Source organism: Neisseria subflava (assembly GCF_024205745.1).
Taxonomy (GTDB): Bacteria; Pseudomonadota; Gammaproteobacteria; order Burkholderiales; family Neisseriaceae; genus Neisseria; species Neisseria flavescens_B.
The window spans coordinates 745,321-976,006 of sequence record NZ_CP073117.1 but is presented as its reverse complement, the minus strand read 5'-3'; the positions used below and the strand labels follow the sequence as shown (position 1 = coordinate 976,006).

Below are 230,686 nucleotides of genomic sequence, written 5' to 3'. Positions count from 1 at the left end.
GGATGGACTTTGCCGGACGGCGCACGGTTTTACGCCTGCTGATGCTGCCTTTTGTGATGCCGACTTTGGTGGCGGGCATGGGCGTGCTGGCTTTGTTTGGCGCACACGGTATGCTGGCTGCAGGTTGGCAGGACACACCGTGGCTGCTGATTTACGGTAATGTGTTTTTCAACCTGCCGGTTTTAGTGCGCTCGGCGTATCAGGGATTTGTGCGTGTGCCGCAGGCGCGGTTGCTGTCGGCGCAATCTTTGGGCGCGGACGCGTGGCGGCGGTTTGTCTGGGTCGAATGGCCGGTGGTGCGTGCGTGGGTTGCCGGCGGCGCGTGTCTGGTGTTTTTATATTGTTTTTCAGGCTTCGGGCTGGCCTTGCTGCTCGGCGGCGAACGTTTTGCAACGGTGGAAGTGGAAATCTACCGGCTGGTGGCGTATGAGTTGGACATGGCGCGTGCGTCGGTGCTGGTGTGGCTGGTGCTGGCGGTTACGGCGGCGGCAGGCGGTTTGTATGCGTATTGGAGCAGGCGCGTCGCTGTGGATAAGTCGGTCTCGCCTTTGCCTCCGCGTGCACCGATATGGGCTTGGGAAAAATGGCTGACGGCAACGGTATTGGTCATGTTGGCACTGTGCTGCCTGCTGCCTTTGGCGGCGGTATGGCTCAAGGCGGTATCGGCAGGCTCTTCATGGGCAGTCTTGCTAGAGGCGCAAACGTGGGCGGCTGTGTGGAACACCGTCCGTTTCTCTGCGGCAGCCGTGGCGGCGGCAACGGTTTTGGGCGTGCTGTATGCGGCGGCGGCACGGCAAATGGCGTGGTTGCGCGCGCTGATGTTTTTGCCGTTTATGGTGTCGCCCGTGTGCATCGCGTTTGGCGTTTTGTTGCTCTATCCGCAGTGGACGGCTTCGCTGTGGCTGCTGACCGCGACTTACGCGCTGTTGGCGTATCCGTTTGTGGCCAAAGATGTATTAGCCGCGTGGGATGGTTTGCCCAAAGATTACGCAGCGGCGGCGCGTACCATGGGCGCAAACGCTTTTCAGACGGCCTGTTATGTAACCGCGCCTTTATTGAAACCGGCTTTACGGCGTGGTCTGACTTTGGCTTCGGCAACGTGTATCGGCGAATTTGCGGCCACATTGTTCCTGTCGCGCCCCGAATGGCAGACGCTGACCACTTTGATTTACGATTATCTCGGACGCGCCGGTGCGGACAATTACGGACGGGCGATGGTGTTGACGGCGGTATTGACCGCTTTGGCTCTGTCGGCATTTTTGCTGGTGGACGAAGCGGAAGGGCAAAAGGCCGTCTGAACGTGGTCGGCTCAATTTCCCTTCACTTTCACTACACTATTGCCGCGCCTTGTATCGAAAATTGATTGAATCCGCTATATAATTTGTTTTTAACCGCACTCAACACGATCTATCATGACCGACTTAGAAACCAAACGCCTTGAAACCCAAGCCATGCTGGACAATGCCGACTTGCTGTTTGACCAAGAACAATGCCGCGCGGCCTTGCAAAAAGTTGCCGACGACATTACCCGCGACTTGGGCGGCAAATACCCCCTGCTCCTGCCGGTAATGGGTGGCGCGGTGGTGTTTACAGGACAGTTGCTGCCGCTGTTGCGTTTCCCTTTGGACTTTGACTACGTCCACGTTTCCCGCTATGGCGACAAACTCGCAGGCGGCGCGTTCAACTGGAAACGCATGCCCGACCCCGAGCAAATCAAAGGCCGTCATGTAGTCGTTTTGGACGACATCTTGGACGAAGGCCACACCATGGCCGCCATTCAGGAAAAACTGTTGGAAATGGGCGCGGCAAGCTGCCGTGCGGCCGTATTTGCCAACAAGCTGATTGATAAAGAAAAACCGACCAAAGCCGATTATGTCGGTTTGGACGTGCCCAACCGCTACGTCTTCGGCTACGGCATGGATGCCGCCGGCTGTTGGCGCAACCTCGGCGAAATCTACGCCTTAAACAATAAATAAAACAAAGGCCGTCTGAAAAATCTTCAGACGGCCTCAACCCCCATACTAGGAACACATCATGATAGGTTTGTTAATCATTACACATGAAACCATAGGTGAAGCCTATCGCGGTTTGGCCGACCATTTCTTCCCCAACGGCTTTCCCGGAAATCTCCACATCCTCGGCGTACAGCCCGACGAAGATCAAAACGATATCATCAACAACGCCATCGCCGCGTTGCAGAAATTTCCCGACAACCGCGGCGTGCTGATCATGACCGACATCTTCGGCGCAACCCCGTGCAACGCCGCACGCCGACTGGTGCGCGAAAACAAATCCGCCATCCTGACCGGCCTCAACGCCCCGATGATGATTAAAGCCATCCAATACTCATCACAAGCCGAAAACCTCTCCGACTTCACCGAAACCGTTAAAGAAGCCGCCATCCGTGGCATTTTCGCCATTACATCCGCACCTGAAGACCTGGTGTGCAAAGAAAACGGCTAAGGCCGTCTGAAAACATTCACTTTACGAACATTTAGGGGACATCCATGCTCAAACAAGAAATCGAAATCATCAACAAACTCGGCCTGCACGCACGCGCCTCCAGCAAATTCACCCAAACCGCCTCCCAATTCCAAAGCGAAGTCTGGGTTACCAAAAACGGCAACCGCGTCAACGGCAAAAGCATCATGGGCCTGATGATGCTGGCCGCTGCCAAAGGTACCGTGATTGAGCTGGAAACAGAAGGCGCAGACGAAGCCGCCGCCATGCAGGCGTTGACCGACCTCATCAACGACTACTTCGGCGAGGGCGAATAATGAGCATCGTCCTACACGGTGTAGCCGCGGGCAAAGGCATTGCCATCGGCCACGCCCACCTCATCACGCGCGGCACAACGGAAGTCCTCCAATACGACATTGATCCCGACAAACTCGATGCCGAAGTTGCCCGTTTCGACAACGCCATCAAAGCCACGCGCAAAGAATTGGAACAGCTGCGCGGCGCGATTCCCGAAAACGCCCCGACCGAATTGGGCGCGTTCATCTCCCTGCACCTGATGCTGCTGACCGACGTTACCCTCTCGCGCGAACCCATCGACATTTTGCGCGAGCAGAAAATCAACGCCGAATGGGCATTGAAACAACAAAGCGACAAGCTTGCCGCCCAGTTCGACAGCATCGACGACGACTACCTGCGCGAACGCAAACAGGACATGCTTCAAGTCGTCCGCCGCATCCACAACAACCTTGTCGGCCAAAGCAACGAAATCAACCTCGCCGGCAACCTGTTTGACGACACCGTCCTCATCGCGCACGACCTCTCGCCTGCCGATACCGTATTGTTCAAAGAGCAGCACATTACCGCCTTCGTAACCGATGCCGGCGGCCCGACCAGCCATACCGCCATCTTGGGCCGCAGCCTCGACATTCCGTCCGTCATCGGCCTGCACAACGCCCGCAAACTCATCACCGAAAACGAAATCGTCATCGTCGACGGCATCAACGGCACCCTCATCATCGATCCCGACGAAGTCGTCCTCAACGAATACCGCCGCCTCGCCCGCGAATACCGCAGCCACAAGCGCGAACTCAACAAAATCAAAAAAACCGCCGCCACCACGGCCGACGGCATCAACATCGAACTTTTGGCCAACATCGAATCCGCCGAAGACATCAAAACCCTGCACAACTTCGGCGCAGACGGCGTCGGCCTGTTCCGCAGCGAATTTCTTTATCTCAACCGCGACACCATGCCGTCTGAAGACGAGCAATACGAAGTGTACAGCGCGATTGTGAAAAAGATGAAAGGCAAAAGCATCACCGTCCGCACCGTCGATTTGGGTGTCGATAAAAATCCGCGCTGGTTCGGCCAAAACAGCTCGCCCAACGGCAGCCTCAACCCCGCACTCGGCCTGACCGGCATCCGCCTGTGCCTCGCCGAGCCGGTCATGTTCCGCACCCAAATGCGCGCCATCCTCCGTGCCGCCGTCCACGGCCCCGTGCGCATGATGTGGCCGATGATTACGTCTATTTCCGAAGTGCGCCAATGCCTTATCCATCTGGACACGGCCCAACGCCAACTGACCGAACGCGACGAAGCCTTCGGACCGGTCAGCATCGGCTGCATGATTGAAATCCCGTCCGCCGCCATGACCGTCGGCAGCATCCTCAAGCTCGTCGATTTCATCTCCATCGGCACCAACGACCTGATTCAATACCTCCTGTCGGTCGACCGCGGCGACGACAGCGTCGGCCACCTCTACCAACCCGGCCACCCTGCCGTCCTCAAAACGCTGCAACACATCATCCGCACGGCAAACCGCATGGAAAAAGGCGTGTCCATCTGCGGCGAAATGGCCGGCGATACCGTCTTCACCCGACTGTTGCTCGGCATGGGCCTGCGCCGCTTCTCCATGAATCCCAACAACCTGCTTTCGGTTAAAAACATCATCCTGCACAGCCACACCGGTCATCTCGAAAACGATGCCGCCAAAATCCTGCGCTGCGAAGATCCGGAAAAAACCGAGAAGCTGATTAAAATCCTCAACCAAAGCGAACAGACGGAATCACAGGCCGTCTGAACCTCCGGCAAGGGCGTGTTTCGATACACGCCCTTTTTATTCGCCCCCATTTTGGGTTTACACCCGATTCTCCCTCAAGCCCCCTTCTCCCCTATTTCGCCATTTCAAAAACCAACCTTTTTCACTTTTCCCAAATACTGCTTACAGGCCGTCTGAAAAATATATGGCGCAAGTGAAATAAACGCTTTTATACCCACCCCAAAGGCCGTCTGAACCCCGATTACAAGGTTTCAGACGGCCTGCTGTACTCAACCGGATACCTTTTATTTTTTGCAATAAATGACCCTTTGCCTATTTCTTCCAGCTACTGCCCACTATGGCTTTAGGCACCCATATCATTCCTTTTCACTAATTCTTCAGTACAACCAAACACTATCCCTTTGTTTTAATAATGCAACTTTTTACTCTAAAATATGTCTATTTCTACGTTTACTTGAAAAAAGATTCAATACCTTGTAAATTTATAAAAAGATAATAGTTATCATCATATTCTAAAGGAATAATTTATGAGATTTACGCAACTTTCTGCTTTGATTGCCGCTGCAGCGTTATCAGTCGGCTCCGTATCCGCTTTTGCCAAACCCGTTCAGCTGACCGATACCGTCGGCCGTAAGGTAACCGTCGACCTGCCTGCCAAACGCGTGGTTTTGGGCTTCTATTACCAAGACTACATGGCCATCGGCGGTAAAACCGCGCTGGACAACGTCGTCGGTTTTTCCAAAGCAGTTTGGGCCGACTGGGCGCCGCCAAGCTGGGCGGCATTCAGCAAAGCCGTACCTAAACTGAATCAGCTGACCGACGTGGGCGAAGTGGAAGTCGGCACTTTCTCGATTGAGAAAGTATTGGCGCTGAAACCCGATTTGCTGGTTTTGGCCGAATGGCAATACAAGGCGTTGGGTTCCGATCTCGACCGCATCAACAAAGCCGGCATCCCCATCGTCGTGTTGGACTACAACGCGCAAACGGTCGCCAAACACGTTCAATCAACCAAGCTCATCGGCACGCTGACCGGCCAGCAGCAAAAAGCCGACAAACTGGCGGCAGACTACAAACGCGTCGCCGACACCATCCAAGCGCGCGTGCAAAAAGCCAACCTGCCCAAGCCTAAAGTCTATGTCGAGTTCGGTAACAAAGGCCCTTCAGAACACAGCGTTACCTTCGGCAAGAGCATGTGGGGTTCGATGGCGACGCTGGTCGGCGGCAACAATATCGCCGCTTCTTCGGTCGAATTCTACGGCCCGATCAACCCTGAAAAAGTCCTCGCCGCCAAACCCGACGTCATCGTGATTACCGGCCGCGAAACCGAATTGAAGAAAAGCCCGACCGCCATGGTGATGGGCTGGGGCATTCCGAAAGCCGAAGCGGAAAAACGCTTGGCAGGCTTTGCCAAACGCGCCGGCTGGGCCAACCTGCCTGCGATTAAAAACAACCGCCTCTACGCCGCCTACCACGCCAACTCGCGCACGCTGTCCGACAGCGCATCGATTCAGTTTATGGCCAAAGCGATTTATCCGCAGTTGTTTAAAGATTTCAACCCTGAGAAGACCTATCTGGACTTCTACCGCCAAAACCTGCCCGTCGTGCCGAACGGCACGTTCTACCTCTATCCGAAAGGACAATAAGGTAGTTTAGATTTTCAGACGGCCTTTTAAATCGTAAGGCCGTCTGAAATTTTTGCGGAAGAAAAAGGCAAACCTGTTCTCCCCTTTCACAACACTCTTTTTTAAAGGTTTGAAACATGAATGATTCGGTTGTCGCCGAGATTGTGAAAAACCAGCGCAAGTTGGAAGGCAAGCGTTGGTTGATTGTGTTGATGTTTTTAGTCATCGCCGCGGTCAGTTTCCTATTCGATATTGCCACCGGCCCTGCGATGACGGACACGCTGCCGGTCGGCGAAGTGGTCAATGTTTTGCTGGGCAAACCCGGAGTCGATGAAATGAACCGCCTGATTGTGATGGATCTGCGCCTGCCGATTGCGGTAATGGCCTTGGTAGTCGGCGCGGCTTTGGGTGTCGGCGGTGCGGAAATTCAAACGCTGTTGAACAACCCGATGGCCAGCCCTTATACGCTGGGCTTGGCGGCGGCGGCAGGTTTGGGCGCGTCGATGGTGATTGCGTTCGGCGGTTTCGGGCTGCCTGAAACGGTCGCCGTTCCTATCGGTGCGTTTGTGATGACCATGCTGGCTTCGGGCATCTTGTTTTTGTTTGCCTCGGCGCGCCGCTTCAATTCGGCGATGCTGGTGCTGGTGGGGATTGCGCTGTTGTTTCTGTTTCAGTCGATTTTGTCGCTGATTCAATTTATCGCCGCGCCTGAGATTTCGCAGCAGATTCTGTTTTGGCTGTTTGGCAGTTTAAACAAAGCAACTTGGGAGACGGTCATCGTTACGGCGGCGGTTACGGCGGTGTGCGTGTTTCTGCTTTCGCGCGATGTGTGGAAGCTGACTGCGCTGCGCTTGGGCGAAGAACGCGCCGTCGGGCTGGGCATCAATCTGCAATTTTTGCGCCTGAAAACGCTGGTATTGGTGGCGGTAATGACGGCGACGGCCATCAGTTTTGTCGGCGTGATCGGCTTTATCGGCTTGGTCGCGCCGCATGTGGCGCGGATTCTTTTGGGCGAAGACCAACGTTTCTTCCTGCCCGGCGCGATGCTGGCAGGGGCGGCGTTTTTATCGGTGGCGAGCGTGTTGTCCAAGGTGATTATCCCGGGCGCGCTGTTTCCGGTGGGCATCGTTACGTCGTTTGTCGGCGTGCCGTTCTTCTTCTGGATTGTATTAACGAAACGATAGGCCATCTGAAATGTTGAAACTTGAAAATGTCCATATCCGGCGTGGCGATTATGTGGTCGCCGACAGTATCGATTTGACGCTGGAACAAGGCAAAGTCTATTCCGTGCTCGGCCCGAACGGCACGGGCAAATCCTCGCTGATGAAAACGATTTTTGGCGAAGTAGCGCACAAAGGCACCATCCGCTACGGCGACGAAGTGTTGAGCAAAATCCACCTGCAAAGCTGGCGCAAACGCATAGGCTATATGCCGCAGGACACCGCCGCCGAAGCCTCGCTGACCGCGCTGGAAGTCGTGTTGCTCGGCCGCATGGACGCGCTGCACATGCACGTCGGCGACGAACTACTGCACGAAGCCGCAAGTATCATGGCGGAGCTGGGCATCGGCCATCTGGCGCACCGCGACGTCATGCGGCTTTCCGGCGGACAGCGGCAGCTCGTCATGTTCGCCCAAGTCATGCTGCGCCGCCCCGAAATCCTAATGCTGGACGAACCAGTCAGCGCGCTGGATATGCACCACCAGTTGAACCTCTTGGAGCGCGTGGTGCAATACACGCACGAACACAATCTGGTTACGTTGATGGTGTTACATGATTTGAGCCTCGCCGCACAGTTTTCAGACGGCGTGATTCTGCTCGGCGAAGGCAAAGTACAGGCGCAGGGCGCGCCGCAGGACGTATTGCAGGCAGACATGATAGGCAGGCTGTATAAAGTGGACATCGAGCTCTTATACGACAGCAAAGGCCTGCCCGTTATCCGCCCGATGCGGCAATCCTAGCTGGTAAATCTGCCACCAAGAAACCAGCCACGCAATCATTTTATACTCTTCACAAAAAGGACTTTCCCATGAAAAAATCACTCTTCCTCCTGATGCTGACCGCTTCCCTGAGCGCATACGCCGCCAACCACGAAATCAAAATGCTCGACAACGGCAAAGACGGCAGCATGGTGTTCGAGCCAGGCTACGTCAATGCCAAAGTCGGCGATACTGTTACCTTCAAAGCTACTAACAGCGGACACTGGGTACAAAGCAAAGCCCTGCCTGACGGCGTTGCCGACTTCCTTTCCGAAGACGGCAAAGACTTCACGCTCAAGCTCGACAAAGAAGGCGTGTACGTCTATACCTGCCCGCCGCACCGCATGATGAACATGAGCGGCGTAATTCAGGTCGGCAAACCGGTGAACAAAGCCAAAGCACAAGCCGTTGTCGATGAAATGGAAAACCGCGCCATGCAAAGCAAAGGCCGTCTGAAAAAATATATGGCGCAAGTGAAGTAAACGCGTTTATACCTGCATTAAAGGCCGTCTGAAACCTTTCAGACGGCCTATTTCCTTTGCGTAAAACACGCATCAAAGCTATATCTTCCGTTTCAGTTTCCGATAAAATAGGCCTATTCCGACACAAGACCCGTAAGCATGATACGCCGCCTTTACGCCACGCTGTGGCACCTCGCCCCCTTCCTGATCCGCCGCCACCTGCGTCGCCGCGCCCTCAAATCCCCAGCCTATCTCGAGCATTGGGACGAGCGTTTCGGGCAGGCGTATCCCAATCCCGTGCAACGCCCGATTTGGATACACGCCGTATCCGTCGGCGAAACGCGTGCGGCCGAGCCTTTGGTGCAGGCATTGCGCCGCCATTTTCCCGACTCGCCGTTTCTGATTACCCAAATGACGCCGACCGGCCGCGCCACCGCGCAATCCCTGTTCCCCGATGCGCAATGCCGTTACCTGCCCTACGACAAATCCGAATGGGTCGCCCGATTTTTAGCCGAACACCGCCCCATCTGCGGCATTTTGATGGAAACCGAAATCTGGCCCAACCTGATGCACGGCTGCCAAAAAGCAGGTATTCCCCTCTTTTTGGCCAACGCGCGCCTCTCCGAAAAATCCCAACGCGGCTACCTCAAAATCCGCAAGCTGGTCGAGCCTGCCATGCAGACCCTCTCCGGCTGCTTTGCCCAAACCGCCGCCGATGCCGAACGCCTGCACCTCATCGGCGCATCCAACGTCCACGTCTGCGGCAACACCAAATACGACATCGCGCCCCCCGACGACTCGCGCCCGCTTGCCGCCGCCTTTAAAGAACGCATCGGCGCACGAGCCGTCGTCGTCTGCGCCAGCACGCGCGTGTACAAAGGCACAGACGAAGCCGAGCTGCTCCTCAAAGCATGGCAGGGCTACCGCGGCAATGCCTTGCTGGTCATCGTCCCGCGCCACCCTGAAAACTTTCAGACGGCCTACGATACCGCCAAATCGCTTGGTTATACCGTCCAAAAACGCAGCGACGGACAACCCGTTTCCCCCGATACACAAGTTTGGATAGGCGACAGCATGGGCGAACTTGCCGCCTACTACCTCAGCGCGGACATTGCCTTCGTTGGCGGCAGCCTCGTTGATGCCGGCTGCCAAAACATTATCGAACCCATCTCCTGCCGCGTCCCCACCCTCTTCGGCTACTCCAACTACAACTTCGCCCAAGCCTGCAAAGGCGCAGTCGAAGCCAAAGCCGCCGTCCGCGTCGAAACCGCCGAAGCCTGGTACAGAACCACGCGCCAATACCTCGACGATGAAACGCTGCGACAACAGCTGATCAGCCACACCGAGCAATTCATTTCGCAACACCAAGGCGCCAGTGCCAAAATTGCCAAAGCAATTGCAGATTGTTTGAATCAGCGTTAGCCCAATCCCTCCAAACAACTCTACACTAAAAAGGCCGTCTGAAACCCCAATTTTTTGGGTTTCAGACGGCCTTTTCTCAACCTACAAACTTAGCGTCCTGCTTTCAACACGCGGCGTGCAAACACGAACATACCGAAAACAAAAAACGCCAAGCCCAGCCATTTGGCGGCCGTATCCCAGTTTTCCAGGTTCAGGGCCAAAGGTGCATCCGAACCGCCGTTGGTTACGGAGAAGGCGATGATAAACGCCATAATCACACCGATCAGACTCTCGCCGACAATCAAACCGGCGGAGAACAGCGTACCGATACGTTCCGCATTTTTCAGACGGCCTTCACGGTTTTCTTGACGGCGGGCGATGACGGATTTCAACACAGCCGCCAATACCGCGCCGATCACAATCGGCATATTTATAGACGGCGGCAGGTAAATGCCCATGCCCACGGCCAATACCGGCAAAGCGCGCTTGCCGCCGGAAGATTTGCGCAATGTGAAATCGACCGCAATCAACGCCACGCCGATGCCCACGCCGGTGAAAATATAATCCCATTGCAGATTGTGCGAGAAAATACCTTGGGCGATGGTGGTCATCAAAGTTGCCTGAGGCGCGGCAAGGGCTTGAGCCGCATCCATGCCTTCACGCGGCATCGCGCCGGTAAAGCCGTAGGCTTCATACAAAAGCTCCAACACAGGCGAAATCACCACGGCACCGACAACGCAGCCGACAATCAGCGCAACCTGCTGTTTCCAAGGTGTTGCTTTTACCAGATAACCCGTTTTCAAATCCTGCAGGTTGTCATTGGAAATCGAAGCCACACAAATCACGGACGCGCCGCAAAACAGCGTCAACGCCAGCAGGAATTTGCGGTTTGCCTCGTCCGCCATCAAGCCGCCGGATTCGCCGACCAACAGCAACACCAGCGAAATGATAACGATAGAGACGATACCCACACCCGAAATCGGGCTGGAAGACGAACCGACCAAACCGGCCATATAACCACAAGCCGCAGCCACCAAAAAGCCGATAATCGAAGCCAGCAGCGTACATACGACCACCAACAGCCAAGCCAAACCGCCGGAAATATGCGAGTCGCCGATAAAGTGGAAGAAAGACACGCCCAACACCAGCATCATCGCCAACACCCAGGCAATCATCGCCTTAGGCGACAAATCCTGTTCCGTCCGTTCGGTCATCTGCGCACCGCCGAAATTGCGGAAAGACAGGCGCATACCCTCGACCATCGGTTTCATCAAAGTCAACAGCGTCCAAATAGCCGCGATACCGATCGTACCCGCGCCGATAAAACGGACTTTTTCCTTCCACAAAGACATCGCAAAAGGAATCATCTCCATATCGGCAGGTTGCGGAATATGCGCCGACAAATAAGGCACGGCCACGCCCCAGGCAATCGAAATACCCAGCAAAATCGCGATACCGCCGGTCAGGCCGACCAAATAGCCCGCGCCCAGCAAGGCCAAAGAAAAGCCCATCGGCACTTGGAACACCGACGCGCCGCCTTTAAACCAAAAGCTCGCGCTGTCGGCCACCACGCGCAAACCGCTTGCGCAGAAGCTCATCAAACCGGCCAGTGCGCCGCCCGACACCAATTCCTTGATACCGCTGCCGCCTTCCTGTTGGTCCGCATCATGGTCGCCGACCTTCAAAATCTCAGCCGCCGCCACACCTTCCGGATAAGGCAAATCGCTCTTCACCACCATCGCATAACGCAAAGGCACAGTGAAAATCACGCCCAAAATACCACCGGACATACACAGCAGCGTTGTCTGCCAAAACGGAAAGCCCGCCCAATAACCGGCCATCAGCAAACCCGGCAAGATAAAAATAATACTGGAGAGCGTACCCGCGGCCGAAGCCTGAGTCTGCACCATATTATTTTCCAGAATATTGCTGCCTTTAAAAAACTTCAAAACCGCCATCGAAATTACCGCAGCCGGAATCGAAGACGCAAAAGTCAGGCCCACCTTCAAGCCCAAATACACATTGGATGCCGTAAAAATCACCGTAATCAACGCGCCGAGTATCATCCCCCGCAACGTCAGTTCACGGAAACTCGCATAAGGATCAACCGCCTGTTTCATAAAAATCTTCCTGTATCAGGTAAACAATCAAATCAAAACTTTTCAGACGGCCTTTTGATACATCCATCAGGCCGTCTGAAAAGCCTCTCTCTTACCATTGTAATGAACTATCCGACTACACGCAAAAGCCCTATTTATTTTCATTTGACACCAAACAATAAAATCATATCAATACAGACGTTTGGGGCAGTTTATCGGTTTCAGGTAAAATAACGCCAAATTCATCAACCGTTCAGAAAGCCGCTGCCATGTATTCACTCGTCCGCCCCATCCTGTTCCGTTTCGATGCAGAAAAGGCCCATCATTTCACGCTCAACAGTTTGCGTACCGCCGAAAAATTCGGCCTGCTGCCCAAGGTGGACGGCCACACCCGGCCAACCGAGCTGATGGGTTTGCAGCTGCCCAATCCGGTCGGCTTGGCGGCGGGTTTGGACAAAAACGGCGAGTGTATCGATGCGTTTGCCGCTTTGGGTTTCGGCTTTGTCGAAATCGGCACGGTAACGCCCAAGCCGCAGCCGGGTAATCCGCAGCCGCGCCTTTTCCGCGTTCCCGAACACCAAGGTATCATCAACCGCATGGGTTTCAACAACCATGGCATCGACGCGATGATCCGTAACATTGAAAACAGCCGCTTTAAAGGCATTTTAGGCATCAACATCGGTAAAAATGCCGTTACGCCGATTGAAAACGCGGCCGATGATTATCTGATTTGCTTGGAAAAAGCCTACGCCCACGCGAGCTACATCACGGTCAATATTTCCTCACCCAATACGAAAAACCTGCGCGCCTTGCAAGGCGGCGACGAGTTGAGCGCATTGTTGGAAGCCTTGAAAAACAAACAGGCGCAACTGGCGGCCGCACATGGCAAATATGTGCCGCTGGCGGTTAAAATCGCGCCGGATTTGGACGAGGCGCAAATCGACGACATCGCCCATGTGGTCAAATCCGTAGAAATGGACGGCATCATCGCCACCAACACGACCATCGACAAATCAAGCTTGGGCAGCCATCCGCTCGCTGGCGAACAAGGCGGCTTGAGCGGCTTGCCCGTACGCGAGAAAAGCAATCAGGTGTTGAAACTTTTGGCAGAACGCATTGACGGCAAGCTGCCGATTATCGGCGTCGGCGGCATCATGAACGGCGCGGACGCGGCAGAAAAAATCCGTTTGGGCGCTAGTGCGGTGCAGGTGTACAGCGGTTTGATTTATCGCGGCCCTGAGTTGATTAAAGAGTGTTTGGCTGCGTTGAAATAATACTTTTCCAAAAATAAGGCCGTCTGAAATCTTTCAGACGGCCTTTTGCTATGCTTTCATTCTTCAAACAGATTGCCTTGTGCCAATAAGGTTTTGACCGGTGCGAAATTGCGGCGGTGTTCCGGCAAGACGCCGTATTGTTTCAAAGCGGCCAAATGTTGCGCCGTGCCGTAGCCTTTGTGGCGGTCAAACCCGTATTGCGGATAGCGTTTCGCCAATTCATACATTTCCGCATCGCGCGCGGTTTTGGCCAAAACCGAAGCGGCGGAAATTTCGATGATTTTGCTGTCTCCTTTGACCACGGCTTCGGCAGGGACATTCAAATCTTTCGGCACACGGTTGCCGTCTATCCACACTTTGTCGGGCACGACCGACAGCCCCTCGACTGCGCGCTTCATAGCAGCCATGGTTGCGTGCAGGATGTTCAGTTGCAGGATTTCGTCGGGGTCGGCAAAGGCAATGCTCCACGCAACCGCCTGTTCCTTAATCATCTGCGCCAACATATCGCGCTTTTTTTCGCTCAGCTTTTTTGAGTCGGTCAAACCCGGCAGGTCAAAATGTTCCGGCAAAATCACTGCCGCCGCAAATACGCTGCCAACCAAAGGGCCGCGTCCCGCTTCGTCCACGCCTGCGCTTAAAACCGTCGCCATTTCTTCACCGCCTGTCTGATTCAAAGCCACCATTATATCCGCTTGCGGCAGAGAAATTCTGCAATAGTTCAAACCGTTTGGGAGTGGTTCAAATTTCATCTGCTTTACCAATCAGTTATAATTTACATCCCCACATACCTAATACGTCTTACAACATGCCTGCCCAATCCGAACGCCTCCATTTTTCCGAACGCTGGCTCAACGCCTACGAACGCTACCGCTATCGCCGCCATATCCACGCCTTCCGCCTCGGCTTGGCGATCGTGTTCTCTACCCTGTTGGCCAAAGTCTTCCACCTGCAACACGGCGAATGGATCGGCATGACCGTCTTTGTCGTCCTCGGCATGCTGCAATTCCAAGGCGCGATTTACTCCAAAGCAGTCGAACGCATGCTCGGCACGGCCATCGGTTTGGGCGTCGGTTTGGCCGTTTTATGGTTGAACCAACATTATTTGCAAAACGGCGTTTTCTTCTATCTGATTATCGGTGCCGCCAGCGCAGTGGCCGGTTGGTCTGCGGTCGGCAAAAACGGTTATGTCGCCATGCTTGCCGGTTTGACCATGTGCATGCTCATCGGCGACAGCAGCCACCACTGGCTCGACAGCGGCCTGATGCGTGCCATGAACGTTTTGATTGGTGCCGCCATCGCCATTGCCGCCGCCAAACTCCTGCCCCTGCGCTCCACCCTGATGTGGCGCTTCATGCTTGCCGACAACCTCACCGACTGCGCCAAAATGATTGCCGAAATCAGCAACGGCAAGCGCATGACGCGCGAACGTTTGGAACAAAACATGATTAAAATGCGCAAAATCAACGCCCGCATGGTCAAAAGCCGCAGCCATCTGGCCGCCACATCCGGCGAAAGCCACATCAGCAGCAATATGATGGAAGCCATGCAGCATGCCCACCGCAAAATCGTCACCACCACCGAGCTGCTCCTGACCACCGCCGCCAAACTGCGCGCGCCCACGCTCAACGAAAGCGAAATCCGCCTGCTCGACCGCCATTTCAACCAACTCCAACGCGAGCTGCGCCTGACCGTCCGCCTCATCAAAGGCCACTACGCCCGCCGTATCCGCATCGATACTTCGCTCAATACCGAACTAAGCAAACCGGCCGCCCGCCTGCATTACGACTGGCAGGGCTTCCTCTGGCTCAGTACCAATATGCGTAACGAAATCGCCGCATTGGTGATCCTGTTGCAACGTTCGCGCAATAAATGGTTGGACAAAAAAGAGTTGCAACGCCTGAAAGAACACCTGCGCAACGATACCGATCCGAAGCAACAATAGGCCGTCTGAAAAACACAAACTCAAAATAAAAGGGAATTAACTGCCGATGACATCGGCCAATAAAAAAGGCCGTCTGAAACCCAATGGTTCAGACGGCCTTTCAATCAATCCAATTAACAATAAATGCCGCATAAAGCAAAATCCCCTGCGATTGCAGGGGATTTTTATATTTGGTTGCGGGAGCAGGATTCGAACCTACGACCTTCGGGTTATGAGCCCGACGAGCTACCATGCTGCTCCATCCCGCGTCTGGAGTTGTAACTATACGGAAAGACGGAATCGCTGTCAAGTGTTTTTGACAGAAAATGCGAAAAACGCCGCTTTACAAAAAACCGTCAGCATGGTTTAATTTTCGTTAATAAAGAAACAGGGGTGCTGCTTTCAAACCGAGCGGCTGAGAAATACCCTTTACACCCGAACAGGATAATACCTGCGTGGGGAGTTTCGGCAAATGTGATTTTAAACGGTTGATTGAAGCTATCCACAAGGCCGTCTGAAAAAAAAAGCAATGCTCCTGTTTCTATTTTATAACCGAGAAACAGGAGCAATTTTTTATGACTACCGCTAAAAAAACCGGCGATGAGGCGCGCCGTCTTTCCGACTTGAGCGAAGACATCGGCATCCGCTTCCAATATCCCAATTCCGACCGCGTCTATATCCCGGGCAGCCGCGCCGACATCCGCGTGCCTTTGCGCGAAATCCGTCAGGACGACACCTACACGGCGCAAGGTACGGAAGCCAATCCGCCAATTCCGGTGTACGACACCAGCGGCGCATACGGCGATCCGGCGGCACACATCGATCTGAAACAAGGTTTGCCGCACGTCCGCACCGCATGGCTGGAGGAACGAGACGACACCGAAATCCTGCCCAAGCTTTCCAGCGAATACGGCACCGAACGCGCACACGATCCGAAAACCGCCCATCTGCGCTTCAACCAAATCACCCGCCCGCGCCGTGCCAAAGCAGGCCGCAATGTAACCCAGCTCCACTACGCCCGCCAAGGCATCATCACGCCGGAAATGGAGTTTGTCGCCATACGCGAACGCATGAAGCTGGACGAACTTTTCAGACGGCCTGAATACGCCAAGCTCTTGAAACAACACGCAGGACAAAGTTTCGGTGCGAATATCCCGACCCATCCCGACCAAATCACACCCGAATTTGTGCGCCAAGAAATCGCCGCCGGACGCGCGATTATCCCTGCCAACATCAACCATCCCGAACTCGAACCGATGATTATCGGCCGCAACTTCCGTGTCAAAATCAACGGCAACTTGGGCAACTCCGCCGTCACTTCCAGCCTGACCGAAGAAGTCGAAAAAATGGTGTGGTCGCTGCGTTGGGGCGCAGACACGATTATGGACTTATCCACAGGCGCACACATCCACGAAACGCGCGAATGGATTATCCGTAATGCGCCCGTCCCCATCGGTACCGTGCCTATTTACCAAGCGTTGGAAAAAACCGGCGGCATCGCCGAAGACCTGACTTGGGATTTGGTGCGCGATACCTTAATCGAGCAGGTGGAACAAGGCGTGGATTATTTCACCCTGCACGCAGGCGTATTGCTGCGTTATGTACCGATGACCGCCAACCGCCTCACCGGCATCGTATCGCGCGGCGGCTCCATCATGGCGAAATGGTGCCTTGCCCATCATCAGGAAAACTTCCTCTACACACATTTCGATGAAATTTGCGAAATCATGAAAGCCTACGACGTGTCGTTCAGCCTCGGCGACGGACTGCGCCCCGGCTGCATTGCCGATGCCAACGACGAATCCCAATTTGCCGAATTGCACACCTTGGGCGAATTGACCGCCAAAGCGTGGGAACACGACGTCCAAGTCATGATCGAAGGCCCAGGCCATGTACCGTTGCAACGCGTGAAAGAAAACATGACCGAAGAGCTGCAACACTGCTTTGAAGCGCCTTTCTACACACTCGGCCCGCTCGTTACCGACATCGCCCCCGGCTACGATCACATCACCTCGGGTATAGGCGCGACCAATATCGGCTGGTACGGCACAGCCATGCTCTGCTACGTGACCCCGAAAGAGCATCTCGGCCTGCCCGACAAAGAAGACGTGCGTACCGGCATCATCACCTACAAACTCGCCGCCCACGCCGCCGACCTCGCCAAAGGCTGGCCGGGCGCACAGTTGCGCGACAACGCCCTGAGCAAGGCGCGTTTCGAGTTCCGCTGGCGCGACCAATTCCGCTTAAGCCTCGACCCCGAACGCGCCGAGAGCTTCCACGACGAAACCCTGCCCGCCGAAGGCGCAAAAATCGCCCACTTCTGCTCGATGTGCGGCCCCAAATTCTGCTCGATGAAAATCACGCAGGAAGTGCGCGACTACGCCGACAAGCAAAAAGCCCAACGGCAAGGCATGGAAGAAAAAGCGATTGAGTTCGTCAAAAAAGGAGCGAAGCTTTACAGTTAAAACGTAACGCAAGAAAAGGCCGTCTGAAAATGTTTCAGACGGCCTTTTTAGCGAATAGTCTTTAAACGCCCTCCGGCTGTTTATTTTTCCACCCTGCGGAAATGGTGCGGACGGAAGCCGAGCGCGGCGAGGGAAACAAAGTAAAGACCGCCGCCCAAGGCAATCAGGACGCAGAGTTGGCCTGCTTTTTTAAAGCCACCGACGTGCACCCATTCAAACGGCAGATAATATTGCGCCAGCCACAAACCGCCACCCATGACGACCAAAGAGATGACCATTTTGACCAAAAACGCCGCCCATCCTTTACCGGGGCGGTAGATGCCGTGTTTGCGTAAAAGGAAAAACAGCAAGCCTGCATTCAGACACGCGCCCAAACCGATAGCGAGGGACAGGCCGACGTGTTTGAGCGGTGAAATGAAGGCAAGGTTCATCAACTGCGTGCAAATCAGCGTGAAAATAGCGACCTTAACGGGGGTTTTGATGTTTTGGCGCGCGTAGAATCCGGGTGCCAACACTTTAATCATAATCAGACCGATCAAGCCGAAGGAGTAGGCAATCAGCGCGTGTTCGGTCATTTGCGCGTCGTGCAGCGTAAACTCACGGTACATGAACAAGGTCGTAACCAGAGGGAAAGACAACACGGCAAGGCCGACGGCGGCAGGCAGGGTCAGCAGCATACACAAGCGCAAACCCCAGTCGAGCAGGCCGGAAAACTGCTCGGTATCCTGACTGGCGGCGTGTTTAGACAAGGTAGGCAATAAGATTGTACCGAGTGCCACGCCCAAAACGCCGGTAGGCAATTCCATCAGTCGATCGGCGTAATACATCCATGACACGCTGCCGGACTGCAAAAACGAGGCAAAAATGGTGTTGATAACCAAGGAAATCTGCGCCACGCTCACGCCCAAAATAGCCGGCCCCATCTGTTTCATCACGCGGTTGACCGCTGCGTCTTTAAAGCTGAGTTTGGGCATTTTCAAGAAGCCCAGTTTCGCCAACCAAGGCAGTTGGAACACCAGCTGCAACACGCCGCCGACAAATACCGCCCACGCCAAAGCCATAACAGGCGGATCGAAATACGGTATGAAAAACAGGGAAAAGACGATAAAGGAGATGTTCAAAAATGTCGGTGTGAAGGCGGGAATGCCGAATTTATGATAGGAATTGAGTATCGAACCGACAAAAGAGGATAGTGAAATCAATAAAATATAAGGAAACGTTACCCGCAGCAGGTCGATGGAAAGCTGAAACTTATCGGCATCTTTGGCAAAACCGGGCGCGGAAACATAAATCACCCACGGCGCAGCAAGTATGCCCAGCGCAGTCACAATGACCAACACAAACGACAACATACCGGCCACATGACGCACAAATGCCTGCGTGGCTTCGGGTGAGCGGGTTTCTTTGTATTCCGCCAAAATCGGCACGAAGGCTTGGGCAAACGCGCCCTCTGCGAACACGCGCCGCAATAGGTTGGGCAGTTTGAACGCGACAAAAAACGCATCCGTCGCCATGCCTGCACCAAACGCACGGGCAATAATCGTATCGCGCACAAAGCCCAAAATGCGCGATACCATTGTCAGGCTGCCAACCTTGGCCAAGGCTCCCAATAAATTCATGTATTTTCCTTACTTGTCTTTCAGGCCGTCTGAAAATCCGGCTTCTTCCAATACTGCCGCCGCCGCCAATGCCGCCGTATCTTTTTTCAACAGCAGATGCAAGGCGTGGAAATCCTGTTCCAACGCAGCCACGGCTTCAGGGTGGTCATACCAGTCTGCCACGGCCTGCGCCAGTTTTTCAGGGACAGCATCATGTTGCAGCAACTCGGGAACGGCGGCTTTATCCAACAGAATATTGGGCAAACCGACATGCGGCACTTTGATTTTGTTTTTCACATACGCATAAGTCAGCGGCGAAATTTTGTAGCTGATGACCATAGGCCGCTTGCACAAGGCCACTTCCAAAGTCGCCGTACCGCTGGTAACCAATACCACGTCGGCAGCGGTGCAAACCGTATCCGACTGCTTGTCGGTCAACGTAATGGGAAGGGCTGAGAACTCAGGTTGCGCCAAAATTTCGCTAATGCGTTTGCGCGTTGCAGCCGTTGCCACCGGCAGCAAAAACTGTGCCTGCGGATAACGTTTCAGCAGCAATAAGGCCGTCTGAAAAAACACCGCCGCCATGTAATCGATTTCGCTCACGCGGCTGCCGGGCAATATGGCAAACACAGGCACGTCCGCAGGCACACCCAGCTTCTGCCGCGCCGCCGCCCTATCCGCTTCCACCGGCATGGTTTGCGCCATCGGATGGCCGACAAATTCGGCCTTACCACCGGCATCGATATATAGCTGTGGCTCCATCGGAAACAGGCACAACACGCGGTTGACCTGATGCACGATTTTATTGACCCGTTCGCGCCGCCACGCCCAAACCGACGGGCTGACGTAATGAATGGTATGAATGCCTGCCTGCTTGAGTTTTTCCGCCACGCCGAGATTGAAGTCCGGCGCATCGATGCCGATAAACACATCCGGCTTGAGGCGGATTAAATCGCTCACTAGCCCTTTGCGAATTTTCAAAATCTGCGGCAGGCGTTTGATGACCTCAACAAAACCGCGCACCGCCAACTTTTCCTGATCGTACAAACTCTCGAAACCCTCCGCCTTCATGCGCTCGCCGCCGATGCCGGTAAACCGCGCGTTCGGGCAACGCGCCTTAATGGCACGGATTAAATGTGCGCCGAGCAAGTCGCCGGAAGCTTCGCCGACGCTGATGGCGATAAGGGGGGAAGAATTGGGGTTCATGTTGTTGAGGTTCGGAAGCTAAAAGATTTTGTGGCGGACATTTGCCCGCCCGTTTTCAAACGGCATCGGCAGTAAACGGACAGGAAACCTGCCCCACTACGCGGATTTTTGCAATCCAAAGGCCGTCTGAAAAAGTTTCAGACGGCCTTCAATCCATCAATCAACGGATAATGCCGCGTGTGGATTGTGCAAAAAAGTCTTTAAATACCGCCAATTCGCTTTGGGTTTCGGCGCGTTTCAGAATATCTGCCTTGGCCTCTTCAAACGGAATGCCGCGATGGTAAATGGTTTTATACACATCTTTGACGGAGGCAATCTGTTCGGCCGTGAAACCGTTGCGGCGCATACCTTCGCTGTTGAGGCCGGCCGGTTCGGCGCGGTAGCCAGCAGCCATAAAGTATGGCGGTACGTCTTTGTGTACGCCGGCGGCAAACGCAGTCATGGCGTAGTCGCCGATTTGGCAAAATTGGAACACCAGCGTGTAGCCGCCCAAGACGACGTAGTCGCCGATGGTAACGTGGCCTGCAAGTGAGGCGTTGTTGGCGAAGATGGTATGGTTGCCGACCACGCAGTCATGGGCAAGGTGGCAGTAGGCCATAATCCAGTTGTCATCGCCGATACGGGTTTCGCCGATGCCGGTGACCGTACCGAGGTTGAACGTCGTAAATTCGCGGATGGTGTTGCCGTTGCCGATAATCAGCTTAGTAGGTTCGTCGCGGTATTTTTTGTCCTGCGGAATTTCGCCGAGGCTGGCAAATTGGAAAATGCGGTTGTTTTCACCGATGGTCGTATGGCCGTTGATGACGACGTGCGGGCCGATTTCGGTATTCGCACCGATTTGCACATTGGGGCCGATGATGCTGTATGGGCCGACTTTGACGCTGGAGTCGAGTTCGGCTTTAGGGTCGATGACGGCGGTCGGATGGATAAGGGTCATGCTGTCTCCTTGCTGTCTGATACAGGTATTGCCTGCAAGATGCCGTCTGAACTTTCAGACGGCCTGTCCCATTCTTACACCACGCGTTTGGCGCACATAATCACGGCTTCAACGGCAACTTGGCCGTCGACTTTGGCAACGGCGTTGAATTTGCCGATACCGCGTTTGTTGGTCAGCAGCTCGACTTCAAAAACCAGTTGGTCGCCGGGGATGACTTGGCGTTTGAAACGGGCGTCGTCGATACCGGCGAAGAAGAAGAATTCGTTTTCTTTGCGGCCGCCTTCGCTGAGGATGGCGAGTGTGCCGCACGCTTGCGCCATGGCTTCGATAATCAGCACGCCGGGCATCACGGGCAGGCCGGGAAAATGGCCTTGGAACTGCGGCTCGTTCATGGTGACGTTTTTAATCGCAGTCAGGGTTTTCATCGGTTCGAACGCAATAATGCGGTCGAGTTGCAAAAACGGATAACGATGTGGAATAAGTTTTTGAATGTCTTTGGCTTCGATCGGGAGTTGTACGTCCATGATGTTCGTCTTTCCTTGTTTGTATTGGGTTTAAACGTATTCGGATGCGGGGCGCGGACTGTTTGCACCGACTTTAGGCTTCGTCGCTGTCGGCAAGCTGTTTTTCCAGCGTTTTGAGGCGTTTGTTCATTTCGCTCAAACGGTGGATATAAACGGCATTGCGCGCCCAGTCTTTGTAGCCCGACATCGGGAAAATACCGGCCAGATGCTGGCCGCTTTCGGTAATGCTGTGAGTGACGGATGTACCGCCGCCGATGGTGGTTTTATCGGCGATTTCGATGTGTCCGACCGTGCCGACGCCGCCGCCGATAATACAATAATTGCCGATGGTGACGCTGCCGGAAATGCCGGTCTTGGCGGCGATAACGGTGTGCGAACCGATTTTGCAGTTGTGGCCGATTTGGACTTGGTTGTCGATTTTGGTGCCGTTGCCGACAGTCGTGTCGCTCATTGCGCCGCGGTCGATATTGGTGTTTGAACCGATTTCCACATCATCGCCCAGCGTGACGGCGCCGGTTTGCGGAATTTTAAACCATGAATCACCGGCAAAGGCCAAGCCGAAACCGTCCGCACCGATGACGGCGCCGCTGTGGATTTCGACACGGTTGCCCAAAGTACAGCCGTAATAGATGACAGCGTTGGGATGCAGCACGACTTCATCGCCCAACGTGCAATCGTGTTGAACAACGGCATTAGACAAAATACGGCAGCCTTCGCCCAATACGGCATTCGCGCCGATATAGGCATTCGCGCCGATTTCGCAGCTTGCCGGTACTTTGGCGCTGGCCTCGACAACGGCGGTCGGATGTACGCCGCCCTGTGCTTTGACAATCGGCGAGAACAATCGTGCCACTTTGGCAAAATAAAGATAAGGGTCGGCAGCCACAATCAGGTTGCGGCCCGCAAATTCGTCTGCGGCTTTCGGTGACACAATCACTGCGCCTGCCTGGCTGTCGTGTACTTCGGCTTTGTATTTCGGGTTGGCCAAAAAACTGATGTGCTCCGCCTGCGCCTGATCCAACGGACGGACGGCGGTAATGGCGATGTCTTCGCCTTTCCATTCGCCGCCAAGCTGGGAAACGATTTGGGACAGGGTGTACGCTTGTGAAGTCATGATAATCTGCCGTCAAGATGTCAGGCCGTCTGAAAGATGCCGATTTGGGTTTCAGACGGCCTTAGGTTTGTCTGTGTGGTTATATTCGCTGCCGAGCAGGGTCAGTGAGCGTTTAGGGCTTTGATAACGCTGTCGGTAATATCATAGCGGCCGTTGACGTAAATCACGTCCTGCAAGATGAAGTCGTAACCTTCGCGCTTGGCCAAATCGACGATGACGCGGTTGGCATTTTGCTGGAGCGCGGCGAATTCTTCATTGCGGCGCAGGTTGTAGTCTTCTGCCAACTCGGTCTGCTGCTTGCGGAATTTCTGTACCAGATTGCGCCATTTTTGGGTTTCCGCTTCCCTTTGGCTGTCGCTGAGCTTGTCGCTACTCAGTTTTCGCTCCAAAGCCTCGCCTTCCTGCTGCAGCTTTTGCAAGGCGGTTTGACGGCTTTTGAACTCTTTTTCCAAAGTCATCTGAATGTTTTGCGCCTGCTTGGATTCCTGATAAACGCGCTCGGTATTGATAAAACCGATTTTCTGCACGCCATCCGCCGCCGCTTGCGGCAACAGCACGAAACCCGGCAGGGCTACGGCGAGGACTCGGAGGGTGTCAGCTATTTTACTCATGATAAAAATCCTTGCTTGAAAACAAACGGGCGGTTTGCAATAAGCTTGCCGCCAATCTGCCATGAGGCCGTCTGAAACGGACAAACCCGGTTTCAGACGGCCTAAACATCATCAGAATGTCGTACCGAGTTGGAATTGGAAGCGTTGGATTTCGTCGCCTTCTTTTTTCTTAATCGGATAAGCATAACTGAACTTCATCGGACCCAGCGGAGAGAGCCAGGTCACGGCAGCACCGGCAGAGTAACGCAATTCGTTTTTGAATGTCGATTTGTGCGTTGTGCCTACGCCATACACGTTTTGAAGCGCGCCATTGGTGTAATAAGAATTGCTGCTGCCGTCGTTGTAGGTTTTGTCGTCCCACACACTGCCCGCATCGGCAAACAGGCTCAGACGGACGGTACGCGAGTCTTTAATGCCCGGCATCGGGAAGAGCAACTCTGCGGAAACGTTGGCTTTTTTGTTACCGCCGTAGCTGATTTTCTCGCCGTATTCGTCATAAACTTTCGGGCCCAGCGTACCGCTTTCAAAGCCGCGGACAGAGCCTAAGCCGCCGCCGTAGAAGTTTTCAAAGAACGGCATGGTTTTGGTTTTGCCGTAGCCGTTGCCATAACCGACTTCGCCACCCAGCATCAATGTGAAATCTTTGCTCAACGGGAAGAACCAAGTTTGGTTGTGGGTCAGGGTGTAGTATTGCAGGTCGCTGCCCGGCAAGGCGATTTCGCCGTTTACGCCAGTCAGGTAACCGCGGGTCGGCCACAAGGCATTGTCGGTTTTGTTGCGGCCCCAGCCGATGGTACCTTTGTACAACCAGCCTTTGAAGTTACCTACGCCGCTGCCGTCGCCTTTACCATATTGGTTGATAAAGTCGGCATAGCGTTTAGGCGCGCCTTTGTAGGTGTTCACGGTCAAGCGTTCTGCGGCCAAACCGAAGTTCACACGGTCATATTCGGTAACCGGAATACCGATACGCAAACCGCCGCCGAAAGTCGTGGTTTTATACTGTTTCGCGCTGGAAGAAGCTTTACGCGGGTCGTAAGTCTTGCCGTAAAGGTCGTAGCCCAAGCTTACGCCATCAGGTGTGAAGTATGGGTCGGTAAACGACAACGAGCCGTTTACTGTGGTTTTACTGCGGGAAGCACGCAGGGCAACGGATTTACCCGTACCGAACAGGTTGTCTTGAGCCACGCCGGCAGACATCACCAAACCGGTATCCTGAACCCAACCTGCGCTCAAGTCGAGCGAGCCGGTAGAACGTTCGGTCAGGCTCATGTTCAGGTCAACTTGGTCAGGGGTATTGGCCACAGGAACCGCATCAAATTGAACGTTGTCGAAGTAGCCCAACAACTCAACGCGCTCTTTAGAACGTTGCAGTTTGGCAGAGTCGTAAGGCGCCGATTCCATTTGGCGCAACTCGCGGCGGATGACTTCGTCACGGGTTTTGTTGTTGCCGGTAATGTTGATTTCGTTCACATAGATTTTGCGGCCCGGTTGAACGGTCAACACAAAATCAACGGTATGCGTTTCGGCATTTGGAATCGGTTGGACATTGATTTCGCTGAATGCGTAACCTGCCTGACCCATGCGGTTTTGGATGGCTTCGAGCGAATTGGACATTTGCGCGCGCTCATACCATTTGCCCGGCTTCATGGTCAGCAGTTTTTCCAAATCTTCTTTAGGCACTTCCAGCGTATCGCCTTCGATGCGTACATTGCCCCAGCGGAAGCGGTCGCCTTCGCTGACGGTTACTTTAATGGTCTGCTTGGTTTTGTCTTCGTTGGTTTGGATGTCGGTATCCAAAATACGGAAGTTGAAGTAGCCGTTGTTTTGGTAGTAATTGGTGATTTTTTCCATGTCCTGAGCAAATTTTTGCTCATTGAACTGGTTGCTCTTGGTGATCCAAGTCCACATGCCGCCTTCGCTCAGGGACATTTGTTTCATCAGACGGCGGTCGGAATAAACTTCGTTGCCCTCAAATGAAATATCGGTAATCTTGGTAGATTTGCCCTCTTCGATGGCAATATCGATAGACACGCGGTTGCGGGCGAGTTTGGTTACGGTCGGAGTGATTTGGACAGACTGTTTGCCACGGCTCAAATACTCTTCTTTCAAACCGGCAACGGCTTGGTTCAGCGTTGCTTGATTGAAGTATTGGGATTGCGCTAAACCAAATGCTTCAAGGTTTTTCTTGATGGCATCGTTTTGCAGCATTTTCGCGCCGGTAATATTGAGTGAGCTGATGGTCGGACGCTCAATCACGGTCAACAGTACTTGATTGTCCATGGTCTCGACGCGTACGTCGTCAAAGAAACCGGTTGCGTAGAGTTTTTTGATGATTTCTTCACTGCGCGCATCATTGAAATTATCACCGACTTTAACGGGCAGGTAGTTGAAGACGGTACTCGGCTCGGTGCGTTGCAGGCCTTCGACGCGGATGTCCTGAATGGTAAAGTCAGCCAATGCCATTGGCGACAGGCTCAATACCATTAAAGCGGAAGCAATCTGGTTCAGTTTCATAAATTATCCAAACAAACGGTTGATGTCATTAAAGAAAGCCACAGCCATCATCAAAAGCATGGCTGCCAGTCCGAAGCGCAGGCCGACTGCCTGTATGCGCTCGCTCAAAGGCTTTCCGCGTATCCATTCGGCGGTATAGAAAACCAGATGTCCGCCGTCTAAAACGGGTATGGGCAAAAGGTTCAACACGCCTAAGCTGATGCTGACCAAGGCCAGAAATTCGAGGTAGCTCTGCAATCCGAGTTTGGCGGATTGTCCGGCGACATCGGCAATGGTCAGGGGGCCGGAAATATGGTTTAAAGAGGCATTGCCTGTAACCAGTTTTCCGAAAAATTTGAGGGTCGTCCACGAATAGTTGACGGTTTTGTTCCAACCCAATTCAAAGGCTTGGGCAACGGAAGGCGTATAACGGTAGCGGATGGTTTTATCCCACTCTTTATCCGCCTGGGCGGCAAGCCCTGCTCTACCCACCAGTACGCCTGCCGACTGCTCGACGCTGTCCGGCCGGATAGCGGTCGCCAGTATTTTACCGTCGCGCTCGTAAGTCAGCTCGATTCGTTTGCCGGGGCTGGCGCGGAAGAGTTCCGTCCATGCCTGCCAGCTTTCGATGGGTTTCCCATCGGCGGTCAGCAGTTTGTCGTTTTCCTTCAAACCTGCTTTTTCGGCCGGACTATTGGCCAAGACTTTGCCGATGCGGTTAGTAATTCTAAAAGGCAAAAGGCCGATGTTGCCTTGGTTTTTCGCAACTTTACCTGCTTCAGGCGTGCCGGCAGCATCAATTATGCGGATAGCTTGGGTATTTGAGGCCGTCTGAACGGCGACTTTTACAGGGCCGGCTTCAAGGTTTAACACCATCTCGGTTTGCGCATCGCTCCAGTCTTTAACGGTAATTCCGTTGACCGATACAATTTTATCGCCTGCCTGAAAACCTGCTTTGGCGGCAATACTGGCAGGCTCGACCATGCCGACATAGGGGCGCAACTCGGTTACGCCGAAGGAAAAGCTCAAACCGTAAAGCAAAACGGCCAAAATCAAATTGGTCAAAGGGCCGGCAGCAACAATGGCGATACGCTTGGCCGGATGCTGCTTGTCAAAGGCGTACGGCAAATCTGCTTCCGCCACCTCGCCTTCGCGCGTATCGACCATTTTAACGTAACCGCCCAGCGGAATCGGGGCAAGACACCACTCGGTATCGCCGCGTTTTCGGGTGAAAAAGGGCTTACCGAAGCCGACGGAAAAGCGCACGACTTTAATGCCACACCAGCGGGCAACAATATAGTGTCCGAACTCATGCAGGCTGACCAAAATCAGAATGGCGACGATAAAGGCTAAAAAGGTTTGCAAAAAAATCCCCTGAATGGAATGTGATAATCAACAGATAAGGCCGTCTGAAAACCGATTATAAAGGCAGTTGTTCCATTTTGTCTGCCTAAATGCCAAGCGGTTGGCGTTTCAGACGGCCTGTCATTTAAACGGACACATCAGACAGACACAATCCGATTTTTTCAGCCGGCAGAGGAAACACGCAAAATCCGCGTCTGTGTCTCCGACCGTTGTACCAAGCGTCAAGGCGGCCGTTTGAGATTCTGTTCCGTTACGGCATTGCAGGAAATAAAGTCGCAGTCCGTCCGATGGTTTGTTGCTCTTTCCAACCTGTCTTACAGGTCTACCGTTATTTAAACAGCCAATACCCAGCATACGATAACACGCCGCCGCCTATCATCAGCCATACGGCCAATATGCCCGCTAACAGCAGCGGTTTGACACCCGCCGCCCGCACTGCCTGCCAGCGCGTCGTCAATCCCAGTGAGAACATTGCCGTGGTAAGCAGCAGCGTATCCAGCGTCAGTACTGCCCGGTAAATGTGCGGCGGAGGGGGAAACCAACTGTTGACAACCACCATCACCAGAAATGCCGGCACAAACCACGGCACGGCAAAACGTCTGCCGTTTGCCCGTCCGTCCCTGCCGCCTGTACAGGCGGGAAGTGCCAGCAGCAACGGAGCCAGCAACATCACCCTGATCATTTTGGTGATGACCGCCACATCGGCTACGACAGGGTTAACCGCCGCTCCTGCCGCCGCCACTTGCGCCACTTCATGCACGGTGGAACCGGTATAAATACCCCAGGCAAACCATGCTGCGGCAGAAGCATCGTCAGGCAGCAGCGATGCGGCCAACAGCGGATACACAAACATGGCCAGCGTACCGAACACCACCACGGTCGCCACCGCCACGCCTACATCGCGTTCCTCCGCCTTCAGCACCGGCTGCGCCGCTAATACCGCCGCCGCCCCGCATACCGCACTGCCCGCACCGACCAATGCGGCGGTTTTGGCATCGAGCCGAAACCGTCTGCCCAGCTTCACGGCCAGCAGCATGGTTCCCGCCACCACTGCCGCATCCGCCAGCAAAGCAGGCCAGCCCACATAAGCCACTTGGCTTAAAGTAAGCCTGAAACCGTAAAGCATGATGCCCACCTGCAACAACCATGTTTTGCCGAACGCAATTCCCCGCGCCCATAAGTCAGGCATACGCAGCAACAATGTATTGCCCAGCAGCATTCCGGCAACAATCGCCAAGGTGAGCGGGCTGATGCCCCAGCCGCTTAAAACGGGGGAGTGCGCCCCTGCCATACACAATACCGATGCTGCCAACAGCGGCACCAACTGCCCTATTACGAACAAACGTTTCTTCATATTACGCCTCCCGCAAAATCTGCCGCACCGTTGGTGATACCTGTTTTGCCTATTGTATTTATCTTAATGCAGCCATAAATTCCCGAGCCTGCCTTCGGGTCTCCGCATCTTGCGCCAGCAGGCCTTCGATATCGTGACGGCCGTCTGAAAAATTTTGAGCAAGGCAGTGAGCAACGACTTTGGCAATATCGGTAAACTTGATTCGTTTATCTAAAAAAGCGGCCACGGCAACTTCGTTTGCAGCGTTCAACACGCAAGGCGCGGCGCCGCCTGCATTCATGGCCTGATAGGCAAGTTTCAGACATGGAAAACGGTCAAAGTCAGGCTTTTGGAAAGTCAATGCGGACAATGCGCCGAAATCCAGCTCGCCCACGCCGGAATCGATACGTTCCGGCAGGCCCAAGCAATAAGCAATCGGCGTACGCATATCGGGATTACCCAACTGCGCCAATACCGAACCATCGCGATAACGCACCATACTGTGTATCACAGATTGCGGATGAATGACGACTTCCAGTTTTTCCGGCGGACAGTTAAACAGCCAATGCGCCTCAATCAATTCCAAGCCCTTATTCATCATTGACGCGGAATCGACGGAAATTTTGCGACCCATGCTCCAATTCGGATGCTTGACCGCCTGCTCGGGCGTAATGCTGTCAAATGTACTTAAATCGGTGTTAAGGAAGGGGCCGCCCGATGCGGTCAGGATAATCGAATTGATACCGTGCTCATTCAGACGGCCTGTGTAATCCCTTGGCAATACTTGGAAAATGGCGTTGTGTTCGCTGTCAATCGGCAAGACAGTGGCGCTGTTTTGACGGGCAGTTTCCATAAACAATGCGCCGGAAACCACCAGCGTTTCTTTGTTTGCCAGATAAATGGTTTTGCCTTTTTGAGCAGCGGCCAAAGCCGACGGCAAACCAGCCGCGCCGACAATGGCACACATCACGCCGCTGACTTCATCGGCTGAAGCCACATCAATCAGGGCTTGAGAACCATATAAAACCTGCGTACTGATGCCTTCTTGTTTGAGTTTCTTGTCCAGTTTGGCGGCATGGCCGGCATCGCCGACAACGGCATATTCCGGGCGGAACTGTTTGCATTGCGCCGCCAGCTTGTCCACCTGCCTATGCCCTGCCAGCGCGAACACGCGGAATTTCTCAGGATGACGGGAGACAACGTCTAAAGTGCTTTCGCCTATGCTGCCGGTACTGCCTAATATGGTCAGAACTTGTTGTATCATGGTGTGTTCTTTATGTGCTGTGCAAACGGTATTCATTGTGTTTGAAATAAATTTCTTTGCCGTTTTCAATTTTCAGACGGCCTTTTGCCTCCCAGCTGAAAAGGCTGTCTGAAAGAATTACTCAATGCCGTATTCGATGGTAACAACCAGTCGGACTTGCTTGCCGACGGTGCTTTTATCGTAAGAACCGCCGTACTCGTCGTCCTCGCTGCTGCCGGTGTCGGCATAGATGTTGAACGAGCCTTGCGAAGCAGAACGCATGGCGCCCACTTTGCCGCCGCCGGTTTTGGCAAACTCAGCCGCGCGTTTCTGCGCATCCTCAGTCGCCTGCGTAATCAAATCGCGTTTGATGGTTTCCAAATTGCCTAGCAAATATTGCGGATTGTCGAAGCGGATAAATTCGTTTTGCGCACGGAAATTCAAAATGGCGCGCTGGGCGGCTTGAATTTTGTCCAGTTTTTTGGTGTTGACCACAATATTGAGGTCGCCATCGTAGCCGTTGGGCGTGCGGGTTACGTTGCCCAGTTCGTCGCGGGTTTCATTGAAAACGCGCGACACTTCGGGCAGGCCCACTTTCATTTCAGCCGCCGCAAAGCCTTGCTCGCCCAAAAATTTAGACAGCTTCTTGCGTCTTGCCGTCAGCAAATCCAAAACTTCCTGGTAGCTCTCGCCGTGTGCGTTCACGCCCGTATTCCACGTCGCGCTGTCGGATTGGAAGTTTTTCTCTGCCAAACCTTTTACGGTAATTGTCCCCGGCTGGCGCAGATTCTTAAACTGCACGCCCAAAATAAACGCCGCAGCCATCAATCCCAGTGCCAACAATACGCCCAAGATCGATAAAGATGAAATCTGTTTTTGTTCGGACATAATCAGCTCCCCCAACCATGTAAGACAGGCGGTTTAAAACAAATACACAAAGGCGGCATAAATGCTGATAACGGCAATCAGACTGTCCACACGGTCGAACACGCCGCCGTGTCCCGGCAGCAGATTGCTGCTGTCTTTGATACCTGCCGCACGTTTGAGCCAGCTTTCCAGCAAATCGCCGCACACGCTGACAACGGTCAAAATCAAGCCGATAAAAATAGTTTTTAACCAGCCGGCTTCAAAAGCCAGCCAACCGGCTTTCCATACGATGGTCATGTACACGGCAACGCATAATGCGCCGCCAATCGCACCTTCCCAGCTTTTACCCGGGCTGATGGTCGGCGCAATTTTGCGCTTACCAAACGATTTGCCGCAGAAATACGCGCCAATATCGGCCACCCACACCAAACCCATAATCGCCAATAAAGACAGCGCGTCTTCAGGCTGAGGGCGCAGGTAAACCAGTGCGAACCAAAACGGCATCACCAACAACCAACCGACCGTGTAAGCCTGCCAGCCGCCGTTTAACTTCCATTTCGCTTTCAGCCACCAAGGCATGACAATCAGCCAAAACGCCAATACGACATACCAAACCAAATCAGGCAACTGCCAACCGCCGGCATAGGCAATCACGCCGAACACCAGCGTTGAAGCCAAATAATGATTGATTTTCAGCTTATCCAAGCCGCTCATGCGGGCATATTCCCACAAAGTCAGCATGGCAATCAGGCCACAAAACGCTGCCCACAGCCACATAGGTGCATAAAACAGCATACCCAGCATCAGTGGCAAAAGCCACAGCGCCGTCAAAATCCGTTGTTTCAACATAGTTCTCAACCCCGTTGCTGCTCAACCGGCAGCTGTTCGGAAGTCCGCCCGAAGCGGCGTTCCCGTTTTTGGAACGAAGCAATCGCCTCGTTTAGCGATTTCTCATTAAAATCAGGCCACAGCGTATCCGTAAAATACAATTCCGCGTACGCCATCTGCCACAGCAGGAAATTACTGATGCGCGTCTCCCCGCCGGTTCGGATAAACAAATCCGGCTCAGGTGCATCGCCCAACATCAAATAGCGCGACAACGCCTCTTCCGTAATCTCAGTGACACCTTCGGCAATCAACTGATTTGCCGCCTGCAAAATATCCCAGCGGCCGCCATAATCGGCGGCAATGCTCAAAGTCAAACCGGTATTGTTTGCCGTCAACGCCTCTGCCGCCTCAATCCCCTTCAGGATTTCAGCATTAAACCGCTCACGGCTGCCGATGACTTTCAAGCACATATTGTTATCGTGCAAACGGCGCACCTGCTTTTGCAAAGCCTGCAAAAACAGCCCCATCAGAAAAGAAACCTCTTCCTCGGGGCGTCGCCAGTTTTCAGTCGAAAAAGCAAACACGGTCAAATACCGCACACCCAGCTCAGCACAATGCTTCACCATGTTCTCCAGCGCATCCAAGCCGCGCTTATGCCCCATCACGCGGGGAAGAAAACGCTTCTTTGCCCAACGTCCGTTGCCGTCCATAATCACGGCAATATGTCGGGGGATGGCAGAGTGTTCCAAAATCGTCTGCGTACTGCTTTTCATGTCTGCCTTTCAGGGAGCAAACCGTCCAAAGGCCGTCTGAACGGTTTGCACACAGGATTAAATCGCCATCAAATCTTCTTCTTTGGCCGCCAAGAGCTTGTCTGCCTCAGCAATGTATTTGTCGGTCAATTTCTGAACCGCTTCCTCACCACGGCGGGCTTCATCTTCAGAAATCTCTTTGTCTTTCAACAATTTTTTGATGTGGTCGTTTGCATCACGGCGCACATTGCGGATAGACACACGGCCCTCTTCCGCCTCGCCGCGTACCACTTTAATCAAATCTTTACGGCGTTCCTCAGTCAACATAGGCATAGGGACACGGATCAAATCGCCGACAGAAGCAGGGTTCAGGCCCAAGTTGGAATCACGGATCGCTTTCTCAACTTTTGAAGCCATATTGCTCTCGAAAGGTTTCACACCAATCGTACGCGCATCCAAAAGCGTCACATTCGCTACTTGGCTCACAGGCACCATGCTGCCCCAATATTCCACTTCCACTTGATCAAGCAGGCCGGTATGCGCGCGACCGGTACGCACTTTCGCCAAATTGTCTTTCAATACTTCCAGAGAACGCTGCATTTTGCCTTCAGCTGTCTTTTGAATATCATTAATCATCTTATACTTTCAATTTCATAGGAATAAAACAGGATTAACCGAGAATAGTACCGTTAAACCGCCCCCACGACAAGGCTTTACGCCCCAACAGCCTTGTTTTCTAACCGATATTTAACATCAAACAAAATAAAGGCCGTCTGAAAATCTTTCAGACGGCCTTTATTGTTTCAAGCAACTACATCAACAGGGCCTTTTGGCTTGATTTATTTGCCGGCTGACCCCAAGCTGAAATCTCCCTATCATTTTCAATCGGCATCTAATTTTCATAACTCAAAAGCTAACAGTTGTACTCTTGGTAATTAAAGTTAACTCGCCCTCAATATCTACAATCACTATCTGAAATCTTCTCTCTGAAGTAATGAAGTTCGCAAGATAAATCCAAATATAGCAACCTACCTTCCTATGCAAATTTTCACATTAGTTTGCAAAATTTGTATAAAAATTGTATTACGTTATAATTGGTTTTATTCGAATACGTTATTTAATTCACCTGAAAACGAACAGATAAATGCAAATTAACTGGAGAATATCTATGAACAAATTACTCATTCTATGCTCAGCATTAGCACTTTCTGCCTGTGTTGTACCACATCCTTATACTTCAACCGAATATCAAAAATATAAACAAAGTGATTTGAAAGTACCAAATCAACCTTATCCTATACGTTTAGAAGGAGAGTTCGAGCGTAATGGTAAGTCTTTCCCCAAAGCAAATCCGGCTCTAACAAAAGCTGCCAAAATTGCACTAAACGGAACAAAGATTGTAACAGTAGATCCGCAAGCCCAAAACAGCCTAAAAATCCATGCCAACAATATCGCCAATATTGGTGGTGCAGTAGGTAACGGTATAAAAACAGGTCTGACTTTTGGATTAGCAGGCAGTACAGTTCAGGATTACTATCAATTCTACTGTAGCTACTCAGATGGCAAAAAAGAATTAAACCGTTCCGAATTTAATCACGCTATTGTGACTACTTTTGGTTTAACCTCCACACCAAAAGAGCTGACTCCCCATAGCAATCTGGATCAGGCATTTATCTCTGTAACCAAAGATATTGTCGTTAATTGCTTAGGCGACCTGCAAAACAAAGGTTTCTTGTTACCAGAAGCAGTCAATACCAATGCGAGCAGCAACTGAAATTTCTGAAGATGTTGCCAAAGCTGCCATGATGAAGCTGAATATGGCAACTCCAGGTCAATGTTCCAAAGCTCATCCCTAAAGCGATCCGTACTTGACATAAAAAGGCCGTCTGAAAATCTTTCAGACGGCCTTTTCCTTATTCACATCCTACTCTCTATTCCGCTCATTCCAAAAGTAACGCCATACGAAGCATGGGAAAGCAAAAATCAGGTAGAGGCAGACAACGGTCGCGTAAAACTCCCAGTCTTGGGCATGCACGGCTCCTGCGCGCGATTCGAGGATATAGGCGAGGATCGCGGTAAGAAGGAAACCTGCCAGCAATTCGATTAAGTGATGGCCGATGTGTTTGCGTTTCAGGGTGATGATGCCGAAGAATTTGGTGGTAATAAATGGCGCGTTGGCAAAGATAAGTGCCAACAGCAAAAGAATGTACATGGATGCGGTCATGATAGTCTTTCTGTTTTCAGACGGCCTGTGTGTGATTTTAACATGTTAAATGGGCATTCTTGCCCATCATTATCCGTGGAATATTCAATATCTTGATGATACCCGCTTGATGATTGTTCAAAGGCTTGAGGCCGTCTGAACTTTGGGTATATTTCATCCGAATGCGAATCCTAACAAAAACGGCGACTTTGGAATAGCCGCCGTTGTTTTTGTTTGAAGCTTACAGGGTATTTTCCAATGCTTTGGCACACCAGTCGATAACGGTTTGCGGCATGATACCCCAGAGGAGCAGCAGGAAGGCATTGACCGTCAGGACAAATTTGGCGGCATAGTTGCTGCCGACCGGCTGGTCATGATCAGGCGCATCGAAGTAGATGACTTTGACCACGCGAAGGTAGTAGAACGCGCCAATCAGGGACATGATGACGGCAAATACAGACAACCAAACATAGCCTTGTTTCAAGAGCGCCATAATCACGCCGAACTTGGCGTAGAAGCCCATCAGCGGCGGGATGCCTGCCATGGAGAACATAGACAGCAACATCAGGAAGGCAAACCATGCATGGCGGTGGTTGAGGCCTGCGAGGTCTTTGATTTCTTCACACTCAATGTCTTTGGTAGACAATACCATCAAAACACCGAAGCTGACTGCCGCCATCACAGCATAAGTAATGGCGTAATACAAACCTGCGGTAAAGCCAACTGCGCCCGCCATAAACGCCAACAGAATAAAGCCCATGTGCGATACGGTGGAGTAGGCAAGCATACGTTTGATATTGGTTTGCATGATGGCGGCAAGGTTACCGACCACCAAAGAAGCAACGGCAAGAATGGCCAGCATCGGCGCCCAGTCTGAATGTATTGTTTCCATACCTGTAATCAGGATACGGAATGCGAAGACAACGGCGGCAATTTTCGGAGCCGTACCCACAAAGGCGGTAACAGAGGTTGGCGCGCCATCGTACACATCGGGTACCCACATATGGAATGGAACCGCACCCAATTTAAATGCAATGGCAACCACAATAAATACCACGCCTAATTTCAGTAGCCATTCATTGGCCTGCTTATTAGCCGCAGAGGCCAAGACTGAAGCAAAATCAAGGGAACCGGTGGCGCCGTAAACCATGGAAATACCATAAAGCAACAAGCCGGAGGCCAACGCGCCCAATACAAAGTATTTCAGCGCAGCCTCAGCAGAGCGGCCGGAATCGCGGCGCAGGGCAATCATGGCGTACAACGATAAAGACAACAGCTCCAAACCGATATACGCAGTCAAGAAATGTGCCGAGCTGACCATGACGCTCATACCCAACAGGGCAAACAGCGACAAGGTATAAAACTCGCCTTTAAAAATTTGGCGGTCTTGGTTGTACGGTTTACTGTAAATAAACAGACTGAATGTTAGCGCATACAACACTAGCTTCGCCAAACGGGACATGCCGTCTGCAATATACATTCCATTAAACGTAAGCAGACTGCCCTGCTCCCATACTGCCAATTGGGTGACGGCCACGACAATGACCGTTCCCAAGCTCATCAGATGGGTCAAATAGCGGTTTTTATCGCAAATCCACAAGTCTGCCAGCAATACGACACCCAATAGCGCAAGCAGCACGATTTCGGGCATGGCGGGCATTAAATTCAAATCAGACCAGTTCATTTACACACCTCAAATCTTGCTTTGTGCCACATGGGCAATCAAATCGTTTGCCGCTTGATGCACCACTTCGATAAACGCTTGCGGATACAGACCCATGCCCAAAACAGCAACCGCCAAAATCGCCAAAATCGCAAATTCGCGGCAATTGATGTCTTTCATTTCGGCAACGTGCGGATTGTGGATCGCACCAAAAATAACGCGTTTGTACATCCACAGGGTATAAGACGCACCGTAAATCAGGGTCATAGCAGCCAACGCGCCTACCCAGAAATTCACTTTAACCGCGCCCATAATCACCATAAACTCGCCCACGAAGCCGGAAGTCGCAGGCAAACCGGCATTGGCCATACCGAACAACATCATAAACGCCGCAAACTTGGGCATTACATTTACCACGCCGCCATAATCGGCAATATTGCGGGTATGCAGGCGGTCGTACATCACGCCGATACACATAAACATCGCGGCAGACACGAAACCGTGGGAAATCATTTGAATGATTGCGCCTTTCAATGCCCAGTCATTCAATTGGCCGTTCACAAACAGGAACATACCCAAAGTGACAAAACCCATATGGCTGATGGAAGAGTACGCCACCAGTTTTTTCATATCGGTTTGCACCAAAGCCACCATACCGATGTAAATCACGGCAATCAGGCTCAATACGATGATCACGGGGGCAAAATAGCGTGCCGCATCCGGCATAATCGGCAGGATAAAGCGCAAGAAACCATACGCACCCAGTTTCAGCGTAATTGCCGCCAACACCATCGAACCGCCGGTCGGCGCTTCAACGTGTGCATCCGGCAACCAAGTGTGCACGGGGAACATTGGCACTTTTACAGCGAATGACAGGAAGAACGCCACAAACAAAAGCTGTTGTACGCCCAACGGAATCTGTTTGATGTTTTGGAAATCAACAATAGAGAAGCTGCCTGTTTGATAGTACAGGTAAACCATGGCAACCAACATCAAGAGCGAACCCATCAGCGTATAGAGGAACAGCTTGACCGACGCATAGACGCGGCGCGGGCCGCCCCATACACCGATAATCAGGTACAGCGGAATCAGCATACCCTCAAAGAACACATAAAACAGAATCGCATCCTGCGCGGCAAACGCACCGTTAATCAAACCCGACATCATCAGGAATGCCGCCATATACTGCGCCGGACGTTTCTGAATGACTTCCCAACCGGCCAATACCACCAACAGCGTAATAAACGCATTCAAGATGATAAAGAGCACTGAAATACCGTCCACACCCAATGCGTAGTTGATTTTCAGAAGCGGAATCCACTCGTGGAACTCGGTAAATTGATAGCCGCCGCTCAAACGGTCGAAACCAGTAAACAGGGGCAGCGTTACCAAGAAACCGGCAAGCGCACCCATGAAGGCAAGCACACGCGCCAGCGGCGCACGGCTGTCTTTACCGGTCGCCAAAACCAGCACACCTGCGGCGATGGGTATCCATATTGCCAAGCTGAGTAGGTAGTTGGAAAACATAGTGGTTAACCTGTGGTTAAAATAAAAATGTGTTTATGTGGATATTTCTTCGTTTCAGACGGCCTTGAGGTTTAAGGCCGTCTGAAACCTTATTCTTATCGGAACAATCCCCAGAAAGTCATGCCGAGCAGTACCAATACGCCGAATACCATAGCAGCGGCGTAGGTGTAGATAAATCCGGTTTGGGCTTTACGCACTTGCGCGGCAATCGCGCCGACCAGTTTGGCGGAGCCGTTGACAATACCGTTGTCAATAATGGCGGTATCGCCGACTTTCCAGAAGAAAGTACCCAATGCGCGCGTGCCTTTGGCAAAAACGTTGAAATACAGGGCGTCAAGGTAGTATTTGTTTTCAAACAAAACGTAAATCGGACGGAACGCCTGTGCAATTTTCGCAGGCAGGTGCGGCAGTTTGACGTACAGGAGCCATGCGCTCAATACACCTGCGATAGCAAGGTAAAGTACAGGCGAATACAGGCTATGCGACACCATTGCCAATGCGCCGTGGAACTCTTCCTTCATGATGTGCATGGTCGGATGCACGTCGGCATTAACAAAAATCACGTCTTTGAAGAAATCGCCGTAAAGCATAGGCTCGATGGCAACGTAGCCGATGATGACGGACGGAATCGCAAGCAAAATCAAAGGCAGGGTAACAACCAGCGGGCTTTCGTGCGGATTGTCGTTTTTGCCCAAGCCGTGATGCTCTTCACCATGATGATCGTCATGATGTTCAGGCAGGCTGCGCCATTTCTCTTCGCCGTGGAACACCATAAAGTATTGGCGGAACGCGTAGAACGCGGTAACGAACACACTGGCAAGGACGGCAAAATAAGCAAAGCCGCTGCCCGGTAAGGTGCTATATTTCGCTGCTTCGATAATCGAATCTTTGGAATAGAAGCCGGAGAAGAACGGCGTACCAATCAGCGACAAGTTACCGATCAGCATGGTCAGCCAAGTAATCGGCATGTATTTTTTCAGGTTGCCCATGTGGCGCATGTCTTGGTCGTGGTGCATACCGATAATCGCGCTACCTGCGGCCAAGAATAACAAGGCTTTAAAGAAGGCGTGGGTCATGACGTGGAACATCGCCACGGAATAGGCAGACGCGCCCAGAGCCACGGTCATGTAGCCCAGTTGCGACAGTGTGGAATACGCAACCACGCGTTTGATGTCGTTTTGAATCACACCCAAGAAGCCCATAAACAGGGCGGTAATCGCACCGATCACCATAATGACTGACAGCGCAGTGCTGCTCATCTCATAAATCGGCGACATACGCGATACCATGAACAGACCGGCGGTAACCATGGTTGCAGCGTGAATCAATGCAGAAATCGGGGTCGGGCCTTCCATCGAATCAGGCAGCCAGACGTGCAGCGGGAATTGTGCCGATTTACCCATCGCACCGACAAACAGAAGCAAACAGGTTACGGTAATCAAAGACCATTCCACACCGGGGAACAATTGGATAGTGGCCGTCTGAACATTAGGCAGATAAGCGAATACATCTTGATAACGCAAGCTGCCGCCGAAATAGGCAAGCACCAAACCGATACCGAGCAAAAAGCCGAAGTCGCCGACACGGTTGATCAAAAAGGCTTTCAGGTTGGCAAAAGTCGCGCTCGGACGTTTGAAATAGAAACCGATCAAGAGATACGACACCAAGCCCACAGCTTCCCAGCCGAAGAAGAGCTGGATGAAGTTGTTGCTCATAATCAGCATTAACATGCTGAAAGTAAACAAAGAAATGTAGCTGAAGAAGCGTTGGTAGCCGACTTTTTCATCGTGCATATAGCCGATGGTATAAATATGTACCATCAGCGATACGCCGGTAACCACGACCATCATCATCGCCGTCATCGTATCGACCAAGAAGCCGACGGAAAAATCCAAGCCGCCCATTGTCAGCCAGGTATAGACGTTTTCGTCAAACTTGGCGCGGCTGCCGTCAATAAAGCCCCACAGCACATAAGCCGACAGCACGGCAGATACAGCGACACCGAGTATCGTCACGGTATGCGCGCCGGCACGACCGATTTTGTTGCCGAACAAACCCGCAATCAGCGAGCCTGCCAACGGAACAAGGGCAATTATCAAATATAAAGTCATATCGTTCATGATTACCCTTTCAACTCATCCAAATCGGCAACGTTGATTGTTTGTCGGTTGCGGTACACCAGCACCATAATCGCCAAACCGATGGCAGATTCGGCGGCGGCAACGGTCAGTACGAAGAATACGAAAATTTGTCCGGCAGTATCGCCCAAATATTGCGAGAAGGCGATAAAGTTGAAGTTCACCGCCAAAAGCATCAGCTCGATAGACATCAGCAATACCAGCACGTTTTTGCGGTTCATAAAGATGCCCATCGCGCTGATACCGAACAGGAGCGCGCCCAATACCAGATAATGCGTCAAGGTAATCATGCTTTGCCCTCCTCTTTCGGTTTGAGGTCGTCTGAAACTTCGTTTTCTTCGAGAGATTCGACTTGCGGTTTGACCGCTTCCATTTTCACCAGACGCATACGGCCTTGGTCGGCGCGTACTTTAACTTGGTCGGCTGGATCCATACGTTTCGGATTGGTGGTTTTACGGTGAACCAGCGCAATCGCGGCCACCATGCCCAACAGCAGCAATACCGCCGCCAATTCAAACGGCAACAGGTAGTCGGTATAAATACGGCTGCCCAAATCGCGGATATTGTTGTAATCGGCGGGAATGTCTTTCATCAAACCAAATGCGGCCAGGTCGGTTTTCGGGTTGACCAGAATCAGGATCAGGGCAACCGCCAACAATGTGCCGACCACTCCGGCAACAGGCGCATGACGCCAGAAACCGGCGCGCATTTCTTCAATGTCGATGTTCAACATCATCACGACGAACAGGAACAACACCATCACGGCGCCGACGTAAACCACCACCAGCGTCACGCCCAAGAATTCGGCCTGCATCAGCATCCAAATCATCGCGCTCACGCAGAAGGTCAGCACCAGATGCAAAGCGGCATGTACAGGGTTTTTAGCGGTAACGGTACGAACCGCACCGTACAAAACGATGGCGGCAAGAATATAGAACAGAATCGCGGAAAAAGTCATTCGTCTGCTCCTTAACGATACGGCGCGTCAGCGGCTTTGCGTTTGGCGATTTCAGCTTCGTATTTGTCGCCAATGGCCAAAAGAATCGGCTTGGTCATGTGCAAGTCGCCTTTTTTCTCGCCGTGGTATTCAAAAATATGGGTTTCCACAATCGCATCGGTTGGGCAGGCTTCTTCGCAGAAACCGCAGAAGATGCACTTGGTCAGGTCGATGTCGTAACGCTTGGTGCGGCGGGTGCCGTCTTCGCGTTCTTCCGATTCGATGTTAATCGCCATTGCCGGACAAACTGCCTCGCACAATTTACACGCAATACAGCGCTCTTCGCCGTTCGGATAACGGCGTTGCGCGTGCAAACCGCGGAAACGCACGGATTGCGGCGTTTTCTCTTCGGGGAAATAAATTGTGTCTTTGCGGGCAAAAAAGTTTTTGAGCGTTACGCCCAAGCCTTTTACCAATTCGCCAAGCAGAAAGGTTTTTACTAAGTTAGCCATATTATGTTCCCTCAAAACAGGGATTTCGTTAGGTATTCAAAATCGCTTTGTTCAGACGGCCTCAAGATGCCGTCTGAAACTTATTTCCACAAATTCAGCGGTGAAATCATCCACACGCCCAAAATCACGATGTAGGCGAAGCCGATCGGAATCAGCACTTTCCAGCCCAAACGCATGATTTGGTCGTAGCGGTAGCGTGGGAAAGTTGCACGGATCCACAGGTACCAGTACAGAACCGCCGCCATTTTCACGAACATCCAGAAGGCGGAAGGCGTACCAATAAAGCCCCAGCTTTGCGGGAACGGAGACAACCAGCCACCGAGGAACATTAGCGAGGTCAGCGCGGCAATCAGAATCATGAAAATGTATTCGGCAAGGAAGAACAGCGCGAATGCGAAGCCGGAGTATTCAACGTGGTGACCGGCAACGATTTCAGATTCACCCTCTGCTACGTCAAACGGCGCGCGGTTGGTTTCGGCAACGGCGGAAATCAGATAGACGATAAAGATAGGGAAGAGCGGCAGCCAGTTCCAAGAGAATACCGAACCGCCGGCAATACCTTTGGCTTGTGCGGCAACGATGTCGGAGAAGTTCATGCTGCCCGATACCATCACGACGCACACCAGCGCGGCACTCATGGCAATCTCGTAGGAAATGCTTTGTGCGGAAGCACGCATTGCACCCAAGAACGAATATTTGGAGTTGGAAGCCCAGCCCGCGATGATCACGCCGTAAACCGACAGCGAGGTAATCATCAGGATGTACAAAAGGCCGATATTGATGTTGGTCAGCACCCATTCTTCGTTGAACGGAATCACTGCCCACGCCGCGAAAGACGGAGCAAGCGACATAATCGGGCCGATGTAGAACAGGGCTTTGTTTGACAGCTTCGGACGGGTTACCTCTTTAAACAAGAGTTTGAACACGTCGGCAAACGGCTGAATCAGACCCCACGGGCCGGTCACGTTCGGGCCGACACGAAGCTGCATAAAGCCGATGACTTTACGTTCGAAATACGTCAGGTAGGCAACGGTCAGAATCAGCGGAATCAGGATAATCACGATTTTGACGATGACGGATACCACCAAGCCTACGGTGATACCCAAATCGCCCAGACCGAGCGTTGCGGCAAAGAGGTTTTGGAACCATTCTTGCATGATCAAGCTCCCGCCAGTTCAATAGTGTCCATCAACGCACCCAGCGCGGCATTTTCGGTATGCAGCGGCAGATGCACCACGTTTTCAGGCAAACCGGCATCGGCTTTGACGGCAACCGATACGCTTGCACCGTTTTGTTTGGCGACAGCGGTTTGTCCGTCTTGCAGGCCCAAGCGTGCCAAAGTATTTGGATTTACACGCGCGGCAGGCACGGCGGCATGGCTGGTCGCTTGCAGCGGCGCGGAACGGCGTACGATAGAATCAGTGTGATAAATACCGACGCCGCCGACACGGACGAGGCGGTCTGAGGCCGTCTGAACGCCCTCCCCTGTCCATGTGCTGCGGTTGTCGAGTTTGGACGGCAGGCTTTCCGCGTCCAACGCGTCTTTCAGAATCGCGGCGGTATCGTGGTATTCAAAGCCTTTCAGGTCAAACAGGTTACCCAATACGCGCAACACTTTCCATAGCGGACGCGAATCGCCGAAGCCTTGTACCACGCCATGGAAAGATTGCAGACGGCCTTCCATATTGATGAAGCTGCCTGATGTTTCGGTAAACGGCGCAATCGGCAACAATACGTCGCACACGTCCAGCAGCGTTTCGCTGACAAACGGCGTAAACGCCATCACGCTTTTCGCCTGTTTCAACGCGGCTACGGCTTTTGCACCGTCAACCGTATCGATTTCAGGCTCGACGTTGAGCAGCAAGACTGCCTGTTTCGGCGCGTTTGCCATTTCGGCAACGCTCTCGCCGGAGTTTACATTCAAGACATCCGCACCAACGCTGTTCGCAGCCTGCGGCAAAATACCCAGCACTGCGCCGGTCGCGTCTGCCAGCTCTTGCGCGGCGGCATAAATGGCGGCGTAATCAGGATGGTTTTGCACTTCCGCGCCCAAAATCACCGCTGCTTTTTCAGCGTTTTTCAGGCTGGCGGTAACTGCGTGTTCCGCATTGGCAGACAGGTTTTTCAGACGGCCTGCCCATTCGTCGGGATGTGCGGCTTCCTGAGAGAGAAGCGGCATAAACAATTCTTCTTTACTGCTGGCCAATACACTCAAGGCCATGCGGTCTTTGGCGGCGCGGCGCAGGCGGGCGGTCAGGAGCGGCTGTTCTTTACGCAAGTTCGCGCCGACTACCAATACGGCATCGTTGTCAGCCAAAGATTCAATGCTTTGTCCCAACCATTGCGCACCTTTAAGGCCGTCTGAAAGACGTTTGTCTTGTTGGCGCAAACGGGTGGCAAAGTTTTTAACACCCAAACCGTCGGCGAGTTTTTTGGCTAGATACAGCTCTTCAACCGTATTCATCGGATTGGCCCAAACGCCGACTTGGTTTTGGTTGCCGTCTTTGGCGATGCATTCAATTGCGCTGCGGACATATTCCAACGCGGTTTTCCAATCCACGTCCATCCACTCGCCGCCCTGTTTGATTTTCGGGTTTTTCAGACGGCTTTCGTGATACAGGCCTTCGTAGGCGAAACGGTCGCGGTCGGACAGCCAGCATTCGTTAATCGCTTCATTTTCCAACGGCAACACGCGGCGGACGGTATGGTCTTTGGTTTGTACAATCAGGTTGCTGCCCAAAGCGTCATGGGCGGAAACGGATTTGCGGCGGTTCAATTCCCAAGTACGCGCGTTGAAGCGGAACGGTTTGCTGGTCAATGCGCCGACAGGACACAAATCGATGACGTTGCCCGACAATTCGGTTTCCACTGCTTTACCGATAAAAGGCATGATCTCGGAATGTTCGCCGCGGTTGGCCATGGCGATTTCTTGCACGCCGGCGATTTCTTCAGTGAAACGAACGCAACGGGTACAGTGGATACAACGGCTCATTTCCTCGGCGGAAACCAAAGGGCCCATGTCTTTGCCGACGACGGAACGTTTTTCTTCGGTATAACGACTGGTGGTTTTGCCGTAGCCCATCGCCAAATCCTGCAACTGGCATTCGCCGCCTTGGTCGCAGGTCGGACAATCAAGCGGATGGTTGATGAGCAAGAACTCCATCACGCCTTCTTGCGCCTCTCGGGCTTTTGCCGAATGCGTACGCACAATCATGCCGTCTGTAACCGGCGTGGCACAGGCGGGCAGAGGTTTGGGGGCTTTTTCCACGTCCACCAAACACATACGGCAGTTGGCGGCGATGGAAAGTTTTTTGTGGTAACAGAAATGCGGGATATAAGTACCGAGCTTGTGCGCGGCTTCAATCACCGTCGCGCCCTGCTCCACAGATACCTGTTTGCCGTCGATTTCGATTTGTAACATGGTTCGTTCCTAGTTACGGGTATTTAATAAATAATTCTTTTAGAGGCCGTTTGAAAACTTAGCACCACTTATTCGGTTTCATCGGTCCGCCGTGTTCGATGTAATGTACAAACTCATCACGGAAATGCTTGGTAAAGCTGCGGACAGGGAAGACGGCGGCATCGGCAAGGGCGCAGATGGTGCGGCCTGCCATTTGGTTACCGATAGAATCCAGCAAATCCAAGTCTTCCATGCGGCCTTTGCCTTCTACGATGCGGTGGACGATGCGGTAGAGCCAGCCCGTACCTTCTCGGCAAGGCGTACATTGGCCGCAAGACTCGTCGTAGTAGAAGTAGCTCAGGCGCTCAAGAGCTTTCACCATGCACACGTCTTCGTCCATGACGATAATCGCGCCGGAACCCAGCATCGAGCCCGCTTTGGAAATCGAGTCATAGTCCATATTGGTCTGCATCATAATATCGGCAGGCAAAACTGGCGCGGACGAACCGCCGGGAATGACGGCTTTAAGTTTTTTACCGCCGCGCATACCGCCCGCCATTTTCAAGACTTCGGCAAACGGCGTACCCAATGGCACTTCATAGTTGCCCGGACGCTCAATGTGGCCTGAAATACAGAACAATTTGGTACCGCCTGCATTCGGAATACCTTTATCGGCAAATGCCTGTCCGCCGTCACGGATAATGAAGGGGACGGAGGAGAACGTTTCGGTATTGTTGATGGTGGTCGGTTTGCCGTACAGGCCGAACGAAGCAGGGAATGGTGGCTTAAAGCGCGGCTGGCCTTTTTTGCCTTCCAGCGATTCGAGCAATGCGGTTTCTTCGCCGCAAATATATGCGCCGTAACCGTGGTGGGCGAAGAGTTCAAATTCAAAATCCGAACCCAAAATATTTTTACCCAAAAAGCCTGCGGCACGCGCCTGCTCCAAAGCGGCTTCAAAACGTTGGTAGCCTTCGAAAATTTCGCCGTGGATGTAGTTGTAGCCGGCTTTCGCACCCATCGCGTAACCGGCAATAATCATGCCTTCAATCAGGGCATGAGGATTGAACATGATGATGTCGCGGTCTTTAAATGTACCGGGCTCGCCTTCGTCGGTGTTGCAAACTACATATTTTTCGCCCGGGAAAGAACGGGGCATAAAGCTCCATTTCAAACCGGTCGGAAAGCCCGCACCGCCACGACCGCGCAAGCCGGAGGTTTTGACTTCGTCAATCACATCGGTTTGCGAGATGTTTTCGGACAGGATTTTACGCAGGGCGGTATAACCGCCACGTTTGACGTATTCGTCCAATGTCCAGCAATCGGGATTGGCGGTATCCACTTGGTCAAAAATCACGCCTGATTGGTAAATAGCCATTTTTGGTGTGCCTGTTCGTTTTCGTATCGGTTGCAGCCGTTGTTTTCAGACGGCATTTTATTTCAGTTCGGCAAGTTTCTTGTCAATCGCTTCTTCGGTCATAAAGCTGCACATGCTGTGGTTGTTGACCAGCATAACCGGGGCGTCGCCGCATGCACCCATGCATTCGCCTTCGACAAGGGTAAATTTGCCGTCGGGCGTGGTTTCGCCGTAGCCGATACCGAGTTTTTGCTTGAGGTATTCGCCGGTAGCCATACCGCCGCGCAGGGCGCAGGGTAGGTTGGTACAAACGGTCAGTTTGTATTTGCCGACAGGCTCAAGGTCGTACATATTGTAGAAGGTAGCGACTTCGTAGGCTTGTGCAGGCGAGATGCCGATATAGTCTGCGACAAAGGCGATGGTCTCAGGAGCAAGCCAGCCTTTTTCGGTCTGGGCAATACGCAATGCGCCCATAATGGCGGAGCGGCGTTGGTCGGTAGGATATTTTGCCAACTCGATGTCGATTTGTTTTAAAGATTCTGCGGATAACATTATCGGTCAACCTCCCCGAATACGATGTCCTGCGTACCGATGATGGCAACGACGTCGGCCAGCATGTGGCCTTTTGCCATTTCGTCCATGCCTTGCAAGTGGGCGAAGCCGGGTGCGCGGATTTTCAGGCGGTAGGGTTTGTTTGCGCCGTCTGAAATGATGTAAACGCCGAACTCGCCTTTCGGATGTTCGACAGCGGTGTAGGTCTCGCCCTCGGGAACGTGCATACCCTCGGTAAAGAGTTTGAAATGGTGAATCAGGTCTTCCATACCTGTTTTCATTTCGGTACGTTTGGGCGGAGCGAATTTGTGGTTGGTGGTAATGACCGGACCCGGATTGACACGCAACCACTCGGAGCATTGTTTGATAATGCGTACGGATTGACGCATTTCTTCCATACGGCAGAGGTAACGGTCGTAGCAGTCGCCGTTGACGCCGACGGGGATGTCAAAATCCACTTTGTCGTACACTTCGTAAGGCTGTGTCTTACGCACGTCCCATTCCACGCCGGAACCGCGCAACATTACGCCGGTAAAGCCTTTTTGCATGGCGCGCTCAGGAGTGACAACGCCGATACCGACGGTACGCTGTTTCCAAATACGATTGTCGGTCAGGAGGGTTTCGAGTGTATCGATGTTTTTCGGGAAACGTTCGCAGAAGGCGTCGATAAAGTCGAGCATGGTGCCTTCGCGGGATTCGTTGAGCTGCTTCAATACTTTGGCGTTGCGGAATTTGCTGCTCTCGTATTTAGGCATGAAGTCGGGCAGGTCGCGGTAAACGCCGCCGGGACGGAAATAGGCTGCGTGCATACGCGCGCCGGATACGGCTTCGTACAAGTCCATCAGCTCTTCGCGGTCGCGGAAGGCGTAAAGGATGGCGGTCATCGCACCGATGTCGAAGGCGTGCGAACCGATGCCCATCAAGTGGTTGAGGATGCGCGTTACTTCGGCGAACATCACGCGGATGTATTGGGCGCGGATAGGTACATCAATACCGGCAAGTTTTTCTACTGCCAAACAATACGCCTGCTCGTTGACCATCATGGAAACGTAGTCCAAGCGGTCCATATAAGGCAGGGCTTGCAGATAGGTTTTGGTTTCCGCCAGTTTTTCGGTGCCTCGGTGCAGGAGGCCGATATGCGGGTCGGCACGGACGATGGTTTCGCCCTCCAACTCCAAAATCATACGCAATACGCCGTGCGCCGCAGGGTGTTGCGGGCCGAAGTTGATGGTGTAGTTTCTTAATTTATTGGCCACCGTAGTTCTCCTCACGGACGATACGCGGCGTGATCTCGCGCGGCTCAATGGTAACAGGTTGGTAAATCACGCGTTTTTGCTCTTCGTCGTAACGCATTTCCACATAGCCGGAAATCGGGAAGTCTTTGCGGAACGGATGTCCGACAAAGCCGTAATCGGTCAGGATGCGGCGCAAGTCCGGGTGGTTGTTGAACATGATGCCGTACAAATCGAAGGCTTCGCGTTCGTACCAATCCGCGCTGTTGTAAATATCGACTACGGATTCGACTACGGGGAAGTCGTCGTCTGAAACCCAGACGCGTACGCGGATGCGTTGATTGTTTTTAACGGAAAGCAACTGACTGACGACGGCAAAGCGCTTGCCCTGCCACACTTCGTTTTTGTAAGTGCTGTAATCGACACCGCACAAGTCAACCAGAAGCTCGAAATGCAACTCTTCATGGTCGCGCAATGCGGTCATGACTGAAATATAGTGTTCGGGCAGACACTCGACGGTAATCTCGCCCAAAGCTGAAATGACTTTGCTTACCTGATCGCCAAGCACGCCGACGACGGTCTCGTATAAGTTTTGAATGCTTGCCATATCGTCCTCTCCTTACTCGTCACGCGCGATGGTGGAAGTGCGCTTGATTTTTTGTTGGAGCTGAATCAGGCCGTAAATCAGAGCTTCCGCAGTCGGCGGACAACCCGGCACATAAACGTCTACCGGCACGACGCGGTCGGCACCGCGCACAACGGAATAAGAATAGTGATAATAGCCGCCGCCGTTGGCACACGAGCCCATAGACAATACCCAGCGCGGCTCGGCGAGCTGGTCGTATACGCGGCGCAGGGCGGGCGCCATTTTGTTGGTCAACGTACCTGCCACAATCATCAGGTCGGCCTGACGGGGGACGGACGGAAAATGATGCCGAAACGGTCAAGGTCATAACGCGCCATACCCGCATGCATCATTTCCACGGCGCAGCAGGCCAAGCCGAAAGTAACCGGCCACAATGAACCGGTACGCATATAGTTCAACACCGTATCCGCGCTGGTGGTGATGAAACCTTTTTTCAAAACGCCTTCTATTCCCATTCCAGCGCACCTTTTTTCCATTCGTAAATAAAGCCTACCGTCAGAACGACGATAAACACCAGCATAGACCAGAAGCCGTATGCGCCCAAATCTTTGAACACGACAGCCCACGGCAACATGAACGCGACCTCCAAATCAAACAGGATGAAGAGGATGGCGACGAGGTAATAGCGCACGTCGAACTTCATCCTTGCGTTTTCAAAGGCTTCAAAACCGCATTCGTAAGCCGCGTCTTTTTCGGCATAGTGGCGTTTCGGGCCTAAAATTGTGCCGAGCAGGATAAACAGCACACCGGCCGCAAGGCCGACGAGGATGAATACGAGGACGGGAAAGTAACTGGCCAACATGGTCGTACCTAACTGGTTGACAGACAAATCTTAAAAATAGATTACCATTTTATCGAATTTCAAAAGCCATTTAAAGGTAAATATCAGCAAATCAGTAAAAAAACACTAATAAATTCAATAAAGTTATGAGAACAATTCTTATTCTTATTTAATATTTCACAATTTTAATTTCAATTTAATCATGTATCATTTAATTCGGGTTTTCCACCTGTCCGATTTAATTCAAAAATCTGGAAAACCACCCTTTTCCAAACCTCAATAAAAACATCAGGCCGTCTGAAAACTGATTCTTTTCAGACGGCCTGTGTACATCACATTATTTAAATAGAAAAATCAATCGATACCTTTGAGCATGCGGTTCAATGCCGGGGCAAGTACCAACAGGATACCGCAGGTTACTGCGCCGATGGTGGCCAGCATCCAGTAGAAATCCAATGGCGACTGAGCATTGTAGTAGTCTTTAAACAACACTCCGCCCAAGGTAAAGCCGATGGACAATGCCAAGAAATTCAAAGCAACCATTTGTGTTTTAAACATGCTCGGTGCGATTTTGGTAGAAAATGACAGCGAAATCGGCGACAGCATCAACTCGCCTATCGTAATCGCCAGCAACACCAACATAAACACGATAATCGGCATCGGGGTTCCGGATGAAATATACGGAATGAAACACAAATAAGAGACGCCGGTTACCAACATGGCCAGCGCAAACTTCAACGGCGTTTTAGGTTGGCGTTTGCCCATTTTCGTCCACACCGCCGCCATCACGCCGGAGAAGAGAACCACCCACATGGCCTGTATCGAGTCTTTCCATGAAACAGGCACGGTAAAACCGAAGAAAGTACGGTCGACCGTTTCGTCAAAATAAACCGTTGCAACGGTGTACACCTGAAACCAAACTGCCCAGAACATACAAATGGTCAAGAACAGCGGAATATAGGCCATGATGTAACGTTTATTGGCTGCCTCAACCTGGCTGCTGCCCAGCAGGCGTGCAAAATAAGCGATAACGGTGATAATGACCACACCCAAAAGCCAGCGTGAAAAGTTCTCAAGATTGAGCGCACCGGAAGCAATCACGCTGCCCAACACCAAAACCAGCAACACGCCGACAGCTATTGCAGTCTGTACCTTTTCAGGGCGCAACGGATTGGGAGCCGGCGTATGCGGCAGGTCTTTACGGCCGCGTGAATACCACAGCAGGCCAAATGCCATACCGACGGCCGCCGCGCCAAAGCCATAATGAAAACCCATGAGGTCTTGCAAAATACCGGTCAACAAAGGGCCTAAGAAACCACCGATATTGATGGAAATATAGAAAATGGAGAAACCGGCATCGCGCAATTCGCGCAGATCGTCCCGTTCATACAAAGAACCGACCATCGAACTGGCAGACGATTTCACGCCGCCGCTGCCCAGCGCGATAAACACCAAGCCCAACAGCAATCCCATCAAGCCCGGCACAATCGCCAATAAAATATGACCGGTCATCACGACGATACCGGCGATAAACAGGGTACGTTCCGAGCCCCAAATGCGGTCGGCCAACCATGCGCCGAGAATAGTGGACAGGTAAACGCTGCCGCCATATGCGCCAACGATACCGCCGGCCAAAGCCTTATCCATACCCAAACCGCCTTGATTCGCGGCGTAATACAGATAAATCAGCAGGATGCCCTGCATACCGTAGAAGGAAAAACGTTCCCACAGCTCAATATGGAATAGGGTGGATAATTGCAAAGGATGGCCGAAGAAGGTTTTCTCGGCAGAAGACGGCTTTTGACCGGACATTATGAGTTCTCCTATATATTAGACAGGCTCAGGCTTCAGACGACCTGTTATACCTACCAATCATTTTTATGGAAACCATATATTACCGTCAATCTTTGCATTTGCAAAACATTAAAAAGTATATTTTTACAAAAAGATTAATATTCGCATTTAAAAAGAAATCAATAGCTACATAACAAGCAAATCGCGGCCATCTCCGTCATGCCATACATATTCAAAAACCCGTTTATTTTTAGATTTTCTATATTGTATTTTTCATGTGGCCGAAAACGGATATATTTACTACGTTCAGTATTCCATTTAGGCTGACAGGACTTTAGCTTATTCAAATAGATAGAACCTTTTACCTGCTGGAAATATAAATCATCGCAGTGGATATAGTTACTGCCATATTCAACAACAAACAGGCCGTCTGAAATCTTTCAGACGGCCTGTTTGCCTCTTACGGTTTACACACCTTGTTTCAGGCTGGCTTCGATGAAGCCATCCAAGTCGCCGTCCAATACGGCTTTGGTGTTGCCGACTTCGTAGCCTGTACGCAAGTCTTTGATGCGTGAGGAGTCCAAAACGTATGAGCGGATTTGGCTGCCCCAACCCACATCGGACTTGCCTTCTTCCAACGCCTGTTTCTCTTCGTTGCGTTTGCGCATTTCCAATTCGTACAGTTTGGATTTCAACATTTCCATCGCGGCGGCTTTGTTGGCGTGTTGCGAACGGTCGTTTTGACATTGAACCACGATACCGGTCGGCTCGTGGGTAATACGCACGGCGGAGTCGGTTTTGTTAATGTGCTGACCGCCTGCACCGGATGCGCGGTAAGTGTCGATACGCAAATCGGCCGGGTTGATTTCGATTTCGATGGAGTCGTCGATTTCGGGGTAAACAAACACGGATGAAAAAGACGTGTGGCGTTTGTTGTTGGAGTCAAACGGCGAGTAGCGCACCAAGCGGTGGACACCGGTTTCCGTGCGCAGCAGGCCGTAGGCGTATTCGCCTTCCACGCGGATGGTGGCGCGGTTAATGCCTGCGATTTCGCCGTCGTCTTCTTCGAGGATTTCGATTTTGAAGCCTTTGCGCTCGGCGTAACGACTGTACATGCGGAACAACATGCCCGCCCAGTCTTCGGCTTCCGTACCGCCCGCGCCTGCGGTGATGTCGATAAAGCAGTTGTTCGGGTCGGCAGGCTGGTTGAACATTCGTTTGAATTCGAGGTCGGCCATTTGTTTTTCCAAACCGGCCACATCTTCCTGTACGGCGGCGAAACCTTCTTCGTCGTTTTCTTCGACGGCCATTTCAATCAGCATGCGGTTGTCTTCGATACCTGTGGCGATGTTGTCGAGGGTCACCACGATGCCTTCGAGGATTTTGCGCTCTTTGCCGATTTCTTGGGCGCGTTTGGGGTCGTTCCAGAGTTCCGGGTCTTCGGAGAGACCGACGACTTCTTCAAGGCGGTCTTTTTTGCCTTGATAGTCCATATAGACGCGGATGTCTTCGCTGCGCTTCTCCAAGTCGTTTAGGGTGTTGTTAAGCTGGTTGATTACTTCGGCTTCCATGATTCTTGTGTTCTTTCAAAATTTTAGGGGCGTATTGTAAGGGATTTGCCTATTTTTTTCCATGACCGGGCCGTCTGAAAATGTGCGATTTGGGTTTTCAGACAGCCTCGGTTTTGAATTTTTCCAACCAAAGCCGCCAGTCATTGTCTATCGGCGCTTGTACGGTCATCCGGCTGCCGTCTTCTATGCTTTGAAAACTGAGGCTCCGCGCGTGCAACATCAGGCGTTGCGTGCCGATATGTTCGGCAACGGCATGGTTTTGGCGCAAATCGCCGTAGTTGGTGTCGCCGACGATGGGGTGGAAAATGTGTTTCATATGGCGGCGGAGTTGATGTTTGCGTCCGGTGTGCGGCGTGAGTTCGGCCCACGAATAACGCGAGGTCGGATAACGCAGGGCGGACTGGAACGGCAGCTCGGTTTGTGCCAGACAGCGGTAGGCAGTTTGCGCTTCCTGCAATGTGGCTTCGGTCTGCGCTTCGGCGATTTTGTCGGGCATATATTTGAGGGCGTAATCAATCAGGCCGTCTGAAGGCAGATGACCGCGAACAATCGCCCAATAAGTTTTTTCGATGGTTTTGTTTTCAAACTGCTGCGTCAATAACCGTGCGGCTTCCGTATCGAGGGCAAACAGCAAGACACCGGAAGTCGGGCGGTCGAGGCGGTGGACGGGATAAACGTGCTGCCCGATTTGATCGCGCAGGGTCTGCACGGCAAAACGGGTTTCGTATTTGTCTAACCAGTTTCGGTGTACCAGCATTCCGGCAGGTTTGTTGACGGCAATGGTGCGGCTGTCGCGGTGGATAATATCGAGCATGACGGAGCAGTTGAATAAAAGCAGATATTGTAACGGGCTTTTGAAAATGTGGCAGGTACACTCGCCGCCGAAACCCAACTTTCAGACGGCCCGCCCCTTTCGGGTTACAATACTGCACATAAAAACACGAAGGAAAAGCCGTGAGCCTGCTCAAAAAACTGCCCAAACCCATGCTGCCCGACGAAACCCGCCGCGATATTCAGGCGCGTGAGTCGTATCATGTATTGAAGATTATTTCCGAATTTGTCGAAGCCGGCGAAGAATTGCGCGCCATTCAGCCAGCCGTCAGCATTTACGGCAGCGCGCGTACGCCTGAAGATCATCCCGACTACGAGTTCACATTACGCTTGGCACGCAAACTGTCGGATGCCGGATTTTCCGTCATCTCCGGCGGCGGGCCGGGCATTATGGAAGCGGCCAACAAAGGCGCGTTTGCAGGCGCAAGTCCGGCGGTGGGGCTGAATATCGTGTTGCCGCACGAACAAAAAGCCAATCCGTATCAGGATTTGTCGATTAAATTCCAACACTTCTTCCCGCGTAAAGTCATGTTCGTCAAACATGCCGTGGCGTATGTCGTCATGCCCGGCGGTTTCGGCACGTTGGACGAATTGTTTGAAAGCCTGACCTTGGTGCAAACCGGCAAAACGCCCGACCGCCCGATTATTTTAGTGGGCAAAGCATTTTGGGCAGGACTGTTGGACTGGATACGCGAGCAGTTGCTGGGCAGAAACCTGATTTTGGAAGAGGATTTAAATTTGATCCGAGTCATCGACGACGAAGACGAAATCATCGAAGAAATCTTCGCCCATTACGAAAACCGCTTGGAAGACTTGTCCGAACACCAAAATGCTTGGTCGCTGGGGCTGTAAAAAACTAAGGTTTCAACTAAAAAAGGGCGGTTATCCACCTGCCCTTTGCTTCATTAACAAAGGCCGTCTGAAAATGTTTTCAGACGGCCCTTTATCTTCTTTCAAAGCGTTTAATTATTTTCCCACTCGACATGCTCACTCAAGAAGCCGCCGCTTTGGTGTGCCCAAAGTTTGGCGTACAGGCCTTGTTTCTCGAGCAACTCGGTGTGGCTGCCTTCTTCGATGATGCGGCCTTTGTCCAAGACGATGAGGCGGTCCATCGCGGCGATGGTGGAGAGGCGGTGGGCGATGGCAATCACGGTTTTGCCTTCCATCATTTTATCGAGGCTTTCTTGGATGGCGGCTTCGACTTCGGAGTCAAGCGCGCTGGTGGCTTCGTCAAGTAACAGAATCGGCGCGTCTTTGAGCATAACGCGGGCGATGGCGATACGTTGGCGTTGGCCGCCGGAAAGTTTCACGCCGCGTTCGCCAACGTGTGCGTCATAGCCGCGTCGGCCTTTGGCATCGCTTAAGTTTGGAATAAAACCGGCTGCCTCGGCTCGTTCGGCGGCGGAAATCATCTCGGCTTCGGTTGCATCGGGACGGCCGTAGATAATGTTGTCGCGGACGGAGCGGTGCAGCAGAGAGGTATCTTGCGTCACCAAACCGATTTGGGCGCGCAGGCTTTCTTGGGTAACGCTGTCCACGGTTTGGCCGTCGATCGAAATCGTGCCGCTTTGCGGTTCGTAAAAGCGCAAGAGCAGGTTGACGATGGTGGATTTGCCTGCGCCGCTGCGGCCGATCAAGCCGACTTTTTCGCCGGGTTTGATGTTCAGATTAAAGCCGTTGAGGAGCGGTTTGCCTGCTTCGTAGGAGAAATCGACGTGATCAAACTTGATTTCGCCTCGGGTGACTTTCAGCGGCAGGGCGTGCGGTTTGTCGAGGATGGTGTGGGGTTTGGACAGGGTCGCCATGCCGTCGTTGACAGTACCGATGTTTTCAAACAATCGGGCAGACTCCCACATGATGTATTGCGACAAACCGTTCACACGCAATGCCATGGCCGTGGCGGTGGCTACCGCGCCTACGCCGACTTGACCGTGATACCAAAGCCAAATGCCCAAGGCGGTCGTACCGACGGTCAGCGAGCTGTTGACGATAAAGCTGCAAGTGTGCAGCAGCGTAGCCAAACGCATTTGGGCATGGACGGTCACCATAAACTCTTCCATCGACTGCTTGGCATAGGCGGCTTCGCGTGCGCCGTGGGAGAAAAGTTTGACGGTGGCGATATTGGAGTAGGCGTCGGTAATGCGGCCGGTCATCAACGAGCGCGCATCGGCCTGACGCGCGGCGGTTTTGCCGAGTTTGGGAATCAGGAAGCGCATAATCATGGCGAATCCAATCATCCAGCAGATAAACGGCAAAATAAGCCAAACATCAAATGAGGACAGAATCACGCCGGAAGTGATGAAGTACACCAGCACATACACAACCATATCGGCGACGGTCATCACGACATCGCGCAGCGCCAGCGCGGTCTGCATCACTTTGGCGGACACGCGTCCTGCAAATTCGTCCTGATAAAAGCCCAGGCTTTGACCCAGCATCAGGCGGTGGAAATTCCAGCGCAGGCGCATGGGGAACACGCCTTGCAGGGTTTGCAGGCGTACATTGGAAGCAAAAAAGGTCCAAACGGCAAAAAATGCCACCATGGCCATCATGCCGATTAATGCATGGCCTTTTTCAACAAAAAGCGTTTGTGGCGTATAAGTGCCGAGCCAGTCGACCACCTTGCCCATAAATTGGAACATCAAGGCTTCCATGATGCCGACGCCGACCGTAAACACGGCCAACACGGCAATCCATTTGCGCACGCCTTCAATGTTGCTCCAAATAAACCGCCACAACCCTTTTTCTGGCGTTTTCGGAGCAGCTTCTGGATAAGGGTCGATGCGGGACTCGAACCATGAGAATATTTTTTTAATCATTGTTTTTGCAAATGTGATAAGACGGTCAGGCCGTCTGAAAAGAGGTGTTCAAATACATTCAAGACTGTATTTTACGGGAAAAATCCAACTGATGACAGCGGATACCGTCAGTCCGACCAAACCAATCTATCGGCTTGACCATCTAAAAATTCCTTTTCTTTACATAAAACAAAGGCCGTCTGAAACTCTTCAGACGGCCTTTGCTGGATTTAGGTTAACCCTAAAAATTACTCTTTACGTTGGCGGCCCAAATCGGCAGCGGCAGTAAACAAAACGTCGGTGGAAGAGTTCAACGCAGTTTCTGCAGAGTCTTGAATCACGCCGATGATGAAGCCGACGGCAACCACCTGCATGGCCACATCGTTATCGATACCGAACAGGCTGCACGCCAAAGGAATCAGCAGCAACGAGCCGCCGGCCACACCGGATGCACCGCACGCGCTGACAGTTGCCACCAGGCTCAGCAGCAGGGCAGTGGCGAAGTCAACTGTAATGCCTTGCGTGTGCGCCGCAGCCATCGCCAAAACGGTAATGGTGATTGCCGCACCGGCCATATTGATGGTTGCACCCAATGGAATGGAGATAGAGTAAGTGTCTTCGTGCAGACCCAGTTTTTTCGCCAATGCCATGTTCACAGGGATGTTGGCGGCGGAAGAACGGGTAAAGAAGGCATACACGCCGCTTTCGCGCAGGCAGGTAAACACCAGCGGGAAAGGGTTGCGGCGGATTTGCGTCCACACAATAATCGGATTGACCACCAAAGCGATAAACAGCATACAGCCGAGCAATACGCCCAACAGCTGCATATAACCGGCAAGCGCTTCAAAACCGGTTTCCGCAATGGTAGAAGACACCAAGCCGAAAATACCCAGCGGCGCAAAACGGATAATCCATTTCACAACCGTCGAAACGGTATCTGCCAAGTCGGCCGCCACTTGGCGGGTCGTATCCGAACCGTGATGGCGCAAAGCCGCGCCCAATACCAAGGCCCAAGCCAAAATGCCGATATAGTTGGCATTGGCCAGCGCGTTAATCGGGTTGGCCACCAAATTCATCAGCAGCGTTTTCAGCACTTCGACAATGCCGGAAGGCGGCGCAACAGATACATCGCCGGCCGCACGCAAAATCAGCGTGGTCGGGAATGCCATACTGGCAATAACTGCCACCACAGCAGCGGCAAACGTACCGAAAATATACAAAATCAAAATCGGTTTGATGTGGGCCTGATTGCCTTTTTGGTGTTGCGCAATAGCGGCAGTCACCAAAACAAATACCAAAATCGGCGCGATAGCCTTAAGCGCACCGACAAACAGGCTGCCCAGCAGTCCTGCGCTGATACCGACTTGCGGCGAAACTGCACCCACAAGAATACCTAAAACCAAGCCGATGGCGATTTGCACCACCAGGCTGACGCGATTGAGCGCGTTCAAAATCGGATTGCCACTTGCCATATCCGTTCCTTCACAATTTAAAGATATGTTAAAAAATTCTTACATTCTAAAATAAAAAATCATTTGTCGGCGAGATTTTCATGCACACCTCACAAAAACAGCATTAAAGTTTAGCATTTATGACACAGTTGACACTTTATGCCAAAAATACGGTCAAACCTGCTCGAACCCTACTTTAAAGTATGCCCATACCGTTGCCTTATCCCTCTGTATCTTGATTTCAGACGGCCTGAAATCTGCGTTATAAGGCCGAATACAAAGGTAGCTTCATCAGTCAAAAACACAAAACATAACTATTACAATCAGATAGAAAAAACCAAAATCCTCCCTTATGTCGCATTTTGCAACGTTATCGCGCTAAATTTCCGTTTATAACCATAGCCTGAAACCTTGCAGAAATAATGTTAAAATCCCCAAACTGAAGAATTGTCGCTGTCGAACACACATCATGACCAAACTGACCTACCCTGTTTTATTTGCATCATTGGCGCTCGCCTACGGACACGCGTTGGCAGTAGATACTTCCGTTCCCAAAGCGGAAGACTACGAAGCTGTTCCCGAATCCGAAATGCCCAAGCAGCCCAAAGACGACCAAACAGGCAAACTCAAGCCCAAATTCCCCGTCAAAATCGACACCCAAGACAGCGAAGTCAAAGAAATGCTTGAAGAATACCTGCCGCTGATTACCCAGCAGCAGGAAGAAGAGCTGGACAAAGAACAGGTCGGCTTCCTCGCCGAAGAGGCACCCGACAACGTCAAAACCATGCTCCGGACCAAAGGCTACTTCAACAGCAACGTCAATATTCAAGACCACGGCGAGAGCTATACCGTCAACGTCACCCCTGGCCCGCGCACCAAAGTCGACAACGTCAGCGTGGCCATCCTCGGCGACGTATTGAATGACGACAACTTGGCCGAGTACTACCAAAATGCGATGGAAAACTGGCAGCAGCCCGTTGGCGAAAACTTCGACCAAGACGGCTGGAGTGCGAGTAAAACCTCCGTCCTCAGCGCGGTCACACGCAAAAAATATCCGTTGGCGAAACTCACCACCACCCAAGCCACCATCAATCCCAATACCCAAAAAGCCGACTTGAACGTCATCGTGGAGAGCAACCGCCCCATTTACTTTGGCGATTTCCAAATCACCGGCACACGCCGCTACCCTGAGAGCGTGGTTTCCGGCATGGCGCGTTTCCAACCCGGTTCGCCTTACGACTTAGACAAAATCCTCGACCTGCAACAGGCGCTCGAGCAAAACGGCCACTACTCCGGCGCGTCCGTACAGGCCGACTTCGACCAACTGCAAGGCAACCGCGTTCCCGTCAAAATCAACGTGACCGAAGTCAAACGCCACAAACTGGAAACCGGTATCCGCTACGACTCCGAATACGGAATCGGCGGCCGCATCGCCTACGACTATTACAACCTCTTTAACAAAGGTTACATCGGTTCCATCGTTTGGGACATGGACAAATACGAAACCACGCTGGCCGCCGGTATCAGCCAACCGCGCAACAACCGCGGCAACTACTGGACAAGCAACGTTTCCTACAACCGCTCGACCACGCAAAACCTTGAAAAACGCGCCCTGACCAGCGGTATTTGGTATGTTCGCGACCGCAACAATATTGATGCCCGCTTCGGCCTCGAATTTATTACTGAAGACCGCAAAGTCCCCGACACCAGCTACGATTTGGGCCGAAGCCATGCCACCATGCTGACCGCCTCATGGAAACGGCAAAGCATCGAAACCGAGCTGCACCCACAAAACGGCTACTACCTCGACGGCAAAATCGGCACGACCTTGGGCAAATTCCTTTCCTCCACCCAAATGGCACGCGCTACGGCACGGGCAGGCTATTTCTTCACGCCTGAAAATAAAAAACTCGGTACGTTCATCGTACGCGGACAAGCAGGCTACGTTTATGCCCGCGAAGGCGAAGAAGTGCCGTCCAGCCTGATGTTCCGTACCGGCGGCGCAACTTCCGTACGCGGTTACGAACTCGACAGTATCGGCTTGGCAGGCCCCAACGGCTCCGTCCTGCCGCAACGCGCCTTGGTGGTCGGCAGCCTCGAATATCAATTCCCGGTTACCAAAAGCTTCTCCGGCGCCATCTTCCACGATGTCGGCGATGCGGCAAGCAACTTCAAACACATGACTTTAAAACACGGTACCGGCTTGGGCGTGCGCTGGTTCAGCCCGGTTGCGCCGTTCTCCTTCGATATTGCCTACGGCCATCACGACAAGAAAATCCGCTGGCACATCAGCTTGGGCACAAGGTTTTAACAAACATACTCACCATCCATTCTTTCAGACGGCCTCAGCCATTTCAGGCCGTCTGAACAACAGACAAACAGAAAAATATCATGACCGATACTGCAAACACTTCCACGCCGTCTGAACAACAGCCCGCCCCGCCAAAGCGCAAAAAACGCCTGTTGCGCGGCTTTGTCCTGTCCGCCTTGGGCGTATTGACCGTTTCCACCGGCGCAATCGGCTGGCTGGTCGGTACGGAATCGGGTTTGCGTTTCGGTTTGTACAAAATCCCGTCATGGTTCGGCGTCAAAATCTCGTCGGATACGCTGAAAGGCACGCTGATTGAAGGTTTTGAAGGCGACAAATGGTTGATTGAAACAGAAGGTGCGGATGTCAAAATCAGCAGCTTCCACTTTGATTGGAAACCGTCCGAGCTGACCCGTCCGTCCTTGCACATCACCGAAATCGTGGCCGGCGACATCGCCATCGTGACCAAACGTACGCCGCCTAAAGAAGAAGAGCCATCAAAAGGCCTGCCCGACAGCATAGACCTGCCCGTTACCGCCTATCTCGACCGTTTGGAAACCGGCAAAATCAGCGTGGGCAAGCGTTTTGACAAGCAGACCGTCTATCTCGACCATCTGCACGCGGCCTATCATTACGACAAAAAAGAACACCGCCTCCACATCAAAACCGCCGATACGCCATGGAGCAGCTCGACAGGCGCGGTAGTGCTTGGTTTGAACAAACCCTTCGTCCTCAATACCGCTATTTACACAAAAGGCCAGCTTGAGGGCGAAACCCTACATGGTACGGTGCGCCTGTGGGGCAGCCTACAAGACGTATCCACCGACTTGCTGCTCGATAGCGACAACGTTCATTTATCGGCAAAATCCACCATTCACCCATTCGCCGACAGCCTCAATGAAACCGTCGGCGAAATCCTGATTAAAGGTTCCAACATCAATCCGCAGGCCTTCCTGCCCAGCCTGCCCAAAGCGCGCCTGAATTTCGATGCCACCACCATTCCGTCGTTTACCAACGGCGTTGCGTTGGAAGGCTCGATTGACTTGGAAAACGACCAAGCCGGTTTTGCCGATGAAAATCATATCCCCGTCAAACGCATCCTCGGCGAATTCATCGTCGACGATAAAGGCACGGTCATGATTGAAGACATCGGCGTCGACCTGCTCAAAGACGGCAGCATCGACGTATCCGGCTCTATCGACACCGCCCAAGACCAGCTCAAACTCGCACTGGGCATCAACAATACCGGCGCAGACGACTTTGTCCGTCAAAACATCGCAGGCCGTCTGAACGGCAGTATCAACGTCAAAGGCGAAACCTCCTCCCCTGTCGTTAACTGGAATCTCGACAGCGGATTTGCGCGTACAGACGGCATGCTGTTTTTCCAAACCGACAAACAGCTCGGCCAGCGCACGCTCAAGCTCGACAAAGTCCGCCTGGTTCCGCAAAACGGCGGCGAACTCAACGCCAAAGGCTCGCTCGAACTCTTCAAAGACCGTAAACTGCAACTGGACATCGTCAGCAAAGCCTTCAACCCTGCGCGCATCGATCCGCAGCTCCCGCAAGGCAGCGTCAACGGCAACATCAACTTGACCGGCATACTGGCACAAGAAAAATTTGCCGGCAAAATGCAGTTCGCACCGAGTACGCTCAACGGCGTTCCGCTCAGCGGCAAAGCCGACGTCGCCTATGAAAACAAACACCTCTCGCGCGCCCTGACCGATCTGACCCTCGGCAGCAACATCGTCAAAACCAACGGCAGCTTCGGTAAAAAAGGTGACCGCCTCAACCTCAACATTACCGCCCCCGATTTGTCGCGTTTCGGCTTCGGCTTGGGCGGCCTGCTCAACGCGCGCGGCTACATCTCCGGCAGTTTTTCAGACGGCCTCAAAACCCTTGAAGCCGATTTGAACGGCGAAGCACGCAACTTCAAAGTCGCCGATGCCGTCAACATCCGCACCCTTGACTTCAAGCTTAAAGGTTCACCAGATACCAACCGTCCGTTGAGTGCCGATATTAAAGGTGAACACATCGCCGTCTCCAGCGGCGCGGCCCTGATCGACAACGTCAACCTGCTCATCAGCGGCACAGGCTCGCGCCACCACATCCGCGGCAACAGCAGCATGGCGGTGGACAACAAACGCTACAAGCTCGACCTCGATGCCACCGGCGGTCTCAACAAAGACCAAACCCAATGGAAAGGCACGGTTGACACGCTCGACATCAACGGTGCGTTCAACCTCAAACTGCAAAACCGCCTCAACCTCGAAGCCGGCAGCGAACGCGTTTCCCTCAGCAGCGCGCGCTGGGCGGCTATGGGCGGCAGCCTCAACCTGCAAAATTTCGTTTGGGACAAGAAAGCCGGCATTACCAGTAAAGGCAGCGCACAAAATCTGCACATTACCGAATTGCACAACTTCTACACTCCTCCTATCGAACACAACCTCGTCTTGGGCGGCGACTGGGATTTGGCGTACAGTCAAAACGCGCGCGGCTTCCTCAACATCAACCGTCAAAGCGGCGACATCATTCTGCCGAGCAAAGACCCGAAAAACAAACAGCCTTTGGGACTTTCTGCGCTCGCCCTGCGCACCCGTTTCCAAAACGGCCGAATCGACAGCACGCTGGAAGGCAACACCCGCTTCGGCAAAGTTAACGGCACGCTCGGCATCGCCCAGCAGTTCGGCAACAACATCAACAACGCCCCTGTCAGCGGCAAAGTCAATATCAGCGTTCCCGATTTGGGCTTGCTCAAATCCTTTATGCCGGCGACAGCCCAAGGCATTGCAGGCCGTCTGAACGCGACCGCCACCATCGGCGGCCGACTCGGTTCGCCTACTATCAACAGCAACCTCGACCTCCAAACCAATTACGGCCGTGCCGACGGTACCGTCAACATCGGTCAAGGCACCAGCTTCGATACCGCCCCTCTGAGCGGCAAACTCAATCTGAACGTTGCCAACCTCGAAGTCTTCCGCAACTTCCTGCCCGTCGGCCAAACCCTCAAAGGCCGTCTGAACGCCGCCGTCAACTTGGCAGGCCGTCTGAACGATCCGCAACTGAGTGGCCTGATTAACGGCGACAACCTCTATTACCGCCATCAAACCCAAGGCCTGATTCTCGACAACGGCGTATTGCGTTCACGCCTGCAGGGTCAAAAATGGGTGATAGACAGCCTCAAATTCCACCGCGGCGGCACGATTGAGCTCAAAGGCGCGGTTAACCTTGCCAACGCCAACCCCGATGTCGACGTGGACATCGTCTTCGACAAATACCGCACCCTCTCGCGTCCAAACCGCCAACTGCAGCTCTCCGGCGCGGCCAAAGTCCTCTACAATCCGGAAAAAGGCGTATCGCTCAACGGCACGCTCAACACCGACTACGGCAGGTTTGGTTCGCAAAAATCCTCCATGCCGACCCTCGATGACGACGTGGTCGTACTGGGCGAAACCCCAAAAGAAGCAACGGCCACCACGCCCATCAACATGAACCTTACCCTGAACATCAACGACAATGTCCGTTTTGTCGGCTACGGCGCAGACGTTACCATCGGCGGCAAACTGGCCATCACGTCCCGTCCGGGCGAAGCCGTACAAGGCGTCGGTACCGTTCGCGTTGTCAAAGGCCGCTACAAAGCCTACGGCCAAGACCTCGACATCACCAAAGGATCGGTTTCCTTCGTCGGCCCGCTGACCAATCCAAACCTCAACATCCGTGCCGAACGCCGTCTCTCCCCGGTCGGTGCAGGTGTCGAAGTCCTCGGCAGCCTCAGCAATCCACGCGTGACCTTGGTTGCCAAGGAAGCCATGAGTGAAAAAGACAAACTCTCCTGGCTCATCCTCAACCGTGCCAGCAGCGGTAGCGACGGCGACAACGCCACGCTCTCTGCGGCCGCCAGCGCACTGCTTGCCGGCCAAGTCAACGACCGCATCGGCCTTGTCGATGATTTGGGCTTTACCAGCAAACGCAGCCGCAACGCCCAAACTGGCGAGCTCAACCCTGCCGAACAAGTCCTGACCGTCGGCAAACAGCTCACCAACAACCTCTACGCAGGTTACGAATACGGCATCTCCAGCGCCGAACAATCCGTCAAACTCGTGTACCAACTGACCCGCGCCATCCAAGCCGTTGCCCGCATTGGCACACGCTCCTCAGGCGGCGAGTTGAAATACACCATCCGCTTTGACAACTGGTTCGGCAAAGACGAACCCGAGCCGGAAGAACAACACTAAAAGCCGTGAAAAAGGCCGTCTGAAATTCATCTTTCAGACGGTCTTTATCTTGTTCTACCGTATCAAAATCCGCAGCCATGCCTCAAAAAACAAAGGCCAACGGCGCAAGTTTAAAAATAAATGCAGCTAAAAAAGTAAACGGCAAACCATGGCTTATTCAAGGTTAGCGATAAATCAAACAGATACAAAAAGGCCGTCTGAAACTGACAGGGGCAGGTTTCAGACGGCCTTTTTTTAATCATCGAAACATCTTATGCATGGCATTGCTGATTAATTCGAGCTGTTTCTTATATTCGCGGCAATGGGGGCAGAGCGACAGGTGCACGGCAAGGGCAATGCGGTTAAAAAGACCGAGGTGCACTTGGTCTTGCTGTTTGGAAATCAGATCGGTTATTTTGCGGCATTTTTTCATGGCGTTTTCCTGTCAGGCATGGGAGAACCATTTGATTTGCAGGCACTGGCGCAAGGTTTCGCGCGCGCGGTGCATGATGGTGTGGTAGTTGGCATGGCTGATGCCGCATTGTTCGCGAATTTCATCGCTTGAAAAGCCGAGAATTTCTTTCATGGTAAACACACGGGCGGTGTTTTCCGGCAGATGGTAGAGGCAGGCCTGCAAAACTTGGTAGAACTCTTTATTGTTTAAACTGGCTTCGGGCGAGTCCCAACCCTGAGGCTGTCCTTCATCCGTCCAATGCCCGTCGGAGGCAAAATGTCCTTCAAAGGCTTCATCCAAAGCTTCTTCGTCGCGCGTGACGAAAACTTGGCGTTGCCGCCCGATTTGGCGCAGGCAATCGGTAATTTTGTTTTTTAAGATTACAAACAGCCAGCTGCTCACTTGGGCGCCGCCTTTAAAACTCTCGGCTGCGCGGTAGGCGGAAAGCATGGTTTCCTGTACAAGGTCTTCCGCCAAATCGGGGCGGTCGGGCAGCTGGATATGGGCAAAGCGCAGCAGCAGTTTGCGGGATTTGGCAAGCTCGGCATCAGTCAGTTCGGGTAGGGCCATAATGTATCAGTATGAAATGAATAATCAATATGCTTCTGATTTTACGCTGATACGGAAAGAGCATACGATTGAATCTATAAACGATTTCAGTAGTTTTTTTGTTTCGCCAAAACCGACTGTACCCGTTTCAGCCGGCATTGGTTTATGCCGCAACCAAAATGCCCTGTTCCAACCATTCCGTCCATTTCTGCCTTAATGCGTCCTGCCAAACGTTTTCAGACGGCATGAACTCTGCCAGCATGGTTTGCAGGCCGTTTAGGGAAGTGGGCGTTTCTGCCAGTGTTTCCAGCAATAATACGCCGAATCCATCAAGCGTTTGATACATCACGTCGTCTTCCTTATCGCGCCACACCAAAACGGCAGTTTCCGCCTCCTGCAATTCCTCCGTCACATCATACTGATAACGGCGCACAAAGGCGGCGGGAGAAAGGGTGTAGGCCAAATCGTCTGAATCGGCATAAGTTGTTTGGCTGTCAGTTTGAGCGGTTTCGGCCAGCAGCTGGGTGTGTTCAAAGTCCATCAATGCCAAGAGGTCGTCTGAAAGCGGCAGGCTTTGGCAATATCGGAGGAACTCGCCGGGGATTTCTTGAAAATAGGGCGTTTGGGCGCGCGCGTCGCGGACGAAACCTTCTTTCAGACGGCCCCATTCTTCGCTGTCAAAATATTGCAGCGTTTCGGTATAACAACGGTCGATAAAGCTGTGAATATTGTTGCGTATCAGTCGGATATAGACATTCAGGCGCTCTTGCGGCAAGCCGTCGGCGGCTTCACCTTCGCGTATGGCTTGGGCAAAGCGGTGTTGGTATTGGGCGGAAGTTTCAGGCTGCACGGCGGTATTCCTTTCCGGCACGCGTTTGATAGTCGGCAATTTTGGCGACTTCGGCTTCGAGTTCGGCAAAAGGCGGGAAATTGAAATCGCGTTCCAACAGGGTGGGCGGAATCGTCGGCAGCTTGGCATAGGCCAGTTCGAGCAAGTCCCAAACCGTCGGCAAAACCGCCGCACCGTGGGTATCAATCAATAATTCGGGCGTTTCGACATCGTGTCCGGCGATGTGGATGTAGCACACGCGCTCTGCGTCAACGTTTTCTAAAAAAGCTTCAGGCGACAACAGGCCGTGATTGACGGCGTTGACGTAGATATTGTTCACGTCCAAATGAATGCCGCAGTCGGCTTCACGGGCAACAGCGTTGAGGAACTCGACCTCATTCATTTCGGCAAGCGGGGAATGCAGGTAGTAGGAGGTGTTTTCTACGGCAATGCGGCAGCCTAACCGATCCTGCACTTCACGGATACGGCGCGCGGTATGTTGCACCATTTCTTCGGTGAAAGGCAGCGGCAACAAATCGTAAAGATGACCACCGTCGTGGCAATAGCTCAAATGGTCGGAGAAAAACGTGCAGTCATAACGGCGCATCATTTCTTTGATGCCGTCTATCAAGTCGGTATCCAGCGGGGCTTGTCCGCCCAACGACATGGATAATCCGTGCAATGCCAGCGGCAGCCGTTCCGCCACGCGGTCAAACTGTTTGCGCGCCCTGCCGCCCATTTTCAGCCAGTTTTCGGGGGCGGCTTCGATAAAGCGTATCGGGCTGTCGTCTGAAAGCGAGAGGAAGTCTTCCGCCAAGTCGCGGCGGTAGCCCAAGCCTGCATGTTGAATCATGGTGATGTCCTGTTATGGTGCCGTATGAACGACAAAGTCGCATTTTCGTTTATAAAATGCGACTTTGTTAAAGGTATGTTGCAGGATTATTTAGAACCGCATTTACCTTCGCCGCATTTGCCTTCTACTACTTTGGCAGCTTTGGCTTTAGATGCTTTGCCTTTTTTGGCGTGTGCTTTTTTCATGGCTGCGCCGCAAGAACCTTCACCGGCTTTGGCAGCTGCGCCGCAAGTACCTTCGGCAGCTTTAACAGTTTTCTCAACGGCCACGTCGCTGGCGGCTTTATCAGCGGCAACAACACCGGCAGCCAGAGACAGGGACAGTGCACCGGCCAGAGCAGCAGCTACATTTTTTTTCATTTTAACTTCCTTTTAAAAATATGGGTTTAAACAAATCAAGGGATAATATCGGGCATTTAAAGTCGGCCCGCGACCGTGAATCATTAAAGAAAATGCTTGATGCGGCAACAGCGTTTCTTCAGCAGGGCATCCAAAGACAGACCGCCTGCGCCCTGCAATAGGACAGGAAATAAAACCACCAAATAAATCAGTGCCATTTTATAACCGTTGTCGCACACATTGTACCCCAAGCCGGCATGTACCGCAGACCATGCGACAGCCGTTACGACCATCAATCCCAGCGCGGACAGCCGCGTTGCCAAGCCGACGATGAGCAGCGCAGGCAAAACCAGTTCCGCCCACATGGCCAAATTCCAGTTGACCGTATCCGGCAACAAATTGAACGGAAAGGGAAATTGACTGTTGATATCTGCAAACCAGTTTTCCCCGTTCCATTTTTCCAGGCCGGACTCAAGAAATTCATACGCGGCAAAAAGCCTGAGCGTCAACAAGCCGAAAGCGGCCTGCCAAGAGGGGTTGGCTGAGGTGTTCATTTATTTTCCTTATCGATGTGTGTCAAATGGGCTGGGACGAAAAATCAATCGGCACCATCCCATATTTCATGCCTGTTTAGACGAGACAGCTTTGGAAAACTGACAAAACAAATAAAGTTATTTTCTTATTCATTGTTTTATAAAGATTAAAATTTCAAAAAGGCCGTCTGAAACACCATGCTTGATTGGGTTTCAGACGGCCTTTGATGATAATTGCAATCCATTAATCCGCTTGTTTGCACAATTCAACAATTTCTGCGCCGTATTTGTCGGTTTTCTCCTCATTCATGCCGTGGATTTCCGCCAGCTCCGCCAAATCTTGCGGCCGTCGGGCGGCAATGGCGCGTAAGGTAACTTTGCTGCATATCTGATAGGCTTCGAGGCCTTCATGGCGGGCAGTATCGATGTTCCACTGAAGCAGACGGCGCATCAATCGGCGTTTGCGTTTGTCCTCTTCACTCAGGCCGTCTGAAAACGGACGGCAGATGTTTAAAATGCCCTCGCCATATTGTTCGATACGTTTTTCGCCTAGTTTATACACGCCCAAAAGGTCGATGGGTTCGGCAGGCGTATTGGTCAGCAAATCGTCCATGCTTTCGTTGGCGAATACCGTACCCAGCGTTACTTGATCGGCACTTGCCTGCTGCTCTCGCCAAGTTTCCAAAGCCTGTTTTAAGGCCTGTTCGCGCTCGCCCAAGCTGGGGATAACTTGTGCGCTGCCTGTGGAAACCGTACCGGCTTCGGCTGTTTCACAAACGTCGAGTATCTCCAAACCGAATTTATTGATTTTCGCCTCGCCCAAGCCGTAGATTTGATGTAAATCTTCCAAATTTCGGGGCATTTTTTCAACAATATCGCGCAGGGTTTTGTCGCCGCAAACCACATAGGCCGGCACTTCCTCTGCTCGGGCGCGTTGTTGCCGCCACTGGCGCAATGCCTGCCACAAACGCTCTTCGCGTTCTGTACGCAACCAATCGTCTTTCGGCTTTTGGGTGGCTGTTTTTTCGCGGCGCAGGGGGCGCAGCATGACTTCGGTTTCGCCCTTGAGGACTTGTTTGGCCGCTTCGGTCAACTGCAGGGCTTGATGCTGTTCGACGTTGACAGTGAGATAGCCCAGGCTGATGCACTGGCGGATGACACTGCGCCATTCCTTGTCGGTCTGTTCGCTGCCGATGCCGAATGTGGAGAGTTTGTCATGGCCGTTGCGCTGTATCCAATCGTCGCTTTTACCGCGCAAAAGGTTGGTGATGTAGCCGGCGGCAAAGCGTTGTCCGGCGCGGTACACGCAGCTGAGTAATTTTTGCACCAACACTGTACCGTCAAACCGCACGGGCGGATGCAGGCAGTTGTCGCAATGGCCGCAGGGTTCGGATTCTTCGCCGAAATGTTTGAGCAGCAGTACGCGGCGGCAGGCGGCGGTTTCGCAGACGGAAAGCATGGCATCGAGTTTTTGCATTTCGATTTGCTTTTGCACCTCGTCGCTGTTGCCCTCGGCAATCCGTTCGCGCAGCAACACCCAATCGTTCAAGCCGTAACACAGCCAACTCACGGCAGGCAGCCCGTCCCGGCCGGCGCGCCCCGATTCCTGATAGAAATGTTCAACACTCTGGGGCATATCGAGATGGGCGACAAAGCGTACGTCGGGTTTGTCTATGCCCATGCCGAACGCCACGGTCGCCACCACGATAATATTGTCTTCATGCGTAAAGCGGCGTTGGTTTTCTTCGCGCACGTCCATGCTCAAACCGGCATGATACGGAATTGCCTCCAAGCCGTTTTCACACAAAAACTGCGCCACATCCTCAACTTTTTTACGGCTTAAACAATACACAATACCGCTTTGCCCATGCATCTGCTTGCGGATGAAATCCAGCAATTGTTTTTTGCCATTATTTTTTTCGATAACCTGATAATAAATATTCGGGCGGTCAAAGCTGGAGATAAATTCGGGCGCATTGTCCAAGTGCAGATAATGCTTGATGTCGGCGCGCGTGGCCGCATCGGCGGTAGCGGTCAGGGCGATGCGCGGGATGTTCGGATAGCGTTCGGCAAGCATGCCGAGCTGTTGATATTCGGGGCGGAAATCGTGTCCCCATTGGCTGACGCAATGCGCCTCATCAATGGCAAACAGGCTGACGGTTTGTTGGTCGAGAAAACGTAAAAAGCGGTCGGTAACCAAGCGTTCCGGTGCGACATAAAGCAGTTTCAGACGGCCTTGGGCAAGCTTGTCGGCAATCTCGCGCGCCTCATCTGCCGATGTGCTGCTGTTGACTGCCGCCGCCTCAATCCCGGCCACATGCAGGCTGGCCACTTGGTCGTTCATCAGCGCAATCAGCGGCGATACAACAACCGCCACGCCTTCGCGCATCAGCGCCGGAATCTGGTAACACAAAGACTTGCCCCCGCCTGTCGGCATCAGCACCATCAAACTCTCGCCGTCGGCCAAAGCATTGACGATAGCCTCCTGCTTGCCACGAAATTCGGGATAACCGAATACTTCGTGCAAAATCTGTTTGGCGGTCGGCTGAGGCATAATGGTTCCGTAGAATAGGGGAAAGCGTTATTTTAACGGTTTTACACCCGCGTATGTGCGGAACATTTTGCCGCTGCTTTTTCAGACGGCCTGAAATTCAAATCTATTCAATTTATTTAATTTTAAATAAGAATTTGTTTTATTTTGAATAAAATATATAAAGGCCGTCTGAAACCTAATCTTCGGATTTCAGACGGCCTTTTAAAAATAAAATCTTTAGGCTTTTTTGACAAACTCAGATTTCAAGTTCATCGCGCTGCCATCGATTTTACAACCGATATTGTGGTCGCCCTCTTGCAGGCGGATGCCTTTGACTTTGGTGCCTTGCTTGATGACCATAGAGCTGCCTTTGACTTTCAGATCTTTAATCAAGACAACCGTATCGCCATCTTGCAAGACCGCGCCGTTGGCATCTTTGACTTCCAAGGCATCATCGCTTGCAGTCGCAGCATCGGCTTCGTTCCACTCATGGGCGCACTCAGGGCAAACGTATTGTGCGCCGTCTTCGTAAGTGTATTCGGAGTGGCATTTCGGGCAGGGAGGTAGGGACATGAGGTTTCCTTATAAATATGATAAAAGAAGCGTAAAACGCAAATAATACAATGTCTAAATTATTGATTCGCCTTACTGCCACCAGCGCCGTAAACGGCATTCCACGCCGCATCCAACATCTGACCGGCTTGTTGCAGCTTGGCATTTTGCTGCTCTTTCTGAGCCAAGGCCGTCTGAATTTCGCCTTTCAAACGGTCAATATCGGATTGCGCAGCCTGCAAACGGCGCTGCGCGCTTTCCAAATCGCTTTGCAGGGAAATGATTTTACTGTCGTTGCTGTTTTGCTCATGCAAAGCGGCACGGTAAACCGATTGGACGGACAGCAAACGGTCTTCCGCCTCACCGGCATACGCCGCGGCGGCAGATAACATCATCAGGGCAAGTAAGGTTTTTTTCATGGGTTTTCCTTTGGGGGGATGTGACTTATGCTCAAGAAATCATTATTCCCCGCGATTGAGATTGCGCTATTTGTTTTTGTTGCACCTCATCTTCAAAAGCTTGTGCAGTTTCCTGTATCTTGGTTAAACTTTCTTCGATTGGTGTGTTTGCAGCTATTTTCATATTCACCGAAGCTGTCCTCAACTCAGGAGCTTTGTGTCCAATCACTATTTCTTCATTATTAATATTAACTAAAGACACACCTCTCATGTATTTTGGATAGCCCACTGAAGCCAACGCCATAGCAATATTGTCTAAACTATTTGCATCGTAAGCAATGCCTTTTTTATCGAAGAAATCAGTCAAAACCTGTTTGCCCTGATGGTAGATGTTTTGCGCGTATTGCGGCATATCTTCGATACGTAGGGCCGGTTTGGCAATATCTGTCTGTGCGTATTGATACGGCTGTTCGCGTTGATTCTCATCTTGGGCAAGATACCAATACGGATCGATTGTTCTCCAGAATTTTTTAACGTCGCGTTCGTTTTCTTCAAATGTGTAACTGCGCCCGCGATGTTCCACCACCAATGCTGCACCTTTTCTTCGGTGTTCTGCAATCTGTTCCAAAAACGCATTGACCTGTTTATCGGGACGCGCCCAAAAAAGACCACTTCCGTCGAAATTCTTGTCCGCCAAACCGATGAAGCCCAATCCTTTGCCGGAAAAGTCAATACAGGAATTATCGCCTGCACCATATCTTTTGCTGAAACCTGGGATTTTTCCTCCTGCCGCCAAATTACGATACGGGACCAGTTTGTCAAACTGCGCCTTATCAATATCGACGGTAATAGAACTGATTGTTTTGCCATTCCCATTTTTATAATACTCCCAGTCATGTTCGCCGAGATTATCTCCACCTTTGGCAAATATACTCTCACCTGTTGACCAGCCGGCACAAAAGGACGGTTTGGCATCCAACGCTTCGCCAGGTTTTCGTGCTTCCAGCCAGACATGCCCCCAAGTGGATGTTTCCCATTTACCTTTGTCTTGATTAAAATGTGGTACTCCTGGAGGAGCAAATTTTACAGTAAGCCTGTAAGTTGCAGCAGTCATATATTTCCTTTCTTAATAAAATAGTGCGATATAGGGGGAAATTTCGAGATATGTGGCGACAATACCGGATGCTTGCAAATGTACCTTGATTTCAGGCGAGCTTTCGTCTTTAAAGTCGCAGCGGTATTTGCCGTAGGGTGCATCGAAACCTCCTCTGATATTGCTTCTTCCTACTGAGTCAGGGTTGTGTGGATGGATAAGTTCCCAGCCATTACCGCCATCAAACCAGTGGAATTCATCTGTTTTATCCGAACGCCTATCTTTGTAAATTAATATTTCCTGCCCATTTTGCAGGTAATAACAGTTAATAGAAATATTATAGGGTATCTTCATTCTTTCTTCCTGGTTTATAGCAGCCTCATTCCGGTATTCAGTCTTTAAGCTAATAGCATAACGCTTCTTAACCCACGAATCCACCGTATAACTGACTGTTTTACCTTCACCCATAGGGAAGGGAACGACCTCGGCAGGAAAAAGTGCTTGAGACAAGTAAACCTTTACCAACTCACACTGCGTTAACAATACAATAGCAACAATGCATCCTATTAATAGGATGATTTTCTTAGATTTTCTACGCATCATGTTACTCCTAATTGGGTTAATTGATCCGGTTTTGTCGCTTTCTACATTTCAGCAAAACCAAAGATGGTCTTTAGGATAAATAGCATTAGAACTAACTCTAAAATACACTTTCAAATACTTTTGAATATTTCGAGTTAGTGTAGCACGCAAAAGAACATATTTATATATGTCATCGTTGTTATTACAAGGTCTTTTACTATCTCTACCTAAAATGCACCATATTACCTTCTTACAGTGATACGAGGTCACTAAAAAATTATAATATTAGTCACTTATTTTCACACTTCTCTAAATTAAAGTTAGAAAAACTTGAACTATTTGATATTTTTGCCTGTAAACAAATGTTTTTATTTACTGGATAACAGACCTCGGAGAGCTTATTCATAGGCCATGATTCTATATAATAAACCTTCTCAAAACTTCCATTTTTCTTAGCCCAAAATATCGTTTTATCTTCAGCCATGTTGTAAAAAAATAACTTTTGACCTAATTTATTCTCAAAATCAGTTTCCAATACATAAGGCTCTTGAATACAAACTTCGTCATACCCATTGAAAATATCGATTAAAGGGATACTATTTTTTCCTTGAATTATTGGAAATAAATTATTATTTCCAATAAAGAGTCTAAAAAATATATAAATACAAACTATAAATATAGATATAAGAACTAAAATAATTTTAAGAGAAATATTTTTCATAATTTATCCTTATATAAATGTAATAATTATAGTATAAAAACCAAAAAAGGCCGTCTGAAAAATTTTCAAACAGCCTTTTATTATTCATGCCTTACGAATTCATTTCTTACGAACGAATCCGTTTCAACACTTCTTCTTTGCCGATTAAAGCCAATACGGCATCGACGCTTGGGGTTTTCGCCGTACCGCAAACAGCGAGGCGCAGGGGCATGCCGAGTTTGCCCATTTTAATGCCTTCTTCGTCGCAGAAGGGTTTGAAGAGGTCGTGGATGGCTTCGGCGGTCCAGTCTTCCAACCCTTCAAGGCGTTCGGCAAAGCGTAGCATCCGGGCGGCGGCTTCGTCGTCCCAGTGCTTCTGCACGTCTGCTTCGGCCGGCGTTTGTTTAACGTAGAAGTAGAGGCACTCGTCGGCAAGCGTGTTTAGGTCTTGGGCGCGGTCTTTGACCAATGCCAACACATCTTCCAAAGCAGGTTTGCTTGTTTCATGGATATCGCGCAGGGCGAGGCGCGGTTTCACCATTTCGGCTAGTTTTTCGTTGGCGGTGATTTTGATGTGTTCGCCGTTGATCCAGTAGAGTTTTTTCAAGTCCATACGGCTTGGAGACGGGGAAACATCTTTCAAATCAAACCATTCGATGAATTGTTCCATCGTGAAAAATTCATCGTCGCCGTGCGCCCAGCCCAAGCGTGCCAGATAGTTGAGCATGGCTTCGGGCAGGATGCCCATTGCGCCAAAATCGGTAATGGCAACGGTATCGCCGCTGCGTTTGGAGATTTTTTTGCCTTGTTCGTTAAGAATCATCGGCAGGTGGCCGTATTCGGGCAGGTTTGCGCCGATGGCTTTTAAGATGTTGATTTGTTTCGGGGTGTTGTTCACATGGTCATCACCGCGGATAACGTGGGTAACACCCATGTCGTAGTCGTCCACGACAACGCAGAAGTTGTAAGTCGGCGTGCCGTCGGCGCGGGCGATAATCAGGTCGTCAAGCGCTTCGTTAGGAATGGAAATTTCGCCTTTGACCAAGTCCGTCCATTTGGTCACGCCGTCCAAAGGCGTTTTGAAACGGACAACAGGTTGCACGTCGGCAGGGATTTCGGGCAGGGTTTTGCCTTCTTCCGGACGCCAGCGGCGGTCGTAAGTCGCCGTGCCTTCTTTTTCGGCTTTCTCGCGCATGGCTTCCAGCTCTTCTTTGCTGCAATAGCAGTAGTAGGCATGGCCTTTTTCTAAAAGTTCGGCAATGACTTCTTTGTAGCGGTCGAAACGGCGGGTTTGGTAAACGACGTTGTCGGCGTTGTCGTAGTTCAGGCCGACCCATTTCATGCCGTCGAGGATGATGTTGACGGATTCGGCAGTAGAGCGCGCCAAGTCGGTGTCTTCGATACGCAATAAGAATTCGCCTTTATGATGGCGGGCAAACGCCCATGAGAACAGGGCGGTGCGTACGCCGCCGATGTGCAGGTAGCCGGTTGGGCTGGGGGCGAAACGGGTTTTGACGGTCATGATGGCTCCAAAATCTTTTAAAACAGTTATTTTACTTTTTCGGCGTGGTTTAAACAATGTAAGGCCGTCTGAAAATAATGTCGGCGCAGAAGGACCGTCTGGGAACTTTTCTCCTGAAAACAAATCAAATATAATGATAATTATTTCTTTTAAAGGATCCACTCATGAACAAACACGCTTTATTTGCCGCCCTCGCCCTCCTGCCCCTTTTTGCCCAAGCCGAAATCAAAACTATCAAAGACGTATTGGGACGCGAAGTCAAAGTCGATGTCCCTGTCAAACGCGCGGTTTTGGCGTTTTACTATCCCGACTATATCGCGGTAACGGGCGCGGACAAATTTAAAAACGTCATCGGCATTTCGCGTGAGTTTTGGGAGAAATTCAATCCCGGCAGCTGGGCGATGTTCAAACAGAAGCTGCCTACGCTGCAAAACATTGCGGACATCGGCAACATCAACACCGGCACGTTTTCACTGGAGAAAACGCTCGCGCTCAAGCCGGACGTATTGATTCTGGCCGACTGGCAGTATAAGGCCATCGCCACCCATCTGCCGCGCATTAAAGCGGCAGGCATACCCGTCGTTGTGGTCGATTTCAACGCCGAAACCGTCGCGCGGCACACGCGCAGTGCGGAAATTTTCGGCGAACTCAACGGTACGCAGGCGCGCGCCCAAAAAATTGCCGCCGAATACGCCCGAGGCATTGCCGACATCAAAAAACGCGTCGCACGCGCCAAGCAGTCCAAACCGAAAATCTATATCGAGTTCGGCGACAAAGGCCCGTCCGAATACAGCTACACCTTCGGCAAAGATATGTGGGGCGCGATTGCCGACACAGCAGGCGGCAACAATATCGCCGCGCCTTACGTTAAAAACTGGGGACCGATAAACCCTGAAAAATTCCTGACGGCCAAACCCGACGTCATCGTCATTTCGGGGACGGAAAACGGTCATAAAGACAAGCCTGACATTATGGCGATGGGCATAGGCATCAGCCAGGCCGATGCGCAACGCCGCCTGGCCGGATTTGTCAAACGCAAAGGCTGGGCAGACATTCCTGCCGTCAAAAACAAACGCGTTTACGGCATCTACCACACCGCCTCCCGCTCGCTCGCCGATTTGGCCAGCGCGCAATTTATCGCCAAAACCCTGTATCCGCAGCAGTTTGCCGACATAGACCCAAACAAGACCTATCTGGACTTCTACCGCAAATACCTGCCCGTCGTGCCAGACGGTACGTTTTACATCCAATTGAAATAGCGGCTGCAAAAATCATAGGCTCAGGCCGTCTGAAGATTCAGACGGCCTGAACATGCTATGCCGATAAAGATTTAATGAGTATAATTACTGTTCTTTCAACAAAATTACTGGGTACGTATGAACGGACAAAACCAAATCGACCAGCCTCAGGCTCCGGTCGTCAGCATCAAAGAATGGTTGCTAACAAACTTGATTTTGATGATTCCGCTAGTCAATATAGTTATGATGCTTGTATGGGCATTCGGCTCAAACACCAATCCGAATAAAGCCAATTATTTCAAGGCTACCTTGATTCTGTTTGCCATCTTAATGGCAATTTATCTGGTGCTGGCTGTAGTCATTTTTGGCAGTATAGCTGCAAATCAATATCAATAAGTAAGCATACATTTAGACCGTCTGAAACCTAAAAGGATTCAGACGGCCTTTTACATGGATTACCGAAGGCTCAACTGCTTATCCAATTCCAAACCGCATCGCTCCATTTGCCGATACGGTAGAGAAACAATGAATAGCTCTCCTGCATCAGGAACTTGGCTTTCTTGCTGCGCTCATCAAAGCGCGTGGTCGGGGTGGCGGAGAACTGCGCGTCTGACAAGCCCAAATCGGCGGCCATTTCTTCGGCGCGCGCCAAATGATAAGGGTCGCTGACAACGATAATGCTGCCGACTCCGTTGGCGTGCATGATGGGGACGATATTGCGCAGGTTTTCGTAAGTGTTGCGCGACGTGTTTTCAAACAGGATATTGTGCGCCGGTATGCCCTGCTTGAGCGCGTATCGGCGCCCCACTTCGGCTTCGGTCATAAATCCTTTTTTGGGCGTACCGCCGGTGAAAATGATTTTGCCAACCCGATGGCTTTGGTAGAGCGTGATGGCGTGGTTGATGCGCTCACGGAATACCGGCGACGGGCGTTTGTCCCACGCCGCCGCACCCAACACCACCGCCGCATCGGCATGAGCGTCCTTCGGCAAGGTTTGCAAACCTGTCCGGTAAATCTGCCATGTGCCGGTCAAAAAAATACCGCACACCAGCAAAACGCTCAAAGCAAGGCCGCGAAACAGGTAATATCGCAGGCCATTGCGGCTTTTAAGCAGAGAAATCATCTTCAGACGGCCTTATCCAACCCCGTCAGCCGAGTAGGGCGGCTATGTTTTCCAACGGACGGCCGATGGCTGCGCGCGTAGGCGTTACCAAAACGGGACGCTCAAGCAGGGCGGGGTGTTCGGCGATTGCCTGAAGCAGGGCGGCATTGTCCAAATCGGGATTGTCCAAACCCAATTCTTTGTACAAATCGTCTTTCGTGCGCATCATGCCGCGCACCGATTCGATGCCGAGTTTGGCAAACATATCCTGCAAAGTCGCCAAATCAGGCGCGGTATCCAGATATTTGACTACGTCGGCGGCAACGCCTTTTTCTTCGAGCAAAGCCAGCGCGGCACGCGATTTGCTGCAACGCGGGTTGTGATAAAGTGTGAATTCAGACGGCATGAAAGTCTCCATATTATTGCAAAATCATTCAATGATGGCGATTATTATCGTCTGCAACTGATTTTTACTCAAACTTTTTACCTGATATCTTGATACGAATCGGTAGGCATGCCCACCAAACCGTTTTACAATAAACACAATTTCGATTGGCAACCTCAAGGATACAACCATGAAAGCCTTAACCGCCCTTCTCTTGTCCGCCACCGTTTTTACCGCTGCACCGGCCTTTGCCGCCGACGAAACGGCAGGTTGGCAGGACAACAAACCGCAAAGTCTGGAATCACTCAAAGCCCCCGTGCGCGTGGTCAACCTTTGGGCAACCTGGTGCGGCCCCTGCCGTAAAGAAATGCCCGCCATGTCGGCATGGTACAAAGCTCAGAAAAAAGGCAGCGTCGATATGGTCGGCATCGCGCTGGATACCACTGACAACATCGGCAAGTTCCTGAAACAAACGCCAGTCAGCTACCCGATTTGGCGTTACACCGGCGCCAACAGCCGCAACTTCATGAAAGCCCACGGCAACAACGTCGGCGTATTGCCCTTCACAGTCGTCGAAGCGCCGAAATGCGGCTACAAACAAACCATCACCGGCGAAGTCAACGAAAAAAGCCTGACCGCCGCCGTGAATTTGGCCAAGACCAAATGTAAATAAAACAGCGGATAGGGTGCTTAACCTACGCCGCTGATACCGAGGCCGTCTGAAACCCAATCGTTCAGACGGCCTTTTTTCAAACCATATTGCTTTGTGTTGCAAACCGGCAGTGTATCCACAGGCAGAACCGGGGTTTCACTATCAAAAAGCAGCCGAAATATTTATAATCTGTGAATATCCCATTTTTTCAGACGGCATGTTGCCCTATCGATGACGCCGGCCGTCTGAATCCCTATTTTCAGGAAAACCCATGATCCGTTTCGAACAAGTTTCCAAAACCTATCCCGGCGGTTTCGAAGCCCTGAAAAATGTCAGTTTCCAGATTAACAAAGGTGAGATGATTTTTATCGCCGGCCATTCGGGTTCGGGCAAATCCACCATTTTGAAGCTGATTTCAGGCATTACCAAGCCTACCAAAGGCAAGGTTTGGTTCAACAATCAAGACCTCGGCACCTTGAGCGACAATCAGATCGGCTTTATGCGCCAACATATCGGCATTGTCTTCCAAGACCACAAAATCCTCTACGACCGCAATGTCTTGCAAAACGTTATCCTGCCTTTGCGGATCAGCGGCTACCAGCCGCGCAAAGCTGAAGAGCGCGCGCGTATTGCGATTGAGAAAGTCGGCTTGAAAGGCCGCGAAAACGATATGCCCATCACTTTGTCCGGCGGCGAACAACAGCGTTTGTGCATCGCGCGCGCAGTGGTTCACCAACCCAGCCTGCTGATTGCCGACGAGCCGTCCGCCAGCCTCGACCGCGCCTATGCGCTGGATATTATGGAATTGTTCAAAACCTTCCATGAAGCAGGCACGACCGTGATTGTTGCGGCGCACGATGAAACGCTGATGGCGGATTACGGTCACCGCGTCTTGCGCCTGCAGAAAGGACGCCTCGCATGAGTATGATTCACTATATCTCGTTACACGTCGAATCGGCGCGCGCCGCGATCAAAGAGCTTCTGCGCCAACCCATCGGCACGCTGCTGACCCTGCTCATGCTTGCTGTTGCCATGACCTTGCCGCTGTTTATGTATTTGGGCATCCAAAGCGGTCAAAGCGTATTGGGCAAACTCAACGAGTCGCCGCAGATTACGGTTTATATGGACACCGATGCGGCAGGTTCTGATGCCGACACGGTGAAAAACCTGCTCCAACGCGACAGCCGTATCGATAAAGTCCGCTTTATCAGCAAGCAGGAAGGTTTGGAAGAATTGCAGACCAATCTCGACCAAAACCTCGTTTCCATGCTCGATGGCAACCCGTTGCCCGATGTCTTTATCGTTACGCCCGACCCTGCCACTTCTCCGGATCAAATGCAGGCCATCTATAAAGACATTACCAAACTGCCGCGCGTCGAATCGGCAACCATGGATACGGAATGGGTACAGACCCTTTATCGTATTAACGAATTTATCCGCAAGATTTTGTGGTTCCTCTCGCTGACTTTGGGCATGGCCTTTGTCTTGGTGGCACACAACACCATCCGCCTGCAAATCCTCAGCCGTAAGGAAGAGTTGGAAATCACCAAGCTGTTGGGTGCGCCCGCTTCCTTCATCCGCCGTCCTTTCCTTTATCAGGCAATGTGGCAGAGTATTTTCTCAGCCGCCGTCAGCTTGGGCTTGTCGGCTTGGCTGCTGGCCGAAGTACGGCCGCTGGTGGACGCGATTTTCAAACCCTACGGTCTGAACATCGGCTGGCGTTTTTTCACATTTAGCGAAGTGTCGCTGGTATTCGGCTTCGTCATCGCGCTGGGCGTATTCGGCGCATGGCTGGCCACCACGCAACACCTCTTAGGCTTCAAAGCCAAAAAATAAGTCTTGGCAAACAGGCCGTCTGAACCATTCAGACGGCCTGAAATCTTATCCTTTCGCAACTTAAACAAACCTTGTGAAAATTTAATACTGCCAAATCTAACAGCAAGGGCATAATCCCTTATAATTGATGGTCTATTATCCATCTCATTTCATTTGTGCGGCATAAACCGTGCAGACAAATAACGAAAGACACCCTGTGGACAAACTCAAAATCTCTGCCAACGGCCCCCTCAACGGCGAAATCATCGTATCCGGCGCAAAAAACGCCGCCCTGCCGCTGATGTGTGCCGGTCTGCTAACCTCCGGCACTTTACGCTTGAAAAACGTACCCATGCTCGCCGACGTCAAAACCACCCAAAAACTGCTGCAAGGCATGGGCGCACGCGTTTTGACCGACAACATCTCCGAATTTGAAATCAACGGCGGCACCGTCAACAACACCTGCGCACCTTACGAGCTGGTAAAAACCATGCGCGCATCCATCTTGGTTTTGGGCCCGACCCTCGCCCGCTTCGGCGAAGCCCAAGTCAGCCTGCCCGGCGGTTGCGCCATCGGTTCGCGCCCGGTTGACCAACACCTCAAAGGCCTCGAAACCATGGGTGCGGAAATCACCATCGAACACGGCTACGTCAAAGCCAAAGGCCGTCTGAAAGGCACGCGCGTCACCATGGATGTCGTGACCGTAGGCGGTACTGAAAACCTGCTGATGGCGGCCACGCTCGCCGAAGGCACCACCATCCTCGAAAACTGCGCCATCGAACCCGAAGTCGTCGATTTGGCCGAATGCCTCATCAAAATGGGCGCAAAAATCAGCGGCATCGGTACAGCAACCATGACCATCGAAGGCGTAAAAGAGCTGCACGGCTGCGAACACAGCGTCGTTCCCGACCGTATCGAAGCCGGTACCTTCCTCTGCGCCGTCGCCATGACCGGCGGCAAAGTCGTCCTGCGCAATGCCGCACCGAAAACCATGGAAGTTGTGTTGAACAAACTGACCGAAGCCGGCGCCATCATCGAAGCCGGTGACAACTGGATTTCCATCGACATGCAACAACGCCCCAAAGCCGTGGACATCCGCACCGTCGTCCACCCAGGCTTCCCAACCGACATGCAGGCGCAGTTTATGGCCATGAACGCCATTGCCGAAGGCAGCAGCCGCGTGGTGGAAACCATTTTTGAAAACCGCTTCATGCACGTTCCCGAACTCAACCGCATGGGCGCAGACATCACCACCGAAGGCAACACCGCCTACATCAAAGGCGTGGAAAAACTCTCCGGCGCCGTCGTGATGGCAACCGACCTGCGCGCCTCCGCCAGCCTCGTCATGGCTGGTTTGGTCGCAGATGGCGAAACCATCGTCGAACGCATCTACCACCTCGACCGCGGCTATGAATACATCGAGAAAAAACTCGGTGGCGTAGGCGCAAAAATCGAACGTGTACGCGGTTGATTCCATACTCAGCCGATAACTAAAAGGCCGTCTGAAAACAAAATCTAGCAAACACGCTATGCTTGTTTTCAGACGGCCTATCTACTTGTGAAATAAAAAGCAGGTGGATTTTTCGATTAGTAAACACTCAGAAAACCCACCTTCCAATCTTTTCAAAATTATTCTAGTTTATATAAACAGCATCATTAAAACAGTAGAAAAGCAGATGATTATTCACTACTAATCTTCCATATAATCAATATTCATTATGAACGATTCATCACACACGACAAAGAAACGGATAACCCGTTATGGCCATAAACTATGTTTCTTTATTGCCATTTTTATTTGGATTTGTTCCTTATTTCAAAATGTATTTACTTTTGGGAAAGAAGGACAATATGAGGGATTTTTTGTTCTAATTATTGGAACAATATTTGGACCTGGTTTAGGACACATTGGATATTTTGCTGTTTATGCAAATTATATTTGGTTCATTTTAATATTCATATCTCTTATCCGACCGCAAGCAAAGAAATTTATCTTTACTTTGCATGGATTATTATGGGTTGTGGCGCTACTTACATTTACCTTAAACGAAGTAATTGTGGATGAAGCAGGAGGATATGCAAAACTAACTTACGGATTAGGATTGTATTTATGGTTTACAGCATTTTTATTGACAACCACCGCAGAATTTCTAAAACAGCGTATTTATCAAAATTTGAAAGAAAATACAAAAAGAATAAAGTAACAACAAATACTCCTGTATACTTTGAATCAAGATTCAAAATCTCATTGTAGAAGGAAGCCTTATGAAACCTTTTATCTTGCTATTCGGTCTCTGTGCCGCTTTATCATTAACCGCCTGCAACAAGGAGAAAAACGTGTACGAAGAATATGGCTTTAAAGAATCGGATTTCCCCACCTATAAACTGCCGAAAGGAGATGCTCCTCCAAAGGATGTCAAAATTAACCCAAACCGTAAAGAACATTATCAAGCTGTGGTTAAAATTAAAAATGCGCCTCTAGCTTTCCAAATTGTGACGGGAGATGAACTTTACCAATCGGAAAACTGCAAATATGTAACCAATCGTTGGGTAGGTGCGACAACGTGGCCTCAATACCGAAAAAAACTGGAGATGACTAAAATTGATAATAATACATATGCTACAGACTTTTATTCGGATACTCCTTTAGATGAAGATTACTATGGGGAAGGCGTATGTAAATGGCAGTTTTTAAGTACTGCCATAGTAATGGAACCAACAGGAAAAGATAAGCGAGAAACAGCTTTGATTGTCCGTATTGATTCGGAAGATTTAAAAAAACTGACTGCGCAAAATCCTGAATTAATCGTTAAGCATGAATATCAGAAAAGTAATTTTCCAATAGCAAAAGATTTGAATTTTGAAGATGGTTGGTCTGATGATGGTAGCTCTATAAAGAGTGGATTAGTTGTCGCTCCAGAAGATAAATTTTCAGTTGAATTGATATTGAGAAAGGTTGAAAAATGAGAGCATTGAATAGTCAGGATTTTGCCCTGCTGTCTGATCACATTTATGGGAAGAAAGATGAAAACGGCGAAAAAAAACTGGTTTTTGATAACGAAAAAAATAAAGAAATAACTTTAAACGGTATTAAATATGCTGTTGAAAGAATCAGCGACAATCCCAAAAATGGTTATTTTGGTGCCATTTACCGTCGCTTAGATACCAACGAGTTAGTAGTCGTCCACAGAGGTACAGAGTTTGAAACACGCCAAGACCGAGAAGCCGATATGCGCATGGTCAAAGATCATACTAACCCGCAATATAACGATGCAAAATTATTGACACAAGAAGCCGAAAAATTAAAAAACGGAAAATATAAGAATGCCTCAATCTATCAAACAGGTCATTCACTAGGAGGAGCTCTTGCCCAACTATGTGGTAATCGTTATGGCCACCGTACCGAAACTTTCAATGCCTTTGGTGCAGCAGGCTTGAAAGAAGCCCTTCCAATCAACCCTTTAGCAGACAGATTAATCATCAATCACCGCATGGGTGGAGACTATGTTTCATCGGCAAGCAATCATTTAGGCAGAAGTATTTTGTATACTACAAAAAACGAAGTAGATAATCTGCGTAAAGACGGCTTTAGCACACAAGATCCGTCAGATGACAAATTTTTGGCCAATGCAGGTTTCAGAATGCCTTCAAGTTGGGGTAATTGGGGCAGTGCATCAGATTTATATACTTCTCATGCTGTTAGCAATTTTACGCACGAACATGGTTTGTCTGTTTTATCCCCAAAATCCCCTGCTCATAAACTAGCTGAAAATAATATGGCAATGATTGGGCGGTTTAACAATTATGTAAAAGAAGAAATTCGCAAATCCCCTGATAAATTTGAAAAATATATCAATCTTGCAGACCGTTTTATTGCAGAAAACCAACCGCAGTATTCAAATCCATATGAACAACAGGATCGTCCTCAATACGCCTTTTTAGATCTGCAAATAAATGCTAGCAAACTACAAAACTTTTCCCCTGAAAATCAAAAGTTCTTCAATACTGCAATGGTGCACCTAACGACGTATCATAAGACAAACAATCTGCCTATTGATGAGAAAAAGCTGCAAAATTCCGCGATGGCACTTACCGCCTTGGCTCAGTCAAAAAATATCACTGATCTTACTTTATTTAGTGTAAAAAACGACCAGTATCTAATCGGGAACCGAAATCCTACATTAAATCTTGCCTCTATGGATATAGGACTATCTGCATCTATTCCCGTGGAAAAGAGCTTTAATCAAATTCAGCAAACGGCACAACTCTCTGAATATGAAGAGCAACAGAAACAATTAGCGCAATCTCAATCGCGCGGGATGAGTATTGGGTAACAATCTTTCTGCCAAGTCTCAAAAGGCCGTCTGAAACACCAGCAATCGGGTTTCAGACGGCCTTTGCGTATTGTTTTGCGGTATAATTCCCGACATCTTTATCCATTGTTTTTAAAAGCACAAACCATGACACGCAAAATCCTTGTCACTTCCGCGCTGCCGTATGCCAACGGCAGCATCCACCTCGGCCACATGGTCGAACACATCCAAACCGACGTTTGGGTGCGCTTCCAAAAACTGCGCGGCCATGAATGCTACTACTGCTGCGCCGACGACACCCACGGCACGCCCGTGATGCTTGCCGCGCAAAAACAAGGCATCGCGCCTGAAGACATGATTGCCAAAGTACGCGAAGAGCACCTCGCCGACTTTACCGGTTTCAACATCGGCTACGACAATTATTACAGCACCCATTCCCCTGAAAACAAACAGTTTTCCCAAGACATTTACCGCGCGCTGAAAGCCAACGGCAAAATCGAAAGCCGCGTCATCGAGCAGCTTTTCGACCCTGAAAAACAAATGTTCCTGCCCGACCGCTTCGTCAAAGGCGAATGCCCCAAATGCCACGCCCAAGACCAATACGGCGACAACTGCGAAGTCTGCGGCACGACCTATTCCCCGACCGAACTGATCAACCCGTATTCCGCCGTATCCGGTGCCAAACCCGAATTGCGCGAATCCGAACACTTCTTCTTCAAACTCGGCGAATGCGCCGACTTCCTCAAAGCATGGACTTCCGGCAACAATCCGCACGACGGCAAACCCCATCTGCAACCCGAAGCCCTCAACAAAATGAAAGAATGGCTGGGCGAAGGCGAAGAAACCACCCTGTCCGACTGGGACATCTCCCGCGACGCGCCGTATTTCGGTTTTGAAATCCCCGACGCGCCGGGCAAATACTTCTACGTCTGGCTGGACGCGCCCGTCGGCTACATGGCCTCGTTTAAAAACCTGTGCGACCGCATCGGCATCGATTTTGACGAATACTTCAAAGCCGACAGCCAAACCGAGATGTACCACTTCATCGGCAAAGACATCCTCTATTTCCACGCCCTGTTCTGGCCCGCCATGCTGCATTTCTCCGGCCACCGTGCCCCGACCGGCGTGTACGCACACGGCTTTTTGACTGTGGACGGACAAAAAATGTCCAAATCGCGCGGCACCTTCATCACTGCCAAATCCTATCTGGAACAAGGCCTGAACCCCGAGTGGATGCGCTACTACATCGCCGCCAAACTCAACAGCAAAATCGAAGACATCGATTTGAACCTGCAAGACTTTATCTCGCGCGTCAACAGCGACCTTGTCGGCAAATACGTCAACATCGCCGCCCGCGCCTCAGGTTTCATCGCCAAACGCTTTGAAGGCCGTCTGAAAGATGTTGCTGACAGCGAATTGCTGGCAAAACTTGTCGCACAAAGCGAAGCCATTGCCGAATGCTACGAAAGCCGCGAATACGCCAAAGCCCTGCGCGACATCATGGCATTGGCAGACATTGTCAACGAATACGTTGATGCCAACAAACCTTGGGAGCTGAACAAATTTCTGGAATCTCCGAAATACAAATGGAGATTTACTAAGGAAGTTAATGCTAAATTAGCAGACTTACCTGAATTGAATGATGCACTTTTTACCAAACCAATCATTATTAAAAATGATTTAGATGATTTAAATAAATTTATTAATTCTCTTCCTAAAAATAAAAAAGATACTTTCCAAAAAGAAAAAGAAACTTTCTCATTGGAAAACTATAAAAAAGTTAAAGAATTAATTCTAGGGTATTCACAAGAGAAAGGAAGAAAAATTCTCGAGGATTATAATAACGATCCTAACTCTAGTTCGTATCCTCTTAGTTTGGAGGAAATTCAATCTGAAAATTTAGCAGATACCATTACTAACTTATGGATTAATATTAAGGTTCTTGATGCGTTTAACGTATTAGATGATTTGTTGCACGAAGTATGCAGCGAGCTCATCAACGCCTTTACCATGTTGACCGCCTACCTCGCCCCCGTATTGCCGAAAGTGGCCGAAAACGCCGCCAAATTCCTGAATTTGGAAGCCATCACTTGGGCAAATACACGAGAAACCTTGGGCGAACACGCCATCAACAAATACGAACATCTCATGCAACGAGTGGAGCAAAAACAAGTGGACGATTTAATCGAAGCCAACAAACAAAGCATCGCCGCCGCAGCCGCGCCTGCCGCAGAAGAGAGCAAATACGAAAAAGTCGCCGAACAGGCCAGCTTCGACGACTTCATGAAAATCGACATGCGCGTCGCCAAAGTATTGAACTGCGAAGCCGTCGAAGGCAGCACCAAACTTTTGAAATTCGACCTCGATTTCGGTTTTGAAAAACGCATCATCTTCTCCGGCATCGCCGCATCTTACCCAAATCCTGCCGAATTGAACGGTCGCATGGTCATTGCCGTCGCCAACTTCGCCCCGCGCAAAATGGCAAAATTCGGCGTATCCGAAGGCATGATCCTCTCCGCCGCCACGGCAGAGGGCAAACTGAAGCTGCTTGATGTCGATGCAGGCGCACAGCCCGGGGATAAAGTGGGCTAAGTATCAAATCTTAAGGAGAAACCATGTTAAACCTTTCCGCACCGGTACTTAAAGAAATTGAGTTACTTAATGATGCAGGCTTATCGGTTGGCGCTATTGTTGCAGTGTTGCGTCTGAAGTTTCCGGTAGAGCTCCATGATCGGGAGGACAAGAAAATTGAAGAAGCCGTTCTTCTCATGATCAATCCGCCGCGAAAAGCACCTTCTCTTTCCCGCTAAGGTAGCGATACCAGTTAAAAGGTAAATTTGGTTATGCTTCAACAAAAGGCCGTCTGAATTTTTCAGACGGCCTTTTTATTTATCCAAACGCTTATTTTCGTTAAAACTTTATCTCAACAATTCATCGGTAACGCGTTGCAGAAATTCGATGCGCTCGGGTTTGGCTTCGCCGGATTCGGCAGCGGCTTTGACGGTGCAGCCGGGTTCGGCGCGGTGGGTGCAGTTGTGGAAACGGCACTGGCCGATGAGGTGGCGCAGGTCGGGAAAGTATTGTAATAAATCGGCGGCTTGGAGATGGTGCAGGCCGAATTCTTGCAGGCCGGGGGAGTCGATGAGTCGGGTTTCTGCGTTTAAATCGTATAGTTGGGCGTGGGTGGTGGTGTGTTTGCCGGAGTCGAGCGCAGTGGAAATGTCACCGGTTCGGGCAGCTTGGTTGCCGAGTAGGGCATTAGTCAGGGTGGACTTGCCCATACCGCTTTGTCCGAGCAGGATGTTGGTTTGCCCTTCTAAAATGGGACGCAGGATGTCGGCGTTCTCCAATGCGTTGGTCTCGACCACGGAATAGCCGAGGGTTTCGTAGAATTTGAGTTTCTCGCGCCATTGGGCGGTTTCGGGGAGGTCGGTTTTGTTGAGGACGATGACGGCGTTAATGCCGGCCGCTTCGGCTGCGAGGAGGGCGCGTTGCAACAGGGCTTCGCTGGGTGAGGGGCTGGCGGCGGTTACGATGAGCAGTTGGGTAACGTTGGCGGCAATCAGTTTGGTTTTCCACGCGTCTTGGCGGTAGAGCAGGCTTTCGCGCGGAAGATAGTCTTCAATCACAACTTGTTCGCCGTTGATGGGGCTGATGCGGACTTGGTCGCCGCAGGCGAAATCGACGCGTTTTTTGCGGGTGGTGGCGTCATATGTTTGGCCGTCAGGGGTGCGGACAATATAGCGGCGGCCATAGCTGGTAATGATTTGGGCGGTATCGGTCATGATGGGGTTTATTGTTTGGAATGGTGTGATTGTACCGAAAGTCGGCTATGGCCGTCTGAAAACTTGTTTGCACCTTTTAACTTTCTTTGGCTTGGTTTTTTGGTGTTTCTGCCCTATATTTGCAATGTATTTGTTTTCAGGAGATTTTTTATGGATTTCAGTCAGTTGCTCAATCAGGTTTTGGGTGCGGCTCAAAAAGGCGGCAAAGCGGTGGCAGACAGCCCGCTCAATTCTTTCGGCGGCGGCGCACTGACGGGTGCTTTGGCATCAATGCTGTTGAAAAAGAAAAATACGAAGAAGCTGGTCAAGGCCGGTTCAGTCGCTGCTTTGGGTTTTCTGGCTTATAAAGGCTATCAAAACTGGAAACAAAACCGCCAACAGGAAGAATTGCCGCAAAGTGCGTTCCAACCTGCCGGTCTGATTGGTGAAAACCACAGCCGTGTGATTTTGCAAACGATGATTGCGGCGGCGGCTTCAGACGGCCTGATTGACGATGCGGAACGCGCGGCGATCGAGCGTGAAAGCGGCAGCGATGCGGAAACGGCGGCATGGTTGCAGGCGGAATATGCGCAACCGGCCTCTATCGAGCAAATTGCCGCTTCTGTCGGCAGCGACGAGGCTTTGGCAGCCGAAACTTATCTGGCGGCCAGATTGGTCTGCGCGGACTTATCGCGCAAGGAAATCGTGTTCCTGAGCCGTTTGTCCCAAGCTTTGAATTTGGACGACCAACTGGTCGAAAGCTTGGAAAAACAGCTCGAATTGGCTTAAGCTTGATTTAAAAGGCCGTCTGAAACCTGATTTCAGACGGCCTTTCGACTTCATTTCGGAGTAAAATAACCCTTTCGACATATTAAAGGCTGTCTGAACATGAATAAACTTTTTTCCACATTCAAAACGTTTTTAGCCGCTTCGTCCGTCTTGGTATTGGCTGCCTGTCCGAGCGGCAACGCGTCTCAATCCAAACCTTCTACGCAGGGTCAAAATACGGTTTCACATACTGCACCCAAACCGAAAGCCACGGTTGCACTGGCTTTGGGCGGCGGTGCGTCCAAAGGCTTTGCCCATATCGGTATTATTAAGGTTTTGAAAGAAAACAATATTCCGGTCAAAATCGTTACCGGTACATCCGCTGGCTCGATTGTCGGCAGTATGTACGCTTCGGGAATGTCGCCCGACCGCCTCGAATTGGAAGCGGAAATTTTGGGTAAAACCGATTTGGTGGATTTGACCTTGTCCACCAGCGGCTTCATCAAAGGCGAAAAACTGCAAAACTACATCAATCGCAAAGTCGGCAACCGCCCGATGCAGCAGTTCCCCATCAAATTTGCCGCCGTTGCGACCGATTTTGAAAGTGGCAAACCGGTGGTGTTCAACGTCGGCAATGCCGGACAGGCCGTCCGTGCTTCCGCTTCGATTCCGAACGTGTTCCAGCCTGTCGTCATCGGCAACCGCAAATATGTAGACGGCGGCCTGTCGCAGCCCGTACCGGTCAGCGCGGCGAAAAAACTGGGTGCAAACTTCATCATTGCCGTCGATATTTCCGCCCGTCCGGCCAAAAATGTCAGCCAAGGCATGTTCTCCTATCTTGACCAAACCTTCAACGTAATGAGTCAAACTGCGTTGCGCCAAGAATTGGGCCAAGCCAATGTGGTCATCAAACCGCAGGTTTTGGAGCTGGGTTCGGTTGGTGGCTTCGACCAAAAACAACGCGCCATCCAATTGGGCGAACAGGCTGCACGCGCCGCCCTGCCTGAAATCAAACGCAAACTGGCGGCATATCAGTATTAATCATCTGCCGTTTGAACAGGCCGTCTGAAAGTATGTTTTTCAGACGGCCTTTCTTGTGCAAATCTGCTAAAATCACGCGTTTCCTACAAATCATAAAATCCTAAAAAAATGAATATCTTTTACGAAGAGTCCGGCCAATTCAAAGTTGCCTCCATCGTCCAAAAAAACGACGCCACCTACCAAGTCGATACCCAACACGGCAAACGCACCAAAGTGAAGGCAAACAATGTCTTTGCCGAGTTTGACGGCGATATGGCGGCGTTTTTGGAGAACGCGCAGGCACAGGCGGCGGACATCGACACCGATTTATTGTGGGAAGTATGCGGCGAAGAGGAATTTACCGCCGAAGCCATCGCCGAAGAATATTACGGCCATGCACCGACCAAAACCGAGCTGGCGGCGACTTTGATTGCGCTTTACGCCGCGCCGATGTATTTCTACAAAAAAGCCAAAGGCGTGTTCAAAGCCGCGCCGGAAGAAACCTTAAAACAAGCGCTTGCCGCCATCGAACGCAAAAAACAGCAAGACGCGCAAATCGACGCTTGGGCGGAAGCCTTGAAACGCGGCGAGATGCCGTCTGAAATCGCGGCGGATTTGAAAACCATCTTACACGCGCCCGACAAGCAGTCGCTGACCTACAAAGCCTTTACCAAAGCCGCCGACGAGCTGAAAATCTCAGCCTACGAACTGGCGAAAAAAACGGGCGGCATTACGTCCATTCCCCAATACCTGCAAGACGGGTTTGAAATCAAATATTTCCCCAAAGGAACAGGCTTCCCCGACCTTCCGCTTCCTGAAATGCCCGACTTGCCCAAGGCTGACGTTACCGCCTTTTCCATTGACGACGAATCGACCACCGAAGTGGACGACGCTTTAAGCCTGACCGACTTGGGCAATGGCATGAAACGCGTCGGCATCCACATTGCCACGCCGTCGCTTGCCATTAAACAAGGCGACAAAATGGAAAAAAACATCATGGAACGCTTGAGCACGGTTTATTTCCCCGGCGGCAAAATCACTATGTTGCCCGAAAACTGGATTGCCGCGTTCAGCCTTGATGCAGGCGCATACCGCCCTTCCATCAGCATTTATTTCAATGTGGACAGCGAGTTCAACGTCGGCGCACCAACCTGCAAAATCGAAGCGGTCAACATCGCCGAAAACCTGCGCATTCAAACCATCGAGCCGCATTTCAATACCGAAACCGGCTTGGACGAAGCGGGCGAAATGATGTTCGCCCACCATCAAGACCTGATTTGGTTTTATCAATTTGCCATCGCCCTGCAAAAAGCGCGCGGCAAATACGAGCCCGACCGTGCGCCGCAATACGATTACAGCATCGAATTGGATGAAGAAGGCAACGTATCCGTCGTCCGCCGCGAACGCGGTTCGCCCATCGATACGCTGGTCAGCGAGATGATGATTCTTGCCAACAGCACTTGGGCGCAAATGCTGGATGAAAACGAGCTGCCCGGTCTTTTCCGCGTCCAACCGGCAGGCAAAGTGCGCATGAGCACCAAATCCGAGCCGCACATCGGCATGGGCGTGCAGCATTATGGCTGGTTTACCTCGCCGCTGCGCCGCGCCGCCGACTACATCAACCAAAAGCAGCTAATCAGCCTGATCGACGACACGGCCGAGCCGCTGTATCAAAACAGCGATGCCGAGCTTTTCGCCGCACTGCGCGACTTTGATGCCGCCTATACAGCCTATGCCGACTTCCAACGCCAGATGGAAGCCTACTGGAGCCTCGTCTATCTGCAACAGCAAGGCACGAGCGAGCTGACGGCCACCATCCTCAAAGAAGACCTCGTCCGCATTGAAGGCCTGCCGCTGGTAACGCGCGCGACCGGTATTCCGTTTGACGCGCTGCCCAAATCGCAGGCATTGTTCAAAATCACTGAATTGGATGCCGAGAAGCAGTTTATCGCGCTCAACTATCAAAAAGCCGTTTTACCGGGCTGATAACGTTATTCCGTTTGAAAAAAGGCCGTCTGAACGAAGAAACAGAAATCTTTGATTTCGTTTTCACCCCTGTTCAGACGGCCTTCATCATCTAAAAATGCTACAATTCCCCTTTTCTGCCCATCATTTCAAACCATGAAAAAAAACGCCCCCCAATCCTTTGAAGAAGCCTTATCCCGCCTCGAAACCCTGACCCAGGCTATGCAAAGCAGCGAAATGCCGCTGGAAGACGCTTTGGCCGTCTATCAGGAAGGCAACGAATTGGTCAGATACTGCCAAACCAAATTAGCGGAAGTCGAGCAGAAACTGCAAGTATTGGATGCCGGCGAACTGAAGGAGTTGAACCTTGAACCCGGCGAATGAACTCAAAACATGGCAGCAAAAAGCCCAAGCACAAACCGAATTGCTGCTGGCGCATTTTTTGCCGTCTGAAAGCCAAGTGCCGCACACGCTGCACGAAGCCATGCGTTACGTTACCCTCGGCGGCGGCAAACGGCTGCGCCCGCTCTTGGTGCTTGCCGCGTCCGAATTGGGTGAAGCAAACCAAAATGCCGTCGAGCAAGCCATGGCGGCCATCGAAATGGTACACGTCTATTCGTTGGTTCACGACGATATGCCGGCGATGGACAACGACAGCCTGCGCCGCGGCAAACCGACCTGCCATGTGCAATACGATGAAGCAACCGCCCTTTTGGTCGGCGATGCGCTGCAAACCCAAGCCTTTGATGTACTGAGCCGTCCGACAGGCCTGCCTGCCGAACGCCAGCTTGCCATGTTGTCCACGCTGGCCCAGGCATCCGGCAGCCTCGGCATGGCGGGCGGACAAGCCATCGACCTTGCCAATGTCGGCAAAGCCATGAATCAGGCTGAGTTGGAACAGATGCACAGCCTCAAAACCGGCGCGCTCATCCGCGCGGCCGTGGCCTTAGGCGCACTTTCCTGCCCAGACTTAACACCGGCGCAAATCCAAACCTTAGACCACTACGCCGCCAAATTGGGCCTGGCTTTCCAAGTGATCGACGATGTATTGGACTGCGAAGCCGATACCGCTACCTTGGGCAAAACCGCCGGTAAAGACTCGGACAACGACAAACCAACCTACGTCAAACTGATGGGCCTGCACGCCGCGCGTACTTACGCAGAAACGCTGATTGCAGAAGCCGTTGCCCTGATTGAGCCATTCGGCGACAAAGCCCTGCGCCTGCGCCAACTGGCCGAGTTTGTTACCGCACGGAAAAACTAAACCCGTAAATAAATAAAGGCCGTCTGAAACCTGATTTTAGGTTTCAGACGGCCTTTTTAACAGCCTGTTTGGCTTGGGTATCCCATACCGAATGCAGAGCCTTTCAAAATACGGCTCAGAAATCTCCTGCAAACTGCGTTTACAAGCCTCAGCCTGTCTGTTTAATCCAATAGGGCATCTACGAACGCTTTGGCATTAAACGGACGCAAATCGTCGATACCTTCGCCTACGCCGATATAGCGGACAGGAACTGGACGGTCAGAGGCAAGGGCGGCAAGGATACCGCCTTTAGCCGTACCGTCTAGCTTGGTGACGATAAGGCCGGTCAGACCCAGCGCTTCGTCAAAGGCTTTCACTTGGTTGACGGCGTTTTGACCGATGTTGGCATCAAGCACGACGATGATTTCATGTGGCGCATCAGGCATGGCTTTTTGCAACACGCGCTTCACTTTTTTGATTTCTTCCATCAAATGAAGCTGCGTCGGCAGACGGCCGGCAGTATCGGCAAGCACGATGTCGATCCCGCGCGCTTTTGCAGCTTGGACGGCATCGAAGCAAACGGCTGCGGAATCGCCCGTAGTTTGCGAAATCACGGTCACATTGTTGCGTTCGCCCCAAGCTTGAAGCTGCTCACGCGCGGCGGCACGGAAAGTATCGCCTGCTGCCAGCAATACAGATTTACCCTGTGCTTGGAAGTATTTGGCCAATTTGCCGATAGATGTGGTTTTGCCCGCGCCGTTGATGCCCGCAAGCATGATGACGAACGGCTCTTTCGTTTCGGGCAAGACCAGCGGTTTTTCCAACGGCTTAATCAAGTCATACAGCGCATCTTTCAGCGCACCGCGCAATTCGTTGCCGTCTTTGAGGCCTTTGAGGCTGACACGGTCGCGCACGTCTTTCATCAAGTATTCGGTGGCTTCCATGCCCATATCGCTGGTAATCAGCACGGTCTCCAGCTCTTCGTACAAATCCTCATCGATTTGCCCGCCGCCGAACACGCCTGCCAACGATTTTGCCATTTTATCGCGTGATTTGGTCAAGCCTTGTTTCAAACGCGCGGCCCAACTGAGCTTGTATTCTTCTACCGGAGCAGGGGCTTCAGCCGATGTTTCCGCAACGGCTTCTTGAACTTGCTCGACAGCTTCGCTAACTGCTTCAACAACTTCTTCTTTGACCGCTTCGGCTTGTTCTGCTACTTCCTCAGCAGCCTCGGCCACTTCAGACGGCATTTCGGCAACGGTTTCTTGAACCTGTTCCACAGCCTCGCTGAGGGTTTCAACAGCTGCTTCTTTTACGGCTTCAGTCTGTTCTGCCATTTCTTCAGCAGCCTCAGCTACTTCAGACGGTATCTCGACAACGGTTTCTTGAACCTGTTCAACAGCCTCGCTGACGGTTTCAACGGCCGCTTCTTTTGCCGCTTCAACGTGTTCTTCTACTTTCTCAACTGTTTCAGACGGCGTTTCGGTTAAAGCTTCCCGAACCTGTTCGACGGTTTCACTGGCAGTTTCAACAGCCGATTCGACAACTGATTCAACATGCCCTTTGACGCTTTCTGCTAAAGATTCGGCATCTTCTTTAATATTTTCAACTACTTGAGCAACTTCAGATTCTACTTTTGCTGCGGTTTCCTGAACTTGAGCCTCCTCAGGAGCCGGAGTTTCCTGTTTTTTCTTGCGACGGAAGAAGCTGAACATTAAATTTTCCTTTTAATTTTAGAAACTTGAAATAAGGAGTATTGTAGCGTATTTTACGTGGCAAGGTCGTCTGAAAATCAAGGTTGTCAGGTTTTGGCATTTCCAACGTCTAACAAGACAAACCATCCACACAGGAAACATAGAGATGAATCCCGCACATTATTTTCACTTTGCACCAAGTTCGGCTGCCTGCTTGCGCTTGGCGCCTGCTCATCCAAAATGATGGATACCGAAGCCGCAACCATACCGCAGGCATTGTCCTCGTTGAAAACCCCTGACAACCGCCCTGCCAGCGTTTTTCTGAAAAAAGACAAACCCACCCTGATTAAATTTTGGGCAAGTTGGTGTCCTTTGTGTTTGTCCGAATTGGGACAAACCGAAAAATGGGCGCAAGATGCAAAATTCGGTTCTGCCAACCTGATTACCGTTGCCTCGCCCGGTTTTCTGCACGAGAAAAAAGATGGCGACTTCCAGAAATGGTATGCCGGTTTGAACTATCCCAAGCTGCCCGTCGTGACTGACAACGGCGGCATCATCGCCCAAAGCCTGAATATCAGTGTTTACCCTTCATGGGCGTTAATCGGTAAAGACGGCGACGTGCAGCGCATCGTCAAAGGCAGCATCAACGAAGCGCAGGCATTGGCTTTAATCCGCGACCCGAATGCCGATATAGGCCGTCTGAAAAACTCGTTCTACAAACCCGACACACAGAAAAAGGATTCAGCAATCATGAATACGCGCACTATCTATCTCGCCGGCGGCTGCTTCTGGGGCTTGGAAGCCTATTTCCAACGCATAGACGGCGTGGTTGACGCCGTATCCGGCTACGCCAACGGTAAAACGCAAAACCCGAGCTACGAAGACGTGTCCTACCGCGACACGGGCCATGCCGAGACCGTCAAAGTCACCTACGATGCCGACAAACTCAGCCTCGACGACATCCTGCAATATTTCTTCCGCGTTGTTGACCCGACCAGCCTCAACAAACAAGGCAACGACATCGGCACGCAATACCGCAGCGGCGTGTACTACACCGACCCTGCCGAAAAAGCCGTTATCGCCGCCACGCTCAAACGCGAGCAGCAAAAATACCAACAGCCCTCGTTGTCGAAAATGAGCCGCTGAAAAACTTCTACAACGCTGAGGAATACCATCAGGACTATCTGATTAAAAACCCCAACGGCTATTGCCACATCGACATCCGCAAAGCTGATGAACCGCTACCGGGTAAAACCAAAGCCGCCCCGCAAGGCAAAGGCTTTGACGCGGCAACCTATAAAAAACCCGGCGATGCCGAACTCAAACGCCTCCTGACCGAAGAGCAATACCAAGTTACCCAAAAAAGCGCGACCGAATACGCCTTCAGCCACGAATACGACCATCTGTTCAAACCCGGCATTTATGTGGACGTCGTCAGCGGCGAACCCCTGTTCAGCTCCGCCGACAAATTCGATTCCGGCTGCGGCTGGCCGAGCTTCACCCGCCCGATTAACGCCGCCGCCGTTACCGAACACGACGATTTCAGCTACAACATGCGCCGCACCGAAGTGCGCAGCCACGCCGCCGATTCGCACTTAGGACACGTCTTCGCCGACGGTCCGAAAGACAAAGGCGGTCTGCGCTATTGCATCAACGGCGCAAGTTTGAAATTCATTCCTTTAGAAGAAATGGACGCAGCCGGCTACGGTGCATTGAAAGACAAAGTGAAATAACGGTTTGAATCGAAAAAGGCCGTCTGAAAAAGATTTCAGACGGCCTTAAATTTATAATTTATTTAGTCATGTCATAAAATGATGCAATAGAAAATATTAAATACATTACTGATATCAAAATATATTTAATTTTTTTATCTCTAATTTTTTTCCATAAATACAAGTATATAGGAAGCATCGTAAACAATAGAACCTCAATATCAAAAAAGAAAAGAAAGAGATATCCTTTAGAATTTTCTTTCCAAAAGAGTATAAAAAAACTTGTACATATCGAGAATCCAATTAGAAAAGAGACAATACTATTTAAAACATCAATAATTCTTGCCTCTATTTGAATAGAAACAAGATACGGAAAATTACATAATTGTAGAAACCTAAGAAAATGAAGATATGCCAATAATACATATATGAGAGTCAAACCCATGAAAGTATCAAATATCTCTTTAAAAGGAATTTTTCCATAAAAATGTAATATACTGACTAACAAGCCGATTGGTAACCATACAATCGAATTTTCCTTACTTAGAAAATATTTAAACATTTAAAACTTTCTTCATCATTTTCATACTATATATTTAATTCAAAAAAAGCCATTTGAATCTTCAAATGGCTTTTTTATAAATCAAATTCGTTTTGCCAACTCTTCGGCTTTGCCCACATACAACGCAGGGGTCAGCTCAAGCAATTTGGCTTTGGCTTCTGCCGGAATTTCCAACGATTCGATAAAGAGTTTCAACACTTCAGGCGTAATGCCGTCTTTACCGCGTGTCAGGTCTTTTAGCTTCTCGTAAGGATTGGCCACGCCGTAACGACGCATTACGGTTTGGATCGGCTCGGCCAGCAGCTCCCAAGTAGCGTCCAAATCGGCAGCAAGGGAGGCAGGATTCGGTTCAAGCTTGTTCAGACCGCGCAGATGGGCGGCAAAACCCAATACGGTATAGCCCACGCCTACACCCATATTGCGCAATACGGTACTGTCGGTCAGGTCGCGCTGCCAACGGGAAATCGGCAGTTTTTCAGACAAAAAGCCCAATACGGCATTGGCCATACCAAGGTTGCCTTCGGAGTTTTCAAAGTCAATCGGATTGACTTTGTGCGGCATGGTGGAAGAACCGACTTCGCCTGCTTTGACTTTTTGTTTGAAGTAACCCAAAGAAATATAGCCCCAAACATCGCGGTTGAAGTCAATCAGAATCGTGTTGACACGGCTGATGGCTTGGAAGAATTCCGCCATATAGTCGTGCGGCTCGATTTGAATAGTGTAGGGGTTGAAGGTCAGGCCGAGGCTGATTTCAACGAAGTTGCGGCAATGGGTTTCCCAATCCACATCGGGATAAGCGACCATATGGGCATTGTAGTTGCCGACTGCGCCGTTGATTTTGCCGAGAAACTCTTGCACTTGCAGGTTTTTAAACTGACGTTGCAGGCGGTACACGACATTGGCGATTTCTTTACCCAGTGTGCTTGGTGTAGCAGGTTGGCCATGCGTGCGGCTCATCATAGGGACGGCAGCCAACTCATGCGCCATGCCGGTCAACTTCTCGATGATTTCGGCCAGTTTCGGCAGCAAAACAGCCTCACGCGCTTCTTGCAGCATTAAAGCGTGGGACAGGTTGTTGATGTCTTCGCTGGTGCAGGCAAAGTGGATGAACTCGCTGGCAGCTGCCACTTCAGGCACGCCGGAGAAGCGTTCTTTAAGCCAATATTCGATGGCTTTAACGTCGTGATTGGTGGTCGCCTCAATGGCTTTGACGGCGGCGGCATCTTCAAGCGAGAAGTTTTCGATCACTTTGTCGATTTCGGCAAGCGTAAAATCGCTGAAAGCAGGAACTTCTACAATCTTAGGCTCGGCGGCAAGGGCTTTGAGCCAGTTTAATTCAACTTTGACACGCGCACGCATCAGGCCGTATTCGGAAAAAATCGGACGCAATGCTTCAACGGATTTGGCGTAGCGGCCATCTAACGGGGAAAGTGCAGCGATAGGGTTAATCATGTCGGATCTTCCTATGGGATGAAAACCAAATTGTTTGCAATTATACATGATTTTACACTCCAAGGCCGTCTGAAAAACAGGTTTCAGACGGCCTTTTAGGCGTATTTTTCATAAAATTCTTTTCAGAGGTTCAACTTTGCAAAATCGATTTACGATATATGCCATCTTCACGGATAATATCGGCTTACTTTTTGTAAATAATGAGGTTTTATGAATATCAAACGTTTTTCCCTAGCTGCAACCGTATTTGCGGCTTTGATGTTGAGTGCCTGTGAAACAACCACCACTTCAAGCGGCGGTAGCAGCTGGACCAATATCGGCACCATCTCTGAAGGCAATATCAAAGTGGCCATTGATAGAAGCAGCATTAAAAGAAATGGCGTACTGGTTACTTTCCGCGATAAAAAAACCGTTTCCAAACTGAAAGAGGAACGTTTCGTCAATACGCCGGCCTATAAAACAGCCATCGGCAACTGGGAAATTCATTGCTCAAACAAAACCTATCGCCTGGCAGCGCTGCAACTGATGGACGAACACGGCCGGGTGATTTCCAACCAAAGCTATACGCCGACCAGCATCCGCCCAATGAGCGTCATGAGCGGCACGATTACTGAAAAACAATACGAAACTGTGTGCGGACATAAGCTTTAATCCACACTTATTCACAAAGTTATCCACAGTTTAAATATTTAAAAGGCCGTCTGAATGCTTTGAATATCAAGTTTCAGACGGCCTTTTTATGTTTTGATGTAAATTTATCTTCAAATTTATCCACAAATTTTGTTTATTCAAAAATAATTTATTACAGCGATTTATTTACGCTCAAAATTTGCTTCATCCTTTGCAAGAGCATTTCACAAAATACTGCTTTCTACTCTATTTACTGACTTACTATCTGCTTAATCGAGCTGTATTTACAGACTGCTATGCATCAAACTGGATCTGCGCTAAATACTTTTCACAAAGGTATTCCAATCTTTTGGAAAAAATTTTCTTCTCCAAATAAATACCTTTCCTTTGATAATACAGCCCTTCTTTAACGCAGCCTTGCCCCCGTTTCTCCGTCAATAATCTGGCTAGGCATTTTCTGCCTACCTATCAATCCGCCTACAACCCAGACTTTCCTGCCAAATTGTCTTCTGACTTCCCTTTCCGTTTTGCACGCCCGTTTGCCTGCACGATTACATGAAGTAGAGACTAAAGGCATTTTCAAAACCTGACACAAACGCCTTGCACCTGCATGCGCAGGAACCCTGACAGCCAATTTACTGCGTCCTTTCCCACGCAATGAGGGCAATACTTTTTTGCCGACCAACAATAAAAAAGTTTTCGGAGCCGGCCATGCTTCATGCAACATGGTTTGGATATTTTCAGACGGCCTTTGCAGTAAAGGTTGCAACTGTTCCAAACTATGGCCTATGACAATCATGCCTTTGTGTTGCGGTCGTTTTTTCAGATGGATCAGTTGATTGAGTGCTTTGGGCAAAGTAGGGACACAGCCCAAGCCATAGCAAGACTCGGTAGGATAGGCGACCAAACCGCCTTTTTTAAGATGCGCCTGCAGCCTGCGTTGGGCTGCAGCCGATAAAATTCTGGGGAACATCATCATAATACCAAGGCCGTCTGAAACTGAGATTGTCGGACAATCTGTGTTCAGACGGCCTGTTTCTATTCATTATTAACGGTTGATGGCTTTATCGGAAATGTCTTTACGGTATTGCATACCGTCAAAGCGGATTGTTTCCAATGCCTCATAAGCCTTGCTCTTAGCTTGGGCAACATCATCGCCCAAACCGACTACACACAATACACGGCCGCCGTTGGTTACCACTTCGCCTTTTTCATTCGTCGCAGTACCGGCATGGAAAACTTTACCGATTTGATTGGCCTTATCCAAGCCGAAGATCACATCGCCTTTTTTCGGAGAATCAGGATAATTTTGTGCGGCCAATACCACGCCTACTGCAGTCTGCGGATTCCATTCAGCAGCAACACTATCCAGTTTGCCATCGATTGCCGCTTCAACCAAATCCACCAAATCGCTATCCAAACGGCTCATGATTGGCTGGGTTTCAGGATCGCCGAAACGGCAGTTAAATTCGATGGTATAAGGCGCACCGGTTTTATCAATCATCAAGCCCGCGTATAAAAAGCCGGTAAATTCATGACCTTCTGCTTTCATACCGGCCACAGTCGGCAAAATAATTTCATTCATCGCGCGCTCGTACACATCAGGCGTCACCACCGGAGCAGGGCTGTACGCGCCCATGCCACCAGTATTAGGGCCTTTGTCGTCATCCAGCAGGCGTTTATGGTCTTGACTGGTTGCCATCGGCAAAACATGATTGCCGTCCACCATAACGATAAAGCTCGCCTCCTCGCCTTGCAGGAAATCTTCAATCACGACTCGCGCGCCTGCATTACCCATTTTGTTGCCCAACAACATATCGTCGATAGCGGCATGGGCTTCATCCAAAGTCATGGCGACAATCACGCCTTTACCGGCAGCCAAACCATCCGCCTTAATAACAATCGGTGCACCTTTTTGGTTGACGTAATCATGTGCCGCATCGGCATTTTCAAAGGTTTGGTATTGCGCGGTTGGAATCTTATATTTTGCCATAAATGCTTTAGCAAAATCTTTTGAACTCTCCAGCTGAGCCGCGTATTGAGTCGGGCCAAAAATCTTCAATCCGGCAGCACGGAAGTCATTCACCACGCCCGCCGCCAAAGGAGCTTCAGGGCCGACTACGGTAAAGGCAATATTTTCATTACGGCAAAAATCAATCAAATCTTGATGCGCCGTTAATGCGATATTCTGAAGTTTAGGCTCAATTGCCGTTCCGGCATTACCAAGTGCAACAAAGACAGTTTCTACTTTAGACGACTGCGCCAATTTCCAAGCCAGTGCGTGTTCACGTCCACCATTACCAATAACGAGCAATTTCATACCATCTCCTTGAAGAATAGATGTTGTAAATAAAATTCAATCGATGGAATATTGTTCCATCTTGCCTAGCTGTTTCAAATTAAGAATAATATCGCACCAAGACAACCATACTCTAATTTCAAACAACGAAAGGAAAATTATGCAAAAACGTATTGACGAAATTCAAAGCAAATACCGCGAATGGTGCGAATTACTGCCGCAACTGGAAGCAGATATCGCCCGCTGGAAACATGCTGCAAGCCTCATGCAAGACATGGATGACTTCTATACCAACGAATACCAAGCATGCCATCAAGCCATTGAAGAAGGGGCAGATGTTGATTTGCGCACACAGGGCGAATACAGCATTATGAGCGAAGATGCCCTATGGAACGCACTGGGGGAATTTCATCAACTGGCTTGGGAACACCTGCGCTCAAGCGTAAATGCTTTAGACAGATACCAAGGCTAAAACATCAAAGGCCGTCTGAAACTTTTGATTTCTCAAATATATTCAGACGACCTTCTATTCAAACGGCTTCTCAGTATCTACTTCAATTTGGCGCGTATTTTTCCAAGCAGCAATACAAGCTTCATAATCTGCCAATGCTATTTTCACTGTCAACTTACAATCCAGCTGCAAATCCTGTTCCACAATATCGGCCTGATATTGTTTGGCAATCCGTATAGCCTCATTCAAAACAGGATATTCACACTTCAACCAAATTGTCTTTTCGACATTCTTTTCAACAACTTCAGCTATCGCCAATGCCTGAGCTGTTGATTCCTTATAAGCATGAATCAGACCGGGAACACCCAATAGCGTACCGCCAAAATAGCGCACAACCACAACCAACACATCCGTTACGCCGACAGAATCAATCTGTCCCAAAATAGGGCGACCCGCGCTTCCGGACGGTTCTCCATCATCGTTTGCGCGAAACTGCATTCCATCCACACCCAATCGATAGGCGTAACACCAATGTCTTGCCTTGTGATGTTCTTCCTTTAATGGGTCGAGATACTTCTTAACATCGGCCAAAGTGCGGATCGGATAGGCGTATGCGATGAAGCGGCTGCCTTTATCTTTAAATTCAGCCTGTGTCGGATTGGTAATGGTTTTATAGGTCGTAATCATGCCAAAATATTTTCAGACGGCCTTCGTTATAAAAGGCCGTCTGAACGTTTCACGTGAAACATTAGTTTTTCAGTGCTTCAGTCAGTTGAGGCACAACTTCAAACAAATCACCAACCAAGCCGTAATCTGCTACATTGAAAATCGGAGCGTCAGCATCTTTATTGATGGCGACAATCACTTTACTGTCCTGCATACCGGCAACGTGTTGGATGGCTCCAGAAATACCGATAGCGAAGTACAGTTGCGGCGCAACCACTTTACCGGTTTGACCGACTTGAGCATCGTTTGGCGCATACTCGGCATCCACTGCCGCACGGGATGCACCAATCGCCGCACCCAAAACGTCAGCCAAAGGAGTCAATACTTCATTGAATTTTTCAGCACTGCCCAATGCACGGCCACCGGAAACAATCACTTTTGCCTGAGTCAATTCAGGGCGGTCAGACTGGGAAAGTTGACGGTTTACGAAACGGCTCAGGTTTTGAGCAGGCATTGCCTCAACATTGACCACTTCTGCATTACCGCCTTGTCCGGCAGCATCAAATGCGGTTGCACGGAAAGTCAGCACCAGCTTTTCAGAATTGGATTGAACAGTTTCAAATGCATTACCGGCATAAATCGGACGGACGAATGTTGAGTTATCCACAACTTCGGTTAAATCCGAAACTTGTGGCACATCCAACAGGGCGGCTACTCGGGGCAACAGATTTTTACCAAACGCTGTTGCAGTCGCAGCCACATAGCGGTAATCCGCAGCCAGTTTAACAACCAAAGGCGCTAATTCTTCTGCCAAACCTTCAGCGTAATAAGGCGAATCGGCTACTAAAACTTTCGCTACGCCTGCAACCTGTTTCGCCTCTTCAACCACCGCAGCAGCATTACTGCCGGCAACCAATAAATCTACATTACCCAATTTGGCGGCAGCCGTTACCGCATGCAAAGTGGCAGGATTCAAATGTTGGTTATTATGTTCCGCAATAATCAATACGCTCATTTCATACTCCTTAGATCACTTTGGCTTCGTTTTTCAGCTTTTCAACCAACTCGGCAACATCAGCCACTTTCACACCGGCTTGACGTGCTTTAGGTTCGGCAAATTTCACGGTATTCAAACGCGGAGAAATATCCACAGCCAAATCGGCAGGACTCAATTTTTCCAAAGGTTTTTTCTTTGCCGCCATGATATTAGGAAGTTTGACAAAGCGTGGTTCGTTCAAACGCAAATCTGCACTGATGACCGCAGGCAGTTTCAATGCAACAGTCTCTTCGCCGCCGTCAATTTCACGGGTTACCAATGCTTCTTCGCCTTCAATTTGCACTTTTGATGCAAAAGTACCTTGAGCCGCATTCAACAACGCAGCCAGCATTTGGGCAACTTGGTTGGCGTCATCGTCAATTGCCTGTTTACCCAGCAGTAAAATTTGCGGATTTTCTTTATCCGCAACAGCTTTCAGCAATTTCGCAACGGCCAAAGGCTCCAACTTCGCATCAGTCTCAACATGAACCGCACGGTCGGCACCCATCGCCAAAGCAGTACGCAACGTTTCTTCGCATTTTTTCTCGCCAAGAGAAACAGCAACAATCTCGCTTACTTTTCCGGCTTCTTTCAAACGGACAGCTTCTTCTACCGCGATTTCATCAAACGGGTTCATCGACATTTTGACATTACCGATATCCACATCGGAACCATCGGCTTTCACACGAACTTTGACGTTGTAGTCCACTACGCGCTTTACTGCGACCAGTGCTTTCATTCAATTCTCCTAAAAAGAATGTCCATTAAATCAAGCATACTGCTTTTGATACATTCTTTATATAAAATCCAATTCAGTTTTCACCAACATGACAAAACCAAATTTGTATAAATCTTGGCAAATAGAGCGGAATTATATCATTTCTAAAGCATTTACTCAGAAAATAAATCCACCCCTCCAGCAATTATTTACCGTATGCTGCAACACAATCCATCAGGGTTTGGTAAACCTCGTCAACATTGGGAATTTGAGCAATCCCGCCTAAATTTTTTGCATAAGCCGAAACTTGAACGCCGGTCTTGGCCGGATCTGTATCTGTATAAATTCCTACAACAGGCTTTTCCAACGCATTGGCAAGATGCAGTAGTCCGGTATCTACGCCAATAATACCCTCTGCGTTTTTCAATAAAAATGCAGCCTGTAATAAATTCATTTTGTCGCAAACGAAAGCAAACGGTAAATCGCTTGCAATCTGTTCGGAACGCATTTTTTCGATTTCATTTCCCCACGGCAGATATACATTGCATTGTTGTTCTTCATTCAACTTTTTCAATAATGCACGCCAGTGTTCTACCGGCCATAATTTACTGTCGCGACTGGTTGCATGCAAAGCAACGTAATAAGGGGATTGCAAATTTTTCAGACGGCCTGATTCAGGAACCGATAAACCAAATACCTGCGTCTCAGGCATTGTATAACCAAATACTTGGGCGAATAATTCACGGTTTCTCCAAACCGCATTTTTACCTTTCGGCACGGCAAACGTTTTACTGTATGCAAGGGCAGCCAAACTTTCACGCGCGCTGTGTTTATCCAAGCCGTAAATAGGGGATTTTGCCATTTTAGCAAAGCATGCGCTTTTAATCAGTCCTTGGCTATCTAAAACAAAATCAAAAGATTCAGCCTGCAAATCCGTTTTCAGACGACCTATTTCACGCCACGTTTCAGCCTGAAAAAGGTGTTTGCGCCATTGCCGCCATTTCATTACATGAACCTTTTTGACAAAAGGATGTAAGCGGGCAATATCTGCAAACCCTGCCTCACACAGCCAATGAAGCTCTACCTCAGGACATTGTCGCGCCAAATCTTCAACTGCGGGCAACGTGTGAATTAAATCGCCCATACTGGACAAGCGGACAAGTAAAATCTTCATATTTTGGAAAATGTTTCACGTGAAACAACAGAATTTTAAATATAATCTATTGATTATTAATATATTTTTTTATTTCTTTGGCGTTTTCTAAAATAATAGCCCCGGCAGAATGCATTTCCTTCCATGCTGATTCAACCGTTTCAGGAGCAATGCCGCGGCAAGCAGCCTGATTGACGATGACTTTCCAAGCCCCGCCTTTAAGCAACTGTAAAACCGTTGTCTTCACACAATAATCTGTTGCCAAACCGCCGACAATGACTGTATCTGCATTTTGACAGCGCAACCATTCGATCAAACCTGTACTGAGCTTTTCTTCAATATCGTGAAAACATGCACCGTAAGGATGTAACTCAGGATCAACGCCTTTCCAAACGCAATAATCGTATTCTTTGGCTGAAGGCAGGCCATCCAACAATTCATAGCCATATGTTCCAACCATCGCATGTGCCACCCAAGTCAAATCTGCATCGGGCAAACCCGTCGGTTTCAACATATCAACAGGATTATCCACAAGCCATTTTGCCGCAGCATGATGCGCATCTTTCGTCATCACACGTAAATCCGCCAATGCAGCTTGGGTATTGAGTTCATCCGCAATCAGATGACCTTCGGCAACAGGCAATTCTTTCAGGCACAAAGGCGTAAACGTTTTTTGTGCATCTACATCGATAGAAACAATCATGAATTAATTTAACCTATTGATTTTGTTTTATATTATTTAAATTGAGCATTTATTGCCAATGTACGGACATTTGGAATAAATGCTTTGTATTATAACAAATTACTACTGCAAAATGTGGGAAAACATCTGTGATATGATGACAGTTTACACAGAATATTTATCCACAAATTATGTCCTATTCGATTACGCCTATTGCAACCGTTCATTCCCCCTACAAACAAAAATTCGGCATTGCCCGCCAACCCGGTTTGGTTCCTGCAGCAGAAATTTGCATTGAACTCACTCCTGAATTTACCGCAGACAGCGTTCGGGGCTTGGAAGATTTCGACTATGTGTGGATAAGTTTTATTTTCCACGGCGTATTGGATGAAGGTTGGGCGCAAATGGTACGTCCGCCACGGCTTGGAGGCAAACAAAAAATGGGCGTATTTGCCACGCGCAGCCCGCACCGCCCCAATCATCTCGGTTTATCCCTGCTGAAACTCGAACGAATCGAAACAGGCAAACCTGTCCGCATCTATTGCAGCGGTGCAGACCTATTAGACGGTACTCCGGTAGTGGATATCAAACCCTACATCCCCTTTGTCGAAGCCAAACCTGACGCATCATCAGGCTTTGTCAGCGGCAAACCTGAAGAATTGAACGTTGCCTGGGCAGAAAGTACGCTCGCAGAACATTTATCCACAGAAGAAAAACATCTCATTGAGCAAAGCATTGCCCAAGATCCCCGTCCTGCCTATCAAGATATTCCCGAACGGGTTTATGTAATGAATATTGCGGATTATGAAGTACAGTTTAGGATAGAAAACAAATGTGCCACTGTGATTAAACTATCCACAATCTGATTGCAAATTGAATCTATCTACAAACAAAAGGCCGTCTGAAATATTCAGACGGCCTTTTAATTATCCACAGACTGATTGATTCAGCCTGTTATCCTTTAGATTTTGCTGGCAAAAAATTCCAAGGTACGAACCAATTGGCAAGTGTAAGACATTTCATTGTCGTACCAAGCAACAGTTTTCACCAATTGTTTGTCGCCAACTGTCATCACGCGAGTTTGAGTAGCATCGAAGAGTGAGCCGTATTCAATACCAATGACGTCGGAAGATACGATTTGATCTTCAGTGTAGCCGTAAGACTCGCTGGCGGCAGCTTTCATCGCGGCATTGATTTCTTCTTTGGTCACAGGACGCTCCAGAACAGAAACCAGTTCGGTCAAAGAACCGGTAGCAACGGGAACACGTTGGGCAGAACCATCAAGTTTACCGTTCAATTCAGGGATAACCAAGCCGATGGCTTTAGCGGCACCGGTGCTGTTCGGTACGATATTCAAGGCAGCGGCACGGGCGCGGCGGAAGTCGCCTTTGCGGTGTGGCGCGTCAAGGGTGTTTTGGTCGCCGGTATAGGCGTGGATGGTGGTCATCAAGCCTTCGACAATACCGAATTCTTTTTGTAATACCGCAGCCATAGGGGCCAGACAGTTAGTCGTACAAGAAGCGGCTGAAATAACAGTTTCGCTGCCGTCCAAAATATCTTGGTTTACGCCGTATACAACGGTTTTCACATCATTGCCGCCAGGTGCGGAAATTACAACTTTGCGCGCACCGGCACGGATATGGGCTTCAGCTTTGGTTTTGTTGGTAAAGAAACCGGTACATTCGAGGACAACGTCCACACCCAGCTCGCCCCAAGGCAATTCTTCAGGATTAGGATTGGCAAATACTTTGATTTCTTTGCCGTTAACAACAATCGCATCATCTTTCAATTCGGCAGAGCCTTCAAAGCGGCCTTGAGTACTGTCGTATTTAAAGAGGTGCAGCAGCATATCGGCAGGAGTCAAGTCGTTAACAGCAACGACTTCGATACCTTGGGCTTTTTCAATTTGACGCAATGCCAGACGACCGATGCGGCCAAAACCATTAATCGCTACTTTAATACTCATTTTGCTACTCCTAATTAGATGGAATGGGAAAAATTTTTCAGTAAGTCCATTGTATCCTGAAATAAAATTACTTTCTAGGATTACAGATGATTACTTTTAAGTTGTTTGATTTAAATAAAGAAAACATGAAATTATTGTTTGTAGGAAAATATCAGGCAAATTGGATTATTCCTATTTTTTGATATTTTATTTCATAAAAACAGTTTTCCGATCTTAAAAGTTTTAGAAGTTTATGAAAATCATAAGCTTAGTTCTATTTTTCCATATTTTGCCGATTTTGTGTTGATAATTCAGTGTTTTCTTCAATTCATAATAGTTTAATTTTTAAAATGATGATTTTGATGAAGAACCAAACTATCTGTGGATAACGGAATAACTTTCTTTAAAACCAATTTGATAGTTACTTTTTATCTTTGAGGCCAACTTCAACTGAATGTCGGAATAAAAAAGGATAGAATCTTAGTTTCCCTATTTATCTGTGGATAAAACTCAAATTACCCACTTCAATTTCACATACTATTATGGATAATTTTCCCTTCGCAAAACATCCATATTGGCAAATACTATTAAAAATGATGGCTTGTTTTTTCCTTTTTAACGTATCATTTGCCCATCAGACTTTTTAAAAGGAAGCAATTATGCTGCAACGGACTTTAGCCAAATCAGTAAGCGTTACCGGCGTTGGCCTGCATTCGGGCGAAAGGGTCGCTCTGACTTTGCATCCTGCCGAAGAAAACAGCGGTATTTCGTTCCGCCGTACTGATTTAAGTGGAGAAATGGGCGAAGTAATCAAATTGAATCCTTATTTGATTAACGATACCCGCCTCTCTTCAACCATCGTTACCGATAAAGGCGTACGCATCGGCACGATTGAACACATTATGTCGGCTCTGTCTGCCTACGGCATCGACAATGCCTTGATTGAATTGAACGCGCCTGAAATTCCGATTATGGACGGCTCCAGCCTGCCGTTTATTTACCTTTTACAAGATGCAGGCGTGGTGGATCAAAAAGCCCAAAAACGTTTTTTGAGAATCCTCAAACCCGTTGAAATCAAAGAAACCGGAAAATGGGTACGCTTTACGCCTTATGACGGCTTTAAAGTGACTTTAACCATCGAATTTGACCATCCCGTATTCAACCGCAGCGCACCTACTTTCGAGATTGATTTTGCAGGAAAATCCTATATCGATGAGATTGCCCGCGCCCGTACCTTCGGCTTTATGCACGAAGTGGAAATGATGCGCGCCCACAATCTCGGACTGGGCGGCAATTTAAATAACGCCATCGTGATTGACGATATAGATGTCTTGAATCCGGAAGGTTTGCGCTATCCCGATGAATTTGTCCGCCACAAAATCCTTGATGCGATTGGCGATTTGTACATTGTCGGCCATCCGATTATCGGCGCATTTGAAGGTTACAAATCAGGCCATGCCATCAATAATGCGCTGTTGCGTGCCGTTTTGGCAGATGAAAGCGCTTACGAATGGGTGGAGTTTACCGATGACGAAGACTTGCCCACCGCTTTTCATGAGCTGCCGGCAGCCTGATAGAAAATAGATAACGCAGTCCAATGAAAAGGCCGTCTGAACCTTTCAGACGGCCTAAATCATGTCGTTTTCCACAAGTAATTATCCACATATCCATCCATTTTATCTTATTGAAAAATAAAAATATTAAAATTTAACATTATTCTTATACACATCTTATCCATATTTTTTCCCAAACTAAAAGGCCGTCTGAAACCTAGCTGTTCAGACGGCCTTTGCATGTCAAACCGATAAAATCAATCGCCCATGACTTTGCCTTCGCGGCGCGGGTCGGCACCGCCGAGCAAACCGTCTTTGCCGATCACAATGCCTTGTACGCCGGAATTCAAATCGCGGATTTGGACTTTGTAGCCCAGTTTTTCCAACGCTGCTGCTTTGTCCGCCGCTGCGGTTTTTTCCTCGATTTCATATTGGCTGCCGCGATTGAGCATATTTGGTAGGGAGATTGCCGCCTGAATGTCCATGCCCCAGTCGATATGCGCCACCAGCGTTTTGGCGACGAAACCGATGATGCGGCTGCCGCCGGGCGAACCGACCGCTAGATAAGGCTTGCCGTCTTTCATCACGATGGTCGGCGCCATCGAAGAACGCGGCCGCTTGCCGCCCGCCACGCTGTTGGCAACGGTTTTACCGTCCGCGCCGACAGGATTGAAAGCGAAATCAGTCAATTCATTATTGAGCAGATAGCCGTTTGCCATCAGCCCCGAGCCGAACGCGTTTTCAATCGAAGTCGTCATCGACACGACGTTGCCGTCTTTATCCACAACCACCAAATGGCTGGTGGACGGCAGCTCGACCGCCATACCCTGCGCGTATGCCTTGCCGAACTTGCCTGCCTGAATGGTTTCCAACGCCTTGTCAGCCTTGTAGATTTCTTCGGCACGCGGTTTCAAATAAGCCTGAGAAATCATGGCGCGGGTCGGAACGTTCACAAACGCAGGATCGCCGACATAATAATCGCGGTCGGCAAACGCAATCCGCGACGCATCGCCTATCCAGCGCCAACTGTGGATATTTTCCGCACCCAACGCCTTCATATCCTGATTCTGCAATACGCCCAAAATCTCGCCCAAAGCAATCGCGCCCGAACTTGGCGCGCCCATGCCGCAAACTTCATATTCACGATACGGCGCACAAACCGGCTTACGCTCGATAACTTGATAGTTTTTCAAATCCGCCATACTGATTTTGCCGGGATTATCCACAGCACCGGTAACGGCATGGACAATATTCTGCGCCTGCATTCCTTGATAAAACGGCGCACTGCCTTTTTCCGCCAACAGGCGTACGGAACGCGCAAATTCAGGGTTTTTCAACACCGTTCCCGCAGCCAAAGGCTTGCCATCAGGCAGGAAATAGGCGGCGGTTTGCGGATAACGTTGCAAAGGTTCCAAATTTTGCTCGATGGATTTCGCCATACGCGGAGAAACGGCAAAACCTTGTTCCGCTAAAGAAATCGGTTTCTCAAACAGGCTTGCCCACGGCAATTTGCCGTAACGCTTATGAACATCTTCCAGCAGCTTCGGAATCCCCGGCACACCGACCGAACGGCCGCCGACCACTGCTTTCATAAAGCCCATCGGTTTTCCGTTTTCGTCCAAGAAAAGTTCCGGTGTTGCCGCTTTCGGCGCTGTTTCACGGGCATCAAACGTCGTCAGCTTTTTCGCCTTATTGTCCCAATACACCAAAAACGCACCGCCGCCCAATCCGGAAGACTGCGGCTCAACCAGTCCCAAAGTTGTCTGCATAGCAATCATCGCATCTATCGCGCTGCCGCCGCGCTTCAAAATCTCGTATCCTGCCTCAGTTGCCAGCGGATTGGCAGACGCCGCCATATAATGCTTGGCGCGGATTAATTTCTGCTCCGTCAGCCCTGTTCCTTGCTCCGGCGCATAGTTGTCCACAGGTATGGGGGCTGGGCAACTTGAGGTTTTTGAACCGGCTGTTGCGCACAAGCGGCCAAAATTAAAACAGATAACAGGTTAATACTAAAAGAAAACTTCATATGCACACCCTTATTGACATATTTTCAGACGGCCTTTTCCCAGCTTAAATAAAAGGAAATATGAAAATAACTTGAAATAAAAAACCATTTGACTATTTCTCTAGTCAATCAGTTCCAATTGGAAAAGTATAAAACAAGCTAAGATTGTGCACAGGCAAAAAGTTACCCACAGAATGAAGCAGCAGGAAAATTTTATCCACATCTACAAACAAGGCCGACCATACTTTATCCTCATCAAAAAATATCAGCTAAGTATTTGAAAAATTTTTGTAATAAAAGTTATCAACACGCTGGGGCAGCACTCAATATCATCCTCCATTTATTATTTAAAATCTAATTTATAGTTTGTTTTCCCAAAGGCAAAGGTCGTCTGAAACGTAAAGGCATCTTTTCAAAAAATTAAAAAGTTAAGGATTGTTAAAAAGTTGTAAATCAGCTAGAGTTACGCTTGATAAATTTAATCAATAATGGAGTTTCACTAAATGAAAGGCGACATTGGCGTTATCGGCCTTGCCGTGATGGGGCAAAACCTGATTCTCAACATGAACGACAACGGTTTTAAAGTTGTCGCATTCAACCGTACGACCAGCAAAGTAGATGATTTTTTAAACGGCGCAGCAAAAAATACCAATATTATCGGCGCATATTCACTGCAAGATCTGGTTGATAAATTAGAAAAACCACGCAAAATCATGATGATGGTTCGCGCTGGTTCTGTTGTTGACGATTTTATCGGGCAACTCGTTCCGCTTTTGGACGAAGGCGACATCATTATTGACGGCGGCAATGCCAACTATCCTGATTCCACCCGCCGTACACACGAGCTGGCCGCAAAAGGCATCCGCTTTATCGGTGCCGGTGTATCCGGTGGCGAAGAAGGTGCGCGTCACGGCCCTTCTATCATGCCTGGCGGCGATGAAGCCGCATGGCCTGCCGTTAAGCCGATTTTCCAAGCCATCTCTGCCAAAACGCCTCAAGGTGAGCCTTGCTGCGACTGGGTCGGCCGTGACGGTGCGGGCCACTTCGTCAAAATGGTGCACAACGGCATCGAATACGGCGATATGCAGTTGATTTGCGAAGCGTACCAATTCATGAAAGACGGTTTGGGCCTGTCTTATGACGAAATGCACCAAATCTTCAACGAGTGGAACCAAACCGAGCTGGATTCTTATCTGGTCGAAATTACCGCCGCGATTTTGGGTTACAGAGACGAAAACGGCGAACCTTTGGTCGAAAAAATCCTCGATACTGCAGGTCAAAAAGGCACAGGCAAATGGACCGGCATCAATGCCCTCGATTTGGGTATCCCATTGACCCTGATTTCCGAAGCCGTGTTTGCACGTTGCGTGTCCGCGTTTAAAGACCAACGCGTCCAAGCAAACAGCCTGTTTGGCAAAACCATTACCCCGATTGAAGGCGACAAAGCTGCATGGGTGGATGCTTTGCGCCAAGCCCTGTTGGCATCCAAAATCATTTCTTATGCACAAGGCTTTATGCTGATCCGCGAAGCCAGCGAAAACAACGATTGGGCATTGAATTACGGCAACACTGCCCTCTTGTGGCGCGAAGGCTGCATCATCCGCAGCGCGTTCTTGGGCAACATCCGCGACGCATACGAAGCCAATCCTGATTTGGTCTTCTTGGGTTCCGATCCTTATTTCAAAGGCGTGTTGGAAAACTGTCTGCCTGCATGGCGTAAAGTGGTGGCCAAAGCAATTGAGTGCGGTATTCCGATGCCTTGCATGGCTTCCGCCATTACCTTCCTCGACGGCTACACCACCGAGCGTCTGCCGGCCAACCTGCTGCAAGCCCAACGCGACTACTTCGGCGCGCACACTTACGAGCGTACCGACAAACCGCGCGGCGAGTTCTTCCATACCAACTGGACAGGTAAGGGCGGCGATACCGCTTCAACCACATACGATATTTAATTTGCCTGAGCAAACAAAAGGCCGTCTGAGTATTTCAGACGGCCTTTTTATAGGGTTATCCACAATGAAGAATGAAACGATTTAACCTATTTAATAAATAACTTTATGAAATAAATAAAGATTAATAAAGGCCGTCTGAATATTTCAGACGGCCTTTAAAATTGTTCACAACCTTATCAACAGGTTTTCCATAGATTAAACCAGATTTTGCGGATTGCCGGCCACAAAGCGATTGATGTTGTCTAAAAGGATGTCAAACAGGCGGTTGGCGGCTTCTTGGCTTGCCCATGCAATGTGTGGCGTGACGATCAGGTTGGGCAGGCGGGCTTTCAGCAAAGGATTGCCGTCGCGTGGCGGCTCTTGTGTCAACACGTCAAAACCTGCTCCACCGATTTGGCCGTATTTCAAGGCTGCAACCAAAGCGGCTTCATCAACCAAGCCGCCGCGTCCGCAGTTGATGAGGATGGCGCCGGGTTTCATTTGCTGCAATTCGGCTTCGCCTATCATGTTTGCCGTTTGCGGCGTGAGCGGACAATTAAGCGATACAACATCGGCGGAGCGGATGGCTTCGTCAAAGGAAACATAGCCGTCGCGGACGCTTTGGGCATTTTTATGTTCGGCGAACACGACATTCATTTTGAAAGCCTGAGCATAAGTTGCCAGTGTTTTACCGATATTGCCGCGACCGAAAATCGCCAGCGTTTTACCGTTTAAATCGCGCATCGGTGCGCCGAGATGGCAGAAAAACGGCGAGTTTTCCCACAAGCCTGCCGCAACGTCGCGCTGATAGGCAGGCAGGTTGCGCATCAGGGTAATCATCATCATAAACGCGTGTTCCGCCACGGATTCATTGCCGTAAGCGCGGATATTGCATACTGCCGTGCCATTTTGTTTGGCAGCTTCAACGTCCACATTGTTGACGCCCGTCGCGGTTAGCGCAATCAGTTTGAGCTGCGGGTTGGCGGCGATGTGTTCGGCGGAAATCACGACTTTGTTGGTAATGATGATGTCCGCGCCCTGTATGCGCTCGGCGGTCTGATGCGCCTCAGTCGAACCATAGCTGCTTAAAGTATGCGGAAAATCAAAATCAAACGGGCGGTTGACGAGGGTATCGCGGTCGAGGACGACAATATGGAGCGGGTTCATAAAATTCCTATCATAAATAAAATATCGATTTATAAAATCTAAAGCAAAATAAAGGATTTAAAATATACGCGTTAGTTGATAATCATTACTATGTAGTTATTAAAACATCAATGTATCAGGAAAACAGCATGATTAAAACCATTACATTTGCTATTTTGCATTTCAGCGTTGCATTTAGTGTCGCCTATATTCTGACCGGCAGTATCGGCGTTTCCAGCGCAGTCGCTTTGGTCGAACCCATCGTCAATACCGTCGTCTTTTATTTTCACGAAAAAGCGTGGAACCGCTACGAGAAAAACAAATCCGAAAAGCAAAAATTGTGGGTGCCTCTGCATCAGTGCGGCTAAAGTTTCAGACGGCCTTAAGTGTGTAAGCGGTTTATTGTTTCTTATTGGTTAATACAATATCAATAAAATTCATATTTATTAACCAATATAAAATCAATACAATGCATTTCATCGGTTAAACATAAACCTAAACATAGATAATATTCTGATTAAAAAAGGAAAGTATCATGAAAAACACTCCTGACCCTGATTATTGCAACTGCCGCCACCGCATCATTTGCTGACAGTCGTATGTCTGAATGGAACCATGCCAATGACTCCGGCCAGATTCCAGGTTTGACTAAGGTTGAATACTACGATGCATGTGATCCGCGTAAAGACGATGACCGCGTGAAATTTACCGTTCCGGCTACCGGCGTGCGAGAAATTACAGATATCGGTTATAACGATACACATGCCCGTTTGCTGTAAGACAGCAATTAATTAACGATATCCCCTATTTATTCTCTCCCAAAGCAAAAGGCCGTCTGAAATTCATAATAAAGTTTCAGATGGCTTTAAGATTTACTGATCCGGAAAAATAATTCTTTCATTACAACTACTAAAATCTGTTTATAAAAAGATTTTAGGGAAGATGAAAATAATTTTGCGTAGAAAGAAAGTAAATCACGGTTTCAATACAATTGATTATTTTTGATCAATATATTTTTGCATTAATTTTCCCAATTCAGAAGTTGGGTTATTAATATGAATATATAGTGTATCAATTGGTCGAGTAAGTACCATTAATACCCAAGTTGCTGCATATTTTTGTCTGCGCTCTTCTTCTGTAAAATATAAATCATCACTTAGATAACTTGCTGCTGTTTCTTCTTGTTTTTTACGGTCAAAGAATAAATCAAGATCAAGACAGACAACAGACCATGCTTCTAAACCTCTACAAGATTCATAAAAAATACCTCGATAAGTATCTGCAGATGGAAATTCCTCAACATGAAAACTATCTTCCTGGATATTATTTTCGTGAATTTGTTGATTTTTTTTCTCCTGATTATGTAAAAATAAATTTTCTTCAGAAATACTGACTAGTTGGGACAAATTTGAGATCTTATCTTTTGTTGATTCAGATTTTAGTACATTATTATTACTATCAATTTGAATATCTTCAACTTTTTTTCCTTCTTCGAGTAAACATTTAGAATCTGACTCCATTAAGAATAGAATACTTTCGTAATTTGAAAGTTCGTTATCTATACCTATTTTTTTTAGTGTATCTACTGTACTTTTAAGTTTAGTATGTATAGGGTCATTCATCTCGATGAGGACTGTACCTTTATCCTCGTTAGACCGAATAGCACTTAAATCAAGGTTGATTTGGAATTCATTAGCAATAAAATTACAGAGATCAACAATATTCTGTTTCATTCTAAAGGTACGATTACGTTTTTGAATTTCAATTACGTTATGAACAACTCTTTTTTCAGTATCTAGGTATTTCCAGTTACATTCTTCACTATGGCGGATAAGTTGTTCTTTACCACCTGTACATACTACAATATTTTTCTTTTCCCAAAGCAAAAGAAAAATATCACGTTCAAGAGGATGACAATCTTGTCCTTCATCAATAAATAAAATTTCTCCCTGCCCACGAATACTTCCTAATGAACGATTTACAAGTTCAGTAAAATCTTCCGGTGTCTGTTTATAGTTCTTATCTTTTGAGACAATAAGTTTCTCCCATCTTTCTTTAGAAAGAGAATTCATTTTTAGTTTATAAAATAATTCTCTTGGATTTTGAATTGCAAGAATAAAATAACGTAAAACTTGATAATAATCTGCTAAAAATACCTCACGATTTATTTTATTTTGAATTTTCATTTTATTTATATGGACATGCATTTCTAAATCATCTAATGAATGGTTTTTAGATTTTCCTATCCATCTTAAGAAAAACTCCCTTGTTCCTTTATCCCATGAACTATTAGGAGTATTGACTATAGGGTTTTTAGAAATGTACTCTTTTACTTCGTTTTTTCTCTCGTCTTGAATTTTTAAAAGTTCTTCACTTCTTTCTGCACTCATTATTCTTAATATTAATAAACTCATTGTCCTTTCATAAAAAAATTTATGTATTGTTTTTACTGCAGTTTTTGTTCCACTTTGATAGTGATTAGTTATTATTCTAACATCGTTTGCTAATAATTTATTATAAGTTAAATAGTAACCACTTCTTGCTCCATAAGCTGTTTTTTCTTTTGCATTTTCATAGGATTTTTTGATTAATGACAGCATTTCAAATGTTTTACCAGAACCAGCCTTGCCACTAATGATGATAAGATTCTTATTAAGTTCTTTTTCTGCCCGAATTCTTTCTGGTAATATAGTTCTTTTTTGTTTTTTGTTGTCTGACCCAAAAACAAAATCAAATATATTATCATTTTCTTGAGGAAGATTTTCTTGTTCAGAAAGATATTTTTCATATATTTTTAAATCTTCTGCATATTGTTTATTTAGACGATCAATTTTTTTCTTAGTTAATAGTCCAATCTTATTATCATTTTCTAATTGTTTTTTTAACAAGTTAATATGATCATCAATAATCATATAGGCATTATGATTATCTTTTTCAATAGACCAGTGTGTATTAGAGGTAAATCTATTTGTTTTTTCAGGAGGATTATTTCTTAGATAATAGATGAGTTCATTAAATCCAAATCTTGGGGCATAAATAAAGTTAGGTCGAGTAAAATCATAGTATTTTTCATTATGGCTTAATGTCCAAATAATTGGATGTGGTGTAATTTTAAATTTAATAGATTTATCTTTAAAAGACAGATCAAGTTGGTAATCTTTCCAAATAGATTCTAAATAATATTTTGTTTTATTTGATAATTCATTAATATATATACCAATATTTTCTTCATATTTATCTGTATAAATATAATTAATTTTTCCTTTAAATTCAGGTGCTATAATATTTTCAAGATAATCAATGAATTTAATTGGTATAATAAGGTTATTAAAATATAATATTTTATTATTTTTCTGGGATTTTATAGCGTAATAACTATTAGTTTTATTTTTAATAGCAATAATTAGGAGTAAATCAATATCAGTTTCTACTAATCCCTTAATTTTAGGATTATTTATAAAAAATACTTTAACATTTTGGTTGAATTTTATTTCTTTTTTTAGTTCTTCTTCAAAGCGGGTAATATCAACTAAATAATGTAAAGCATTATGAGAATAAATTTCTATGGTCATAGTAGGCACTCCTAAGTAGATTACTTATAAACATTATATCTTATAATCTATGCTAATTACATTTAATTTAACAAGGGCTTCATGAAGGTAAAAATGCTAAAATACGCTATTCTTGCAAACCCATTCAGACGGCCTCAATGCTCACCGATTTAGAAAAAAACGCCATCCGCGACCATTACCAAAACATCGGCAAAAACCTGCCCGGTTTCCGTCCGCGCGCTTCGCAGCGGGAAATGATTGCGGCGATTGCCAACGCTTTTTCGCGGACGTTGACGCGTGAAGAAGGCGAAGAAGCGCCCAAACGCGAGGGCGAGAGCATTGCCGTGATCGAAGGGCCGACCGGCGTGGGTAAATCGTTGGCCTACCTTTTGGCCGGCGGCATCATGGCGCAAACGCGCGGCAAACGGTTGATCGTCAGCAGCGCGACGGTGGCCTTGCAGGAGCAGTTGGTTGACCGCGATTTGCCGTTTCTGGTCGAAAAAAGCGGTTTGGAGCTGACCTTTGCGCTTGCCAAAGGGCGCGGCCGTTATCTTTGCCCTTACAAACTCTATCAACTGACGCAAAACAATGCCCAGCAAAACCTGCTTGGTTTTGAAGCACCGGAAGTGTTGTGGGACAGCAAACCCAAGCCGGAAGAACTGAACCTGCTGCGCGACATTGCCGATGAATTTTCCGCCCGCCGCTTTAATGGTGACCGCGACGCTTGGCCGGAAAAAATCGATGACGCGATTTGGCTCAAAGTTACCAACGACCGCCACGGCTGCCTGAAATCCGCCTGTCCCAACCGTGCGGAATGCCCGTTTTACCTGGCACGCGATGTTTTGGAAACCGTCGATGTCGTCGTTGCCAACCACGATCTTCTGCTTGCCGACATCAGTATGGGCGGCGGCGTGATTCTGCCTGCGCCCGAAAACAGTTTCTATTGCATAGACGAAGCGCACCACCTGCCCAAAAAAGCCCTCAGCCGCTTTGCCGCCGAACATTCATGGAATATTGCCGTTTGGACGCTGGAAAAACTGCCACAGCTTACCGGCAAAATTGCCGCGCTTACCGATAAAGCCGAACTTGCCAACCTTGCCGACGAAGCTGCCACATCCTTGCTCGACAGTCTGCATGAATGGCAGTTCCATTTGGCGGAAGAGCCGTCTTTAAGTCTGGGGTCGTCTGAAAACGACAGGCGGAAACACAACGAACCGACTTGGCTGTGGGAAGACGGCAAAATCCCCGAAGGATTGGAAACCACAGTTTCCAATACGGCCATTGCTGCGCGCAGCCTGCTCAAACATGTTGTCGGCTTGAACGATGCGCTTTCCGCCGCGCGCCGCGAAAAAGAGCAGGACGGCGCGCTCCTCGACCGCCTGACCAGCGAGTTCGGCCTTTTTATCGCCCGTATCGAACAAATCAGCGCGGTTTGGGATTTGCTCTCCACCGTTCCCATTGAAGGCGAAGAGCCGTTGGCGAAATGGATAACCCGCCGTGCCGACGACAAAAACGACTACATTTTCAACGCCAGCCCTATCAGCAGCGCATCCCACCTTGCCAACAGCCTGTGGCGGCGCGCGGCAGGCGCGGTATTGACTTCGGCCACCCTGCAATCGCTCGGCAGCTTCAACCTGATTTTGCGCCAAACCGGCCTATTATGGCTGCCCGAAACCACCACGCTTGCTTTGGAAAGCCCGTTTAATTTCGATGCGCAAGGCGAGCTGTATATTCCGCCCGTACATGCCAGTCCCAAAGACCCTGATGCGCATACGGCCGCCATTGTCGAATGGTTGCCGAAGCTGGTTTCGCCGGTTGAAGCCATCGGCACGCTGGTGTTGTTTTCCTCGCGCAAGCAAATGCAGGATGTCGCCTTACGACTGCCTGACGAATACTTGCCGCTTCTGCTTGTACAAGGCGAATTGCCCAAGGCTGTCCTGTTGCAAAGACACTATCAAGCCATTGCCGAAGGCAAAGCCAGCATTATTTTCGGCCTCGATAGTTTTGCCGAAGGCCTCGACCTGCCCGGCACGGCCTGCGTGCAAGTCATTATTGCCAAGCTGCCGTTTGCTATGCCGGATAATCCCATCGAGAAAACCCAAAACCGTTGGATTGAACAACGCGGCGGTAATCCTTTTATCGAAATTACGGTGCCAGAAGCCAGCATCAAATTAATCCAAGCCGTCGGCCGCCTTATCCGTACCGAACAGGATTACGGCCGCATCACCATCCTCGACAACCGCGTCAAAACGCAACGCTACGGCCAACAATTATTGGCCTGTCTGCCGCCGTTTAAGCGGATAGGGTAGTCGTGGATTGTTCAAAAGGTAAAGGCCGTCTGAAACCAAATGTTCAGACGGCCTTTTATTCTTTTGCCTTTTATTCTTTTCAAGCTATAAATCCAATTTCATGACGGATACGGTTTCCCCGTTGTGCCAAATTTGGGTGATTTCTTTCCAGCCAAACTTTTCATACACGGTTTGCACATCCGGCGTATAGAGAAACAGATGCGGCAAACCCAGTTCGCGTGCTTTATCCAGACAAAACGAAACCAGCTGCCTGCCTACGCCCAAACCGCGAAATTGCGGCAAAACGAACACATCGCCCAGCCAATATTCGTATTCGGGAAAACACGCCATATCAAACCGCTTTAATGCCGCCGAACCCATCAGCCGCCCTTCGTTATCCACAGCCGCAAACGCCAGCGGCAAATTATCCCCATCGAGGCACTGCGCATAGTACGCACGGATTTTGTCCAGAGACGACCACGGCGCAAAATCGTGCCATTCCTCAAACAGCGCGAGGGATAAAGGCTCGACAAATTCAGGCTTCAGACGGCATATATTCATATTGGCTCCTCTTGTTGTAGCGCGTAGGGATTATTTTCACAGTATGAGACCTTTGCAAAAATAGTCTGTTAACGAAATTTGACGCATAAAAATGCGCCAAAAAATTTTCAATTGACTAAAACCCTCCTAATATTGAGCAAAAAGTAGGAAAATCAGAAAGGTTTTGCATTTTGAAAATGAGATTGAGCATAAAATTTTAGTAACCTATGTTATTGCAAAGGTCTCAGTATAGGCCGTCTGAAAGGTTAACACATCTTAAAAAATCAGCGTAAAACACGATAAACCCGCTGCCAGCCCCATTCAAATCACTTATAATTCTGCTCATACCGCACACAAACAAAAGAAGAACACCATGGCCAAGAAATTTCCCATTTTTCCGAAAAATCCCGAGCGTATCTGCTGGGGTTGCGACAAATACTGCAAAGAAGACGATTTGCAATGCGGCAACGGTTGCGAGCGCATCCAACACCCCATCGAGTTGGACGGTCGCGACTGGTATAAAAAAGGCGACTGGAGCAATTTGTTGAGCGAAGAGCAGCAAATCGAACTTGGACTGAAGGAAGCGCCCAAGCCGGCCAAACCGCATATCAAGTTGCCTTTGAAAAACAAAACGGCTTAAACAGCATGTCGTAAACAAACGAGATAAAAAAAGGCCGTCTGAAACCTGAAAAACAGGGTTTCAGACGGCCTTTGCGTTGTCGGATTATACCTTCACATAATGCACAAACGCGTATTCGATGCCTTTGGCGGAAACATGGTTTTCCCGAGAGGCTTCTTGCCATATTTCTGTGGAAAACTCAGGAAAAAACGCATCGCCGTCCACATCCAAACCGACTTCGGTCAAACGCAAATCGGTGGCAATTGGCAGGGCTTGTGCATAAATTTGCGCGCCGCCCATGATGATGACTTCTTCAACCCCTTGACACAAAGCCAGCGCATCTTCCAAAGAGACCGCCGTTTGCGCGCCTTCGGCCTGATAATCTTGGCGGGTAATGACGATATTTTGACGGCCGGGCAGCGGTTTGCGCGGCAGCGATTCCCATGTTTTGCGGCCCATAATAACGGGTTTGCCGGTGGTGTAGGATTTGAAAAAGGCAAAATCCTCGGGCAAATGCCAAGGCATGGTGTTGTTGATGCCGATACAGCGGCGGGCGGCGTAGGCGGCGATAAGGGTGATTTTCGGCATGATGAAATCCGTTTGCAAAATAAAATGATTATAGCGGAAGGGAGGCGGGAAGGACTGAATGCCCGATATTCTAAAAATGTTTCAATATTTATGAAATAGATATTTAAAATGCTTAATTTTGACAAAAATCATTTATTGTTTATTTTTCTAGGTATATGATAAATATCATACCAAATAAAAAGGAAAGGAAAAAATGATGAGAACCCTCCGTATTTCTGCTTTGACTGCTTCCCTGTCTTTGATGCTGGCTGCCTGCGGCGGCGCAACAAGCGGTTTGTCGAATGCCGTGACCGAGCCGCTCAATCCGCATCCGAAAGGCGTGTTGTCCGTTGAATTGAACGAATCTGTCCCTGAAAACGGTACGTTGGAGCTGACGGCCAACGGTAAAACGCAAACCCTACAAAAAGGCGGCAAACTCGATACCGGCTTTTTGAAAACCGATAAAGTATCTTCTTACGACTACGCCCAAAAAATCAAGGTAAACGGCCAAGTCATCACTTTGGAAACGGGCGACTTCCAAGTGTATAAACAAAATTATTCCACTGTTGCCGCGCGTTACGCCAAACAAAAAGCCGATGACGCAGGCAAGCTGCAAAACCTCGATACATACACATTTACCGTCGGCGAAGTCCAAGGCGATGAAACTGCGTATCGCAATTTGCCCAAACAAGGCAGCTATCAGTATTCAGGTATCGCGTTTAACGGCGACGACCGCAGCGGCCGTCTGAAATACACCGTCGATTTCGATAAAAAACAAGGTTACGGCAAAATCAGCAGCATGGCTTCCTACAATAATGTCGACCTGCTTGCCGCAGGTATTGCCAATAACAATGGCAAAGCCGCCATCAGCGGTAAAACCAGTTTGAACGGTATCGAAAACGGCCGTTACGATTTGAAACTTTTCGGCCCGCAGGCTGAAGAAATTGCCGGTAAGGCGCAAATCAAAGTTGGCGATTCCACTAAAGAAATCGGTTTGGCCGGTAAGAAAGAATAGGAAACAAGGCCGTCTGAAAGGTTCAGACGGCCTTTTCGTAACAAAAAAAGCAACGGCTCAAACCGTTGCTTTTTTCATGACAACCTAAATTACAGGCTGCCCAAGATAATGCGCAATACGCGGCGCAACGGCTCAGCAGCGCCCCACAAGAGTTGGTCGCCGACGGTGAATGCGCTGATGTATTCGCCGCCCATCTCCAGTTTGCGGATACGGCCGACAGGAACAGACAGCGTGCCGGTAACTTTGGCAGGAGTCAGCTCGTGGATGCTGGCTTCTTTTTCGTTAGGGATGACTTTCACCCAGTCGTTTGCACCTGCCAAGATGGCTTCAATTTCAGAAACAGGCAGGTCTTTTTTCAGCTTCAGGGTGAGGGCTTGGCTGTGGCAGCGCATAGAGCCGATGCGCACGCACAAGCCGTCGATTACGGTCGGATTGTCGCTGCGGCCGAGGATTTTGTTGGTTTCCACGCCGCCTTTCCATTCTTCTTTGGACTGACCGTTGCCTAAATCTACGTCAATCCACGGAATCAGGCTGCCGGCGAGCGGTACGCCGAAGTTGGCTTTCGGATAGTCTTCGCTGCGCAGGAAATCGGACACTTTGCGGTCGATGTCGAGAATCGCGCTGGAAGGATCGGCAAGCTCGTCCGCTACTTTGGCGTGAATCGCGCCCATGCCGCTGATGAGTTCGCGCATGTTTTTCGCACCCGCGCCGGAAGCGGCTTGGTAGGTCATGCTGGTCGCCCATTCGACCAAATCGTTTTGGAATAGGCCGCCCAAAGCCATCAGCATCAGGGAAACGGTACAGTTGCCGCCGATGTAGTTTTTCACGCCGTTTTTGAGGCCGTTGTCGATGACATTGCGGTTGACAGGGTCGAGGACGATAATCGCATCGTCTTTCATGCGCAGGGAAGAAGCCGCGTCAACCCAGTAGCCGTTCCAGCCACTGTCGCGCAGGGGTTGGAAGACGGATTTGGTGTAATCGCCACCCTGACAGGTAACGATAATGTCCATTTTTGCCAATTCGGCAACATCGTTGGCATCCAACAATGTTTTGGCTGCCTGACCGAAATCAGGGGCAGCGCCGCCGACATTGGAAGTGGTAAAGAAAAACGCTTCGGGAATGTGGGCGAAGTCGTTTTCTTCTTTCATACGCTGCATCAAAACAGAGCCGACCATACCGCGCCAGCCGACGAAACCTACTTTCATGTGCTACTCCTTGAGAAGAAAATCCTGATAAGTTTTATAGTGCATTAACAAAAACCGGAACGGCATCGCCTGCCGCTTTGTTCAGATTTTTGTTAACCCACTATAACAAAGGGGAAAACAAACGTTTTAACGCCGTCTGCGGAAAATGTAAAGGTTTTTATCGAAATTTTTTAGAATGATGGAAAAATAGGTTAAGATGGCAATGAAATTGCATCTCATTAAAATAGCACAGAGGAAGATTAAATGAGCGAAATCAATTTGTCGGATTTGCCTAAAACGGAAATAGTAGATGTCCATATTGCTTCAGTATGGTCACGGGTTGCGGCATATTTATTGAATTATTTATTTAATGTAATTATTTTTTTACCCTATTATTATATTTTATATACGGAAGCAACAGCAATTTCCAAGCAGAAAAATATTCCTTTTACACCAGATCTTATAACGAGTGTCAGTATGCGGGCAGATATGGCTCAGGTGGGAGGATTGAGTACTATCGTATATTTAATTGTCGGTATTGTTCAGCTTTATTATATGAGCCGTTATGGTCAATCCTTGGGTAAAAAGATCATGGGTATTCGTGTATTAAAAAGCAATGGCAGCAATCCGGGTTTTCTTGGTACGGTGTTAGTACGAGAATTAGCATGGGGCTTGATTGTACTTGTCATCTTGATTTCTGCATACTTTGTATTAAAAGTAAACATTTTAATTTGTTCCCTACTGATTTTACTGATCAACTTCATCATGCTTTTCTCCGTCAAACGCGACCGCCGCACGCTCTACGATATGCTGGCCGATACGGTTGTCGTCAAATTGCCGCCGCGCCGATAAATGGCTTTTTTGTGTTAAAATCAGCACTTTCCAACATAGGCCGTCTGAAAAATAGCTTTCAGACGGCCTTTCGACACGTTATTGATTCCATGAAAAAACACCTGTACCGCATCACGCTCGTCAGCATTGCCGCGGCCATTCTTGCCGCCTGTCCGAGCAAAAGCATTAAAAATCTTCCCGAAACCGACACCAGCGTTATCAAAGGCCCTGACCGCCCCACCGGTACGCCTGATCCCATCGGTACGACAGTGAGCGGGGGAGGAGCAAACTACACCGTTGTTTCCTACAACGAACTGCCACACTGGAACACCCAACACTTCGCTAAAAGCCTGCAGTCTTTCCGCTTAGGCTGTGAAAAACTCAAAAACCGCCAAGGCTGGCAGGACGTTTGTATCCAAGCCATGCAAACGCCGGTGCACCATTTCCAAGCCAAGCACTTTTTCGAGCGCTATTTCACCGCATGGCGCGTCGATAACGGCGGCAATCCTGCCGGCACCATTACCGGCTATTACGAACCGGTCCTGTACGGCGACGACAAATCCACAAGCCAATCCCGTTTCCCTATTTACGGCATTCCGAACGATTTCGTTTCCGTTCCGCTGGCTGCAAACTTGAGGGGCAGCAAAGCCACCGTCCGCATCCGCCAAACCGGCCCAAACAGCGGCGTCATCGACAACAGCGGCGCATACACGGCCGACTTGTCCAGATTCCCGATTACAGCACGCAGCACCGCGCTGAAAGGCCGTTTTGAAGGCAGCCGTTTTGTTCCTTACTACACCCGCAGCCAAATCAACGGCGGCGCGCTTAACGGCAAAGCGCCGATTTTGGGTTATGCAGATGATCCGGTCGAACTTTTCTTTATGCACATTCAAGGTTCAGGCCGTCTGAAAACACCGTCCGGCAAATACATCCGCGTCGGATTTGCCGATAAAAACGAACATCCGTATGTTTCCATCGGCCGCTATATGGCGGACAAAGGCTATCTGCCGCTGGGTCAGACCAGCATGCAGGGCATCAAGGCCTATATGAAGCAAAACCCCGGCCGCCTTGCCGAAGTTTTGGGACAAAATCCAAGCTACGTCTTCTTCCGCGAGCTGACCGGCAGCGGCGATTCCGGCCCAGTGGGCGCATTGGGTACGCCGTTGATGGGCGAATACGCCGGTGCCATTGACCGCCACTACATCACGCTTGGCGCACCGTTATTTGTCGCCACTGCCCATCCGATCACCAAAAAAGCCCTCAACCGCTTAATTATGGCGCAAGATACCGGCAGCGCGATTAAAGGTGCGGTCCGTGTGGATTATTTCTGGGGCTATGGCGACGAAGCAGGCGAAGTGGCCGGTAAAATGAAAACCACCGGCTATGTATGGCAGCTCCTGCCCAACGGCATGAAACCGGAATACCGTCCATAAACAGCGGTTTAAAAAAGGCCGTCTGAAACCAAGATTCAGGTTTCAGACGGCCTTTTTATTTCTATAAAAATGCGGCAGGTTTTAAAAACCTGCCGCGGTATGGGGACATACAGCTCGGACGGTAAGCCGGGTTCTGTCGCGGACAGTCATTCCTCTAGGCACATCATTGCTGGTGTGCTCAAGCAACCTACCCGAACGCTCGGCGAGCAGCGTCATCGCGTTCTGTCTGGTCTTGCTCCGAATGGGGTTTAGCCTGCTGCGCTTTGTTACCAAATGCACGGTGCGCTCTTACCGCACCTTTTCACCCTTACCTGTTTTGCCCGAAGGCAATCATCGGCGGTATTGCTTTCTGTTCCACTTTCCGTCGCGTTGCCGCGCCCGGCCGTTAGCCGGCATTCTGCTCTGTGGAGCCCGGACTTTCCTCCCCGTATGCCTTACGCGATACGCGGCGACTGTCTGTCCGACCTGTATGAGTCGCGGATTATAGCACAGTCGGTATAAGGTTCAGACGGCCTAAATATTTATTTTTTCTTTTTAAATGCTATTTCGGTTAAACCCAATTCCTGTGCTTTTTTGCGGACTGCGGATTCGGGCATTTCGCGTGCCAGGCGGCTGGTGCAGTATTCGGTCATGGTGGTGGCGCAGGCTTTGAAGTTGCCGGTAAAGTCGCTGGCGGCACTCAAAAACGGGATGAGGCGGCCGGCCATGATTTCTTCGGCCGGTGCGTCTGTTTGGGCGGATACGCGTCCGGACTCGACCGCCGAGAAAATTTGTTCTGTAAAGCGTCGGGCGAAGTTTTCTTCTGTTTGGCAGTCTTGAAATGCAGTGTTTTCATGTTGGCAGACGAGGGTAACTTCGCCTTGAGCTTCTTGCAGCGGTTCGGCCAAATCGAGTTTGAGGGTTTGCTTGTCGGTTTGCAGCCAGGCGGTGCGGCCTTGGGCTTTGATGATTTTGCCGTAAACGCCGATGGCATCGTTTTTGGGGATGTTTTTCTGTTCGGCCAGTTGTTGGGCCGAGAATAAGGGGGCTTGTTCGGCAAATGCGCCGCTGGTTTCGTGTTTGAAGTAGGCGGCGAGGTCTTGTTTGATGAGGGCTTGGGTCAGCAGTTTTTCGCCTTCGGTCAGGCGGTGTGCGAAGCCGTGTGTTTTTGGGGAGGATGCGGCATCTGTAGTTTTGGTGTCCGGTGTGCAGGCGCTTAGGAGTAAAAGCAGGGGAAGGATGTATTTCATGGTCGGTCTCTCAACAGGCTGTCTGAACATATGGTTTCAAACGGTCAGCGTTGTTTATCGATAATGATAAACCCGGCGCGGATAGACGGGATAAGCCGGATGGTTGTGAACGGGTTGGCTGTCTTGGTAAATGACAGTCGTTCCCGGCGGGGCGTTGATGGTCACGGTTTTGTTGACAGTGGTTTGCGAGTGGATGGGCAGGTCTAAGACGGCGGTGCGCCCATACGGAGTCTCGGTATAGACGCACGCACTCAGCAAGAGGGTGATGATCAGTGCCAATGCCTTCATGTTTCAGACGGCCTTATTTGAGCAGGTTTTTTAAGGCCAGGCGCACGCCTTCGCCGACTTCCGTGCCTTTGGGAATGCCTTTGGTGGCGGCTTTGGCTTCGCGTTCGTTGTAGCCGAGGGCAAGCAGGGTGTTGATGATGTCTTGGCTTTCGTCGGCAACGGCATCAGGGGCAAACAGGCCGTCTGAAACGGTATGGGACACGAGTTTGCCGCGCAGTTCCAACACCATGCGTTCGGCGGTTTTCTTGCCGATACCGGGGGCGGAGGAGAGGCGTTTGACGTCTTCCTCGGCGATGGCTTGCGCCAGCTCGTCGGCATTCATGGCCGACAAAATGCCCAATGCGGTTTTGGCACCGATACCGCTGACTTTGACCAGTTGGCGGAAGGTGGCGCGTTCCTCAGCTGAGGCGAAACCAAACAGCAAATGCGCGTCTTCGCGGACGACAAGCTGGGTGTAGAGATGGACGGTTTCGCCTACGGAGGGCAGGTTGTAGAAAGTCTGCATGGAAACGTCGGCTTCATAACCGACGCCGTTGACGTCGATAACGACCTGCGGCGGATTTTTCTCAATCAATTTGCCTGTAAGCCTGCTGATCATGGTGTTCCCCTGTGATTAAAAAAGGCCGTCTGAAACCTTGCAATCGGGTTTCAGACGGCCTTGTATTGTATCAAACTTCAGCGGTAATGCGGACGAAATCAGATGGCGGATGCCAGGTTCAGATGACGGGCGCGTTCGCCTGCTTCGGCGGCACGTTCTTGGCTGCTGAACGGACCCATTTTGACAACGTATTCGTAGTTGCGTTTTTCAAGCATGACTTTGCTGTCTGACGGCAGGCTTTGTGCGGCTTGGTTCAAATAAGCCTGCGCTTCGCGTTGGGTACCGAAGGATTTCAAATCAACAAAAAATTCTTTGTTGTTTGGGGAAATAATGGTTTGAGCGGCGGTTTGGCCGGGGATAATCTGCTCAACTTTGACGTTGGCCGTGCCTTGGTTGATGAAACCTAATTGTTGGGCGGCGGCTTTGGATACATCGATGACGCGGTTGCCGTGGAAAGGGCCGCGGTCGTTGACGCGGACGATGACGCTTTTGCCGTTTTGCATATTGGTCACGCGTGCGTAGCTGGGAATAGGGAGGGTTTTGTGGGCGGCGGAGAGGGCGTTCATATTGTAACGCTCGCCGCTGGAAGTTTTACGGCCGTGGAATTGGCTGCCGTACCATGAGGCTTTGCCGGTTTGGCTGAAAGAGGAAACTTTGGTCAGCGGCGTGTAGCGTTTGCCGGCAACTTTGTAACTGCGGTTGGCAGAAGGATGCAGTTTTTCGACTCGGACCACGCTGTCGGCGACGGCGGCATTGATGGAAAGGACGCCGATGGTGGTGGCGGCTAAGGAAAGGAGGTTTTTTTTAGTAAAAATCAAAACGGGTTCCGTTCTTGAGTTGATAACGCAGCGGTTTCAGACGGCCTGTTATATGCCGCCGGCAAAACCGTTTTGTCGCCATGCTTCAAACAGAATGACGGCGACGGAATTGGAAAGATTCATGCTCCTGCTGCCGGGCATCATCGGCAGGCGGATTTTTTGTCCGGCAGGCAGGCTGTCGAGAACTTCGGCAGGCAGGCCGCGTGTTTCGGGACCAAACAGCAACACATCGCCTTCTCGGAAGGAAACTTCATCGGGGCGGGTAGAGCCTTTGGTGGTCAGCGCGAAAATGCGGCGGCCTTCGAGTGCCTTGAGGCAGTCTTCGAAATTCTCATGTACCGTCAGTTTGGCAAACTCGTGATAATCCAAACCCGCGCGTTTCATTTTGGACGAATCCAGAGGAAACCCAAGCGGCTTGACCAAGTGCAAATCGGCACCGGTATTGGCGCACAGGCGGATGATATTGCCCGTATTGGGCGGGATTTCGGGTTGGTACAAAACTATGGTAAACATATAAATCAATCACTTATAGAGTGGCATAATGCCGAAATGTTCCATGGGTGTCAAAAACTTTAAGCTATTTTTTCATTGGCGGCCGCGCCAAACTCCAGCAAAAAATCTTACCTGCGCCTGATTTTTTCAGCGTTTTCGACAATTCGTTTAAAGTCGAGCCGGTGGTGAAGACATCGTCAATTAACAGAATATTACACGCCTTCGGCAATTCGGCTTTGATTTCAAATACATTCTTGATATTTCGCAGACGTTCGTCGCTTTTCAGCGTACTTTGCGGCTCGCCATGCCGTCTGAAAACCACGTGGCGCGGTAGCAGCGTCCAGCCGTAGCGTTTTGCCAAAATATCCGTCAATGCCTCGCTTTGGTTGAATCCGCGCTTGAGCCGCCGCTCTTTGCTCAAAGGCATGGGCAGGACGAAATCGAAGTGTTCCGTCGCCAGCCAGTCCGGTGCGTTTTGGCACATTAAATCAGCCAACGGCCGGCTCATACCCAAATCGGCCAAGTGTTTCAGCTCGCGTATCATGCTGCTGACGGGCGGTTCGTAATACAGCGAGGCCCACATTCTATCAAATGCGGGCGGCTTTTTCTGACAACTGCCGCACACTGCCCCGCCCGCGACATGGCGGAAACACAAGGGGCAGCTTTGTGCCGCATCGATAAAATATTCCGTCAAATCGTTTGCGCAGCCTCGGCAAAGGCCGTCTGCAACGGAATCGTGGCATAATACGCAACGTCGCGCATTGAGCTGTTTCAAGCTGCGCCACCAAGAAAGAACATTCATGCCACACTCCGCCAAAAAAGTTTATCTGATACACGGTTGGGCGGCGAACCGCCATGTATTCGACGATTTGATACCGCGCCTGCCTGCCGATTGGGACGTCCGTGCGCTTGATTTGCCCGGACACGGCGATGCGCCTTTTGCCGAACCGTTTGATATTGCCGCCGTTGCCGAAACCTTCGCCGGACAAATCGACACGCCGGCACACATTCTCGGCTGGTCGCTGGGCGGATTGGTTGCCCTGTATCTGACCGCGCTTTATCCCGACAAAATCCAATCGCTCTGCCTGACGGCAAGTTTTGCCCGATTGACTGCCGACACGGATTATCCCGAAGGCTTGGCGCAACCTGCCTTGGGCAAGATGGTCGGCGCATTCCAGCAGGATTATGCCAAACATATTAAACAGTTTCTACAGCTGCAACTGCTGCACACGCCGCATTCGGGCGAAATCTTAAACCGGGTGCTGCCCGATTTGGCGCGCTGTGGCACGCCCTCCGCCTTACAGGCCGCGCTTGAAGCGGTCAACCATGCCGATGCGCGTCCGTTGTTGCCGCTGATTCAAACGCCGTCATTGCTGGTGTTTGGACAGAAAGACGCCATCACGCCGCCGCGCATGGGCGAATATTTGCACCGCCATTTGAGCGACAGCGAGCTGGTCCTTATCGACAAAGCCGCCCACGCGCCCTTTTTAAGCCATGCCGACGAATTTGCCGAAATCTACCGCAATTTTGTCGAAAAGGCCGTCTGAAACAGCCTTAAACCATAAAAACATTGTCGGGCAAAGCCCGCTGACACGACCTACCATGACTGAACAAGACAAACGCTGGCAGATTCACCGCCATCTCGCCCAAGACACCGACGAGCGCCTGCAGCTGGTCCGCAATGCACCCAAACGCATCATGCTGATTGGTGCCGATGCCGATATCAGCCGTAGCCTGCTGGCCGCGCGTTATCCCGACGCCGTGTTTGAAGAATACGATCCGAATGCCGACTTTTTGAAAACCGCCGCCGCCGCGCGCAAAGGCGGTTTTTGGCAGAAGCTGACCGGCAAAACCATTCCGCAGCATTGCCAAGCCCTGACCGCGCCGTTGCCCGAAGCATCCGCCGATATGTTGTGGGCCAACCTCAGCCTCAGCCGCGCCGACGATATTTTGCCGGTATTGAAAAACTGGGCCGCTGCTTTGAAAACCGACGGATTATTGTTTTTCACGCACTTTGGCCGCGACAGCCTGAGCGAGCTGACAGGCCGTCTGAAGCATGAAGGCATCGAATGCGAAGCGCCCACGCTGATCGATATGCACGACTTGGGCGATATGCTCGCCGACAACGGCTTTTACGATCCGGTAACCGACACGGCCAAGCTTGAGTTGAGCTATAAAAAAGCCGGGACGTTTTGGCAGGACATGGAAACCTTGGGATTGTGGAATGCGTTGAAGTTCAGCAATCCGCAAGCGGCAAAGGAATGTGTGGATAAGATTTTTGAAAACGAAGGCCGTCTGAACATCACGCTTGAAACCGTGTACGGCCATGCCGTGAAAAAATTGGTGTTGCCGCAAGGGGAGAATGTGGTGCAGTTTTTCCCGAAACGGCAGGGCTAGTTTGGCGGTTGTGCCGGTAGGGTTTACACCGCGATTGCGTGTTGTCGAATGCGGTTTGGCGTTTGTATTGATTGCCTGCGCTGTTTGACATGTATGAAAAAGGCCGTCTGAAAAGTTTTCAGACGGCCTTTTGTTTGATTTCAAATTAAGCCTGTTTGGCAGCCCATTCGGCCGGAGTGGCGGCAACGGAAATAGACAGCGCGTGCAATTCGTTGCTTTCGAGTTGCGGCTTGAGGCCGTCTTTAATCAGGCGGTGGCGGGCGAGGCGGGCTTTGCCTTCAAATGAGGAGGAAACGATTACGGCGAAGAAGTGATGGCCGTCGCCTTCGACTTCGACGTGTTCGCAAGGGGTAACGCCTTCAATCAGGGTTTTGACTTGTTCGGGTAAAAGCATGGGGGTTCCTTGGGAAATGGTTTGCTTGTAAAAGAGGGCATTATACCGAATCTTGATAAAAACAGGCCGTCTGAAAAACCAAACTTCGGGTTTCAGACGACCTCGGTCTTTTGAAGCGTCAAATGCTTATTCGTACACTTTCAGCAGCTCGACTTCAAAAATCAAGGTTGCGTGCGGAGGAATCACGCCGCCGGCACCGTGTGCGCCGTAGCCCATTTCGGAAGGAATGGTCAGCTTGCGTTTGCCGCCTTCTTTCATGCCGCCGAAGCCTTCGTCCCAACCTTTAATCACTTGGCCGACGCCCAGAGTGATGGTCAGCGGTTGACGGCGGTCGAGGCTGGAGTCGAATTTGGTACCGTCTTCCAACCAGCCGGTGTAATGTACGGTGATTTCTTTGCCTTTGACGGCTTCTTTGCCGTGGCCTTCTTGCAAGTCTTCAATAATCAGGCTCATGATGTTCCTTTCGGATGTATGGTGAAAATCGGCTCAAGATTACCATATTGTGTGGAATCGTGAAACAAAGCCGCCCATATGGCCGGCAATAAAAAGGCCGTCTGAAACGGATTTTCAGACGGCCTTTGTTTTGCGCTAAACCTTATTTGTTGTCAGGTCGGGATTTGACGTCGGTGGATACAGGCAGCTCAGGCATGGTTCGGGCAGATTCAGGAACATTGCCGGAGAGGGCTTTCAAGAAGGCAACGATGTTTTCAGTGTCTTCCGGAGCCAGGGTTTTACCCAATTGCGCTTTTGCCATGATGTTGACGGCTTTATCCAGTTCCCAAACGCTGCCGTTGTGGAAGTATGGGTAGGTGCGCTCAACGTTTCTCAAGCCGGGAACACGGAAGAAGAATTCGTCTTCGGCTTTTTTGGTTACGTCCGCACGGCCTTTGTCGTGTTTAGGATCGTCGATGTGTTTCCAGTAAGGACCATCCACCAAACCGAATTTTTGGAACATGGTACCGCCCAAGTTGACGCCGCTGTGACAAGCGATACAGCCGTTGTCCATAAATGCGCGTACGCCTTTGCGTTCTTGTTCGCTCAGGGCAGATACGTTGCCTTTCAGGTAGTCGTCCCAACGGGTCGGGGTCAGCAGGGTACGTTCAAACGCGCCCAATGCGGTGGTGATGTTTTTGAGGGAAACCGCGCCGTCTTCAGGGAATGCGCCTTTGAATTTCTCTTGGTATTCAGGAATACCGGCGATTTTTGCGGCGGCATCGGCTTCGGTCGCGTTGGCCATTTCAACAGGGTTGAGCAATGGACCGCCGGCTTGTTCTTCCACATCGGCTGCACGGCCGTCCCAGAATTGGCTGCCCAACAAGGCGGCATTCAGAGCAGTTGGGGAGTTACGGCCGCCGAATTGGCTTTTGTGGCCCGCGCTGGTCGGCATGTTGTCTACGCCGGCGGTTGCCAAGTTGTGGCAAGAGTTACAGCTGACGGTGTTGCCTTTGGACAGGCGGTTTTCGTACCAAAGTTGTTGGCCGAGTTTGACCTGTTCTTCGGTAAACGGACGGACTTTTTGCATTTCGGCTGCGTCAGGCAAAGGTTTGAACGTAGCTTGCGCGCGTTCCAACAGGGCTTTATCTTCGTCAGAAACATCGGCAGAATTTTGAGGGGCTGAAACGGCGGCGGTGCTTGCGGCAACATCGGCAGCGCTCGCGGCAGAAGCAGCTTGAGGAGTTTCAGTAGTTTGTGCAGTTTTCTCACCGCAGGCGGTCAACGCGGCAGAAACGGCCAAGGCCAGAACGATTTGGTGGAGTTTCAAACGTGGCATAGGAGGTTCCTTTGTTATGCATTTGTTATGTAATGGTTTGCTGGTTGTGACAGCAGTGTTTGAACTATATAAGATGAGTTGCTTTTAATTCTTGCTATAAATCAATCTTTTATTTTTGATAAATTTTGAAAATATAACCAATAGAGAATTTTATGCTATGAAACTTTTTTATTGTTTTTTTACAATTAGTTATGGTTTTTAAGGCCGTCTGAAAAAACAAAATTCAGACGACCTTTTAGTTTTTATTGATTACGTTTGTTATTTTCTTTTAAAAAATATTAATAATTATAGGGTTATTAAAAAATGAAAATAATTTGCGTTATTAAGCATAAAGCGTTATAAATGCGTTAATATGCGTTAATAAATGAACGTTTCACTTTAGAGTTTTTTATGCTGATTGCTTTATTGATTATGCTGCGCGAGGGCATCGAAGCCGCCCTGATCGTCGGCATTGTTGCCAGTTTTTTGAAACAGTCGGGACACAGCGAGCTGATGCCGAAGGTTTGGCTGGGCGTGTTTTTGGCTGCGGCCATGTGTTTGGGTATCGGTTACGGCATTCATTCCATTACGGGCGAGATTCCGCAAAAAGAGCAGGAATTGGTGGTCGGCATCATCGGCCTGGTGGCCGTGGCCATGCTGACGTACATGATTTTGTGGATGAAGAAGGCCGCGCGTTCGATGAAACAGCATCTTCAGGATTCTGTTCAGTCGGCCTTGAACCACGGCAGCGGCCAGGGCTGGGCTTTGGTCGGCATGGCGTTTTTGGCCGTGGCGCGCGAAGGTTTGGAAAGCGTGTTTTTCCTGCTTGCCGTGTTCCAGCAAAGCCCGACGTGGTCTATGCCGATAGGCGCGGTGTTGGGGCTGTTGGCGGCGGTTGTCATCGGTACGCTGATTTATCAGGGCGGTATGCGCCTGAACTTGGCGAAGTTTTTCCGTTGGACGGGCGCGTTTTTGATTGTGGTGGCGGCCGGTCTGCTGGCCGGTTCGTTTCGCGCGCTGCATGAGGCAGGCGTATGGAATGCGATGCAGGACATTGCTTTCGACACCTCGAAATATTTGCATGAAGACAGCCCTTTAGGCGTGCTGCTCGGCGGTTTCTTCGGCTATACCGACCATCCGACCGAAGGCGAAGTCCTGATTTGGCTGTTGTATCTGGTTCCCGTCATGATTTGGTTTTTGCGCGGCAGCGCGCCGGCAAAAACATTAACTAAATAAGAAGGAAGTAAAATGAAAAAATTCAATCTGACTGCTTTGTCTGTAATGCTGGCTCTGGGTTTGACCGCGTGTCAGCCGCCTGAAGCCGAAAAAGCCGCGCCTGCTGCTTCAGGCGCATCCGCTGCCGCCAATGCCGACGGTTCGGTCAATATCGGTGTGAACGATACTGCCTGCGAACCGATGGAATTGACCGTCCCCAGCGGCCAAGTCGTGTTCAACATTAAAAACGACAGCGGCCGCAAGCTGGAATGGGAAATCCTGAAAGGCGTGATGGTGGTGGACGAGCGTGAAAACATCGCCCCGGGTTTATCCGACAAAATGACCGTTACCCTGCTGCCGGGCGAATACGAAATGACTTGCGGCCTGTTGACCAATCCGCGCGGTAAGCTGATTGTTACCGACAGCGGCTTCAAAGACACTGCCAACGAAGCCGATTTGGAAAAACTGGCGCAACCTTTGGCCGACTATAAAGCTTATGTTCAGGCGGAAGCCAAAGAGTTGGTTGCTAAAACCAAAGCCTTTACCGATGCCGTTAAAGCCGGTGATATTGAAAAAGCGAAATCCCTGTTTGCCGCCACCCGCGTCCACTACGAACGCATCGAGCCGATTGCCGAACTCTTTAACGAACTCGACCCGGCCATCGACGCGCGTGAAGATGACTTCAAAGACGGCGCAAACGACGCGGCCTTTACCGGCTTCCACCGTATCGAACACGCCCTGTGGGTGAAAAAAGACGTTTCCGATGTGAAAGAAATCGCCGACAAACTCTTTAAAGACGTTGAGTCCCTGCAAAAAGAAATCGATGCCCTTTCCTTCCCGCCAAGCAAAGTGGTGGGCGGCGCGGCTGTTTTGATTGAAGAAGTGGCAGGCAGCAAAATCAGCGGCGAAGAAGACCGTTACAGCCATACCGACCTGAGCGACTTCCAAGCCAATGTGGAAGGCTCCAAAAAAATCGTTGATTTGTTCCGTCCGCTGATCGAAGCCAAAGACAAAGCGTTGTTGGAAAAAACCGATGCCAACTTCAAACAGGTTGAAGACATTTTGGCGAAATACAAAAAACAAGACGGCTTCGAGCTGTACGACAAACTGAGCGAAGAAGACCGCAAAGCCCTGCAGGCGCCGATTAATGCCTTGGCAGAAGACTTGGCCAAACTGCGCGGCATTTTGGGTTTGAAATAAGATAACGCGTTTTCAGACGGCCTTTGGATATTGAAAGGCCGTCTGAATCTTATTGTCGCCCACACAAAATATGCTTGAAAACCGACCTTACTTCACACGATTGCAATCTTTCCGTTCCCTGCCAAGGAGCAGACCATGAGCCAAAACAAACAACCGGCACAACCCGAAAAACGAACCCTTTTCAAAACTGCCCTTGCCGCCGGCGCCATCGGCGTTGCCGGTTATTTTGCCGGTAAAAAACAAGGCGAAGCCGCCGCCGAGACCCAAAACAACCAACATTCCGAGCTGGCCTATCCGTGTTACGGCGAGCATCAGGCAGGCATTGTCACGCCACACCAGCTCTTTGGCATCATGTGTGCCTTTGACGTTACCGCCAAAGACGCCAAACAACTTGAAAACCTGTTCCGCGCCCTGACCGCCCGCATCGAATTCCTCACCCAAGGTGGCGAATACCAAGACGGCGACGACAAACTCCCGCCTGCAGGCAGCGGCATTCTCGGCAAACAATTCCGCCCCGACGGATTGACGGTTACCGTCGGCGTCGGCAGCGGCCTCTTTGACGACCGCTTTGGCCTCAAAGACAAAAAGCCGAAACACCTGCAGGAAATGCGCGACTTCCCCAACGACAAACTCCAAAAATCTTGGTGCGACGGCGACCTCAGCCTGCAAATTTGCGCGTTTTCCCCCGAAACCTGCCAAGCCGCCCTGCGCGACATCATCAAAAACACCGCCCAGTTTGCCGTGATCCGCTGGAGCATAGACGGTTGGCTCCCTAAAGCCGAACCCGGCGCCATTGCCGCGCGCAACCTTTTAGGTTTCCGCGACGGCTCCGGCAATCCCAAAGTCGAAGATCCCAAAGTCGCCGATCAAGTCCTGTGGACAGGCGTTGCCGCCAACAGCTTGGACGAACCGGCATGGACGAAAAACGGCAGCTATCAGGCCGTCCGCCTCATCCGCCACTTTGTCGAGTTTTGGGATCGCACCCCGATGCAGGAACAAACCGACATTTTCGGCCGGCGCAAATACAGCGGCGCGCCCATGGACGGTAAAAAAGAGGGCGACACCGCCGATTTTGCCAAAGACCCCGACGGCAAAATCACGCCCAAAGACAGCCATATGCGCCTTGCCAATCCGCGCGATCCTGAGTTCATGAAAAAACACCTGCTCTACCGCCGCGCCTTCAACTACTCGCGCGGCCTCGCCGCCAACGGCCAGCTCGATGTCGGCTTGGTGTTCATCTGCTATCAGGCCAACCTTGCTGACGGCTTCATCTTCGTACAAAACCTGCTCAACGGCGAGCCGCTGGAGGAATACATCAGCCCGTTTGGCGGCGGCTATTTCTTCGTCCTGCCGGGTGTCGAAAAAGGCAGCTTCCTCGGCAAAGAGCTTTTGGGCGTATAAATCCGCCGATGGTTTGAATAGATAAATAAAAAGGCCGTCTGAAACCTGATTTCCAGATTTCAGACGGCCTGAGACCTTTGCAAAATTCCTTTCCTTCCAACAGCCGAAATCCAAACACAGGTTTTCGGCTGTTTTCGCCTCCAATTACTCCTGATTTTACCCAAATTCCCCCTTTTTTCTCCCCGGACACCCCATAATCAGGCATCCGGCCGCCTTTTAGGCAGCTACAGGCGCACTTAGCCTGTTGGCGGCTTTCAAAAGGTTCAAACACATCGCCTTCAGATGGCTTTGCGCACTCACTTTGAGCAGCCCGAAATAGGCTGCCCGCGCATAGCGGAATTTACGGTGCAGCGTACCGAAGCTTTGTTCGACCACATAACGGGTCTTCGACAAATATCGGTTGCGTTTGGTTTGCGCTTCCGTCAGCGGATGTTTACGGTGGGCTTTGCGCATAATGCCGTCCTGCAGTCGACGCTCTTCCAGATATTGACGGTTTTCCTCACTGTCATAGCCTTTGTCGGCATAGACGGTTGTACCTTTGGGCAAGCCTTCCAACAAAGGCGACAGATGTTTGCACTCATGGGCATTGGCGGGGGTAATGTGCAGTTTCTCGATATAGCCTTCCGCATCGGTACGGGTATGTTGTTTGTAACCGAGTCTGTAGAGGCCGTTTTTCTTTATCCAACGGGCATCGCTGTCTTTACTCGGTGTGGTTTGGCCGCTGACTTGTCCTTCCTCGTCGACTTCTATGGCCTGGCGCTGTTTGCTGCCGGCGGTCTGGATAATGGTGGCGTCAATGACGGCGGCGGATGCTTTCTCTACTTTTAGGCCTTTTTCGGTCAGTTGGCGGTTAATCAGTTCCAGCAATTCGGACAGGGTGTCGTCTTGCGCCAGCCAGTTGCGGTAGCGGCATAAGGTGCTGTAATCGGGGATGCTCAGTTCGTCAAAACGGCAAAACAGGTTGAAATCGATGCGGGTGATGAGGCTGTGTTCGAGTTCGGGATCGGAGAGGCTGTGCCATTGTCCGAGCAGGATAGCTTTGAACATGGACAACAGGGGATAGGCGGGACGGCCGCGGTGGTCTCTAAGGTAACGGGTTCTTTGACGATTCAGGTATTGTTCGATCGGCTGCCAATCAATCACCTGATCCAACTTCAATAGTGGGAAACGGTCGATGTGTTTGGCGATCATGACTTGTGCGGTTTGCTGGAAGAAGGTGCTCATGAGAAATCCCCTAAATGTCTTGGGTGGGAATTTAGGGGATTTTGGGGAATTTTGCAAAGGTCTCGGCCTGTGTTTTTTCTATCAAACCAAATGTTCCGCCAAGAAAGCCAATGCGTATTCGACGGCTTGCGCCCTTACTGCTTCGCGGTCGCCTGTGAATAGCGCGGTTTGTTCAAACGAACCTTCGGGCGTGGCCAGGCCGAACCAGACTGTGCCGACCGGTTTGGCCGCGCTGCCGCCGCTAGGGCCGGCGATGCCGGAAATACTCAAGGCGTAATCTGCCTGCGCCACGGCTTTTGCGCCGCGTGCCATTTCATAGACGGTTTCGCGGCTGACCGCGCCGTGTTTCAGCAAGGTATCGGGCATGACGCCGAGGCGCTCTTGTTTGGCTTGGTTGCTGTATGTGACGAAGCTTTGATGAAACCATTGCGAGCTGCCGGAGAGGGAGGTCAGCGCACCTGCAAGCAGACCGCCGGTGCAGGACTCGGCGCAGGTAACGGTTTGACGGCGGCTGGTCAGGTGTTCGGCGATGGTTTGCAGATGGGACATGGCGGCTCCTTATGGAAATGGTGGAATGGGGCGGGCGTTTGACCCGCCGAGTTTCAGACGGCCTGAAAGCTGAAATCAGTCTTTCGGCTGAATGAGGTGGACATCACATTGTGGGAATGGGATGTTGATGTTGGCTTCGCGCAGATTTTCGACGATCTGCTCGTTCAGGGCGAATCGGAACGGGCCGAGATTTTCTTCTTGCGTCCACGCCCAAAGGGTGATTTCGATGGCGCTGTCGCCAAGGTTGGTAATGTATACGACGGCAGGTCGTTCTTCGGTTTGAACACACAATGGATGCTCGGTTGCCGCTCTCAATACGGCGGCTTTGGCGGCTTTCAAGTCGCAGGCGTAATCGACGCCGACAACGACTTGGGCGCGGCACAGGGGCAGGGAGGAGCGGTTGGTGATGCTGTTGGTCATGACCACGCTGTTGGGTAGGACGACTTCTTCGTTGTCCGGCGTGCTCAAAGAGGTCTGCACCATTTTGATTTCTCGGACGATACCTTCAAAACCGTTGACGCGGATAAAGTCGCCGACTTTAAACGGGCGGAACAGGATAATCAGCACGCCGGCGGCGAAGTTGGACAGTTGGTCTTTCAAAGACAAAGCCACGGCCAAGCCTGCGCCACCGATCAAGGCGGTCACGGAAGTGGTCGGAATACCGAGTTTACCCAGTGCGGCGATGATGATGAGGATCAGCAGGCCGATGTTGGCGACGTTGCCGAGGAAGCTGACCAGCGTTTTATCGACTTTGGCGCGCGTCAGTGCGGTTTTCATCAGTGTCACCACGCGCGTGGTGACCCAGCGGCCGATAAAGAAGATGGCTAAGGCGGCCAGCAGGTTCATGCCGAAAGACATGCCGGTTTGGGCGAGTTGTTCCCAACCGGAGAAGGGGGAGAGGGATTGAAGATCGAAATTCATAATTGTGTATGCGTGTGAAGTTGTTTAAAAGGTCATTGTAAAACAAGGCCGTCTGAAAAACTAATGATTTGTTTTTTCAGACGGCCTTTAATCTTTCTTAAATCTTTTTCAGCTTAACGTAAAACGGTTTTGCTCCAACGGCTCACCCATTGTTTTTGTTTGGTGTTGATGTCGGCGCGGTTGGGGGAATCGCTGTGTTTCGGGGTTTGGGCAAACTCGAATACTTTGGGCAGCGGCGTGTTTTTGGCAGCCGGATAGACCCACATTTCGGCAGGCAGGGCTTGTTGCACTTCGCCGCTTTGCAGCCAGCTCACCAGTTTGGCCGCCAGTTCGGGTTGCTTCGCGCCTTTCAAAACGGCCGCGCCTTCAACTTGGCGGAATGTTCCGCCTTTGAGGAAGAGGTTGCCGGTGGGCGGGGTGTTGTATTTGCCTTTGGAGTAGTGGACTTCGGCCGCCGGGCTGGTGGCATAGCTGACCACGAGGGGATAAGCGCCGCCGTTTTGGGTGAAGTCGGTGTAGTAGGCTTCACTCCAGCCTTTGGCAACTTTCACGCCGTTTTGGCGCATTTGCGCCCACCATTTGAATGCGCCTTCTTCACCCATGCCGCCGATGTTGGCCAAGAGGAAGGAGAGGCCGGGCGAGGATGTGGCGGGAGACGGGGTTACCAAAAGGTTTTTATATTCCGGTTTGGTCAGGTCTTGCAGGGTTTGCGGCAGAGGCAGTTTTTTCTGTTCAAACCATTTTTTGTCGTAGTTGATGGCGACATAGGCGTAATCGACGGCCAGCGCATCGGGCAGGGAAGCGGTTACGGGCGCAGATTTAGGTTGGTTGGCGGCGAGGATGCCGGCGGCTTTGGCTTTGCCGATGTTGGCGTTGTCCAAACCGTAAACCGCATCGGCAATCGGGTTGGCCTTGCTCAAAATCAGCTTGTTGAGCATTTCGTTGCCGCTGCCTGCCTTGATGACGGACACTTTGGCATCGTTGGCTTTTTCAAATTGCGCGATGACGGATTGGGGTAGGCTGAAGGATTTGTGCACGGCCAAACGCACTTCGGTTTGGGCGTACAGGTTTGCCGAAGCCAGCAACAGGGCCAAGGCGGACAATTTCAGTTTCATTCTCTTTCCTTTGTACGGGTAAAATACGAAATATCATAACAAAATCTGCATATCAAGGCACGATATGAATCATTCTCCCGTTTGGCTGTTTGACCTCGACAATACTTTGCACAATGCCGAAGCCGGCATTTTCTACATCATCAACCGCGCCATGACCGAATACATGGCAGGCCGTCTGAAGCTTTCCGAAGAGGCCGCCTCCCAACTTCGCCAAGATTATTGGCACCGATACGGCGCGACGCTTGCCGGTTTGCAAATCCACCATCCCGAAGTCGATATCGATGAATTTTTGCGTGAAAGTCACCCGCTTAAGCAAATTTTGGCAAAGGTGGAGGGTATGGATGGAACTGATGACGTTTTAGGCCGTCTGAAAGGGCGAAAAGCCGTATTTTCCAACGGGCCTTCGTTTTATGTCCGCGCATTGGTTGAAGCATTGGGCTTGGAAGCGCATTTTGACGGCTTGTTCGGCACGGACGACTTCGGCCTGCTCTACAAACCCAATCCGCAAGCCTATCTCAACGTCTGCCGCCTGTTGGGCATCAATCCCGAACAGTGCATTATGGTGGACGACAGCGCCGACAATCTGCACCAAGCCAAAGCCTTGGGCATGAAGACCGTTTGGTACGGCGAAAAAGCCCATCCGTTGCCATTTGCCGACGGCATAGCGAAAGATATGCGGGGCTTGCTTGATTTTGCACAAAACCTGCCATGAAATTTTTAAAAATCAAGTACAATACACGGTATTGCCGACATTTAAAAACAAGGACAACATCATGCGTAAACTCGCTTTAATCCTGACCGCCGCCGCCGTTTTGGCCGGTTGCTCTTGGGAAACCTACACCACTGAATCCGGCCGTACCGCCGTACGCCAAAAATATGCTACCGGCACGCCTATCGTTTATCAGGACGGTACTTATTCTAAAAACATGAATTACAACCAGTTCCGCCCTGAGCGCCGCGCCGTCCAATCCCATCAAGCGGATCATGCTGAACACGGCGAACGCGGCCAGCACTGGCAAAAACCGCAATTTGCCAACCAACAGCCAGCAACCGAATAACAATATCCCCAAGGCCGTCTGAAACGGAGTGAAAAACAATCAACACTTGTTGCCTCACTTTTCAGACGGCCTCAAACAACCACAACGGAAATCGTATCATGGCTCAGACAGCTTTAAATATCGTTATCCTCGCCGCCGGCAAAGGCACGCGCATGTACTCCAAAATGCCCAAAGTGCTGCACCGCATCGGCGGCCTTCCCATGGTTGAGCGCGTTATTGACACCGCCGCCTCCCTGAATCCCCAAAACATCTGCGTCGTCATCGGCCACGGCAAAGAGCAAGTCTTGGACACCGTCAAACGCGATGTCGTTTGGGTTGAACAAACCGAACAGCTCGGTACCGGCCACGCCGTTAAAACCGCCCTGCCGCACCTGTCTGCCGAAGGCCGCACGCTGGTGTTGTACGGTGACGTCCCCCTGATTGACGCAGCCACCCTCGAAACCCTGCTCGAAGCCGCAGGCGACGAAGTCGGCCTGTTGACCGACGTGCCCAACGACCCGACAGGTTTGGGCCGTATCATCCGCGACAGCAACGGCAGCGTAACCGCCATTGTTGAAGAAAAAGACGCCGATGCCGCCCAAAAAGCCGTGAAAGAAATCAATACCGGCATTTTGGTTCTGCCTAATGCCAAACTCGAAGCTTGGTTGAACAGCCTTTCCAGCAACAATGCCCAAGGCGAATACTACCTAACCGACCTCATCGCCAAAGCCGTTGCCGACGACATCAAAGTTCATCCCGTCCAAGTCCGCGCCTCCCATCTGGCCGCCGGCGTGAACAACAAACTCCAACTGGCCGAACTCGAGCGTATTTTCCAAACCGAACAGGCGCAAGAATTGCTCAAAGCAGGCGTGACCCTGCGCGATCCGGCACGTTTCGATTTACGAGGCCGTCTGAAACACGGACAAGATGTCGTGATTGACGTCAACGTCGTCATCGAAGGCGAAGTCGAACTCGGCAACAACGTCGAAATCGGTGCCAACTGCGTGATCAAAAACGCCAAAATCGGTGCTAACACCAAAATCGCCCCATTCTCCCATTTTGAAGGTTGCGAAGTCGGCGAAAACAACCAAATCGGCCCATACGCCCGTCTGCGTCCGCAAGCCAAACTGGCCGACGATGTACACATCGGCAACTTCGTCGAAGTCAAAAACGCCACCATCGGCAACGGCACCAAAGCCAACCACCTCACCTACATCGGTGATGCCGAGATCGGCAGCAAAACCAACTTCGGCGCCGGCACGATTATTGCCAACTACGACGGCGTGAACAAACACAAAACCATCATCGGCGACGAAGTACGCATCGGTTCAAACTGCGTACTGGTTGCTCCTGTTACCCTCGGTAACAAAGTGACGACAGGTGCGGGCAGCGCGATTACCCGCAACTGCGAAGACGGCAAACTCGTTCTCGCCCGTTCCCGCCAAACCGTCATCGAAGGCTGGGTGCGTCCGGAAAAAGGCGATAAGAAGTAAGGTTGATCTTTTATTTGTTTTCAGACGGCCTTGAGAAACAACAGGCCGTCTGAAACCTAGATTTGCCGTTTCAATGAATATAAAACGGCGTTTTCCGACTGCCGCTTTCGGGAGCCGGAGCAGCAGTCATTTTCTCAAACTTTTGATACTAAGGAACTTATATGTGCGGTATCGTAGGTGCTATTCGCGCCAATCACAATGTAGTCGATTTTCTGACCGACGGTCTCAAACGCCTTGAATACCGAGGCTACGATTCGTCGGGTATCGCCGTGAATACAGACGGCAAAATCAAACGCGTCCGCCGTGTCGGCCGTGTGCAGCTGATGGAAGATGCAGCACGCGAAAAAGGCGTGTTCGGCCATATCGGCATAGGTCACACTCGTTGGGCAACCCACGGCGGCGTAACCGAGCCTAACGCCCACCCCACATTTCCGGCGGCATGATCGCGGTTGTCCACAACGGCATCATCGAAAACTTTGAAACCGAACGCGAACGCCTGCAAGCGTTGGGTTACACCTTCGAATCGCAAACCGATACCGAAGTCATCGCCCACAGCGTCAACCACGAATACACACAAAACGGCGGCAAACTGTTTGAAGCCGTCCAAGCTGCGACTGCCCGTTTCCACGGCGCATACGCCATTGCCGTTATCGCACAAGACAACCCTGAACAAATGGTTGTTGCGCGCATGGGCTGCCCGCTGTTGGTGGCCTTGGGCGACCAAGAAACCTTTATCGCTTCCGACGTATCCGCCGTGATCGCCTTTACCCGCCGCATCGCTTACTTGGAAGACGGCGACATCGCCCTGCTGAACGCAAACGGTATCGAAAAACTGCTCGACAAAACCGGTGCGCAAACCGAGCGTGCGATTAAAGTGTCCGAATTGTCTCTGGCTTCTTTGGAGTTGGGCCCATACAGCCACTTCATGCAAAAAGAAATCCACGAACAGCCCCGCGCCATCGCCGATACTGCCGAAGTCTTCTTGGACGGCGGTTTTGAACCTGAAAACTTCGGCGCGAACGCTCGCGAAGTATTCGACGATATCCACAGCATCAAAATCCTTGCCTGCGGTACGTCCTACTATGCCGCGTTGACCGCCAAATACTGGCTCGAATCCATCGCCAAAGTGCCGACCGACGTGGAAATCGCCAGTGAATACCGCTACCGCGACGTGATTGCCGATCCGAAACAATTGGTCATCACCATTTCCCAATCCGGCGAAACTTTGGACACCATGGAAGCCCTGAAATACGCGCAATCCTTGGGACACAAACACAGCCTGTCTATCTGTAATGTGATGGAATCCGCCCTGCCGCGTGAAAGCGAATTGGTACTGTACACACGCGCCGGCGCAGAAATCGGCGTTGCCTCTACCAAAGCGTTCACGACCCAACTGGTAGTCCTGTTCGGCCTGGCCGTTACCTTGGGCAAACAGCGCGGCCTGGTTTCTGACGAACAAGCGCGTGAATACGTTGAAGAACTACGCCAACTGCCGGGCAGCATTCAGCACGTTCTCAACCTTGAGCCGCAAATTGCCGCTTGGGCGCAAAAATTTGCCAAGAAAACCAGCGCACTCTTCTTAGGCCGCGGCATCCACTTCCCAATCGCCCTTGAAGGCGCATTGAAGCTGAAAGAGATTACCTATATCCACGCCGAAGCGTATCCTGCGGGTGAGTTGAAACACGGCCCGTTGGCTTTGGTGGACGAGAACATGCCTGTTGTCGTGATTGCCCCGAACGACAGCCTGTTGGACAAAGTGAAAGCCAATATGCAGGAAGTCGGCGCACGCGGCGGCGAACTGTTCGTTTTCGCCGACCTCGACAGCAACTTCAACGCCACCGAAGGCGTGCACGTTATCCGTGCCCCACGCCACGTCGGCGTACTCTCGCCGATTGTGCACACCATCCCCGTGCAGCTCCTGTCTTACCACGCCGCCCTCGCACGCGGTACAGACGTGGACAAACCGCGCAACTTGGCTAAATCAGTAACGGTCGAATAAAGCCTGGCTTAAACGATAAAAGGTCGTCTGAAACTTTTCAGACGGCCTTAATTATTAATTAAAGGCAAGCAAATGAATAAAGTCTACAAATACCTACTGGCAATCGCTGCTTTGACGGCAGCAGGCTTCGGTATATATGAATATACCGCACCCGACAAATACCAATACTGGAAAGAACTGATTGCCAAAGACCCCAAGCCTGAAGGGGTTTCGGAACAGGAATACAGGGAAAAACTCAGGGCAGGCTATTGCTGGCGGGATAGAAAGTTTTACACGCCCGCAGAATTACACAGGAAAGCAATGGTCAGTTTTGCAGGTAGGTTGTTGGGGGAGGCTGAAGCTTATAAGGCTAATATGACCACCAATCAGGGCGGACGGGATTATTCTACGGGAGCAGACTGCGTACGTCACGAAAAGGCCTGTAGCGTCTGGTTTGTCCCGCAAGATTACACCAATGAGCAATGGGACAGGATGTTTTTGGCGGAGAAAGACCCGATGGATGGGACGTTGCTGGCAAAGTATCCTAAAAAGGAAATCAGACAGGAAAATGATTTGAGAAACTATTTGGAACAATATGACAATAAAGGTTTTACTTTGATTCTTAGAGGTCCCAGTAAGAACGGTGCCAATATGTATGGTTCTGATTGCTGTACAGTTTTAAGTAAAAAAGAGGCTGAACCAATAATTAAAAAAGATGCTTTAATTACCTATTTGGAAGGAGCAGCAATTTTTCCAGAAAATGACATACCCCAAAATATCAATATTCAAAATTACGGAGTAGGTAATTTTTATTTTAAATTTACTGGTGTAGATCCTGGCCTGCATAGATGGGACGTAAATAAAGAGAGAACGTATCAACAATACGCTACAGAAATATTATTCATGAACAATTGCGGAGATGTTTTGTGGCAGCCTTTTTATGTCAAATAACTTATCTTCTTAACAAGGAGTGCCATTATCATGTCAGATAACCAAAAATCTTTAGCTGTATCCGATGTTACAGTAGGTAGAATTTTATTCTAATATTTGTGGAACAGCCCGATACCACCCAAAAGAGAAGATATGGGAATATCGATAACATCAGCTAATCGTACACCAGTAAAAATTGACGCAACTGACTATATGCAAAATGGTGCAAACCAATATGCTGTATTGGAACTTCTTACAAACAAAGAGGTCGTCTGAAAAGTTTCAGACGACCTTGATTATTAATTAAAGGCAAGCAAATGAATAAAATCTACAAATACCTACTGGCAATCTCTGCATTGGCGGCAGCAGGCTTTGGTATATATCAATATACCGCGCCCGACAAATATCAATACTGGAAAGAACTGATTGCCAAAGACCCCAAGCCTGACGGGGTTTCGGAACAGGAATACAGGGAAAAACTCAGAGCAGGCTATTGCTGGCGAGACAGGAAATTTTACACCCCAGAGGAATTACACAGGAAAGCAATGATCAGCTTTGCAGGCAGGTTATTGGGAGAAACAGAAGCCTATAAGGTCAACATGACCACCAATCAGGGCGGACGGGATTATTCTACGGGAGCAGACTGCGTACGTCACGAAAAAGCCTGTAGTGTTTGGTTTGTCCCGCAAGATTACACCAATGAGCAATGGGACAGGATGTTTTTGGCGGAGAAAGACCTGACGGATGGGGCATTGCTGGCAAAGTATTTAAAATATGAAATTAAACAACAGGATGATTTAAAAAAATATTTGGAACAGTATGATGTAAAAGGTTTTTCATTGATTATCAGAGGATATAATCAGGGAGGAGCAAGTATTTATGGCTCTGACTGCTGTAAAGTTTTAAGTACCAAAGAAGCTGCCCCGATAATAAAAAATAATACGTTGATTACTTATTTAGAGGGAGCGGCAACGTTTCCAGAGAGTGAGATACCAAAGAATATCGATATCGAAAATTACGGGGTTGGTAATTTTTATTTTAGTTATTCAGAGGTTAGTCCAGGATTTCACCAATGGGATGAAAATAAAGAAAAAACTTATCAGATTGACTTTTCAGATATATTATTCATGAACAATTGTGGCGATGTATTGTGGCAGCCACATTATATTTATTAACCTATATCCAATAGGAATGTTATGTCAGACAGCGAAAATCATTAAGGGTATCAGAAATAACCATAGATAGAGTTTTATCTCATTATTTATGGAATACTGCAATGCTTCCAAAGAAAGAAAATATGGCTTCATTAGTAACTTCTACAAATCGTAATCCTATCAAAATAGATGCAACTGACTATATGAAAATGGTGCAAACCAATATGCTGTATTGACAAGCAAAGAGGTCGTCTGAAAAGTTTTAGACAACCTTGGTTATTAATTAAAGGCAAGCAAATGAATAAAACCTACAAATACCTGTTGGCAATCGCTGCATTGGTGGCAGCAGGCTTCGGTATATATCAATATACCGCGCCCGACAAATACCAATACTGGAAAGAACTGATTGCCAAAGACCCCAAACCTGACGGGGTTTCAGAACAAGAATACAGGGAAAAACTCAGGGCAGGCTATTGCTGGCGGGATAGAAAGTTTTACACGCCCGCAGAATTACACATGAAAGCAATGGTCAGTTTTGCAGGTAGGTTGTTGGGAGAGGCCGAAGCCTTTCGGACAGATTCGACTACACTTCAGGGAGAAATCAGTTTTACAGGAGGACAGTGCAGAGCATATCAGGCAGAAAAAGCCTGTAGCATCTGGTTTTCTACAAAGGGATATTCTAATGATCAATGGGATAAACAATTTTTAGCAGAAAAAAGACCAGCTGACTTCAAATTTCTTGAGCAATATTTAGACAAAGAAATCAAGCAGACTAAAGATTTGGAAAGATATTTATCAGAACATGGAAATAAGAAGTTTTCTTTGATTGATAGGTGGATGGGTAAGGAAGGTGCGTCTGTTTACGGTTCTGATTGTTGTCGAGTGTTAGATAAAAAGATGGCAGCTCCAGTCATAGAGGGTAAGGAGTGGAGTGGTTATTTTGAGCTATCTTCTGTTTTCCCTGAAAATAATATTCCAAAAGGAGTTAATATTCAGGATTATGGCATTGGAAATTTCTATTTTGATTTTAGGGATGTTGTTCCAATGAATCAAACTGATTGGGGAAAAGATGAGAAAAAAACTTATCAATCAAAATTTCCAACTATACTGATGATGAATAACTGTGGTGATATATTATGGTTACCTTCTATTGTATATGAGATTTAATCTAACTAAGGAGTAAGTTGATGGAGAATCAGCAACAATCATTAAGTGTATCAGAAGTAACCATAGATAGAGTTTTATCGCATTATTTATGGAATACATCCGTACCGCCTCGTCGTGAAGATATGCAATCAGCGGCCACCGATGCTAATCGTATGCCAATAAATATTGACGCAACCAGTTATATGCAAAATGGAGCTGGAAGATATGCTTCAGCAGTAGATTTTCAGATGTTTGAAAAGTTTTTCACAGAAAAAAATCTGCCTGTTAAGCTACAGCCGTATTCTTTTACAGAAATTGTTGATTTAATTTATCATAAAGACGATGCTGCGAGGGTTAAAAGATTACCGGATTCTGAAAACGGTTTTACCGTCCCCATTTCCCAATATTTTCAAGACATGGCCTCCTCCGATTACACAGAGCGTGCCTTTATCTTCGGCTCGACGCAGGTAACAGTTACCAAAGCCGACATCGATAAACTCCAATTCTTCGTCCATCCGGACGGCAGCCGCGAAATTCGCAACCTCAGAATCACGCCCAAAGACGACAACTTCGACTTTATCGGCGGTTCATCTTCTCAAGATGTTTCGGATAGGATGCAAAAATGGATGGTAGATACGGTAAATGCCAAGTTTAAGACAGCTATTGATCCCGAAGGTATAGGCAGAACTGTTCCCCTTAAATATACCGGGACTGAAGAGCTGCCGTTTACCAATATTACGGATAAGGATTTTTCTAGATTGAAAGAGAAAAAGGCCGAACAGATGGTGCTCGACAGGTATTTACTGATTCTAGATATAGGATTTCCACTCATCGAGGAGACTGGAGAATTGTTTCAAAAACTGACAAGCTCCCCCGCTCTATACGAAACCAGCCCGCTGGGTCAGTTGAGAGAAATTAGACACAATTTAGATGATCAGTTGAGAGAAATTAGACGCAATTTAGATGAAATGTATGAAATGTACCAAAAAACCCGTGACCTTATCGAAAAAGATCCAAATATGATGTCTTTAGATGAAAGGAATGAACGCGATCAATACGCGGCGGATATTGATAAACCAACGGCCTTAACTATTGAGGATATGCCGCAAGACGCCCAAAAAATCTATCATCAAGGGAAACAGATTTTTGCTGATTTTTGTGCCCGAAAAAACATCGCTTACGATGCAAATAGTTTGGACAATATTGCTATGTCGTTAGCTTCAGCGGGCTATGCAAACAAGATGAGTGGTGCGTCTTTAATCAATATTAAAGATAATGGGGAAGTCTTGATCGGACACAAAGCCCCCGGATTAATAATGGCTTCTGTAGATATGTGGGAAGCGGCTAAGACGCCGGTAGAGGAAAGCCTGAGCCAAATTCAGCAAACGGCACAACGAATTGAATATGAGGAGCAACAAAAACAAATCGTGCAATCCCAATCACATGGAGCGAGGCTTTCTTAAGCAGAATCAAAAGAAAATGTAAAAAGAGGACTTAAATTCTACCAATTATCTACAAATGGTTTGATTGATTTTAAACAAAGCTAAAGGCCGTCTGAAACCTATTTCAAGGTTTCAGACGGCCTGTTGTTTTAAAGCATTTTATTCTGCGCCGACAACGACGGTGTTGAGGTCTTTGAATTTGACGCGGCGTTGCCATGCGTCGCGGACTTGTTCGACGGTCAAGCTGTTGATGGCTTTGGGGTAGGCTTCCAAGTAGTCGTTGGGCAGGTCGTAGAGGCCGATCAGGCTCAGGTAGTTGAGCAGTTTGTCGTTAGAGTCGTAGCGCAGGGGAAAGCTGCCGACGATGTTGGCCTTGGCCTGTTTCAGTTCGGCTTCGGTCGGGCCTTCGGCGATAAACTGCTCGATGACGGCTTGGGTGTCGGCCAGTGAGGCTTTGGTGTTTTTCTTTTGGGTGGAGTAGGAAATGGTAAACGTGCCCTCTTCTGTCGCCGGGGCGAGGCTGCTGTATACGCCGTAGGTGTAGCCGTGTTGGTCGCGCAAAACTTTCATGAGGCGGCTGTCGAAACCGCCGCCGCCGAGGATGTAGTTGCCGGCAACGAGGGCGTAATAGTCGGGGTCATGGCGTTTGAAGAGGGAGGTGCCGAGCAGGACTTGTGCCTGCGTGCCGGCAAAGGGGATGTCGCGGCGTTGGGCGGCTTGTTTGGGAACGGGCGGGATGGCGTGGGTTGCGGTGGCTTTGGCCGGCAGGTCTTTGAGGACGCGCTCGACCAGTTGCTCTGCCTGTTTGCGGTTGAGGTCGCCGACGATGGCGACGATGGCGTTGTCTTTGCCGTAGTGGGTGCGGTGGAAGGCGCGGATGTCGTCCAGACTAACGTTTTTGAGGCTGTTAACGGTTACGTTTGCGCCGCTGCCGTAGGGATGGTTCGGGTAGATGAGCTTGGTCAGTTCGCGCGTGGCGGTGTAGTCGGGGGTGGTTTCCTGTTGTTGCAAGCCGGTAATGGATTGGATTTGACGGCGGCGGAAAACGGCTTCGTCAAAGCGCGGACGGGTCAGCGAGTGGTTGAGCAAGTTGGCGGCTTTGTCGCGGATGTCGGCTTTGCTGAGGCTGCGGAAGCCTGCGGATGCGCTTTCGGCATTGCTGTCGCTGCTGATGTGCGCGCCGATGTTGTCGGCTTCGGCATTGAAGGCTTCTTCGTCCAGCTCTTGGGTGCCGTCGGTCAGGAGGGCGGCGGTAAATTCGGCAACTTGGCTTTTGCCGTCCGGATTGGCGACGCCGCCTGCGCCCTTGAAGCTGACTTCAAGGTCGATGATGGGGTTTTCGTGGCGTTCGACAAGGAGGATTTGGGTGCCGTCGCGGTTGCGCCAGCGTTGAATGTCGGTGGCGGCTTGGACGCTTAAGGGCAGGAGTAGGGCAAGGGCGAGCAGGGTGGGTTTCATGTTGTGGCTTTCTGTTAAGGCCGTCTGAAAGGGTATGGGCTTTCAGACGGCCTGATGTTTATCGGCGTTTGGCAGCTTTTTTGCTTGGCGCGGCGGCAGGTTTTTGCGGCTCGATGATGACGGTGCTCATGCGCTCGTCGGTCAACATCCGGGCGGCGGCCTGTACTTCTTGCGCGCTGACTGCCTGTAAGCGGCGGTGGATTTCTTGTTCGTCGGTATATTGGAAACCGCGCGCTTCGAGGCAGCCCATCATGGAGGCTTGGGAAGACATGGAGTCTTTGGCGTAGATTTCGTTGACCGCTGCCTGGGTTTTGACGCGCTGCAATTCTTCTTCGGAAACGCCGTTGTCGGCAATGTCTTTGATTTCTTGGCGCAGCTGGGCAATCAGAGTATCGGTTTTCACGCCTTCGGCAGGCATGGCCATTATGCTGAACAGCGGCATTTCACGGCTGATGATGTCGTAATGCGTTCCTGCGCTCAATGCGGTTTGCTTGCCGCGCACGAGGTTTTTGTCAAAACGGCTGGACGCGTTGCCTGCCAAAATATCAGAGAGGACGTCGAGGGCAAAAGGCATTGCGTCATCGAATTTTTGGAGTTTCGGCACACGGAAGTTGATGGCAATCAGCGGCTGGTGTGTGACCGGAGAAGTGGCTTTGACTGTAACAGGCTTGCGCAAATAGGGTTCGGTATGGAGTTTGTTGCGCGGCGGTTGGGCTTTGGCCGGAATATCGCCAAAGAGTTTGGCGGCCGTCTGAAGCGTTTGTTTGGCATCGACATCGCCGACAATAACCAATACGGCATTGTTGGGCGCGTAATATTGTTTGTACCACGCGCGCAAGTCGCCGGCTTTTAGGGTGTGCAAATCTTTCATGTAGCCGATGACGGAGGCACGCATGGACGGTTGGGTAAAGGCGGCAAGATAGGCTTGTTCCCACATTTTGCCGTCGGCCGTGTCTTCCGTGCGCTGGCGGCGTTCTTCACGGATGACGTTCATCTCGTTGAGGAATTCTTTGTCGCTGAAGTTGAGGTTGTGCATGCGGTCGGCTTCGAGCTTCAGAATCTCGGGCAGGTTGGCGGCGGCGACGTTTTCGTAATACACCGTTTCATTGCGGCTGGTGTAGGCATTGTTTTGTCCGCCCAGCTCGGACACGCGGCGGTTGAACTCGCCGGAGGGAACGTCTTTCGTGCCTTTAAACATCATGTGTTCCAAAGCGTGGCTCAGGCCGCTTTTGCCCGGTTTTTCATCCACGCTGCCGATTTTGTACCAAATCTGCGAAACGGCTACGGGCGCGCGGTGGTCTTCTTTGACGATGATTTTCAGACCGTTGGGCAGGGTTTCAGAAAGCGTCTGCGCCCATGAAGCGGCAGGCAGCGCGAAGGCAAGAATTAAAGCAATTCGGCGTAACATGGTTCAATCCGTAAAATGAAAATCAATTGCCAAAGTATAGCGGAAAATCTGAAAGATTGGCCGAATGTTTCAGACGGCCCGGGCTTTATCTGCTGATTCACATCAAGTGCGGCCGTTGCCAATCTTTACCGTCGCGCCTCATTCGCGGATAATCCCAAACATTCCCGTTTCCAACCATCACAAAGGAATCATCATGGCATTTTTGAAACTGACCGAACAAGATGTTCAAGGCAAAACCGTTCTGATCCGCGCCGATATGAACGTACCGTTCAAAGACGGCAAAATCAGCGACGACACCCGTATCCGCGCTTCGCTCGCATCCATCAAATACTGCTTGGACAACGGCGCATCTGTGATCGTGATGACCCACCTCGGCCGTCCGACCGAAGGCGAATTCCATCCTGAAGACGATGTAGCGCCTGTTGCCGCGCATTTGGGCAAACTGTTGGGCAAAGACGTGAAAGTATTGAACGACTGGCGTGAAAACAAACCGACTTTGAATGCCGGTGATGTCGTGATGTTGCAAAACGTGCGCATCAACAAAGGCGAGAAGAAAAACGACTTGGAGCTGGGCAAAGCCTACGCTTCTTTGTGCGACGTGTTCGTCAACGACGCATTCGGTACCGCCCACCGCGCCCAAGCTTCGACTGAAGCCGTTGCCCAAGCCGCACCGGTTGCCTGCGCCGGCGTACTGATGGCAGGCGAACTCGACGCTTTGGGCAAAGCCTTGAAACAACCGGCTCATCCGATGGTTGCCATCGTTGCCGGCAGCAAAGTATCTACCAAACTGACCATCCTTGAATCTTTGGCCGACAAAGTCGACCAACTCATTGTCGGCGGCGGCATTGCCAATACCTTCCTGTTGGCAGAAGGCAAAGCCATCGGCAAATCTTTGGCCGAACACGATTTGGTGGAAGAATCCAAAAAAATCATGGCAAAAATGGCGGCCAAAGGCGGCTCTGTTCCGCTGCCGACCGATGTGGTTGTCGCTAAAGCCTTTGCCGCCGATGCGGAAGCTGTGGTGAAAGACATTGCCGACGTTGCCGAAGACGATATGATTTTGGACATCGGTCCGAAATCCGCCGCTGCTTTGGCCAAGTTGCTCAAAGCTGCCGGTACGGTCGTATGGAACGGCCCGGTCGGCGTGTTTGAGTTTGACCAATTTGCCGGCGGTACCAAAGTATTGGCCGAAGCGATTGCCCAAAGCGATGCGTTCTCAATTGCCGGCGGTGGCGACACTTTGGCGGCGATTGCCAAATTCGGCGTAACCGATCAAATCAGCTACATCTCTACCGGCGGCGGTGCGTTCCTTGAGTTCTTGGAAGGCAAAGAGTTGCCTGCCGTTGCTGCTTTGGAAAAACGCGGCGCATAATCGGTTTTAATATCGATGGCTGAATAAAGGCCGTCTGAAATCTGGAAATCAGGTTTCAGACGGCCTTTTGTTTTGGTTTTTATTCGAGTAAGTGTTTAGCTGGACTCAACGCCGATGATGGGCAGACTTGTTGCTAAACAGGCTGGAAAGTGTCCGGCTCTTTTCAAACGGCCTCCACGTCGGCTTGTCGGTGCAATGCCTGGTAGCACGGAGTAAGCTGGCGGATGATCAGGTCGAGCTGGTGTTTGAGGATGTGGTCTTGTTGCGCTTGTGTGTTTTGTTCAAGCTCGGCAAATTCCTGACGGATTTGGGTCATGGCCGTTTCAAAAGCCTCGGGGTCGGTTTGGGGCATTTGGGTCAGCAACTCGGCGATGTGGTGGGTCAGCTTGGCATAGGGTGCAAAGCCGTCGTTGCCGTCGATTCGGACTTGGTCGCGGTATGCGCCGAGCGCGGAAATGTGGCCGGTCAGCGCATAGCTGGTTTTGAGCAGGGTAAAACCGTCTTGCAGGCGGTCTTGGTATTTTTTCGGGTTGCTGCTCATGTCCGACAGGGTACTGCTGAGGGCGGCGGTGCTTTCGTGTGCTTGGCGGCGGGTGAGGCGGTAGTCGAAATCGTCGCGGCTGCCGTTTTGCAGCTGGTCGAGGATGGCGTCGAGATAGCGGCCGTTGGCAGTGATGGTTTGGGCGGCGGTGTGGCTGAGAGTGAGGTAACGCCAATCGGGCCAGAGGTAGGTGGCGGCAGCCCATGCGATCACGGAACCGACAATGGTGTCGATGATGCGGATGGGCATGGCGTGGTACACGTCCAAACCGGCAAGCGATAGGCTGGTCAGGGCTTGGATGGTGATGAAGAAGGTGGAGAAGCTGTATTTGTAGCTTCGGGTCATGAAGAACAGGGTGGTGCTGGCGATGACAATCCAGAGCTTGGTTTCAACGGACGGGGTGAAGTAGGGGACGAGCGAACCGACAATTACGCCGAGAATTGTACCGGCAATGCGTTGGTACACGCGGCTTTTGGTAGCAGTGTAGTTGGGTTGGCAGACGAAAAGTGCGGTCAGCAGAATCCAGTAGCCGAGGTTGAGATGGAGGATTTCGACAATGATGCAGGCCACGGCCACGACGATGGAGAGTCGGGTGGCATGGCGGAAGACGCCGGAGTCGAAATTGAGCTGGCTGAGGACGGTTTCGCCGATATTGCGGAAATTGGTGTTTTCAAGGGCGGCGATGCGGGTGTCGGCGTTGTCGTTTTCGGCAAGGGACGCATCGTTTTGCAGTTGCCGCAGTTGGTAATCGACGCTGCTGAGGTTATCGAGCAGGCGGCGGATATTGTGGAGGTTGGCATTGTCGGCATGGGTCTCGGCAAAATGGCTGATGGATTGGCGGCAGCCTTCCATGGCGCGGCCGAGGCGTTTGCTGTATGCGTAGGGTTTGTTGTTGCGCAGGGAGGCGGCAACGTTGCGGCACGCCTGGCCTTGTATTTCGAGCAGGCGGCGGATGCGGAAGATGAGGTCGGTGTTTTTGAGCTGCTCGGCCATTTCGCTGTAATCGACGTGGGCGGAGCTGATGCGTTCGTGCATGTCTTGCGCACAGAGGTAGTAGCGCAGCATTTTGGCGGTACGCGGATGGCGGTGTTGGCCGCGCAATCGGTAGAAAAGTGCGCCGCGGCATTGGTTGAAGGCGGTAATCACGCCGGTGTTGCTCATAGCCAAGTCGATTTGACGGTTGCCCAACCATGCGGCTTCGTCGGGGTCGAAAAAGTCGGCCTTGGCATCGAAGTAGTTGCTGAGTGCATCATAGGCGTTGGCGACGGTTTCTTGGACGGGGCGGTGGGGCAGGATGATTTGGAAGATTAGGGTGTTGACGCTGTATAGGACAGTGCCCAACAGAATCATGACAGGGTTGGTCAGCCAGTAGGTCTCGGAGGTGTAGGTCAGCGTGGTGTAGGTGGCGACGGCGAGCGCACCGAAAGCGAAGGTGCGGTATTTGAGGCCGACGGTGCCGAGGATGGTGAAGCCGAAAGTCATCAGGGTCATGGCCAAGATGAAGGGAACGCCTGTGCCGATGGTGCTTTGGGCAAGCAGCGAGGAGAGGGTAAACAGGGCAACGGTGATGACGATGTTTTTCAGACGGCCTGTGAGGCGGTTGTCCAAATCAACCAAACCGCCGGCAATAATGCCGAGTACGAAGGGCATAACCAGTTTGGGCGTGTCGAAGTGCCAAACAAGGGTAGCGGCGATAAACACGCTGGCGAAGACAGGTAGGGAGGCAATGATCAGAGGTTTGAGAGGCGGAGTTTTCATGATGATGTTGTTTATTATTCGTTATGAGGTGAATGATTGGATTTTAACAGGATTTTCAGTTGGTTTCAGAATGCTTGAAATAGGATAAGGCCGTCTGAACGGATACGGGGAAATACTTGATTTCGTTTCCACATCCGTTCAGACGGCCTTTTTCTGGCTTACGCCATTAGGTCATCAGGTTGAGGTCGCTGATGCGGTCGTAGAGGCGTTCGGTATTGTTGCCCTCGTCGTGCATTTGAATGCGCAGGCGCAAATCGTTGGCAGATACCGCTTGGCGCAGGGCTTCGCTGAGTTCGATTTGGCCTTGTGCGTAGAGGTTGAAGAGGTTTTGGTCAAACGTCTGCATGCCGTTACTGCCGGAGCGTGCCATCAGGTCGCGGATTTCCAGCAATTCGCCTTTGAAAATCAAGTCCTGCATGGCCGGAGTATTGAGCAGGAGGTCGGTAACGGCCGTGCGTTGGCGGTTTTTCTTGGTGGTGAGGCGTTGGCCGATGATGCCGACAAGGTTTAACGCCAAATCCATCAAAACCTGTTGGCGGCGGTCTTCCGGATAGAAGTTGATAATGCGCTCGATGGTTTGGGAAGCTGTGCTGGCATGGATGGTGAAAACGCACAGATGGCCGGTTTGAGCCAGTTGGAGGGCGTATTCTATGCTTTCTTCGCTGCGGACTTCGCCGATACAGACGACATCGGGTGCTTGACGCATGGCGCTTTGAACGGCGGTTTTCCAGTTGTCGGTATCGATGCCGATTTCGCGCTGGGTGAAGATGCTACGGCAAGGTTTGTAGATAAACTCGATGGGGTCTTCGATGGTGACGATATGGCCGGGCAGCTTTTGGTTGCGGTAGTTGAGCATGGAGGCCATGGTGGTGGATTTACCCGAACCGGTTGGGCCGGCGAGGATCAGCAGGCCGCGCGGCGCGAGTGCAAGCTCTTGGAGTTTTTCGGGCAAACCGAGGGTCTTCATTTCGGGAATGTCTTGGCTGACGCGGCGCAATACCATGCCGACGCGGCCTTGCTCGTGGTAGGCGTTGACGCGGTAGCGCGTGTTGCTGCGCGATTGGACGGAATAGTTGATTTCCCAGTAGCGGTTGAAGGCTTCGAGCTGGTCGGGGTTCATGGTAGATTCGGCGATGGCGGCGGTGTCCGCGCCGGACAGCGCTTTGTGGGGCATGGGCGTGAGGGTGCCGCCGACTTTGATGGCAGGGGGAAAGCCTGCGCTGATGAAGATGTCGGAGGCGTTGCGTTTTTCAGCCTCTTCACACATGCGGTCGAGCAAGGGGTGAAGATGTGTGCCGATTTCGGCCGGGGTGGGGATGTGCGGTGCTTGGTTTTTTTGTGAGTAGGCTTGCACCATTTCGCTTAACAGGTCGTGCAGAGGGGCGAGGTCGCTCATGATGATTCTCTTTAAAACGGGTATTCGGTCAGGCTGAAAGGCCGTCTGAAAACGGGATGATGGGGTTCAGACGGCCTGAGTATGGTTTAGAAAACAGAGAGGTTTTCGATGTTTTGCGCTTTGCTGCGTGCCAGCTCGGGGCTGATGGTGCCTTGGCGGACAAGGGTTTGCAGGGCTTGATCGAGGGTTTGCATACCGTGGGCCTGACCGGTTTGGAGGGCGGCGTTGATTTGGGCGATTTTGTTCTCGCGGATGAGGTTGCGTACGGCCGGTGTGGAAATCAGGATTTCGTGTGCAGCGACGCGGCCGTTGCCGTCGCGGGTTTTCAGCAGGGTTTGGGAAATGATGGCGCGCAAGGATTCGGACAACATGGAGCGTACGATTTCTTTTTCGCCTGCAGGGAATACGTCAACAATACGGTCGATGGTTTTGGCGGCGCCGGTCGTGTGCAGCGTGCCGAAAACCAAGTGGCCGGTTTCGGCGGCGGTCAGGGCGAGGGAGATGGTTTCAGGGTCGCGCATCTCACCGATCAAAATTACGTCGGGGTCTTCGCGCAGGGCGGAACGCAGGGCGTTGGTAAAGCTATGGGTGTGTTGATGCAGCTCGCGCTGGTTGATGAGCGCCTTTTTGCTTTGGTGGACGAACTCAATCGGGTCTTCGATGGTCAGAATGTGGGCCGGTTGGGTTTCGTTGATGTAGTTGACCATCGCCGCCAGCGTGGTGGATTTACCCGAACCGGTCGGGCCGGTTACCAAGACCAAACCGCGCGGATTTTCGGCAATTTTTTGGAAAATGCGCGGCGCACGCAATTCTTCCAGTGTCAGGACGGTGCTCGGAATGGTACGGAATACGGCGGCCGGGCCGCGTTCGGTCATAAAGGCGTTGACGCGGAAACGGGCAACATTAGGCAGCTCAAATGAGAAATCGACTTCAAAATCCTGTTGATAGAGCTTACGCTGGTGGTCGTTCATGACCGAGGTAATCATGGTACCGACTTCTTCCGAGCTCATCTCGGGCAGGTTGATGCGGCGGATGTCGCCGTGTACGCGTATCATGGGGGAAATGCCCGAACTCAAATGGAGGTCGGAGGCTTTGTTTTTCACGCCGAACGCGAGTAAGTCGGTAATCTGCATAATGTGGCCTTGTTTTGGTTTAGAATAATAAAATCGCTTTATTTTAAATAGATAAATCCGTTCGACCAAGTAAAATTTTCAAAATGCCGAGTGATGAACGGGTTAAAGGAGAAAACCATGTCGGTATTGCAACAAAACTATCAGGACGTATGCCGGACAGTTGAACAGGCGGCTGAGGCTGCCGGACGGCCTGCGGATGCGGTAAAGCTGGTAGCGGTCAGCAAGACGTTTCCGGCAGACGATATCCGCGAAGTGTATGCGGCCGGTCAGCGTGATTTTGGCGAGAACTATATTCAGGAATGGTTTGAAAAAACGGAAACGTTGGCCGATTTGCCGGATATTGTTTGGCACGTTATCGGCGATGTGCAGTCTAATAAAACCAAATTTGTGGCTGAGCGCGCACATTGGGTGCATACGATAGGCCGTCTGAAAACGGCGCGGCGCTTGAGCGAACAAAGGCCGTCTGAAATGCCGCCGTTGCAGGTGTGCATTGAAGTGAACATTGCCGCGGAAGAGGCGAAACACGGCGTGGCACCCGCTGAAGCGGTTGCGCTGGCCCTTGAAGTGGCCAAGTTGCCGAATATTAAAGTGCGCGGATTGATGTGTGTGGCCAAGGCCGACAGCAGCGACGATGAGTTGCGCAGCCAGTTTCATACCATGCAACGGCTATTGGCTGAGCTGAACGCGGCAGGCGTCGAAGCAGATGTTTTGTCTATGGGTATGTCCGGAGATATGCCAATCGCGGTAGAATGCGGCGCAACCCATGTCCGCATCGGCAGCGCGATTTTCGGCAGACGGGAACAAAAACAAAAAGGAGAAGGCAGCCAATGAAACAGATTATCTCGGTCGTTTTGCTTGGTTTGACCTTAACGGGTTGTCGGTTGATGGGCTGGTATCAATGTGAGTCCTTATCGGGCTTGTGCAAACCCAAAAAGCCGGCAGCAATAGATTTTTGGGGAATTAAAGGCGAACCGCCGCCTTCTATCGAGGATTTCCGCGGGAAGCGTTTGGCGGACGGGAATTATTCTGTTGACGATAATGCTTATCGTACTGCAGCTAATGATTATTTCAGTAGGAAAATCAAAAAGTTTGAAGCTTGCGGGCTAGCTTGGCAAACCCGCGATAAACGCCCTTTAGCGGAAACTTTTAAAAAAGAAGGATTGGATTGTTTGGAAAAACAGGGTTTATACCGAACACCACTGCCCGAAAGCGTCCGTTGGTAAAAAGGTCGTCTGAAATTTTGTCGGTATGATGGAAACGGTATTTCAGATGACCTCAGCAAATGTATCTCATTTAAAAAATTAAGGAAATTTATGAACATCTACTTTTTAGGCGGCGGCAATATGGCAACTGCCATTGCAGGCGGTTTGGTCAAACAAGACGGCTATCGTGTCCACATTGTCGAACGCGGCGCTGAGAGACGAGCGCAACTGGTGCAAGAATTGGGTGTAGCCACTTCTGAAAACCTGCCAGAATTGAGTGCGGACGATGTCCTCATTCTCGCCGTCAAACCGCAAGACATGCAGGCAGCCTGTCAAAATATCCGTTTGAATGGTGCGCTGGTGTTGTCCGTAGCGGCAGGTTTGTCCATCGATACCCTCAGCCATTATCTGGGCGGTACACGCCGTATCGTACGCATCATGCCCAATACGCCGGCCAAAATCGGTTTGGGCGTATCCGGTATGTTTGCCGATGCAGGCGTTTCAGAAGCCGACCGCACAGCCGCCGACGGCATCATGCGCTCTGTCGGCACAACCGTTTGGCTGAACGAGGAAGAGCAACTCCACAATATCACCGGCATCAGCGGCAGCGGCCCCGCCTATGTTTTCTATCTGTTGGGCGCGCTCCAAAATGCGGCTTTGGCACAAGGTTTCAACGAACAAGACGCACGCGAACTGAGCCTTGCTACATTTAAAGGCGCAGTGGCTTTGGCCGAACAAACCGGCGAAGTATTCGCGCAATTACAGCAAAACGTGACTTCCAAAGGCGGCACGACACACGAAGCCATCGAAACCTTCAAAGCCTGTCACGTTGCCGAAGCCATCGAACAGGGAGTAGAAGCCTGCGTCAAACGTTCGCAAGAAATGGCGCAACAATATAAGGCCGTCTGAACATGCGCGGCGACTTGCTCTTATTATTGGCAGACGCTATTGCCATCCTGTGTATCACACGCTTTTTGCTCCGATACGCAGGATTGGCAGCAGAACACCCCCTGCTCAAATTCAGCATACAGGCAACAGGCTGGCTGACCAAACCTTGGCAAAAAGCATTTCCATCCGGCGAGAAAACCGATTGGTACTGCCTGCCTTCAGGTTTTCTGGTGTACTACCTTGCCTGTACCGCCATTATTTTCATCTCACCGGCGCTGTCCATCAGCAATAAGCTGATTTTGGCAAACTTCTGGTTTGCCGCACTCCATATGCTGAAAGCCACGGCCTATACATTACTTATCGGTCTGATTATTAGGATGGTGTCCGGCATACAAGGTCGCTATTCGCCGTTGACTTATGCCATCGAACGAATCCTGCAGCCATTGCTCAAACCGTTTTCCTTCTTACGCGTAGGACGGTACGATTTTTCAGGCAGTTTGTTGGCACTCTTATTATGGTTGTGGCTGGCCCGATGGTTTCCCCAACTGATCCAGCAAACCAACCTGTGGTTGCTTCAATAGGCCGTCTGAAAGCGCAGCAGGTATTAACGACCAAAAATACAACGTTCTAAAAAGCGCTTTAATACATTTAGGTGTAAGGTAGTGCAAAAAAGTGCAAATCGAAATATAAAGAACAAATGAATAGGTAAAACATGATATGATTCGCCCGATTTCCAAAACGGAAATTTAAGAAAACCCAATAAAAGCAAACCCGTAGCATCCAAATTATTAACAACAAACCGAAAGCAGACACCATGGCAAAGCTGACAGAACAAGATATTTTAAACTGGGATGGTCCTGAAGAGGACTACATGAACAGCGACCAATTGGCCTTCTTCCGCGAACTACTGGTTAAAATGCAAGAAGAACTGATTGAAAATGCAAACACCACTACCGGCCATCTTCAAGAGCACGAATCCGCCCCCGATCCTGCCGACCGAGCTACTCAAGAAGAAGAGTACGCTTTAGAACTGCGCACTCGCGACCGCGAGCGTAAACTTCTCAATAAAGTGCAAGCGACTATCCGCAGCATCGATGAAGGTAATTACGGTTTCTGTGCCGATACCGGCGAACCCATCGGCCTCAAACGCCTGCTGGCACGTCCGACCGCGACATTGTCCGTAGAAGCGCAAGAGCGACGCGAACGAATGAAAAAACAGTTCGCTGACTAAAATATAAAGATAGATAAACCTCAAAAGGCCGTCTGAAAGAGCATTTCAGACGGCCTTTGTTTTGTGTTTTTTGTATGTATGGATTGTATAGGAAGGTTGCTGGAGTTTTTTATAAAATAAAAACCCTGTTAAAACAGGGCGGTGGTTGGATTTTTGAAAATATTTTTGCGAGAGGTGTTGACTGGTTTTGTTGTGAGGCGTATAGTTCGGTTCTTCGCTGCTGACGCGGTGAAGAAAACGAAGCAGACAGTATAACACAGTTGGTTGAAATTTTCGATAATTTTAGTTGACATTTGCTAAATGTACTGTATAATTCGATTCGCTCTTTAAAAAACAGATTACCGATAAGTGTGAGTGCATTAGGCCTCACACTGTTTGAAAGACAGACAAGATGATGTTTTAGACATTGTCCTGTCGGTTTCTTTGAAGCAGACCAGAAGTTATAAGTTAGAGATTGAACATAAGAGTTTGATCCTGGCTCAGATTGAACGCTGGCGGCATGCTTTACACATGCAAGTCGAACGGCAGCACAGAGAAGCTTGCTTCTTGGGTGGCGAGTGGCGAACGGGTGAGTAATATATCGGAACGTACCGAGTAATGGGGGATAACTAATCGAAAGATTAGCTAATACCGCATATTCTCTGAGGAGGAAAGCAGGGGACCTTCGGGCCTTGCGTTATTCGAGCGGCCGATATCTGATTAGCTAGTTGGTGGGGTAAAGGCCTACCAAGGCGACGATCAGTAGCGGGTCTGAGAGGATGATCCGCCACACTGGGACTGAGACACGGCCCAGACTCCTACGGGAGGCAGCAGTGGGGAATTTTGGACAATGGGCGCAAGCCTGATCCAGCCATGCCGCGTGTCTGAAGAAGGCCTTCGGGTTGTAAAGGACTTTTGTCAGGGAAGAAAAGGACAGGGTTAATACCCCTGTCTGATGACGGTACCTGAAGAATAAGCACCGGCTAACTACGTGCCAGCAGCCGCGGTAATACGTAGGGTGCGAGCGTTAATCGGAATTACTGGGCGTAAAGCGAGCGCAGACGGTTACTTAAGCAGGATGTGAAATCCCCGGGCTCAACCTGGGAACTGCGTTCTGAACTGGGTGACTAGAGTGTGTCAGAGGGAGGTAGAATTCCACGTGTAGCAGTGAAATGCGTAGAGATGTGGAGGAATACCGATGGCGAAGGCAGCCTCCTGGGATAACACTGACGTTCATGCTCGAAAGCGTGGGTAGCAAACAGGATTAGATACCCTGGTAGTCCACGCCCTAAACGATGTCAATTAGCTGTTGGGCAACTTGATTGCTTAGTAGCGTAGCTAACGCGTGAAATTGACCGCCTGGGGAGTACGGTCGCAAGATTAAAACTCAAAGGAATTGACGGGGACCCGCACAAGCGGTGGATGATGTGGATTAATTCGATGCAACGCGAAGAACCTTACCTGGTCTTGACATGTACGGAATCCTCCAGAGACGGAGGAGTGCCTTCGGGAGCCGTAACACAGGTGCTGCATGGCTGTCGTCAGCTCGTGTCGTGAGATGTTGGGTTAAGTCCCGCAACGAGCGCAACCCTTGTCATTAGTTGCCATCATTTAGTTGGGCACTCTAATGAGACTGCCGGTGACAAGCCGGAGGAAGGTGGGGATGACGTCAAGTCCTCATGGCCCTTATGACCAGGGCTTCACACGTCATACAATGGTCGGTACAGAGGGTAGCCAAGCCGCGAGGTGGAGCCAATCTCACAAAACCGATCGTAGTCCGGATTGCACTCTGCAACTCGAGTGCATGAAGTCGGAATCGCTAGTAATCGCAGGTCAGCATACTGCGGTGAATACGTTCCCGGGTCTTGTACACACCGCCCGTCACACCATGGGAGTGGGGGATACCAGAAGTAGGTAGGGTAACCGCAAGGGGCCCGCTTACCACGGTATGCTTCATGACTGGGGTGAAGTCGTAACAAGGTAGCCGTAGGGGAACCTGCGGCTGGATCACCTCCTTTCTAGAGAAAGAAGAGGTCTGATGCATTCACACTTATCGGTAAACTGTAAAAGATGCGGAAGAGAAAAGCTTGAGTGAAGACAAGATTCGCTTAAGAAGAGAATCCGGGTTTGTAGCTCAGCTGGTTAGAGCACACGCTTGATAAGCGTGGGGTCGGAGGTTCAAGTCCTCCCAGACCCACCAAGAACGGGGGCATAGCTCAGTTGGTAGAGCACCTGCTTTGCAAGCAGGGGTCATCGGTTCGATCCCGTTTGCCTCCACCAAGAACTTTACAAATCAAAGGAAGCCTGCTATACTTAGCAGCTTATTTTGATTTGCGAAGTGAAATATCGACGCATCGATCTTTAACAAATTGGAAAGCCGAAATCAACAAACAAAGACAATGAGTTTGTTTTGATTTTTTGTTCTTTGCAAAGGATAAAAAATCTCTCACAAGAGAAAAGAAAACAAACACAGTATTTGGGTGATGATTGTATCGACTTAATCCTGAAACACAAAAGGCAGGATTAAGACACAACAAAGCAGTAAGCTTTATCAAAGTAGGAATTTCAAGTTTGCTTCCCTAGTCAACGGGTAGGCAAACGAAGTCAAAGAGGTTCTTGAAATGATAGAGTCAAGTGAATAAGTGCATCAGGTGGATGCCTTGGCGATGATAGGCGACGAAGGACGTGTAAGCCTGCGAAAAGCGCGGGGGAGCTGGCAATAAAGCTATGATCCCGCGGTGTCCGAATGGGGAAACCCACCTCTTAGGAGGTATCCTTATCTGAATACATAGGATAAGCGAAGCGAACCCGGAGAACTGAACCATCTAAGTACCCGGAGGAAAAGAAATCAACCGAGATTCCGCAAGTAGTGGCGAGCGAACGCGGAGGAGCCTGTACGTGATAACTGTCGAGATAGAAGAACAAGCTGGGAAGCTTGACCATAGTGGGTGATAGTCCCGTATTCGAAATCTCAATAGTGGTACTAAGCGTACGAAAAGTAGGGCGGGACACGTGAAATCCTGTCTGAATATGGGGGACCATCCTCCAAGGCTAAATACTCATCATCGACCGATAGTGAACCAGTACCGTGAGGGAAAGGCGAAAAGAACCCCGGGAGGGGAGTGAAATAGAACCTGAAACCTGATGCATACAAACAGTGGGAGCACCCTTGTGGTGTGACTGCGTACCTTTTGTATAATGGGTCAACGACTTACATTCAGTAGCGAGCTTAACCGAATAGGGGAGGCGTAGGGAAACCGAGTCTTAATAGGGCGAACAGTTGCTGGGTGTAGACCCGAAACCGAGTGATCTATCCATGGCCAGGTTGAAGGTGCCGTAACAGGTACTGGAGGACCGAACCCACGCATGTTGCAAAATGCGGGGATGAGCTGTGGATAGGGGTGAAAGGCTAAACAAACTCGGAGATAGCTGGTTCTCCCCGAAAACTATTTAGGTAGTGCCTCGAGCAAGACACTGATGGGGGTAAAGCACTGTTATGGCTAGGGGGTTATTGCAACTTACCAACCCATGGCAAACTAAGAATACCATCAAGTGGTTCCTCGGGAGACAGACAGCGGGTGCTAACGTCCGTTGTCAAGAGGGAAACAACCCAGACCGCCAGCTAAGGTCCCAAATGATAGATTAAGTGGTAAACGAAGTGGGAAGGCCCAGACAGCCAGGATGTTGGCTTAGAAGCAGCCATCATTTAAAGAAAGCGTAATAGCTCACTGGTCGAGTCGTCCTGCGCGGAAGATGTAACGGGGCTCAAATCTATAACCGAAGCTGCGGATGCCAGTTTACTGGCATGGTAGGGGAGCGTTCTGTAGGCCGATGAAGGTGCATTGTAAAGTGTGCTGGAGGTATCAGAAGTGCGAATGTTGACATGAGTAGCGATAAAGCGGGTGAAAAGCCCGCTCGCCGAAAGCCCAAGGTTTCCTACGCAACGTTCATCGGCGTAGGGTGAGTCGGCCCCTAAGGCGAGGCAGAAATGCGTAGTCGATGGGAAACAGGTTAATATTCCTGTACTTGATTCAAATGCGATGTGGGGACGGAGAAGGTTAGGTTAGCAAGCTGTTGGAATAGCTTGTTTAAGCCGGTAGGTGGAAGACTTAGGCAAATCCGGGTCTTCTTAACACCGAGAAGTGATGACGAGTGTCTACGGACATGAAGTAACCGATACCACGCTTCCAGGAAAAGCCACTAAGCTTCAGTTTGAATCGAACCGTACCGCAAACCGACACAGGTGGGCAGGATGAGAATTCTAAGGCGCTTGAGAGAACTCAGGAGAAGGAACTCGGCAAATTGATACCGTAACTTCGGGAGAAGGTATGCCCTCTAAGGTTAAGGACTTGCTCCGTAAGCCTCGGAGGGTCGCAGAGAATAGGTGGCTGCGACTGTTTATTAAAAACACAGCACTCTGCTAACACGAAAGTGGACGTATAGGGTGTGACGCCTGCCCGGTGCTGGAAGGTTAATTGAAGATGTGCAAGCATCGGATCGAAGCCCCAGTAAACGGCGGCCGTAACTATAACGGTCCTAAGGTAGCGAAATTCCTTGTCGGGTAAGTTCCGACCCGCACGAATGGCGTAACGATGGCCACACTGTCTCCTCCTGAGACTCAGCGAAGTTGAAGTGGTTGTGAAGATGCAATCTACCCGCTGCTAGACGGAAAGACCCCGTGAACCTTTACTGTAGCTTTGCATTGGACTTTGAAGTCACTTGTGTAGGATAGGTGGGAGGCTTTGAAGCAGAGACGCCAGTCTCTGTGGAGCCGTCCTTGAAATACCACCCTGGTGTCTTTGAGGTTCTAACCCAGACCCGTAATCCGGGTCGGGGACCGTGCATGGTAGGCAGTTTGACTGGGGCGGTCTCCTCCCAAAGAGTAACGGAGGAGTTCGAAGGTTACCTAGGTCCGGTCGGAAATCGGACTGATAGTGCAATGGCAAAAGGTAGCTTAACTGCGAGACCGACAAGTCGAGCAGGTGCGAAAGCAGGACATAGTGATCCGGTGGTTCTGTATGGAAGGGCCATCGCTCAACGGATAAAAGGTACTCCGGGGATAACAGGCTGATTCCGCCCAAGAGTTCATATCGACGGCGGAGTTTGGCACCTCGATGTCGGCTCATCACATCCTGGGGCTGTAGTCGGTCCCAAGGGTATGGCTGTTCGCCATTTAAAGTGGTACGTGAGCTGGGTTTAAAACGTCGTGAGACAGTTTGGTCCCTATCTGCAGTGGGCGTTGGAAGTTTGACGGGGGCTGCTCCTAGTACGAGAGGACCGGAGTGGACGAACCTCTGGTGTACCGGTTGTAACGCCAGTTGCATAGCCGGGTAGCTAAGTTCGGAAGAGATAAGCGCTGAAAGCATCTAAGCGCGAAACTCGCCTGAAGATGAGACTTCCCTTGTGGTTTAACCACACTAAAGAGTCGTTCGAGACCAGGACGTTGATAGGTGGGGTGTGGAAGCGCGGTAACGCGTGAAGCTAACCCATACTAATTGCTCGTGAGGCTTGACTCTATCATTTGAAGAACTTCAAAAGATAAAAGCTTACTGACTGATTCAGTCATCACCAAATAATTGATTAAGGCTTTACCGATTTGTAACAGTTTAAGTTTGGCGGCCATAGCGAGTTGGTCCCACGCCTTCCCATCCCGAACAGGACCGTGAAACGACTCAGCGCCGATGATAGTGTGGTTCTTCCATGTGAAAGTAGGTCACCGCCAAACACCCATTCTGAAGCCCCCGACTAATGTCGGGGGCTTTTTACATGCCTGTCGTTTCTGTCGGTTTGGTGATGGGTAACAGGTATTGTATGATTGCCCTGTTGTTATTCTTGAACAAAAGTACCGAAAGTTACGGTTAACTGTTTAGAATATTTGAAATCAAACGATATTTGCGTTAATATGTCGTAAGCATTTATGCGGGTATAGGCTGTTGCCCTATCTGCGTATGTGCAGTGTTTACAGAGTGGGATAAAACCATTCGGTAGACTTTATGACTGATTCAATCAAATATGTTATGGGAAAAAATCTGATGAAGAAATTTTTATTTGGTGCATTTGCCGCCGTCTGTGCAGCGTTCTCTTTGGCTGCCGTGAACATCAATACCGCGTCTTCTGCCGAACTGGAGGCCTTGCCGGGTATCGGCCCGGCTAAGGCGAAATCGATTGTGGAATACCGTCAGAAGAACGGTGCGTTCAAATCGGTGGAGGAGCTGAAAAACGTGAAGGGCATCGGTGATGCGGTGCTGAACAAGTTGAAGGCGGAGGCGACGGTTTCTTCTGCCGCGCCTAAGACCGCACAGCCTGCCGTGAAAAAATAAGCCTGACGGTTAACTGCCGTACGCCGCCCTGATGCCGAACCGTTTGCCGGTTCGGGCTGACGGGCGGCTTTGTATGGGGCCGGGAATAAAACTTGGGCTAATGGGGGGGTATTGGGTAATAGCGTAAGCCGAATCCCTGTGTCTGGGTTTCAGCTGTTGAGTATGGGACTAGTTTGTAAATGCCTCAGGCCGTCTGAAAACTTGAAAGAAGCAGCCGACTGTTAAATATGCGATAATGCGGAAGATTTTATGGGTGTGGTAGAAACATGGTTGTGATTGTCCGACGGGGATGATGTTGGGCAACGATGGAATCGGTTTGCTTGAAACGCCCGCCTGTTGCGGGTTTTTTTATGGGAAGGAATGGTCATGCCTAATCCGCTTTATCGGCAACATATTATTTCAATTTCAGATTTGACGACGGAGCAGCTCGAATTGCTGCTTCAGACGGCCTTGAAGTTAAAAAAGCAGCCTCGTGAAGATTTGCTTGAGGGTAAATTGATTGGATCGTGCTTTTTTGAACCATCCACCCGTACGCGTTTGTCTTTTGAAACGGCGGTACAGCGTTTGGGTGGAAAAGTTATCGGTTTTTCCGATGGTGCGAATACCAGTGCGAAAAAGGGTGAAACGCTTGCGGATACTGCGAGGATTATTTCCAGCTATACAGATGCGATTATTCAGCGACACCCTAAAGACGGTGCGGCCCGTGTGGCGGCTGAATTTTCGAGCGTACCTGTGATTAATGCCGGTGATGGTACCAACCAACATCCGAGCCAGACGCTTTTGGATTTGGTAACGATTTATGAAACGCAGGGCAGTTTGAGCAATTTGAAGATTGCGATGGCCGGTGATTTGAAATATGGCCGTACGGTACACTCATTGTGTCAGGCATTGAAGCGTTGGGGTTGTGAGTTCGCATTTGTATCCCCTCCCAGCTTGGCGATGCCGGACTATATTACCGAAGAGCTGGAGGAGGCCGGTTGCGCTTATCAAGTTTTATCCAGTTTGGAAGAAGCAGTCGAATGGGCGGATATTTTGTACATGACCCGCGTTCAGCGCGAACGTTTTGATGAGCAGGAATTTGCCAAAATTCAGGGTAAATTCAATCTTGATGCGCAGATGTTGGCAAACGCCAAACCTAATTTGCGCGTCTTGCATCCTTTACCAAGGGTAGATGAAATTCATCCGGATGTGGATAAAACACCTCATGCCTATTATTTTGAACAGGCAACCAACGGCGTGTATGCACGGATGGCGATTTTGTCTTTGGTATTGAACGAAGAAGTTTAAGGAGCGAAAGATGGAAAACTCAAAACTCAGCGTTGAAGCGATTGAACAAGGTACGGTAATTGACCATATTCCTGCCGGTAAAGGCTTGGCCATTTTAAGACAGTTTAAGTTGCTGCATTATGGCAGCGCGGTTACAGTCGGCTTTAATTTGCCCAGTAAAACGCAGGGAAGCAAAGACATTATCAAAGTCAGCGGCGTATGGTTGGATGCCAACGCGGCCAACCGTTTGGCTTTATTTGCCCCTGAAGCAGTGGTAAACAAAATCGATCAGTTTAAAGTGATTGACAAACAGCATTTGTCATTGCCGGACGAAATTTCGGAAGTATTCCGCTGCCCGAATACCAATTGTGCCAGTCATGGCGAGCCGGTCATCAGCCGTTTTTATGTCCGTTCACATAATGGTCAGACGCGTTTGAAATGCCATTATTGCGAAAAAACCTTCTCGCGTGATTCGGTTGCCGAAGCCTGATAAAAATCTCAGGCCGTCTGAAAACACGGCTGTGCGGTTTGAGTTGTCTGCTTGATACATTAGTTTCATAAAAAGCAAGATATTAAGCAAATTGCGTTAAAATTACGTTAAAATAATGCCTTCTGAGTTGATGACATCATTTGCTCAAAAGGCATTATTTTTTATAACACGACACGAAATGTAGGAAAACTTATGCACTCATCCATACAAAGCCGGTTTGCCCCAATTTTATACGTCTTGATTTTCTTTGCCGGATTTTTGGCAGCACAAGTTTGGTTTAATCAGCAAGCCTATTTGACCAACCTTCCCCTTTTGGTCACAGCTATTTCTGCCGTTGCATTGGTTTGGTTGATTTGGGCTGTCGTCTCTGCGCGATCCAAAGCAAAAAGCAAGATGTTGCACCGTGAGCAGCTGATTCAAAAAGAAAGCATTCATCCTGTTTTGCATGCGACGTTGCAGCGTTCTGACGGTCAAACGGATTTATTGGTTTTGATTGTCCGCAATAGCGGTAAGGGCTTGGCGAAGAATGTGCGTTTTGAGGTAGAGCCTTTGCCGGATCATTTGCCGAGCAAGCTGGTCGCCGATGCGGTTATGCGCTTGGAGATGTTTTCCTGCGGTGTGGATATGCTGGCATCGGGCGAATTGTATGGCGGCGTGTTTGCAAGCATGTTGGCGCTGGCTGCCGAATTGCCGGATCAGACATTTGGCGGCGTGTTGAAACTGAAGGCCTCTTATGAAAATGCCTTTGGCGATCAATGCACTTCTGAAAGCATTTTGGATTTGAGCATACTGAATTTCAATTTGTCAGAAATTAAATCCAGTGGCGAGCAAAAGCCTCGCAAGAAATTGTTGTATTGATATTCAAAATATGCAGGCCGTCTGAAACCGAAATACTTGTTTTCAGACGGCCTGTTGTTATTTTTCAAATGATTTTTGAAGAAAAAGAGGCGTATCGGGTATAATAATCAAAGAATTCGAAACGGATTGTCAGGATCGGCAAGCCGTCTCATCATTGTCGTATTTCAAAACCTTACTGATATTTTTTCAATAATCTGTTGCTATGTATCGGAACTTTTTCTGATGTTGGCACTGGCGAAATATTCCTTCAGCCATTTACTCTCAGGAAGCTGCTTATGTTAGTGTGTAATCCTTATGAAGTTGTGATCCATGGTACGACCAGCAAAGGCAAGATTTTCCGACCAAGCGACTGGGCGGAGCGCCTGTGCGGTATTTTGTCCTCCTTTACTAAAGACAACCGCCTTTCCTATTCTAATTGGGTGCGCCCGATTTTGGTGGATAATGTCCGTTGCGTAGCGGTCGATAAAAAGTTGGAAGAAGACAATCCGCAAATGTTCCGTTTCTTGATGGACTTTGCGGCGGATAATGATTTGCGCGTGATTGACTGCAAAGCCTTGCTCAAAGAGCAAGAGAGCAAACAGCAGGGTGAAGTGCCGGTTGAGCGCGTTTTGTTGGCTCAGGCGATTGAAGAAAAACATGCCGCCGAGCGTGCCGAAGCGGCCAATGCTCAGCCTGAGCCTCAAGCTGCCGCGCCTGTGGTCGGCGTATTGCGTGAAATTCCGCCGGAAGAAACTGCAACCGCTTTTGCGGCACTGAGCATTTTGCGTTCTTCTTTGACCGATATTCACCGTTTCGTCGAACAAATCAACGAGCATCAGCGCAAAACCGGCTACCGCCTGTTGGGTATTTTTGAAGAAGGCAAACAAAATGCCGTGGCCGTATGCGGCTTCCATGCCGCACATAACTTGGCCAGTGGTTACCATATCCATATTGATGATCTCGTAACCATGCCGCAATGCCGCCAAAAAGGCTATGCTTCTCGCTTGTTGGAAGAAGTACGCAAAATTGGTGCGGAAACCGGGGCAACCAAAATCCATTTGAATGTCCATGTGAACCATGACCGTGCAGATGCCCATCGTCTCTACTTCAAAAACGGATTTGAAATCTGCGCTTACCATTTCCGTTGCGATCCGAAATAATTTTTGTAGAAAGAGAGAAATCTATGTTGAAGATTTTGACCGCGGCTGTTTTGACACTGAGCTTGGCGGCCTGCGCATCAGGCAGCGGACAAGGCAGCTCGCAAATGTATGGTGAGATTAAGGCCGGTGTAGAAACCAGCCATCAACGTTGAGATATACAATGACAAGGCCGTCTGAAATAGGTTTTCCTGTTTCAGACGGCCTTTTTGCAGCTTGCTTAGAGGGTTGTGGAGGTGTCGTCAGTGGCAACAGTCCGATGTAGGCGATACCAATTGTACAGGCGCAAGATGCACAAGAAAGCGATGATGGGCATGCAGGCTGCGGTAACCAGATAACGTGGGTTGCTGAAGTTTAAAACATTGTGCCCGGAAAGCAGCGACAAAGCGGCATGCAACCATTCCCACAAAGATGAAATGCTGAATGCTAAAACAGCCAACAGGCCGAGGGTTCGGAAAATGCCGATGGGCAGGATTTGTTGGCGTAATACGGCGCGGTTGAGTTGGAACAAAACAATCAAACCGAAGCCGATGATGCAGACCATGCCGCCGTTGGCGACGATTTGCAGGCTGTTGAAAGCAATGTCGGGCGTAACGGAAATTGTACCGGACTGGTTGGCGGCGGTTTGTTGCAAATTTAAGCCTTGCATGACATTAAGTACGAAACCGTAGATCAGGTCGGCCAAAACGATGCCGATGGGTAGCGGAGTCAAAAAACGTTTCATGGATCAGTTGAGTATTCTATTAGTATGAGGGAGGCCGTCTGAAAATCAAAAATGACGACGTGAGAGTGTATTGTATCCGATAGAAAAGTAGGTTAATGCAAAAATAAATTTAGTTTAAGTCAGAAAATAATGTAATTTTACGCCAACATTATTGTATTAAGCGTACAATCTCCCTCACTATCAAACGTGGAATCAACAGGAAAGGACGTTTACATGAGCGAATTGCAACGTGATTTAACCCGTATCAGCCACAATACCAAAATTGTCGCCACATTGGGTCCGGGCAGCAACAATGTGCAATTGTTGGAAGACATGATCCGTGTCGGCGGTCTTAATGTCGTCCGTTTCAATTTCAGTCACGGTACTCCGGAGTTCCATGAAGAAAATGCCCGCATCGTGCGCGAAGCTGCGAAACGCGCAGGTCAGGAAGTGGCGATTCTTGCCGACTTGCAAGGCCCGAAAATCCGCGTCGGTAAAATTGCCGGCGGCAGCATCGAGCTGAATAAAGATGAAACCTTAATTTTGGATGCCGCGCTTGAAGGCGAAGGCACACGCGAAGCGGTGGGTTTGGACTACCGCGATTTGCCGAATGACGTCGTTGCCGGCGATGTTTTGTGGCTGGATGATGGCCTGTTGACTTTGACCGTTGAGGCGGTTGAAGGAAGTAAGATTATTACAAGAGTCGAAAACAGCCATGTGCTGAAAAGTAATAAAGGCATCAACAAACGCGGTGGCGGCCTGTCTGCCGGCGCGTTGACCGAAAAAGACTTCCGCGACCTGAAAACGGCGATTGCCATCGGTTGCGACTACTTGGCCATCAGCTTTGTGAAATCTGCCGAAGATTTGCACATCGCACGCGCCAAAGTCGAAGAAGAAATGAAAGGCAGTACAGCCGTACGCCCCGGTTTGGTTTCCAAAATCGAGCGCGTAGAAGCCATTGAAAATCTGGACGAAATCATCCTCGCCAGCGACGGTATTATGGTTGCCCGCGGCGACTTGGCAGTGGAAGTCGGCCATGCCGCCGTTCCTGCCCTGCAAAAACGCATGATCCGCCGCGCCCGCGAGTTGCGTCGCTTCAGCATTACCGCGACCCAAATGATGGAATCCATGATTACCAACCCCGTACCGACCCGCGCCGAAGTGAGCGACGTGGCAAACGCGGTGTTGGACGGCACCGATGCGGTGATGTGTTCCGCCGAAACCGCTGTCGGCGCATACCCGTTTGAAACCGTCAGCCAAATGGCGATTATCTGCGCGGCAGCCGAAAAAGAGCAGGACTCGCTCAACGGCGTTGCCGAACAAGTCGAGTATCCCGAAGCCGTCAGCACCAACTTGGCGATTGCCGGCGGCGCAGTCGGCGTAGCGCGTGCGGTTCACGCCAAAGCGATTGTCGCCCTGACCGAAAGCGGCTCAACCGCCTTCGAAATCAGCCGCCACAACATCACCTTGCCGATTTTCGCCCTGACTCCGAGCATTTCCGCCCAACGCCGCATGGCAATGTATCGCGGCGTGCGTCCGATGATTTTGGCGACCAGTACCGACCACGATACTGCGCTGAACGAAGTGGAAGCTGTGTTGGTCGAACACCAAATTCTGTGTTCCGGCGACCAATACATCATTACAAGCGGCTCGAAAATGCGCGAATCCGGTTCGACCAACACATTGGAAGTGTTGCAAGTCAAATAATCGAATCAATGTTTTACTAAGTGGAAAAAGCAGGCTGTCCGTGGCCTGCTTTTTTTGTATTTTGGGTATTTTTTATGTAAAAAACCGAAAATAATAGGCAAGAATAACGATGTAGTATAGAATTGAGTGCCTATACTAAATCAATAAAGGACGTTTCAGACGGCCTTTTTCTTTGTCCGCTACTTTCACGGTAAACCAAAATGATTCATTTCAATTTGAAAAAAACAGCATTTATTTTAAGCACAGCACTTTTATCTACCGCCGTCCAAGCTTCCGGCTACCACTTCGGCACACAATCCGTTAACGCACAAGGCACGGCCAATGCCGCCGCCGCCGAAGCCGCCGATGCCTCAACCATTTTCTACAATCCGGCCGGTCTGAGCAAAATCGACAGCAGCCAAATTTCCATCAACGCCAATATCGTATTCCCAAGCATTCATTATGAGGCGGAATCTGCGAAACACTTCCGCACGGGTGCCGATGTCAGCGGCTCGACCAGCGGCAAAATTACCGAAACCACCGTTGCTCCGCACGTTTATGGCGCGTACAAAGCCAGTGACGATGTGACTTTGGGTTTGGGCGTGTACGTTCCTTTTGGCTCTGCAACCGAATACGAAAAAGATTCCGTATTGCGCCACAACATCAACAAACTGGGTTTGACCACCATCGCCATCGAGCCGGTAGTCGCGTGGAAACTGAATGAGCAGCATGCTGTTGGTGCCGGTTTGATTGCCCAATATTCCAAAGCCGAATTGCGCAAATACTCCGACTGGGATGCTTCCGGCGCCATCAGCCAGTTGGCCAGCGGTTTGGCTTCTCGTCAAGCAGGCCGTCCCGTTGCTGTCGATGCGACCGGCAAAGCTGACGGTCATGCCGATGTAAAAGGCCACGATTGGGGCTTCGGCTACCAACTGGCGTGGATGTGGGACATCAACGACCGCGCACGCGTGGGTGTGAACTATCGTTCCAAAGTATCGCATACGTTGAAAGGCACTGCCGATTGGGAAGCGGACGGCGCATATGCAAAACGTGCTTGGGATTTGGGTGCAATGGCTGCACGCGGTTATGTGCCGAACGAAAAAGCCAGCGTAAAAATCGTCACGCCTGAGTCCTTGTCTGTTCACGGTATGTACCGAGCCACCGACAAAACCAACCTGTTCGGCGATGTGACTTGGACGCGCCACAGCCGCTTCAACAAAGCCGAGCTGGTGTTTGAAAACACCAAAAAAGTTGTCAACGGCCAATCTGACCGTACCGTCATCACGCCTAACTGGCGCAACACTTATAAAGTTGCATTCGGCGGCTCTTATCAAGTTACCGAACCATTGCAACTGCGTGCCGGTATCGCTTTCGACAAATCACCGGTTAAAAGCGCCGAAGACCGCATGAACAGCCTGCCTGACGGCAACCGTATCTGGTTCTCCGTCGGTGCTAAATATCAACTGGGTAAAAACCATGTTATCGATGCGGCGTACAGCCATATCCACATCAATGATACGGTTTACCGCACCGGCAAAGCCAGCGGCAACGACGTAGACAGCCGTGGTACATCCTCTGCCCGCTTCAAAAACAAAGCGGACATCTTGGGCTTGCAATACACTTACAAATTCAAATAATCGGATTTGAGTTGTGGATAAAAAGGCCGTCTGAAATCTTCAGACGGCCTTTTTGTTGGCAGGAATAGATGGAGCAATCCACAGGCAATAAATGGCGTGCTGGGCTTTTCATATTTCTGATTGAAATGGCAGAACGGAAAAACGATAGAAAAGGGGAAGCCGATTACTGGCTGGAGAAATAAGATATTGTTTGCGCTTTAAACACTGTACTACTAATTTTCTCTAATAGGCAGCAATCAAAAGGCCGTCTGAAAAACAGGTTTCAGACGGCCTTTATTTGCCGGATGGCTGCTAAGAAAGCTCAATCAGCTGCGGACTTCCAGTTCGATTTCTCTTTCTTGTTCGTCTTCAGCCGGTTTGTCCATGGTTTTTTCATCGGCCATATTGTCCAAATCGCGGCCGGGTTCGGAAGCGGTATCGCCGATGGAAACGCTGTTCAGGCTTTCCAAAATAATGGCTGAGGCCAGATGGTCGGATGTGCGGTACACCATTGCCAAACCGATTTCTTCAGCCGGAATGGAAACCAATTCAACCGTATCTTTGTCTTTTGGCTTGCGAATCAGGTTGTTGGACAGATTGACACGGACTTGGCGGCCGCGTTTGTAGAGGCTGACCACAGTGCCTTTGTCCAAGCCGTCGAGTTCGCCTTTATCCAAAGTAATAGTTTGGAACTGGCCGGCTTCGCCCACGCCGTCGAAGATGGAAACGACTTTGGCCTGAATCGGACGGGCAGGGGCGTGAGGCATCACATTGAAGCTGTCGAGGCCTTCGGGCAGTTTCAGCAGATAGTCGTCTTTGCGGATTTCGGAAACGGCTTCTTCGATAACCAAAGGTTGCGCGGATTGGGTGCGCAGCTTCATGGCTTTGTTGATTTGGGTGTAATACTCGTTGCTTTTGAGTTTTTCGTCAGAAGCGCGGGTACGGTTTTCCAAGGCGGAGTCGGTGTAAGGCAACGTATTGGCGATGCCGCTGAACACGACTTCTTGGCCGAGGAATTTGCCGGTTTCCGGATCAGTGATGTTTTTATTGACGCGGTAGGTCAGGTAGCGGCCGGATTCGGTCAGGCCGTATGCGTACACGCGGTTGCCTTGGGTGTAGAGGACGCGGTTGTCGGGGCCTGCAATCAGGCGCGGCGCGTTGGCGGTTTCTTCCGGAGCGATAATCTGCGGATGTTTCATGAACATGCGGTAGAGGTTGACGTTGACGGTCGGAATGCCGTAGCCGGAAGTTTCGCGTACGCGCGGATGCAGTTTGATTACGGGAATGCCGTCTGAACGGGTTTGAGCGTGTTCAAAACCCAGTCGCGGCTGGCCGTTGACGTAGCGTAAAACCAACACCTGACCCGGATAGATCAGGTGCGGATTGCGGATGGCGTTGCGGTTGGCGCCCCAAAGGCGGTTCCATTGCCATGGGCTGTACAGATATTTGCCGGAAATACCCCACAAGGTATCGCCGTTTTTAACGACGTAGCGTTGCGGCGCATTGGGGCGGATTTTTAAAGAAGCTGCCTGAGTGTGGGCAGAAATAGCCATGCCTGCCATGCAAAGCAGGGTTATAATACGTTGTTGCATAACCGTTCCCCTTGAAATCGATTCGGTTTGTCTTCAGATGATAAACAGAGAAGGCTGGAGTTTGCGAAACTGCCGCCCATTCATCAATACGATAACGAACGGCCTCCGTCGCGCTATCTTAACATTTTTCGGCGTTATTTTAGCATTGAATGTTGCTGTCATGACAGGAGATTGTGGCGGCGGAAACCGAATCTGTATGAAAATCACACATCAGCTTTATAAAACGAGAATACTATGGCTTTACTGAACATCCTCCAATACCCTGACGAGCGTTTGCACACGGTCGCCAAACCTGTTGAAAAAATCGACGAGCGCATCCAGACATTGGTTGCCGATATGTTTGAAACCATGTACGAAGCACGCGGTATCGGCTTGGCGGCCACTCAGGTCGATGTACACGAGCGCATCGTCGTGATGGATTTGACCGAAGACCGCAGCGAGCCGCGCGTGTTCATCAATCCCGTCATTGTCGAAAAAGACGGCGAGACGACTTACGAAGAAGGCTGTCTGTCCGTGCCGGGCATTTACGATACCGTAACCCGTGCCGAGCGCGTCAAAGTTGAAGCCTTGAACGAAAAAGGCGAGAAATTCACGCTGGAAGCAGACGGCCTGCTGGCAATTTGCGTGCAGCACGAATTGGACCACCTGATGGGCATCGTGTTTGTCGAACACTTGTCGCAGCTGAAACAAGGCCGCATCAAAACCAAACTGAAAAAACGTCAGAAACACACCATCTGACCTACGCATCGCTTAAAGGCCGTCTGAAAAGACAAAACAGAAGGCAGACTTCGGTTTTCAATCTTTCAGACGGCCTTTTCAGCTGAAACAGTTCGCCCAACGCGCCATTCAAACCATTTCCACAAGGACACAACATGAAAGTCATCTTTGCCGGTACGCCCGATTTTGCCGCCGCCGCCTTGAAAGCCATCGCCGCCGCAGGTTTTGAAATTCCGCTGGTGTTGACCCAGCCCGACCGCCCCAAAGGCCGCGGCATGCAGTTGACCGCATCGCCGGTCAAACAGACTGCCTTGGAATTAGGTTTGACCGTGGCGCAGCCGGAAAAGTTGCGCAATAACGCCGAAGCCCTGCAAATGCTCAAAGATACAGGCGCGGATGTGATGGTGGTGGCTGCGTATGGCTTGATTTTGCCGCAGGATGTGTTGGATACGCCCAAACACGGCTGCCTCAATATCCACGCTTCGCTGTTGCCCCGTTGGCGCGGCGCGGCACCGATTCAACGTGCGATTGAAGCCGGCGACGCCGAAACCGGCGTGTGCATCATGCAGATGGACATCGGCTTGGACACTGGCGATGTGGTCAGCGAACACCGCTACGCCATCCAACCTACAGATACCGCCAACGAAGTGCATGATGCGCTGATGGGTTTGGGTGCGGAAGCGATTGTTGCCGACTTGCAGCGTCTGCAGGCGGAAGGCCGTCTGAACGCGGTTAAGCAGCCCGAAGAAGGTGTTACCTATGCCCAAAAATTAAGCAAAGAAGAAGCGCGTATTGATTGGAATGAAAGCGCGCACATTATTGAACGCAAAATCCGCGCCTTTAACCCCGTACCTGCGGCGTGGGTCGAATATCAAGGCAAACCGATGAAAATCTGGCGAGCCGAAGTCGTGGCCAAACAGGGTAAGGCAGGCGAAGTATTGTCTTGCACTTCAGACGGCCTGCTGGTGGCGTGCGGTGAAAATGCGCTGAACATCACCGAATTGCAGCCTTCCGGCAGCAAACGCATGAGCATACAGGCATTTGCGGCAGGCCGGACGATTGAAGTCGGAACGGTTTTGTAACAGGCTGGAAATCAACGTAGAGGAAAGAAAACAATGGCTGTTTTTGAAGTGATCGAGGGCGATATTACCCGATTGGCAGTCGATGCGATTGTCAATGCCGCCAATTCATCGCTGTTGGGCGGTGGTGGCGTAGACGGTGCAATACACCGCGCCGCAGGCAAAGAGCTGCTGGAGGAGTGCCGCACTTTGGGCGGTTGCCGCACAGGCGAAGCCAAAATAACCAAAGGCTATCGTTTGCCTGCGCGTTATGTTATTCATACGGTCGGGCCGGTATGGTTTGGCGGACAGCAAAATGAAGAGGCCAAATTGGCACAATCCTATGCCAATTCCTTGCTGCTTGCCCAGAAACACGAGCTTCATAGCATTGCCTTTCCGTGCATCAGCACTGGGGTGTACCGCTTCCCGGCCGAAGCTGCCGCGCGTATAGCTTTGGAGAGTTTGAAGCAAACCCTGCCGCAATGTCCGGCAGTGGAAAAAATCATCTTTTGCTGTTTTTCCAAAACAGATGCCGAATATTATCGGGCATTGCTGGCAGCCGAACAGGCCATCTGAAATCCTCCGAACACTTGAAATCAAATATGAATCAGAAAGCAAAAATATGAGTATGTCCCTCGCCCAAAAACTGGCTGCCGACAGCGTTGCCGCGGTTGCCGAAGGGCGCAATCTTCAGGATGTCTTAGCGGAAATCCGCGCGGCGCATCCGCAGCTGACGGCGCAGGAAAACGGCGCGTTGCAGGATATTGCCTACGGTTGCCAGCGTTATTTGGGCAGTTTGAAGCACATGCTTGGTCAAATGCTGAAGAAGCCGATTGACAATCCGCAGCTAGAAAGCCTGCTTTTGGCGGCGATGTACCAACTGCATTACACGCGCAATGCGCCTCATGCTGTGGTCAATGAAGCGGTGGAAAGCATTGCCAAAATCGGCCGCGGCCAGTTCCGCTCGTTTGCCAACGCGATTTTGCGCCGCTTTTTGCGTGAACGCGACAAACTCGCGGCTTCCTGCAAAAAAGACGATGTGGCGAAACACAATTTGCCGCTGTGGTGGGTGGCTTATTTGAAAAACCATTATCCGAAACATTGGCATAACATCACCACCGCGCTGCAATCGCATCCGCCGATGACTTTGCGCGTCAACCGCCGACACGGCAATGCCGAAAGCTATTTGGAAAAGCTGGCTGCGGAAGGTATTCCGGCCAGGGCTTTGGATGAATACGCCGTGATGTTGGAAGAAGCCGTGCCGGTCAGCCGTCTGCCCGGTTTTTCAGACGGCCTAGTGTCGGTGCAGGATTTTGGTGCGCAACGTGCTGCCTATTTGTTGAATCCGAAAGACGGCGAACGTATTCTCGATGCCTGTGCGGCACCGGGCGGTAAGACAGGCCATATCTTGGAACTGGCAGATTGTCATGTTACCGCTTTGGATATAGACGAGGGCCGTCTGAACAGGGTGAAGAGCAACCTTGACCGTTTAGGCTTTCAAACGGCCTCTTTGACTTGTGCCGATGCGCAGGACTTGACAGCGTGGTATGATGGCAAGGCCTTTGACGCTGTCTTGACCGATGTGCCGTGTACCGCTTCGGGTGTGGCGCGCCGCAATCCCGATGTTAAATGGCTGCGTAGACCGACCGATGCCGTCAAAACCGCACGCCAACAGGAAGCATTATTAGACGCACTGTGGCAGACCCTGACGAAAAACGGCAGGATGTTGCTGGCTACCTGCTCGGTCTTTGTCGAAGAAAACGACGGTCAGTTGCAAAAATTCCTTAACCGCCATGCCGATGCCGAGTTGATCGAATCGCATGTGCTTTTACCGAACAAACATCAAGATGGCTTTTATTACGCGCTTATTAAAAAGCAGTAAAACGCTGATTGTACCGCTCTTGCTCGCCGTATCGCTGAATGCGGCGGGCGAGGGTATCAGTGCGACCCGTGCCGAGGCAAAGCTGACCCATGCCGGACAGCTTTCCGTCAGCAGCCGTTTCCGCACCGACCTGCCCGACCAGCTTAAAGAAGCACTCAAACAGGGCGTCCCCTACATTTCAATTTGAGTTGGCAGCTGTCAGCGCCGTCTATGTCGTCTTATAAATTCAAGTTCGACCAGCTGCTCAATAACGACAGCACGATTCAATACAAATTGTCCTTCCATCCGCTGACCAACCGCTATCGTGTTACCGTCGGTACGTTTTCTACCGAGTACGACACGCTTGAGACTGCCTTGCGCGCAGTGGGCGCGGTCGCGAATTGGAAGGTTTTGTCCAAGGGCGCGCTGAGTGATGTGGCCGCCAAAGACACGAAGGCTGAAATCCGCCTGCTGCTGACAACAGCCAAGCTGCCCAAACCGTTCCAAATCAATGCCCTGACGTCTAAAAACTGGCATTTGGATTCCGGTTGGAAGTCCTTGTCGGTCGTGCAGGAGTAAGCCATGCGCCGCTTTCTTCTGATTGCCGCCGTATTTGCCGTTGTTTTGTTGTACGGTCTGACTGTCGCAACGGGCAGCAGCAACGTGTTGTCCGATTACTTCTGGTGGATTGTCGCCTTGTGCGGCTTGCTGTTGCTGGTGTTGGCGGCAGTATTGGTGCGCTATGTCGTGCTTTTGATGCGCGACAACAGCAAAAGCGTGTTCGGTTCGCAGATTGCACGTCGGCTGTCGGGAATGTTTACCTTGGTTGCCGTATTGCCGGGCGTGTTTTTGTTCGGTATTTCCGCCCAGTTTATTAACGGTACGATTAATTCTTGGTTTGGCAACGATACCCATGAGGCTCTGGAGCGCAGCTTAAACTTGAGCAAATCCGCGCTGAACTTGGCGGTGGACAACGCCGTCAGCAACGCCACACCGGTGCAGATCGACTTAATCAGCGCCGCTTCACTGGACGGCAATTTAGGGCAGACGCTGGCAAAATCGGCGCTTACTGCCGACTTTGCCCAGCTGGCGCTTTATAACGCGACCACCCATAAAGCTGAGAAAAGCATTAATCCCTGAAACTAAATCAACCCGAACTCACCAAAGAAGGATGGGAGCAGTTGGAGCAGACCGGCTCGGTGCGCAGCTTGGAAAACATTGGCGGCGTGCTGTATGCTCAAGGCTGGATGCTGATCGGTACGCATAAAAATCAGGATTATGCGTTGTTTTTCCGACAGCCGATTCCGAAAGATGTTGCCCAAGACGCGACGTTGATTGAAGCGGCCCGCGCCAAATACGCCGAGCTGAGTTATACCAAAAAGGGCCTGCAAACCTTTTTCCTGTCCACGCTGTTGGTTGCGACATTGTTGGCCATCTTTTTGGCGTTGGTGATGGCTTTGTATTTTGCCCGCCGTTTTGTGGCGCCGGTATTGTCGTTGGCAGAGGGTGCGCGGGCGGTGGCTCAGGGTGACTTCAGCCAGACCCGGCCGGTGTTTCGCAATGATGAGTTCGGCCGGTTGACCCAATTGTTCAACCACATGACCGAGCAATTGGCGATTGCCAAAGAGGCAGACGAGCGCAACCGTTTGCGCGAAGAAGCCGCCCGCCATTATTTGGAATGCGTGTTGGAAAGTTTGACCACAGGCGTGATTACTTTAGATGCCGATGGCCGTCTGAAAACCTTTAACAAAGCCGCCGAACGGATTTTGGGTGTTTCGCTGGTGTCTTTGTGGGGCAGCAACTGGCATCAATGGCACGGAAAATCGCCGCAGCAAACCCTGTTGGCCGATGTGTTTGCCGCCATTAATGAAACCGCCGACAGCGACAAACCCGTCCAAGTCGAATATGCCGCGCCCGATGATGCCCGAATCTTATTGGGCAAGGCCACCATCCTGCCGGAAGACAACGATAACGGCGTGGTGATGGTGATTGATGACATTACCGTCTTGATGCGGGCGCAAAAAGAGGCCGCATGGGGCGAAGTGGCGAAACGATTGGCGCACGAAATCCGCAATCCGCTTACGCCTATCCAGCTTTCCGCCGAGAGATTGGCATGGAAATTGCATGATAAACTTGATGAACAAGACGCCCAAATCCTCAGCCGTTCAACCGATACCATCGTCAAACAGGTGGCCGCGCTGAAAGAAATGGTCGAAGCATTCCGCAATTATGCGCGTGCGCCGTCGCTGAATTTAGAAAAACAAGATTTAAACGGTTTGGTGTCGGAAGTATTGGTATTATATGAGGCCGGCGCGTGCAAGTTTAATGCACGGCTCAGCGCCGACGCCTTGCCGATTGTTGCCGATACGACGGCGATGCGCCAAGTGTTGCATAACCTATTTAAGAATGCCGCAGAAGCGGCAGAGTCGGACGAAGCGCCGCAAGTAAACGTCGAAACAGGGCGCGAAGGCGGACAGGTTTTCCTGACCGTCTGCAACAACGGTAAAAGTTTCAGCAAAGAAATGCTGCACAATGCTTTTGAGCCGTACGTTACCGACAAACCGACAGGAACGGGGCTGGGCTTGCCCGTTGTGAAAAAAATTATCGAGGAGCATGGCGGCCGTATCAGCCTGAGCAATCAGAACAGCGGCGGCGCGTGCGTCAAAATAGCTTTACCGGAAATGGCAGAAACTTATGCGAAGCAGTGATATTTTGATTGTAGATGATGAAGTAGGCATCCGCGACCTGCTCTCCGAAATCCTTCAAGACGAAGGCTATACCGTCACTTTGGCCGAAAATGCCGAAGAAGCGCGCCAATTGCGTTATCAAACGCGTCCGGCCATGGTGTTGCTGGACATTTGGATGCCCGATTGCGACGGCATCACTTTGTTGAAAGAGTGGGCGAAAAACGGCCAACTCAATATGCCTGTTGTTATGATGAGCGGCCATGCCAGCATTGACACGGCGGTTGAAGCCACCAAAATCGGCGCGCTCGATTTCCTGGAAAAACCGATTGCCCTGCAAAAACTCTTGTCCGCAGTAGAACGCGCCTTGAAACATGGCGAAGTTCAGACGGCCTCCGGTATGACTTTGGACAAACTGGGCAACAGTTCCGTTATTCAAGAAATGAATGGCAGCATTGAAGCGGCTGCCAAACACAACCGCCCGCTGTTGTTGGCCGGTGAGGCAGGCTCGCCGTTTGAAATTGTCGCTCGTTATCTGCACAAAAGCGGTACACCTTGGGTGGCAACCGACCGTGTCGAACACATTGTCGATACGCCGATGGAGCTGTTGCAAAAGGCATCAGGCGGCATTTTGTATGTCGGCGATATTGCCCGTTACAGCAAAAACATCCAAAACGGCATTGCTTTCTTGCTGGAGAAAGCCGACCGCTACAATGTCCGTGTGATTGCTTCATGCGGCTTTAAACGCGGTGAGAGCGTCGATGACGTCGTTACCGGCCGACTGGCAGAGCTGTTGAAAGAGCGCATCAATGTTTCTTCTTTGCGCAGCCAGCCGGACGACATCGTCTTTTTAATCAACCGCATCATGACTGATTTGGCCGAAAGTCAAAAAATCCAGCCGGTAAAATTCAGCGACAGCGCGTTGGTGGTTTTGCGCCAATACGATTGGCCGGGCAATTACGACCAGCTTGCCGAAACGGTGAAAAACATCATGTTGGAATCTGACGGCAAAGAAGTGGACGAGCAGGCCGTTGCCATGGCTTTGGGTCAGAAGGAAAACGCGACGGCGACAGAAATCATCGGCGGCTTCAATTTCAATATGCCTTTGCGCGAATTGAGGGAAGAAGTCGAGCGCCGCTACTTTGAGTACCACATCGCCCAAGAAGGCCAAAATATGAGCCGCGTGGCGCAAAAGGTCGGTTTGGAGCGTACACACCTTTACCGCAAACTCAAACAACTCGGTATCAGCGTATCGCGCCGCAGCGCCGATAAATCCGAAGAATAAGCGCAATATCGGCTTAAACACAAAAGAGGCCGTCTGAAAGCCATCAGGTTTTTCAGACGGCATCGTCATTTGACAGTTTGCTTGGACAAGCAATACTTTATAAAAATAATGATATGGCTCGGCATGGTTATTTTGCCTTTTAAACCGACAGAAGTTTTATATTAATAAAATATTCAGACGGCCTTGATTTACTTCAAGCCGTCTGAACAACCATTACGAAAAGGGAACAGATTGATGACGGAAAACGAGCGTTTTGCTTGGTTGCAACTGGCATTTACGCCCTATATCGGCGCAGAAAGTTTTTTAGTGCTGTTGCAGCAATTCGGTAGCGCACAAGCAGCCTTGAATGCGCCGGCAGACAAAATTGCCGCGTTGGTGCGCCATAAACAGGCGGCCGAGTCGTGGCGCAATGCGGATAAATGGGCTTTGGCGCAGCAGTCAGCCGAAGCCGCTTTAAAATGGGAAACACAGGACGGTTGCCGTCTGTTGCTGCTGCAAGATGATGATTTCCCCGAAATGCTGACACAAGGCATTACCGCGCCGCCGGTCTTGTTTTTACGCGGTAATGCAGAACTGCTGCACATACCTTCTGCCGCGATTGTCGGCAGCCGCCATGCCACGCCGCAGGCAATGCGGATTGCCAAAGATTTCGGCAGGGCGTTGAGTGAAAAAGGGATTCCCGTCGTATCGGGTATGGCTTCGGGTATCGATACCGCCGCCCATCAGGGCGCATTGCAGGCAGATGGCGGTACCATTGCCGTCTGGGGAACCGGTATAGACCGCATTTATCCGCCGTCCAATAAAAACCTTGCTTATGAAATTGCTGAAAAAGGATTGATTGTCAGCGAGTTCCCTTTGGACACGCGTCCGTTTGCAGGCAACTTTCCGCGCCGCAACCGTCTGATTGCCGCGTTATCGCAGCTGACATTGGTGGTTGAAGCGGCATTGGAATCCGGCTCATTGATTACCGCCAAGCTGGCGGCGGAGATGGGGCGCGAAGTGATGGCGGTACCCGGTTCGATAGACAATCCGCATAGCAAAGGCTGTCACAAGCTGATTAAAGACGGGGCAAAATTGGTGGAATGTCTGGACGATATTCTTCATGAGTGTCCGCAGCTATTGCAAAATACGCATGTTCCATCATATTCTATAAATAAGACGGTCAAACCGAAAAGCGATCAAACCAAACAGCTACAACCAAAAACAATAGCGGATGAACCGCAAAGGCCGTCTGAAAACCTACCTGCCGCCCCATCAACAAGCGCTTTATTGGAAGCAATGGGTTACGATCCGATACATCCCGATATTTTGGCGCAACAAACCAATACGGCAGCGGCAGACGTGTACGCACAGCTTTTGGAATACGAACTTGACGGTATCGTCGCCGCCTTACCGGGCGGCCGTTATCAGCGTGTCAAAGCATAAATTATCTATATTTAAGGAACCAGCATGACCGAAGTCATTGCCTATTTAATCGAACACTTCCAAGATTTCGACAATTGTCCGCCTCCGGAGGACTTGGGGCGCCTCTTGGAAGATGCGGGTTTTGATGCTACGGAAATCGGCAATACATTGATGATGATGGAAGTCTTGTTCAATACGTCCGAATTCTATGCAGAGCCGTTTAACAGCGACTCCCTGCGCGTATTCTGCCGTGAAGAAGCTGAAAACCTGCCGCAGGAAGTCATGGGCTTGATGCAGTATTTGGTTACCGAACATGCAATTACTTATGAGCAACGCGAAATCGTCATTCACGCCCTGATGCACATTCCATCGGACGAAATTACCCTCGATACCGCCAAAGTGTTGGTATTGCTGGTGTTGTGGATGCACAAGAGCGAGTTGCCCGTCCTGATAGGCGACGACTTGATGAGTGCGTTGACCGGACAAAACGTGATGCACTAAACCTTTTTTCAGACGGCCTCAATAATAAAGGCCGTCTGAAACATAAATCCAATACATCCAAAAGAGAACAACAATGGCGAAAAACTTATTAATCGTCGAATCCCCGTCCAAAGCCAAAACCCTGAAAAAATATCTGGGCGGTGATTTTGAAATCTTGGCGTCTTACGGCCACGTCCGCGATTTGGTTCCGAAAAGCGGAGCAGTCGATCCCGACAATGGCTTTGCCATGAAATACCAATTGATCAGTCGCAACAGCAAACACGTCGATGCCATCGTTGCCGGTGCCAAAGAAGCTGAAAACATCTACCTCGCAACCGACCCGGATAGGGAAGGCGAAGCCATTTCTTGGCATCTTTTGGAAATCCTTAAATCCAAACGCGGCTTGAAAAACATCAAGCCGCAGCGTGTCGTGTTCAACGAAATCACCAAAAACGCCGTGCTCGATGCGGTTGCCCATCCGCGCGAAATCGAAATGGACTTGGTCGATGCGCAACAAGCCCGTCGCGCTTTGGACTATCTGGTCGGTTTCAACCTCTCGCCATTGTTGTGGAAAAAAATCCGCCGCGGTTTGAGTGCAGGCCGTGTGCAAAGCCCCGCACTGCGTTTGATTTGCGAACGCGAAAACGAAATCCGCGCGTTTGAAGCGCAGGAATATTGGACGGTGCATCTCGACAGCCACAAAGGCCGCAGCAAGTTTACCGCCAAACTCGCCCAATACAACGGCGCGAAACTCGAACAATTCGACTTGCCGAACGAAGCCGCTCAAGCCGACGTATTGAAAGAACTCGAAGGCAAAGAGGCCGTCGTTACCGCCATTGAAAAGAAAAAGCGCAGCCGTAATCCCGCCGCGCCGTTCACCACATCTACCATGCAGCAGGATGCCGTGCGCAAACTCGGTTTTACCACCGACCGCACCATGCGTACCGCCCAACAGCTTTATGAGGGTATAGATGTAGGGCAGGGTGCCATCGGTCTGATTACCTATATGCGTACCGACAGCGTGAATTTGGCCGATGAAGCGTTAACCGAAATCCGCCATTACATCGAAAACAAAATCGGCAAAGAATATCTGCCGAGTGCCGCCAAACAGTACAAAACCAAATCCAAAAACGCCCAAGAAGCCCACGAAGCGATCCGCCCGACATCCGTGTACCGCACGCCCGAAAGCGTCAAACCCTTCCTGAGCGCAGACCAGTTCAAACTTTATCAAATGATTTGGCAACGTACCGTCGCCTGTCAGATGACGCCCGCCAAATTTGACCAAACCACCGTCGATATTACCGTCGGTAAAGGCGTATTCCGCGTAACCGGACAAGTGCAAACCTTCGCAGGCTTCTTGAGCGTTTATGAAGAAAGTAGCGACGACGAAGAGAGCGAAGACAGCAAAAAACTGCCCGAAATGAGCGAAGGCGATAAATTGCCTGTGGACAAACTCTACGGCGAACAACACTTCACCACTCCGCCTCCACGCTACAACGAAGCAACACTGGTTAAAGCCCTCGAAGAATACGGTATCGGTCGCCCTTCAACCTACGCCAGTATTATTTCCACGCTCAAAGACCGCGAATACGTTACCCTTGAGCAAAAACGCTTCATGCCTACCGACACAGGCGACATCGTCAATAAATTCTTGACCGAACACTTCGCCCAATATGTCGATTACCACTTTACCGCCAAACTTGAAGACCAGCTTGACGAAATTGCCAACGGCAAACGCCAATGGATTCCTGTTATGGATAAATTCTGGAAGCCGTTTATCAAGCAAGTGGAAGAAAAAGAGGGCATCGAACGCGCCAAATTTACCACGCAGGAACTCGACGAAATCTGTCCGAAATGCGGCGAACACAAACTGCAAATCAAATTCGGCAAAATGGGTCGTTTTGTCGCGTGTGCCGGTTATCCCGAGTGTAGCTACACGCGCAATGTCAATGAAACTGCCGAAGAAGCCGCCGAGCGCATCGCCAAAGCCGAAGCCGAGCAAGCCGAACTCGACGGGCGCGAGTGCCCCAAATGCGGCGGTCGCCTAGTGTACAAATACAGCCGCACCGGTAGCAAATTCATCGGCTGCGCCAACTACCCCAAATGCAAACACGTTGAGCCGCTGGAAAAACCCAAAGACACCGGCGTTCAATGCCCGCAATGCAAAAAAGGCAACCTCGTCGAGCGTAAATCCCGCTACGGCAAACTGTTTTACAGCTGCAGCACTTATCCGGATTGCAACTACGCCACTTGGAATCCACCCATTGCAGAAACCTGTCCAAAATGCGCATGGCCGGTTTTGACCATCAAAACCACCAAACGCTGGGGCGTGGAAAAAGTCTGCCCGCAAAAAGAATGCGGCTGGAAAGAGCAAATCGAACCTCCTGCGCCGAAAGAGTAATTGGTTAAAGCTTGGGTAGAAAAAGGCCGTCTGAAAAATGATTTTCAGACGGCCTTTTAAATAAGAAATAGATTGTCGAAATACTAAGGTTTCTTAAAGAAGAGTTGGAAAGTGTCTACAATATCTTTGATATTGACGGGAAGTTCAACATGTCCTGTATCGTTATTAAAGTAGTTTTCCATAACTCGAATATACGCAAAACCGATAGTTTCGGTAATGGCAAACGCTGTCGTTGCTGAAACTGCCCCGCCTATTATACTGCCAGCTCCAGGAATCAATTTGAGCACGGATGAGACAGCAGTTTTGCCAGCATTAGCTATGGCGGTTACACCTAAAATACTCATAGCTGTTGAAGTGGCTACATTGTTTTCCATATCTACTTCAAAATAGCCATTAATCGAAAGAATCATCTTTGTCTGTATAGCAGCAATAATAGGCGCATCAGAAAATGGAATAGGAGAGGCCCCTGCAGTTGCGGCGGCTGCGGCGGCAATATGTACAGCTTTTTTGGCATCTTCTATCATTTTCTGTTTTCTTTTTAGGAGGTCAATCTTTTGTGCTCTTAAAAAAGTATCCTTTTTTACAGCATCTACATCCTCTAGGCATTCTTCTATTTTCGCTAAAAGTTCTCCCAAGCCTTTTGGTTCAATAAAAACACCATCATCTACTTCAGTTCGAACGGAATTGACTCGTGCAAACCTGTCTTTTATAAAATCTGAATATTCTTTATTGAGTAGGGTAACTGCTTTGTGGTAAAAATCATCACCGGATTTCATCGCGTTAGTAAATACCACGACAGTTGGAATCATAAACTCTTTCAATAAACTCAATAAGGTAAGTTCTCTTTGTTCAATACGCCCAGAAGTTTCTTTAATACATAGCCACGCAATATGAGGCATTTTATCGTCTTGTTTGGAATCAATGGCTTCTTTAAATCCCTTTTCAATATCAAGTCGCAGTTGTTTTGTTGTTTCTTCATATGATTCTGACTCGATGCCCTTGGTATCCCATAGTGTAATGGATTTGTTTGGAATAGTGATTTTTTCCAAGTGTTGGGTAATCGGGACACCAGTACCTGATTCGACGACATTGTCACCAAAAATAGCATTTACTAATGAACTTTTGCCCACCCCAGTTGCACCCATTAAAACGATATTCAAATTTCCACGCTCTTGTCTGACTTGCTGTGCAGCCTTTTCAGGATTAAATTCTTGAGAGTTTTCGGAGTAAGAGGTTCCAAGATAGTCAGTGTAATTCATGTTGCTTCCTGTAAAATGATAGTATTGGTAAGGTATAGTTATTTTCTAAAAAATTTACCGTTGTGTTCCAGTAACGCAAAGTTTGAAATCTACCCTAATAATTCAATCATCTATACAGAAAGTTTAGTCTATGGAAACTCACGAAAAGATCCGCTTGATACGCGAATTAAATAAATGGTCTCAGGAAGAAATGGCGGAAAAGTTAGCCATGTCTGCCGGTGGATACGCTAAGATTGAGCGAGGTGAGACACAATTGAATATTCCAAGACTGGAGCAGTTGGCGGCTATCTTTAAAGTAGATATGTGGGATTTGTTAAAATCTAGTAATAACGGGATGGTTTTGCAGATTAATGAAGGAGACAGTGGAGGCGATATCGCTTTATATGCTTCAAGTGATATGGCTATGAAATTGGAGTTGTTGAATCAGGAGTTAAAACATTGCCGGGAAATGCTGGAGCAGAAGGATAAGGAAATTGAGTTGTTGAGACAGCTGGCTACTTCTGTGCAGAAGTAAAAGCCTAGGCCGTCTGAAAAATGATTTTCAGACGGCCTTGTTGTATCTAAAGGAATAGAGTGAAATACGGCTTGATGGCAGTTTCACTATATAATTGAGGCCGTCTGAAAACTCGGCATCTTTTTAAAAATCATGGCAAACAACAAACATTCCAAACATACCAATCAAGTACGCATTATTGGCGGGCAATGCAGGGGACGAAAGTTAACATTTTTATCTGCAGACGGCCTGCGTCCAACGCCTGACAGCGTGCGTGAAAAACTGTTTAATTGGCTGGGTCAGGATTTAACCGGTAAAACAGTATTGGATTTATTCAGCGGCAGCGGTGCTTTGGGAATGGAGGCTGCTTCTCGTAATGCGGCAAAAGTGGTAATGGTCGATAACCACCGCCAAACTGTTCAAACGCTTCAGAAAAATATCCGTGAATTAGGTTTGAAACAGGTGGAAATCGTGTGTTCAGACGGCATGGCTTATCTGGCAAGGCCGTCTGAAAAATTTGATGTTGTGTTCCTTGATCCGCCGTTTGCATGGGAAGATTGGCAAAATCTGTTTATCCGATTGCAAAGCCACTTGAAAAATGGGGCAATGGTCTATATTGAAGCAGGGAAGCTGCCTGAAAAACCGGATTGGCTGGAAAATTATCGGGAAGGAAAGGCGGGAATGAGTAGGTTTGAATTGTTGCTCTATTCGCAAGTTGCTGAATAGTATAGAATTTGAGAATCATTCCCAAGGTGTAAAACATTCTTTCAAACGGATTGTTCCGACGTCATTTGTGCTATAATCCGCGCCCAATCGGTTTTGATAATTTAAGAAAAAAGGAAATAGAAATGTCGCTCTTTATTACAGATGAGTGCATTAACTGCGATGTGTGCGAACCGGAATGCCCTAATGATGCCATTTCGCAAGGTGAAGAAATTTACGAAATCAATCCAAATTTGTGTACACAATGTGTAGGCCATTACGATGAGCCTCAGTGCCAACAGGTATGCCCTGTCGACTGTATCTTGATTGATGAAGAACATCCTGAAACGCATGAAGAACTGATGGTTAAGTACGAAAAAATCATTCAGTTTAAATAAATAGTGTTTAAAAGCAAAAGCTTGGATGTTTTTAAAGAAATAAATGAAAAAAAATCTTGACGGGAATCTGAGTTGCCAATAAACTAGCGTTCTCTTTTGGAGGGATTCCCGAGCGGTCAAAGGGGGCAGACTGTAAATCTGTTGCGTGAGCTTCGAAGGTTCGAATCCTTCTCCCTCCACCAAAAATTCTTACTTGGAGCAAAAAAGTGAGTATGCGGGTGTAGCTCAATGGTAGAGCAGAAGCCTTCCAAGCTTACGGTGAGGGTTCGATTCCCTTCACCCGCTCCAAACAATTTCGCCCATGTAGCTCAGGGGTAGAGCACTCCCTTGGTAAGGGAGAGGTCGGCAGTTCAAATCTGCCCATGGGCACCATCTCATTATTACCATTTCTTTCAAAAAGCTATAGATTATAGGATATTGCCATGGCTAAGGAAAAATTTGAACGTAGCAAACCGCACGTAAACGTTGGCACCATCGGTCACGTTGACCATGGTAAAACCACTCTGACTGCTGCATTGACTACTATTTTGGCTAAAAAATTCGGTGGCGCTGCAAAAGCTTACGACCAAATCGATAATGCTCCTGAAGAAAAAGCCCGCGGTATTACCATTAATACTTCACACGTAGAATACGAAACTGAAACCCGTCACTACGCACACGTAGACTGCCCGGGCCACGCCGACTACGTTAAAAACATGATTACCGGTGCTGCCCAAATGGACGGTGCTATCTTGGTATGTTCCGCAGCTGACGGTCCTATGCCTCAAACTCGCGAACACATCCTGTTGGCCCGCCAAGTAGGCGTACCTTACATCATCGTATTCATGAACAAATGCGACATGGTTGACGATGCCGAGCTGTTGGAACTGGTTGAAATGGAAATCCGTGACCTGTTGTCAAGCTACGATTTCCCAGGCGACGACTGCCCAATCGTACAAGGTTCTGCACTGAAAGCTTTGGAAGGTGATGCTGGTTACGAAGAAAAATCTTCGAATTGGCTGCTGCACTGGACAGCTACATCCCAACACCTGAGCGTGCTGTGGACAAACCTTTCTTGTTGCCTATCGAAGACGTATTCTCTATCTCTGGCCGTGGTACAGTAGTAACCGGTCGTGTAGAGCGCGGTATCATCCACGTTGGTGACGAGATCGAAATCGTAGGTCTGAAAGAAACCCAAAAAACCACTTGTACCGGCGTTGAAATGTTCCGCAAACTGCTGGACGAAGGTCAAGCTGGTGACAACGTAGGCGTATTGCTGCGCGGTACTAAACGTGAAGATGTAGAGCGTGGTCAAGTATTGGCTAAACCAGGTACTATCACTCCTCACACCAAATTCAAAGCAGAAGTATACGTACTGAGCAAAGAAGAGGGTGGTCGTCACACTCCATTCTTCGCTAACTACCGTCCACAATTCTACTTCCGTACTACTGACGTAACTGGTGCAGTTACTTTGGAAGAAGGCGTAGAAATGGTAATGCCAGGTGAGAACGTAACCATTACTGTAGAACTGATTGCGCCTATCGCTATGGAAGAAGGTCTGCGCTTTGCGATTCGCGAAGGTGGTCGTACCGTAGGTGCGGGTGTGGTTTCTTCTGTAATCGCTTAAGTTTAGAGGCCAATAGCTCAATTGGTAGAGTATCGGTCTCCAAAACCGAGGGTTGGGGGTTCGAGACCCTCTTGGCCTGCCAAATAAAAATTAACCGGCCTTGTGCCGGTTAATTTTTTTGTACTTAAGTTTTAAGATTATTTGAAATTAATTAATGGATCAATGCCACTGTCTAAAATGAAGGCGGGTGGGGTATTGATAAGTGAGTAAAGATGACAGAACATCCGTCTGGACGCAAAGAAGACCATCAGAAAAAGGAAGTTGTGGTAAGTAATAAGCCGGCTCCTGAAAAGAAAGAAGGTCTGTTTGCATATTTTAAGAGCTCTTGGACTGAGTTTAAGAAGGTAGTTTGGCCGAGTCGCGATGAAGCGGTCAAAATGACTGTATTCGTGATTATCTTCGTTGCAGTTTTAGCAGCCTTCATTTATGCGGCAGATACAATTATTTCATGGTTGTTTTTTGATGTTTTATTAAATAGGAAAGGGTAAAGATGTCAAAGCGTTGGTATGTGGTACAGGCCTATTCCGGTTTCGAGAAAAATGTTCAAAAAACATTGAAAGAGCGTATTGCTCGTGAAAACATGGAAGAATATTTCGGTCAGATTCTCGTTCCTGTAGAGGAAGTGGTAGATATCAAGAATGGCCGAAAAACCATCAGTGAGCGTAAATTCTATCCAGGCTATGTGTTGGTTGAAATGGAAATGACCGATGATTCATGGCACTTGGTTAAGAGTACCCTCGAGTAAATGGTTTTGTAGGTGGTAGCGGAAATCGTCCGATCCCAATTTCTCAAAAAGATGCAGATGCTATTTTGCAACAAGCCAAAACAGGTGTTGAGAAGCCAAAACCAAAAGTTGAATTTGAGGTTGGTCAGCAGGTTCGTGTGAATGAAGGTCCATTTGCTGATTTCAATGGGATTGTTGATGAGGTTAACTACGAGCGTAATAGACTGCGTGTTTCAGTTCAGATTTTTGGTCGTGAAACACCGGTTGAATTAGAGTTCGGTCAGGTTGAAAAGATTTAAGTGGTTTAATTCGCTTGAAAAATTTTTTTTAGGCGGATATAATCACAAATTCTGTTTGGGAAGCGGAATGGTTCCGCGTTATACCCGTTTTTAGGAGTCCTTAAGTGGCAAAGAAAATTATCGGCTACATCAAACTGCAAATTCCTGCAGGTAAAGCCAATCCATCTCCCCCAGTTGGTCCTGCTTTGGGTCAACGTGGTTTGAACATCATGGAATTCTGTAAAGCATTTAATGCTGCAACCCAAGGTATGGAACCTGGTTTGCCAATTCCAGTCGTGATCACTGCATTTGCAGATAAATCATTCACTTTTGTGATGAAAACCCCACCAGCTTCTATCTTGTTGAAAAAAGCTGCTGGTCTGCAAAAAGGTAGTTCTAATCCTCTGACTAACAAAGTGGGTAAATTGACCCGCGCTCAGTTGGAAGAAATTGCTAAAACTAAAGAGCCTGATTTGACTGCTGCTGACTTGGATGCTGCCGTTCGTACTATCGCCGGCTCTGCTCGCTCAATGGGCTTGGATGTGGAGGGTGTTGTATAATGGCTAAAGTATCTAAACGCTTGAAAGCTCTGCGCTCTTCTGTTGAAGCTAACAAATTGTACGCAATCGATGAAGCAATTGCTTTGGTTAAAAAAGCTGCCACTGCTAAATTTGACGAGTCTGTTGACGTATCTTTCAACCTGGGTGTTGATCCTCGTAAATCTGACCAAGTTATTCGTGGTTCAGTCGTTCTGCCTAAAGGTACCGGTAAAACAACTCGCGTAGCTGTATTTACTCAAGGTGCAAATGCAGATGCTGCTAAAGAAGCTGGTGCAGATATTGTAGGTTTTGAAGATCTGGCTGCTGAAATCAAAGCTGGTAACCTGAACTTTGACGTTGTTATTGCTTCTCCTGATGCAATGCGTATCGTTGGTCAATTGGGTACCATCTTGGGTCCTCGTGGTCTGATGCCAAACCCTAAAGTAGGTACTGTTACTCCTAACGTTGCTGAAGCAGTTAAAAATGCAAAAGCAGGTCAAGTACAATACCGTACAGATAAAGCCGGTATCGTTCATGCAACTATCGGTCGTGCTTCTTTCGCTGAAGCTGACTTGAAAGAAAACTTCAATGCGTTGCTGGATGCTATCGTTAAAGCCAAACCTGCTGCTGCTAAAGGTCAATACCTGAAAAAAGTTGCTGTATCCAGCACTATGGGTTTGGGTGTCCGCGTTGATACTGCAAGCGTGAACAACTAAGAAATTTTCAGGTGATCCAGTTTTCTGGATTGCCTGAATTTGGGCTACTTAAAATTAAGTAGATGTCCAAGACCGTAGGGATCGTAAGATTTAATCGTAACTGCCCTACGCAGACGGTAGTCCTGAAACACATTGCAAGATTGCTTGTAAGATGTCTTTTTAGGTTACCGCGCTGGTGGGATATCATTTCGGTATCCTGTTTATAAACAGTGGGAGGTAGACCTTGAGTCTCAATATTGAAACCAAGAAAGTGGCCGTAGAGGAAATTAGCGCAGCAATTGCTAACGCTCAAACTCTCGTAGTCGCTGAATATCGCGGTATCAGTGTTTCCAGCATGACTGAGCTTCGTGCAAATGCACGTAAAGAAGGCGTTTACTTGCGTGTTCTGAAAAATACTCTGGCTCGTCGCGCAGTAGAGGGTACTTCATTCGCAGGTTTGGCCGATCAAATGGTTGGTCCATTGGTTTACGCTGCTTCTGAAGATGCTGTTGCTGCTGCTAAAGTGCTGCACCAATTCGCGAAAAAAGATGACAAAATTATCGTTAAAGCCGGTTCTTACAATGGCGAAGTGATGAATCCTGCTCAGGTTGCTGAGTTGGCTTCTATTCCAAGTCGCGAAGAGCTGTTGTCCAAACTGTTGTTCGTTATGCAAGCTCCTGTATCAGGCTTTGCACGTGGTTTGGCTGCTTTGGCAGAGAAAAAAGCTGGCGAAGAAGCCGCTTAATCGATTTTGTTTCATTTAATCAATTATTTTTTAATACAATATTTGGAGTATAAATAGCATGGCTATTACTAAAGAAGACATTTTGGAAGCCGTTGGTTCTTTGACCGTAATGGAATTGAACGACCTGGTTAAAGCTTTTGAAGAAAAATTTGGCGTTTCTGCTGCTGCAGTTGCAGTTGCAGGCCCTGCAGGTGCTGGTGCAGCTGCTGCTGAAGAAAAAACTGAATTCGACGTAGTATTGGCTTCTGCCGGTGATCAAAAAGTTGGCGTGATCAAAGTTGTCCGCGCTATCACTGGTCTGGGTCTGAAAGAAGCTAAAGACATCGTTGACGGTGCACCTAAAACTCTGAAAGAAGGTGTTTCTAAAGCTGAAGCTGAAGACATCCAAAAACAACTGGAAGAAGCCGGCGCTAAAGTCGAAATCAAATAATTTGATGCTTCCCATGAAGGCTGGCAGTTTTCTGCCAGCCTTATTTTGCTTCTTAAAATAAGCATCAGGCATTGTTTACATTTATTTGCATAGTTTTTATAAAACCATTGCAAATAAATGTAAATATTAGGTTGATGCATGCCGTTGTTTCAGACGGCCTATTATTTAAAATTGCTTTTCGGAGTGTATATGAGCTATTCGTTTACCGAGAAAAAACGTATCCGTAAGAGTTTTGCAAAGCGAGAGAATGTCTTAGATGTTCCTTTCCTGCTGGCAACCCAAATTGATTCTTATGCGAAATTTTTGCAGCTGGAAAATGCTTTTGACCAACGCACTGATGATGGTCTGCAAGCAGCATTTAATTCTATTTTCCCGATTGTGAGCCATAACGGTTATGCGCGATTGGAGTTTGTGCATTACACATTGGGCGAGCCTTTGTTCGATATTCCTGAATGTCAATTGCGCGGTATTACTTACGCGGCTCCATTGCGTGCCCGTATCCGTTTGGTAATTTTGGATAAAGAAGCATCTAAGCCGACTGTAAAAGAAGTTCGTGAAAACGAAGTATATATGGGCGAAATCCCATTGATGACGCCAAGCGGCTCTTTTGTCATCAATGGTACTGAGCGTGTGATTGTTTCCCAGTTGCACCGTTCTCCTGGCGTGTTCTTTGAGCATGACCGTGGTAAAACACATTCTTCCGGTAAGCTGTTGTTCTCTGCTCGTATTATTCCTTACCGTGGTTCATGGTTGGATTTCGAATTTGATCCAAAAGATTTGCTGTATTTCCGTATCGACCGTCGCCGTAAAATGCCGGTTACGATTTTGTTGAAAGCTTTGGGCTACAACAATGAGCAAATCTTGGATATTTTCTACGACAAAGAAACTTTCTATTTATCTTCAAACGGTGTTCAAACTGATCTGATTGCAAGCCGTCTGAAAGGTGAAACTGCCAAAGTTGATATCTTGGATAAAGAAGGCAATGTGCTGGTCGCCAAAGGTAAACGCATTACTGCGAAAAATATCCGTGATATCACCAATGCAGGCTTGACTCGTTTGGATGTAGAGCCAGAAAGCCTGATTGGCAAAGCATTAGCTGCGGATCTGATTGATCCGGAAACCGGTGAGGTATTGGCTTCTGCTAACGATGAAATTACAGAAGAACTGTTGGCCAAGCTTGATATCCATGGCGTAAAAGAAATTACGACCCTTTATATCAATGAGTTGGATCAAGGCGGCTACATCTCCAGCACTCTGCGCACAGACGAAACTGCTGATCAGCAGGCTGCACGCGTAGCGATTTACCGCATGATGCGCCCTGGCGAACCGCCTACCGAAGAAGCTGTTGAGCAGCTCTTCAACCGCTTGTTCTTCAGTGAAGACAGTTATGATTTGTCTCGCGTAGGCCGTATGAAATTTAATACGCGCACATACGAGCAAAAATTGTCTGAAGCACAACAAAACTCTTGGTATGGCCGTTTGTTGAATGAGACTTTGGCCGGTGCAGCTGAAAAAGGCGGTTACGTTCTGAGCGTTGAAGACATTGTTGCTTCTATTGCGACATTGGTTGAACTGCGTAACGGTCATGGCGAAGTAGACGATATCGACCACTTGGGTAATCGTCGTGTTCGTTCTGTGGGTGAGTTGACTGAAAACCAATTCCGCAGTGGTTTGGCTCGTGTAGAACGTGCAGTTAAAGAGCGTTTGAACCAAGCAGAATCTGAGAACTTGATGCCGCATGACTTGATCAATGCGAAACCTGTTTCTGCCGCGATTAAAGAATTCTTCGGCTCTAGCCAATTGAGCCAATTTATGGATCAGACTAACCCATTGTCTGAAGTAACCCATAAACGCCGTGTATCTGCATTGGGCCCTGGCGGTTTGACTCGCGAACGTGCAGGCTTTGAGGTGCGAGACGTACATCCGACTCACTATGGCCGTGTATGTCCTATTGAAACACCTGAGGGTCCAAACATTGGTTTGATCAACTCATTGTCCGTTTATGCGCGTACCAATGATTATGGCTTCTTGGAAACCCCTTACCGCCGTGTTGTCGATGGTAAAGTAACTGAAGAAATCGATTACTTGTCTGCTATCGAAGAAGGCCGTTATGTGATTGCACAGGCGAATGCCGATTTGGACAAAGACGGTAATCTGATTGGCGACTTGGTTACTTGTCGTGAAAAAGGCGAAACTATTATGGCAACGCCTGACCGCGTTCAATATATGGACGTGGCAACCGGTCAAGTGGTATCCGTTGCAGCATCTCTGATTCCATTTTTGGAACATGATGACGCGAACCGTGCATTGATGGGTGCCAACATGCAACGTCAGGCCGTACCGTGCCTGCGTCCTGAGAAACCGATGGTTGGTACCGGTATCGAGCGCTCTGTTGCCGTTGACTCTGCAACTGCAATCGTTGCCCGTCGCGGCGGTGTGGTTGAGTATGTAGACGCCAACCGCGTTGTGGTTCGTGTTCATGATGATGAAGCGACTGCCGGTGAAGTGGGTGTCGATATTTACAACTTGGTTAAATTCACCCGTTCCAACCAATCTACCAACATCAACCAACGTCCGGCTGTAAAAGCAGGCGATGTGTTGCAACGTGGTGACTTGGTAGCCGACGGTGCATCTACCGACTTGGGCGAGTTAGCTTTGGGTCAAAACATGACCATCGCCTTCATGCCATGGAACGGTTACAACTATGAAGACTCGATTCTGATTTCAGAAAAAGTGGCTGCGGACGATCGTTACACTTCGATTCACATTGAAGAATTGAACGTTGTTGCACGTGACACTAAACTGGGTGCGGAAGATATTACCCGCGATATTCCGAACTTGTCCGAACGTATGCAAAACCGTTTGGATGAATCCGGTATCGTATATATCGGTGCAGAAGTAGAAGCCGGTGACGTCTTGGTAGGTAAAGTAACACCTAAAGGCGAAACCCAACTGACTCCTGAAGAAAAACTGCTGCGTGCCATCTTCGGTGAAAAAGCGTCTGACGTAAAAGATACTTCATTGCGTATGCCTACCGGCATGAGCGGTACCGTTATCGACGTTCAAGTCTTCACTCGTGAAGGTATCCAACGCGACAAACGTGCTCAATCCATTATTGATTCTGAATTGAAACGTTACCGTCAAGATTTGGGCGATCAATTGCGTATTTTCGATAATGACGCATTCGACCGTATTGAGCGTATGATTGTTGGTCAAAAAGCCAATGGTGGTCCGATGAAGCTGGCTAAAGGCAGCGAAATCACTAGCGAATATTTGGCAAGCCTGTCCAGCAAACATGATTGGTTTGACATCCGTCTGGCTGACGAAGATTTGGCCAAACAGTTGGAACTGATTAAATTGAGCTTGCAACAAAAACGCGAAGAAGCGGATGAGTTGTATGAGATCAAGAAGAAAAAACTGACCCAAGGCGACGAGCTGCAACCGGGTGTACAAAAAATGGTGAAAGTATTTATCGCCATCAAACGCCGTCTGCAAGCTGGTGACAAAATGGCGGGTCGCCACGGTAACAAAGGCGTGGTATCACGCATTCTGCCGGTGGAAGACATGCCTTACATGGCTGATGGCCGTCCGGTAGACATCGTACTGAACCCGTTGGGCGTACCTTCCCGTATGAACATCGGTCAGATTTTGGAAGTTCACTTGGGTTGGGCGGCAAAAGGTATCGGCGAACGCATCGACCGTATGCTGAAAGAGCAACGCAAAGCCAGTGAGCTGCGTGAATTCTTGAACAAACTCTACAACGGTAGCGGTAAGAAAGAAGATTTGGACAGCCTAACAGATGAAGAAATTATCGAATTGGCTTCCAACCTGCGTAAAGGTGCATCTTTCGCCTCTCCAGTATTCGACGGTGCGAAAGAGTCTGAAATCCGCGAAATGTTGAACTTGGCTTACCCAAGCGAAGATCCTGAGATTGAGAAACTGGGCTTTAACGACAGTAAAACTCAAATCACGCTGTATGACGGCCGTTCAGGCGAAGCATTTGACCGCAAGGTTACAGTCGGTGTGATGCACTATCTGAAACTGCACCACTTGGTTGACGAAAAAATGCACGCCCGTTCTACCGGTCCATACAGTCTGGTTACCCAGCAGCCTCTGGGCGGTAAAGCTCAGTTCGGTGGCCAACGTTTCGGTGAGATGGAGGTTTGGGCATTGGAAGCATACGGTGCGGCATACACGCTGCAAGAGATGCTGACTGTGAAGTCTGACGACGTGAACGGCCGTACCAAAATGTACGAGAACATCGTCAAAGGCGAACACAAAATCGATGCCGGTATGCCTGAATCCTTCAACGTATTGGTTAAAGAGATTCGCTCACTGGGCTTGGATATCGATTTGGAACGTTACTAAACAGAAGTTTTCAGACGGCCTTTTAAGGTCGTCTGAAAAAGCGGTTTCAGAATAAGAATGAAGCAATCGGCATTTGGGCCGTCTGAAATCAAAAGTACCGTTTCCCAATATCGAAAATCCGCCATGCGGTAAAAATACTTCCTTCAAGGAGCAAAAATGAATTTGTTGAACTTATTTAATCCGTTGCAAACTGCCGGCATGGAAGAAGAGTTTGATGCCATCAAAATCGGTATTGCCTCTCCCGAAACCATCCGCTCATGGTCTTATGGCGAAGTTAAAAAACCTGAAACCATCAACTACCGTACGTTCAAACCTGAGCGCGACGGTCTGTTCTGCGCCAAAATCTTTGGCCCGGTCAAAGACTATGAATGTTTGTGCGGTAAATACAAACGCTTGAAATTTAAAGGCGTAACCTGTGAAAAATGTGGCGTAGAAGTGACCCTGTCCAAAGTACGCCGCGAACGCATGGGCCACATTGAATTGGCTGCACCAGTTGCCCACATTTGGTTCTTGAAATCCCTGCCTTCCCGCTTGGGTATGGTACTGGACATGACTTTGCGCGATATCGAACGCGTATTGTACTTTGAAGCATTTGTGGTAACCGATCCCGGCATGACTCCGTTGCAACGTCGTCAATTGCTGACTGAAGACGATTACTACAACAAACTGGACGAATACGGCGACGACTTCGATGCCAAAATGGGTGCAGAAGGTATCCGCGAATTGTTGCGTACCTTGGATATTACCGGCGAAATCGAAATCCTGCGTCAAGAGCTGGAATCTACCGGTTCTGACACCAAAATCAAAAAAATCGCCAAACGTTTGAAAGTATTGGAAGCCTTCCACCGTTCCGGTATGAAACTGGAATGGATGATTATGGATGTACTGCCGGTATTGCCGCCTGATTTGCGTCCGTTGGTTCCATTGGATGGTGGTCGTTTTGCCACTTCCGATTTGAACGATTTGTACCGCCGCGTCATCAACCGTAACAACCGTCTGAAACGTCTGTTGGAACTGCATGCGCCTGACATCATCGTTCGTAACGAAAAACGTATGTTGCAAGAAGCAGTTGACTCTCTGTTGGATAACGGCCGTCGCGGTAAAGCCATGACCGGCGCCAATAAACGTCCGCTGAAATCATTGGCTGACATGATTAAAGGTAAAGGCGGCCGCTTCCGTCAAAACCTGTTGGGTAAACGTGTGGACTACTCCGGTCGTTCCGTAATTACCGTAGGCCCGTACCTGCGTCTGCACCAATGTGGTCTGCCGAAAAAAATGGCTTTGGAACTGTTCAAACCATTTATTTTCCACAAATTGGAAAAACAAGGTTTGGCTTCTACCGTTAAAGCTGCGAAAAAATTGGTAGAACAAGAAGTACCTGAAGTATGGGATATCTTGGAAGAAGTCATCCGCGAACATCCGATTATGCTGAACCGTGCGCCAACCTTGCATCGTTTGGGTATTCAAGCGTTCGAACCTATCCTGATCGAAGGTAAAGCGATTCAGTTGCACCCATTGGTGTGTGCCGCATTTAACGCCGACTTTGACGGTGACCAAATGGCTGTACACGTTCCATTGAGCTTGGAAGCACAAATGGAAGCACGCACGCTGATGCTGGCTTCAAACAACGTATTGTCTCCAGCCAACGGCGAACCAATCATCGTACCTTCTCAAGATATCGTATTGGGTCTGTACTACATGACCCGCGACCGTATCAATGCCAAAGGCGAAGGCAGCCTGTTTGCCGATGTGAAAGAAGTGCATCGTGCATACCATACCAAACAGGTTGAACTGGGTACGAAAATTACCGTACGTCTGCGCGAATGGGTGAAAAACGAAGCAGGTGAGTTTGAGCCTGTCGTTAACCGTTACGAAACAACCGTCGGCCGTGCATTGTTGAGCGAAATCTTGCCTAAAGGCCTGCCGTTCGAGTACATTAACAAAGCGCTGAAGAAAAAAGAAATTTCTAAACTGATTAACGCATCATTCCGTCTGTGCGGCCTGCGTGAAACTGTTATTTTCGCCGACCACCTGATGTATACCGGTTTCGGTTTTGCGGCTAAAGGCGGTATTTCCATTGCGGTTGACGATATGGAAATTCCGAAAGAAAAAGCAGCCTTGCTGGCTGAGGCTAATGCTGAAGTTAAAGAAATCGAAGACCAATACCGTCAAGGTTTGGTAACCAACGGTGAACGTTACAACAAAGTGGTCGATATTTGGGGTCGTGCCGGCGATAAGATCGCTAAAGCGATGATGGACAACCTGTCCAAACAAAAAGTTATTGACCGTGACGGCAACGAAGTTGATCAAGAGTCCTTTAACTCTATTTACATGATGGCTGACTCTGGTGCCCGTGGTTCTGCGGCTCAGATTAAACAGTTGTCCGGTATGCGTGGTTTGATGGCAAAACCTGACGGCTCCATTATTGAAACGCCTATTACCTCCAACTTCCGCGAAGGCCTGACCGTATTGCAATACTTTATTGCGACCCACGGTGCGCGTAAGGGTTTGGCGGATACCGCGTTGAAAACTGCAAACTCCGGTTACCTGACCCGTCGCTTGGTAGACGTAACCCAAGACTTGGTGGTTGTTGAAGACGATTGCGGTACTTCAGACGGCTTTGTGATGAAGGCAGTGGTACAAGGCGGTGATGTGATTGAAGCCTTGCGCGATCGTATTTTGGGCCGCGTTACTGCTTCTGATGTTGTCGATCCTTCGACTGGCGAGACTTTGGTTGAAGCCGGTACGTTGTTGACCGAGAAACTGGTAGATATGATCGACCAATCCGGTGTCGATGAAGTCAAAGTCCGTACGCCGATTACTTGTAAAACCCGTCATGGCCTGTGTGCACACTGTTATGGTCGCGACTTGGCTCGCGGTAAACTGGTTAACGCCGGTGAGGCAGTTGGTGTGATTGCTGCACAATCCATTGGTGAACCAGGTACTCAGCTGACCATGCGTACGTTCCACATCGGTGGTGCGGCATCTCGTGCGGCGGCGGCCAGCCAAGTAGAAGCCAAATCCAACGGTACAGCACGTTTCAGCAGCCAAATGCGTTACGTTGCCAACAACAAAGGTGAGTTGGTTGTCATCGGCCGTTCTTGTGAAGTAGTGATTCACGACGATATCGGTCGCGAACGTGAACGTCATAAAGTACCTTACGGTGCAATCCTGCTGGTACAAGACGGCGAAGCCATTAAAGCCGGTCAAACCTTGGCAACTTGGGATCCGCATACCCGTCCGATGATCACCGAACACGCAGGTACGGTGAAATTCGAGAACGTGGAAGAGGGTGTTACTGTTGCGAAACAAACTGACGATGTAACCGGTTTGTCTACTCTGGTAGTGATTGACGGTAAACGTCGTTCCGGCAGCGCATCCAAACTGCTGCGTCCTACTGTAAAACTGTTGGATGAAAATGGTCTGGAGATTTGCATCCCAGGTACCACTACCCCAGTTTCTATGGCATTCCCAGTCGGTGCGGTGATTACCATCCGTGAAGGTCAGGAAGTCGGTAAGGGTGATGTATTGGCGCGTATTCCACAAGCGTCTTCTAAAACCCGCGATATTACCGGTGGTCTGCCACGCGTAGCCGAATTGTTTGAAGCACGCGTGCCGAAAGATGCAGGGATGTTGGCAGAAATTACCGGTACCGTTTCCTTCGGTAAAGAAACTAAAGGTAAACAGCGCCTGATTATTACCGACGTAGACGGTGTAGCATACGAAACCCTGATTTCTAAAGAGAAACAGATTCTGGTACACGACGGTCAAGTGGTAAACCGCGGTGAAACCATCGTAGACGGTGCCGTAGATCCACACGACATTCTGCGTCTGCAAGGTATCGAAGCATTGGCCCGCTACATTGTTCAAGAGGTACAAGAGGTTTACCGCCTGCAGGGTGTGAAGATTTCCGATAAACACATCGAAGTCATCATCCGTCAAATGCTGCGTCGAGTGAACATCGTTGATTCCGGTGATACAGAGTTCATTACCGGCGAACAAGTTGAGCGTGGCGATGTGATGCTTGCCAATGAAAAAGCCATGGCTGAAGACAAAGAGCCAGCACGTTATGAAAACGTGTTGCTGGGTATTACCAAAGCCTCTTTGTCTACAGACAGCTTCATTTCTGCGGCATCGTTCCAAGAAACAACCCGCGTCTTGACAGAGGCCGCTATTATGGGCAAACAAGACGAGCTGCGCGGTTTGAAAGAGAACGTGATTGTCGGTCGTTTGATTCCTGCCGGTACAGGTTTGACCTACCACCGCAGCCGCCATCAACAATGGCAGCAAGCTGATCAAGAAACTTCTGGAACCGAAGCTTCAGACGAATAATCCCAAGGGATTATTGTGAAAATAAAACCGCAAGCCAGTCTTGCGGTTTTATTTTTTAGAGGATTTAAAAGAGAGTGGAGTTTAAGGCCGTCTGAATAAATAAGGAAAGCAATGGAGAAAATAAGTAGAGAGCTAAATTGCAGACTTATTTAAAATGACAAAGGCCGTCTGAATGTTTCAGACGGCCTTTGTTTCAAAAATTAAGACATAAATTGGAAAACACCAAACTTTATCAGTCATTTGCTTGACTAAACCCTTGCAATAAAAATATAATTCCAATCTTGTCGACATGGTGTCGGCAAGTATTTAACTCAACAGGACGAGAAAATATGCCAACTATTAACCAATTGGTACGCAAAGGCCGTCAAAAGCCTGTGTACGTAAACAAAGTGCCTGCGCTGGAAGCTTGCCCGCAAAAACGTGGCGTGTGCACCCGTGTATACACAACTACCCCTAAAAAACCTAACTCTGCATTGCGTAAAGTATGTAAAGTTCGCCTGACCAATGGTTTTGAAGTCATTTCATATATCGGCGGTGAAGGCCACAACCTGCAAGAGCACAGCGTCGTATTGATTCGCGGCGGTCGTGTAAAAGACTTGCCAGGTGTACGTTACCACACTGTACGCGGTTCTTTGGATACTGCAGGTGTTAAAGACCGTAAGCAAGCCCGTTCTAAATACGGTGCTAAGCGTCCTAAATAATTATCGGGACTCAAATAGGCACGTCGGCCGCCTAAGCTGAACAACGGCCGAGTAAGTGAATACTCAATTGGGTATTCATGGGAATTGACCCAACTGAATAGATTAAAGGAAATTAAAATGCCAAGACGTAGAGAAGTCCCTAAGCGCGACGTACTGCCAGATCCTAAATTCGGCAGCGTTGAGCTGACTAAATTTATGAACGTATTGATGATTGACGGTAAAAAATCTGTTGCAGAACGTATCGTTTACGGTGCGCTGGAACAAATTGAGAAAAAAACCGGCAAAGTAGCAATCGAAGTATTTAACGAAGCCATTGCAAACGCCAAACCTATCGTGGAAGTGAAAAGCCGCCGTGTAGGTGGTGCAAACTACCAAGTTCCTGTTGAAGTTCGTCCTTCACGTCGTCTGGCTTTGGCAATGCGCTGGGTTCGCGACGCGGCCCGTAAACGTGGTGAGAAATCTATGGACCTGCGTTTGGCAGGCGAATTGATTGATGCGGCTGAAGGTCGTGGCGGTGCGTTGAAAAAACGTGAAGAAGTACACCGTATGGCTGAAGCTAACAAAGCATTCTCTCACTTCCGTTTCTAATATCGAAAGGCTAACAAAATGGCTCGTAAGACCCCTATCAGCCTGTATCGCAATATTGGTATTTCTGCCCATATTGACGCGGGTAAAACAACCACAACAGAACGTATTCTGTTCTATACAGGTTTGACTCACAAGTTGGGTGAGGTGCATGATGGCGCAGCAACTACCGACTACATGGAACAAGAGCAAGAGCGTGGTATTACCATTACTTCTGCTGCTGTGACTTCTTATTGGTCCGGTATGGCGAAACAGTTCCCTGAACACCGTTTCAACATCATCGATACCCCGGGACACGTTGACTTTACCGTAGAGGTAGAGCGTTCTATGCGTGTATTGGACGGTGCAGTAATGGTTTACTGTGCAGTAGGTGGTGTTCAACCTCAATCCGAAACCGTATGGCGTCAAGCCAACAAATACCAAGTTCCTCGCTTGGCATTTGTAAACAAAATGGACCGTCAAGGTGCCAACTTCTTCCGCGTTGTCGAGCAAATGAAAACCCGTTTGCGCGCAAACCCTGTACCTATCGTAATCCCGGTTGGTGCAGAAGATAGCTTCAGTGGTGTTGTTGACCTGCTGAAAATGAAATCTATCATCTGGAACGAAGCTGATAAAGGTACAACCTTTACCTATGGCGATATTCCTGCTGAGTTGGTTGAAACTGCTGAAGAATGGCGTCAAAACATGATTGAAGCCGCAGCAGAAGCCAGCGAAGAATTAATGGATAAATACTTGGGTGGTGAAGAGCTGACCGAAGAAGAAATCGTAGGCGCATTGCGTCAACGTACTTTGGCAGGTGAAATCCAACCAATGTTGTGCGGTTCTGCATTTAAAAACAAAGGTGTTCAACGTATGTTGGACGCAGTAGTAGAATTGTTGCCTGCTCCTACCGACATTCCTCCTGTTCAAGGTGTTAACCCTAACACTGAAGAAGCAGACAGCCGCCAAGCCAGCGACGAAGAGAAATTCTCTGCATTGGCGTTCAAAATGTTGAACGACAAATACGTTGGTCAGCTGACTTTCATTCGCGTTTACTCTGGTGTCGTGAAATCCGGTGATACCGTATTGAACTCTGTAAAAGGTACTCGTGAACGTATCGGTCGTTTGGTGCAAATGACTGCTGCGGACCGTACTGAAATTGAAGAAGTACGCGCTGGCGATATCGCCGCTGCTATCGGTCTGAAAGACGTTACTACCGGTGAGACCTTGTGTGCAGAAAGCGCGCCCATTATCTTGGAACGCATGGAATTCCCTGAGCCGGTAATCCATATTGCCGTTGAGCCGAAAACCAAAGCTGACCAAGAGAAAATGGGTATTGCCCTGAACCGTCTGGCTAAAGAAGACCCTTCTTTCCGTGTTCGTACAGACGAAGAATCCGGTCAAACCATTATTTCCGGTATGGGTGAATTGCACTTGGAAATTATTGTTGACCGTATGAAACGCGAATTCGGTGTGGAAGCTAACATTGGTGCGCCTCAAGTTGCATACCGTGAAACTATCCGCAAAGAAGTTGAAGCTGAATACAAACACGCTAAACAATCCGGTGGTAAAGGTCAATACGGTCACGTTGTGATCAAAATGGAACCTATGGAGCCGGGTGGTGCAGGTTACGAATTTATCGACGAAATTAAAGGTGGTGTGATTCCTCGCGAATTCATTCCTTCTGTCGATAAAGGTATCCGTGACACCCTGCCTAACGGTATCGTTGCAGGCTACCCAGTAGTTGACGTACGCGTACGTTTGATCTTCGGTTCTTCGCATGATGTCGACTCTTCACAACTAGCCTTCGAATTGGCAGCTTCTCAAGCCTTTAAAGAAGGTATGCGTAAAGCCAATCCAGCTCTGTTGGAACCAATCATGGCAGTTGAGGTGGAAACACCTGAAGAATACATGGGTGACGTAATGGGCGACTTGAACCGTCGTCGTGGCGTTGTATTGGGTATGGATGATGACGGTATCGGCGGTAAGAAAGTTCGTGCCGAAGTACCTCTGGCAGAAATGTTCGGTTACTCAACCGACCTGCGTTCTGCAACCCAAGGCCGCGCTACTTACTCCATGGAGTTCAAAAAATACGCTGAAGCTCCTGCTCACGTAGCTGCTGCTGTAACTGAAGCCCGCAAAGGCTAATCAGAAAAGGCCGTCTGAAACTGAAAATAAATTTTCAGACGGCCATTGTTCTTTAATCGATCTTTATATGTAAAGGAATTAGCTCATGGCTAAGGAAAAATTTGAACGTAGCAAACCGCACGTAAACGTTGGCACCATCGGTCACGTTGACCATGGTAAAACCACTCTGACTGCTGCTTTGACTACTATTTTGGCTAAAAAATTCGGTGGCGCTGCAAAAGCTTACGACCAAATCGACAACGCTCCTGAAGAAAAAGCTCGTGGTATTACCATTAATACCTCACACGTAGAATACGAAACTGAAACCCGTCACTACGCGCACGTAGACTGCCCGGGCCACGCCGACTACGTTAAAAACATGATTACCGGTGCTGCCCAAATGGACGGCGCGATCTTGGTATGTTCCGCAGCTGACGGTCCTATGCCTCAAACTCGCGAACACATCCTGTTGGCTCGCCAAGTAGGTGTACCTTACATCATCGTATTCATGAACAAATGCGACATGGTTGACGATGCCGAGCTGTTGGAACTGGTTGAAATGGAAATCCGTGACCTGTTGTCAAGCTACGACTTCCCAGGCGACGACTGCCCAATCGTACAAGGTTCCGCACTGAAAGCTTTGGAAGGTGACGCTGGTTACGAAGAAAAAATCTTCGAATTGGCTGCTGCTCTGGACAGCTACATCCCAACACCTGAGCGTGCTGTGGACAAACCTTTCTTGTTGCCTATCGAAGACGTATTCTCTATCTCTGGCCGTGGTACAGTAGTAACTGGTCGTGTAGAGCGCGGTATCATCCACGTTGGTGACGAGATCGAAATCGTAGGTCTGAAAGAAACCCAAAAAACCACTTGTACCGGCGTTGAAATGTTCCGCAAACTGCTGGACGAAGGTCAAGCTGGTGACAACGTAGGCGTATTGCTGCGTGGTACCAAACGTGAAGATGTTGAGCGTGGTCAAGTATTGGCTAAACCAGGTACTATCACTCCTCACACCAAATTCAAAGCAGAAGTATACGTACTGAGCAAAGAAGAGGGTGGTCGTCACACTCCATTCTTCGCTAACTACCGTCCACAATTCTACTTCCGTACTACTGACGTAACTGGTGCAGTTACTTTGGAAGAAGGCGTAGAAATGGTAATGCCAGGTGAGAACGTAACCATTACTGTAGAACTGATTGCGCCTATCGCTATGGAAGAAGGTCTGCGCTTTGCGATTCGCGAAGGTGGTCGTACCGTAGGTGCGGGTGTGGTTTCTTCTGTAATCGCTTAATTGAGGGATATTGATAAATGGCAAACCAAAAAATCCGTATCCGCCTGAAAGCTTATGATTACAGTCTGATTGACCGTTCTGCGCAAGAAATCGTTGAAACTGCCAAACGTACTGGCGCTGTTGTTAAAGGTCCGATTCCTTTGCCAACTAAAATCGAACGTTTCAATATCTTGCGTTCCCCTCACGTGAACAAAACTTCTCGTGAACAATTGGAAATCCGTACCCACTTGCGTCTGATGGACATCGTGGACTGGACTGATAAAACTACTGATGCACTGATGAAACTGGATCTTCCAGCAGGTGTGGATGTAGAAATTAAAGTTCAATAAGAACTGAAAAACCGAACAGCTTGGCTGTTCGGTTTTTTATAGAATTCTTAGGCTGTCTGAAAATTTTCAGATATTTGGCAACACTTCATCCGAAAAAATGATGGGTTTAAGAAGTTAAATTGAAATTTTTGTTGATATTTCTTTGATTTGTCAATTATAATGGCGGACTTGGTACATCCGTATCAAGTTTAACTTTGTCTGAAAGGCAGGCCAATCGTAGCCCGCCCCTTTACTTAAAAGGAAAATAATCATGACTTTAGGTCTGGTTGGACGCAAAGTTGGTATGACTCGCGTGTTCGACGAACAGGGTGTTTCTGTTCCCGTAACTGTTTTGGATATGTCTGCCAACCGCGTTACACAAGTGAAATCCAAAGATACTGACGGCTACACTGCTGTACAAGTTACCTTTGGTCAGAAAAAAGCTAATCGTGTCAACAAAACTGAAGCCGGCCACTTTGCTAAAGCAGGTGTTGAAGCTGGTCGCGGTTTGGTTGAATTTGCTTTGACTGAAGAAAAACTGGCTGAATTGAAAGTCGGTGATGAAATTACCGTTTCTATGTTTGAAGTTGGTCAATTGGTAGATGTAACCGGTACCTCTAAAGGTAAAGGTTTCTCTGGTACAATCAAACGTCATAACTTCGGTGCTCAACGTACTTCCCACGGTAACTCCCGTTCTCATCGTGTTCCTGGTTCTATCGGTATGGCACAAGACCCTGGTCGCGTGTTCCCTGGTAAACGCATGGCAGGTCAATACGGTAACACTAAAGCAACTGTTCAAAAATTGGAAGTTGTACGTGTTGATGCTGAACGCCAACTCTTGTTGGTTAAAGGTGCTGTTCCGGGTTCGGTTAACAGCGACGTCGTGGTTCGTCCTAGCGTGAAAGTAGGTGCGTAATGGAATTGAAAGTAATTGACGCTAAAGGACAAGTATCTGGCAGCTTGGCTGTTTCTGATGCTTTGTTTGCTCGTGAATACAATGAAGCTCTGGTTCACCAACTGGTTACTGCTTACTTGGCAAATGCCCGTTCTGGTAATCGTGCTCAAAAAACTCGTGCCGAAGTAAACCACTCTACTAAAAAACCATGGCGCCAAAAAGGTACCGGTCGTGCTCGTTCCGGTATGACTTCTTCTCCGCTGTGGCGTAAAGGTGGTCGTGCATTCCCAAATAAACCTGATGAAAACTTCACTCAAAAAGTGAACCGTAAAATGTATCGTGCCGGTATGGCGACTATTTTGTCCCAATTGGCTCGTGATGAGCGTTTGTTTGCAATCGAAGCATTGACTGCTGAAACTCCTAAAACTAAAGTTTTTGCTGAACAAGTGAAAAATTTGGGTTTGGAGCAGGTTCTGTTTGTAACTAAACAGCTCGACGAGAATGTTTACTTGGCTTCACGCAACTTGCCTAACGTATTGGTTTTGGAAGCTCAACAAGTTGATCCTTACAGCTTGCTGCGTTACAAAAAAGTCGTTATCACTAAAGATGCAGTTGCACAATTAGAGGAGCAATGGGTATGAATCAACAACGTTTGACTCAAGTAATCTTGGCACCTATCGTTTCTGAAAAAAGCAACGTATTGGCTGAAAAACGTAACCAAATGACGTTTAAAGTTTTGGCAAATGCAACCAAACCTGAAATTAAAGCAGCTGTTGAGTTGCTGTTCGGTGTTCAAGTTGCAGACGTTACTACTGTTACCATTAAAGGTAAAGTTAAACGTTTTGGTCGCACTTTAGGTCGTCGCAGCGATGTTAAAAAGGCTTATGTAAGCCTGGCTGCCGGTCAAGAGTTGGATTTGGAAGCCGCTGCTGCAGCTGCAGATAAGGAATAAACAAAATGGCAATCGTTAAAATGAAGCCGACCTCTGCAGGCCGTCGCGGCATGGTTCGCGTGGTAACAGAAGGTTTGCACAAAGGTGCGCCTTATGCACCTCTGCTGGAAAAGAAAAATTCTACTGCCGGTCGTAACAACAATGGTCATATCACTACCCGTCATAAAGGTGGTGGTCATAAACATCATTACCGCGTTGTAGATTTTAAACGTAACAAAGACGGTATCCCTGCAAAAGTAGAGCGTATCGAATATGACCCTAACCGTACTGCATTTATCGCGCTGTTGTGCTATGCAGATGGTGAGCGTCGTTACATCATTGCTCCTCGTGGTATTCAAGCCGGTGCAGTATTGGTTTCCGGTGCTGAAGCTGCTATCAAAGTAGGTAACACTCTGCCGATCCGCAATATTCCTGTTGGTACAACTATTCACTGTATCGAAATGAAACCAGGTAAAGGTGCGCAAATTGCACGTTCTGCTGGTGCTTCTGCGGTATTGCTGGCAAAAGAAGGTGCTTACGCACAAGTTCGTTTGCGTTCTGGTGAAGTGCGCAAAATTAGCGTAAATTGCCGTGCAACTATCGGTGAAGTTGGTAACGAAGAACAAAGCCTGAAAAAAATCGGTAAAGCTGGTGCTAACCGCTGGCGTGGTATTCGTCCGACCGTTCGCGGTGTTGTAATGAACCCTGTTGATCACCCACATGGTGGTGGTGAAGGCCGTACTGGTGAGGCTCGCGAACCGGTTAGCCCATGGGGTACTCCTGCTAAGGGCTACCGCACTCGTAATAACAAACGCACGGATAACATGATTGTTCGTCGTCGTTACTCAAATAAAGGTTAATTAGTATGGCTCGTTCATTAAAAAAAGGCCCATATGTAGACCTGCATTTGCTGAAAAAAGTAGATGCTGCTCGTGCAAGCAACGACAAACGCCCAATTAAAACTTGGTCACGTCGTTCTACCATTTTGCCTGATTTCATTGGTCTGACTATCGCTGTACACAACGGTCGCACTCACGTGCCTGTGTTCATCAGCGATAACATGGTTGGTCATAAATTAGGTGAGTTCTCATTGACCCGTACCTTTAAAGGCCACTTGGCTGATAAAAAGGCTAAAAAGAAATAAGGTGAATCATGAGAGTAAGTGCACAACATAAAAACGCCCGTATTTCAGCTCAAAAAGCTCGTTTGGTAGCTGATTTGATTCGTGGTAAAGACGTTGCCCAAGCTTTGAATATCTTGGCATTCAGCCCTAAAAAAGGTGCTGAGCTGATTAAAAAAGTGTTGGAATCAGCAATCGCCAATGCCGAGCACAATAATGGTGCTGACATTGACGAACTGAAAGTGGTAACTATCTTTGTTGACAAAGGCCCAAGCTTGAAACGTTTCCAAGCTCGTGCCAAAGGTCGCGGTAACCGCATCGAGAAACAAACTTGTCATATTAACGTGACAGTGGGCAACTAAGGAAAAGCTATGGGACAAAAGATTAACCCTACAGGCTTTCGCCTGGCGGTAACTAAAGACTGGGCTTCAAAATGGTTTGCTAAAAGCACCGACTTTTCTACTGTTTTGAAACAAGATATTGATGTTCGTAACTACTTGCGTAAAAAACTGGCCAATGCTTCAGTTGGTCGCGTAGTGATCGAACGTCCTGCTAAATCTGCACGTATTACCATTCACTCTGCTCGTCCAGGTGTAGTTATTGGTAAAAAAGGCGAGGATATCGAAATCTTGAAACGTGACTTGCAAGCTCTGATGGGTGTGCCTGTTCATGTAAATATTGAAGAGATTCGTCGTCCTGAATTGGATGCGCAAATCATTGCTGATGGTATTGCCCAGCAGCTTGAAAAACGTGTTCAATTCCGTCGTGCTATGAAACGTGCAATGCAAAATGCAATGCGTTCTGGTGCTAAAGGCATCAAGATCATGACTTCAGGCCGTCTGAATGGTGCTGATATCGCTCGTAGCGAATGGTATCGTGAGGGTCGTGTACCTTTGCATACTTTACGTGCGAACGTAGATTATGCAACTAGCGAAGCACACACTACTTATGGTGTACTGGGTCTGAAAGTTTGGGTTTATACAGAAGGTAATATTAAATCTTCTAAACCTGAGCATGAGAAGAAACAAAGAAAGGCAGGTGGACGTAATGCTGCAGCCAACTAGACTGAAATATCGCAAGCAACAAAAAGGCCGTAACACCGGTATTGCTACTCGCGGTAACAAAGTAAGTTTCGGTGAGTTCGGTTTGAAAGCCGTAGGCCGTGGTCGTTTGACTGCCCGCCAAATCGAAGCTGCTCGTCGTACTATGACTCGTCATATTAAACGTGGCGGTCGTATTTGGATTCGTGTATTCCCTGATAAACCAATTACTGAGAAACCTATCCAAGTTCGTATGGGTGGCGGTAAAGGTAATGTGGAATATTACATTGCTGAAGTTAAACCAGGCAAAGTATTGTACGAAATGGACGGTGTTCCTGAGTCTTTGGCTCGTGAAGCATTTGAATTGGCCGCTGCCAAATTGCCTATTCCTACAACCTTTGTAGTAAGACAGGTGGGTCAATAATGAAAGCAAATGAATTGAAAGACAAATCTATTGAGCAATTAAACTCTGATTTGTTGGACTTGTTGAAAGCTCAGTTTGGCTTACGCATGCAAAATGCAACCGGTCAGTTGGGTAAATCAAGCGAGTTGAAACGTGTACGTCGCGATATTGCTCGTATTAAAACCATTTTAACTGAAAAAGGTGCTAAGTAATGAGCGAAGCTAAAAATGTTCGTACTTTGCAAGGCAAAGTGGTAAGCGACAAAATGGACAAAACTGTTACAGTATTGGTTGAGCGTAAAGTTAAACACCCTCTGTACGGTAAAATTATTCGTTTATCAACTAAAATCCATGCTCATGATGAAAACAATCAATATGGCATTGGTGATGTAGTGGTAATTGAGGAATCTCGTCCTTTGTCAAAAACCAAGTCTTGGGTTGTAAAAGAATTGGTTGAGAAAGCGCGTACTGTTTGATTTAAAACACAGTAATGTAGCTTAATAAGAAACGAAGTCTTGCAGCAAAGTTAATTTGCGTGTAAACTTCGTTTCTTATCTTCCAGCTTCTTATGGAAGTTTCTCTCCCTTCGGGATCCAAGACTGGTTTACTAGAACCGTGATGGTTTCATTTAATAAGCAGCTTAAAGTAAGGTGCGAGTTATATGAAAGTGGTAAATTAAGTTGGTTAATTTAAAGGTACTTATATGATTCAAATGCAGACCATCTTAGATGTGGCTGATAACTCTGGTGCGCGTCGCGTAATGTGCATCAAAGTATTGGGCGGATCTAAGCGTCGCTACGCTTCTGTTGGCGACATTATTAAAGTTGCAGTTAAAGATGCAGCCCCACGTGGTCGTGTCAAAAAAGGTGATGTATACAATGCGGTAGTTGTTCGTACTGCTAAGGGTGTGCGTCGTCCTGATGGTGCGTTAATTAAATTCGATAACAATGCTGCTGTGTTGTTGAATAATAAACTTGAACCTCTGGGTACCCGTATTTTTGGTCCGGTAACCCGTGAATTGCGTACTGAGCGATTTATGAAAATCGTTTCATTGGCGCCTGAAGTATTATAAGGAATAGCGCGATGAATAAGATCATTAAAGGCGATCAGGTTGTAGTGATTACCGGTAAAGATAAAGGTAAGCAAGGTCAAGTAGTTCGAGTGTTGGGTGATAAAGTTGTTGTTGAGGGTGTTAATGTTGTGAAACGCCATCAAAAACCTAATCCAATGCGTGGTATTGAGGGTGGTATTATTACTAAAGAAATGCCTTTGGATATTTCTAATATTGCACTCCTGAATCCGGAAACTAATAAAGCAGACCGTGTTGGTATTAAGCTGATTGAAAATGAAGGCAAAGTTAAACGCGTTCGTTTCTTCAAATCAAATGGCTCTATCATTGGAGCATAAGGAGATAACATGGCTCGTTTGAGAGAGTTTTATAAAGATACAGTTGTTCCTGAATTGGTTAAACAATTTGGTTACAAATCAGTAATGGAAGTTCCACGTATTGAAAAAATCACCTTGAATATGGGTGTGGGTGAGGCTGTTGCTGATAAAAAAGTTATGGAGCACGCTGTTTCTGATTTAGAGAAAATTGCTGGTCAAAAACCAGTTGTTACTGTTGCACGTAAATCTATCGCTGGTTTTAAAATCCGTGATAACTATCCAGTTGGTTGTAAAGTAACATTGCGTCGTGATCAAATGTTTGAATTCTTGGATCGTTTGATTACTATTGCGTTGCCTCGCGTACGTGACTTCCGTGGTGTAAGCGGTAAATCATTTGATGGTCGTGGCAATTACAATATGGGCGTTCGTGAGCAAATTATTTTCCCGGAAATTGAATACGATAAAATCGATGCTTTGCGTGGTTTGAATATTACTATTACAACTACTGCAAAAACTGATGAAGAAGCGAAAGCTTTGTTGTCACTGTTCAAGTTTCCGTTTAAAGGATAATCATGGCTAAGAAAGCACTTATTAATCGTGAGCTGAAACGTCAAGCATTGGCGAAAAAGTTTGCAGCTAAGCGTGAGGCAATTTTCGCTGTTATTAATGATGCTAATGCGACTGAAGAAGAACGTTTTGAAGCACGTTTGAAATTTCAATCCATTCCTCGTAATGCAGCACCTGTACGTCAACGTCGTCGTTGTGCTTTAACAGGTCGTCCTCGTGGCACTTTCCGTAAATTTGGTTTGGGCCGTATTAAAATCCGTGAAATCGCTATGCGTGGCGAGATCCCTGGTGTTGTTAAAGCTAGCTGGTAATAGGAGTATAAATAATGAGTATGCATGATCCTATTTCCGATATGTTGACTCGTATTCGCAATGCGCAACGTGCTAATAAAGCAGTAGTTGCCATGCCTTCCTCTAAACTGAAATGTGCAATTGCAAAAGTTCTGAAAGAAGAAGGTTATATCGAGGATTTTGCGGTTTCTGCTGATGCAAAACCGGTATTGGAAATTCAATTGAAATACTATGCAGGTCGTCCTGTGATTGAGCAAATTAAACGTGTTTCACGTCCAGGTTTGCGTATTTACAAAGCATCAAGTGAGATTCCTAGTGTAATGAATGGCCTGGGTGTCGCTATTGTTAGTACTTCTAAAGGTGTAATGACTGATCGCAAAGCTCGTTCTGAGGGTGTAGGTGGTGAGTTGTTGTGCATCGTAGCCTAGTGGAGAAAAGTAAATGTCACGCGTCGCAAAAAACCCAGTGACTGTTCCTGCTGGTGTAGAGGTAAAATTCGGAACAGATGCATTGGTTATCAAAGGTAAAAACGGTGAATTGTCTTTTCCTTTGCATTCCGATGTTGCTATTGAACTGAACGATGGTAAATTGACTTTTGTTGCAAAAAATGACAGTAAACAGGCTAATGCTATGTCTGGTACTGCTCGTGCATTGGTTAATAACATGGTTAAGGGTGTTTCTGAAGGTTTTGAGAAAAAACTTCAATTGATTGGTGTGGGTTATCGTGCCCAAGCTCAAGGCAAAGTTTTGAACTTGTCTCTGGGTTTCTCTCATCCAATCGTATATGAAATGCCTGAAGGTGTTTCTGTTCAAACTCCTAGCCAAACAGAAATCGTTTTGACTGGTGCAGATAAACAAGTGGTTGGCCAAGTCGCTGCTGAAATTCGTGCATTCCGTTCTCCTGAGCCTTATAAAGGTAAAGGTGTTCGTTATGTAGGTGAAGTAGTAGTGATGAAAGAAGCCAAGAAAAAATAATTGAGGTTCACTAATGGATAAACATACAACCCGACTCCGTCGTGCACGCAAAACCCGTGCGCGTATTGCGGACTTGAAAATGGTAAGATTATGTGTGTTCCGCAGCAATAATCATATTTATGCTCAAGTAATTAGTGCTGAAGGTGATAAAGTATTGGCTCAAGCCTCTACATTGGAAGCTGAAGTACGTAGTAGCCTGAAATCAGGTAGCAACGTTGAAGCAGCAGCTGTAGTTGGTAAGCGTATTGCTGAAAAAGCTAAAGCAGTAGGTGTTGAAAAAGTTGCTTTTGACCGTTCAGGTTTCCAATATCACGGTCGTGTGAAAGCTTTGGCTGAAGCTGCACGTGAAAATGGTTTAAGCTTCTAATATTTGGAGACTTTCATATGGCAAAACATGAAATTGAAGAACGCGGTGACGGCCTGATTGAAAAGATGGTCGCAGTTAATCGCGTGACTAAAGTAGTTAAAGGTGGCCGTATCATGGCTTTCTCTGCACTGACTGTTGTTGGTGATGGTGATGGTCGCATCGGTATGGGCAAAGGTAAATCAAAAGAAGTGCCAGTTGCTGTTCAAAAAGCAATGGATCAAGCTCGACGCTCTATGATTAAAGTACCTTTGAAAAATGGTACTATTCATCATGAGGTTATTGGTCGTCATGGTGCTACTAAGGTATTTATGCAACCTGCTAAAGAAGGTAGCGGTGTAAAAGCTGGTGGTCCAATGCGTTTAGTATTTGATGCTATGGGTATCCATAACATTTCAGCTAAAGTACATGGTTCTACTAATCCTTACAATATTGTACGCGCTACATTAGACGGTTTGTCTAAACTGTATACCCCTGCTGATATTGCTGCTAAACGTGGCTTGACAGTAGAAGATATTTTGGGAGCTAACCATGACTGAGCAAAAAAAGATTAAAGTTACATTGGTTAAGAGCCTGATCGGTACAATTGAATCTCATCGTGCATGTGCTCGTGGTTTAGGTTTGCGTCGCCGTGAACATACTGTAGAGGTTTTGGATACCCCTGAAAACCGTGGCATGATCAATAAAATCAGCTACTTGTTGAAAGTGGAGTCTTAATATGTTTTTGAATACTATTCAACCTGCTGAGGGTGCTACTCACGCTAGCCGTCGTGTAGGCCGTGGTATTGGTAGCGGCTTGGGTAAGACAGGTGGTCGTGGTCATAAAGGTCAAAAAAGCCGTTCTGGTGGCTTCCACAAGGTAGGTTTTGAAGGCGGTCAAATGCCTTTGCAACGCCGTCTGCCGAAACGTGGTTTCAAATCTTTGACTGCTGCCGCTAATGCTGAAGTTCGTTTGAGTGAATTAAATCTGATTGCTGTGAACGAGATTGATATCTTAGTTCTTAAACAAGCTGGTCTGATTCCTGCAGCTGCTTCTAATGTAAAAGTTATTGCTTCTGGTGAAATCTCAAAAGCAGTTACCTTGAAATGTGTAAAAGCTACTAAAGGTGCTAAAGCTGCTATTGAAGCTGCCGGTGGTAAAGTAGAAGAATAAGGCTTGCACTACAGTGGCTAATCAACAATCTTTATCAGGATTATCCAAATTTGGTGATCTGAAAAAACGTCTGGTGTTCCTTTTAGGTGCTTTAGTCGTTTTCCGTATTGGTGCTCATATACCGGTACCGGGCGTAGATGCTGTTGCATTAGCTAAGTTATACGAAGGCGCTGCAAACGGCATATTCGGAATGTTAAATATGTTCTCGGGTGGTTCGTTGGAGCGCTTTAGTATATTTGCAATTGGTATCATGCCTTATATTTCGGCATCGATTATTGTTCAGCTCGCTTCTGAAATTGTTCCTTCTTTAAAAGCTTTAAAGAAGGAAGGTGAGGCTGGTAGGAAAATAATTACAAAATATACTAGGTATGGGACGGTATTATTGGCTGTATTGCAAAGCTTTGGTGTTGCAACATTTGTTTATCAACAAGGTGTTGTTGTAACGAGTTCGCTTGAGTTTCATATTTCTACAGTAGTCTGTTTGGTTACAGGTACTATGTTTCTGATGTGGTTAGGGGAGCAAATTACCGAGCGTGGTATTGGTAATGGTATTTCTTTAATCATTACAGCAGGCATTGTATCGGGTATCCCATCCGGTATTGTTCGGTTGTTAACTTTGACTGAACAAGGTTCCATGAGTATGTTGATGGCAGTATCAATTGTGATTGGTATTTTGCTGTTGATCTATGCTGTAGTTTATTTTGAGAGTGCTCAGCGTAAAGTTCCTGTGCATTATGCTAAAAGACAGTTTGGTTCTGGGATGATGCCGGGACAAAGCATTCATATGCCGTTCAAGCTAAATATGGCGGGTGTTATTCCTCCTATTTTTGCTTCCAGTATCATTTTATTTCCATCTACACTTTTAGGTTGGTTTGGTTCAAATAGTACGAATTCTGTTCTTCATAAGGTTGCTGCGATGCTGCAACATGGACAGCCTTTGTATATTGTATTATTTGCTACAACTATCATCTTCTTCTGCTATTTCTATACTGCTTTAGTATTTAGCCCTAAAGAGATGGCTGAAAATTTGAAGAAGAGTGGTGCATTTGTACCGGGTATTCGCCCAGGTGAGCAAACCTCTAGATATTTGGAAAAAGTTGTACTGAGACTAACATTATTTGGTGCTTTGTATATCACTATAATCTGTCTGATACCTGAATTTTTAACGACAGCATTGAAGGTTCCTTTCTATTTGGGTGGAACATCTTTGCTTATTTTGGTTGTCGTTACAATGGATTTTAGGACACAAATCAATTCATATCGAATGAGTAGTCAGTATGAAGACTTGATGAGTCGTCCAGATATGAAATCTTTGTCACGTAAATAGGCTTATGGCTAAAGAAGATACCATACAGATGCAGGGCGAAATCCTTGAGACTTTGCCCAATGCAACATTTAAAGTAAAACTGGAAAATGATCATGTAGTACTTGGTCATATATCTGGAAAAATGCGGATGCACTATATCCGTATTTCTCCAGGTGATAAGGTAACAGTTGAATTAACTCCTTATGATTTAACCCGTGCTCGGATTGTTTTCCGAGCAAGATAAACGATAAAAGGAAATAAAATGCGTGTACAACCTTCTGTAAAGAAAATTTGTCGCAATTGCAAGATTATTCGTCGTAATCGTGTAGTTCGCGTAATTTGTACTGACCCACGTCACAAACAACGTCAAGGTTAAGAAGCTAGTTTTCTTAACTATTGATTTTGTGGTATAGTGACATACTTTGCCCTAAAAAGGAAAAAATATGGCTCGTATTGCAGGGGTAAATATCCCTAATAATGCCCATATCGTAATTGGCCTTCAGGCTATTTATGGTATTGGTGCGACTCGTGCTAAATTGATTTGTGAGGCAGCAAATATTGCTCCTACTACTAAAGCAAAAGATTTGGACGAGGCTCAATTAGACGCTTTGCGTGAGCAAGTTGCTAAATATGAAGTTGAAGGCGATTTGCGTCGTGAAGTAACGATGAGCATTAAACGACTGATGGATATGGGTTGCTATCGCGGCTTCCGTCATCGTCGTGGCTTGCCTTGTCGTGGTCAACGCACTCGCACAAATGCTCGTACCCGTAAAGGTCCGCGCAAAGCGATTGCCGGTAAGAAATAAATTTTAAGGAATTTGATTAATGGCTAAAGCAAACACAGCTTCGCGTGTACGTAAAAAAGTACGTAAAACCGTAAGCGAAGGTATTGTGCACGTTCATGCATCTTTCAACAATACCATCATTACAATCACTGACCGTCAAGGCAATGCATTGTCTTGGGCTACCTCTGGCGGCGCTGGTTTTAAAGGTTCTCGTAAAAGTACACCATTTGCAGCACAAGTTGCAGCAGAAGCAGCTGGTAAAGTTGCCCAAGAGTATGGCGTTAAAAATTTAGAAGTTCGCATTAAAGGCCCTGGCCCTGGTCGCGAATCTTCTGTACGTGCTTTAAACGCTCTTGGTTTCAAGATTACCAGCATTACTGACGTTACCCCGTTGCCTCATAACGGTTGCCGTCCGCCTAAAAAACGTCGTATTTAATATTGGAGTGATTTAAAACATGGCACGTTATATTGGCCCTAAATGTAAATTAGCACGTCGCGAAGGTACGGATCTGTTTTTGAAGAGTGCACGTCGCTCTTTGGATTCCAAATGTAAAATGGATTCTGCACCTGGTCAACACGGTGCAAAAAAACCACGTTTGTCAGACTACGGTTTGCAATTGCGTGAAAAACAAAAAATCCGTCGTATTTATGGCGTATTAGAGCGTCAATTCCGTCGTTACTTCGCGGAAGCAGATCGTCGTAAAGGCTCTACCGGTGAATTGCTGCTGCAATTGCTGGAGTCTCGTTTGGACAATGTCGTTTACCGTATGGGTTTTGGCTCTACTCGCGCCGAAGCACGTCAATTGGTTTCTCACAAAGCTATCGTCGTAAACGGTCAAGTTGTTAATATCCCTTCTTTCCAAGTTAAAGCAGGTGATGTTGTAGCTGTTCGTGAAAAAGCTAAGAAACAAGTACGTATCCAAGAAGCATTGAGCCTGGCTACTCAAATTGGCTTGCCAAGCTGGGTATCTGTTGATGCCGACAAATTGGAAGGCGTATTCAAAAATATGCCGGATCGCTCAGAATTGTCTGGCGATATTAATGAACAGCTGGTGGTAGAGTTCTACTCTAAATAATGCTAGCTCAATGAGGGACAGTTAAATGCAAAATAGCACAACCGAATTTTTGAAACCTCGTCAAATCGATGTAGATACTTTGTCTTCCACTCGGGCCAAGGTGTCTATGCAGCCATTTGAACGTGGTTTTGGTCATACTTTAGGTAATGCTTTGCGTCGTATCTTACTGTCATCCATGAATGGCTTTGCCCCAACTGAAGTAGTTATTTCAGGCGTATTGCACGAATACTCTACTATTGATGGTGTTCAAGAGGATGTTGTCGACGTTCTCTTGAACATTAAAGGTATCGTATTCAAGCTTCACGGTCGTAACCAAGTTCAGTTGACTTTGAAAAAAACAGGTGCCGGTGCTGTTGTAGCTGGTGATATTGATTTGCCACACGATGTGGAAATCATCAATCCTGAACATGTTATTTGCCACTTGGCTGACAATGGCCAAATCGACATGGAAATTAAAGTAGAGCAAGGTCGTGGTTATCAATCTGTTTCAGGCCGTCGCGTATTGCGTGATGAGAACAAACAGATTGGTGCGATTCAGTTGGATGCGAGCTTTTCGCCCATCAGTCGTGTTAGCTTTGAAGTTGAACCTGCACGCGTAGAGCAACGCACGGATTTGGATAAGTTGGTTTTGGATATTGAAACCAATGGTTCTATTGATCCAGAAGAAGCTGTACGTAGTGCCGCACGTATCTTAATTGACCAAATGTCTATTTTTGCAGATCTGCAAGGTACTCCGGTTGAAGAGGTTGAAGAAAAAGCGCCTCCTATCGATCCTATCTTGCTGCGTCCTGTAGACGATTTGGAATTAACCGTACGTTCAGCTAATTGTCTGAAAGCTGAAGATATTTACTATATTGGCGATTTGATTCAACGTACTGAAACCGAGCTTCTCAAGACCCCTAATTTGGGTCGTAAATCTTTGAATGAGATCAAAGAAGTGTTGGCCTCTAAAGGTCTGACATTAGGTTCCAAATTAGAAGCTTGGCCGCCTGTAGGCTTAGAAAAGCCGTAAGTTTGAAGATTAAAGGATAATGACATGCGTCATCGTAATGGCAACCGCAAATTAAACCGTACTAGCAGCCACCGTGCTGCGATGCTGCGCAATATGGCGAATTCCTTGTTGACTCACGAAACCATCGTGACAACTTTGCCTAAAGCAAAAGAATTGCGCCGCGTAGTTGAGCCCTTGATTACCTTGGGTAAAAAACCTTCTTTGGCAAACCGTCGTTTGGCTTTTGACCGCACTCGCGATCGTGATGTTGTAGTTAAATTGTTTGACGAATTAGGTCCACGCTTTGCTGCTCGTAACGGCGGCTATGTTCGTGTACTGAAATACGGTTTCCGTAAAGGCGACAATGCTCCTTTGGCATTGGTTGAATTGGTTGATAAAGCAGCTGATTCTGCTGAATAAGCACATTAATAAAAAAGCACTACCTGTTTAGGTGGTGCTTTTTTATTTGGATAGACCCTTTCTCATTTCGCAGTGCTACAATATATAGGCACTGGTCTAGGACACAGGCCACGTTGTAGCTCCCTTTCTCATTTCGCAGTGCTACAATCGACCATCCGCCGACATTCTCGTCAACCCAGTTGTAGCTCCCTTTCTCATTTCGCAGTGCTACAATCCCAGAAGTTTTTAGCTGTTCAATTTTGCTGTTGTAGCTTCCTTTCTCATTTCGCAGTGCTACAATCATCTCTTTAGTCTTCGAACTTCGAATCCAGTTGTAGCTCCCTTTCTCATTTCGCAGTGCTACAATAAAGGTCGGTGATGTAACGTGGGGCTTTCGGTTGTAGCTCCCTTTCTCATTTCGCAGTGCTACAATGGACACTTTATTTGGGAATCCTGAGTGTGTGTTGTAGCTCCCTTTCTCATTTCGCAGTGCTACAATGCTCGACATAATCAGCCGCTTCGAGTTTTCGTTGTAGCTCCCTTTCTCATTTCGCAGTGCTACAATATACCGGCGGCACCGTCGATGACACGGTGGGTTGTAGCTCCCTTTCTCATTTCGCAGTGCTACAATAATTTCATCGCTTGCTTGGCCTTGACGGCTGTTGTAGCTCCCTTTCTCATTTCGCAGTGCTACAATCCAAATCGCGTTCCACCGCATCGGCGTCTTGTTGTAGCTCCCTTTCTCATTTCGCAGTGCTACAATAATTTCTTTCGCCGATACTGCAAAAGTCGGGTTGTAGCTCCCTTTCTCATTTCGCAGTGCTACAATGGAATTGATTGATGATTACGGCATGGTTTTGTTGTAGCTCCCTTTCTCATTTCGCAGTGCTACAATCTGATGGTACGGCAGGCGAATAGGTCTTGTGTTGTAGCTCCCTTTCTCATTTCGCAGTGCTACAATGGCGTGCCAACGTGGAATAACGCGGCTGAGGTTGTAGCTCCCTTTCTCATTTCGCAGTGCTACAATAACGGGGACAATCTGAGAAACAACATAATCGTTGTAGCTCCCTTTCTCATTTCGCAGTGCTACAATTATTAAAGGCAAAGAGAGCAAGTAGGGCGAGTTGTAGCTCCCTTTCTCATTTCGCAGTGCTACAATGATATTGACGAAGAGAGTTTCCGTAAGGCTGTTGTAGCTCCCTTTCTCATTTCGCAGTGCTACAATAAGGCTTTCCGACTGGTTACCGGCTTTATGGTTGTAGCTCCCTTTCTCATTTCGCAGTGCTACAATAAAGCTTTCCGTTTGGTTTCAAGCTTCCTGGTTGTAGCTCCCTTTCTCATTTCGCAGTGCTACAATCGATAACTCTTACTTAGTAACTGATAAGACGTTGTAGCTCCCTTTCTCATTTCGCAGTGCTACAATAAATCATGCAATTCGTCATCAACCAAAATGGTTGTAGCTCCCTTTCTCATTTCGCAGTGCTACAATCGATAACCGCGTTTGAAATCTGAAAACTGTGTTGTAGCTCCCTTTCTCATTTCGCAGTGCTACAATATCTTATTCTGGCGACCAAACGAAAAAGTAGTTGTAGCTCCCTTTCTCATTTCGCAGTGCTACAATTGCCTAAATAAGACATCAGAACGCGGAATAGTTGTAGCTCCCTTTCTCATTTCGCAGTGCTACAATCTGATTACTTGCTACTTCTTTCACTCTTTCGTTGTAGCTCCCTTTCTCATTTCGCAGTGCTACAATCGCCCATGACTAAAACCGACGAATCAGTCTGTTGTAGCTCCCTTTCTCATTTCGCAGTGCTACAATAGCCATCAAAGTCTTACCAGAGCCAGGAACGTTGTAGCTCCCTTTCTCATTTCGCAGTGCTACAATACCTTAATGGGAAACCCTTATTCTATAAGGGTTTCCCATTTTATTTGGTCTGAAAAATAGGACTTAAAATAATAATAGTTGGTCGGAATTTACCCTTTTTTCTTGGGTTTTCAGCTCTCCCAACAGTAGTTTCATGGTGGCATATTGCTTTTCTGTTACTTCCAAACAGCGGATTGAACCTTCTTGCGGTAGGTTTGCACATAGTCTATTGTGGTGTTTTTGCAACGAATCTCGACCTTTGACAATACGACTGTATACGGAAAGCTGGAGCATTTGGTATCCATCTTTTAATAGAAATTGGCGGAATTGATTGGCGGCTTTGCGCTTTGCCGCTGTGGTAACCGGTAGGTCGAAGAAGACAATAATCCTCATAAATTTGGCCTCACTCATATTGGTATTCTTTCAATGGCAAGATTTCAGGCAATTTTAGCTGTTTGGCGTTTTTGTCGGTTACGCTGGCTTGAAATGAAGAAATCATTTTGTCGATGGCAGCCAAGGTGCTGAAATGTTGCCGTTCAATGCAGATTTGACAGTGAAGGGTCTTGATAAGGTTTTGTTTGATGTTCGGGGTCAGATCAGTTTTCAGACGGCCTTGTTCATGCAAATGTATAACGACCAGATCGGCCAATGGGCGTAAGGGTTCGATAAAGTCATCGGCGAGATTGAATGGATTTAGTTCGCTTTTATGAAACAAGCCTAATGCAGGCAACCATCCATATAAGGTCAGGGCGCGTGCAACTGCTGCACGGAGTACGGCGTAGGTGTAGTTCAATGCGGCATTGACGGCATTATTGTCATTACGGGTAAATTTTTCTCCAAAGAGGGCTTGAAAGTAGAGGGCGGCAGCTTGGGCTTCACGGTTTCCTGTATCGCCTGAACGGACTTCGACTGCCAAAGAGCGCAGCCGTTTAGCTGCAAGATCATTGCCTGTTTCGTCTGCGATAAATGCTTGATTCAGGATTTTTTGGCGGACGATATGTTGCCAGAGTTGCTTTTTTAAGGGTTCGCTTATATTCAGCTGCAGCTTGAGGATTTTAAGTTGGCGGTGATATTGGGCATAAGGCAACCATTGTCCGCAGGGCAGGAATTGTTCGTCACATGTCAGCAGGGTTGAGCCATGTTCGGCTAAGGCTGACAGAAGCGGGGCAGTAATCAGGGTTTCGCGGTTTTCGATGATAATAACGGCGATGTCTTCCAACGGTACGGTGTGGGACTCGCCGTTTTGTTGAATCAGCAGTTGCCGGCGTTGCAAGGATAGTTTGCCGCCGTTTTGAATAAGCAGGCTGCGCCAAGTCATGTTTTCCCCTTATTTTGATATAAAAAATCCCTGCTTCAGGCCGTCTGAAACAGGGATAGATTAATTTAACGGACAGGTGGGCGTTTTTTCAGACGGCATGGTCTGATTTCTTTGCCCAGTTCGTCGATTTGGTATTTTTGGAATGAAAGGGCGGTTTTGACACCGATACCTTCCAGTATTCCATTTT

General features: G+C 49.4%; 212 protein-coding genes, 7 tRNA genes, 3 rRNA genes, 1 other RNA gene, 9 pseudogenes, 1 CRISPR repeat array and 1 riboswitch (2 of these 234 running past the window's edge). Of the genes and pseudogenes, 138 read left to right on the top strand and 94 right to left on the bottom strand.

Annotation, left to right across the window (positions count from 1 at the left end; genetic code table 11):
• From KCG55_RS04805 to waaA, 10 genes are all read left to right on the top strand, one after another.
• A protein-coding gene (locus KCG55_RS04805) for an ABC transporter permease (protein WP_254323536.1) crosses the window boundary here: on the top strand, positions 1-1,298 show its 3' portion. It extends 232 nt beyond the left edge of the window; 1,298 of the gene's 1,530 nt are visible here — the last part of the coding sequence; its start codon lies off the left edge, out of view; it ends in the stop codon at positions 1,296-1,298.
• Positions 1,299-1,412: 114 nt separating this feature from the next.
• Positions 1,413-1,976 carry a hypoxanthine-guanine phosphoribosyltransferase gene (locus KCG55_RS04800; RefSeq protein WP_063068536.1) on the top strand — a complete coding sequence of 188 codons (564 nt, stop codon included), beginning with the start codon at positions 1,413-1,415 and terminating at the stop codon, positions 1,974-1,976.
• A 58-nt stretch (positions 1,977-2,034) separates the two neighbouring features.
• Positions 2,035-2,463, top strand: a complete 429-nt coding sequence (locus tag KCG55_RS04795; RefSeq protein WP_254323535.1) for a PTS sugar transporter subunit IIA — start codon at positions 2,035-2,037, stop codon at positions 2,461-2,463.
• Between the two features lie 44 nt (positions 2,464-2,507).
• Positions 2,508-2,777, top strand: coding sequence for an HPr family phosphocarrier protein (locus KCG55_RS04790; protein ID WP_003683718.1), 270 nt, complete (start codon positions 2,508-2,510; stop codon positions 2,775-2,777).
• Entirely contained in the window at positions 2,777-4,540 is a 1,764-nt protein-coding gene (gene ptsP, locus KCG55_RS04785; RefSeq protein ID WP_254323534.1) for a phosphoenolpyruvate--protein phosphotransferase, read from the top strand. The genes KCG55_RS04790 and ptsP overlap by 1 nt, the downstream gene beginning before the upstream one ends.
• A gap of 506 nt (positions 4,541-5,046) precedes the next feature.
• Positions 5,047-6,162: an ABC transporter substrate-binding protein gene (locus KCG55_RS04780; RefSeq protein ID WP_254323533.1), complete on the top strand. Its 1,116-nt coding sequence runs from the start codon at positions 5,047-5,049 to the stop codon at positions 6,160-6,162.
• 116 nt (positions 6,163-6,278) lie between these two features.
• Positions 6,279-7,325, top strand: coding sequence for a FecCD family ABC transporter permease (locus tag KCG55_RS04775; protein ID WP_254323532.1), 1,047 nt, complete (start codon positions 6,279-6,281; stop codon positions 7,323-7,325).
• A 10-nt stretch (positions 7,326-7,335) separates the two neighbouring features.
• Positions 7,336-8,100 (top strand): ABC transporter ATP-binding protein, encoded by a 765-nt coding sequence (locus KCG55_RS04770; protein ID WP_049328808.1) that lies wholly within the window; start codon positions 7,336-7,338, stop codon positions 8,098-8,100.
• Positions 8,101-8,168: 68 nt separating this feature from the next.
• On the top strand, positions 8,169-8,600 hold the full coding sequence (locus KCG55_RS04765) for a plastocyanin/azurin family copper-binding protein (protein WP_063068540.1): 432 nt from the start codon (positions 8,169-8,171) through the stop codon (positions 8,598-8,600).
• Between the two features lie 138 nt (positions 8,601-8,738).
• Positions 8,739-10,001, top strand: coding sequence for a lipid IV(A) 3-deoxy-D-manno-octulosonic acid transferase (waaA, locus tag KCG55_RS04760; RefSeq protein ID WP_254323531.1), 1,263 nt, complete (start codon positions 8,739-8,741; stop codon positions 9,999-10,001).
• A gap of 89 nt (positions 10,002-10,090) precedes the next feature.
• Here the strand turns inward: waaA and KCG55_RS04755 are convergent, their stop codons facing one another.
• The gene (locus KCG55_RS04755) at positions 10,091-12,100 is read right to left on the bottom strand and encodes an OPT family oligopeptide transporter (RefSeq protein WP_254323530.1); all 2,010 of its coding nucleotides are present in this window, start codon (positions 12,098-12,100) and stop codon (positions 10,091-10,093) included.
• Positions 12,101-12,348: 248 nt separating this feature from the next.
• Here KCG55_RS04755 and KCG55_RS04750 point away from each other — a divergent pair, with 248 nt between their 5' ends.
• On the top strand, positions 12,349-13,353 hold the full coding sequence (locus tag KCG55_RS04750) for a quinone-dependent dihydroorotate dehydrogenase (RefSeq protein WP_254323529.1): 1,005 nt from the start codon (positions 12,349-12,351) through the stop codon (positions 13,351-13,353).
• A gap of 56 nt (positions 13,354-13,409) precedes the next feature.
• Here KCG55_RS04750 and rnhB read toward each other — a convergent pair whose 3' ends face one another.
• The gene (gene rnhB, locus KCG55_RS04745; protein WP_254323633.1) at positions 13,410-14,003 is read right to left on the bottom strand and encodes a ribonuclease HII; all 594 of its coding nucleotides are present in this window, start codon (positions 14,001-14,003) and stop codon (positions 13,410-13,412) included.
• A gap of 155 nt (positions 14,004-14,158) precedes the next feature.
• On the opposite strand from rnhB, the gene KCG55_RS04740 reads away from it, so the two are divergent.
• Positions 14,159-15,295, top strand: coding sequence for an FUSC family protein (locus KCG55_RS04740; protein ID WP_254323528.1), 1,137 nt, complete (start codon positions 14,159-14,161; stop codon positions 15,293-15,295).
• A 171-nt stretch (positions 15,296-15,466) separates the two neighbouring features.
• Here KCG55_RS04740 and KCG55_RS04735 read toward each other — a convergent pair.
• Positions 15,467-15,543 (bottom strand) — tRNA-Met (locus tag KCG55_RS04735).
• Between the two features lie 110 nt (positions 15,544-15,653).
• Positions 15,654-15,753, top strand: a riboswitch (TPP riboswitch).
• Positions 15,754-15,849: 96 nt separating this feature from the next.
• On the opposite strand from KCG55_RS04735, the gene thiC reads away from it, so the two are divergent.
• Positions 15,850-17,739, top strand: a complete 1,890-nt coding sequence (gene thiC, locus KCG55_RS04730) for a phosphomethylpyrimidine synthase ThiC (RefSeq protein WP_254323527.1) — start codon at positions 15,850-15,852, stop codon at positions 17,737-17,739.
• Between the two features lie 80 nt (positions 17,740-17,819).
• Here thiC and murJ read toward each other — a convergent pair whose 3' ends face one another.
• The 14 genes from murJ to frr all read right to left on the bottom strand — a co-directional run bounded on the left by murJ (position 17,820) and on the right by frr (position 33,246).
• A complete protein-coding gene (gene murJ / locus KCG55_RS04725) occupies positions 17,820-19,358 on the bottom strand; it encodes a murein biosynthesis integral membrane protein MurJ (RefSeq protein WP_254323526.1) in 1,539 nt (512 codons plus the stop codon).
• A gap of 9 nt (positions 19,359-19,367) precedes the next feature.
• Positions 19,368-20,543, bottom strand: a complete 1,176-nt coding sequence (gene lpxB, locus KCG55_RS04720) for a lipid-A-disaccharide synthase (protein WP_254323525.1) — start codon at positions 20,541-20,543, stop codon at positions 19,368-19,370.
• Between the two features lie 160 nt (positions 20,544-20,703).
• Positions 20,704-21,480, bottom strand: coding sequence for an acyl-ACP--UDP-N-acetylglucosamine O-acyltransferase (lpxA, locus tag KCG55_RS04715; protein WP_003681706.1), 777 nt, complete (start codon positions 21,478-21,480; stop codon positions 20,704-20,706).
• A 74-nt stretch (positions 21,481-21,554) separates the two neighbouring features.
• Positions 21,555-22,004, bottom strand: a complete 450-nt coding sequence (gene fabZ / locus KCG55_RS04710; protein WP_254323524.1) for a 3-hydroxyacyl-ACP dehydratase FabZ — start codon at positions 22,002-22,004, stop codon at positions 21,555-21,557.
• 73 nt (positions 22,005-22,077) lie between these two features.
• Positions 22,078-23,118 carry a UDP-3-O-(3-hydroxymyristoyl)glucosamine N-acyltransferase gene (lpxD, locus tag KCG55_RS04705; protein WP_254323523.1) on the bottom strand — a complete coding sequence of 347 codons (1,041 nt, stop codon included), beginning with the start codon at positions 23,116-23,118 and terminating at the stop codon, positions 22,078-22,080.
• A gap of 101 nt (positions 23,119-23,219) precedes the next feature.
• Positions 23,220-23,729, bottom strand: coding sequence for an OmpH family outer membrane protein (locus tag KCG55_RS04700; protein ID WP_049335761.1), 510 nt, complete (start codon positions 23,727-23,729; stop codon positions 23,220-23,222).
• A gap of 111 nt (positions 23,730-23,840) precedes the next feature.
• Entirely contained in the window at positions 23,841-26,243 is a 2,403-nt protein-coding gene (gene bamA / locus KCG55_RS04695) for an outer membrane protein assembly factor BamA (RefSeq protein ID WP_254323522.1), read from the bottom strand.
• A gap of 3 nt (positions 26,244-26,246) precedes the next feature.
• Positions 26,247-27,587 (bottom strand): RIP metalloprotease RseP, encoded by a 1,341-nt coding sequence (gene rseP, locus KCG55_RS04690; protein ID WP_254323521.1) that lies wholly within the window; start codon positions 27,585-27,587, stop codon positions 26,247-26,249.
• Between the two features lie 328 nt (positions 27,588-27,915).
• Positions 27,916-28,941, bottom strand: coding sequence for a YeiH family protein (locus KCG55_RS04685; protein ID WP_254323520.1), 1,026 nt, complete (start codon positions 28,939-28,941; stop codon positions 27,916-27,918).
• A 58-nt stretch (positions 28,942-28,999) separates the two neighbouring features.
• Positions 29,000-30,184 (bottom strand): 1-deoxy-D-xylulose-5-phosphate reductoisomerase, encoded by a 1,185-nt coding sequence (gene ispC / locus KCG55_RS04680; RefSeq protein ID WP_254323519.1) that lies wholly within the window; start codon positions 30,182-30,184, stop codon positions 29,000-29,002.
• Positions 30,185-30,301: 117 nt separating this feature from the next.
• On the bottom strand, positions 30,302-31,051 hold the full coding sequence (locus KCG55_RS04675) for an SIMPL domain-containing protein (RefSeq protein WP_003686550.1): 750 nt from the start codon (positions 31,049-31,051) through the stop codon (positions 30,302-30,304).
• A 33-nt stretch (positions 31,052-31,084) separates the two neighbouring features.
• Positions 31,085-31,879, bottom strand: a complete 795-nt coding sequence (locus tag KCG55_RS04670) for a phosphatidate cytidylyltransferase (RefSeq protein WP_049328736.1) — start codon at positions 31,877-31,879, stop codon at positions 31,085-31,087.
• A 5-nt stretch (positions 31,880-31,884) separates the two neighbouring features.
• Positions 31,885-32,631: an isoprenyl transferase gene (locus tag KCG55_RS04665; RefSeq protein ID WP_254323518.1), complete on the bottom strand. Its 747-nt coding sequence runs from the start codon at positions 32,629-32,631 to the stop codon at positions 31,885-31,887.
• Between the two features lie 57 nt (positions 32,632-32,688).
• Positions 32,689-33,246 carry a ribosome recycling factor gene (gene frr / locus KCG55_RS04660; RefSeq protein WP_049332978.1) on the bottom strand — a complete coding sequence of 186 codons (558 nt, stop codon included), beginning with the start codon at positions 33,244-33,246 and terminating at the stop codon, positions 32,689-32,691.
• 532 nt (positions 33,247-33,778) lie between these two features.
• On the opposite strand from frr, the gene KCG55_RS04655 reads away from it, so the two are divergent.
• On the top strand, positions 33,779-34,384 hold the full coding sequence (locus KCG55_RS04655; protein WP_254323517.1) for a hypothetical protein: 606 nt from the start codon (positions 33,779-33,781) through the stop codon (positions 34,382-34,384).
• A gap of 150 nt (positions 34,385-34,534) precedes the next feature.
• Here the strand turns inward: KCG55_RS04655 and KCG55_RS04650 are convergent, their stop codons facing one another.
• The 18 genes and pseudogenes from KCG55_RS04650 to truC form a co-directional block, all read right to left on the bottom strand.
• On the bottom strand, positions 34,535-34,834 hold the full coding sequence (locus KCG55_RS04650) for a DUF2818 family protein (RefSeq protein WP_107723882.1): 300 nt from the start codon (positions 34,832-34,834) through the stop codon (positions 34,535-34,537).
• A gap of 220 nt (positions 34,835-35,054) precedes the next feature.
• Complete coding sequence (nuoN, locus tag KCG55_RS04645; protein ID WP_254323516.1) at positions 35,055-36,497, bottom strand: NADH-quinone oxidoreductase subunit NuoN; 1,443 nt, start codon at positions 36,495-36,497, stop codon at positions 35,055-35,057.
• A 9-nt stretch (positions 36,498-36,506) separates the two neighbouring features.
• Positions 36,507-38,003, bottom strand: a complete 1,497-nt coding sequence (locus KCG55_RS04640) for an NADH-quinone oxidoreductase subunit M (protein WP_070461043.1) — start codon at positions 38,001-38,003, stop codon at positions 36,507-36,509.
• A gap of 95 nt (positions 38,004-38,098) precedes the next feature.
• Positions 38,099-40,123: an NADH-quinone oxidoreductase subunit L gene (nuoL, locus tag KCG55_RS04635; RefSeq protein WP_254323515.1), complete on the bottom strand. Its 2,025-nt coding sequence runs from the start codon at positions 40,121-40,123 to the stop codon at positions 38,099-38,101.
• Positions 40,124-40,125: 2 nt separating this feature from the next.
• Positions 40,126-40,431, bottom strand: a complete 306-nt coding sequence (nuoK, locus tag KCG55_RS04630) for an NADH-quinone oxidoreductase subunit NuoK (protein WP_004519135.1) — start codon at positions 40,429-40,431, stop codon at positions 40,126-40,128.
• Complete coding sequence (locus KCG55_RS04625) at positions 40,428-41,099, bottom strand: NADH-quinone oxidoreductase subunit J (RefSeq protein WP_254323514.1); 672 nt, start codon at positions 41,097-41,099, stop codon at positions 40,428-40,430. Before KCG55_RS04625 ends, nuoK begins: the two co-directional genes overlap by 4 nt.
• Positions 41,100-41,110: 11 nt before the next feature.
• The gene (nuoI, locus tag KCG55_RS04620) at positions 41,111-41,590 is read right to left on the bottom strand and encodes an NADH-quinone oxidoreductase subunit NuoI (protein ID WP_002218650.1); all 480 of its coding nucleotides are present in this window, start codon (positions 41,588-41,590) and stop codon (positions 41,111-41,113) included.
• 80 nt (positions 41,591-41,670) lie between these two features.
• The gene (nuoH, locus tag KCG55_RS04615; protein ID WP_002216340.1) at positions 41,671-42,747 is read right to left on the bottom strand and encodes an NADH-quinone oxidoreductase subunit NuoH; all 1,077 of its coding nucleotides are present in this window, start codon (positions 42,745-42,747) and stop codon (positions 41,671-41,673) included.
• A 2-nt stretch (positions 42,748-42,749) separates the two neighbouring features.
• Positions 42,750-45,011, bottom strand: a complete 2,262-nt coding sequence (gene nuoG, locus KCG55_RS04610) for an NADH-quinone oxidoreductase subunit NuoG (protein WP_254323513.1) — start codon at positions 45,009-45,011, stop codon at positions 42,750-42,752.
• A gap of 58 nt (positions 45,012-45,069) precedes the next feature.
• The gene (gene nuoF, locus KCG55_RS04605) at positions 45,070-46,365 is read right to left on the bottom strand and encodes an NADH-quinone oxidoreductase subunit NuoF (protein WP_254323512.1); all 1,296 of its coding nucleotides are present in this window, start codon (positions 46,363-46,365) and stop codon (positions 45,070-45,072) included.
• Positions 46,366-46,422: 57 nt separating this feature from the next.
• The gene (gene nuoE, locus KCG55_RS04600; protein ID WP_219089229.1) at positions 46,423-46,896 is read right to left on the bottom strand and encodes an NADH-quinone oxidoreductase subunit NuoE; all 474 of its coding nucleotides are present in this window, start codon (positions 46,894-46,896) and stop codon (positions 46,423-46,425) included.
• Complete coding sequence (gene nuoD, locus KCG55_RS04595) at positions 46,896-48,152, bottom strand: NADH dehydrogenase (quinone) subunit D (protein WP_254323511.1); 1,257 nt, start codon at positions 48,150-48,152, stop codon at positions 46,896-46,898. Before nuoD ends, nuoE begins: the two co-directional genes overlap by 1 nt.
• Positions 48,142-48,735, bottom strand: coding sequence for an NADH-quinone oxidoreductase subunit C (locus KCG55_RS04590; RefSeq protein WP_254323510.1), 594 nt, complete (start codon positions 48,733-48,735; stop codon positions 48,142-48,144). Before KCG55_RS04590 ends, nuoD begins: the two co-directional genes overlap by 11 nt.
• 12 nt (positions 48,736-48,747) lie before the next feature.
• A pseudogene (locus KCG55_RS04585) lies at positions 48,748-49,229 on the bottom strand (NuoB/complex I 20 kDa subunit family protein).
• Positions 49,220-49,576: an NADH-quinone oxidoreductase subunit A gene (locus KCG55_RS04580; RefSeq protein WP_003686600.1), complete on the bottom strand. Its 357-nt coding sequence runs from the start codon at positions 49,574-49,576 to the stop codon at positions 49,220-49,222. The pseudogene KCG55_RS04585 and the gene KCG55_RS04580 overlap by 10 nt, the downstream one beginning before the upstream one ends.
• A 333-nt stretch (positions 49,577-49,909) precedes the next feature.
• A complete protein-coding gene (locus KCG55_RS04575; RefSeq protein ID WP_254323509.1) occupies positions 49,910-51,367 on the bottom strand; it encodes an oligopeptide:H+ symporter in 1,458 nt (485 codons plus the stop codon).
• Positions 51,368-51,816: 449 nt separating this feature from the next.
• A complete protein-coding gene (gene prfB / locus KCG55_RS04570; RefSeq protein ID WP_003681666.1) occupies positions 51,817-52,920 on the bottom strand; it encodes a peptide chain release factor 2 in 1,104 nt (367 codons plus the stop codon).
• A gap of 97 nt (positions 52,921-53,017) precedes the next feature.
• A complete protein-coding gene (truC, locus tag KCG55_RS04565) occupies positions 53,018-53,734 on the bottom strand; it encodes a tRNA pseudouridine(65) synthase TruC (protein ID WP_254323508.1) in 717 nt (238 codons plus the stop codon).
• Between the two features lie 140 nt (positions 53,735-53,874).
• Here truC and KCG55_RS04560 point away from each other — a divergent pair, with 140 nt between their 5' ends.
• Positions 53,875-54,603: a TIGR00730 family Rossman fold protein gene (locus KCG55_RS04560; RefSeq protein WP_070590039.1), complete on the top strand. Its 729-nt coding sequence runs from the start codon at positions 53,875-53,877 to the stop codon at positions 54,601-54,603.
• A 110-nt stretch (positions 54,604-54,713) separates the two neighbouring features.
• On the opposite strand, the gene KCG55_RS04555 is transcribed toward KCG55_RS04560, so the two are convergent.
• Together KCG55_RS04555 and sstT are read right to left on the bottom strand one after the other, a co-directional pair.
• Entirely contained in the window at positions 54,714-56,570 is a 1,857-nt protein-coding gene (locus KCG55_RS04555) for an ABC transporter ATP-binding protein (RefSeq protein ID WP_254323507.1), read from the bottom strand.
• 227 nt (positions 56,571-56,797) lie between these two features.
• Complete coding sequence (sstT, locus tag KCG55_RS04550; protein ID WP_254323506.1) at positions 56,798-58,021, bottom strand: serine/threonine transporter SstT; 1,224 nt, start codon at positions 58,019-58,021, stop codon at positions 56,798-56,800.
• A gap of 448 nt (positions 58,022-58,469) precedes the next feature.
• On the opposite strand from sstT, the gene KCG55_RS04545 reads away from it, so the two are divergent.
• Together KCG55_RS04545 and KCG55_RS04540 are read left to right on the top strand one after the other, a co-directional pair.
• Positions 58,470-60,311 carry an autotransporter assembly complex protein TamA gene (locus tag KCG55_RS04545; protein ID WP_254323505.1) on the top strand — a complete coding sequence of 614 codons (1,842 nt, stop codon included), beginning with the start codon at positions 58,470-58,472 and terminating at the stop codon, positions 60,309-60,311.
• 80 nt (positions 60,312-60,391) lie between these two features.
• A complete protein-coding gene (locus KCG55_RS04540) occupies positions 60,392-64,540 on the top strand; it encodes a translocation/assembly module TamB domain-containing protein (RefSeq protein WP_254323504.1) in 4,149 nt (1,382 codons plus the stop codon).
• A gap of 238 nt (positions 64,541-64,778) precedes the next feature.
• Here the strand turns inward: KCG55_RS04540 and KCG55_RS04535 are convergent, their stop codons facing one another.
• The 13 genes from KCG55_RS04535 to gltX form a co-directional block, all read right to left on the bottom strand.
• Positions 64,779-64,952: a zf-HC2 domain-containing protein gene (locus KCG55_RS04535; protein ID WP_254323503.1), complete on the bottom strand. Its 174-nt coding sequence runs from the start codon at positions 64,950-64,952 to the stop codon at positions 64,779-64,781.
• Positions 64,953-64,964: 12 nt separating this feature from the next.
• Positions 64,965-65,543 carry a sigma-70 family RNA polymerase sigma factor gene (locus KCG55_RS04530; RefSeq protein ID WP_254323502.1) on the bottom strand — a complete coding sequence of 193 codons (579 nt, stop codon included), beginning with the start codon at positions 65,541-65,543 and terminating at the stop codon, positions 64,965-64,967.
• A 142-nt stretch (positions 65,544-65,685) separates the two neighbouring features.
• Complete coding sequence (locus tag KCG55_RS04525; protein ID WP_254323501.1) at positions 65,686-66,372, bottom strand: HvfC family RiPP maturation protein; 687 nt, start codon at positions 66,370-66,372, stop codon at positions 65,686-65,688.
• Positions 66,362-67,204: an HvfB family MNIO-type RiPP peptide maturase gene (locus KCG55_RS04520; RefSeq protein ID WP_204788998.1), complete on the bottom strand. Its 843-nt coding sequence runs from the start codon at positions 67,202-67,204 to the stop codon at positions 66,362-66,364. The genes KCG55_RS04525 and KCG55_RS04520 overlap by 11 nt, the downstream gene beginning before the upstream one ends.
• 86 nt (positions 67,205-67,290) lie before the next feature.
• Positions 67,291-67,563, bottom strand: a complete 273-nt coding sequence (locus KCG55_RS04515) for a hypothetical protein (RefSeq protein ID WP_049333024.1) — start codon at positions 67,561-67,563, stop codon at positions 67,291-67,293.
• Between the two features lie 83 nt (positions 67,564-67,646).
• Positions 67,647-68,096: an HvfX family Cu-binding RiPP maturation protein gene (locus KCG55_RS04510; protein WP_254323500.1), complete on the bottom strand. Its 450-nt coding sequence runs from the start codon at positions 68,094-68,096 to the stop codon at positions 67,647-67,649.
• 223 nt (positions 68,097-68,319) lie between these two features.
• Positions 68,320-70,629 (bottom strand): DNA helicase RecQ, encoded by a 2,310-nt coding sequence (recQ, locus tag KCG55_RS04505; protein ID WP_254323499.1) that lies wholly within the window; start codon positions 70,627-70,629, stop codon positions 68,320-68,322.
• A gap of 216 nt (positions 70,630-70,845) precedes the next feature.
• The gene (locus tag KCG55_RS04500; protein ID WP_254323498.1) at positions 70,846-71,181 is read right to left on the bottom strand and encodes a zinc ribbon domain-containing protein YjdM; all 336 of its coding nucleotides are present in this window, start codon (positions 71,179-71,181) and stop codon (positions 70,846-70,848) included.
• 59 nt (positions 71,182-71,240) lie between these two features.
• Positions 71,241-71,579 carry a hypothetical protein gene (locus KCG55_RS04495; RefSeq protein WP_063076510.1) on the bottom strand — a complete coding sequence of 113 codons (339 nt, stop codon included), beginning with the start codon at positions 71,577-71,579 and terminating at the stop codon, positions 71,241-71,243.
• A gap of 31 nt (positions 71,580-71,610) precedes the next feature.
• Entirely contained in the window at positions 71,611-72,672 is a 1,062-nt protein-coding gene (locus KCG55_RS04490) for a hypothetical protein (RefSeq protein ID WP_254323497.1), read from the bottom strand.
• A gap of 12 nt (positions 72,673-72,684) precedes the next feature.
• The gene (locus KCG55_RS04485; protein ID WP_156474270.1) at positions 72,685-73,254 is read right to left on the bottom strand and encodes a hypothetical protein; all 570 of its coding nucleotides are present in this window, start codon (positions 73,252-73,254) and stop codon (positions 72,685-72,687) included.
• A gap of 268 nt (positions 73,255-73,522) precedes the next feature.
• Complete coding sequence (locus KCG55_RS04480; RefSeq protein WP_231900218.1) at positions 73,523-73,954, bottom strand: hypothetical protein; 432 nt, start codon at positions 73,952-73,954, stop codon at positions 73,523-73,525.
• 106 nt (positions 73,955-74,060) lie between these two features.
• Positions 74,061-75,455: a glutamate--tRNA ligase gene (gene gltX, locus KCG55_RS04475; protein WP_070606479.1), complete on the bottom strand. Its 1,395-nt coding sequence runs from the start codon at positions 75,453-75,455 to the stop codon at positions 74,061-74,063.
• 164 nt (positions 75,456-75,619) lie between these two features.
• On the opposite strand from gltX, the gene KCG55_RS04470 reads away from it, so the two are divergent.
• Both KCG55_RS04470 and KCG55_RS04465 read left to right on the top strand, forming a co-directional pair.
• Complete coding sequence (locus tag KCG55_RS04470; protein ID WP_254323496.1) at positions 75,620-76,714, top strand: ABC transporter substrate-binding protein; 1,095 nt, start codon at positions 75,620-75,622, stop codon at positions 76,712-76,714.
• A 117-nt stretch (positions 76,715-76,831) separates the two neighbouring features.
• Positions 76,832-77,089: a hypothetical protein gene (locus tag KCG55_RS04465; protein ID WP_188208955.1), complete on the top strand. Its 258-nt coding sequence runs from the start codon at positions 76,832-76,834 to the stop codon at positions 77,087-77,089.
• 70 nt (positions 77,090-77,159) lie between these two features.
• Here the strand turns inward: KCG55_RS04465 and KCG55_RS04460 are convergent, their stop codons facing one another.
• Together KCG55_RS04460 and arsC are read right to left on the bottom strand one after the other, a co-directional pair.
• Entirely contained in the window at positions 77,160-77,816 is a 657-nt protein-coding gene (locus KCG55_RS04460) for a YdcF family protein (protein ID WP_254323495.1), read from the bottom strand.
• Between the two features lie 25 nt (positions 77,817-77,841).
• Complete coding sequence (arsC, locus tag KCG55_RS04455; protein ID WP_004519164.1) at positions 77,842-78,201, bottom strand: arsenate reductase (glutaredoxin); 360 nt, start codon at positions 78,199-78,201, stop codon at positions 77,842-77,844.
• A gap of 169 nt (positions 78,202-78,370) precedes the next feature.
• On the opposite strand from arsC, the gene KCG55_RS04450 reads away from it, so the two are divergent.
• From KCG55_RS04450 to KCG55_RS04410, 9 genes are all read left to right on the top strand, one after another.
• A complete protein-coding gene (locus KCG55_RS04450) occupies positions 78,371-78,853 on the top strand; it encodes a TlpA disulfide reductase family protein (protein ID WP_049349226.1) in 483 nt (160 codons plus the stop codon).
• A gap of 250 nt (positions 78,854-79,103) precedes the next feature.
• Entirely contained in the window at positions 79,104-79,754 is a 651-nt protein-coding gene (gene ftsE / locus KCG55_RS04445) for a cell division ATP-binding protein FtsE (protein ID WP_003681151.1), read from the top strand.
• Entirely contained in the window at positions 79,751-80,668 is a 918-nt protein-coding gene (gene ftsX / locus KCG55_RS04440; protein ID WP_254323494.1) for a permease-like cell division protein FtsX, read from the top strand. Before ftsE ends, ftsX begins: the two co-directional genes overlap by 4 nt.
• 196 nt (positions 80,669-80,864) lie before the next feature.
• Positions 80,865-82,118: a UDP-N-acetylglucosamine 1-carboxyvinyltransferase gene (murA, locus tag KCG55_RS04435; protein ID WP_254323493.1), complete on the top strand. Its 1,254-nt coding sequence runs from the start codon at positions 80,865-80,867 to the stop codon at positions 82,116-82,118.
• A gap of 247 nt (positions 82,119-82,365) precedes the next feature.
• A complete protein-coding gene (locus tag KCG55_RS04430) occupies positions 82,366-82,851 on the top strand; it encodes a protein-(glutamine-N5) methyltransferase (RefSeq protein WP_254323492.1) in 486 nt (161 codons plus the stop codon).
• A gap of 61 nt (positions 82,852-82,912) precedes the next feature.
• On the top strand, positions 82,913-83,614 hold the full coding sequence (locus KCG55_RS04425; protein WP_254323491.1) for a hypothetical protein: 702 nt from the start codon (positions 82,913-82,915) through the stop codon (positions 83,612-83,614).
• Positions 83,611-84,981 carry a lipase family protein gene (locus KCG55_RS04420; RefSeq protein ID WP_254323490.1) on the top strand — a complete coding sequence of 457 codons (1,371 nt, stop codon included), beginning with the start codon at positions 83,611-83,613 and terminating at the stop codon, positions 84,979-84,981. The genes KCG55_RS04425 and KCG55_RS04420 overlap by 4 nt, the downstream gene beginning before the upstream one ends.
• Before the next feature lie 126 nt (positions 84,982-85,107).
• Positions 85,108-87,552, top strand: coding sequence for a methionine--tRNA ligase (gene metG, locus KCG55_RS04415; protein ID WP_254323489.1), 2,445 nt, complete (start codon positions 85,108-85,110; stop codon positions 87,550-87,552).
• A gap of 23 nt (positions 87,553-87,575) precedes the next feature.
• Positions 87,576-87,770 (top strand): hypothetical protein, encoded by a 195-nt coding sequence (locus tag KCG55_RS04410; protein ID WP_063076351.1) that lies wholly within the window; start codon positions 87,576-87,578, stop codon positions 87,768-87,770.
• A 108-nt stretch (positions 87,771-87,878) separates the two neighbouring features.
• On the opposite strand, the gene rsgA is transcribed toward KCG55_RS04410, so the two are convergent.
• Entirely contained in the window at positions 87,879-88,745 is an 867-nt protein-coding gene (rsgA, locus tag KCG55_RS04405) for a ribosome small subunit-dependent GTPase A (protein ID WP_254323488.1), read from the bottom strand.
• A gap of 150 nt (positions 88,746-88,895) precedes the next feature.
• On the opposite strand from rsgA, the gene KCG55_RS04400 reads away from it, so the two are divergent.
• From KCG55_RS04400 to KCG55_RS04380, 5 genes are all read left to right on the top strand, one after another.
• Complete coding sequence (locus KCG55_RS04400) at positions 88,896-89,513, top strand: tellurite resistance TerB family protein (RefSeq protein WP_070748646.1); 618 nt, start codon at positions 88,896-88,898, stop codon at positions 89,511-89,513.
• A gap of 99 nt (positions 89,514-89,612) precedes the next feature.
• Positions 89,613-90,533, top strand: a complete 921-nt coding sequence (locus KCG55_RS04395; protein WP_254323487.1) for a patatin-like phospholipase family protein — start codon at positions 89,613-89,615, stop codon at positions 90,531-90,533.
• A 108-nt stretch (positions 90,534-90,641) separates the two neighbouring features.
• Entirely contained in the window at positions 90,642-92,498 is a 1,857-nt protein-coding gene (locus KCG55_RS04390; protein WP_254323486.1) for a ribonuclease catalytic domain-containing protein, read from the top strand.
• Positions 92,499-92,633: 135 nt separating this feature from the next.
• Positions 92,634-92,861, top strand: coding sequence for an exodeoxyribonuclease VII small subunit (locus KCG55_RS04385; protein WP_254323485.1), 228 nt, complete (start codon positions 92,634-92,636; stop codon positions 92,859-92,861).
• Positions 92,845-93,741 carry a polyprenyl synthetase family protein gene (locus tag KCG55_RS04380; RefSeq protein ID WP_070646462.1) on the top strand — a complete coding sequence of 299 codons (897 nt, stop codon included), beginning with the start codon at positions 92,845-92,847 and terminating at the stop codon, positions 93,739-93,741. The genes KCG55_RS04385 and KCG55_RS04380 overlap by 17 nt, the downstream gene beginning before the upstream one ends.
• A 161-nt stretch (positions 93,742-93,902) precedes the next feature.
• On the opposite strand, the gene ftsY is transcribed toward KCG55_RS04380, so the two are convergent.
• Positions 93,903-95,435 carry a signal recognition particle-docking protein FtsY gene (ftsY, locus tag KCG55_RS04375; RefSeq protein ID WP_254323484.1) on the bottom strand — a complete coding sequence of 511 codons (1,533 nt, stop codon included), beginning with the start codon at positions 95,433-95,435 and terminating at the stop codon, positions 93,903-93,905.
• A gap of 93 nt (positions 95,436-95,528) precedes the next feature.
• Between ftsY and msrAB the strand changes: the two are divergent.
• Positions 95,529-97,147: pseudogene (gene msrAB, locus KCG55_RS04370) on the top strand (bifunctional peptide-methionine (S)-S-oxide reductase MsrA/peptide-methionine (R)-S-oxide reductase MsrB).
• 622 nt (positions 97,148-97,769) lie between these two features.
• Here the strand turns inward: msrAB and purB are convergent.
• Positions 97,770-99,140 carry an adenylosuccinate lyase gene (gene purB, locus KCG55_RS04365; protein ID WP_254323483.1) on the bottom strand — a complete coding sequence of 457 codons (1,371 nt, stop codon included), beginning with the start codon at positions 99,138-99,140 and terminating at the stop codon, positions 97,770-97,772.
• A gap of 210 nt (positions 99,141-99,350) precedes the next feature.
• Here purB and KCG55_RS04360 point away from each other — a divergent pair, with 210 nt between their 5' ends.
• Positions 99,351-99,791: a surface-adhesin E family protein gene (locus KCG55_RS04360; protein ID WP_254323482.1), complete on the top strand. Its 441-nt coding sequence runs from the start codon at positions 99,351-99,353 to the stop codon at positions 99,789-99,791.
• Positions 99,792-100,176: 385 nt separating this feature from the next.
• Here KCG55_RS04360 and KCG55_RS04355 read toward each other — a convergent pair whose 3' ends face one another.
• A complete protein-coding gene (locus KCG55_RS04355) occupies positions 100,177-100,746 on the bottom strand; it encodes an L-threonylcarbamoyladenylate synthase (RefSeq protein WP_254323632.1) in 570 nt (189 codons plus the stop codon).
• 72 nt (positions 100,747-100,818) lie between these two features.
• A complete protein-coding gene (gene purD / locus KCG55_RS04350; RefSeq protein ID WP_254323481.1) occupies positions 100,819-102,090 on the bottom strand; it encodes a phosphoribosylamine--glycine ligase in 1,272 nt (423 codons plus the stop codon).
• Between the two features lie 139 nt (positions 102,091-102,229).
• Here purD and KCG55_RS04345 point away from each other — a divergent pair, with 139 nt between their 5' ends.
• A complete protein-coding gene (locus tag KCG55_RS04345) occupies positions 102,230-102,541 on the top strand; it encodes a DUF4298 domain-containing protein (protein WP_003747758.1) in 312 nt (103 codons plus the stop codon).
• A gap of 54 nt (positions 102,542-102,595) precedes the next feature.
• Here KCG55_RS04345 and KCG55_RS04340 read toward each other — a convergent pair whose 3' ends face one another.
• The 5 genes from KCG55_RS04340 to KCG55_RS04320 form a co-directional block, all read right to left on the bottom strand.
• Positions 102,596-103,207: an IMPACT family protein gene (locus tag KCG55_RS04340; protein WP_254323480.1), complete on the bottom strand. Its 612-nt coding sequence runs from the start codon at positions 103,205-103,207 to the stop codon at positions 102,596-102,598.
• A 61-nt stretch (positions 103,208-103,268) separates the two neighbouring features.
• Positions 103,269-104,201, bottom strand: a complete 933-nt coding sequence (locus KCG55_RS04335) for an electron transfer flavoprotein subunit alpha/FixB family protein (RefSeq protein ID WP_150537069.1) — start codon at positions 104,199-104,201, stop codon at positions 103,269-103,271.
• A gap of 10 nt (positions 104,202-104,211) precedes the next feature.
• Positions 104,212-104,961: an electron transfer flavoprotein subunit beta/FixA family protein gene (locus KCG55_RS04330; RefSeq protein ID WP_003686610.1), complete on the bottom strand. Its 750-nt coding sequence runs from the start codon at positions 104,959-104,961 to the stop codon at positions 104,212-104,214.
• A 184-nt stretch (positions 104,962-105,145) separates the two neighbouring features.
• Complete coding sequence (gene waaC, locus KCG55_RS04325) at positions 105,146-106,114, bottom strand: lipopolysaccharide heptosyltransferase I (protein WP_254323479.1); 969 nt, start codon at positions 106,112-106,114, stop codon at positions 105,146-105,148.
• 46 nt (positions 106,115-106,160) lie between these two features.
• A complete protein-coding gene (locus tag KCG55_RS04320) occupies positions 106,161-106,796 on the bottom strand; it encodes a nicotinamidase (RefSeq protein ID WP_254323478.1) in 636 nt (211 codons plus the stop codon).
• A 170-nt stretch (positions 106,797-106,966) separates the two neighbouring features.
• Here KCG55_RS04320 and tsaA point away from each other — a divergent pair, with 170 nt between their 5' ends.
• Positions 106,967-107,641 carry a tRNA (N6-threonylcarbamoyladenosine(37)-N6)-methyltransferase TrmO gene (gene tsaA / locus KCG55_RS04315; protein ID WP_254323477.1) on the top strand — a complete coding sequence of 225 codons (675 nt, stop codon included), beginning with the start codon at positions 106,967-106,969 and terminating at the stop codon, positions 107,639-107,641.
• Between the two features lie 95 nt (positions 107,642-107,736).
• Here tsaA and gap read toward each other — a convergent pair whose 3' ends face one another.
• Entirely contained in the window at positions 107,737-108,741 is a 1,005-nt protein-coding gene (gene gap / locus KCG55_RS04310; protein ID WP_003747744.1) for a type I glyceraldehyde-3-phosphate dehydrogenase, read from the bottom strand.
• Between the two features lie 638 nt (positions 108,742-109,379).
• Between gap and lpxC the strand changes: the two genes are divergently transcribed.
• On the top strand, positions 109,380-110,294 hold the full coding sequence (gene lpxC, locus KCG55_RS04305; protein ID WP_254323476.1) for a UDP-3-O-acyl-N-acetylglucosamine deacetylase: 915 nt from the start codon (positions 109,380-109,382) through the stop codon (positions 110,292-110,294).
• A 236-nt stretch (positions 110,295-110,530) separates the two neighbouring features.
• On the opposite strand, the gene ggt is transcribed toward lpxC, so the two are convergent.
• Positions 110,531-112,198: a gamma-glutamyltransferase gene (gene ggt / locus KCG55_RS04300; protein WP_254323475.1), complete on the bottom strand. Its 1,668-nt coding sequence runs from the start codon at positions 112,196-112,198 to the stop codon at positions 110,531-110,533.
• Positions 112,199-112,781: 583 nt separating this feature from the next.
• On the opposite strand from ggt, the gene gnd reads away from it, so the two are divergent.
• Positions 112,782-114,230 carry a decarboxylating NADP(+)-dependent phosphogluconate dehydrogenase gene (gene gnd / locus KCG55_RS04295; protein WP_254323474.1) on the top strand — a complete coding sequence of 483 codons (1,449 nt, stop codon included), beginning with the start codon at positions 112,782-112,784 and terminating at the stop codon, positions 114,228-114,230.
• A gap of 195 nt (positions 114,231-114,425) precedes the next feature.
• On the opposite strand, the gene KCG55_RS04290 is transcribed toward gnd, so the two are convergent.
• Positions 114,426-115,376: a D-2-hydroxyacid dehydrogenase gene (locus KCG55_RS04290; protein WP_254323473.1), complete on the bottom strand. Its 951-nt coding sequence runs from the start codon at positions 115,374-115,376 to the stop codon at positions 114,426-114,428.
• 128 nt (positions 115,377-115,504) lie between these two features.
• Here KCG55_RS04290 and KCG55_RS04285 point away from each other — a divergent pair, with 128 nt between their 5' ends.
• Both KCG55_RS04285 and KCG55_RS04280 read left to right on the top strand, forming a co-directional pair.
• Positions 115,505-115,723 carry a DUF2061 domain-containing protein gene (locus KCG55_RS04285; RefSeq protein WP_070826381.1) on the top strand — a complete coding sequence of 73 codons (219 nt, stop codon included), beginning with the start codon at positions 115,505-115,507 and terminating at the stop codon, positions 115,721-115,723.
• 231 nt (positions 115,724-115,954) lie between these two features.
• The gene (locus KCG55_RS04280; protein WP_254323472.1) at positions 115,955-116,134 is read left to right on the top strand and encodes a hypothetical protein; all 180 of its coding nucleotides are present in this window, start codon (positions 115,955-115,957) and stop codon (positions 116,132-116,134) included.
• A gap of 216 nt (positions 116,135-116,350) precedes the next feature.
• Here the strand turns inward: KCG55_RS04280 and KCG55_RS04275 are convergent, their stop codons facing one another.
• Complete coding sequence (locus KCG55_RS04275) at positions 116,351-118,927, bottom strand: AAA family ATPase (RefSeq protein ID WP_254323471.1); 2,577 nt, start codon at positions 118,925-118,927, stop codon at positions 116,351-116,353.
• Between the two features lie 137 nt (positions 118,928-119,064).
• Here KCG55_RS04275 and dinG point away from each other — a divergent pair, with 137 nt between their 5' ends.
• The gene (dinG, locus tag KCG55_RS04270) at positions 119,065-121,215 is read left to right on the top strand and encodes an ATP-dependent DNA helicase DinG (RefSeq protein ID WP_254323470.1); all 2,151 of its coding nucleotides are present in this window, start codon (positions 119,065-119,067) and stop codon (positions 121,213-121,215) included.
• Positions 121,216-121,299: 84 nt separating this feature from the next.
• Here dinG and KCG55_RS04265 read toward each other — a convergent pair whose 3' ends face one another.
• The gene (locus KCG55_RS04265; RefSeq protein ID WP_254323469.1) at positions 121,300-121,755 is read right to left on the bottom strand and encodes a GNAT family N-acetyltransferase; all 456 of its coding nucleotides are present in this window, start codon (positions 121,753-121,755) and stop codon (positions 121,300-121,302) included.
• 352 nt (positions 121,756-122,107) lie between these two features.
• Here KCG55_RS04265 and KCG55_RS04260 point away from each other — a divergent pair, with 352 nt between their 5' ends.
• Positions 122,108-122,374 carry a DUF3079 domain-containing protein gene (locus KCG55_RS04260; protein WP_003686685.1) on the top strand — a complete coding sequence of 89 codons (267 nt, stop codon included), beginning with the start codon at positions 122,108-122,110 and terminating at the stop codon, positions 122,372-122,374.
• An 84-nt stretch (positions 122,375-122,458) separates the two neighbouring features.
• Here KCG55_RS04260 and KCG55_RS04255 read toward each other — a convergent pair whose 3' ends face one another.
• Positions 122,459-122,941 carry a dihydrofolate reductase gene (locus KCG55_RS04255; protein WP_254323468.1) on the bottom strand — a complete coding sequence of 161 codons (483 nt, stop codon included), beginning with the start codon at positions 122,939-122,941 and terminating at the stop codon, positions 122,459-122,461.
• A gap of 196 nt (positions 122,942-123,137) precedes the next feature.
• Here KCG55_RS04255 and KCG55_RS04250 point away from each other — a divergent pair, with 196 nt between their 5' ends.
• Positions 123,138-123,935: a factor H-binding protein gene (locus tag KCG55_RS04250; protein WP_349306504.1), complete on the top strand. Its 798-nt coding sequence runs from the start codon at positions 123,138-123,140 to the stop codon at positions 123,933-123,935.
• A gap of 89 nt (positions 123,936-124,024) precedes the next feature.
• Here KCG55_RS04250 and asd read toward each other — a convergent pair whose 3' ends face one another.
• Positions 124,025-125,140, bottom strand: a complete 1,116-nt coding sequence (gene asd / locus KCG55_RS04245; RefSeq protein WP_063076326.1) for an aspartate-semialdehyde dehydrogenase — start codon at positions 125,138-125,140, stop codon at positions 124,025-124,027.
• Between the two features lie 243 nt (positions 125,141-125,383).
• Between asd and KCG55_RS04240 the strand changes: the two genes are divergently transcribed.
• Both KCG55_RS04240 and mltA read left to right on the top strand, forming a co-directional pair.
• Positions 125,384-125,971, top strand: coding sequence for an RDD family protein (locus tag KCG55_RS04240; RefSeq protein ID WP_254323466.1), 588 nt, complete (start codon positions 125,384-125,386; stop codon positions 125,969-125,971).
• Positions 125,972-126,060: 89 nt separating this feature from the next.
• Complete coding sequence (gene mltA / locus KCG55_RS04235) at positions 126,061-127,383, top strand: murein transglycosylase A (RefSeq protein WP_254323631.1); 1,323 nt, start codon at positions 126,061-126,063, stop codon at positions 127,381-127,383.
• A 106-nt stretch (positions 127,384-127,489) separates the two neighbouring features.
• Here the strand turns inward: mltA and rnpB are convergent.
• The 7 genes from rnpB to KCG55_RS04200 all read right to left on the bottom strand — a co-directional run bounded on the left by rnpB (position 127,490) and on the right by KCG55_RS04200 (position 131,610).
• Positions 127,490-127,851, bottom strand: an RNA gene (gene rnpB, locus KCG55_RS04230) — RNase P RNA component class A.
• Between the two features lie 53 nt (positions 127,852-127,904).
• Positions 127,905-128,612, bottom strand: coding sequence for a hypothetical protein (locus KCG55_RS04225; RefSeq protein WP_254323465.1), 708 nt, complete (start codon positions 128,610-128,612; stop codon positions 127,905-127,907).
• A 54-nt stretch (positions 128,613-128,666) separates the two neighbouring features.
• Positions 128,667-128,900, bottom strand: a complete 234-nt coding sequence (locus KCG55_RS04220) for a methionine-binding protein (protein WP_254323464.1) — start codon at positions 128,898-128,900, stop codon at positions 128,667-128,669.
• Between the two features lie 13 nt (positions 128,901-128,913).
• On the bottom strand, positions 128,914-129,498 hold the full coding sequence (gene ruvA, locus KCG55_RS04215; protein WP_063068624.1) for a Holliday junction branch migration protein RuvA: 585 nt from the start codon (positions 129,496-129,498) through the stop codon (positions 128,914-128,916).
• Positions 129,499-129,596: 98 nt separating this feature from the next.
• Positions 129,597-130,316, bottom strand: coding sequence for a septal ring lytic transglycosylase RlpA family protein (locus tag KCG55_RS04210; RefSeq protein ID WP_107768586.1), 720 nt, complete (start codon positions 130,314-130,316; stop codon positions 129,597-129,599).
• A gap of 48 nt (positions 130,317-130,364) precedes the next feature.
• Positions 130,365-130,829, bottom strand: coding sequence for a tRNA (uridine(34)/cytosine(34)/5-carboxymethylaminomethyluridine(34)-2'-O)-methyltransferase TrmL (gene trmL / locus KCG55_RS04205; protein WP_254323463.1), 465 nt, complete (start codon positions 130,827-130,829; stop codon positions 130,365-130,367).
• Positions 130,830-130,893: 64 nt separating this feature from the next.
• Positions 130,894-131,610, bottom strand: coding sequence for a ComF family protein (locus tag KCG55_RS04200; protein ID WP_254323462.1), 717 nt, complete (start codon positions 131,608-131,610; stop codon positions 130,894-130,896).
• Here KCG55_RS04200 and bioH point away from each other — a divergent pair.
• Both bioH and KCG55_RS04190 read left to right on the top strand, forming a co-directional pair.
• On the top strand, positions 131,609-132,355 hold the full coding sequence (gene bioH / locus KCG55_RS04195; RefSeq protein WP_063076319.1) for a pimeloyl-ACP methyl ester esterase BioH: 747 nt from the start codon (positions 131,609-131,611) through the stop codon (positions 132,353-132,355). The genes KCG55_RS04200 and bioH overlap by 2 nt on opposite strands.
• Before the next feature lie 55 nt (positions 132,356-132,410).
• A complete protein-coding gene (locus KCG55_RS04190; protein WP_254323461.1) occupies positions 132,411-133,205 on the top strand; it encodes a class I SAM-dependent methyltransferase in 795 nt (264 codons plus the stop codon).
• A gap of 145 nt (positions 133,206-133,350) precedes the next feature.
• Here KCG55_RS04190 and KCG55_RS04185 read toward each other — a convergent pair whose 3' ends face one another.
• The 3 genes from KCG55_RS04185 to KCG55_RS04175 form a co-directional block, all read right to left on the bottom strand.
• The gene (locus KCG55_RS04185) at positions 133,351-133,599 is read right to left on the bottom strand and encodes a BolA family protein (protein WP_003686612.1); all 249 of its coding nucleotides are present in this window, start codon (positions 133,597-133,599) and stop codon (positions 133,351-133,353) included.
• A gap of 126 nt (positions 133,600-133,725) precedes the next feature.
• Positions 133,726-134,055 carry an FKBP-type peptidyl-prolyl cis-trans isomerase gene (locus KCG55_RS04180; RefSeq protein ID WP_094192864.1) on the bottom strand — a complete coding sequence of 110 codons (330 nt, stop codon included), beginning with the start codon at positions 134,053-134,055 and terminating at the stop codon, positions 133,726-133,728.
• Positions 134,056-134,194: 139 nt separating this feature from the next.
• A complete protein-coding gene (locus tag KCG55_RS04175; protein WP_254323460.1) occupies positions 134,195-135,370 on the bottom strand; it encodes a cytochrome-c peroxidase in 1,176 nt (391 codons plus the stop codon).
• A gap of 390 nt (positions 135,371-135,760) precedes the next feature.
• Between KCG55_RS04175 and efeU the strand changes: the two genes are divergently transcribed.
• The 3 genes from efeU (at position 135,761) to efeB (ending at position 139,165) form a co-directional block, all read left to right on the top strand.
• On the top strand, positions 135,761-136,585 hold the full coding sequence (gene efeU / locus KCG55_RS04170) for an iron uptake transporter permease EfeU (RefSeq protein ID WP_254323459.1): 825 nt from the start codon (positions 135,761-135,763) through the stop codon (positions 136,583-136,585).
• Positions 136,586-136,597: 12 nt separating this feature from the next.
• Positions 136,598-137,764: an iron uptake system protein EfeO gene (efeO, locus tag KCG55_RS04165; protein WP_250591138.1), complete on the top strand. Its 1,167-nt coding sequence runs from the start codon at positions 136,598-136,600 to the stop codon at positions 137,762-137,764.
• Between the two features lie 135 nt (positions 137,765-137,899).
• Positions 137,900-139,165, top strand: a complete 1,266-nt coding sequence (gene efeB / locus KCG55_RS04160; protein WP_254323458.1) for an iron uptake transporter deferrochelatase/peroxidase subunit — start codon at positions 137,900-137,902, stop codon at positions 139,163-139,165.
• 216 nt (positions 139,166-139,381) lie between these two features.
• Here the strand turns inward: efeB and KCG55_RS04155 are convergent, their stop codons facing one another.
• The 4 genes from KCG55_RS04155 to KCG55_RS04140 all read right to left on the bottom strand — a co-directional run bounded on the left by KCG55_RS04155 (position 139,382) and on the right by KCG55_RS04140 (position 142,974).
• Positions 139,382-140,389, bottom strand: coding sequence for an IS5 family transposase (locus tag KCG55_RS04155; RefSeq protein WP_254322367.1), 1,008 nt, complete (start codon positions 140,387-140,389; stop codon positions 139,382-139,384).
• 81 nt (positions 140,390-140,470) lie between these two features.
• Positions 140,471-140,938, bottom strand: coding sequence for a CinA family protein (locus KCG55_RS04150; protein ID WP_003686660.1), 468 nt, complete (start codon positions 140,936-140,938; stop codon positions 140,471-140,473).
• Positions 140,939-141,013: 75 nt separating this feature from the next.
• Positions 141,014-141,859 carry a mechanosensitive ion channel family protein gene (locus tag KCG55_RS04145; RefSeq protein ID WP_254323457.1) on the bottom strand — a complete coding sequence of 282 codons (846 nt, stop codon included), beginning with the start codon at positions 141,857-141,859 and terminating at the stop codon, positions 141,014-141,016.
• Between the two features lie 113 nt (positions 141,860-141,972).
• Positions 141,973-142,974: a thiamine ABC transporter substrate-binding protein gene (locus tag KCG55_RS04140; protein ID WP_254323456.1), complete on the bottom strand. Its 1,002-nt coding sequence runs from the start codon at positions 142,972-142,974 to the stop codon at positions 141,973-141,975.
• A gap of 64 nt (positions 142,975-143,038) precedes the next feature.
• On the opposite strand from KCG55_RS04140, the gene KCG55_RS04135 reads away from it, so the two are divergent.
• The 8 genes and pseudogenes from KCG55_RS04135 to KCG55_RS04100 all read left to right on the top strand — a co-directional run bounded on the left by KCG55_RS04135 (position 143,039) and on the right by KCG55_RS04100 (position 152,175).
• The gene (locus KCG55_RS04135) at positions 143,039-143,686 is read left to right on the top strand and encodes a pyrimidine 5'-nucleotidase (protein WP_254323455.1); all 648 of its coding nucleotides are present in this window, start codon (positions 143,039-143,041) and stop codon (positions 143,684-143,686) included.
• 61 nt (positions 143,687-143,747) lie between these two features.
• Complete coding sequence (locus KCG55_RS04130) at positions 143,748-144,032, top strand: membrane lipoprotein lipid attachment site-containing protein (RefSeq protein ID WP_254323454.1); 285 nt, start codon at positions 143,748-143,750, stop codon at positions 144,030-144,032.
• 98 nt (positions 144,033-144,130) lie between these two features.
• Positions 144,131-145,504, top strand: coding sequence for a bifunctional UDP-N-acetylglucosamine diphosphorylase/glucosamine-1-phosphate N-acetyltransferase GlmU (glmU, locus tag KCG55_RS04125; RefSeq protein WP_254323453.1), 1,374 nt, complete (start codon positions 144,131-144,133; stop codon positions 145,502-145,504).
• A 161-nt stretch (positions 145,505-145,665) separates the two neighbouring features.
• Positions 145,666-147,503 (top strand): annotated as a pseudogene (gene glmS, locus KCG55_RS04120) (glutamine--fructose-6-phosphate transaminase (isomerizing)).
• 72 nt (positions 147,504-147,575) lie between these two features.
• Positions 147,576-148,433: a hypothetical protein gene (locus KCG55_RS04115; protein ID WP_254323452.1), complete on the top strand. Its 858-nt coding sequence runs from the start codon at positions 147,576-147,578 to the stop codon at positions 148,431-148,433.
• A gap of 296 nt (positions 148,434-148,729) precedes the next feature.
• On the top strand, positions 148,730-149,587 hold the full coding sequence (locus KCG55_RS04110; protein ID WP_254323451.1) for a hypothetical protein: 858 nt from the start codon (positions 148,730-148,732) through the stop codon (positions 149,585-149,587).
• A 276-nt stretch (positions 149,588-149,863) separates the two neighbouring features.
• Positions 149,864-150,733 carry a hypothetical protein gene (locus KCG55_RS04105; protein ID WP_254323450.1) on the top strand — a complete coding sequence of 290 codons (870 nt, stop codon included), beginning with the start codon at positions 149,864-149,866 and terminating at the stop codon, positions 150,731-150,733.
• Positions 150,734-150,753: 20 nt separating this feature from the next.
• On the top strand, positions 150,754-152,175 hold the full coding sequence (locus KCG55_RS04100) for a calcium-binding protein (RefSeq protein WP_254323449.1): 1,422 nt from the start codon (positions 150,754-150,756) through the stop codon (positions 152,173-152,175).
• Between the two features lie 138 nt (positions 152,176-152,313).
• Here the strand turns inward: KCG55_RS04100 and KCG55_RS04095 are convergent, their stop codons facing one another.
• Both KCG55_RS04095 and KCG55_RS04090 read right to left on the bottom strand, forming a co-directional pair.
• Complete coding sequence (locus tag KCG55_RS04095) at positions 152,314-153,612, bottom strand: M16 family metallopeptidase (protein WP_254323448.1); 1,299 nt, start codon at positions 153,610-153,612, stop codon at positions 152,314-152,316.
• Between the two features lie 58 nt (positions 153,613-153,670).
• On the bottom strand, positions 153,671-155,020 hold the full coding sequence (locus tag KCG55_RS04090; protein WP_254323447.1) for a M16 family metallopeptidase: 1,350 nt from the start codon (positions 155,018-155,020) through the stop codon (positions 153,671-153,673).
• A gap of 193 nt (positions 155,021-155,213) precedes the next feature.
• Between KCG55_RS04090 and KCG55_RS04085 the strand changes: the two genes are divergently transcribed.
• The gene (locus tag KCG55_RS04085) at positions 155,214-156,392 is read left to right on the top strand and encodes a phosphoglycerate kinase (RefSeq protein WP_254323446.1); all 1,179 of its coding nucleotides are present in this window, start codon (positions 155,214-155,216) and stop codon (positions 156,390-156,392) included.
• 163 nt (positions 156,393-156,555) lie between these two features.
• Here the strand turns inward: KCG55_RS04085 and yccS are convergent, their stop codons facing one another.
• The 3 genes from yccS to KCG55_RS04070 all read right to left on the bottom strand — a co-directional run bounded on the left by yccS (position 156,556) and on the right by KCG55_RS04070 (position 161,220).
• Complete coding sequence (gene yccS / locus KCG55_RS04080) at positions 156,556-158,691, bottom strand: YccS family putative transporter (protein WP_254323445.1); 2,136 nt, start codon at positions 158,689-158,691, stop codon at positions 156,556-156,558.
• A gap of 166 nt (positions 158,692-158,857) precedes the next feature.
• On the bottom strand, positions 158,858-160,087 hold the full coding sequence (locus KCG55_RS04075) for a PilT/PilU family type 4a pilus ATPase (RefSeq protein WP_254323444.1): 1,230 nt from the start codon (positions 160,085-160,087) through the stop codon (positions 158,858-158,860).
• Positions 160,088-160,173: 86 nt separating this feature from the next.
• Positions 160,174-161,220, bottom strand: coding sequence for a type IV pilus twitching motility protein PilT (locus KCG55_RS04070; RefSeq protein ID WP_004519239.1), 1,047 nt, complete (start codon positions 161,218-161,220; stop codon positions 160,174-160,176).
• A gap of 117 nt (positions 161,221-161,337) precedes the next feature.
• Here KCG55_RS04070 and KCG55_RS04065 point away from each other — a divergent pair, with 117 nt between their 5' ends.
• The 16 genes from KCG55_RS04065 to KCG55_RS10570 all read left to right on the top strand — a co-directional run bounded on the left by KCG55_RS04065 (position 161,338) and on the right by KCG55_RS10570 (position 174,745).
• Positions 161,338-162,051, top strand: a complete 714-nt coding sequence (locus tag KCG55_RS04065) for a YggS family pyridoxal phosphate-dependent enzyme (RefSeq protein WP_254323443.1) — start codon at positions 161,338-161,340, stop codon at positions 162,049-162,051.
• Entirely contained in the window at positions 162,048-162,443 is a 396-nt protein-coding gene (locus KCG55_RS04060; protein WP_254323442.1) for an RNA-binding protein, read from the top strand. Before KCG55_RS04065 ends, KCG55_RS04060 begins: the two co-directional genes overlap by 4 nt.
• 90 nt (positions 162,444-162,533) lie before the next feature.
• Positions 162,534-163,331 carry a pyrroline-5-carboxylate reductase gene (gene proC / locus KCG55_RS04055; RefSeq protein ID WP_254323441.1) on the top strand — a complete coding sequence of 266 codons (798 nt, stop codon included), beginning with the start codon at positions 162,534-162,536 and terminating at the stop codon, positions 163,329-163,331.
• A 2-nt stretch (positions 163,332-163,333) separates the two neighbouring features.
• Entirely contained in the window at positions 163,334-163,891 is a 558-nt protein-coding gene (locus KCG55_RS04050) for a YggT family protein (protein ID WP_254323440.1), read from the top strand.
• A gap of 233 nt (positions 163,892-164,124) precedes the next feature.
• Positions 164,125-164,541, top strand: a complete 417-nt coding sequence (gene dksA / locus KCG55_RS04045) for an RNA polymerase-binding protein DksA (protein ID WP_049350731.1) — start codon at positions 164,125-164,127, stop codon at positions 164,539-164,541.
• Positions 164,542-164,997: 456 nt separating this feature from the next.
• Positions 164,998-166,538, top strand: a 16S ribosomal RNA gene (locus KCG55_RS04040).
• A 105-nt stretch (positions 166,539-166,643) separates the two neighbouring features.
• Positions 166,644-166,720: transfer RNA gene (locus tag KCG55_RS04035), tRNA-Ile, on the top strand.
• 5 nt (positions 166,721-166,725) lie between these two features.
• A tRNA-Ala gene (locus KCG55_RS04030) sits at positions 166,726-166,800 on the top strand.
• 348 nt (positions 166,801-167,148) lie between these two features.
• Positions 167,149-170,036 (top strand): 23S ribosomal RNA (locus KCG55_RS04025).
• Positions 170,037-170,131: 95 nt separating this feature from the next.
• Positions 170,132-170,245 (top strand): 5S ribosomal RNA (gene rrf / locus KCG55_RS04020).
• The 16S, 23S and 5S rRNA genes sit together here with 2 tRNA genes alongside, the layout of an rRNA operon.
• Before the next feature lie 307 nt (positions 170,246-170,552).
• Complete coding sequence (locus KCG55_RS04015; RefSeq protein ID WP_254322411.1) at positions 170,553-170,840, top strand: ComEA family DNA-binding protein; 288 nt, start codon at positions 170,553-170,555, stop codon at positions 170,838-170,840.
• Between the two features lie 366 nt (positions 170,841-171,206).
• Entirely contained in the window at positions 171,207-172,127 is a 921-nt protein-coding gene (pyrB, locus tag KCG55_RS04010; RefSeq protein WP_254323439.1) for an aspartate carbamoyltransferase, read from the top strand.
• 10 nt (positions 172,128-172,137) lie between these two features.
• On the top strand, positions 172,138-172,596 hold the full coding sequence (gene pyrI / locus KCG55_RS04005; RefSeq protein ID WP_003684689.1) for an aspartate carbamoyltransferase regulatory subunit: 459 nt from the start codon (positions 172,138-172,140) through the stop codon (positions 172,594-172,596).
• Between the two features lie 192 nt (positions 172,597-172,788).
• On the top strand, positions 172,789-173,454 hold the full coding sequence (locus tag KCG55_RS04000) for a hypothetical protein (protein ID WP_254323438.1): 666 nt from the start codon (positions 172,789-172,791) through the stop codon (positions 173,452-173,454).
• 275 nt (positions 173,455-173,729) lie between these two features.
• On the top strand, positions 173,730-174,593 hold the full coding sequence (locus tag KCG55_RS03995) for a GNAT family N-acetyltransferase (RefSeq protein ID WP_070589171.1): 864 nt from the start codon (positions 173,730-173,732) through the stop codon (positions 174,591-174,593).
• Positions 174,594-174,616: 23 nt separating this feature from the next.
• On the top strand, positions 174,617-174,745 hold the full coding sequence (locus tag KCG55_RS10570; protein WP_283255527.1) for a hypothetical protein: 129 nt from the start codon (positions 174,617-174,619) through the stop codon (positions 174,743-174,745).
• 65 nt (positions 174,746-174,810) lie between these two features.
• Here the strand turns inward: KCG55_RS10570 and KCG55_RS03990 are convergent, their stop codons facing one another.
• Positions 174,811-175,314: a hypothetical protein gene (locus KCG55_RS03990; protein WP_250581089.1), complete on the bottom strand. Its 504-nt coding sequence runs from the start codon at positions 175,312-175,314 to the stop codon at positions 174,811-174,813.
• A gap of 213 nt (positions 175,315-175,527) precedes the next feature.
• Here KCG55_RS03990 and pyk point away from each other — a divergent pair, with 213 nt between their 5' ends.
• Positions 175,528-177,000: a pyruvate kinase gene (gene pyk, locus KCG55_RS03985; protein WP_063075686.1), complete on the top strand. Its 1,473-nt coding sequence runs from the start codon at positions 175,528-175,530 to the stop codon at positions 176,998-177,000.
• A 200-nt stretch (positions 177,001-177,200) separates the two neighbouring features.
• Complete coding sequence (locus KCG55_RS03980) at positions 177,201-178,616, top strand: OmpP1/FadL family transporter (RefSeq protein ID WP_254323437.1); 1,416 nt, start codon at positions 177,201-177,203, stop codon at positions 178,614-178,616.
• 305 nt (positions 178,617-178,921) lie between these two features.
• On the opposite strand, the gene KCG55_RS03975 is transcribed toward KCG55_RS03980, so the two are convergent.
• Positions 178,922-180,187, bottom strand: coding sequence for a LysM peptidoglycan-binding domain-containing protein (locus tag KCG55_RS03975; protein WP_254323436.1), 1,266 nt, complete (start codon positions 180,185-180,187; stop codon positions 178,922-178,924).
• A 234-nt stretch (positions 180,188-180,421) separates the two neighbouring features.
• Here KCG55_RS03975 and def point away from each other — a divergent pair, with 234 nt between their 5' ends.
• From def to topA, 11 genes and pseudogenes are all read left to right on the top strand, one after another.
• Complete coding sequence (gene def, locus KCG55_RS03970; RefSeq protein WP_003678675.1) at positions 180,422-180,925, top strand: peptide deformylase; 504 nt, start codon at positions 180,422-180,424, stop codon at positions 180,923-180,925.
• Positions 180,926-181,059: 134 nt separating this feature from the next.
• Entirely contained in the window at positions 181,060-181,986 is a 927-nt protein-coding gene (fmt, locus tag KCG55_RS03965; protein ID WP_254323435.1) for a methionyl-tRNA formyltransferase, read from the top strand.
• Between the two features lie 33 nt (positions 181,987-182,019).
• A complete protein-coding gene (locus KCG55_RS03960; protein ID WP_254323434.1) occupies positions 182,020-182,538 on the top strand; it encodes an O-acetyl-ADP-ribose deacetylase in 519 nt (172 codons plus the stop codon).
• Between the two features lie 46 nt (positions 182,539-182,584).
• Entirely contained in the window at positions 182,585-183,844 is a 1,260-nt protein-coding gene (gene rsmB / locus KCG55_RS03955; RefSeq protein ID WP_254323433.1) for a 16S rRNA (cytosine(967)-C(5))-methyltransferase RsmB, read from the top strand.
• Positions 183,810-184,402 (top strand): annotated as a pseudogene (locus KCG55_RS03950) (DUF4390 domain-containing protein). Before rsmB ends, KCG55_RS03950 begins: the two are co-directional and overlap by 35 nt.
• A gap of 3 nt (positions 184,403-184,405) precedes the next feature.
• Positions 184,406-186,531: pseudogene (locus KCG55_RS03945) on the top strand (ATP-binding protein).
• Positions 186,518-187,792 carry a sigma-54-dependent transcriptional regulator gene (locus KCG55_RS03940; protein WP_254323432.1) on the top strand — a complete coding sequence of 425 codons (1,275 nt, stop codon included), beginning with the start codon at positions 186,518-186,520 and terminating at the stop codon, positions 187,790-187,792. Before KCG55_RS03945 ends, KCG55_RS03940 begins: the two are co-directional and overlap by 14 nt.
• Positions 187,793-188,026: 234 nt before the next feature.
• A pseudogene (dprA, locus tag KCG55_RS03935) lies at positions 188,027-188,957 on the top strand (DNA-processing protein DprA); the annotation flags it as partial.
• 59 nt (positions 188,958-189,016) lie between these two features.
• Positions 189,017-189,217: pseudogene (locus tag KCG55_RS10640) on the top strand (DNA-processing protein DprA); the annotation flags it as partial.
• Positions 189,218-189,241: 24 nt separating this feature from the next.
• Positions 189,242-189,697 carry a DUF494 family protein gene (locus KCG55_RS03930; protein ID WP_003679497.1) on the top strand — a complete coding sequence of 152 codons (456 nt, stop codon included), beginning with the start codon at positions 189,242-189,244 and terminating at the stop codon, positions 189,695-189,697.
• Positions 189,698-189,770: 73 nt separating this feature from the next.
• Entirely contained in the window at positions 189,771-192,077 is a 2,307-nt protein-coding gene (topA, locus tag KCG55_RS03925) for a type I DNA topoisomerase (protein ID WP_254323430.1), read from the top strand.
• An 83-nt stretch (positions 192,078-192,160) separates the two neighbouring features.
• Here the strand turns inward: topA and KCG55_RS03920 are convergent, their stop codons facing one another.
• Entirely contained in the window at positions 192,161-193,336 is a 1,176-nt protein-coding gene (locus tag KCG55_RS03920) for a GTPase (protein WP_070589147.1), read from the bottom strand.
• Positions 193,337-193,466: 130 nt separating this feature from the next.
• On the opposite strand from KCG55_RS03920, the gene KCG55_RS03915 reads away from it, so the two are divergent.
• From KCG55_RS03915 to rplQ, 49 genes and pseudogenes are all read left to right on the top strand, one after another.
• Complete coding sequence (locus tag KCG55_RS03915; protein ID WP_101756366.1) at positions 193,467-193,850, top strand: helix-turn-helix domain-containing protein; 384 nt, start codon at positions 193,467-193,469, stop codon at positions 193,848-193,850.
• Positions 193,851-193,982: 132 nt separating this feature from the next.
• Entirely contained in the window at positions 193,983-194,555 is a 573-nt protein-coding gene (gene rsmD, locus KCG55_RS03910; RefSeq protein ID WP_254323429.1) for a 16S rRNA (guanine(966)-N(2))-methyltransferase RsmD, read from the top strand.
• Between the two features lie 122 nt (positions 194,556-194,677).
• A complete protein-coding gene (locus KCG55_RS03905) occupies positions 194,678-194,929 on the top strand; it encodes a YfhL family 4Fe-4S dicluster ferredoxin (protein ID WP_254323428.1) in 252 nt (83 codons plus the stop codon).
• Positions 194,930-195,027: 98 nt separating this feature from the next.
• A tRNA-Tyr gene (locus KCG55_RS03900) sits at positions 195,028-195,111 on the top strand.
• A 32-nt stretch (positions 195,112-195,143) separates the two neighbouring features.
• Positions 195,144-195,217, top strand: a tRNA-Gly gene (locus tag KCG55_RS03895).
• Positions 195,218-195,226: 9 nt separating this feature from the next.
• Positions 195,227-195,301 (top strand) — tRNA-Thr (locus KCG55_RS03890).
• Positions 195,302-195,351: 50 nt separating this feature from the next.
• Positions 195,352-196,535 (top strand): annotated as a pseudogene (tuf, locus tag KCG55_RS03885) (elongation factor Tu).
• Between the two features lie 6 nt (positions 196,536-196,541).
• Positions 196,542-196,617: transfer RNA gene (locus tag KCG55_RS03880), tRNA-Trp, on the top strand.
• Between the two features lie 130 nt (positions 196,618-196,747).
• Positions 196,748-197,023, top strand: a complete 276-nt coding sequence (gene secE, locus KCG55_RS03875) for a preprotein translocase subunit SecE (protein ID WP_003680696.1) — start codon at positions 196,748-196,750, stop codon at positions 197,021-197,023.
• A gap of 2 nt (positions 197,024-197,025) precedes the next feature.
• Positions 197,026-197,558 (top strand): annotated as a pseudogene (nusG, locus tag KCG55_RS03870) (transcription termination/antitermination protein NusG).
• 104 nt (positions 197,559-197,662) lie between these two features.
• A complete protein-coding gene (gene rplK, locus KCG55_RS03865; RefSeq protein ID WP_002220151.1) occupies positions 197,663-198,097 on the top strand; it encodes a 50S ribosomal protein L11 in 435 nt (144 codons plus the stop codon).
• Complete coding sequence (rplA, locus tag KCG55_RS03860; protein WP_003677918.1) at positions 198,097-198,792, top strand: 50S ribosomal protein L1; 696 nt, start codon at positions 198,097-198,099, stop codon at positions 198,790-198,792. Before rplK ends, rplA begins: the two co-directional genes overlap by 1 nt.
• A 223-nt stretch (positions 198,793-199,015) precedes the next feature.
• Positions 199,016-199,516 (top strand): 50S ribosomal protein L10, encoded by a 501-nt coding sequence (gene rplJ, locus KCG55_RS03855; protein WP_003680699.1) that lies wholly within the window; start codon positions 199,016-199,018, stop codon positions 199,514-199,516.
• A gap of 58 nt (positions 199,517-199,574) precedes the next feature.
• Positions 199,575-199,946 carry a 50S ribosomal protein L7/L12 gene (gene rplL, locus KCG55_RS03850; RefSeq protein ID WP_003677916.1) on the top strand — a complete coding sequence of 124 codons (372 nt, stop codon included), beginning with the start codon at positions 199,575-199,577 and terminating at the stop codon, positions 199,944-199,946.
• Positions 199,947-200,135: 189 nt separating this feature from the next.
• Positions 200,136-204,314 carry a DNA-directed RNA polymerase subunit beta gene (rpoB, locus tag KCG55_RS03845; RefSeq protein ID WP_254323427.1) on the top strand — a complete coding sequence of 1,393 codons (4,179 nt, stop codon included), beginning with the start codon at positions 200,136-200,138 and terminating at the stop codon, positions 204,312-204,314.
• 156 nt (positions 204,315-204,470) lie between these two features.
• Complete coding sequence (gene rpoC, locus KCG55_RS03840; protein WP_254323426.1) at positions 204,471-208,646, top strand: DNA-directed RNA polymerase subunit beta'; 4,176 nt, start codon at positions 204,471-204,473, stop codon at positions 208,644-208,646.
• Positions 208,647-208,975: 329 nt separating this feature from the next.
• Positions 208,976-209,347 carry a 30S ribosomal protein S12 gene (gene rpsL / locus KCG55_RS03835; protein WP_002218431.1) on the top strand — a complete coding sequence of 124 codons (372 nt, stop codon included), beginning with the start codon at positions 208,976-208,978 and terminating at the stop codon, positions 209,345-209,347.
• A 117-nt stretch (positions 209,348-209,464) separates the two neighbouring features.
• A complete protein-coding gene (gene rpsG / locus KCG55_RS03830) occupies positions 209,465-209,935 on the top strand; it encodes a 30S ribosomal protein S7 (protein WP_002240962.1) in 471 nt (156 codons plus the stop codon).
• 18 nt (positions 209,936-209,953) lie between these two features.
• Positions 209,954-212,059 carry an elongation factor G gene (gene fusA, locus KCG55_RS03825; protein ID WP_063076706.1) on the top strand — a complete coding sequence of 702 codons (2,106 nt, stop codon included), beginning with the start codon at positions 209,954-209,956 and terminating at the stop codon, positions 212,057-212,059.
• An 85-nt stretch (positions 212,060-212,144) separates the two neighbouring features.
• Positions 212,145-213,329: an elongation factor Tu gene (gene tuf, locus KCG55_RS03820; protein WP_004520187.1), complete on the top strand. Its 1,185-nt coding sequence runs from the start codon at positions 212,145-212,147 to the stop codon at positions 213,327-213,329.
• Between the two features lie 17 nt (positions 213,330-213,346).
• Positions 213,347-213,658, top strand: coding sequence for a 30S ribosomal protein S10 (gene rpsJ / locus KCG55_RS03815; protein ID WP_002642322.1), 312 nt, complete (start codon positions 213,347-213,349; stop codon positions 213,656-213,658).
• 250 nt (positions 213,659-213,908) lie between these two features.
• Entirely contained in the window at positions 213,909-214,553 is a 645-nt protein-coding gene (rplC, locus tag KCG55_RS03810) for a 50S ribosomal protein L3 (protein WP_254323425.1), read from the top strand.
• On the top strand, positions 214,553-215,173 hold the full coding sequence (gene rplD / locus KCG55_RS03805) for a 50S ribosomal protein L4 (protein ID WP_003684798.1): 621 nt from the start codon (positions 214,553-214,555) through the stop codon (positions 215,171-215,173). Before rplC ends, rplD begins: the two co-directional genes overlap by 1 nt.
• Positions 215,170-215,484 carry a 50S ribosomal protein L23 gene (gene rplW / locus KCG55_RS03800; RefSeq protein WP_002243944.1) on the top strand — a complete coding sequence of 105 codons (315 nt, stop codon included), beginning with the start codon at positions 215,170-215,172 and terminating at the stop codon, positions 215,482-215,484. Before rplD ends, rplW begins: the two co-directional genes overlap by 4 nt.
• A gap of 5 nt (positions 215,485-215,489) precedes the next feature.
• Positions 215,490-216,323: a 50S ribosomal protein L2 gene (rplB, locus tag KCG55_RS03795; protein ID WP_003684813.1), complete on the top strand. Its 834-nt coding sequence runs from the start codon at positions 215,490-215,492 to the stop codon at positions 216,321-216,323.
• Between the two features lie 5 nt (positions 216,324-216,328).
• Positions 216,329-216,607: a 30S ribosomal protein S19 gene (rpsS, locus tag KCG55_RS03790; RefSeq protein WP_002215422.1), complete on the top strand. Its 279-nt coding sequence runs from the start codon at positions 216,329-216,331 to the stop codon at positions 216,605-216,607.
• A gap of 8 nt (positions 216,608-216,615) precedes the next feature.
• Positions 216,616-216,945 (top strand): 50S ribosomal protein L22, encoded by a 330-nt coding sequence (rplV, locus tag KCG55_RS03785; protein WP_003749277.1) that lies wholly within the window; start codon positions 216,616-216,618, stop codon positions 216,943-216,945.
• Positions 216,946-216,954: 9 nt separating this feature from the next.
• Positions 216,955-217,647: a 30S ribosomal protein S3 gene (gene rpsC, locus KCG55_RS03780; RefSeq protein WP_003684753.1), complete on the top strand. Its 693-nt coding sequence runs from the start codon at positions 216,955-216,957 to the stop codon at positions 217,645-217,647.
• Positions 217,631-218,047 (top strand): 50S ribosomal protein L16, encoded by a 417-nt coding sequence (gene rplP, locus KCG55_RS03775; protein ID WP_003684741.1) that lies wholly within the window; start codon positions 217,631-217,633, stop codon positions 218,045-218,047. The genes rpsC and rplP overlap by 17 nt, the downstream gene beginning before the upstream one ends.
• On the top strand, positions 218,047-218,238 hold the full coding sequence (gene rpmC, locus KCG55_RS03770) for a 50S ribosomal protein L29 (RefSeq protein WP_003684705.1): 192 nt from the start codon (positions 218,047-218,049) through the stop codon (positions 218,236-218,238). Before rplP ends, rpmC begins: the two co-directional genes overlap by 1 nt.
• Positions 218,238-218,501 carry a 30S ribosomal protein S17 gene (rpsQ, locus tag KCG55_RS03765; protein WP_003684766.1) on the top strand — a complete coding sequence of 88 codons (264 nt, stop codon included), beginning with the start codon at positions 218,238-218,240 and terminating at the stop codon, positions 218,499-218,501. Before rpmC ends, rpsQ begins: the two co-directional genes overlap by 1 nt.
• Before the next feature lie 227 nt (positions 218,502-218,728).
• Positions 218,729-219,097 (top strand): 50S ribosomal protein L14, encoded by a 369-nt coding sequence (rplN, locus tag KCG55_RS03760; protein WP_002215434.1) that lies wholly within the window; start codon positions 218,729-218,731, stop codon positions 219,095-219,097.
• Between the two features lie 11 nt (positions 219,098-219,108).
• Positions 219,109-219,432: a 50S ribosomal protein L24 gene (gene rplX / locus KCG55_RS03755; RefSeq protein WP_254323424.1), complete on the top strand. Its 324-nt coding sequence runs from the start codon at positions 219,109-219,111 to the stop codon at positions 219,430-219,432.
• Positions 219,433-219,441: 9 nt separating this feature from the next.
• Positions 219,442-219,981, top strand: a complete 540-nt coding sequence (gene rplE / locus KCG55_RS03750) for a 50S ribosomal protein L5 (RefSeq protein ID WP_003684750.1) — start codon at positions 219,442-219,444, stop codon at positions 219,979-219,981.
• A 2-nt stretch (positions 219,982-219,983) separates the two neighbouring features.
• Positions 219,984-220,289 carry a 30S ribosomal protein S14 gene (gene rpsN, locus KCG55_RS03745; protein ID WP_003684736.1) on the top strand — a complete coding sequence of 102 codons (306 nt, stop codon included), beginning with the start codon at positions 219,984-219,986 and terminating at the stop codon, positions 220,287-220,289.
• A gap of 14 nt (positions 220,290-220,303) precedes the next feature.
• Positions 220,304-220,696, top strand: coding sequence for a 30S ribosomal protein S8 (gene rpsH, locus KCG55_RS03740; RefSeq protein WP_063075320.1), 393 nt, complete (start codon positions 220,304-220,306; stop codon positions 220,694-220,696).
• 13 nt (positions 220,697-220,709) lie between these two features.
• Positions 220,710-221,243 (top strand): 50S ribosomal protein L6, encoded by a 534-nt coding sequence (gene rplF, locus KCG55_RS03735; RefSeq protein WP_254323423.1) that lies wholly within the window; start codon positions 220,710-220,712, stop codon positions 221,241-221,243.
• Positions 221,244-221,256: 13 nt separating this feature from the next.
• The gene (gene rplR, locus KCG55_RS03730; protein WP_003749287.1) at positions 221,257-221,610 is read left to right on the top strand and encodes a 50S ribosomal protein L18; all 354 of its coding nucleotides are present in this window, start codon (positions 221,257-221,259) and stop codon (positions 221,608-221,610) included.
• A gap of 17 nt (positions 221,611-221,627) precedes the next feature.
• Positions 221,628-222,146 (top strand): 30S ribosomal protein S5, encoded by a 519-nt coding sequence (rpsE, locus tag KCG55_RS03725; RefSeq protein WP_003684704.1) that lies wholly within the window; start codon positions 221,628-221,630, stop codon positions 222,144-222,146.
• Positions 222,139-222,324, top strand: coding sequence for a 50S ribosomal protein L30 (gene rpmD, locus KCG55_RS03720; RefSeq protein ID WP_003684808.1), 186 nt, complete (start codon positions 222,139-222,141; stop codon positions 222,322-222,324). The genes rpsE and rpmD overlap by 8 nt, the downstream gene beginning before the upstream one ends.
• A gap of 1 nt (position 222,325) precedes the next feature.
• On the top strand, positions 222,326-222,760 hold the full coding sequence (rplO, locus tag KCG55_RS03715) for a 50S ribosomal protein L15 (RefSeq protein ID WP_254323422.1): 435 nt from the start codon (positions 222,326-222,328) through the stop codon (positions 222,758-222,760).
• A gap of 13 nt (positions 222,761-222,773) precedes the next feature.
• Positions 222,774-224,087, top strand: coding sequence for a preprotein translocase subunit SecY (secY, locus tag KCG55_RS03710; RefSeq protein ID WP_154954173.1), 1,314 nt, complete (start codon positions 222,774-222,776; stop codon positions 224,085-224,087).
• A gap of 4 nt (positions 224,088-224,091) precedes the next feature.
• Entirely contained in the window at positions 224,092-224,310 is a 219-nt protein-coding gene (gene infA / locus KCG55_RS03705) for a translation initiation factor IF-1 (RefSeq protein WP_003684714.1), read from the top strand.
• 18 nt (positions 224,311-224,328) lie between these two features.
• A complete protein-coding gene (rpmJ, locus tag KCG55_RS03700; RefSeq protein WP_003697674.1) occupies positions 224,329-224,442 on the top strand; it encodes a 50S ribosomal protein L36 in 114 nt (37 codons plus the stop codon).
• 67 nt (positions 224,443-224,509) lie between these two features.
• Entirely contained in the window at positions 224,510-224,872 is a 363-nt protein-coding gene (gene rpsM, locus KCG55_RS03695) for a 30S ribosomal protein S13 (protein WP_003749295.1), read from the top strand.
• A gap of 19 nt (positions 224,873-224,891) precedes the next feature.
• Positions 224,892-225,287 (top strand): 30S ribosomal protein S11, encoded by a 396-nt coding sequence (gene rpsK / locus KCG55_RS03690; protein WP_002216249.1) that lies wholly within the window; start codon positions 224,892-224,894, stop codon positions 225,285-225,287.
• Positions 225,288-225,306: 19 nt separating this feature from the next.
• Entirely contained in the window at positions 225,307-225,927 is a 621-nt protein-coding gene (gene rpsD / locus KCG55_RS03685; RefSeq protein WP_003749296.1) for a 30S ribosomal protein S4, read from the top strand.
• Between the two features lie 25 nt (positions 225,928-225,952).
• Complete coding sequence (locus KCG55_RS03680) at positions 225,953-226,939, top strand: DNA-directed RNA polymerase subunit alpha (RefSeq protein ID WP_003684706.1); 987 nt, start codon at positions 225,953-225,955, stop codon at positions 226,937-226,939.
• A gap of 24 nt (positions 226,940-226,963) precedes the next feature.
• Positions 226,964-227,338, top strand: coding sequence for a 50S ribosomal protein L17 (gene rplQ / locus KCG55_RS03675; RefSeq protein ID WP_003684792.1), 375 nt, complete (start codon positions 226,964-226,966; stop codon positions 227,336-227,338).
• Between the two features lie 46 nt (positions 227,339-227,384).
• Positions 227,385-229,202: direct repeats of the CRISPR family, unit length 36 nt; unit sequence GTTGTAGCTCCCTTTCTCATTTCGCAGTGCTACAAT.
• A gap of 63 nt (positions 229,203-229,265) precedes the next feature.
• Here the strand turns inward: rplQ and cas2 are convergent.
• The 3 genes from cas2 to cas9 form a co-directional block, all read right to left on the bottom strand.
• Positions 229,266-229,592, bottom strand: a complete 327-nt coding sequence (gene cas2 / locus KCG55_RS03670) for a CRISPR-associated endonuclease Cas2 (protein WP_033912916.1) — start codon at positions 229,590-229,592, stop codon at positions 229,266-229,268.
• The gene (cas1, locus tag KCG55_RS03665; RefSeq protein ID WP_254323421.1) at positions 229,585-230,499 is read right to left on the bottom strand and encodes a type II CRISPR-associated endonuclease Cas1; all 915 of its coding nucleotides are present in this window, start codon (positions 230,497-230,499) and stop codon (positions 229,585-229,587) included. The genes cas2 and cas1 overlap by 8 nt, the downstream gene beginning before the upstream one ends.
• Before the next feature lie 65 nt (positions 230,500-230,564).
• Positions 230,565-230,686 carry the final stretch of a type II CRISPR RNA-guided endonuclease Cas9 gene (gene cas9 / locus KCG55_RS03660; protein WP_254323420.1) on the bottom strand. 3,127 nt of this gene lie beyond the right edge of the window, so only the last 122 of its 3,249 coding nucleotides appear in the window; its start codon lies off the right edge, out of view; its stop codon occupies positions 230,565-230,567.

What these genes read in the sequence shown, in the direction of transcription:
- rsmB (WP_254323433.1), top strand. Translation starts at nt 182,585, where the DNA reads ATGAGTATGTCCCTCGCCCAAAAACTGGCTGCCGACAGCGTTGCCGCG.
- KCG55_RS04250 (WP_349306504.1), top strand. Translation starts at nt 123,138, where the DNA reads ATGAGAACCCTCCGTATTTCTGCTTTGACTGCTTCCCTGTCTTTGATG.
- KCG55_RS04340 (WP_254323480.1), bottom strand. Translation starts at nt 103,207, where the DNA reads ATGATTACGACCTATAAAACCATTACCAATCCGACACAGGCTGAATTT.
- KCG55_RS04800 (WP_063068536.1), top strand. Translation starts at nt 1,413, where the DNA reads ATGACCGACTTAGAAACCAAACGCCTTGAAACCCAAGCCATGCTGGAC.
- nuoN (WP_254323516.1), bottom strand. Translation starts at nt 36,497, where the DNA reads ATGAACTGGTCTGATTTGAATTTAATGCCCGCCATGCCCGAAATCGTG.
- KCG55_RS04545 (WP_254323505.1), top strand. Translation starts at nt 58,470, where the DNA reads ATGACCAAACTGACCTACCCTGTTTTATTTGCATCATTGGCGCTCGCC.
- fmt (WP_254323435.1), top strand. Translation starts at nt 181,060, where the DNA reads ATGAAAGTCATCTTTGCCGGTACGCCCGATTTTGCCGCCGCCGCCTTG.
- KCG55_RS03990 (WP_250581089.1), bottom strand. Translation starts at nt 175,314, where the DNA reads ATGAAACGTTTTTTGACTCCGCTACCCATCGGCATCGTTTTGGCCGAC.
- KCG55_RS04795 (WP_254323535.1), top strand. Translation starts at nt 2,035, where the DNA reads ATGATAGGTTTGTTAATCATTACACATGAAACCATAGGTGAAGCCTAT.
- rpsH (WP_063075320.1), top strand. Translation starts at nt 220,304, where the DNA reads ATGAGTATGCATGATCCTATTTCCGATATGTTGACTCGTATTCGCAAT.
- KCG55_RS04665 (WP_254323518.1), bottom strand. Translation starts at nt 32,631, where the DNA reads ATGAAAAGCAGTACGCAGACGATTTTGGAACACTCTGCCATCCCCCGA.
- pyrI (WP_003684689.1), top strand. Translation starts at nt 172,138, where the DNA reads ATGGAAAACTCAAAACTCAGCGTTGAAGCGATTGAACAAGGTACGGTA.
- KCG55_RS04130 (WP_254323454.1), top strand. Translation starts at nt 143,748, where the DNA reads ATGCGTAAACTCGCTTTAATCCTGACCGCCGCCGCCGTTTTGGCCGGT.
- KCG55_RS04185 (WP_003686612.1), bottom strand. Translation starts at nt 133,599, where the DNA reads ATGCTTTTACCCGAACAAGTCAAAACCCTGATTGAAGGCGTTACCCCT.
- KCG55_RS04430 (WP_254323492.1), top strand. Translation starts at nt 82,366, where the DNA reads ATGAACGATTCATCACACACGACAAAGAAACGGATAACCCGTTATGGC.
- KCG55_RS03980 (WP_254323437.1), top strand. Translation starts at nt 177,201, where the DNA reads ATGATTCATTTCAATTTGAAAAAAACAGCATTTATTTTAAGCACAGCA.
- KCG55_RS04360 (WP_254323482.1), top strand. Translation starts at nt 99,351, where the DNA reads ATGAATATCAAACGTTTTTCCCTAGCTGCAACCGTATTTGCGGCTTTG.
- pyk (WP_063075686.1), top strand. Translation starts at nt 175,528, where the DNA reads ATGAGCGAATTGCAACGTGATTTAACCCGTATCAGCCACAATACCAAA.
- KCG55_RS04750 (WP_254323529.1), top strand. Translation starts at nt 12,349, where the DNA reads ATGTATTCACTCGTCCGCCCCATCCTGTTCCGTTTCGATGCAGAAAAG.
- topA (WP_254323430.1), top strand. Translation starts at nt 189,771, where the DNA reads ATGGCGAAAAACTTATTAATCGTCGAATCCCCGTCCAAAGCCAAAACC.
- dksA (WP_049350731.1), top strand. Translation starts at nt 164,125, where the DNA reads ATGGCAAAGCTGACAGAACAAGATATTTTAAACTGGGATGGTCCTGAA.
- KCG55_RS04790 (WP_003683718.1), top strand. Translation starts at nt 2,508, where the DNA reads ATGCTCAAACAAGAAATCGAAATCATCAACAAACTCGGCCTGCACGCA.
- KCG55_RS04200 (WP_254323462.1), bottom strand. Translation starts at nt 131,610, where the DNA reads ATGAATGTTCTTTCTTGGTGGCGCAGCTTGAAACAGCTCAATGCGCGA.
- KCG55_RS04780 (WP_254323533.1), top strand. Translation starts at nt 5,047, where the DNA reads ATGAGATTTACGCAACTTTCTGCTTTGATTGCCGCTGCAGCGTTATCA.
- efeU (WP_254323459.1), top strand. Translation starts at nt 135,761, where the DNA reads ATGCTGATTGCTTTATTGATTATGCTGCGCGAGGGCATCGAAGCCGCC.
- rplR (WP_003749287.1), top strand. Translation starts at nt 221,257, where the DNA reads ATGGATAAACATACAACCCGACTCCGTCGTGCACGCAAAACCCGTGCG.
- KCG55_RS04460 (WP_254323495.1), bottom strand. Translation starts at nt 77,816, where the DNA reads ATGATTTCTCTGCTTAAAAGCCGCAATGGCCTGCGATATTACCTGTTT.
- ptsP (WP_254323534.1), top strand. Translation starts at nt 2,777, where the DNA reads ATGAGCATCGTCCTACACGGTGTAGCCGCGGGCAAAGGCATTGCCATC.
- KCG55_RS04470 (WP_254323496.1), top strand. Translation starts at nt 75,620, where the DNA reads ATGAACAAACACGCTTTATTTGCCGCCCTCGCCCTCCTGCCCCTTTTT.
- rnhB (WP_254323633.1), bottom strand. Translation starts at nt 14,003, where the DNA reads ATGGCGACGGTTTTAAGCGCAGGCGTGGACGAAGCGGGACGCGGCCCT.
- KCG55_RS04085 (WP_254323446.1), top strand. Translation starts at nt 155,214, where the DNA reads ATGGCATTTTTGAAACTGACCGAACAAGATGTTCAAGGCAAAACCGTT.
- KCG55_RS04220 (WP_254323464.1), bottom strand. Translation starts at nt 128,900, where the DNA reads ATGAAGGCATTGGCACTGATCATCACCCTCTTGCTGAGTGCGTGCGTC.
- rplQ (WP_003684792.1), top strand. Translation starts at nt 226,964, where the DNA reads ATGCGTCATCGTAATGGCAACCGCAAATTAAACCGTACTAGCAGCCAC.
- KCG55_RS04290 (WP_254323473.1), bottom strand. Translation starts at nt 115,376, where the DNA reads ATGAACCCGCTCCATATTGTCGTCCTCGACCGCGATACCCTCGTCAAC.
- KCG55_RS04755 (WP_254323530.1), bottom strand. Translation starts at nt 12,100, where the DNA reads ATGAAACAGGCGGTTGATCCTTATGCGAGTTTCCGTGAACTGACGTTG.
- sstT (WP_254323506.1), bottom strand. Translation starts at nt 58,021, where the DNA reads ATGGCAAGTGGCAATCCGATTTTGAACGCGCTCAATCGCGTCAGCCTG.
- efeB (WP_254323458.1), top strand. Translation starts at nt 137,900, where the DNA reads ATGAGCCAAAACAAACAACCGGCACAACCCGAAAAACGAACCCTTTTC.
- rpsD (WP_003749296.1), top strand. Translation starts at nt 225,307, where the DNA reads ATGGCACGTTATATTGGCCCTAAATGTAAATTAGCACGTCGCGAAGGT.
- purD (WP_254323481.1), bottom strand. Translation starts at nt 102,090, where the DNA reads ATGAAATTGCTCGTTATTGGTAATGGTGGACGTGAACACGCACTGGCT.
- KCG55_RS04070 (WP_004519239.1), bottom strand. Translation starts at nt 161,220, where the DNA reads ATGCAGATTACCGACTTACTCGCGTTCGGCGTGAAAAACAAAGCCTCC.
- nuoL (WP_254323515.1), bottom strand. Translation starts at nt 40,123, where the DNA reads ATGAACGATATGACTTTATATTTGATAATTGCCCTTGTTCCGTTGGCA.
- def (WP_003678675.1), top strand. Translation starts at nt 180,422, where the DNA reads ATGGCTTTACTGAACATCCTCCAATACCCTGACGAGCGTTTGCACACG.
- KCG55_RS04740 (WP_254323528.1), top strand. Translation starts at nt 14,159, where the DNA reads ATGCCTGCCCAATCCGAACGCCTCCATTTTTCCGAACGCTGGCTCAAC.
- KCG55_RS04650 (WP_107723882.1), bottom strand. Translation starts at nt 34,834, where the DNA reads ATGACCGCATCCATGTACATTCTTTTGCTGTTGGCACTTATCTTTGCC.
- KCG55_RS04060 (WP_254323442.1), top strand. Translation starts at nt 162,048, where the DNA reads ATGAAACAGATTATCTCGGTCGTTTTGCTTGGTTTGACCTTAACGGGT.
- KCG55_RS03995 (WP_070589171.1), top strand. Translation starts at nt 173,730, where the DNA reads ATGTTAGTGTGTAATCCTTATGAAGTTGTGATCCATGGTACGACCAGC.
- infA (WP_003684714.1), top strand. Translation starts at nt 224,092, where the DNA reads ATGGCTAAAGAAGATACCATACAGATGCAGGGCGAAATCCTTGAGACT.
- KCG55_RS04000 (WP_254323438.1), top strand. Translation starts at nt 172,789, where the DNA reads ATGCACTCATCCATACAAAGCCGGTTTGCCCCAATTTTATACGTCTTG.
- rplL (WP_003677916.1), top strand. Translation starts at nt 199,575, where the DNA reads ATGGCTATTACTAAAGAAGACATTTTGGAAGCCGTTGGTTCTTTGACC.
- rpsJ (WP_002642322.1), top strand. Translation starts at nt 213,347, where the DNA reads ATGGCAAACCAAAAAATCCGTATCCGCCTGAAAGCTTATGATTACAGT.
- ftsY (WP_254323484.1), bottom strand. Translation starts at nt 95,435, where the DNA reads ATGTTCAGCTTCTTCCGTCGCAAGAAAAAACAGGAAACTCCGGCTCCT.
- KCG55_RS04700 (WP_049335761.1), bottom strand. Translation starts at nt 23,729, where the DNA reads ATGAGTAAAATAGCTGACACCCTCCGAGTCCTCGCCGTAGCCCTGCCG.
- KCG55_RS04065 (WP_254323443.1), top strand. Translation starts at nt 161,338, where the DNA reads ATGTCGGTATTGCAACAAAACTATCAGGACGTATGCCGGACAGTTGAA.
- KCG55_RS04115 (WP_254323452.1), top strand. Translation starts at nt 147,576, where the DNA reads ATGAATAAAGTCTACAAATACCTACTGGCAATCGCTGCTTTGACGGCA.
- KCG55_RS04285 (WP_070826381.1), top strand. Translation starts at nt 115,505, where the DNA reads ATGATTAAAACCATTACATTTGCTATTTTGCATTTCAGCGTTGCATTT.
- KCG55_RS04150 (WP_003686660.1), bottom strand. Translation starts at nt 140,938, where the DNA reads ATGTCCCATCTGCAAACCATCGCCGAACACCTGACCAGCCGCCGTCAA.
- KCG55_RS04265 (WP_254323469.1), bottom strand. Translation starts at nt 121,755, where the DNA reads ATGAATATATGCCGTCTGAAGCCTGAATTTGTCGAGCCTTTATCCCTC.
- KCG55_RS04275 (WP_254323471.1), bottom strand. Translation starts at nt 118,927, where the DNA reads ATGACCATAGAAATTTATTCTCATAATGCTTTACATTATTTAGTTGAT.
- KCG55_RS04625 (WP_254323514.1), bottom strand. Translation starts at nt 41,099, where the DNA reads ATGACTTTTTCCGCGATTCTGTTCTATATTCTTGCCGCCATCGTTTTG.
- efeO (WP_250591138.1), top strand. Translation starts at nt 136,598, where the DNA reads ATGAAAAAATTCAATCTGACTGCTTTGTCTGTAATGCTGGCTCTGGGT.
- arsC (WP_004519164.1), bottom strand. Translation starts at nt 78,201, where the DNA reads ATGCCGTCTGAATTCACACTTTATCACAACCCGCGTTGCAGCAAATCG.
- rplD (WP_003684798.1), top strand. Translation starts at nt 214,553, where the DNA reads ATGGAATTGAAAGTAATTGACGCTAAAGGACAAGTATCTGGCAGCTTG.
- KCG55_RS04495 (WP_063076510.1), bottom strand. Translation starts at nt 71,579, where the DNA reads ATGAAAAAAACCTTACTTGCCCTGATGATGTTATCTGCCGCCGCGGCG.
- KCG55_RS03975 (WP_254323436.1), bottom strand. Translation starts at nt 180,187, where the DNA reads ATGCAACAACGTATTATAACCCTGCTTTGCATGGCAGGCATGGCTATT.
- KCG55_RS04175 (WP_254323460.1), bottom strand. Translation starts at nt 135,370, where the DNA reads ATGCCACGTTTGAAACTCCACCAAATCGTTCTGGCCTTGGCCGTTTCT.
- rplA (WP_003677918.1), top strand. Translation starts at nt 198,097, where the DNA reads ATGGCTAAAGTATCTAAACGCTTGAAAGCTCTGCGCTCTTCTGTTGAA.
- KCG55_RS04655 (WP_254323517.1), top strand. Translation starts at nt 33,779, where the DNA reads ATGAACAAATTACTCATTCTATGCTCAGCATTAGCACTTTCTGCCTGT.
- KCG55_RS04155 (WP_254322367.1), bottom strand. Translation starts at nt 140,389, where the DNA reads ATGAGCACCTTCTTCCAGCAAACCGCACAAGTCATGATCGCCAAACAC.
- KCG55_RS04135 (WP_254323455.1), top strand. Translation starts at nt 143,039, where the DNA reads ATGAATCATTCTCCCGTTTGGCTGTTTGACCTCGACAATACTTTGCAC.
- nuoH (WP_002216340.1), bottom strand. Translation starts at nt 42,747, where the DNA reads ATGCAAGAATGGTTCCAAAACCTCTTTGCCGCAACGCTCGGTCTGGGC.
- proC (WP_254323441.1), top strand. Translation starts at nt 162,534, where the DNA reads ATGAACATCTACTTTTTAGGCGGCGGCAATATGGCAACTGCCATTGCA.
- KCG55_RS04555 (WP_254323507.1), bottom strand. Translation starts at nt 56,570, where the DNA reads ATGATTAAAAAAATATTCTCATGGTTCGAGTCCCGCATCGACCCTTAT.
- KCG55_RS04640 (WP_070461043.1), bottom strand. Translation starts at nt 38,003, where the DNA reads ATGTTTTCCAACTACCTACTCAGCTTGGCAATATGGATACCCATCGCC.
- KCG55_RS04345 (WP_003747758.1), top strand. Translation starts at nt 102,230, where the DNA reads ATGCAAAAACGTATTGACGAAATTCAAAGCAAATACCGCGAATGGTGC.
- secE (WP_003680696.1), top strand. Translation starts at nt 196,748, where the DNA reads ATGACAGAACATCCGTCTGGACGCAAAGAAGACCATCAGAAAAAGGAA.
- frr (WP_049332978.1), bottom strand. Translation starts at nt 33,246, where the DNA reads ATGATTAATGATATTCAAAAGACAGCTGAAGGCAAAATGCAGCGTTCT.
- yccS (WP_254323445.1), bottom strand. Translation starts at nt 158,691, where the DNA reads ATGAAAACTCCGCCTCTCAAACCTCTGATCATTGCCTCCCTACCTGTC.
- rplF (WP_254323423.1), top strand. Translation starts at nt 220,710, where the DNA reads ATGTCACGCGTCGCAAAAAACCCAGTGACTGTTCCTGCTGGTGTAGAG.
- pyrB (WP_254323439.1), top strand. Translation starts at nt 171,207, where the DNA reads ATGCCTAATCCGCTTTATCGGCAACATATTATTTCAATTTCAGATTTG.
- KCG55_RS03940 (WP_254323432.1), top strand. Translation starts at nt 186,518, where the DNA reads ATGCGAAGCAGTGATATTTTGATTGTAGATGATGAAGTAGGCATCCGC.
- rpoC (WP_254323426.1), top strand. Translation starts at nt 204,471, where the DNA reads ATGAATTTGTTGAACTTATTTAATCCGTTGCAAACTGCCGGCATGGAA.
- rplE (WP_003684750.1), top strand. Translation starts at nt 219,442, where the DNA reads ATGGCTCGTTTGAGAGAGTTTTATAAAGATACAGTTGTTCCTGAATTG.
- trmL (WP_254323463.1), bottom strand. Translation starts at nt 130,829, where the DNA reads ATGTTTACCATAGTTTTGTACCAACCCGAAATCCCGCCCAATACGGGC.
- KCG55_RS04485 (WP_156474270.1), bottom strand. Translation starts at nt 73,254, where the DNA reads ATGATGCGTAGAAAATCTAAGAAAATCATCCTATTAATAGGATGCATT.
- KCG55_RS04425 (WP_254323491.1), top strand. Translation starts at nt 82,913, where the DNA reads ATGAAACCTTTTATCTTGCTATTCGGTCTCTGTGCCGCTTTATCATTA.
- truC (WP_254323508.1), bottom strand. Translation starts at nt 53,734, where the DNA reads ATGCTCGATATTATCCACCGCGACAGCCGCACCATTGCCGTCAACAAA.
- KCG55_RS04675 (WP_003686550.1), bottom strand. Translation starts at nt 31,051, where the DNA reads ATGTCCGAACAAAAACAGATTTCATCTTTATCGATCTTGGGCGTATTG.
- rpmJ (WP_003697674.1), top strand. Translation starts at nt 224,329, where the DNA reads ATGCGTGTACAACCTTCTGTAAAGAAAATTTGTCGCAATTGCAAGATT.
- cas2 (WP_033912916.1), bottom strand. Translation starts at nt 229,592, where the DNA reads ATGAGTGAGGCCAAATTTATGAGGATTATTGTCTTCTTCGACCTACCG.
- nuoF (WP_254323512.1), bottom strand. Translation starts at nt 46,365, where the DNA reads ATGGCTATTTACCAATCAGGCGTGATTTTTGACCAAGTGGATACCGCC.
- nuoG (WP_254323513.1), bottom strand. Translation starts at nt 45,011, where the DNA reads ATGTTACAAATCGAAATCGACGGCAAACAGGTATCTGTGGAGCAGGGC.
- KCG55_RS04390 (WP_254323486.1), top strand. Translation starts at nt 90,642, where the DNA reads ATGAATATCTTTTACGAAGAGTCCGGCCAATTCAAAGTTGCCTCCATC.
- KCG55_RS04420 (WP_254323490.1), top strand. Translation starts at nt 83,611, where the DNA reads ATGAGAGCATTGAATAGTCAGGATTTTGCCCTGCTGTCTGATCACATT.
- rpsS (WP_002215422.1), top strand. Translation starts at nt 216,329, where the DNA reads ATGGCTCGTTCATTAAAAAAAGGCCCATATGTAGACCTGCATTTGCTG.
- KCG55_RS04385 (WP_254323485.1), top strand. Translation starts at nt 92,634, where the DNA reads ATGAAAAAAAACGCCCCCCAATCCTTTGAAGAAGCCTTATCCCGCCTC.
- dinG (WP_254323470.1), top strand. Translation starts at nt 119,065, where the DNA reads ATGCTCACCGATTTAGAAAAAAACGCCATCCGCGACCATTACCAAAAC.
- KCG55_RS04075 (WP_254323444.1), bottom strand. Translation starts at nt 160,087, where the DNA reads ATGAGCGACCTCGCCCCTCTGCACGACCTGTTAAGCGAAATGGTGCAA.
- KCG55_RS04490 (WP_254323497.1), bottom strand. Translation starts at nt 72,672, where the DNA reads ATGACTGCTGCAACTTACAGGCTTACTGTAAAATTTGCTCCTCCAGGA.
- murJ (WP_254323526.1), bottom strand. Translation starts at nt 19,358, where the DNA reads ATGAATTTATTGGGAGCCTTGGCCAAGGTTGGCAGCCTGACAATGGTA.
- ruvA (WP_063068624.1), bottom strand. Translation starts at nt 129,498, where the DNA reads ATGATCAGCAGGCTTACAGGCAAATTGATTGAGAAAAATCCGCCGCAG.
- lpxD (WP_254323523.1), bottom strand. Translation starts at nt 23,118, where the DNA reads ATGACTTCACAAGCGTACACCCTGTCCCAAATCGTTTCCCAGCTTGGC.
- KCG55_RS04670 (WP_049328736.1), bottom strand. Translation starts at nt 31,879, where the DNA reads ATGTTGAAACAACGGATTTTGACGGCGCTGTGGCTTTTGCCACTGATG.
- KCG55_RS03960 (WP_254323434.1), top strand. Translation starts at nt 182,020, where the DNA reads ATGGCTGTTTTTGAAGTGATCGAGGGCGATATTACCCGATTGGCAGTC.
- nuoE (WP_219089229.1), bottom strand. Translation starts at nt 46,896, where the DNA reads ATGTTATCCGCAGAATCTTTAAAACAAATCGACATCGAGTTGGCAAAA.
- thiC (WP_254323527.1), top strand. Translation starts at nt 15,850, where the DNA reads ATGACTACCGCTAAAAAAACCGGCGATGAGGCGCGCCGTCTTTCCGAC.
- fusA (WP_063076706.1), top strand. Translation starts at nt 209,954, where the DNA reads ATGGCTCGTAAGACCCCTATCAGCCTGTATCGCAATATTGGTATTTCT.
- lpxC (WP_254323476.1), top strand. Translation starts at nt 109,380, where the DNA reads ATGCTGCAACGGACTTTAGCCAAATCAGTAAGCGTTACCGGCGTTGGC.
- gnd (WP_254323474.1), top strand. Translation starts at nt 112,782, where the DNA reads ATGAAAGGCGACATTGGCGTTATCGGCCTTGCCGTGATGGGGCAAAAC.
- rpsK (WP_002216249.1), top strand. Translation starts at nt 224,892, where the DNA reads ATGGCTAAAGCAAACACAGCTTCGCGTGTACGTAAAAAAGTACGTAAA.
- KCG55_RS04530 (WP_254323502.1), bottom strand. Translation starts at nt 65,543, where the DNA reads ATGGCCCTACCCGAACTGACTGATGCCGAGCTTGCCAAATCCCGCAAA.
- KCG55_RS04280 (WP_254323472.1), top strand. Translation starts at nt 115,955, where the DNA reads ATGTCTGAATGGAACCATGCCAATGACTCCGGCCAGATTCCAGGTTTG.
- tsaA (WP_254323477.1), top strand. Translation starts at nt 106,967, where the DNA reads ATGTCCTATTCGATTACGCCTATTGCAACCGTTCATTCCCCCTACAAA.
- KCG55_RS04765 (WP_063068540.1), top strand. Translation starts at nt 8,169, where the DNA reads ATGAAAAAATCACTCTTCCTCCTGATGCTGACCGCTTCCCTGAGCGCA.
- rplP (WP_003684741.1), top strand. Translation starts at nt 217,631, where the DNA reads ATGCTGCAGCCAACTAGACTGAAATATCGCAAGCAACAAAAAGGCCGT.
- KCG55_RS04140 (WP_254323456.1), bottom strand. Translation starts at nt 142,974, where the DNA reads ATGAAACTGAAATTGTCCGCCTTGGCCCTGTTGCTGGCTTCGGCAAAC.
- rsmD (WP_254323429.1), top strand. Translation starts at nt 193,983, where the DNA reads ATGGCAAACAACAAACATTCCAAACATACCAATCAAGTACGCATTATT.
- rpsL (WP_002218431.1), top strand. Translation starts at nt 208,976, where the DNA reads ATGCCAACTATTAACCAATTGGTACGCAAAGGCCGTCAAAAGCCTGTG.
- rplN (WP_002215434.1), top strand. Translation starts at nt 218,729, where the DNA reads ATGATTCAAATGCAGACCATCTTAGATGTGGCTGATAACTCTGGTGCG.
- nuoI (WP_002218650.1), bottom strand. Translation starts at nt 41,590, where the DNA reads ATGGCTAACTTAGTAAAAACCTTTCTGCTTGGCGAATTGGTAAAAGGC.
- KCG55_RS03905 (WP_254323428.1), top strand. Translation starts at nt 194,678, where the DNA reads ATGTCGCTCTTTATTACAGATGAGTGCATTAACTGCGATGTGTGCGAA.
- waaC (WP_254323479.1), bottom strand. Translation starts at nt 106,114, where the DNA reads ATGAAGATTTTACTTGTCCGCTTGTCCAGTATGGGCGATTTAATTCAC.
- KCG55_RS04320 (WP_254323478.1), bottom strand. Translation starts at nt 106,796, where the DNA reads ATGATTGTTTCTATCGATGTAGATGCACAAAAAACGTTTACGCCTTTG.
- rpmD (WP_003684808.1), top strand. Translation starts at nt 222,139, where the DNA reads ATGACTGAGCAAAAAAAGATTAAAGTTACATTGGTTAAGAGCCTGATC.
- purB (WP_254323483.1), bottom strand. Translation starts at nt 99,140, where the DNA reads ATGATTAACCCTATCGCTGCACTTTCCCCGTTAGATGGCCGCTACGCC.
- KCG55_RS04190 (WP_254323461.1), top strand. Translation starts at nt 132,411, where the DNA reads ATGACTGAACAAGACAAACGCTGGCAGATTCACCGCCATCTCGCCCAA.
- rpsN (WP_003684736.1), top strand. Translation starts at nt 219,984, where the DNA reads ATGGCTAAGAAAGCACTTATTAATCGTGAGCTGAAACGTCAAGCATTG.
- rplC (WP_254323425.1), top strand. Translation starts at nt 213,909, where the DNA reads ATGACTTTAGGTCTGGTTGGACGCAAAGTTGGTATGACTCGCGTGTTC.
- KCG55_RS03915 (WP_101756366.1), top strand. Translation starts at nt 193,467, where the DNA reads ATGGAAACTCACGAAAAGATCCGCTTGATACGCGAATTAAATAAATGG.
- rplV (WP_003749277.1), top strand. Translation starts at nt 216,616, where the DNA reads ATGAGAGTAAGTGCACAACATAAAAACGCCCGTATTTCAGCTCAAAAA.
- gltX (WP_070606479.1), bottom strand. Translation starts at nt 75,455, where the DNA reads ATGACCGTCAAAACCCGTTTCGCCCCCAGCCCAACCGGCTACCTGCAC.
- KCG55_RS04100 (WP_254323449.1), top strand. Translation starts at nt 150,754, where the DNA reads ATGGAGAATCAGCAACAATCATTAAGTGTATCAGAAGTAACCATAGAT.
- mltA (WP_254323631.1), top strand. Translation starts at nt 126,061, where the DNA reads ATGAAAAAACACCTGTACCGCATCACGCTCGTCAGCATTGCCGCGGCC.
- rplW (WP_002243944.1), top strand. Translation starts at nt 215,170, where the DNA reads ATGAATCAACAACGTTTGACTCAAGTAATCTTGGCACCTATCGTTTCT.
- KCG55_RS04770 (WP_049328808.1), top strand. Translation starts at nt 7,336, where the DNA reads ATGTTGAAACTTGAAAATGTCCATATCCGGCGTGGCGATTATGTGGTC.
- rpsG (WP_002240962.1), top strand. Translation starts at nt 209,465, where the DNA reads ATGCCAAGACGTAGAGAAGTCCCTAAGCGCGACGTACTGCCAGATCCT.
- lpxA (WP_003681706.1), bottom strand. Translation starts at nt 21,480, where the DNA reads ATGACCCTTATCCATCCGACCGCCGTCATCGACCCTAAAGCCGAACTC.
- rsgA (WP_254323488.1), bottom strand. Translation starts at nt 88,745, where the DNA reads ATGACCGATACCGCCCAAATCATTACCAGCTATGGCCGCCGCTATATT.
- KCG55_RS04465 (WP_188208955.1), top strand. Translation starts at nt 76,832, where the DNA reads ATGAACGGACAAAACCAAATCGACCAGCCTCAGGCTCCGGTCGTCAGC.
- recQ (WP_254323499.1), bottom strand. Translation starts at nt 70,629, where the DNA reads ATGCCTCAGCCGACCGCCAAACAGATTTTGCACGAAGTATTCGGTTAT.
- rpsQ (WP_003684766.1), top strand. Translation starts at nt 218,238, where the DNA reads ATGAGCGAAGCTAAAAATGTTCGTACTTTGCAAGGCAAAGTGGTAAGC.
- rpsC (WP_003684753.1), top strand. Translation starts at nt 216,955, where the DNA reads ATGGGACAAAAGATTAACCCTACAGGCTTTCGCCTGGCGGTAACTAAA.
- KCG55_RS04685 (WP_254323520.1), bottom strand. Translation starts at nt 28,941, where the DNA reads ATGAAGAAACGTTTGTTCGTAATAGGGCAGTTGGTGCCGCTGTTGGCA.
- KCG55_RS04775 (WP_254323532.1), top strand. Translation starts at nt 6,279, where the DNA reads ATGAATGATTCGGTTGTCGCCGAGATTGTGAAAAACCAGCGCAAGTTG.
- gap (WP_003747744.1), bottom strand. Translation starts at nt 108,741, where the DNA reads ATGAGTATTAAAGTAGCGATTAATGGTTTTGGCCGCATCGGTCGTCTG.
- KCG55_RS04090 (WP_254323447.1), bottom strand. Translation starts at nt 155,020, where the DNA reads ATGTTACGCCGAATTGCTTTAATTCTTGCCTTCGCGCTGCCTGCCGCT.
- KCG55_RS04400 (WP_070748646.1), top strand. Translation starts at nt 88,896, where the DNA reads ATGGATTTCAGTCAGTTGCTCAATCAGGTTTTGGGTGCGGCTCAAAAA.
- KCG55_RS04015 (WP_254322411.1), top strand. Translation starts at nt 170,553, where the DNA reads ATGAAGAAATTTTTATTTGGTGCATTTGCCGCCGTCTGTGCAGCGTTC.
- rplX (WP_254323424.1), top strand. Translation starts at nt 219,109, where the DNA reads ATGAATAAGATCATTAAAGGCGATCAGGTTGTAGTGATTACCGGTAAA.
- KCG55_RS04240 (WP_254323466.1), top strand. Translation starts at nt 125,384, where the DNA reads ATGAGCGAAATCAATTTGTCGGATTTGCCTAAAACGGAAATAGTAGAT.
- KCG55_RS04410 (WP_063076351.1), top strand. Translation starts at nt 87,576, where the DNA reads ATGTTAAACCTTTCCGCACCGGTACTTAAAGAAATTGAGTTACTTAAT.
- bamA (WP_254323522.1), bottom strand. Translation starts at nt 26,243, where the DNA reads ATGAAACTGAACCAGATTGCTTCCGCTTTAATGGTATTGAGCCTGTCG.
- KCG55_RS03930 (WP_003679497.1), top strand. Translation starts at nt 189,242, where the DNA reads ATGACCGAAGTCATTGCCTATTTAATCGAACACTTCCAAGATTTCGAC.
- KCG55_RS04110 (WP_254323451.1), top strand. Translation starts at nt 148,730, where the DNA reads ATGAATAAAATCTACAAATACCTACTGGCAATCTCTGCATTGGCGGCA.
- rpoB (WP_254323427.1), top strand. Translation starts at nt 200,136, where the DNA reads ATGAGCTATTCGTTTACCGAGAAAAAACGTATCCGTAAGAGTTTTGCA.
- KCG55_RS04450 (WP_049349226.1), top strand. Translation starts at nt 78,371, where the DNA reads ATGAAAGCCTTAACCGCCCTTCTCTTGTCCGCCACCGTTTTTACCGCT.
- rplB (WP_003684813.1), top strand. Translation starts at nt 215,490, where the DNA reads ATGGCAATCGTTAAAATGAAGCCGACCTCTGCAGGCCGTCGCGGCATG.
- KCG55_RS03920 (WP_070589147.1), bottom strand. Translation starts at nt 193,336, where the DNA reads ATGAATTACACTGACTATCTTGGAACCTCTTACTCCGAAAACTCTCAA.
- KCG55_RS04050 (WP_254323440.1), top strand. Translation starts at nt 163,334, where the DNA reads ATGCGCGGCGACTTGCTCTTATTATTGGCAGACGCTATTGCCATCCTG.
- KCG55_RS04515 (WP_049333024.1), bottom strand. Translation starts at nt 67,563, where the DNA reads ATGAAAAAAAATGTAGCTGCTGCTCTGGCCGGTGCACTGTCCCTGTCT.
- KCG55_RS04540 (WP_254323504.1), top strand. Translation starts at nt 60,392, where the DNA reads ATGACCGATACTGCAAACACTTCCACGCCGTCTGAACAACAGCCCGCC.
- KCG55_RS04590 (WP_254323510.1), bottom strand. Translation starts at nt 48,735, where the DNA reads ATGGCAAGCATTCAAAACTTATACGAGACCGTCGTCGGCGTGCTTGGC.
- rpmC (WP_003684705.1), top strand. Translation starts at nt 218,047, where the DNA reads ATGAAAGCAAATGAATTGAAAGACAAATCTATTGAGCAATTAAACTCT.
- tuf (WP_004520187.1), top strand. Translation starts at nt 212,145, where the DNA reads ATGGCTAAGGAAAAATTTGAACGTAGCAAACCGCACGTAAACGTTGGC.
- KCG55_RS04255 (WP_254323468.1), bottom strand. Translation starts at nt 122,941, where the DNA reads ATGCCGAAAATCACCCTTATCGCCGCCTACGCCGCCCGCCGCTGTATC.
- lpxB (WP_254323525.1), bottom strand. Translation starts at nt 20,543, where the DNA reads ATGAACCCCAATTCTTCCCCCCTTATCGCCATCAGCGTCGGCGAAGCT.
- KCG55_RS10570 (WP_283255527.1), top strand. Translation starts at nt 174,617, where the DNA reads ATGTTGAAGATTTTGACCGCGGCTGTTTTGACACTGAGCTTGGCGGCC.
- KCG55_RS04105 (WP_254323450.1), top strand. Translation starts at nt 149,864, where the DNA reads ATGAATAAAACCTACAAATACCTGTTGGCAATCGCTGCATTGGTGGCA.
- fabZ (WP_254323524.1), bottom strand. Translation starts at nt 22,004, where the DNA reads ATGGACGTACAACTCCCGATCGAAGCCAAAGACATTCAAAAACTTATT.
- KCG55_RS04580 (WP_003686600.1), bottom strand. Translation starts at nt 49,576, where the DNA reads ATGTTGGCCAGTTACTTTCCCGTCCTCGTATTCATCCTCGTCGGCCTT.
- glmU (WP_254323453.1), top strand. Translation starts at nt 144,131, where the DNA reads ATGGCTCAGACAGCTTTAAATATCGTTATCCTCGCCGCCGGCAAAGGC.
- nuoK (WP_004519135.1), bottom strand. Translation starts at nt 40,431, where the DNA reads ATGATTACCTTGACGCATTATCTGGTATTGGGCGCGCTCCTGTTCGGT.
- KCG55_RS04480 (WP_231900218.1), bottom strand. Translation starts at nt 73,954, where the DNA reads ATGAAAAATATTTCTCTTAAAATTATTTTAGTTCTTATATCTATATTT.
- ispC (WP_254323519.1), bottom strand. Translation starts at nt 30,184, where the DNA reads ATGATACAACAAGTTCTGACCATATTAGGCAGTACCGGCAGCATAGGC.
- KCG55_RS04335 (WP_150537069.1), bottom strand. Translation starts at nt 104,201, where the DNA reads ATGAGCGTATTGATTATTGCGGAACATAATAACCAACATTTGAATCCT.
- KCG55_RS04225 (WP_254323465.1), bottom strand. Translation starts at nt 128,612, where the DNA reads ATGAAATACATCCTTCCCCTGCTTTTACTCCTAAGCGCCTGCACACCG.
- bioH (WP_063076319.1), top strand. Translation starts at nt 131,609, where the DNA reads ATGCCACACTCCGCCAAAAAAGTTTATCTGATACACGGTTGGGCGGCG.
- ftsE (WP_003681151.1), top strand. Translation starts at nt 79,104, where the DNA reads ATGATCCGTTTCGAACAAGTTTCCAAAACCTATCCCGGCGGTTTCGAA.
- KCG55_RS04095 (WP_254323448.1), bottom strand. Translation starts at nt 153,612, where the DNA reads ATGAAACCCACCCTGCTCGCCCTTGCCCTACTCCTGCCCTTAAGCGTC.
- prfB (WP_003681666.1), bottom strand. Translation starts at nt 52,920, where the DNA reads ATGGAAGCCGAAGTAATCAACCAGCTTAACAACACCCTAAACGACTTG.
- KCG55_RS04395 (WP_254323487.1), top strand. Translation starts at nt 89,613, where the DNA reads ATGAATAAACTTTTTTCCACATTCAAAACGTTTTTAGCCGCTTCGTCC.
- KCG55_RS04355 (WP_254323632.1), bottom strand. Translation starts at nt 100,746, where the DNA reads ATGATGTTCCCCAGAATTTTATCGGCTGCAGCCCAACGCAGGCTGCAG.
- KCG55_RS04575 (WP_254323509.1), bottom strand. Translation starts at nt 51,367, where the DNA reads ATGTCCGGTCAAAAGCCGTCTTCTGCCGAGAAAACCTTCTTCGGCCAT.
- ftsX (WP_254323494.1), top strand. Translation starts at nt 79,751, where the DNA reads ATGAGTATGATTCACTATATCTCGTTACACGTCGAATCGGCGCGCGCC.
- metG (WP_254323489.1), top strand. Translation starts at nt 85,108, where the DNA reads ATGACACGCAAAATCCTTGTCACTTCCGCGCTGCCGTATGCCAACGGC.
- KCG55_RS04535 (WP_254323503.1), bottom strand. Translation starts at nt 64,952, where the DNA reads ATGAAAAAATGCCGCAAAATAACCGATCTGATTTCCAAACAGCAAGAC.
- asd (WP_063076326.1), bottom strand. Translation starts at nt 125,140, where the DNA reads ATGAAAGTAGGTTTCGTCGGCTGGCGCGGTATGGTCGGCTCTGTTTTG.
- KCG55_RS04500 (WP_254323498.1), bottom strand. Translation starts at nt 71,181, where the DNA reads ATGTCCCTACCTCCCTGCCCGAAATGCCACTCCGAATACACTTACGAA.
- KCG55_RS04330 (WP_003686610.1), bottom strand. Translation starts at nt 104,961, where the DNA reads ATGAAAGCACTGGTCGCAGTAAAGCGCGTAGTGGACTACAACGTCAAA.
- KCG55_RS04510 (WP_254323500.1), bottom strand. Translation starts at nt 68,096, where the DNA reads ATGAACACCTCAGCCAACCCCTCTTGGCAGGCCGCTTTCGGCTTGTTG.
- cas1 (WP_254323421.1), bottom strand. Translation starts at nt 230,499, where the DNA reads ATGACTTGGCGCAGCCTGCTTATTCAAAACGGCGGCAAACTATCCTTG.
- rplO (WP_254323422.1), top strand. Translation starts at nt 222,326, where the DNA reads ATGTTTTTGAATACTATTCAACCTGCTGAGGGTGCTACTCACGCTAGC.
- KCG55_RS03680 (WP_003684706.1), top strand. Translation starts at nt 225,953, where the DNA reads ATGCAAAATAGCACAACCGAATTTTTGAAACCTCGTCAAATCGATGTA.
- KCG55_RS04145 (WP_254323457.1), bottom strand. Translation starts at nt 141,859, where the DNA reads ATGAATTTCGATCTTCAATCCCTCTCCCCCTTCTCCGGTTGGGAACAA.
- KCG55_RS04260 (WP_003686685.1), top strand. Translation starts at nt 122,108, where the DNA reads ATGGCCAAGAAATTTCCCATTTTTCCGAAAAATCCCGAGCGTATCTGC.
- rpsE (WP_003684704.1), top strand. Translation starts at nt 221,628, where the DNA reads ATGGCAAAACATGAAATTGAAGAACGCGGTGACGGCCTGATTGAAAAG.
- KCG55_RS04520 (WP_204788998.1), bottom strand. Translation starts at nt 67,204, where the DNA reads ATGATTCAACATGCAGGCTTGGGCTACCGCCGCGACTTGGCGGAAGAC.
- waaA (WP_254323531.1), top strand. Translation starts at nt 8,739, where the DNA reads ATGATACGCCGCCTTTACGCCACGCTGTGGCACCTCGCCCCCTTCCTG.
- rpsM (WP_003749295.1), top strand. Translation starts at nt 224,510, where the DNA reads ATGGCTCGTATTGCAGGGGTAAATATCCCTAATAATGCCCATATCGTA.